Genomic DNA, 230,686 nt, shown 5'->3' with positions numbered 1-230,686 from the left:
GGATCGTGCCCACGCCGCTCTGGCCGGTCAGCGTGCCGATGGTGCCGGGCGCCCCGCCGATGATGGTCAGGTCGTTGGATGAGGCATTGGTGATCGGCCCCATCAGGGTGCCGCTGTTGGCCAACGTCCCCAGCGTCCCTGTGCTGGCGATATACAGGGCGGTGCCGCCATTGGCGGTGATCAGGCCGCTGTTGGCCAAGAGGCCCAGCGTGCCGACCACATAGACGGCGCTGGCGTTGCTGATGGTGCCGCCCACCAGGTTGGCCAGGGTCCCCAGCGAACCGGTGATGTCGACACCGATGAGCGCGGTGTCGATGGTGCCGCTGTTGGTCAGCGTGCCGACACGGCCCGCCAGGTTGATGGCGCTCTGGCTGCCCGCCAGGGTGCCGGTATTGCTGATCGTGCCGACCGTGCCGGTCGATGCCACATAGATGGCGTAGCTGGCCCCGCCGATGCCGCCGCTGTTGGCGAGGGTCGCCAGCGTGCCGCCGACATAGTCGTTGGCGGCGAAGAACAGCAGGTTGCTGCCGCTGATGCTGAGGCCGCTGCTCAGGCCGGTGAGGGCGGTGGTCACCAGGGCGGCACCGCCCTGGATGGCGGAGCCGGCGCTGATCAGGGTGGTGGTGGTGTCGGCCAGGTAGTTAGCGGTGCTGGACAGGCTGGCGACCACGCTGCCGCCGGTGAGGCTGGCCGTGCCGCTGACGATCAGGCTGCTGCTGCCCGGGGTCAGGGCCAGGGTGCCGGCGCTTTGGGCGTAGTGGCCGGTGACGCGGACGATGGTGTTCAGCGACAGGCTGGCGCCAAGGTTGCTGACGGTATGGTTGGGCGCGAAGATACGGTCGTTGAGCAGCAGGTTGCCCGACGCGAACACCAGGTTGCCCAGGGTGCTCATGATGGTGCCCATGCCGGACTGGCCGGTCAGGGTGCCGATGGTGCCGGCGGCGCCACCGCTGATGGTCAGGGTGGCGGCGGTCTCATTGTCGATGGTGCCCCTGACCACGCCGCTGTTGCTGAAGCCGTTGACCAGCGTCCCGGTCAGGTACAGCGCGTTGTTGCCGCTGATGGTGCCGCCCGCCAGGTTGATCAGCGTGCCCAGCGTGCCGGCGATGTTCAAGGCGTTGGTGGCGTTGGCGATGACGCCGCTGTTGACCAGCGCATCCAGCGTGCCGGACACCTGGATGGCGCTCTGCGCGGCGGTGATGGTGCCGCTGTTGTTCAGCGTGCCGACCGTGCCGCTGCCGTCGATGTAGATGCCCTGCGGGCCGCCATGGATGCTGCCGCTGTTGGTCAACAGCCCCATGGTGCCGTAGTCGGCAAAGCCGGCGGAGCCGGAGCTGATCAGGCCGGCGTTGGACAGGGTGCCCAGGTAGCTGTCGTTCTGGGCCCCGGCGGCGGTGCCGCCCAGGATGGTGCCACCGGCGCTATTGATCAGCAGCCCGATGGTCGACTGGTTGCCCAGCGCCTTTACCGCGCTGGAGATCAGCCCGCTGTTGGACAGGGTGCCGACGCTGCCGTTGTTGCTCAGCCCGGCGTTGGTCCCCGTCAGCGTGCCGCTGTTGGACAGAGTGCCGACGGTGCCGCCGCCGGCCACGTACAGGGCGTAGCTGACGCCGCCGATGCTGGCGGTGTTGCCGATGCTGGTCTGGCTGTCGCCGATGTAGTCGTTGGTGGCGACGAACCCCAGGTTGGTGCCGACGGTGCCGGCCGTCACGGCCAAGCCGTTGATGCCGCCGCTGATGCTGACGGTGATGCCGGTGTAGCTGGAGCCCGTGCCGCCGGCCACCAGGGTATTGACCAACCCGGAGCCGGCCAGGTAGGTGGCCCCCGTCGCGATGCCGCTGGCGTTGGCCAGCACCGGGGCGCCGGTGATGCTGACCGCGCCGGTAACCACCAGTCCAGCGCCGCTGCCCAGGCTGAGGGTACCGTTGTTGGACTGGCTGTAAGCGCCGGTGATGCTGACGATGGTGTCCAGCGCCAGAAAGGCGCCGGTGTTCAGCACCGTGTGGCCGCTGACGTTGACATTGTCATTCAGCAGCAGGCCGCCCGAGGCGAACACCACGTTGCTGCCGGTGTTGCGGATCGTGCCCACGCCGCTCTGGCCGGTCAGCGTGCCGATGGTGCCGGGCGCCCCGCCGATGATGGTCAGGTCGTTGGATGAGGCATTGGTGATCGGCCCCATCAGGGTACCGCTGTTGGCCAACGTCCCCAGCGTCCCTGTGCTGGCGATATACAGGGCGGTGCCGCCGTTGGCGGTGATCAGGCCGCTGTTGGCCAAGAGGCCCAGCGTGCCGACCACATAGACGGCGCTGGCGTTGCTGATGGTGCCGCCCACCAGGTTGGCCAGGGTACCCAGCGAGCCGGTGATGTCGACACCGATGAGCGCGGTGTCGATGGTGCCGCTGTTGGTCAGCGTGCCGACACGGCCCGCCAAGTTGATGGCGCTCTGGCTGCCCGCCAGGGTGCCGGTATTGCTGATCGTGCCGACCGTGCCGGTCGATGCCACATAGATGGCGTAGCTGGCCCCGCCGATGCCGCCGCTGTTGGCGACGGTCGCCAGCGTGCCGCCGACATAGTCGTTGGCGGCGAAGAACAGCAGGTTGCTGCCACTGATGCTGAGGCCGCTGCTCAGGCCGGTGATGGCGGTGGTCACCAGGGCGGCGCCGCCCTGGATGGCGGAGCCGGCGCTGACCAGGGTGGTGGTGGCGTCGGCCAGGTAGTTGCCGGTGCTGGACAGGCTGGCGACGACGCTGCCGCCAGTGAGGCTGGCCGTGCCGCTGACGATCAGGCTGCTGCTGCCCGGGGTCAGGTTCAGCGTGCCGGCGCTCTGGGCGTAATGGCCGGTGATGCGGACGATGGTGTTCAGCGACAGGTTGGCGCCGAGATTGCTGACGGTATGGTTGGGCGCGAAGATACGGTCGTTGAGCAGCAGGTTGCCACCGGCGAACACCAAGTTGCCCAGGGTGCTGATGATGGTGCCCATGCCGGACTGGCCGGTCAGGGTGCCGATGGTGCCGGCGGCGCCACCGCTGATGGTCAGGGTGGCGGCGGTCTCATTGTCGATGGTGCCCCGGACCACGCCGCTGTTGCTGAAGCCGTTGAGCAGCGTCCCGGTCAGGTACAGCGCGTTGTTGCCGCTGATGGTGCCGCCGGCCAGGTTGATCAGCGTGCCCAGCGTGCCGGCGATGTTCAAGGCGTTGGTGGCGTTGGCGATGACGCCGCTGTTGACCAGCGTATCCAGCGTGCCGGACACCTGGATGGCGCTCTGCGCGGCGGTGATGGTGCCGCTGTTGTTCAGCGTGCCGACCGTGCCGCTGCCGTCGATGTAGATGCCCTGCGGGCCGCCGTGGATGCTGCCGCTGTTGGTCAGCAGCCCCATGGTGCCGTAGTCGGCAAAGCCGGCGGAGCCGGAACTGATCAGGCCGGCGTTGGACAGGGTGCCCAGGTAGGCGTCGTTCTGCGCCCCGGCGGCGGTGCCGCCCAGGATGGTGCCGCTGGCGCTGTTGACCAGCAGCCCAATGGTCGACTGGTTGCCCAGCGCCTTGACCGCGCTGGAGATCAGCCCGCTGTTGGACAGGGTCCCGACGCTGCCGTTGTTGCTCAGCCCGGTGTTGGACCCGGTCAGCGTGCCGCTGTTGGACAGGGTGCCGACGGTGCCGCCACCAGCCACGTACAGGGCGTAGCTGACGCCGCCGATGCTGCCGCTGTTGCCGATGCTGGTCTGGCTGTCGCCGATATAGTCGTTGCCGGCCACCGCCACCAGGTTGGTGCCGATGGTGCCGGCGGTCAGGGCCAGGCCGGTGATGCCGCCGCTGATGCTGGTCGTGATGCCGGTGTAGCTGGAGCCCGTGCCGCCGGCGACCAAGGTTTTGCCGGCCGAGGATCCGACCAGATAGGTGGCCCCCGTCGCGATGCCGCTGGCGTCGGCCAGCACCGTGCCGCCGGTCAGGTTGGCCGTGCCGGTGACCACCAATTCGCCGGCGCTGCCCAGGTTCAGGGTGCCGCCGGTCTGGCGGAAGGTGGCGTTGTCGATGGTGACGATGGTCGACAGCGTGATGTTGGCGCCGACATTGCTGACGGTGACGCCGCTGGCCTTGCCTATAATGGTATCGTTCAGCAGCAGGTCGCCGCTGGCGAACACCAGGGTGCCCAGGGCGCCGATGGTGGCCTGGTCGGTGATGGTGTAGCCGGTGAAGGTACCGACCGTCCCACCGCTGCCGCCGATGATGGTGCCGATGTTGGCGCCCAAATCCTTGGCGAGATTACCCTGGATCACCCCACTGTTGATGATGGTGGCGACAGCGCTGTCCAGGACATTGCCGGGGGAGGCCAAGGTGCCGCTGTTGGACAGGACGCCGATCTGGACGCTGCTGAAGGCGTTGCTGCCCCCTTCGATCCGACCCGTGTTCACCAGGGTCTGGATCACCCCGCCGGTGATCGCCCACCAACTGGCGCTGATCAGGCCGCTGTTGGTCAGGGTGGCGATGGAGCCGGCGTTTTTTATGCCGTTGCCACTCCCGGCCGTTATGATGGTGCCACTGTTGGTCAGTACCTGGATGACGCCCTGATTATTTAGGGCAGCATCGGTGGTCGCGCCGCTGATCCGCCCGCTGTTGGAAATGGTGGCGATGGTGCCGTAATTCTGCAGCCCATGGCCGCTACCGTCGCCCAGGGTGCCGGTATTGGTCAGGGTGCCGATGCTGCCGGTGGCGGCGACGTAGAGCCCGGTGCCAACGCTGGTGAGGGTGGCCGCGTTGGTCAGCGTCGCCAGCGTGCCGCCGACATAGTCGTTGCTGGCGACGAACAGCAGGTTGCTGCCGCTGATGCTGAGGGCGCTGCCCAGGCCGGTGATGGTGTTGGTCACCAGGGTGGCGCCGCCCTGGATGGCGGAACCGGCGCCGATCAGGGTGGAAGCACCGGCCAGGTAGTTGCCGGTGGCGGACACGCTGGCGACGACGCTGCCGCCGGTGAGGCTGGCCGTGCCGCTGACGATCAGGCCGCCGGTGCCGGCAGCGCCCAGGTTCAGGGTGCCGGCGCTCTGGCTGTAGGCGCCGGTGATGCTGACGATGGTGTTCAGCGCCAAGCTGGCGCCGTTGTTCACCACCGCCTGGCCGGTGACGTCGATGTTGTCGTTCAGCAGCAGGTTGCCACTGGCGAACACCAGATTGGACAGCGTGCTGACGATTCTGCCCATGTTGGTGACGGTGTAGCCGGTCAGCGTGCCGATGGTGGCGCCGGTGCCGCCGCTAATGGTCAGCGCATTGGCGCTGTGGTTGAGGATGTTGCCGGCGACCAGCCCGCTGTTGCTGAACCCGTTGACGATCGCGCCGGTCAGGGTCAGCGCGTTGGGACCACTGATGGTGCCGCCGGCCAGGTTGATAAGGGTCCCCAGGGTGCCGTAATTCGCGATGGCGTTGACATCGTCGCTGATGATGCCGCTGTTGCTTAAGGTTCCCAGCGACCCGGCGGTGTCGATGTAGACGCCCGCGCCCGTGCCGCTGCCGACGGTGCCGCCGTGGCTGATGATGGTCCCGGCATTGCTGATCTGACCTGCGGAACCCTGCGCGACGACGCCGTAGGACTTCCCGCTGATCAGTCCATTATTGGTGAGCAGGGTGAACTGGGTGTTCGCGCCGAACCACACCGCCATGCTGTTACTGCTGACGATGGTGCCGGTGACGTTGTTGACCAGGGTGCCAACGGAACTGAACAGGCCCATGCCGGCCGACGTCGTACCACGGATCACGCCGCTGTTGACGATGCGGTCAATGCGGCTGCCGTCCGCCATGTAGACGCCCATGGCGCCGCCAGAGAGCGTCCCGGCGTTGCTGAGCGTGCCCACGGACCCGCCTACGGTCCCGGTGTCGTCCATGGCGAAACCGCGGACGCTGCCGCTGATCGTTCCGCTATTGGTCAGGGTGCCGACCGTGCCGGTTGGGGCGATGTACACGCCGGTCGCGACACCGCTGATGGTGCCGGTGTTGCCGATGCTGGTCTGGGTGTCGCCGATATAGTCGTTGGCGGCGACAACCAGCAGGTTGGTGCCGATGGTGCCCGCCTTCAGGGCCAAGCCGGTGATGCCACCGCTGATGCTGCTGGTCAGGCTGGTGTAGCTGGATCCCGTGCCGCCGGCGACCAAGGTTTTGCCGGTGGAGGTCCCCACCAGATAGGTGGCCCCTGTCGCGATGCCGCTGGCGCTGGCCGACACCGTGCCGCCGGTCAGGCTGGCCGTGCCGGTGACCATCAATTCGCCGGCGCTGCCCAGGTTCAGGGTGCCGCCGGTCTGGCGGAAGGTGGCGTTGTCGATGGTGACGATGGTCGACAGTGTGATGTTGGCGCCGACATTGCTGACGGTGACGCCGCTGGCCTTGCCTATAATGGTATCGTTCAGCAGCAGGTCGCCGCTGGCGAACACCAGGGTGCCCGTGGCGCCGATGGTCGCCTGGTCGGTGATGGTGTAGCCGGTGAAGGTACCGACCGTCCCACCGCTGCCGCCGATGATGGTGCCGATGTTGGCGCCCAGATCCTTGGCGAGATTACCCTGGATCACCCCGCTGTTGATGATGGTGGCGACAGCGCTGTCCAGGACATTGCCGGGGGAGGCCAAGGTGCCGCTGTTGGACAGGACGCCGATCTGGACGCTGCTGAAGGCGTTGCTGCCCCCTTCGATCCGGCCCGTGTTCACCAGGGTCTGGACCACCCCGCCGGTGATGGCCCACCAACTGGCGCTGATCAGGCCGCTGTTGGTCAGTGTGGCGATCGTGCCGCCGTTTTGGATGCCATTGCCGCTGCCAGTGGCGATGATGGTGCCACTGTTGGTCAGCACCTGGATCACGCCCTGATTGCTCATGGCGGCCGTGGAACCGGTGCCGTCGATCCGCCCGCTGTTGGAAATGGTGGCGATGGTGCCGTAATTCTGCAGGCCATGGCCGCTACCGTCGCCCAGGGTGCCGGTATTGATCAGGGTGCCGATGCTGCCGGTGGCGGCGACGTAGAGCCCGGTGCCAACACTGGTGAGGGTGGCCGCGTTGGTCAGCGTCGCCAGCGTGCCGCCGACATAGTCGTTGCTGACGGCCAGCAGCAGGCGGCTGCCGACGGTGCTGCCGGAACTGGTCAGGCCGGTGATGGTGTTGATGGTGACCGTGGCACCGGCCAGCGACAGGCTGGACCCGCTGACCAGGGTGTAGCTGCCGGCCAGATAATTGCCGGTCGCGGAGAAGGTGGACAGCACCGTGCCGCCGGACAGGTTGGCGGCGCCGCTGACGAGCAGCCCACCCCGGGTGGGGTCGATGACCAGGGCGCCGGCCGTCTGGCTGTAGGCGCCGGTGATGCTGACGATGGTGGAGAGATTGATCGACGCGCCGTTGTTCGCCACCGTCTGGCCGGTGGCGTTGATGTTGTCGTTCAGCAGCAGGTTGCCGCCAGCGAACACCAGGTTGGACAGCGTGTTGACGATGCTGCCCATGTTGGTGACGGTGTAGCCGGTCAGCGTGCCGACGGTGGCCCCGGTGCCGCCGCTGATGCTGAGGACGTTGGTGCTGAGATTGACGATATCGCCGGCGATCACACCACCGTTGACCAGCGTGCCGATGCTGCCCGAGCTGGCATTGTAGATCGCCCGGTTTGCGCCGCTGATGGTGCCGGCGTTGCGGATCGCGCCGATGGTGCCAGCGTTGCTGATGGCGGTGTTTCCGCCATTGATGGTGCCGGCATTGCTGACCTGGCCCACGGATGTCAGTACGGCGATGCCGCCAACAGCGCCGCTGATCAGCCCGTTGTTGGTCAGTTGGCTGAGCCCCTGGCCACCGACGCCCAGCGCGGTGCTGTTGGTGCTGACGATGGTGCCGGTGACGCTGTTGATGATGGTGCCGACGGAACCGAACAGGCCCATGCCGGCCGACGTCGTGCCACGGATCACGCCGCTGTTGACGATGCGGTCAATGCGGCTGCCGTCCGTCATGTAAACGCCCATGGAGCCGCCGGAAAGCGTCCCGGCGTTGCTGAGCGTTCCCACGGACCCGCCGACCTGGGACCCGATGACGGTGTCGTCCATGGCGAAACCGCGCACGCTACCGCTGATCGTTCCGCTGTTGGTCAGGGTGCCGACCGTGCCGGTTGGGGCGATGTACACGCCGGTCGCGACACCGCTGATCGTGCCGGTATTGACGACGGACGCCAGCGTCCCGCCGATGTAGTCGTTGGATGCCTTCAGCACCAGGTTGTTGCCGACCATGGTGCCGCTGGCGGCCAGCGAGGGCGCCAGGGTGGTGGCGATGCTGACGCCGGTGTAATTGGACGCGCCGCTGGCCTGCACCAGGGTGGAGATCGCCGTGCCGGCGAGATAGTTGCCGGTGCTGGACAGGCTGGCCAGGATGGTGCCGCCGGTGATGCTGGCGACGCCGGTGATGGACAGCTTGCCCGCCGTGCCCAGCACGAGCTGGCCGGCCGCCTGGCTGTAGGTGCCGGTGACGCCGACCACCGTCGTCAGGGTCAGGTTGGCGCCGGCGTTGCTGATGGTGTGGCCGGTGGCGATGATCCGGTCGTTCAGCAGCAGGTTGCCCGAGGAGAACACCAGGTTGCCGGCGGTGACGGTGATGGTGCCCTGGTTGGTGAACGTGTTGCCGGTCAGCGTGCCCACCGTGGTGAGCGTTCCGCCGGAAATCGTCAGCGTGTTGCCGCCGCTGTACAGGATGTTGCCGGCGATGGTGCCGCCGTTCTGGATGGAATCGATGGTGCCGGCAAGGGTGTCGAACAGGGCGTAGCTGCTGCCCTGGATCAGGCGGGAATTGACGAGGGTGCCGATCGAGCCGCTGTTGAGGATGCCGTAAACGCCGCTGATCGTGCCGCTGTTGACCAGCCGGCCGATGGTGCTGCTGTCGCCGTTGGTGACGGCGCCAATCCCCGTACCGGCGATGAGGCCACTATTGGTCATCGTGCCGACGGTGCCGTAGTTGGCGAACCCGGAGTACGACGACAGGGTACCGGAGTTGGTCAGGGTGCTGATGAGGCCGTAATTTTTCAGGGCCGTGAGGCCGCCGGTCAGGGTGCCGCTGTTGGTGAGGGTGGTGATGGTCGAGTTGTTGGTGAGCACCGCGGTGCCACCGGTCAAACTCACCCGCACGCCGGAGACGATGGAAAAGACGGTGGCGACGGTGTTGTTGGATTGGGCAACGGTGGACGATGCCGAAATGGTGGTATTGGCGTGCGCCGTCTGGGCGGTCGCCAGAGCGATACCCACGGCCAAAAGGGAAGACCCCGCTAGCAGCGTCTTACCGTAATTCGCACGCTTCATCATCGCCCCGCTTGTCACGCCACATCACCAGGCACCAAGCGGCTTTACTCCGTCAGTCCACGCTCTTGTGACGCCCTGCGGATCGGCCACCCAGCCCACCCCACGCCCCAAACCGCCCCCAACGAACCAATCCAACCGGCCTGTCCCCTTGGGGCTTTCCGCCCAAAGACAGACGCCTGCCCAAAAGTGGAATACCCTCCTTCATCTTTTGATGGAGCCTAAGCAAGTATGTCAATCGCCTGATGACGGGATTGCGATTACGCATCCGAAAGGAATTAAAATTGCTTTCAATGGGTTCTTTAATTCATAGCCGCAGTCCGTAAACTTTCCGCGAATCCGGATTCTTTGGCATTATTAATGCCCCCTGCCAAAAATTCCGGCGCTCATTTCCCCTTCTCGGATAGGGATGGTCGGGGAACCTCGGCGTTTACGGGTATTGACTGCGGATGCCGCAGTCCGGTCCGCCTGCGATATCATTTGCAGGTCCGGCGACACCGTCCCCGGCGGTCGCGCGCACCCGCCACGGACCGGCCGCCGGTCACGGCCGACCGGTTCTTGCGCAACGGCATTGGCGGCGGCTGGCAAGCTATTCGGTCCGCCGCGCGATCACACGGCAGGGAACGGATGGGTGCCAAAAAGAGGATGCGCTTCGGCCAGGAAGGGTTCAAGCGGGCGGCGTGTCGGCCGCCTCGCTGGCCGCCGGCTTCACCTTGGCCTTCTTCGGCATGGGCGCCGGCGGCGTGTCGCTGCCCTCCCCCAGGGGCCGGATCACCAGGACGGAATCCGTCCAGCGGCCGAACTTGTAGCCGATGGACGGCAGGTAGCCGGCCCGGGTGAAGCCGAAGCTTTCATGCAGGCGCAGGGAGCGGTCGTTGGCGGCGTCGATATAACCGATCATCTGTCGGTATCCGGCCGCGGTGCAGGCCTCGATCAGGAACCGCATCAGCCGCCGGCCGATACCGCCGGACAAATGGTCGTGGTGCACATAGATCGAATGCTTCACCACATAGCGATAGGCCGGGCGCTTGCGGAACGGAACGGCATAGGCGTAGCCGACCACCACGCCATCCAGTTCGGCCGCGACGTGGGGCAACCGCTTGTTCAGCATGTTCTTGCGCCGGCGCTTGATGTCATCCTCATCCGGGGATTCGGGCTCATAATCGCCCAGTCCCCGGTTGATGTAATGGCTGTAGATCGCCAGCATCGCCTCCACATCCGCCTCCGTCGAGGGGCGGATGACGAGGGTGGGGGCGGTTGCCGGGCCAGGGTCGGAGACGGGATCAGGCGCAAGGGTCATGGGTGCCGATGGTCCTATTCGCGGACGACATACGTGTAGAAGCGGATGCGGCCGTCAGGATCCAGCTTGCGATAGACGCCCTGGATCTCGTTGTCGAAGCCGGGGAACAGGTTGGCGCCCTGCTCGAAGACCTTCAGATAGTCGATCATGGGCGCGGCCCGCTCCGTCAGCCGTTCACCTGGAAGGATCGTGGCGATGCCGGGCGGATAGACCAGCATCAGGGTGGTGGCGATGCGGCCCGGCAGCTGGTCCAAGGTCACGAAATCCACCTTGTTGCGCACCAGCTGCTTGGCGGCCACATGCGGCAGCATGGCCATTTCCGGCAGATGCTCGGGGCGGAACTGCCGGCGCTGCAAGGCGCTGATGTTGTGGGAGCGATAGAAGCTGTGGATGTCACGGCACAGGTCGCCCAGGCGCACGCCGTTGTAGCGCGGCGCCCGGCGGCGGACGAAATCGGGCATGATGTCGTCCAGCAGGGCGTTGTCGTCATGCAGCCGCTTGAAGAAGATCAGCGCGCTCATGAGGCCGCCGGCCTTGCTGCTTTCCACCCCCGGTGTCAGCAGGAACAGCAGCGAGTTCAGGTCGTTCTTCTCCGGCACGATCTGGTTTTCGCGCAGATATTCCGCCACCACCGGCGCCGGCACGCCCTGATCCAGATAGGCGCCCGTGCGACGGTCGAACCCCGGGGTCAGGATGGTCAGCTTGTTGGGGTCGGTCATGGCATAACCCGGCCCCAGATGCTTGAACCCGTGCCACGCCCGCCCCGGCTCCAGCATCCAATGGCTGGGGTCGCGGGCCAGATCGTCGGTCGGCACGTCCTCCCAGCGCACATCGCCGCCGTCAAGGCGGGTCAGGTCGGGCACGAAGGGGTCGAAGAACCATTGCCGGGAGGTGTCGGTCTCCTTCTCGATGAACTCGCGGGCGATGGCGCGCAACTTCTTGCGGATCTCGATGCCCAGCCGGATGGTGTCGTCCCACAGCACCTCCCCGGACTTGCCCTTCATCATCTGTGCCCCGACGTCCAGCGAGGCGAAGATGGGGTAGAACGGGCTGGTCGAGGCATGCTGGAGGAAGGATTCGTTGAAGCGGCGATGCTCCACCCGCCGCTCGTGATCGCCGATATGCTTGTCCTTGACGTGGATCTGCGAGGCCTGGCTGAAACTCGCCAACTGCTTGTGGGTGGATTGGGTGGTGATGATGCCGGGGCTGTCCGGCCCCAGGTTCTTCACCCCCATGCCATAGCGCCCCTGGTACAGCGGGTGGAACTTCATGAAGCCGGCCCAGGCCTCATCGAACAGGATGTAATCGCAAAGCGGCCCCAGCTTCTCCACCAGCAGGTCGGCGTTGTTGATGGTGCCGTCGTAGGAGCACTGCTGGATCACCGCCACGCGGAAGGGCCGCGGCTTCTTCCAGGCGTCGGGATCCTTGACCATGGGGTGGGTGCGGATCTTCTCGCGGATCGCCGCCTCATCCAGCGCCTCATAATCGATGGGGCCGATCAGGCCATGGGCGTTGCGGTCGGTCTCCAGGAAGATGGGCGTGCCCTGGCCCAGCAGCAGGGCGCCGTGATGGGCGGCCTTGTGGTTGTTGCGGTCGAACAGCACCAGGTCGTCCTCCGCCACCAGGGCGCCCAGCACCACCTTGTTGGAGGCGGACGTGCCGTTGAGGACGAAATAGGTGCGCTCCGCCCCGAAGATCTTGGCCGCCTCCTTCTGCGCCTTGAGCGCCGGTCCCTCATGCACCAGCAGGTCGCCCAGGTCGACGACCGAATTGTCCAGGTCGTCGCGGAAGATGGCCTCGCCCAGATGCTCGACGAAGATACGGCCGATGGGGCTGCGGCTATAGAAGATGCCGCCGTTATGGCCCGGGCAGGTCCACAGCTGGTTGCCCTCCTCGGCATAATCGACCAGCGCGCCGAAGAACGGGGTCTTCAGGGTCTCGGCATATTGGCGCAGGCGGCTGATCAGGTTCTTGGCGATGAACTGCGGCGTCTCCTCGGCCAGGAAGACATAGCCGTCGATCTCCCGCATCACGTCCACCGGGATATCCTCCAGCCGCTTGCGCCGGACCAGAAGGACGATGGGCATTTCCAGGCCACGGGCGCGGACCAGCGAGATCAGGGCAGCCGCCTTGCCCTCCGGCCCGCGCTTGCCCCAGTCCAGCACCATGCAGCCGATGGCGGCGTCGGTGCGGATGGCCAGCTCGGCGTCCTCGATCCGCCGGGCCTTGGTGACTTCGAAGCCCAGGCGCTCCACCTCGACGATGATGTCCTGCAGCCGTGTGCCCTCCAACTCGTCGGCCTCGAAGGCGGGGGCGCAGACAAGGAAATTGAAGCGGCGGAAGAAATCCATCTGGGCGGGCTCCGTGGGAACTGGTCAGGGAAAATAGCAGGCGGGGCTGCAGAAAGAACCATGTCCTGCCGGCCGATCACAAAAGAAGTTTCAAAGAAATTTCACATCGGGGCGCCCAACGCCAAGCCCCGACGCCAAGCGGCGCTTGACAGCCCCCCGATGCTCGCCAATCATCAGATGTCAGACCAATTCTGGGCGGCGTCGGGACAGCGTCAGCCCAGCGGCATCCCAGCCCAGTGGCATCGTTGAGGTGACGTGCACCCGCCCACTCCCCCCTCCCTCCCGGGTGCTGCCCTGCGGCCCTTGCCCAGCCTCGACCGCATCGGCGCGGTCAGCCGGGCGCTGGCGGCATTCATAGCCGAGGCGGCCTTGCGGCCGGGGGATCAGCTGCCAACGGAACGGGAACTGATGGAGCGGTTGGCCGTCGGCCGGTCCACGGTGCGGGAGGTCATCCGCCAGTTCCAGGCGAGGGGCCTGGTGGAGACGCGCAAGGGCAGCGGCACCTATCTGCTGCGGGCGCTGTCGCCGGACGCGGTCCATGTCTCACTGACCATAGATGCGGGTGCCCTGCGCGACCGGCTGCTGCAGACCCTGGAGATCCGCCGGGGGCTGGAGGTGGCGGCCAGCGAGGCGGCCGCCCGGCGGGCGACGCCGGCCGACCTCGCCACCCTGGAGGACAAGCTGGTGGCGATGGAACGCGTGCACCTGGACAAGGGCACGGCGGGGCCGGAGGACCTGGAATTCCACCTGGCGATCTATGACGCGACCCACAACCCCCTGTTCCGCCAGTTGCTGGAGCAGATCCGCGAGACGTTCGAGCATTTCTTCGACAAGCCGTTCGACCGCCCCGACTTCGCCCGCCGGTCCTTCGCCCTGCACCGCGAGCTGTTCGACGCCATCCGCGCCGGCGATACGGAGGCAGCACGGATGAAGACCCTGGGCATCCTCGCCATCGTCGAAGAAGACATCAAGGCCATGTCCCCCCAATGACTGAAACCCCCATGACCGATTTCCCGGAAGATCCCGTCGCCCGCGCCCAACGGCTGGTGGCCCATGACGACGGCGCGCACGCCTATCAGGCGGTGGTGCCGGCCATCGTCCAGACCTCGCTGTTCACCTTCCCCAGCTTCCAGGAGATGGCGGACACCTATGCCGGCAGGCAGACGCGCAACGTCTATTCCCGCACCACCAACCCCACGGTGACGGAGTTCGAGCGCAAGATGGCGGCGCTGGAACAGACGGATGACGCCATCGGCTTCCCCAGCGGCATGGCCGCCATTTCAGGATCCGTGCTGGCCCTCATCCAGCCGGGCGACCGTATCGTCTGTGTCCGCCATGTCTATCCCGACGCCTACCGCCTGTTCGAGACGCTGCTGAAGAAGTGGGGAATCACCACCACTTATGTCGACGGCGCCGATTTGGCGGCGGTGGACGCGGCCTTGCCCGGCGCCCGGATCCTGTATCTGGAAAGCCCCACCAGCTGGATGATGGAGGCGCACGACGTCGGTGCCCTGGCGGCCTTGGCCAGGAAGCACGGCGCCGTCAGCCTGATCGACAATTCCTGGGCCACGCCCGTCTTCCAGCGGCCGGCGACCCTGGGCGTGGATCTGGTGCTGCACTCCGCCTCCAAATACATCGGCGGGCACAGCGACACGGTGGCGGGCGTGGTGGCGGGGCGGGCGGACCTGGTGGCCACCATCCGTCGCACCATCTGCCCCTATATCGGCGCCAAGTTGGGCCCGTTCGAGGCCTGGCTGCTGCTGCGCGGCCTGCGCACCCTGCCCGTCCGCATGCAGGCGCATGAGGCCTCCGCCCTCACCCTGGCGCGGCGGCTGGCGGAGCATGCGCATGTCACCAGGGTGCATCATCCGGCCCTGATGGGGACCCTGCCCCCCGGCCTTACCGGGACATCGGGCCTGTTCTCCTTCACCGTCGACGATGGCATCGACATCCCTGCCTTCTGCGATGCCTTGGACCTGTTCCACCTGGGGGTCAGCTGGGGCGGGCACGAAAGCCTGGTGGTGCCGGCGCTGGTCACGCACGTGCAGGCGGCCGGCCCCAACTCCGCCCTCGACTTCGGCGTGCCGGCCAGCATGATCCGCCTGCATGTCGGGCTGGAGGGGACGGAGGCGCTGTGGGCCGACCTCGCCCGCGCCTTCCAGGTGGCGCGGAAAGACCGCTGATGCTGAAGCCCCTGGCCCTGATCCTGACATTGACGCTGCTGGCGCTGCCGGCCTGGGCCGGCACTCAGCTGCGGCTGGTGGAAGTGCTGAGCAGCCCGGAACGGACGGAGACGCTGAAGGAGTTGGTGGCGGGATTCGAGGCCGCACACCCCGGCACCCAGGTGGAGGTGACGTCGCTGGCCTGGGGGTCGGCGTTCGAGAAACTGGCCACCATGGTGGCGGCCGGCGACATCCCCGACGTTGTGGAGATGCCGGACCGCTGGCTGTCGCTCTATGCCGGCAATGGCCAGCTGGAAAGCCTGGAGCCCTATCTCGCCCGCTGGCCGGAGACCAGGGGCTTGAACGAACGCGCCCTGGCCGTGGCGCGCTCGGTGGACGACACCGCCTACATGCTGCCCTATGGCTTTTACTTAAGGGCTCTCTATTACAACAAGGCGGTGTTCCGCCAGGCCGGCCTCAGCGAACCGCCCCGCACCCTGGACGAGTTGCGCGCCGCCGCGTCCAAGATCGCCCAGCTGCCGGGCAAGTCCGGCTACTGCCTGCGCGGCGGCCCGGGTGGCCTGAACGGCTGGGTCATGTTCGGGGCCAGCATCGCCGGCGGCAACGCCTTCTTCCATGAGGACGGCACCAGCGCGCTGAACGATCCCGGCTGGGTGGCCGGCACCAGCTGGCTGATCGACCTGTACCAGCAGGGCCTGGCGCCCAAGGACAGCGTCAACTGGGGCTTCAACGAGGTGGTGGCGGGATTCTACACCGGCGCCTGCGCCATGGTGGACCAGGACCCCGACGCCCTGATCGCGCTGAAGGCCCGCATGAAGCCGGAGGATTTCGGCGTGGCGCCCTGGCCCAAGGGGCCCAACGGCAAGGCCTATCCCACCCTGGGATTCGCCGGCTGGTCCATCTTCAAACGGTCGGCGCACAAGGATCTGGCCTGGGATCTGGTGGTGGCGCTGAACGGCCCGGCCGGCAACATCGCCTGGAACAAGCGGACCGGCGCCCTGCCCGTCTATACCGCCGCCGCCCATGATCCGCTCTATGCCGGCCCCGTCTATCAGGGCTGGTTCGCGGAACTGGCCGACCCCGACGTGGTGCCGACCTTGATGCCCACATACCTGCCGGGCTTCGCCTATTTCGCCGACAGCCTGGTGGTGCGCAGCAGCCAGCAGGCGCTGCTGGGCCTGATCACCCCGGCCACCATGAACAAGCAGTGGGCCGCCTATCTGACCAAGGCCCGGCGCAAACAGGCCGAGGGCGTGCAGGCGGGAGGCGCCAAATGAGCCGCCGCGCCCTGGCCCTGAGGCTGGAACCCTATTTCTACACCGCACCGGCGCTGCTGCTGATCGGCGCGGTCATGCTGGTGCCGCTGGTCACCGGTCTGTCCTACGCCTTCCACGATTTGATCCTGCTGGATCCCCTGAGCGGCGATTTCATCGGCCTGGACCATTTCCGGGAGATGCTGGACGACGACGGCTTCTGGACGGCCCTGCGCAATACCGTGGTGTGGACGGGCGTGTCGGTGGCCCTGCAATTCGCCTTCGGCCTGATCCTGGCCCTGCTGCTGGAGCGGCCCTTCCCCGGCCGGGGCGCGGTGCAGGCCCTGGTGTTCCTGCCCTGGGCGGTGCCGGGCTTCCTGTCCGGCCTCACCTGGGCCTGGCTGTTCAACCCGGTCATCGGGCCCCTGCCCCAGTGGCTGCATGGGCTGGGCCTGCTGGCCACGCCGGAGAATATACTGTCCGACCCGCATCTGGCCTTGTGGGGGCCGATCGCCGCCAATGTCTGGTGGGGCATCCCGTTCTTCGCCATCACCCTCCTGGCGGCCCTGCAATCCATCCCGCAGGATATCCATGAGGCGGCGCGAATGGATGGTGCCGGCGCCTGGACGCGATTCCGCCGCATCACCCTGCCGCTGCTGGCGCCCACCATCGCCATCACCCTCATGCTGCGCACCGTGTGGGTGGCCAATTTCGCCGAACTGATCGTGGTGATGACCAAGGGCGGGCCGGCCGACGCCACCCAGATCCTGTCCAGCTACATCTTCAGCCTGGCCTTCCAGCGGCTGGATTTCGGCTACGCCTCCGCCGTGGCGGCGGTGCTGCTGCTGCTGTTGCTGGCCTACGCCGCGGCGGTGATGGTGCTGCGCCAGACTTTCGCGGATCGGGGGTGAAGCCATGAACCGAGCCCTGGCCCGCACCACAGGCCACGTCGCCCGCGCCCTGGCGCTGGCCCTCTACGTCGCCCGCGCCCTGGCGCTGGCCCTCTACGTCGCCTTCGCCCTCTTTCCCCTGTACTGGCTGGTCAAGGTCTCGGTCACGCCGGATGACCTGATGTATGGCGAGGGCGTGCGGCTGTGGCCCTCGCGGGTGACGCTGGACCATTACGCCGCGGTGCTGCGCCACAGCCAATTCCCCCTGTTCTTCCGCAACAGCCTGATCGTGTCGGTCGCCACGGCCCTGTTCGCCACCGCGGTGGCGTCGGCCGCCGGCTACGCCTTCTCCCGCTTCCGCTTTCGCGCCAAGGCCGGCGTGATGGCGGTGATGCTGGTCAGCCAGATGTTCCCCCTGGTCATCATCGTGGCGCCCATCTTCCGCCTGCTGTCGCCGCTGGGCCTGACCAACAGCCTGTCGGGCCTGGTGCTGGTCTACACCGCCTTCAACGCGCCCTTCGCCACCTTCCTCATGCAGTCCTTCTTCGAGGCCGTGCCCAAGGATCTGGAGGAGGCGGCGATGATGGACGGCGCCACCCGCTTCGGCGCGGTGCTGCGGGTGGTGGTGCCCCTGACCCTGCCCGGGCTGGCGGCCACCGGTGGCTTCGTCTTCATCGCGGCGTGGAGCGAGCTGCTGTTCAGCCTGATGCTGAACTCATCGGCCGCCGTCAGCACCTTCCCCGCCGGGCTGTTGGGCTTCGTCTCCAAGTTCTCGGTCGATTTCGGGCAGATGATGGCGGCGGGCGTGCTGGCGCTGCTGCCGGTCGGCGCCTTCTTCTTTTTCATCCAACGCTATCTGGTGCAGGGCCTGACGGCCGGCGCCGTGAAGGGCTGACAGGACCCCGACACCCATGGCCACCATCACCCTCAGCAATGTCGGCAAGGACTATGGCAGTGGCCCCGTGCTGCGGGGCATAAACCTGGAGATCCGGGATGGGGAGTTCGTGGCCCTGATGGGACCGTCGGGCTGCGGCAAGTCCACCCTGCTGCGCCTCATCGCCGGGCTGGAGGAAGCGACGGAAGGCGAGATCCGCATCGATGGCCGCCTGGTGAACGATTTGGCCCCCAAGGACCGGGATCTGGCCATGGTATTCCAGTCCTACGCCCTCTACCCGCACATGACGGTGCGGGAGAACATGAGCTTCCCCCTGAAGCAGCGCCGCTTGCCCGCCGCCGAGATCAAAGCCGCCGTGGACGCCGCCGCCGCCAAGCTGGGCTTGACCACCCTGCTGGACCGCAGGCCCAAGGCCCTGTCCGGCGGACAGCGCCAGCGGGTGGCCATGGGCCGCGCCATCGTGCGCGCGCCCAAGGCCTTCCTGTTCGACGAGCCCCTGTCCAACCTGGACGCCCGCCTGCGCGAGCAGATGCGTGTGGAGATTCGCACCTTGCACCAGGACTTGGGCGCCACCAGCGTCTACGTCACCCACGACCAGGTGGAGGCCATGACCATGGCCGACCGCATCGTGGCCCTGAACGACGGCATTATCCAGCAGGTGGGCACGCCGCAGGACCTGCGCGAGCGGCCGGCCAACCCCTTTGTGGCGGACTTCCTGGGCTGTCGTTCATCGGAGTCCTTTGAAAAAACGCCCAATTAGATTGCATCGCGCCAGGGTTAAATGGCATCAGATTTGCCAATGGGGCCCGGTGCCCTTTGACGATGCGGTGGGCGATCAGCCCGGTTCGAACAGATGGCTTTGCGGTGACCAAACGAATTCTGGTTTGCGGGGCTGGCGGCTTTATCGGTAGCCACCTGGTCAAAAGGCTGAAGGCGGAGGGCGCCTGGGTCCGGGGGGCTGATCTGAAGCTCCCGCGCTATGAGGCAAGCGACGCGGACGACTTCATCGTTGGCGATCTGCGGGAACAGGACGTGGTCCGGCGCGTCATCGACCAGCGTTTCGACGAGGTCTATCAACTGGCTGCGGACATGGGCGGCGCCGGGTTCGTGTTCACCGGCGCCCACGACGCCGACATCATGCACAACTCGGCCATGATCAATCTGAACGTGCTTGATACCGCGCGACATCAAGGTTGTGGCCGGATTTTCTACTCATCGTCCGCCTGCATCTACCCCCAGGAAAATCAGCAGGACCCGGACAACCCGAATTGCGTCGAAGCCAGCGCGTACCCCGCCCATCCCGATAGCGAATATGGATGGGAGAAGCTGTTTTCAGAGCGCCTGTACCTGACCTACGGTCGCAACCATGGCATGCAGGTGCGCGTCGCGCGCTATCACAACATTTTCGGTGAGCTGGGCTCCTGGAGCGATGGCCGGGAAAAAGCCCCGGCGGCCATGTGCCGCAAGATCGCGCAATGCCCCGACGGCGGGACGATCGATGTCTGGGGAGATGGCCAGCAAACCCGCTCCTTCCTGCATGTGAGCGAATGCCTGGAGGGGACGTTGCGCCTGATGCGGTCGGATTTCACGGGCCCGGTCAACATCGGCTCGGAGGAAATGGTGACCATCGACGGCCTGATCGACCGGGTGGCCGCCATCGCCGGCAAACGCATCAACAAGAACCACATCCCCGGCCCCACAGGCGTGCGCGGCCGGAATTCGGACAACCGCCTCATCAAGGAAAAGCTGGGATGGGCCCCCACCGCCGCTCTTAACGACGGTTTGGAACGGACATACGCCTGGATCAGGTCACAGGTGGAAAAGGGACGCGCCGACGCTTCCTAAGCTCCTTATCCCGGTGTCATCCAAGCTGGCAGCAGCCCAATGCCAACGAGGTCCGCGATCGCCGCCCACAGGCGGAGATCGTCTACGACCTCTTCCATGTCGTCGCCAAGTACGGCCATGGCGTCATCGACCGTGTCCGTGTCGATGACGCCAACCGGGTGCGCGACGACAAGAAGGCCCGCCGCGTGGTCAAGACCGCCCGCTGGCTGCTGTTGCGCAACCGCGATAACCTGAAGCGGCCCGAGGACCAAGTCCGCCTGGACGGGCTCCTGGCCGCCAATCGGACGCTGATGACCGGTCTATGTCCTCAAGGATGAACTCAATCAGCTGTGGCCACCGCCGTCGCCGGACGGCGCAAGGGCGGCTTGGCAGGAATGGTGGAGCAAGGCAATCGCCAGCAACATCAAACCCTTGGTCCGCTTCGGCCTATCGGTGCCGAGGCTATTGATGCTCCAGGAGCATATCTGCGATCGAGGGGGAAGTCGGTACTGGGCGCTCTCGAAAGTTCCAAAATGCCCTTTCGTCCGGGGCGCGGTGCGTTGGGGTGTATGCCTTCTGGGAATTTATTTTCGTGCCCTATATAAAATTATATAAAATTTTGCAAACTCCCCAAACAGAAGCCGGTATTTACGAGTTGCAACTCATAGCGGAATCCGCCCGCTTAAGATCGGCTGCGGGCAAAATCTCAATAGACCCGCCTTTTGGTGGGCTGCTATACTGTTGGACTGTTAGTGCCTACTCATTAACCACCCGCTAGGAGCAGCACCTCGACATGGTTTACGATATCGTGTATGGAACCGCTAAAGTTTGTTAGGTGCCATTCAGTAAGGGGTAGGGCCTGTGGATGCTCTCTCGATCTTCGAGAATTGATGCGTTTTCCGTTGGACCGCCATGGGCGTTAACCATCTGAGTGGCGTGGCGATATGTGCCCGTTCTTCCGCGCACTTTCCTGAACTTGGAATTTTGCTGATGCCAGCAGCAAAGGGATGATAACTCATGATCGTCAATTGTGTCGGCCTTCCCGGAAGCGCCTCGACGTGGGTCTATAACGTTGTTCGTGCTTTTCTGGCCGCTTCAGGCCAACCCGTGGCTGCTCTTTATGCGTCGAACTTCACCGAAGTGGAACGGAGCATAAAAGGCCCGCGCAGCCATTATGTGACCAAGTGCCATACCATTGATGACCAGTCGCTATATCTGAATTCCAGTGCTGGTGTGCCCTTTGTTCTGTCGTCACGCGATCCGAGAGACTCGGTGGCGTCCATCATGACCCGCTTCGATGAGCGCACCGAGGCATCCTGCAGCAAGGACATCATGCGCTCGGTGGCGTCGCTTTTTTCGGCGCGGCAGGTGACCCGCAACATCCTCTTGTCCTATGAAGATCTATTTTCGGACAAGATTGATACCTTGTACGACATAGCCGCGTTTCTCGATATCCGGATGACCTCGGAGTCCATGCAGCAAATTTTTGAGAAATTCAGTAAGGAAAGCGTCCGGTCGTTCATTGGTAGTCTGGAAGATTTGCCGTCGTCGCGGCTCAAGCGGGACGATACCGGGAAGCTGATTGGCGATACCGAGACGCAGTTCTGGTCAACCCACATGGGCGATGCGCAGCCGGGTAAATGGCGCGCGCTTCGTGAGCCGTTCCAAACGCAGGTTGCGCGCAGTTTTGAGGGAATTGCGAACGTTCGCTCGCTGTTGCCAGGCTCGATGCTCCGCTATCCGGAGATGTTGTTCACCCCTATCAGGATCCTCGAAGCTGAACCATATGAACCATTAAAGGACGGCCCGGGAATAGCCCTGTTAAACTATTGCTATCTTCCTCTCGGAAAGTGGCAGATCAAGCTCCACGGTAGCCTTCCGCAACCGCCCAAAGATCAGAATCTGGAGATTATTGCCACTCAGAGCGGGAATATAATTTTCAGCGAGCCTTTCAACCAGAATGAGGAAGGCTATGCTTCCGTCGATATAACAATAAACCAGGTTGCTCATGAGGATCCCATAGCCGTCTTTGTTTCCAATTATGACATCGGCGTACTGGATCCCTGCCGTGAAAAGCCTTTTGAGATGGAGGCGCGGTTCCTCGGCTAAACCGCTTCCTTTTCTGAAGCGCAGCAAGGTAGAGACCATGCCGTCTTCGCCTCCGGCAACCTCAATTGCCGCCATTCCAGAGCAGCTTCACGCCCAAAGTCGGAATCGCCTTTCGGCGTGAAGCTGCTCGCGGGCATACTCCGCCCTATCCGGCTGTGGTTTCGATTAAACGCAGCCGGATAGGGCCAGGGCAGATTCTTGACGCATCTTGATCCGGGTACATTCAGTTGGAATGCGAAATGGCCCTGCCCTGCTTCAATCGGGTGGATCAGGGCCATTCTTCACGGGCGGCGCGATGGCACCTTCTTACCCTCAAACATAAGGATCGGGGGTGCCCAAATATCTTTGCACGTACTGGCGAATGCCTTCCTCAAGCGTGGTGAAGGGGGCTGAATAGCCGGCCGCGCGCAGCCGCCCCATCGACGCCTGCGTATAGTATTGATACTTGCCTTTGAGATGGGCGGGCATGGGTATGTAGTCGATACGGGGGGGCAGCCCGGCCGCGGTGAAGAGCGAAGTCACCAGATCGTTCCAGCTGCGGGCTTGGCCGGTGCCGAGATTGAACACGCCGCTGACATCCGGAGTGTTGTACAGCCAAAGCATGACGTTGACCACGTCGCCCACCCAGATGAAGTCGCGCACCTGGCCACCATCGCGATAATCCGGATGGTCGGACGCGAACAGACGGGCGGTTTCGCCGGCCATGATCTGGGGATAGAGCTTGGCCGGAACCGAACGCATGTCCCCCTTATGATACTCGTTGGGGCCATAAACGTTGAAGAACTTCAGTCCGGCGAATTGTGGTGGCGTCGCCTCCCCCCGGTCCAGCGCCGCCCGCGCCCGGCGATCGAACAGATGCTTGGACCAGCCATAAGGATTCAGCGGCCGCAGGGCCGCCAGGCCCTCGGCTGTGAAGTCATCCTCGAAACCCCGCGTGCCGTCCCCGTAGGTCGCCGCCGAAGACGCGTAAATCAGCCGGACGCCGCGACCGGCGCACCATGACCACAGGTCCAGAGTCAGGCGGAAGTTGTTCTCGAGAATGCGGTCCGCGTCCGTTTCCGTCGTCGCGGAAATCGCGCCCATATGGAAGATGGCGCTGATGTCGCCCTCATGACTGTCCAGGAATTCCGGAAGCTGCTCTGGGGTGATCACGTCGTGCAGGCCGCGCTTGGCCACGTTGAGCCACTTTCCCCCTTGGCGGAGCCGATCGACCACGACAATCGGGCCGATGCCCCTGGCTTCCAGGCCGGCGACCAAATTGGAACCGATGAATCCGGCTCCACCCGTAACAACGATCATGGCTTTCAACTTCCCGTGAATTAAGGAATTAAGTGGGGGCACCAATGGCGCGGGCCATTATCATTCCCCTATTAATATAGACTTGGTCCAGGGGCGCCAAGCCTCGGCACAGGGCTATCGCATTTTGACCGATGATGGATCTTGCGAACCCGTTCGGACCATCCGGAGCGTTTACGCTTTCTCCAGATGGAGATTTCCGGCTTCGCGGCCTTGAGGACGTTGAGGGGGGCTTTCTGATGATGGCGAGTTTGCGGAGCCGTGGTCTTTGCGGGCGCGCCCGGCGTCTTCCTGGAAGATTGTGTCGATAACCCAGCGAAGACCGTTTTCGATGATGGCGCAGTAGCCGGGAACCGCCTTGGCGGCGAAGGCTGCGGAGCGGTGGGCTGATGAGAGATAGTGGAGGATGGAGACGGAGGACTTTCCATTCCGTTCTAAGGTAGACACGACGCGACCCGGGGTGGAAAGGCCCGGCGTAGCAGGTCGATCCGGGTCTTTCTCGTCGGGGAACAGCCGGCCGACGTCGTGGACCCCGTCGCGCAAAAATGGTGGTCCATGACGGGATCCCCCCCAAGGCCACCGTTACAGAATCCATCACGGGCGCCAAGGCCAATCCAATTATCCAAATGGGATTCCCCCGAACCTCCGCAAGGGGGCGTGGCCCACCGTTTGGGGGGCGGCGCGCGCAATGTGCAAAACCGTTGATGAGGCTGCCAGATCGCGATATTCCTTGCCCCCCTTTAGTTCCTGAATCGGCTCATCATGCAACGTCACGTCGGACTGACATCCTCGGTGGAATGCCTTGGCGGTGCTCGCGTCATGGTCGTGGGCGATGTCATGCTTGACCGGTTCGTCCGCGGCAAGGTGGCGCGCATCTCCCCGGAGGCGCCGGTCCCCGTGCTGCGCAACGCGCATCAAGAGGTCATGCTCGGCGGCGCCGGGAACGTCGTCCGCAACATCACCGCCTTGGGTGGTCATGTCGTCCTGGCTGGGGTATTGGGTGACGACGATGCCGGCCGCCACGTCGGGCAACTGGTGGCTCAGGATGGGCAGATAACCTCCATCCTTCAGGTGGATCCGGGGCGCGTCACCTCGGAGAAAATCCGCTTCGTGGCGGATGGCCACCATCTGTTGCGCTCGGACTGGGACAGCGAGGCACCGGTGGCCTGGGAGGTCCATGAGCGGCTGCTGGCCGCCGCCGCCGACCACATCGATACGGTTTCCGCCGTCATCCTGTCCGACTATGCCAAGGGTGTCCTGACGCCGCCGGTGCTGCGCCGCCTGATCGACATGGCGCGCAATGCCGGCAAGCCGGTGATCGTCGACCCCAAGAGCGCCGACTACGCCCTCTATCGCGGGGCGACCCTGGTCACCCCGAACCGCGCGGAGCTGGCGATTGCCGTCGGGTACCGGCCCGCGACGACGGAGGATATCGTCGCGGCCGCCGAAGGGCTGATGCGCGACCACGATATCCAGTCCTTGCTGGTCACCCGCAGCGAGGAGGGCATGACCCTGATTTGCGGCGGCGGCCTGTCCGTCAACGTCCGGGCCGAGGCCAAAGAGGTCTTCGACGTGTCGGGTGCTGGCGACACGGTCGTCGCGGTCATGGCGGCCTGCCTGGCCACAGGCACCGATCTGTCGGACGCCGTGCAACTGGCCAACGTTGCGGCCAGCCTGGTGGTGGCGAAGCTGGGCACGGCCGTCGTCACGCCCACGGAAATCCTGCACGCCCTGGCCGAGCAGGACGACCGGGCCAATTCCGACAAGGTACTGACGCTTTCGGAATTGCAGGAGCGCATCGCCTTGTGGAGGCGGTTGGGCCTCAAGGTCGGCTTCACCAACGGCTGCTTCGATCTGGTCCATCCTGGCCATGTGCAGCTGCTGGCGGCCGCCCGTCGCGAATGCGACCGGCTGATTGTGGGCCTGAATTCAGACGCGTCCGTACGGCGGTTGAAGGGCCCGGAGCGTCCCATTCAGGAAGAGCGGTCCCGGGCCATCGTTCTGGCGGCGCTGGCTTCCGTCGATGCCGTGGCGCTGTTCGAGGAGGACACCCCGCTGGACCTGATTCAGCAGATCCAGCCCCAGGTCTTGATCAAAGGGGCGGACTACACGATCGACCAAGTCGTGGGTGGTGATTTCGTCCAACGGAACGGCGGCCGCGTCGCTTTGGTGCAACTGGTGCCCGACCAGTCCACCACGCGTATCGCCAAGCGTATCCAGGAGCGCGGCTAGACCGAGAGGGCGCCACCCGCGATGAATGTTCCCGGCGCCCTTTGACCAAGCCCGACAACCGAACCGCTCAGGATGGCCGGGAGCTTCTGCTCGCGGTTTACCAAGAAGGGCGAAACGCGCAGCTGCCCTGCCCCTCCAATGGCCGGCTGCGTTCAATCGGAACCACAGCCGGCTATAGCTGAATCTGTCCGTGAGCGGCTTCACGCCCAAAGGCGCTTCCGCCTTCGGGCGATCCGCTCTAGAGGGGCTTTGGGTAACAGGACGTGTCGCAGCTCCGCTCCAGCCGTATCTATACCAACGACGGGAGTATCGGCCCGCGTAAACGCGGACTCCATCCAGGTCTCCGTAAATCGAACGAATCGCAAGCGATTGACATAAATTAGCTTATTTATGAAGGTAGGATTGAAGATCGGGCACAGATCAATTGCCATGTAGGCTGGCCAAATTGTCCGTCTCCGCCCGGCCAAGCCCCAGGCGCTTGACAAAAGCTAGAAATTTCCATATTTTGAAGTAATTTTGTGTGTTGGTGAGCAAGCATTATGAGATCTTCTGTTTTTTCTCGCGACCTGACTCGCTTAGACTCCGAATTCCATCGCCTAATGGAATTTGTCGACCTGCATGAGGAGCCACAGGCCACGATACATACGTATGACAACGTAATATTTGATCCTATATCTCGTTGTCTTTTCTCGATGGATGGCTCCAGGATTGAAGCCAGTGTTTTTCTTCGTGATCAGTATTTCAGGGCCGGCAGAGTATGGCCGTCAAACTGTTCGAGTACTTTTAAATTTTCAGGGGCCCTGCCCAGGCGATCTGGTGTGTTTTTGTATCTGTCGGTCCTTTTTCCGCATTGGGGGCATTTTTGCACAGAGTCAATAGCTAGACTCTGGGCATATCATGTCATCAAATCCGAAAATCCGACGCTTGTATTTGCAGAATCTCATATCGGGAATTTGGGGGAGGACTCTTATGTAAAAGAGATCCTTGAGCTCAATGGAATTGATATGAGCAACGTAATCGCCCCTCGAGAACCAGTAATTCTCGAGAAAGTCTATGTGCCAGAACCGACAATGCGGCACATTGCGGAATATTACCCAAATCATATGGATGTATTTCATTACGCCACAAAGTCTTCGGGAGTTAAAATTCCCTCTCGGTTGGACGACACGCCCATTTATCTTTCAAGAAGAAAGTTAGCTAGCCATTATAACATGGCGAATTTTAATAGAACTTACGCCAATGAATCCAATTTAGAAGAGGTTCTGAAGGATAACGGCTTCGTCATCGTGTATCCTGATGAGCTTTCGGTTCTCGATAAAATCGAATTATTCAACAAGCATAAATATATCACGGGCCCCCTTGCATCTAGTTTTTATGGACTTTCATTTTCGCTTCACACCGACCGACAGGAAACTCATATATTTTATAATGGCCCGTGGGTTCCATGGGATTTGAGAGGTTTCTTCGCTGCAGATGAGGTTATGGCCATAAAGGCAAATTATATCGGATCTGGACATTACTACTGTGGAAATATTATTGAGCAGCCAGATGATGGTATTGGCCCCGATTTTGCGCTCGATATAAAATCGACTACGCAATGGTTAGATCAGTGCGGATTATTGAAAAAGTCCTCCACTGGCTATCTAGCTCCCAAATTCAATGAAGCGGAGTCTACCTCTCAGGGAAACTTGATTGTTTCATTGGTGGGTGGGGGGAGCCTTCGAAATGAAGGGCGCCTTTCAGGCGGGAGGAGAAAAGGGAAATGGCGCATTTCTGGCTTCTCCCTTGAGGGCGTAGAGGAAGGGTTCGTTGAGTACAAGGTGGAGTTTGCAGATCGTAGCATGACTGGCTGGTTAAAAGCTGGCGCCGCTATCGACAGTAAAGACGTTGCAATTTCCGGTGTTGCGTTTAGGTCAAATAAGGAAGGGGTTTTTCTAGCGTATGTTTGTTTTTTCTCCAATTACAAAGACCCAGTTTGGAATTCCGAGGGCGCAATGTGCCGCTCGCCCATCCCAGGAGAGTTGGAAGCCATGCAGCTTTATGTAATAGACCGCAATGATGACTCTCTGGAGAAATCCACGATGGCAGATATGGAACACAATCTAAAGTTACAAGTTCTGGAATCTAAGATTAATGAAATTCAGCAACGTACGATTCATATAGAGAATAAAATTGACCGCGTTCTCGCTGTCTTGCGTGAGCGGTTCGAACTCGACGCCGTCGGCGTTGGTGGCAATGTTAAACCCTAGGAGATTGGCTGACTGTTGGTTTGTGTTGAATGAGTGATTATTTTATAATGACGGAGTTCCAGCGGGTGTGTGTTAGGTGCTGGATGAGCACTCCGCGCAACCTGTGTCCGCATTTTACTTGTTTCACTGGCTGGCGAGGTTTCAGGGGGCATGTTCCCTGAAGCCTCGCGGCGGCTGGTCGCCCAACCAATCAATCCGCCGGCCAAACCGTCTGGGGGTTTTCCGCCGCAGCTTCTGCGGAAAATCACTTCACCGTTTACAAACTGAGTCGTCAACCGTTTCGTTGATTCCAATGGGCGGGTGGGAGCGCCCCGAAAGAGGGGTGGCGTGTCTTCGCCGCGATCGACATAAGCGCCACTGGATCGCGACGAGTGATCCTTTTCATGATCCAGAACCAATCGAACCGCGCGAGCCTGGACCCATGGCGAGAATTTGTCCGTCGTCGTGCGCATCATGGCTTCCCTCTTTCTCGCGTGGAGGCCTTCGACAATCCCGATGTGGTTCACCTTTGTCGCTAGCTGTTCGCAGCGACTGGCATTATTATGGACGGCCTGTCGCATTTTAGATAGTTTGCGGGCATTCGAGGCTTAAACTTATAAGGGAAATATTGTGGGCAATATAGCGGACGATATCAATGAATTGTTGGGCGCTTCGTCGGTGGATGATCAGGCGTTTCCCTATAAAAGCATACACGGCTGTATCGATCGCTGTTCCAGCGACGGCACAATATTAGGCTGGGTTTACATGCCTGGAGACCCTACGGTCCGCCTCAGAGTTGGGGCATACGAGGGTACTAAATTGCTCGCATCCAGCACCGCCGATGAGTCGCGGCGGGATGTCGAGGACGCGGGTTTCGGTGATGGCAATTATGGTTTCACCCTGAATCTTTCCCGAGATGTAAACGACGGTCTCAATCATGAGCTGGAGATCACCGTCGAGCTTCCTGGCGGTATGCTTGAGGTGTTGACTAAGGTTCAGTGCGTTTTCGCCGACATCGTCGCGCCCCCGTCACAGCCGGTGGAGTCGCCCCTTCCCAGAAGCAATTCCGAGGCGGTCACCAAGCTTCAGAACGCCTCACAGGTGGATCGCGCCCGCAGCCGGTATCTGGAGCAGGCGCTCCTCTCAGCCTTGGCGCGCGTGGATGAACTTGAACAGCGGGAAAGACAGATTTCGGCGCACCGTGACCGGCTGTCTGATGAACTGACGATGTTCAAGCGGGACACCGAGCGTCAGGTCCAGATTCAGAGTCAGGCTCCGTTCGTCTACCAAAACAAGGACCACCTGGAAATCTGGACGGATACGCTGAGCGCGACGGCGCGGCGTGACCGTTGGCTGACGGTCCTGTCCAGCCTGGGTATTGAGGGCGGCTTGTTCGGCCTGTTCCCCCATGACGGCGTGGGTGACGGGCTGACGATCATGATCGTTGGGTCGGGTGGGATCGGTGACGCGCTATATCTCAGCGCCGTCGTCCGGGCGTTGGGAGTGATGTTCCCTCAGGCGAACCTGTTCCTGGGGCATGCCAACTCCAAGATAAAGGAAATCTTCAAGAACAATCCGTTCGTCACCGACGCGATCAGCCTTGATTACAAGGCCATGACGACGTTGCTGGCGACCGTCCACTCCCTTGATATTTTCGACTTGGTGGTGGATGTGCGGTATGTCGTTAACTACACCATGCCGCCCAAGTCACGGGCGCCGCTCGATTTCGTTCGCCAGGCCAGTTATCGCGCTGCGGAATGGCAGCGTTATATACGGTATCGTTGGCCCCACCTGAACAACGCATTCAGTAATGAAGTGACAGCCCGCGGGATGAGCAAATATGACATCATGGGCTATACCGGAAATATCGAGGTCGATCGTTATTCCGAACTCGACTTTTTTGTCAATCAATGCGATGAGCCGCTAATTCAGGATCTTCTTGGTAAAAGATATATCACGATCCACCACGGCGCTGACAAGAAGATGTCTGACGGGAACGGTATTCAGACCAAAAACCTCCCGAACTCAACCTGGGGCTTGATTTGCGGTCTGCTGCGACAGGCGAACTACACCGTCGTGCAGCTTGGAGAGGAGCACGAGCATCTCGTTAGCGGTGTTGACGTTGACCTTCGTGGCAAGCTCGACCTGAATGGCGCGGCCTATGTGCTGAAGCACGCGGATGTCCATATCGACACAGAGGGTGGCCTGGTCCATATGGCGCGCGCCATGCACACAGTGAGCGTTGTGGCCTTCGGCCCCACACCCGCGCCGTTTTTCGGTTACCCCCAGAATGAGAACATCGAAGCCACTATCTGCAATAACTGCTGGTGGTTGGCGAACGATTGGTCTTCCCGATGCGTGCGTGGTAACGAGACCAACGAATGCATGACTTCCCATTCGGCCGAACGGATTGTTGATACGGCGCTGCGCCTCATCCAACCCCTACGATCGCTGTCGCTTGTGCAGTCGGATGCCAAGCTGGATTCTCTGCGGGACACTTGGCGGCGGTCTTCCGGAAACGGGGGGGTGGTGATCGCGTCATTGCAATCAGTAGACGACATCCGTAAACATTTGCCGCTGCCGCCACGCACATCGCTTTATGTTCCTGTTGAGATTTTCAACGACGTTCGCGGTAATCTGGCCGATGAATGTGATATCCGCCCCCATGGTGGGCTGTATATACCACGCAATTCGGACAGCCTCGATTGGGTCGCCATCCATGCGGACAGCCTTGCCGATGATCTGTGGCCGACCATAGAGGAGGCGCTACGATGCGTGAAGGATCCTGGCCAAGTTCATATTGTCCTGCCTCCGGACACGAATTGGCGTGAGCAGGCGGTGGGCGCGCTCGAGGCGGCCCAAGATCGCGCCATTGGCTTGCGTTATTATTTTACCGTCTCTGAGGACACGATGGGAAAAAAGAACAGTAAAAAAGGGGATAACTCTGTCATTCTGACTTTCCGCCCGCAGCAATGACATTGCAATAATGGTTAAATATTTCAAAACTAGCAGAATGTCCCTCCACTATAATTTGTGAGAGTTATACTGTCATGGCGGACGGCAAGAACAGATCTTCGGAAAATTGCCCGGTCAACATCGCTCGCCTCCTTGAGGACCTCTCGGCCACAATGCCATTGTTGCACTCGCACAATCGCGCGGGGCGACCATTCAATGCGTCACTGGCGATCGCCAGCAAGTTGGGGGCCTTTTACGGGGATCTCCTTCAGGAGCTGGGACAGACCGACAATATCACACTGCCGGGATTCAGGGACGTGGCAAGCTCTTATGTCGTCATGGTCCCCGGGGCGGAACTCAAATTAAGTTATTTATTGGCCGGCATCATGGTGTCCAACTTCGTTGCACGCCATGACCGCCAGATTAGGTGCGCTGCGGACTGGGAAGACGGCCTTTTTTGGCTGGTCATGGATGGCATCAGGGACTTTCAGCTCTGGCCCTTCCTCAGTGTCACCTTCATACAAGACATCGCCGAGCCCAAAAGGACGTTTGGCTCATCCAGGTTCAGCGTGCTGGAGATGGCGGCGGTCCGGTACTATCCAGAACTCGCCGAACCTTTGGCCAAGGGTAAGGTTGACCTTTTCCGCCGGCGTTTCGCCAAGTGGCTGCAGACCGAGGGCATCAAGAAGCACCATCTCTTCTGGGCCCTTCCAGCTGAAGAGGCCGCGCAACTCCACCCGGTACATCGTCAGGCGCCGCTCACTTTCAGTACTTCCGGGGTAAGCAAAGCTTTTGAAAACCGATGGGAAGGGTTCCGTCCATCTAACACCGCTTCCGACCCCAGGTTCCAACGGGGGCGACAGTTCGTTTTCGACGACTATGGTCCAAGCTACCCGGCGACGAAGGTGTTGTTCGGATCCGAAGGCTTGCGGATCGATGGTGTGGATATGGCGGCGGGAGGACAGGATAAAGGCCGTCTGGCTGATATCGGACTGCCCATATCCTCGTGCGACACATTCTTCGTCTTCCTTCGAATTCGTTTCGAAGGAGCACCGGCCGACTTCTCGGTGTCTCTGACGAACCGCGACCAGGTGATCTTTGAGGAGCGATTGGAGGGGGGACAGGAAAAGACCGTTCTGTTCCCGGTGAGAGTTCACCGACCCGGCTTGAGGTTGCGTATACGTGTGTCTCCCGCCAATGACTCAAATCGCGCCCAATTTCTCTGCACCATCCGGGAACTGCAATTCTGGCAATACCCATGTTGAGACGCTGTTATTTCCAAATGAGGCGATCAGGTTTTGGGCGGGGTACCGGCCTGGGGCTTAACCGTTGACGCAACCGACCAGCCTCGTGCCGGCCTATCTAAGTCGCCTCGCGGTCGGCGATGACAGACGGAACGCGGATGATTGCCGAGATTTGGCCAGCACGTCTTCCACAACGAAGATCAGAGCCGTTTCGTGGCACTTTCAGGTGATTGGAAACCCTTGCACATGGATCCAATCGCCGCCCGGCGCACCCAGGCGGGGCCCCAAACGGCTCACGGCGGACACGGCGCCCGTGTAGGCGTGGAAAACGCTAGAGCGGAGCGCCCAAAGGTGGAATCGCCTTTGGGCGTTAAGCTGCTCGCGGATAGACTGAGCTATAGCCGGCTGTGGTTCCAATTAAACGCAGCAGGCTACAGCCCGGGTTCGGGCATTCGCGACTTCAATATCTTAACCGTCAAGTTCGAGCGCTTCATCGGGCTGGGCAAGTCCAATGTCACAATGGCTCGCGTGAGGTGCCACAATCCCCCACACGTGCTCGATCAAGCCTTTCCCGCCGGGGAAGTGATGGCCGGAAGGAGCAGCGAAGGTTGGGGTGTTAGTAAGCCTGAAGCCGCGTCGGAGCTTTGCTATTTGCTGGTGCGGATCCTTTCCGGCATTTATGATGTATTTGATGATCCTCTTGCGAAAAGCACTTTTTCGTCTCCACCTTTCTGACGTGGCGATAACAAGGCTGCTTCAGTGCAGGAACGATGGAAACAAGCTGTCGGGATTAAAGCTCATCATTTTTGGCAGTGCCGGTGGAGTTATAGTTAAAAGTGGCTGACATTAATGGCAATCCGCTGGAGCGGTCCGGGAAATTTTCACTGGAGCACCGTCCGGATCAGCAGGGCCGCGCTGCCTATTATGGCGAGGTGGCGACCTTCAACGGCTGGGTCGTCCTGCCGGACGATACGCATTCATTCGATGTCTTCTATGATGGCAATCTCCTGACGTCCATCCGGCCGAGCGAAGAGCGCAAGGACGTACAAGCCGCTTTCCCGAATTGGCCCAACGCCCTCATCTCGGGCTTTAAGGTCCAGGTCAATCTGGCTGGCATACCACCCGAAGCCCGGGAAGGAGCGGTGCTTTCGTTCCGTATGCAGCGCTCCGGGCGCGTGGTGCAGGAAACCGCGGTCACCTTGGCCAAGGGTTTGCCCAACGGGGAACTGCACCTGGATAACGCCCGCTTTGATGGGGGGCGATTGCTGACCGATACCGTCAACCTCCATTTCTTGGGCTGGGCCGTAGCCCAGGAAGCCATCCGTGCCATTTCAGCCCGGTTAGGTGACGGCACCGTGCTGCCGGTGCAATTCGGTATTCCCCGTGCCGACGTGCTGACCTTGAGGCGCGCCAACCCCAACGGTCTGAATACCGGATTTTCCCTATTCATTCCCCAACTGCCCGAAGGCGACATGGATCTGAAGTTCCTGGTGGAATTGCAGACCGGGCATACTCTCGAATATAATTATAAAATAAGAGCCCAACCTGCTCCGGGGAACAGCGATGCCTCACGGTCTCATAGTTACCCCCAGCGCCGGTTCTGGGACTTGGCCGCGGCCAATCTTTGCGGTGACCACGACCAGAAGACGGCCGAGGTTCTCTGGGTCGTAGTCATCTGTGAGGAGACGGGGGAGCCTAGCTCCGACACGGCAGGCGGCATTGCGCCCCTGGCAGCCACCCTGACCTCGCTACGCCAGGCATCCCGGGAAGGTTGGCGCATACACATCCTGGTGCCGGCCGGGAACACCACGAGCGGGCCGGCGCCCGCCCATCACGAACTGGTTGATCACGAAACGGCTTACGAGGGCACCTCTCATTTGCGGTCCCTGCTCGCGAAGCTCACGGCAGATCGACACGGCGCGCGTTTCGTCACCTTCCTCAAGCCTGGAGACACGCTGGACAGCATCGCACCCGCGGTTCTCGCGACCCACGCCACCGCTGAGACAACGCTGCTTTATTGGGACGAGCGAGCGGTGATCTTGGGGGAATCCAGCGTGCTGCGCAAAACGCCTGGCGCACCTTTCATCACCCTTTTCCATTTGAACTTCGCGGGCCGGGGCTGGGCCGCGCGATTGACCGATGCCACCTTAGCCGCCCTCAGCGCCGTCGACGTGGACCTGTTTGTCGCCAGCCACGTGCTGAGCGCGTTCTACCACCAGCCTCAATCTTGCCGCCATGTGGCCGAGACACTCTCCGCGGCGCGCTATGCATGCCCACTGAACCAACTGTCGCCCCTCGAGGCGGAGGCTAGGGCCTCTATCCTGGCTCATATCTCCCCCCGTTTTGGAGCGTTCCTGCCGCCCACCGACCCGCGCGACGCCACGCAGTGGCGCCTGGAAGCCGACCTGTCCACATCACCGCCCTTGGTATCCATCATCATACCGACCAAGGGCACCCGGGACCGGGTGTTCAAATGCCTCGAGGATCTGCGGCACCGTACAAGCTATAAAACCATTCAAATCATAGTGCTGGACCATATTGATCTTGCTCCCGAGACCTTGGCCGCCAAAGGCCGGCTGCGGCGGTTGGCAGACATCGTCATCCCCGTCATCGGGCCGTTCAACTGGTCGCGTTTCAACAACATGGCGGCAGCCTTGGCGAGCGGTCGTGTCTTTCTGTTTCTGAACGATGATGTCGAAGTCGTCGATGAAAATTGGATCGAGCAGCTGCTCGGCTATCTCAATTTGCCCACGGTGGGTGCTGTGGGGCCCCGCCTTCTGCTGCCGGGCGGAGAGATGGTGCAATCGGCCGGCGTATCCCTGATAGGTCGCGCAGGTTGGGCCTGCAACGATTTCGCGTTCAGCGACGCGGATCGCCCCTTGGCGGGAGGGCTCAACCAGGTGCCCCATAACTGCACCTCGCTATTGGGCGCCGCCATCGCCGTTCCCCGCGAGCTATTCCTCGCCTTGGAGGGATTTGAGGAAGGCCTGGCCCTGACCTTCAATGACCTTGATTTCCATACGCGCCTACGCGAGATCGGCTACCAGGTCGCGGTGGTGCCGCAAGCCAATCTCATCCACCATGAGAAGACCTCGCGGGCGGAACTCGCGGAAAAGGAGATGGAGCCCTTGTACTGGGCCCGTTGGCAGACACGCCATGCCGCCGGTGACACATACAGGCACCCCGATCTGGACCAAGAGAGCGGGGTTTATCGGATGAATCCAGAGCCGGTCGAGCCAATCTGGCGTGCGGGCATTGTCGGGCAACGGAGCGAAGTGCGGCGCGTGTTGCTATTGCGCCTGGATCACGTGGGTGACTTCGTTCTAACTTTACCGGCTTTCCGTCACCTGCGCGCCGTCTTCCCGAAAGCCATCATCGAGGTGGTGGTAGGAAGCTGGAACCAAGAACTTGCGTCTCAGACCGGTCTTTTCGACATCGTGCACGTTTTTAACCTTTACGCGGCCCGGTCCGGGGACGGGCGGGCCGTTAGCTCCGAAGATGCGCCGGGACAGTTGCAGGCCGTGCTGCAGCACCGGTCGTACGATCTTGCCGTGGACTTCCGGGCCGATGGCGACACACGCTTTCTTCTAAAGCACGTTACAACGTCCATCCGTGCCGGCTTTTCCCAAGGGGTGAACTTTCCGTGGCTGGATGTGTCGCTGGAGTGGGAGGGAAATATTCCGCAATGGCGCAAAAGCGCCAATGGCGCCACTCAAATGCAACGGTTGGTCGCGGCGCTGGAGCTGGCTTTTCCTACGGAGGATACCGCGCCGCTCTCTTTCTGGCAGGCGACTTCCCCCGCGTCAGCCACCCGCCGCGTCGTCCCCTTGATCGTTTTGCATCCCTTCGCCGGCAACGACATCAAAATGTGGCCGCCTCTTCACTGGGCCGGTTTGGTCCAGTTGATGATGGATGCGGGAATGACCGTGGAAATGATTGGTACGCCGGCGGAACGGCTGGCCTATCCCTCGCTGGTACAGGATCTAGTGGCAGCCGGAGTGAAAGACCGCATCGGGGAATTTACGCTACCTGACTTGGTATCTTACATTGGTGGCGCCGACTGCTTCGTGGGCTCGGATAGTGGCCCCAAGCATATCGCGGCTTCCACCGGCATTCCCACAGTGGCTGTGCAATCGGGATTCGTCGATCCTGTTACCTGGTCGCCGTTCAATGCCATGGGTGTCAGCATCGTCAAGCGTGTCGCGTGTGCTCCCTGCTATCTCGACGACGTCCACTTATGCGGTCGCAACCACGACTGCATGCGCGGAATATATCCGGCCCAGGTCTACCGCTACATTGCGGCGCTGACCAACCCCCGCCGCCTTACAGGCGCGGGCTCCGTCATCATGACCCCATCGCTCGACCACGATCGAACACATCATATAGGGAACCCGTCGTGAAAACCGCCGGCACCAATCAGGCGAAGGAAGGGCCTTCGAAAAGCGCCGCCGCAGATGCAGCCGGCGCACCATTCCCGAAAGCCACGCACGCAAAAGCCGTGGCTCATGTCCTGCCTACAGGCTCACAGCCATCACCCCCAGGCCGTCCGCCCTTGGACAAGCCCATGGATGCGGTAACGGGCAGCACAGGAAATGCCCCCCCCATCCCTTCTTCGGAAGCAGGATTCCAGGACCAGCAAATCCGCAACCTACTGGATAATTTCCGCAGGGTTGACGAAGTCGCCAACAACTTGACATTGGAGGTAGCCGAACTCAATCAACGGCTCGAGGCCGCTAAGCGGAAGCACGAGGCCGAAGCCCGACGAGCGGAAGAACTGCAAACCGCGCTAGCCGCACTTGGGGCCGGCACCCTGATGGCGACATTGAATGACGCCCGCACCGAAGCCGACAGCTGGCGACAGCAGTATGCTATAATAGCGGCCGAGAACGGCGAATTGAAGCAGCACGTCGCCAGCCTGAAACGACGGGTCGCCCAAATGCAACCGCGTCAGTCCGGCGATGTCGACAAGGGCACGGAAGCGACGGCGGCACTAATGGTCCTTCTGGGCCTGCCGGTTGATTTCCGTCCAGTGAATACGGCCGCACGCTTGGAACAAATGGCCCAGACATTCTATCGGGCCTCCGCGGCGGTAATGTCCTGCCCTAAGACATTGGAAGTCGAGCTGAAAGCCGAACAGGCCGTTTCCTTTTATGGCACGTCGGGATTGACGGGCCTGGTTGAAAAGGTTTCCCAGACCGGGGATGTCCATCAGTGCGTTGGCTGGGCAGCTGTTCGTGCTGTGCCGAACGTTGCCTTGTTGGTAATGGTGTTCGATGATTCTGGTTGCATCGGATTTAGCCAGCCCTCCCTACCCCGCCAAGATGTCGCGGAAGTATTGATTGGCTGCGATCCGGACTGTGGCTTCCAAATCAACCTGATTCGGGGCCCCGGCAGCGCTCTCCGGGCATATCTGGCCCTTCTGCCGGCCGGTAAGACGCCCATCGCGCTGCGTCTGCCCTTCGCCTCGTGACGATGCGTCCCGCAGCCGGCTCAATGGAGGGCTGCAGCGGCCAAGCCCCAGATCGCCGCGTTGGCACTGACTTCGATTTGCCGTGGGCAGGTAGGATGCGGGCTGATGCACCACGGGTCCTGGCCATCCGCGGGGCCGGTCCACGATCCGGAATAGGTACCATCCGAAAGACGGTCCTTAGCGTGAATCGACTCTGCCAGCATCCTAATGGCATTGGCATCAAACGACATGTGATCCCTTAGCAGCGGCACCACTTCCTTGGCATAAAGAAACGCGAACATACCATCCACCCGGGTATCCCGGTTTGATACAACCACGGCGTTTTCCGCCCTATGATACGTTTGGATTCCGCGGGCGGTCTTCTGAAGCCTGGCAAGATAAATCGGATCATGAGTTTCAGTATACAGTCGGGCATCCAAGACCGCCTGAGCCATATCACCAGCGAGGAGAACAACGCTCGAAAGTGGCTTTATTTGATAGGGGCGCTCCACTCCATTGATTTCTCCGTTATTTTTCATATCAGCCCAATACAAACCATCGTCTGGAAATCTCTTCCCCTGGACAATCTGGCCATTGCGCAAAAGATTTTCGGAGACCCAATCGTCTAATTTAATAGATCTGGTTCGATACAGTGAGTCATGAGAAATTTGATAATACCAGTAGGCGCCAAGCGTGTAGGCATTCTGATAACTGGACTTCACGTCACATTTATCCGAATACCAAATGCCCGAACCGACCGCAGCACCCGTACCGATACAGCCCGCATCTCCGTGATCAGACCACCGATTCCAGGCACAATCCAGTAATCCCTTCGCCGTTTTTAACGCTTTCGGATCTTTTGTAACTTCATAGACCTCAAGAAAGAACAGGATATCCCACGCCGAATCATCACTGGCAGTGTTGACCGTTCCAACGCCGCATTTACCCAAATCTTCCAACGTGATTTCAGATTGAACCTTGGTCCACCATGCCTTCATCCTGTCGGCGGCGTCGACGGAACCCGTTTCTTTCCAATAGCTGTATATCACATTCGCTGCCATTGAGTACTGCCATAAGCTCCCCGGCATGAACTTCAGTCCTTCTTCATCAGAATTTGCCTTTACTCTTTCTTGTTGCAAATTAACAAAACGTCCGCCAGTCGCAGACCCTCGCCAGAAGGCCTTGACAAGATCATTATATGAATCGTTGGCATAAGATTTATTTTGTGCGTGTCCTTGCATTGGATATATTAAAAGGGAAATTAACATAATATATCCGATCACATCACGCGCCATCAATAAAGATGATATAGTGCGGATTTTAGAAAAAATACTACCAGTCTTCTCGGATATCATTTCGAAATAAGACATAACTCACGATCTCCAGCAGCAATCAGCCAAACGAATTTGTTTTCTCAAAAAGGGGAAATATTCCCCAGGGTTGATGGCCGATAAAGGCATACTTTAAAGCCCCCGCCCATCGGACGCACATCTTTTCACAACACCCGTGGCGCGCCAATCCACCCTTATTTCATAGAAACGCTATGCTGTTGGGTCGTCGGAGGCATCACCTCCAGACTGAGCGTATTCCAATTGTCCAGCGGTCCACGAAATCCCCGCTACGCCACCAGCGCAAAAATCCCCCGCCATCCGTCCGACAAAACCATTGATCGCCACTTCCACACAGCGCACTGTCGCCGGGCGACGGTGCCCTGGTCGCTCATCGGCGGCCGGGGATAATAGGGAATCCGGTTCAAGGCCGGAGCTGCCCCCGCAACTGTGCGCGGTGAGTTTGGATCCGCCGACAGTCCCCGCATCAGGACTGTTGGTGAACGCCACTGGCGTTGGACCCCGGGGTCCGGCCGGGAAGGCTGGTCAGAACCAAAAGCCGCAAGCCAGGAGACCTGCCGTCGCGAGGTCCACGTCTGGTCCGCCGGGGATGGCGGAGAGAGGGAAATTTCGCCATGGCCTGCCCGCCCCCGCGCGCATGCGCTCCAAACGTCTTCGGCCCAGACCGGCCCCGCCCCGCACCTGCGGCGGCGGCGGCCAACGCGCCTGCCGGGCGCGACGCCCTGTCCTGCCCCCTACAGTCCTGAAAGCGATCCCATGCCCACCCCCACCGCCAAAATCCCGGCCACGGTCATCACCGGCTTCCTGGGCGCCGGCAAGACCACCCTGATCCGCGGCCTGCTGCGCAACCCCGGCGGTCGCCGCCTGGCCCTGATCATCAACGAGTTCGGTGATGTCGGCGTGGACGGCGCCGTGCTCAAGGGCTGTGGCGATGAGACCTGCCCGGAGGACCGGGTGATCGAGCTGGCCAACGGCTGCCTGTGCTGCACCGTCGCCGATGATTTCGTGCCAGCCCTGGAATCGTTGCTGAACCGCGCCGACCCGCCGGACCACATCGTCATCGAGACCAGCGGGCTGGCCCTGCCCAAGCCCCTGGTGCGCGCCTTCACCTGGCCGGCCGTGCGGTCGCGGGTAACGGTGGACGGCGTGGTGGCCGTGGTGGCCGCCGACGCGGTGGCCGACGGCCGCTTCGCCCCGGACGCCGAGGCCCTGGCCCGCCAGAAGGCCGCCATGGACGCCGGCGACGGCACGGTGGAGCATGAGACCCCGGTGCAGGAGGTGTTCGAGGATCAGGTGCTGTGCGCCGACCTGATCCTGGTCAGCAAGACCGACCTGGTGGATGAGGCCGGCATGGCGGCCGTGGCCGCGACCGTGCGCGCCTTGCGCCCCACGGCCCCGCCCCTGGTGCGCGTGGCCCACGGCGATGTCGACCCGAACGTGCTGCTGGGCCTGTCGGCCGCGGCCGAGGCCGACCTGGACGCCCGCGTCAGTCACCATGATGGCGAGGAGGATCACGACCATGACGACTTCACCAGCTTCGTCGCCGACGTCGCCGCCCAGCCCGACCCCGAGGCCCTGGCCCGCCGCCTGGGCGACCTGGCGCAGCGCTTCGGCATCCTGCGCCTGAAGGGTTTCATCGACGTGCCGGGCAAGCCCATGCGCCTGCTGGTCCAGGGCGTGGGCGGCCGCATACAGACCAGCTATGACCGGCTGTGGGCCCCGGGCGAGGCGCGTCGCGGCCGCCTGGTGGTCATCGGCGAAACCGGCCTGGACCGGGCGGCCATCGAGGCGGCGTTGGCGGGCTGACGCCCCATGCACCTGCTGCCCACCCAGGCCGAGGATCTGTTGGCGTCACCCCAGGCGGAGGATCTGGGGCAGACGCCGGCGGAGGTCGTGCTGCTGTCCTTTTCCGACAGCGACCTGTCGGCGGTGGCCGCCGCGTATCACGCGGTGGGTGAGGTCGCCTGGCGGCCCACCCTGCGCCTGGCCAACCTGTCGCGCCTGGGCCATCCCCTGTCCGTCGACCTTTATGTCGAGGCGGTGGTGGCGAAAGCCAGGCTGGTGGTGATGCGCCTGAACGGCGGCACCGCCTACTGGCGCTATGGCCTGGAACAGGTGGCGGAGACCTGCCGGGCCCGGGGTATCGCCCTGGCGGTCCTGCCGGGCGAGGCCAAGGCCGATCCCGGGCTGGATGCCGCCTGCACGCTGGAAATGCCCGTCGCCCACCGCCTGTGGCGCTGTTTCGTGGAGGGCGGGCCGGAGAACATGGCCCGCCTGCTGGCCCAAGCCGCCCGGTTGCTGGGCCGCCAGCCACCGGCCGATTTGGCGGCGGGGGAGCCGGCGCCCCTGCCCCGCCATGGCCGACATGACGGCTGGCGTCCCGCCCTGCCGGCGGCGGGGCCGCCAGCCGCCCTGGTCTTCTACCGCTCCCACCTGCAGGCGGGGAACCTGGCGGCGTTGCACGCGCTGGCCGACGCCCTGGCCCGACGCGGCCTGGTGCCCCACCTCTTTTACGCGGCCAGCCTGAAGGAGGCGGCGGCGGCATCCTGGTTGGCGGAGGAATTGGCCGCCCTGCGGCCGGCCGTCGTGCTGAACGCCACCGCCTTTTCCGCCCGCCAGGGGGCCACCGACGCCTCCCCCCTGGATGCTGCCGACGTGCCCGTGCTGCAAGCCGTGCTGTCCACCAGCACGGAGGCCCTGTGGGAGAAGGCCCGCGCCGGCCTGGGCCCCGCCGATCTCGCCATGAACATCGTGCTGCCGGAAATGGACGGCCGCCTGGCCGGCCCGGCCATCGCCTTCAAGGCGGCGGCCGACTGGGACCCGGCCCTGGAATATGCCCCCATGATCAGCCGCCCCCGCGCCGACCGGGTGGATGCCCTGGCCGACAAGGCCGCCGCCTGGGCACGCCTGGCAGCCACGCCCAGGGGGGAACGGCGCGTGGCCCTGGTGCTGTCCGACTACCCCGCCCGTGGCGGCACAGGCCTGGCCCTGGGCCTGGACACGCCGGCCAGCACGCTGGCCATGCTGCGCGCCCTGGCCGGCACCGGGTATCACGCGCCCGGCCTGCCCGCCGATGGCGCCGCGCTGATGGCCACACTGCGCCATCCCGCCCACGACGCGCCGAGCCTGAGCCTGGCCGACTACACTCTGCTGATGGGGCCGGCGGCGCTGGCCGCCATCAGTGATCGCTGGGGCCCGCCCGCCGCCGACCCGCTGGCCCATGGCGATGTCCTGCGGTTCCGCGTGCTGGCCTGCGGCAACCTGCTGGTGGCGGTGCAGCCCAGCCGGGGGCATGGCGCCCTCGACAGCGCCGCGCACCACGACCCCGACACCCCGCCCAGCCATGGCTACGCCGCCTTCCACCTGTGGCTGCGCCATGTCGTGGATGTCCATGCCCTGGTGCAGGTGGGCGCCCACGGCACCTTGGAATGGTTGCCGGGCAAGGCCGTGGCCCTGTCCGCCGACTGCTGGCCGGAGCGGCTGGCCGGCCCCCTGCCGGTGCTGTACCCCTATATCGCCACCAATCCGGGCGAAGGCGTGCAGGCCCGCCGCCGCCTGGGGGCCGTGCTGGTCGGCCACCTGCCGCCGCCGCCGGCGCCGGCCGGTCTGCATGGCGACCTGGCGGCCCTGGAGCAGGCGCTGGACGAATACGCCCAGGCGCAGAGCCTGGACCCGCGCCGCCTGCCCACCCTGCGCGACCGCATCCGCGACTTGGCCTGGCAGGCCGGCGTGACCCGCGACCTGAACCTACCGGAGGACCTGGAGGGCGAGGAGTCGCTGGCCCGGCTGGACGCCCATCTCTGCGATATCAAGGAAATGCAGATCCGCGACGGCCTGCATGTCTTCGGGGCGGCGCCAGACCCCGCCGCCCAGGCCGCCTTCCTGGCCGCCATCGGCCGTTTCCCCCGCCGGGCCCAACCATCGCAGCCCGAGGCCCTGGCCCGCGATTTGGGCCTGACCGGCACACTGGAAGAGCTGTTCGGCGGTGACGCCGCCGCCCCCTGGTCCCACCCCCTGCCGCCCCTGCTGGCGGCGCAGGTGGGGGTGCCCCCCACCTGCGGCCGGGTGCGGGCGGCGCTGGACGGGCTGGCGCGCGATCTGGTGGCGGGCCATATTGTTCCGGATCCGGAATGGACTAAAACGACGTTGGGCCTTGCCGCCCTGCATGCCGAGGTGGCGCCGCCCCTCGCCGCCAGCGGCCCGGCGGAAATGGCAGCCCTGCTGGCCGGGCTGGACGGCCGCTTCGTCGCCCCCGGCCCCGGCGGATCGCCAGCGCGCGGCCGGGCCGACGTGCTGCCCACCGGCCGCAACCTCTATGCCATCGACCCCCGCGCCGTCCCCACGCCCAGCGCCTGGGCCCTGGGCTGGAAGGGGGCGGACGCCGTGCTGACCCGCCATCTGCAGGACCAGGGCGACTGGCCACGCCAGTTGGTCGTCGATTGCTGGGGCAGCCCGACCTTGCGCACCGGTGGCGAGGAATTGGCCCAGGCCCTGGCCCTGATGGGCGTGCGCCCGCTTTGGGAGGCGGGCAGCGGCCGGGTCACGGGCATGGAGGTGCTGCCGGCCACAGTGCTGGGCCGGCCGCGCGTCGACGTGACCTTGCGCATCTCCGGCCTGTTCCGCGACATGTTCCCCACCCAGTTGGCCTTGTTCGACCAGGCGGCGCGCAAAGTGGCCGGGCTGGACGAGGCGGACGACGTCAACCCACTGGCCGCAGCCGCGCGGGCCGACCGCACCGCCCTGGTGGCCAGCGGCCTGGCGGCGGAAACCGCCACGCGCCAGGCCACCGCCCGCATCTTCGGCGCCGCCCCCGGCGGCTATGGCACCGGCCTGACACAACGGTTGACCACCGGCGACTGGCAGGTCCGCGACCAGCTGGGGGCGGCCTATCTCGACAGCGGCTGCCACGCCTATGGCCCGGACCTGGACGGCGTCGCCCTGCCCGCCCTGTTCCGCCGCCGCGTGGGCCTGGCCGACGCCCTGGTCCACATTCAGGACCAGCGCGAGACCGACGTGCTGGATAATGACGGCATGACCCAGTTCGAGGGTGGGTTCGCCGCCGCCGCCGGCCTGCTGGGCGGCACGCCCATCCTCTATCATGTCGACAGTGCCGAGCCGGAGCGCATCGTCCCCCGCACCCTGGCGGAGGAGGCGGCCCGCGTCGTGCGGGGCCGCGCCGTCAACCCGCGCTGGATCGCGGGGCAACGCCGCCACGGCCACAGCGGGGCCGCCAACCTGGCGAGGACGGTGGACGGCGCGGTGGATCTGGCCGCCCTGGCTGGCGCGGTGCGGTCGCACCAGGTGGACAGCCTGTACGACGCCTATGTCGCCGATGCGGAAACCTGGGCCTGGCTGGCCGACAGCAACCCGGACGCCGCCCGCCAGATCCTGGACCGGCTGGCGGAGGCCTTGCGGCGCGGCCTATGGCACCCCCGACGCAACTCCACGCCCGACGACCTGACCCGCCTGCGGGAGGAACTGGCATGATGACCACGGTGCCCAATCCGCCGCGCGTCAGGGGCGCCTGCCCCGGAGCCCTGGTGCCCATGGCCGTGGCCGACGGCCTGCTGGTGCGCCTGCGCCTGCCCGGCCATACCCTGCCGGCCGCCCAGGCCCTGGCCGTCGCCGAGCTGGCGCGGCGGCATGGCAACGGCCTGGTGGATTTGAGCCAGCGGGCCAACCTGCAAATCCGGGGCGTGACCGAAGCGGCGCTGCCCGCCCTGACCGACGCCCTGCGCGACCTGGGCCTGGTCAACGGCGACCCGGAGGCGGAGCGGGTGCGCAACGTGCTGTGCAGCCCCACCTGCGGCCTGGACCCGGCATGCGCCCCCGTACGCCCCTTGGCCCTCGCGCTGGATGCCGCCCTGGCTTCCAGTCCCGACCTGTGGACCTTGCCGGCCAAGTTCGGCTTCGTCCTGAACGGCGGCGGCCAGGCGCCCTTGGCCGATGCCGTGGGCGACATCCGCTTCGACGCCCTGCCCGAAACCGGTCTGTTCCGTGTGGCGGTGGGCGGCGATCAGGGGGACGCGGAGGGACTGGGCAGCTGCGCGCCGGGTGCCGTGGTCGATACCGCCCTGGCGCTGGCCCGCGCCTTCCGGGTTCTCTCCGCCGGGCGTCACAAGCGCATGGCGGCCCTGGTGGCGGCGGGCGGAACGGCGGCGCTTTCCGCAAGGGTGCCCCTACCCCCCCTACCCACCGACATCTCCTTCCCCGGCCCGGCACCCCATCGCCTGTTGGGCCGGCGGGACGGCTGGCTGGGCGTGGCCTTTCCTTTCGGCGGGCTGCACGCCGACACCCTCACCGCCTTGGGCGCGCTGGCCCCCGCCCTGCGCCTGACCCCCTGGCGCGCCCTGCTGTTGGAAGGGCATGCGGTGGATGCGGCGGCGGTGCGTTCCCTGGGTGGCGTTCTGGCGCCCGAAGACCCCCGCCTGGCCCTCTCCGCCTGCAGTGGACGCGGCGCTTGTGATTCGGGGCTGTGCGACGCGCGCGGCGACGCCCTGGCGCTGGCCGCCGTCGCCCCCCGCCTGCTGGCGCAGGGGCACCTCCATGTCTCGGCCTGCGCCAAGGGCTGCGCCCATCCCGCCCCCACGCCCGTCACCCTGACGGCGCAGGGCGATGGTTATGACCTGGGCCTGCTGGCACCAGCTGGTGGCGACGCGCAGTGGCGCGAGGTGACGCCCGTCCATGCAACATCCCTGGTGGCGGCGCTGGAAGCTGTCTATACCGGGCAGCGGCGGCCGGGAGAGGATCTGGCGGCTTTCATCACCCGGCTGGGCGGTCCGGCGTCCCTGGTCCCCCTGGTCGAAGCATCGCGTCGTAGCACAGAGGAAAGTTCCCGTGCCCAGTCCTGAGTCCCGTCCCGAGGAAACACCCCACCGCTACGACTATATCCGCGACGGGGCGGCCATCTATGCCCGGTCCTTCGCCATCATCCGGGCGGAGGCGCGGCTGGATCACCTGCCGGAGGATCTGCGCGCCGTGGCCGTGCGCATCATCCATGCGGCGGGATTGGTGGAAACATCCGACCATCTGCTGTTCTCCGCCGATGTGGGGGCATCGGCCCGCGCCGCCCTGCGCGCCGGCGCGCCCATCCTGTGCGACGCCCAGATGGTGGCGCATGGCGTCACCCGCGCCCGCCTGCCGGCCAACAACGCCGTGATCTGCACCCTGACCGACCCGGGCGTCCCCGCCCTGGCGCAGGAGCTGGGCACCACCCGCTCCGCCGCCGCGCTGGAACTGTGGCGGCCGCACTTGGGCGGCGCCGTGGTGGCCATCGGCAACGCGCCCACGGCCCTGTTCCAGTTGCTGGAGATGATCGCGGCCGGCGCCCCTCGGCCCGCCGCCATCCTGGGCTTCCCCGTGGGTTTCGTCGGTGCGGCCGAAAGCAAGGACGCCCTGGCCGCCAATCCCTGGGGCCTCCCCTATCTGGCCGTGGCCGGGCGGCGGGGCGGCAGCGCCATGGCGGCGGCGGCGGTCAACGCCCTGGCCTCGGACCGGGAGTGAGCGCCATGACGAACGTGACCCCTGGTACCCTCCCCCCCGGCACCCTGCCCCCTGGCACGCTGTACGGCATCGGCACCGGTCCCGGCGACCCGGAACTGATGACCCTGAAGGCCGTGCGGCTGCTGCGCGCCTGCCCGGTGGTGGCCTATTTCGCCAAGCGCGGCGGCCCGGGCCAGGCCCGGCGCATCGCGGCGGCCCACCTGGACGGCACCCATGAGGAGGTGCCGATGGTCTATCCCGTCACCACCGAGCTGCCGCCGGACAGCGCCGCCTACGCCGCCGCCATCGAGGGCTTTTTCGATGATTCGGCCGCACGGCTGGCGGCCCTGCTGACGGCCGGCAAGTCCGTGGCGGTGCTGAACGAGGGGGATCCGTTCTTCTACGGCTCTTACATGCACCTGCATCTGCGCCTGGCCCCCCGCTTCCGGGTGGAGGTGGTGCCGGGTGTGCCCTCACTGCTGGGATGTGCCGCCCAACTGCCCCTGCCGCTGACCATCCGCGATGACGTGCTGTCGGTCATCCCCGGCACGCTGGACGAGGCGTCGCTGGCCGCCGCCCTGTCGCGGGCCGACGCGGCGGCGGTGATGAAGCTGGGCGGCAATCTGCCCAAGGTGCGTCGCGTGATCGAATCCCTGGGCCTGACCGGCCGCGCCTGGTACGTGGAGCGCGGCACGACGGAGGCGCAGCGGGTGCATCCCCTGGCCGAGGCGCCGGACGTCGCCCCCTACTTCGCCATGATCCTCATCCCCGGCCAGGGCAAGCGCGGCGACGTGCTGACCGCCGCCCAGGGTGTCGGCGCGCCGGGGGCCGCCGAATGACCGGCAGCCTGACCGTGGTGGGCCTGGGGCCCGGCCCCGACCGCTGGCTGACGCCGGAGGTGGCGGAGGTGTTGGCCCAAGCCACCGACCTGGTGGGCTACGGCCCCTATCTCGACCGCATTCCCCAAGGCACCCATCGCCGCCACGGCTCCGACAACCGGGTGGAGCTGTCGCGCGCCCGTCTGGCGCTGGATCTGGCGGCGGCGGGGTGCCGGGTGGCGCTGGTGTCGGGCGGCGACCCCGGTGTCTTCGCCATGGCGTCCGCCCTGTTCGAGGCGCTGGAAAGCGGCGACAACCCCGCCTGGACGGACGTGCCGGTGCGGGTCTGCCCCGGCGTCTCCGCCATGCTGGCCGCCGCCGCCCGCGTCGGCGCGCCGCTGGGCCATGATTTCTGCGTCCTGTCGCTGTCGGACAATCTGAAGCCCTGGGAACTGGTGTTGAAGCGCCTGCGCCTGGCGGCGGAGGCCGACTTCGTCATCGCCCTGTACAACCCCATCTCCAAGGCCCGGCCCTGGCAGCTGGGGGCGGCGCTGGACAGCCTGCGCACCCTGAAGGCGCCAACGACGCCGGTGGTGCTGGCCCGCGCCGTGGGCCGCGTGGATGAGGACGTGACGATCACCACCCTGGCGGATTGCGACCCGGCCGCGGCCGACATGCGCACCCTGGTGCTGATCGGGTCCAGCCAGACCCGGCTTTTGCCCAAGGGCACCCAGGGCGACGTCTGGGTCTACACGCCGCGCGGCTACGCCCCTTTGGCAGCGGAGGCGGACGCGCCGTGAGTGGCCAGCCAGGCGATAGCCTCAGGAGCGGTGTAAAGGCGGGGCGCCGATCCGGCGGGCGGACGGTCGACCATAACCACCGGCAGCTTGAGCGCCCTCGCGGCCGCCAGCTTGGCCGCCGTGGCGTCGCCGCCGCTGTTCTTGGTGACCAGGGTGCAGATGCCATGGGCGCGCATCAGCTCCATCTCCCCCGCCAGGGTGTAGGGGCCCCGGTCCAGCACCAGGACCGCCCCGGCGGGCAAGGCGTCCGGCGGGTCCACCGCCCGCACCAGGAAGCGACGGTCAAGGTCCAGGAAAGGCTCAAGTTCCTGCCGCCCCACCGTCAGGAAAACGGTGTCGGGCAGGCCGGCGAGCGCGGTCGCGGCGGTGTCCATGTCCGCCACCAGGCGCCAGTTATCGCCCGCGCCCGCCGTCCACGGCCGGCGGGTCAGCACGGCCAGGGGTATGCCGGTGGCAGCACAGGCGGCCTCCGCATGGGCGCTGATCTGGCTGGCGAAGGGATGGGTGGCGTCGATGACGGCCTGGATGCCCTCCGCGTGCAGATGGTCCACCAGGCCAGGAACGCCGCCGAAGCCGCCCACACGGGTGGGCAGGGGCTGGGCCGCCGGGTCGCGCGTGCGGCCGGCCAGCGACAGGGTGGCCTGGAAACGGCCGTCCGCCGCCAGCAGGCCGGCCAGTTCCCGCGCCTCCGTCGTGCCGCCCAGGACCAGTACGCGCATCGCCCCATCTCCGCCATCGAGTGCCGGCCATGACTAGCACCGCGACACCCTGGCTGACCATCGTCGGCATTGGCGAGGATGGCTGGGACGGCCTCGCGGCGCCCGCCCGGGCGGCGGTGACCGGGGCCTCCCTGCTGGTCGGCGGCGCCCGCCACCTGGCCCTGGCGCCGGTGACCGAGGGTCAGGAGCGCCTGGCGTGGCCCAGCCCGCTCGGCGACGCCTTCCCCGCCCTGCTGGCCCGGCGCGGCCAGGCGGTGACGGTGCTGGCCAGCGGTGATCCGCAGTGGTTCGGCATCGGCGCCACGCTCGGCCGCCTGGTGCCGGCGGCGGAAACGCGGGCGTTTCCGGCCCCTGGGGCCTTCAGCCTGGCGGCATCCCGCCTGGGCTGGGCCCTGCAGGAGGTCGCCTGCCTGTCGCTGCACGGCCGCCCCCTGGAAGCGATCATCCCCCATCTGTGGCCGGGCGCCCGCGTGCTGCTGCTGAGTTGGGACGGCACCACGCCGGCCAAGCTGGCGACCCTGCTCAAGGAACGGGGCTTCGGGCACAGCACCCTCACGGTGCTGGAGGCCATGGGCGGCCCCCGGGAACGCGTCCGCACGGCCACGGCCGATACCTGGCCCGGGGACGACGTTCAGGATTTGAACACCATCGCGCTGGCCTGCGCGGCGGAGCCTGGCGCGCGCGCGCTGCCGCGCAGCCCAGGTTTGCCCGACGACTGGTTCCAGCACGACGGCAAGATCACCAAGCGCGAGGTGCGGGCCGTGGCGCTGTCGCACCTGGCCCCCGGCCGGGGGGAAATGCTGTGGGACGTGGGCGCCGGGTCGGGCTCCATCGCCATCGAATGGCTGCTGGCCGATCCCGCCAACCGGGCGGTGGCGGTGGAGGACAGGGCGGACCGCATGGCCGCCGTCCGCGCCAATGCCGCCAGCTTCGGCGTCCCCGGCCTGGCCTTCCGCGAGGGCAAGGCGCCCGGGGCCCTGGCCGACCTGCCCACGCCGGACGCCGTTTTCATCGGCGGCGGCCTTACCGTAGAGGGCGTGCTGGACACCTGCTGGCGGGCCTTGCGTCCCGGCGGGCGGCTGGTGGCCACCGCGGTGACCCTGGAAACCGAGGCGGAGATCATCCGCCGACACGCCACGCTGGGCGGATCGCTGACCCGTCTGTCGGTGGAGCGCGCCGCCCCGCTGGGCGGCTTTCGCGGCTGGCGCCCCTTGATGCCCGTCACCCTGTGGCGGGTGGAGAAGCCGTCATGACCAAGCCCGTGTGGGCCATCGGCATCGGCTGCCGCCAGGCGGTGTCGGCCGACGAAATCCGGGATCTGTTGGCCCGCGCTTTCGCCCGGCTGGGCTGGGACGCCCTGCCCCCCGGCCTGACGCTGTGCACCGTGGACAGCAAGGTGAGGGAGCCGGGCCTGGTGCGGGCCGCCATGGCCCTGGGCCTGCCCCTGGTTGGGCTGGACGCGGCGACCTTGAGCACCATCGACACCCCCACCCCCAGCGCCGGCCCCGACCGTGGCCTGCCGCCGGTGGCGGAGGCTGCGGCGCTGGCCGGTTGCGGCGCCCCGCAAAACCGAAGCGCCCATCTTGTCCTGCCCCGTATCCAGGGACCGGCCAGCACCTGCGCCGTGGCCTGTTCCCAAGGCGTTACCCCATGACCGTGCATTTCATCGGCGCCGGCCCCGGCGCGCCCGACCTGCTGACCCTGCGCGGCCGCGACCTGATCGCCCGCTGCCCCGTCTGCCTTTATGCCGGGTCCTTGGTGCCGGCCGCCGTGCTGGCCCATGCGCCGGCGGACGCCCGCATCGTCGACACGGCCCCCCTGTCGTTGGAAGAGATCGTCGCCGAGTTCCGGGCGGCCCACGCGGCGGGCCAGGACGTCGCCCGCCTGCATTCCGGCGACCTGTCGGTCTACAGCGCCTTGGGCGAGCAGGTGCGCGCCCTGAAGGACCTGGCCATCCCCTACACCATCACCCCCGGCGTGCCGGCCTTCGCCGCCGCCGCCGCCGCCCTGGGGCGGGAGCTGACCTTGCCGGAGGTCAGCCAGACCCTGGTCATCACCCGTACCAGCGGCCGCGCCTCCGCCATGCCGGCCGGCGAGACGCTGGAGGTGTTGGGGGCGTCGGGCGCCACCCTGGCCATCCACCTGTCCATCCATGTCATTGACGAGGTGGTGGCGCGCCTGACCCCACTGTACGGCGCCGATTGCCCGGCGGCGGTGGTCTATCGCGCCTCCTGGCCCGATGAACGCGTGCTGCGCGGCACATTGGCCGACATCGCGCAGCAGGTGGCAGTCAACCCCATCGAGCGCACGGCCCTGATCCTGGTGGGCAAGACGCTGGGCACGGAGGACTTCCGCGCCAGCGCGCTTTACGATGCCGGGTATCAGCGCCGCTACCGCGGGAGGAAGATGTGAGCCTAGGCCTGGCCGACAGCGCCAGCGTGTCCGATCAGGCCGCCCTGCCGGTCGATGACCAGCACATCCACGGTGATGGGCGCGTCCTCCAGCACACCCAGCGCCACCCGGCGGGCCAGGGCCGCGACCCTGTCCGCCACGGGCAGGCCGGCGGCATCGGCCATCTGCAGCACCTGAAGCGCCGTGTTGGCGCCGCGCGCGGCCGACACCAGGTCGGGCGCCGCCCCCAGATCGGCCAGCACCCCGGCCAGCCAGTCCAGGTCCACCGCGTGGCGCTTGGAATGCAGGTCCATCAGGCCTTGCGCCAGCTTGCCCAGCTTGGCGAAACCACCGGCGATGGTCAGGTGCGGCACGGGATGGCGGCGCAGATATTTCAGCGTGCCGCCGGCGAAGTCGCCCATGTCCAGCAGGGCCTGTTCCGGCAGGCCATAATGACGGGCCACTGTCGCCTCAGACGTCCGGCCGGTACAGGCGGCGACATGGGTCAGACCGGCGGCCCGGGCCACGTCCACCCCGCGATGGATGCTGGCGATCCAGGCGGCGCAGGAATAGGGCACGACGATGCCGGTGGTGCCCAGCACCGACAGGCCACCGATGATGCCCAGGCGGCCGTTCAGGGTGCGCCGGGCCAGGACCTCGCCCTTGTCGATGCCGATTTCCACCACCAGGTCAGCCGCCCGGCCAGCGGCCTGCGCCACGGTGGTCACCGCAGCAATGATCATGGCCCGGGGCACGGGATTGATGGCGGGCTCGCCCACCGCCAGGGGCAGTCCCGGCAGGGTCACGGTGCCGACGCCGGGGCCGGCGCGGAAGGTGACGCCGCCGCCGGCAGGGCCGGGCGCGACCCGCGCCCGCACCAGGGCGCCATGGGTCACATCGGGATCATCGCCCGCGTCCTTGATCACACCGGCCATCGCCCATCCGTCCCCCCGGTCGGTCACCGCCAGGGCGAAGGCCGGGCGCTGGCCGCCGGGCAGGGTGATGGTCACCGGGTCCGGGAAGTCCCCGCCAAAGAGGGCCGTCGCGGCCGCCGCAGCCGCCGCCGTGGCGCAGGCGCCGGTGGTCCAGCCCGGACGCAAGGCGCGCCCGTCCGTTCCTTCCGCCTCATTCACGCCGTCGCCATCCATGACTGACCCGACCCTATCCGCTCTCGACCTTCCCGCCTTCAATCCCGGCTGCGTCTGGCTGGTGGGGGCGGGACCTGGCGACCCCGGCCTGCTGACGCTGCTGGCCTTGCATGCTCTACGCCAGGCCGATCATATCGTCTACGACGCGCTGGTGGACGACCGTATCCTGGGCCTGGCCAACCCGGCCGCCGTAAAGGAATTCGCCGGCAAGCGCGGCGGCCGCCCCTCACCGGCGCAGGAGGATATCAGCCTGCGCCTGGTGGAACTGGGACGCCAGGGATTGAGGGTGCTGCGCCTGAAAGCGGGCGACCCCTTCGTCTTCGGACGGGGGGGTGAGGAAGCCTTGGCCCTGGTGGCGGCCGGCCTGCCCTTCCGCGTGGTGCCAGGCATCACCGCCGGCCTGGCGGGTCCCGCCTATGCCGGCATTCCCGCCACCCACCGCACCGCCAACCAGGCGGTCATCCTGGTGACCGGGCAGTCGGCGGGAGATGGACCGGACTGGGCGGCCCTGGCCGCGACCAGGGCGCCGCTGATCCTCTACATGGCCTGGCGGGGCCTGGGTGGCATCGCCCAAGCCTTGCAGGACGGCGGCCTGCCCCCGGATACCGCCGTGGCCGTCATCTGCGACGCCACCACCCCGCGTCAGCGGGTGCTGACCAGCACGCTGGGCGCCTGCGCGCGCGATTTGGGCGCCAGCGATCTGGCGCCACCGGCCATCATCGTCATCGGCGCCATCGCCGAACTGCGCGGCACGCTGAACTGGCTGGGGGTGGCCGATGCCTAACGCCGTGGCGCCGGGCCTGATCATCGCCTCCCCGGCATCGGGATCCGGCAAGACCACCTTGACCCTGGGCCTGCTGGCGGCCTTCCGCGCCCGGGGGCTGGACGTGCGCGCCGCCAAGTCCGGCCCCGACTATATCGACCCCGCCTTCCACGCCGCCGCCTGCGGCCACCCCAGCCTGAACCTGGATAGCTGGGCCATGGCGCCCGCCCTGTTCGACGCCCTGGCCAACCACGCCGCCGCCGGTGGCCAGTTGCTGATCTGCGAGGCCCTGATGGGCCTGTTCGACGGCGTGGCCCGGGCGGGCGCCTGGGGTAATGGCGCCACATCCGACATCGCCGCCCGTACCGGCTGGCCCGTGGTGCTGGTGGTGGACGGACGCGGGGCGTCGCAGTCGGTGGCGGCCCTGGTGAAGGGCTTCGCCACCTATCGCGACGACGTGCGCCTGGCCGGCGTGGTGCTGAACAACATCGCCAGCCCCCGTCACCGCGGCCTGATCGAGGGCGCGATCGATGCCCTGGGCATCCCCGTGCTGGGCGCCCTGCCCCGCACCCCCGGCCTGGCCCTGCCAGAGCGTCACCTGGGCCTGGTGCAGGCGTCGGAGACGGATGCCCTGGCTGAGCGGCTGGCGGCCCTGGGCACCTGGGTGGCCGACCATGTCGACCTGGACCGGCTGGCGGCCCTGGCCGCCCCCTACGTGCCGGGCTTGAGCGGCGCCGCCCCGGCCTTGCCGCCGCCGGGACAGCGCATCGCGCTGGCCAGCGACGCCGCCTTCAGCTTCGTCTATCCGCACGTTGTGGCCGGCTGGCGCGCGGCGGGGGCCGAGATCCTGCCCTTCTCCCCCCTGGCGGACCAGGCGCCGGACGCGGGGGCCGATGCCGTGGTACTCCCCGGCGGCTATCCAGAACTGCATGCCGGCCGCCTGGCGGCGGCCCGCACCTTCAAGGCCGGCATGGCGGCCCGGGCGATCCAGGGTGCCGCCGTCTTTGGCGAATGCGGCGGCTATATGACCTTGGGGGAGATGCTGGTGGACGCCGAGGGCCAGGCGCATGAGATGCTGGGCCTGCTGTCGGTCCGGACCAGCTTCGCCAAGCGCAAGCTGCACCTGGGCTACCGCCGGATCACCACCCTGGCCGACATGGCCCTGGGCCCGGCGGGCAGCCGCTTCCGGGGCCATGAGTTTCACTACGCCAGCGTCACCACCGCCGGATCCGACGTGCCGTTGCTGACAGCCGAGGCCGCTGACGGCACCGACCTGGGGCCCTTGGGCAGCCGGCGGGGCACGGTGGCCGGGTCCTTCCTGCATCTCATCGCGCGGGAAACATAAATGGGCCAAGCCCCCACCCAGTCCACACCCAGCGGCCTATCGCCATATCTCGATGGATGCCGGTGCTCAGAACGCTTTCAACATCCTCGGGCTCAGATGGCACCACCTGAGCCGATCACACGGCAAACCAGAAGCTTAGTGTGTTTCCGAGGATTCTATTCAAGCCCGAAACACACTAATATCTCTATCCCTCAATCGCCCAGGAATCCTGTTCCCTGCCGCGCCCCGCAGGTCTATATTGCCGACAATTGAGATATACATGGATTAAAGGCTTTTAATTATGAATGTTGTGGTGACTGGCTCGCAGAATGCTATTCAATCTGGGGATGAGAGCAAGCCCACGGTACTGATCCAGCCCGTCCTTCTGTCCGGCGGGGTGGGGTCCCGGCTGTGGCCGGTATCGCGCGAGCGCTATCCGAAGCAACTGCAAATCATCCATGGCGACCGGTCGTTGATTCAGGACACCGCGTTGCGGGTGGCGGAGGCGGCGCGTTACGCCCAGCCCCTGATCATCTGCAATGAAGATCATCGCTTCATCATCGCGGAGCAGTTCCGCGACATCAACATCCCGCCTGCGGGCATCATCCTGGAACCGGTCGGCCGCAACACGACACCGGCCGCCGCGATCGCGGCCCTGGTGGCCAGCGACGCGGATCCGGACGCCATCCTGCTGTTGCTACCCGCCGACCATGCGATCCTGGACCAGCCCGCCTTCCAGGCCGCGGTGGCCAACGCCCACCATCTGGCGGCCCAGGGTTACCTGGTGACCTTCGGCATCAAGCCGCAATATCCCGAGACCGGCTATGGCTACATCCGGCGGGGGGCCCCCATCCCTGGCACCGATAACGCCTTCCACGTGGCGGCCTTCACCGAAAAGCCGGATCTGCCCCGGGCCGAGGCATTCATCGCCGGGGGCGATCATTACTGGAACAGCGGCATGTTCATGATGCCGGCCCGCGTGTTGATCGAGGAACTGCGGCGCTACAGCCCGGAGACCCTGACCGCTGTCCGGGAAGCCCTGGACCTGGCCAAACGGGATTCGGATTTCCTGCGTCTGGACGCCACGGCCTTCGCCAAGGCGCCCAATCTTTCCATCGACTACGCCGTCATGGAAAAGACGGACAAGGCCGCCATGGTGTCCGCGGACATCGGCTGGACAGACGTCGGCACCTGGTCGGCGCTGTGGGACATCAGCGCCAAGGATGACAACGGCAACGCCTCCGTCGGCACCGTGCTGCATGTGGATGCCAAGAACACCTATGTGCGGTGCGAGGATGGCCGGGTGGCGGCCATCGTCGGTGTCGACGATGTGATCCTGGTGACCACCGACGACGCCGTCCTGCTGGTGCATCGCGACCGGGCCCAGGACGTGAAGCACGTGGTGGACGCGCTGAAACGCGACAAGCGGACCGAATATCTGGAGCATCGCAAGGTCCACCGTCCCTGGGGATCCGCCCAAGGCCTGCTATCCGGCCACCGGTACGAGGTTAAGCGCCTGTCGGTGAAGCCGGGCGGCAAGCTATCGCTGCAAAAGCACTTTCACCGGGCGGAGCATTGGGTGGTGGTCAGCGGCACCGCCTTGGTGACCCGCGGCGAGGAGCAGCTGCTGGTGCGGGAGAACGAGTCGATCTACCTGCCGTTGGGCTGCATCCACCGGCTGGAAAATCCCGGCAAGGTGTCGCTGGAACTGATTGAGGTCCAGTCCGGCGCCTATCTGGGGGAGGATGACATCGTCCGCCTGGACGACAGCTACGGCCGTTCCTGAACCCGGGGCCGGCCAACCGGCCCGTCACGCCAGCCGCAGCACCATGGCACCCACGGCGATCAGGCAGGCGGCGGCCAGCCGCCGAGGCCCCACCCGTTCCTTCAGCACCACCCCGGCAATGACGGTGCCGAAAAGGATGGAGCTCTCGCGGAGCGCGGCGATGACGGCAACGGGCGCCACGGTCATGGCCCATAACGCCAAGCCGTAGGAGACCAGGGTGCCGGCGCCCCCCACAAGCCCCCGCGGCCACTGGCGGGCGACATGGCCGAGAAAGGACCGGCGCCGGGCCAGCAGGGCCCAGGCGACCAGGGGCACGCCGTTCAGCAGCATGCCCCACAGCGTATAGGCGGCGGGCGCGTCCGACAGCCTCACGCCGTGGCCGTCCACCAGGGTGTAGCCAGCGATGACGAGGGCGTTCAGCAGAGCCAGGCGCGGGCCGGCGCCGCCCGCCGCTGGATCATGCCCGCCCCCTCGCCCCATCCAGGCCATGCTCAGGATGCCGGCACAGATGGTGACCACCCCCACCCAGGCGACAGCGGACAGCCCCTCCCGCAGCAATACGGCCCCGGTAGCAGCCACCACCAACGGCGCCGTGCCGCGCATCAAGGGATAGGTCTGGCTCATGTCCGCCACATGGTAAGCGCGGGCCAGGAGGGACATGTAGACCACCTGCAGCACGCTGGAGGCCACGATGTAGGGCCAGCTGGCCGGCGCGGGCTGCGGCAGGAAGGGAAGAACCACCGCCGCGATGCCGGCCGCCCCCCCCGCCACCAGGACCGCCGCCATCAGCTTGTCCCCCGCCCCCTTCACCAGGGCGTTCCAGGTGGCGTGCAACAGGGCGGCGAACAGGACGATGGCGAAGACGGTGGGGGACATGGCGGCCAACGGTCCTGACAGGGGGCGGCTCCATTATAGGAACGGCGCCCCTGTCATCATCCGAGAAAAGCGGATCAGAACAGTGCAGGCCTGTCGCCCCGGCGCAGCGCCTGGGCGTCCCTCTCCTGCGCCGCCTGGCACAGCCCACCGAACCCCAGGCCCAATGCCGCCCACAGGGCCGCCTGGATGCCCCAGGACGCCAGGCGGAACTGCCACAGCAGTTGGGCTGGGAAAGTTACTGGCACCTCGTCCACGGTGGGCAGAACGAAGCCGGCCGCAACCATGACCGCCAGGAACAGCGCACCGCCGGCCAGGCCGGCATTCCAGCCGCCCCAGCGGCCCGCCAGGCGCCGGGCGCAGACCACGGCGCCCCCCATGGCGGCGACGGACAGGATCAGCAGGATGAAGAACAGGGCGGTGCGCTGTCGGATGGTATCAGGGTCGCCCACCGCCGGCGGATTGGCCGGGTACTTGAAGCCGGGCACCAGCACAATGGCGAGGAAGCCCAGCACCGCCAGGGTGGCGGCGAGGCCACGCGGCCCCAACGCCCCCATGCGCCCCTGGGCATAGGCGTAGGTCAGCGCGAATAGCCCGCCCACGGCGGCGCCATAGACCACCAGGCCGGTCAGCAGGCCCCAGCCGCCCTGGGTGGCGCGGCTGAACAGTTCCTCCTCCTCATCCCCCGCTTCGGCGGCGTGGTGATGATGGTGGCCGACGTCGGGGCCGGCATGTTCAGGGGCGGCGTGTTCATGCGGGACTGTCTCGTCCTGTCGCCCCCCCTCAGGGTGGTCATGGCCATGGGCCGATTCAAAGGCGATGGCGCGGTCGACCGACGGCTCACCGATCAAGGTGGCCACGCCGAAGGCGAACACGCCCGCCAGGATGCCGATGAGCATCCCGCGGGCCAGCAGAATTCCGATCATGAGGAGGGTGCCGCCCGCCTTAGTGGCAGGGGAAACCCAGCAGGTGGCGGGCGTCGTGCACGAACTCATGCACCTCGCGACCCTGGATCAGCGAGGTCGCCCCCTGTTCGGCGCCAACGAAATAAACCATGAGCACCAGCAGCAGCCCGCCGAACACGGCCCAAGGCAGGAGCTGGGCGCCAGAGATCACGGGCAAGGCGACGGAGGTACCGGAGTGGGTGGCGGCTATGGCCATGAAAACGCTCCCTGGGAATACGCGTCCCGTTGCGGTCTGGTGGGCGACGAGGGGTCTGGCTTCCAAACGCTAGGTCCTGGAAAGGGCGAGGCGTTCGGTTACAGTGGCGCGACCGTGCCGGATTTGCACCGGCTTCCCCCATGCGCGGGTTGTCCGGAGATGGTAGGGAGGCGGGATGGCGCATTCAAGGGATATCTCGTGACCGCCCCAATCGTGACCGCGCGCCTGACCCTGATCGCCCACGCCCCCACCCGCGCCCAGCGGGACGCCACCTTCCCGCGGGTCGATGAGGCGGCGGAGGAAGCGGGCCTGGCCCAAGCTGCGCGCATGAGCGCGGGGCGCACACCGCGCAAGGTCGACCGCCTGTGGACGGCCCCGGAGCGACGCACGCGGCAGACCGCCGACAGGCTGGCCGCACCCCTGGGCCTGGAGATCGCGGCGGAACCGGCGCCATGCGACCTGGACGTGGGCGCCTGGCAGGGCCGCAGCCTGGCCGATCTCTCCGCCACGGAGGCGGACGGCGTGGCCGCCTGGTTGAGTGATCCGGAGGCCCGGCCCCATGGCGGGGAGTCGCTGGCGCAACTGCGCGCCCGGGTGGCCGCCTGGCTGGAAACCGTCCCCCGGGATGGCCATACGCTGGCCATCACCCACCCCGCGGTCATCCGCATGGCGGTTGCCCAGGTGCTGGAGGCGCCCCCGCCCGCCTTTTGGCGGCTGGACATCACGCCGCTGTCGCTGACCGACCTGCGCTGGAACCGGCGCTGGACCGTACGCACCACCGGGGTCGACCTCCGCGACCTCCAACCCTGATCAGGCACCCGCCAGCCGGGCGAAGTAGGGCAGGACATGGGCGTTGTCCAGGTCCAGCAGGGTGTCGCCCACATACAGCTCCGTCACGCTCCAGCCCGGGACGTCGGCGGCGCGGATTTCCCCCGCCACCCAGCAGCGCTGGGTGTGGGCGATGGCGTCGCGCGCCTCCGCCACCGCCTCGGCCGGGCGGTCGAAGAAGATGTGCAGCATGTTGGTCTGCGGCACGGCGGGATTCAGGCGGATGCCGGGGAGCCCGGCCAGGCCCGCCGCCAGGTCCAGCGCCCGGCGATAGCAGGCGTCCATCTGGCTGAGGCGTGTCTCGAACCGCATGGCGGCGGTGGCGGCCATGGGGCTCTGCCGCACCAGGGTGCCGCCCAGGCGCCGCTGCCATAGCCGGGCGTTGGCGATGAAATCAGCGTCGCCGGCCAACATGGCGCCGGCGATGCCGCCAATGCCCTTGTAGAGCGAGACGTAGACGGAGGCGAATCCCGCGGCGATCTCGGCATAGCCGCGGCCATAATAGGCCCGGCTTTCCCAAAGGCGGGCGCCGTCCATATGCAGCGGCAGCTGGCGTGACCGCGCCAGATCCTTCAGCGCCTGCAACTCATCCCAGTCCGGCAACTGGCCACCGATCTCCCGCAGCGGCAGTTCCACCAGCAGGCAGGCCAGCGGCTGGGCCACGGCCGCGAGATCACGTGCCAGCAGCGGCCGCCGGCGGTCCCCCACCGGCACGCCATGGAAATTGAACAGCGCCTGGTAGGCCTCTTCCTCATGCAGGGCCACGTGCGCGGTGTGGGGCATGCCAAACCGGGGCGCGCCGCTGACCTCCGCCCACAGGCGCAGGGCGATCAGTTGGGCCATCACGCCGCTGGGCATGAAGGCCGCCGCCTGCTTGCCCAGCAATCCGGCCACCGTGCCCTCGAATGCCGCCAGCAGGTCGCCCTGTCCGTACTGGTCATGATCGATGCCGTTGGCGTCGCACCAATCCGCCACCGCCCGGAACTCCTCCGCCGGGGTCAAGGTGCGGAAGCCGGGGAACGCCACCGAACACCCCAGGCGCAGACGGTGCCGGACGGCGGCAAGATTCCCGGTCGGGTCAGGCATGGGCAATGGATCCGGTCGTGGCCCCGGGGGGCATAGGCGGAAGGTGCGGCGGCCACCCTGCCGCCCTCACCCCGGCGGCGCAACCGTCAAATCAGCCGTCCGCGTTTTGCCACAGCCGGCCCCAGGCATGCGGGTAAGCCGGGGCGTGACAGCGGCCCCGGGAACAGGCAGCCTGTGCCCGGCTGGCCCCGACAGGCCGGCAAAAGCAGGAAGGCCCCCCATGACCGACCATATCCTGGTCCACCGCATCGCCATATACGCCCACCACGGCCTGACGGCCGAGGAAGCGACTCTGGGTCAGCGCTTCTTCATCTCGCTGGACTGCACGCTGGACCTGTCGGTGGCCGGCCGGGCGGACGACTGGGACGTGAGCGTCTGCTACGCCAAGCTGACGGCGGCCACGACGCGGGTGGCCACGGCCCGCCGATTCAGGACCATCGAGGCGGTGGCGGAGGCGGTGGCCGGCACCCTGCTGGACGAATTTCCCCGCATCGACACCATCACGGTGCAGGTGGACAAGCCCTCGGCCCCCGTCCCCGCCATCATCGACGGCGTATCCGTCCGCATCCATCGCGTCCGCGCCGGGCACCGGGTTTAAGCGCCACAGAGGTGCCCCTTACTTCAGCGGCAGGAAGATGTCGGTGATAGCCTCATGCTCCGGCACGTCGGGAAAGAAGGCCACGCGCTGGCAATACAGGGGGAAATCCCGCAGGTCCTGCCCGCTGGAAGGCAGCCAATCGGCATAGAGGTGACGGATGGCGGCGCCGAAGCCCTCATCCGTGCCCACATGGCGCAGCACGGCGCAGCGGCCACCCGGGATGATCCCGGCCCTGACACCAAGGTCGTTGGCGGGCACGCGGGCCGCGGCGGCGCAGATATCCAGGCGGAAGTCGGCGGGATCCGTCTGGTCCGGGTCATCATGGAAAATATTGTAGGTCGCGCTCAGCCGTGGCGCCAGGCCGGCGGCACGGCGCCACTGGATGAAACTCCGGACGCTGTCGCCAAGTGTCGCCGGGTCGCCCCGGTGTTCCAGGACGGCGACGGGAATGTCGGGCGCATCGATGACGCGTACGGGGGCGAAGGCATCGGTCATGAAATTCCTCCTGATGTCGCTGACGGGGCGGTAGCCGGCCTGCCACGCCGCCCAGTCGGGCTGGCGGCGGAAGGCGCTGGGCGATTGCCCGGTCTGTTGCCTGAAAGCGCGGGTGAAGGCCTCCGGCCCCTGATAGCCGCTGTCCAACGCCACCTCGAGGACGGGGGCGTCACGAAAGGCCAGGCGCCAAGTGGCCCGCTTCAGCCGAACCAGTTGGACATAACGGCCGGGGGGAACGCCCAGCAGGGCGGTGAACTGGCGGTGGAAATGGTGCGGGGAGAAAGCGGCGACACCAGCCAGCACATCCAGGCCCAGCCCCTCCCCCAGATGTTCGTCGATATGGCGCAGCACCCGCTGGAAGCGCTGAAGGTAGGAAGGGAATGGGGTCTTCACCGGCGGCTCCTTGGTCCGCGCCGATGATATCAAGCCAGCCGGGCGCCTGGCCTGCCGGAAATTGCTCTCCTGCGCCCCAAACGGCATGGCCGCCCATGGCCCCGCCCGCCACAACCGTGGAATCGCCGCCAGACGATCAGGCCACCGCCTCGACCATCAGGCTGGGACCGACGCGGCGGTCAGGCCGGCCATGCGCCGCCGCCCCGTGCCCCCCCATTTGCCCACCGCCCTGGCCCCAGCGGTGCACCTGCTGTTCCAGCAGGGACAGCGCCAGCGTGGCGGCGTGGGGAAGCTGGCGGCCCAACCGGGTCACCAGGTCCACGGTGGTGGTGTCGGCCTCGACATCGCACAGCGGCGTCGCGACCAGGCTACCATCCTCAAGATCGGCCAGCACCCCGGCGCGTGGCAGGATGGTGGCGGCGCGGCCGCAGAGCGCCAGCTCGCGCATGGTGTGGATGGAATTGGTGGTCACGGTGGCGCGCAGCCACGCCTGGTGGCGCATTTCCGCCGCCGACAGCAGCTGGCGGATACGGGTGTCGCGGGGCGGCAGACACAGGTCGTGGCCCGTGAGGTCCTGCAGGGTCACAGCACCACGCTTGGCCAGGGTATGGTCAGGGCGGCTGATCACCATCAACGGCTGGCGGGCCGAGGTGCGCACCCGCACCTTGGGGTCGCAGGGCACCTGGGCGCCGATGGCGATGTGCACCTCATCATCCACCACCATGCGCACCAGTTCGGTGGTGGAGACGGTGTGCAACGCCAGTTCCACACCGGGGTAGCGGGCCTGGAAGGCATCCAGCACACCCTGCACCGCCCCCACGGTGCAACCCTCGCCCACCGCCAGTTCCACCGTGCCCATGCGCATGCCGCGCAGCGCCTCCAGCCGGGCGGCGAAGGCCTCCCTGTCCGCCATCTGCGCCTGGTAATAGTCGAACACCATCTGCCCGGCGGTGGTCAACTTGACCGAGCGTCGGCCGGTTTCCAGCAGGGGCATGCCCATCGTGGCCTCCAGCTGGGCGATTTGCCGACTGACCGAGGACACGGCCACATTCATCTTCTGGCTGGCGGCCCGCATCGACCCGTGGATGGCGGTGGCGTAGAAGTACTTCATCGCGACGTCTGACATCTCGCATCCCTCATCTGTTCCGAGCCGGCGGCCGAGAACCGCGAGCCTCAGGTCTTACGATCGAGGGAGGACGCCAACGGGCCCGGAATGGACCCCGAACAGGCGGCGATCCGGCCCCCACCCGCTGAGCAGTGTACGTGCGTCAGTGACAACACTATTGTCCGGAGCGATGCTGTTTTGGCGTTAAACCTTGTTAAATGGTGCAGGCGTGAATTTTGGTCAGCCGCCGATAAACGGCCTCCCGCCAAGCGCTTAGGGGGAATGGGGCGAGTACCGTCCCTTTTTTTCTGGATGGATCGGTCTGGAATGAGTATGTGACGGGCATGGCCCGCCCCAAGGAATTCGACGGCGAGACGGCGCTGGCCGCCGCCATGGCGCTGTTCGCCCAGCACGGCTTCGAAGGCACGTCCACCGAAGCGCTGCTGCGCGCCATGGGGATCAGCCGGCAAAGCCTGTACGACACCTTCGGCGACAAGCGGCAGCTATATCTCGCGGCCCTGCGGCGGTATGGCGAGGACGGCGTGGCGCGTTTCATCAGGACCCTGAACGCCGGCCCCACGCCGCTGACCGGGCTTGAATACGCGATCATGGCGTTCATCGCCGAAACCGTCGGTCCCTCCCCGGCAGGGCAGCCCAGTTGCCTGGGCGTCAGCGCCATCTGTGAGTTCGGGCGTTCGGATGGGGACGTGGCGGCCCTGGGCGATGCCGCCGCCCGCAGGCGGGGTGATGCCCTGATGCGCCAGCTGTCGCGGGCCAAGGCCGCCCGTGAGATCGCGGCCGATATCGATGTGCCCACCGCCGCCGTCTTCCTGGCCACCACCCTGTCCGGCCTGACGGTGGCGGCCAGGGCCGGCACCGACGCGGATACCCTGCGGGGCGTGGCCCGCCTGGCGCTGAATGCCTTGAAGCACCCCCCTCCCCTGTGATGCGCCGTCCGGCCTTTCAGGCGTTTTTCATCCGGATTTTAGACTGTTACATCTGTAACGAATTACAGCCTATGCTCCTTCCGCCCCAGCACACGGCTCAAGCACCCGGTGCGCAGGGCCGGTGAAGTTGGGGCGGCGAAAAGCCGCTTCCCCCGGGGAACGGGAGAATGCAAGGATATCGGCCCCTTCCATGCACGCGGGACAATTCATGCGCGCCCTGCTCGTCGCCCTGGTCACGGGCAGCCTTCTTCTGTCCCCGGTTGCCCTGGCTGCCGATACCGGCACCCTCGCCCCCGACCTGGCGGCCAAGGTGGACGCGGCGGTGACCCAGGTGTTGGCGGACACGGGCACGCCTGGCGCCTCCATCGCCGTGGTGCGTGACGGCAAGCTGGCCTACGTCCACGCCTACGGCCAGGCGCGGCGCGATCCGGCGGTCGCCGCCACGCCGGCGCAACGCTTCGCCATCGGCTCCGTTTCCAAGCAGTTCACGGCCGCCGCCATCCTGCTGCTGGCCGAGGACGGCGCGCTGTCGCTGGACGATCCGGTGGGCAAATTCATCCCCAATCTGACCGATGGCGACCGCATCACCATCCGCCAGGTGTTGAGCCACACGGCCGGCTATCGCGATTTCTGGCCGCAGGACTATGTGCCGGCCTTCATGGAAAAGCCCACGACGGCCGACGGCATCTTCGACCGCTGGGCCCGTGTGCCGCTGGACTTCCAGCCCGGCGCGGCCTGGCAATATTCCAACACCGGCTTCACCATCGCCGCCCGCATCGTGGAGAAGGCGTCCGGCCAGCCCTTCTTCACCTTTCTCAACGCCCGGGTGCTGAAGCCCCTGGGCCTGGACGCCGCCGACATCGACCACGGCCCGCTGGGCGCCAAGGACGCCGCGGGCTACACCCGCTATGCCCTGGGTCAGCCGCGACCGGCGCCGAAGGAGGCGCCCGGCTGGCTGATGGGGGCGGCGCAACTGGCGCTCACGCCCCAGGACCTGGCGCGCTGGGACCTCGCCCTGATGGAGCAGCGGCTGCTGAAGCCGGACAGCTGGCGGGCGATGGAGACCAGTGTGCGCCTGAGCAATGGCCAGGACGCCCGCTACGGCCTGGGCCTGACGGTCACGGCCGATGGCGGCGCCCGCCTGCTGCGCCACGGCGGTGAGGTCTCGGGCTTCCTGGCGGAGAACCGGGTATGGCCGGACCTGGGTGCCGCCATCGTCGTGCTGGTCAACAGCGACTATGGCGACCCGGGCGGCATCGCCCAGAAGATCGGCGCCGTCCTGCCGCTGTCGACCCAGCCCAGCGCGGAAGAGACGGCCGCCGCCCGCGCCTTCCTGGAGGGGCTGGCCCAGGGGCACGCCGACACCCGCCAGCTGACGGCTGATGGCGCCGCCTATTTCAGCCCGGCCGCCCTGGCCGACCATGCCGCCACGCTGGCCCCCCTGGGGCCCCTGACCGGCTTCAAGGGCGTCGCCCGCCATCTGCGGGGAGGCTTGACCGAAGAGATCTACCAGGCGGCGTTCGCCAGCCGGACCGTGCGCGTCGTCGCCCGGGCGGACGCGGGGCGATATGAGCAGTTCATGATCTATGTGGACTGAAACGGAAGCCGGGAGCCAGTATAAGCCCGGCCGGCCTCAGCCCCCCAAGTGGTTCAGCTTGGCGTACTGCAGCAGCATGATGGTCTTGGCGTCCACGATCCGGCCGTCGGCCACCATGGCCAACGCCTCGTCCAGGGTGGGCTCCAGCACCTCGATATCCTCGCCCTCCTCCACCAGACCACCACCGGCACCGATACGGTCGGCGGCGCTGTAGGGGGCGACGAAGAAGGTCAGGCGTTCGGTCACCGATCCGGGGCTCATATAGGATTCGAACACCTTGCGGGCGGCGCCGATGCGGCAGCCCGCCTCCTCCTCCGCCTCGCGGCGGATGGTTTCCTCCGGTGAGGTATGGTCCAGCAGGCCCGCCACCGCCTCGATCATCGGCGCGGTGTGGCCGGCCGCGTAGGCGGCATAGCGGAACTGGCTGACCAGCAGCACGGTGCCGCGCGCGGGATCGTAGGGCAGGATGACGGCGCCGTGCCCGCGATCATAGACCTCCCGCGTCAGGGTCTGCCAGTCGCCGTCCCGGCGATGATAGTCGAAGGTGACCGTGCTCAGGGTGGACCAGCCTTTGGAGAGGATACGCTCCTCCCGCACGCGGATGCGGTCTTTCATAGGCACGAGGCAAACCCTTTCGTCACCGGAACCATGGGGCGGGCATTCTGTCCCAAAGCGGGTTCCCGGCGCATCCCCCACAGGATGGGCGGCACCTGCGCCTTCGGTGCAGGGCTACCCCCCGCACACGCCGGCCAGCGCACGGTCCAGGGCGATCGCGTCCAAGGTGCCGGCCGGCAATTGGCGGCGATAGAGGTAATCACCGACGGCCGCCGCCACCTCGCCCCGGCAGGTCTTGCGCGTCCGCAAGGGGGCGACACCGGGCAGCGCCGCCATCATGGCCTTCTGGGCCACGTCAAGCTGGGGCCGCACGTCACGCACCAGATCCACCGGCGCATGGTCCGGCGCCCCGCCCCGGGACCAATCGGCCAGCAACGCGTACTGCACCAGTTTGTTGGCCTCGATCTGCGCCCGGAAAAGGCCGGCGACCCACATGCGCTCCAGGCCCAGTCCCTCCCCCTGGGACACGGCGTTCATGATCACCACGGCCTCGCGCCCGCCATCCTCGACCGCCGCGCCACTATCCCATTTCGACAAGGCCACCTGATGGCCCAGCGCCAGACGGTCGGCCGACGCCTCCACCAGGGTGCGCAGACTGTCCGCCGTGTCCGCCGGCGCAGCGGCGAAGGCGGGGGCAAGGGCGCCGAACGCCATGCCGAAAACGGCAACACTGGCCAAAAGGTGGTGGCGAAGCATCAGCGACTATCCATTCCGGTATAGAAATGATCTGCCTGGGCCAAGGCCTTACGCCGGTATACGCCCGCCCCTGCCGCCAACGGCGGAAAGCGGCGATGGCGAAGCGCGACGGGCATGGCCCCCTTTGTACGGCATGGGTTGGCTGTCCGTCAGCACACTGGCGCGGGCAGCGCATCGGAGACAAGCGGAATCCCGGTGGGGCCCCCCACCCCTGGTCCATTTTGTCGCAGGGGAATCCGGAAAGACCGCCTGTTAGCGCCCCCACCGCCGTTCAAAGCAGATGAGCGATCACGTGTCGTGGCCGCGAAGAGGTGCCGCCCTGCCCATGGTTTCATCCGTTTCCACAATGACGGTGACGCAAATCGCGTCCCTGTCCACCTCCGCCATCCAGGCGTTGACGGCGACGGACATCGCGGCCCTGAGCCTGACCCAGATCAGCGCGCTGACGACCACCGAGATCGAGGCGCTGACCGGCACCCAGCTGGCGGACCTGTCCACCAAGCAGATGGGCGGCCTGACCACCACCCAGATCGCCGTCCTCACCACCGGGCAGATCACGTTCAACGCCGCGCAGTTCCATGTGCTGCTGGCAGCGCAGATCGCCGCTTTCGGCACCGAAGAGATCGCGGCGCTGACCACCACGCAGTTGCAGGGCATCACCACCACCGGCATCGCCGCCTTGACGCTGACCCAGGTGGGGGCCCTGACCACCACCGAGATCCAGGGCCTGACCACCACCCAGATCAAGGCCCTGGAGGTGACGGATCTCGCGTCGCTGAACGCCACCCAGTTCGCGGCGTTGACAACCCAGCAAGTGGCCGCCCTGACCACGACGCAGATCAAAAGCCTGACCAGCACCCAACTGCAGTCGCTGTCCGACACCCAATTGGCCGCCCTGAGCTCGGGACAGCTGGCGGCATTGACCACCACCCAGGTCGGCACCCTGACGGCGACCGAGATCGCGGCCCTGTCGGCCACCCAGGTCAAGGGCCTCACCAAGGTGGAGATGGCGGCCCTCAGCCTGGCCCAGCTGGACGCCCTGACGGTTACCCAAATGGCCGCGCTGACCACCTCGGCCCTGGCGGGGTTGTCGTCCACGGAACTGGCCAGCCTGGAGGCGACGCAGCTGGCGGCATTGACCGCCACCCAGGTGGCGGCCCTGACCGGCACCGCCCTGACCGGGCTGACGGCGACCGAGATCACGGGCCTGACCACCACCCAGGTGAAGGCGCTGACCAGCACCCAGATCAACTATCTGGCGGATACCCAACTCGCGGCGCTGACCACTGAACAGATCGCGGCGCTGAGCGCCGCGCAGATGAAGGGCTTGAGCGCCACGGACATCGGCGCCCTCAGCCTGGATCAGCTGGCGGTACTCAGCACCACCCAGATCGCCGGCCTGACCGCCACCCAGGCCAAGGGCCTGACGACGACGGAGATCGCGGCACTCTCGGTCACCCAAGCGGCCAGCCTGAGCGCGGCGGCCCTCGCCGCCCTGTCCACCACCCAGCTGGCGGCGCTGAGCGCGGACCAGATGGCGGGGCTCAGCACCACCCAGGTCAAGGGCCTGACCGCCACCGAGATCGCGGCCCTGTCGACCACGCAGCTGGCCGCCTTGTCGGCCACCCAGATGGCCGCCTTGACCACCACCCAGGCCAAAGCCCTGACGGCGACGGAGGTGGCGACCCTCAGCACCACCCAGGTGGCGGCCTTGTCGGCGGCGCAACTGGCGGCCTTCAGCCTGGCCAGCGCCGCGGCGCTGACGACCGATCAGCTGGCCGTCCTGACCACCACCCAGGTCCGGGGCCTGACCGCCACCGAGATCGCCAAGCTCAGCACCACCCAGATCGCGGCGCTCAGCGCCACCCAGGTGGCCGCGCTGACCGTCACCCAGGTTAAGGGCCTGACGACGACGGAACTGGCCGCCTTCAACGACACGCAGGTCGACGCCCTGTCGGCCACGCAGCTGGCGGCCCTGACCACCTCGCAGATCAAGGGCCTGACCGCCACCGAGCTGTCGGATCTGTCGGCCACCCAGTTGGCGGGGTGGTCGGCGACCCAATTGGGTGCCCTGACCACCACCCAGATCGGCGCCCTGTCGGCCACGCAACTCGCCGGCCTGACGGCGACGCAGGTCAAGGGCATTTCCGCCGCCGATATCGCCGCCCTGACCACCACCCAGCTGGCGGCACTCTCCACCACCCAGGTGGCGGCACTGACCACCACGCAAATCAAGGGCCTGACGGCGACGGAGGTGGGCGAACTGTCAACCGACCAGCTGGCGGCACTGACCGCGACCCAGATGAGCGCCTTGTCCGTGTCGGGCATCGGCGGGCTGACCACAGCGGAGATCGCCGCGCTGAGCACCACCCAGGTGCGGGGCATCAGCACCACCGACCTGGCGGCCCTGTCCCTGGACCAGCTGGCCGCCCTGTCATCGGACCAGATGGCGGCGCTGACGGTGACCCAGGTGCGCGGCCTGACAACCACGGAAGTGGCGGCCCTGTCGTCCAACCAGCTGGCGGCGCTGACCACCACCCAGATCGCCGGCCTGACCACCACCGGCGCCAGCACGCTGACCGCCACGGCGGTGGACCAGCTGACCACCAGCCAGGTGGCCGCCCTGACCGCCACCGCCATCGCCGCCCTGACCACCACCCAGATCGCCGTGCTGGACACCGACCAGATCGCCGCGATCTCCACCAAGGCCATCAGCGGCCTGACCAAGACGGAACTGGCCGCCCTGTCGACCGACCAGCTGGCCGCCCTGTCGGCGACGCAGTTGGCGGCATTGACCACCACCCAGATCAAGAACCTGACGACGACAGCCCTTGCGGCGCTGAGCAGCGACCAGGTGGCCGGCCTGACCACCACCCAGATCGCGGCCTTCACCACCACCGGCATCGGCGCCCTGACGACCACGGAGATCGCGGGCCTCAGCACCGCCCAGATCCAGGCTCTGACCACCACGGCCGTCACCGTCCTGGCGGACACGCAGCTGGCCGCCCTGACCGTCACCCAGATCGGGGCGATGACCACCACCCAGGTGAAGGCGCTGACCGCCACGGAGGTGAGCGACCTGTCCGATGTCCAGCTGGACGCCCTGACCTCCACCCAGATCGGCGTGCTGACCACAACGGCGCTGTCCGGCCTGACCGAGACGGACATCGCCACGCTCAGCACCACCCAGCTGGCGGGCCTGACGGCGACGGAAATCGCGGCCCTGGCCGATACCCAGCTGGCCTCCCTGGCCGCCGACCAGTTGGCGGCGCTGACCACCACCCAGGTCAAGGGCCTGACGGCGACGGAGGTGGGGAATCTCAGCGTCGACCAACTGGCCGGGCTCAGCGCCACCCAGATCGCGGCCCTGACCACCAGCGCCATCGGCGGCCTGAACGAAACGGACATCGACAGCCTGTCCGACGACCAGCTGGCGGCCCTGACCGCCACCCAGATGGGGGCGCTGACCACCACCGCCATCGGACAGCTGACCCCGACCATGATCGCGGACTTCAGCACCACCCAGGTGGCGGGCTTGAGCGTTTCCGGCCTGGCCGCCCTGACCCTTACCCAGCTGGCCGCCTTGAGCGCCACCCAGGTGGCGGCGCTGACCACCACCCAGATGAAGGCCCTGACCGATACCGAGGTGGCGGCCCTGTCGGATGATCAGCTGGCGGCGCTGAGCACCAGCCAGATCGCGGCGCTCAGCACCACGGGGATCAGCGGCCTGACGGAAACGCAGCTGGACGGCTTGACGGCCACGCAACTGGCGGCCCTGACCAGCACGGAAATCGGGGCGCTGAGCACCACGCTGTTCGCCGCCCTGTCGGCGGACCAGATCGCGGCGCTGACCACCACCCAGGTGAAGGGGCTGACGGCGGATGAGATCTCCGCCCTCTCGACCGACCAGCTGGCCGCCCTCAGCGCCACGCAGGTGGCGGCGCTGTCCAGTTCCGGCGTGGGCGGCTTCACCGCGACCGAGGTCGTGCGCCTGACCACCACCCAGTTCGCGGCCTTGACCAGCACGGAGCTGGCGGCGCTGAGCAGCACCGCCATCGCCGCCCTGACCACGGACCAGATCGCGGCGCTGACCACCATCCAGATCAGCGGCCTGATCGCGACCAAGGCGGCGGCCCTGACCACCACCCAGGTGGCGGCCCTCAGCACCACGCAGCTGGCCGCCTTCACCACCACGGCCATCAGCGGCCTGACGGCGACGGAAGTCGCCGCCCTGTCCACCACCCAATTGCAGCGGCTGACCACCACGCAGATGGCGGCCCTGTCCACCACCGCCATCACCGGGCTGACCGCGACGCAGGTGGACACCCTGACCACCACGCAACTGCGCGCCCTCACCTCCACCCAGATCAGCGCGCTGACCAGCACCGCCGTGGGAGAGCTTTCCACCAGCGACATCGCCGCCTTGACCACGACCCAGGTGAAGGGATTGACCGCCACGGAAGTGGCGGAACTGACGACCGTCCAGCTGGCCGCCCTGACCTCCGCCCAGATGGCGGTGCTGACCACCTCGGCCCTGGCCGGACTGACGGCGACGGAGGTCGCGGCATTGAGCACGGTGCAACTGGGCGCCTTGTCTTCCACCCAGATCGCCGCATTCAGCAGCACCGGCATCGGCGGACTGACCGTGACGGAAATGGCGGCGCTGACCACCACCCAGATGAAGGGCCTGACGGCGACCGAGGTCGGCGCCCTGTCCGCGACCCAGATCTCCGCCCTGACGACGACGCAGATGGCGGTGATGTCGGCCACCCAGTTCAAGGGGTTGACGAGCGCGGAGGTCGCGGCCTTGACCACCAACCAGCTGGCCAGCCTGACGACCACCCAGATGGCGTCGTTCAGCACCACCGGCATCGGTGGACTGACCGCCAGCCAGATGGCGCTGCTGAGCACCACCCAGGTGGGGGCGTTGAGCGCGACGGAGATCGGCGCCTTGTCCAGCGACGCCGTCGCCGCGCTGGGCGCGGACGCCCTGGACGCGCTGACCACCACCCAGATCGCGGGTTTGACCGAAACCGGGATCGAGGCCCTGACCGCCACCCAATGGAGCGAACTGACGACCACCCAGATCGCGGCCCTGTCCACCACCGCCATCGCCGACATGACGGAAACGGCTGTGGCCGCCATGACGACCACCCAGCTGGCGGCGCTGACCGCCACCCAGCTCGGGGCGTTGTCCACCACCGGGGTGGGCGCCCTGACGGCGACGGAGGTGGCCTTGCTGACCACCACGCAGCTGGCGGCGCTGACGGCCACGCAGATCGCCGTGCTGTCGACCAGCGCCATCGGCGGGCTCACGGCGACGGAGCTGAAGGCCCTGTCCACCACCCAGATCGACGCGCTGACCCGCATCCAGCTGCGGACCCTGAGCACGACACAGTTGGCGGCGTTGACGGGCACGCAGTTGGCGTCGCTGACCACCAGCCAGATCACCAATCTGACGGTGACGGAGGTGCAGTCGCTGAGCGACACCCAGTTCGCGGCCCTGACCTCCACCCTTTTGGGGGCGATGACCACGACCCAGATCAGCTACCTGACGACGACGGAGGTGGCGGCGCTGTCCGCCACCCAGCTGGCTGGGCTGACCACCAGCCAGATCGGCGCCCTGGCCGATACCGAGATCGCCCAGCTGACGGCCGACCAGATCGACAGCCTGACCGCCACCCAGATCGACGCCTTCACCACCACCCAGATGGCCGGCATGTCCGATACGCAGCTGGCCGCCCTGCAAGCCGCCGTGACCTGATCCCCCATGCCCGACGACCTGACCTCCCCCGCCGCGCCGGCGACGCCGGCACCGTCGCTGGACCTGTCCCGCCTGATCCAGACGGCGGACGCCCTGCGCCGCGCCGGCCTGCTGCCCCAGGCGCGCCTGTTGTACGACCGGTGGATCGCCGAGAATCCCGACCACCCCCTGCTGTACGCCACGCTGTTCAACCACGGCGTCATGCTGACCGAGGCGGGCGACCTCGCGGCGGCACGTGATTGCCTACAGCGGGCCGTGGATCTCAATCCCGACTTCCTGCCCGCCGCCATCAATCTGGGCCGGGTGCTGGAACGCGTGGCGGGGCCGGGCCCGGCGCTGGTCCAATGGCAGGCGGCGGTGGCCCGCCTGGCGCCCGTGACCGGCAACGCCATCCACCACAAGACCGTGGCCCTGAACCAGTCGGCGCGCGTGCTGGAGGCCACCGGCCAGGATGCGGCGGCCGAAGCGCAGCTGCGCCAAAGCCTGGACATCGATCCCCGCCAGGCGGAAGCGATCCAGCACCTGCTGGCCCTACGCCAGCGCCAGTGCGCCTGGCCGGTGGTGCAGCCGTGGGAGCGGATGGACGCCGCCACCCTGCTGGGCGGCATGTCGCCCCTGTCCATCGCGGCCCACACCGACGACCCGCTGCTGCACCTGGCCATGGCCTGGCACTACAACAAGACGGAGGTCGGGATACCGGCGACACCGCCCATCACCGACCATTGGGCCGCCCGCGCCGCCGGGCAGGGCGGGCCGCTGCGCATCGGCTATCTGTCGTCCGACCTGCGCGAACACGCGATCGGCCATCTGATGGCGGAGGTTTTCGCCCTGCATGACCCGGCCGAGGTCGAGGTGCACGCCTATTATTGCGGCCCCGCCACCGACGACGCCATGCACGCCCGCTATCGCGCCAGCGCCCACCGCTGGACCGACCTGGCCAGCCTGGACGACACCGCCGCCGCCCGCCGCATGGCCGACGACGGCATCCAAATCCTGGTGGACGTGAACGGCTACACCCGGGAAGGCAGGCCCAAGCTGCTGGCGCATCGGCCGGCGCCGGTCATCGTCAACTGGCTGGGCTTCCCCGGCACGACGGGCAGCCCCTACCATCACTACATCATCGCCGACGACTGGATCATCCCGCCGGAGTCGGAGCGGTATTACAGCGAGCGGGTGCTGCGCCTGCCCTGCTACCAGCCCAACGACCGGCAGCGGAAGGTCGCGGCCGACCGCCCCACGCGCGAACAGGCCGGCCTGCCGGCGGAAGGTGCCGTGTTCTGCTGCTTCAATGGCGCCCACAAGATCACGCCCCACACCTTCGATCGCTGGCTGACCATCCTGGCCCGCGTGCCGGACAGCGTGCTGTGGCTGCTGTCCAGCACCGACGGCGCCCATGCCCGCCTGCGCGCCGTGGCGGCGGCGAAGGGCATCGCGCCGGAACGGCTGGTGTTCGCGCCCAAGCTGGCCAATCCCCAGCACCTGGCGCGCTATCCTCTGGCCGACCTGTTCCTGGACACTTGCCCCTATGGCGCCCACACCACGGCCAGCGACGCCCTGTGGATGGGGGTGCCGGTGCTGACCCTGGACGGTCGGGGTTTCGCCGCCCGCGTCTGCGGCAGCCTGGTCCGGGCCGCAGGCCTGCCCAACCTGGTCTGCGCCACCCCGCAGGACTATGTCGACCGCGCCGTGGCCCTGGGCCGCGACGCGGGCCTGCGGCGGCACTACCGCGACCGCCTGGCCGCCAGCCGCGACAGCTGCACCCTGTTCGACATGCCCGGCCTGGTCCGCGCGCTGGAAGGGCTGTACCGCGATATGTGGGCCGCCTGCCGGGACGGCCGCCTGCCCCGCCCGGACCTGCGCAATCTGGAGGTCTATTGGGAGGTGGGCACGGCCCAGGACCATGAGGGGGTGGAGGTGCAGGCCCTGCCGGACTATGCCGGGTGGTGGCGGGGCGCCCTGGCCCGCCACCACGCCCACCGGCCCATCCCGCCGGACGGACGGATGTGGATGGAAGGGAGGGAAAGCGCGGCGGTTACTTGAGCATGGCTGAAAAATTTTCCACGCTGGGAATGGTCCGCTGTCGATTCCGACGCCCCTCGCCCGTCTCTTGGGGCACCGGGTGCCGGGACGGCGCCCCAAACCGCGATGGAAAGGCTTTCCCATGCATTACGCCCTGCTGATTTACGAGGATGAGGCCGTCTACGGTGATGAACCGGACAGCCCGGCCCTGCAGGCCATCATCGGCCAGCACATGGCCTTCGCCGGAAGCCTGGGCGCCGCCCGCGTGGGTGGCGCCGGCCTGGCGGGGACCACCAGCGCCACCACGGTGCGGACCACCGGCGGGGTGAAGACGGTGCACGACGGCCCCTACGCCGAAACCAAGGAGCAGCTGGGCGGCTTCTACCTGATCGAGGCGCCGGACCTGGACTCGGCATTGGCCATCGCGCGCCGCGTGCCCCTGGCCGCCAACGGCGCGGTGGAGGTGCGGCCCCTGCTGGAGGTGCCGACCTGAGCGCCCCACCCGATACGGGTACGGCACTGGCGCGGGCGCTGCTGGACCAGCAGGCCCGCGACCGGGGGCGGCTGATCGCGGCCCTGGTGGCGAAGTTCCGCGACCTGGACATCGCGGAGGAGGCCGCGGCCGAAGCCTACGCCCGGGCGGCGCGAAGTTGGCGGGACGGCACCTTGCCGGCCCGGCCCGACGCCTGGCTGTACCGGGTGGCGGAACGCGTCGCCCTCGACATGCTGGGGCGTCGGCGGACGGCCGCCCGCCTGGCGCCGGAACCGCCGCCGCCCGTGCCCAGCGCGGAGGATTTGGCCCTGGACGACGATCGGCTGATCCCCGATGAACGACTGCGCCTGATCTTCGTCTGCTGCCATCCCGCGGTGGCGGTGGAGGCGCGGGCGGCCTTGACGCTGCGCCTGGTCTGCGGCCTGACCACGGCGGAGATCGCCAGCGCCTTCCTGTTGCCGGAGCCGACGCTGGCCCAGCGTCTGGTGCGCGCCAAGCGCAAGATCGCCCAGGCCGGCGTCCCTTTCGAGATTCCCGGCCCCGCCGCCTGGCCTGAACGGCTGGATGCCGTGCTGTCGACGCTGGAGGTCGCCTACGCCAAGGCGCACGAGGACGCGGCCGGCGCCAGCCCGCACGCCGGCTACGCCACCGAGATCCTGGGTCTGACCCGGGTGCTGGCGGAGCTGCTGCCGGCGGAAGCCGAAGTGCTGTCACTGGCGGCGCTGGTGCGCTATGCCGAAGCCCGGCGGCCAGCGCGCCTGGACGCGGACGGCGCCTCTGTCCCCCTGGCGGAGCAGGACCCCGCTCTGTGGCGCCGGGACCTGATCACCGCCGCCGAGGGCCTGCTGATCCGCGCGGCGGCCCTGGCGCCCAGCGGCCCGCGCGCCCTGCAGGCCGCCATCCAGGCGGCGTGGTGCGCGCGGGCAAGCCTGGCCCAGCCGGCACCCTGGCGCCGGGTGCTGCGCCTGTACGACGCGCTGCTGTCCCTGCGCGACGACCCGGTGGTACGGCTGAACCGCGCCGTGGCCCTGGCGGAAGTGGCGGGGCCCGAAGCCGCCTGGGCGGAGCTGGCCTTGCTCGACGCGGCGGCACTGGCCCGCTTCATCCCCTATCATGCCGTGCGCGCCGAGCTGCTGCGGCGCCTGGATCGGCGGACAGAGGCGGGCGACGCCTACCAGGCCGCTCTGGACCTCGCCCCCCCGCTGGCGGAGCGCCGTTGGCTGGCCAGGCAAATGGCGGCGCTCTGACGAAGGGAACCAATCCCGCGCCCAACCGTTTCCGAAAAGGCGCCGTTCCGACTCAGGGGCTTCACGGGTCAGGGCGGCACGAACTTACCGGGAAGGAGCAAGGCGATGGACGGCGTGGTGATTGCCCGGCACAGCTGGGTGGTGACGTGTGACGGGGCCAAAATGCTGGTCCTGCGCAACGATGGCGACGCGCACGACCTCTACCTCACGGTGCAATACAGCGAAAGCCGCCCCACCACCCCCTCGCGGGAACTGGGGACGGGCCAGCCCGGCCGGGTGCAATTCGGCACCCTGCGCAGCGCCACGGACGAAACGGACGGGCAGGCGCAGGCGGAAGCGGATTTCCTGGCCCATGTCGCCCGGCGACTGGACACCATGGTGCAAAATGGCACCGTCGGCCGCATGGTGCTGGCCGCCCCGCCCAAGGCCCTGGGCATCCTGCGCCACCACCTGACACCCGCCACGCGCGATATCATCGTGGCGGAGGTCGCGAAGGACCTGACCCACCTGCCGGTGCGCGACATCCAGATGGTGCTGGCCGCTTGATCCAAGCCCTTCAACGCGATGGATGACAGAGGGGCCTCCGCCCTTGGGTTGTCAGGCGGGTTCGCGCTTGGCAGGATGCCCGCCTGACACGCGGGAGGGTTCGGCATGAAGCGCATCGGGGCGGTTGAACTGGGCGGCACCAAGGCCGTCGTGGGGGCGGCGGTGATGGACGGCGCGACGCGGCCACGGCCCATCGACACCCTCCGCATCCCCACGACCACGCCGGCGGAGACGCTGGCCCGCTGCGCCGAGGCCTTGCAGGGCCTGGCCACGCGCATGGGCGGGCTGGACGCCGTGGGTGTCGCCAGCTTCGGCCCGCTGCAGCTGGACCCGCAGCACCCCGGTTATGGCGGCATCACCCGTACCCCCAAGCCCGGCTGGGCCGGCGCGCCCGTGCGCGACCACCTGGCCGACGCGCTGGGTGTCCCCGTCGCCATCGATACCGACGTCAACGGCGCCGCCCTGGGCGAAGGGCGATGGGGCGCCGCCCAGGGGCTGGACAGCCATGTCTACGTCACCGTGGGCACCGGCATCGGTGTCGGCGTGGTCGTCGGCGGCCGGCCGCAGCATGGCCTGGTCCATCCCGAAGGCGGCCACCTGCTGGTGCGCCGCGACCCGGTGCTGGACCCCTACGGCGGCCATTGCCCCTATCACGCCGATTGCCTGGAGGGCCTGGCCTGCGGCCCCGCCATCGAGGCGCGCATCGGCCGGCCGGCCACCGACCTGCCCGACGACCACCCCGTCTGGGACCTGGTGGGCGGCTATCTGGGCCAGATGGTCGCCAACCTGCTGTTCGTCCTGTCGCCCCAGCGCATCGTCATCGGCGGCGGCGTGGGCGGCCGGCCCGGCCTGCTGACTCGCGTGCGCCACCACGCCCACCGCCACATCGGCGGCTACATCGACCATCCCGCTTTGGCCGACGGTTTAAGCGGCTTCATCGTGCCCCCGGGACTGGACACGGGGTCCGGATTGGCGGGCGCCCTGGCGCTGGGCTGGGACGCCGCGTGAGTCGCGGGCGGCCCGTCAGGGGCCGGCCCCTTTCAGGACTGCGGCGCGTGCCCCGGCTACTGTTGTATGGTCGTGCGGTTGAATTGTCAGGATCAGGACATGGCTGAGAAGCCGGCCGCGACGGCCGCCCCGCACTCCCCACCCGCCGCCTCCACCGCCCAGGAAGGGCAGGCGAAAGTGAAGGCGGGCGTGGTCAAGATGGATGACATCGCCCGCATGGCGGGGGTTTCCAAATCGACCGTGTCACGCGCCCTGTCGGGTAGCCCGCTGGTGAATGAAGAGACGCGGGTTCGCATCCAGGCCCTGGTGGAGTCCCATTCCTACCGGGTCGACACCCGGGCGCAAGGCCTGCGCAAGGGACAGACGCGCACCATCGCGGTGGTCATCCCCTTGCTGCACGAACACGACCAGCCCATTTCCGACCCCTTCTTCCTGGAACTGCTGGGCCATATCGCCGACGCCGTCGCCGATCATGGATACGACCTGCTGCTGTCCAAGATCGGGCCGGGCCGCGCGTCGGGCATGACGGATCTGGTGGACACCGGCCGGGTGGACGGGCTGATCGCCATCGGCCAGAGCACCGCCCACCTCGGGCTGGAACAGCTGGCGGCCCGCAATCTGCCGCTGGTGGTCTGGGGCGCCCAGCTGGCGGATCAGCACTATGTGACGGTGGGATCGGACAATCGCGCCGGCGCTGAACGCGCCGTGAGCCATCTGATCGCCCAGGGACGGCGGCGCATCGTCTTCCTCGGGCAGCGGTCGGTGCCGGAAATGCGCCTGCGCCACGACGGGTACGTCGCGGCGCTGGAGGCCGCCGGCATCACGCCCGATCCGGCGCTGGACGTTCCCACGCGCTTCGCCAGCGCGGCGGCACTGACGGCGATGCGCAGCCTTCTCTGCGGGGGTGCCTCCTTCGACGCGGTCTTCGCCTGTTCCGACGTCATCGCCATCAGCGCCATCCGCGCCCTGCAGGACCAGGGACTCACGGTGCCCGAGGATGTGGCCGTGGTTGGCTACGACGACATCCAGATGGCGGCCTTCTACAATCCCGCCCTGACCACCGTGCGTCAGGACACCGCCACGGGCGGCCGCCTGCTGGTGGACCTCCTGTTCGCCCAGATCGCCGGCCGCTCCGCCCGCTCGGTCATGCTGCCGACCGAGCTGGTGGTGCGGGCCAGCAGCGGCACCGTCAGCGGAACCACACCACCAGCACCGCGGTGAGGCCCAGGAGGGCAAGGGACAGGACGCGGTAGTTCATCCAAAACGGCTGGCCCGCCAAGGTCGCCGTCTCCGCCCGGAAAACCGTGGGTGTCCAGACCAGGGCGGCCCCGTCGCTGGGTTTGCCGTCGCCGGTGACCAGGCTGACCACCACCAGGATGACCGCGGAGGCCAGGACCAGCAGCGGCGCCATCAGCAGGAAGTGGGGCCCGCCGTGCCCCAGGACCACGCAATAGACGAACAAGCCCAGCCCCAGGACCAGCCCGCCGGAAAAGGCGGCGAAAGCCCCGGTGGCATTGGCCCGCGCCCAGAACAGCCCCACCAGGAACAGGGCGACGACCGGCGGCACGGCATAGGCCAGGATCGCCTGCAGATATTGCCACAGCGAGCCGAACCGGGCGATCTGCGGCGCCCACAGCACGGCCAGCCCCATGAAGGCCAGGGTCGCCAGACGCCCGGTGGTAACCAGCCGCCTTTCCCCCAAATGGGGCCAGCGCAAGCGCACGAAATCCATCGTGACCAGGGTGGAGGCCGAATTGAAGGTGGAGGCGGTGGCCGACATGATGGCCGACAGGAAGCCCGCCACCACCAGGCCGACGACGCCGGCCGGCAGCAGCTTGAACACCAGCGACGGATAGACCAGGTCGCCCCGGGGCAGCCCGGGGAACAGCAGCAGGGCGGCGGTGCCCGGCAGCACCATCAGGAACAACACCGGCAGCTTCAGCAGGCCGGCGAACAGGCACCCCCAGCGGCCGTGATCGATGCTCTTGGCGGACAAAACGCGCTGCACCATGAACTGGTTGGTGCACCAGAAGTAAAAGCCGATAAGGGGCACACCCGTCACCAGGCCGGTCCACGGCAGGACCGGATCGTCCGCCGGCCGGATCAGGCTCAGCATTTCCGGTTTGGTGGCGGCCATGACGGCATCCCAGCCACCGGCCTGCGCGAACGCCATGACGGCGATGACGGCGGCGGCGGTCAGCAGCAGCACGGCCTGGATGGTCTCGGTCACCATGACGGCGGCCAAGCCCCCCGCCGTGGTGTAGATGCCGGCCCCCAGCGCCAGCAGCAGGACGATGACGCCCATGGGCACGCCCGGGAAAGCCAGCTGGAACATCAGCGCCCCGCCGTACAGCGTGCCGGCGGTGTCGACCGCGATGTTCAGGAACAGGGTGAGGGCCGAGAACAGCAGGCGCGACCGCCGATCATAGCGCCGTTCCAGGAATTCGGGCGTGGTGTACACCCCCGTCTTCAACAGGAAGGGCAGCAGGAAAATGCAGAAGAAGACCAGGACCACCCCCGCCATCCACTCATAGTCGAAGACGGCGATACCGTGATCATAGGCGGCGCCCGCCAGGCCGATCAGCGTGGTGCTGGAAATGTTGGAGGCCAGCAGGGCCAGGCCGATGACGGGCCAGGTCTTGGACTTGTGGGCCAGGAAATAGTCCGAGGCCGTGCGTTGGCGGCGGCTGACCGCCAACCCGATGGCGATGATCGCCACGACATACACCAGGATGATCGCCACATCCCAGGACCCCAGCGGACTGCCGCCGTTCATCCCATCCTCCCTTGATCTTTTTTCCGCCGTTTGGTCCGGGCTCCGGTCCCGGCGAGACGCACCTTGACCGCGCCGACGGCGAATTGCAATCGGTTGTATAAAAATTTGCATCGTCCAGGCGCTGCATCTGGCCGGCACCCCCATCGGGGCTGTGGAAATCGTCAATATTCGCAAGATATTGGCGCCGATCCTGGCCAGTTCGGGCAGGCGACCACCCAAGGAAGACCGATTGAAAGGGGGATTGCAATCGATTGTAGGATGTGTTTGGGTGATGGCGTTCAGGCGGCCGGGGAGGTCGCCGCGCGACAACGATCAATAAAAAAGAACACGACCTAGGGAGAACCATCATGAAGCGCCATCTGGCCTGCGCCCTGTTGCTGGGCGTCGCCGCCACCGTCACGCCCGCCCTCGCCGCTGAAGAGCAGGCCGCCAAGGAACAGCCGCAAACCGGGCTGGACCTGGATGAGATCGTCATCACCGCCACCGCCCTGCCCCAGACCAAGTTCAGCACCAGTGTTTCCGTCAGCACGCTGAACCCCGATCAGATCGCCCAGTCGGCCCCCAGCAGTGCCGCCGACATCCTGCGCAACATCCCCGGCTTCCGGGCGGAGGCGTCGGGCGGCGAGGGCAACGCCAACATCGCCGTGCGCGGCCTGCCGGTCGCGTCCGGCGGCGCCAAGTTCCTGCAATTGCAGGAGGACGGCCTGCCGATCATGCAGTTCGGCGACATCGCCTTCGGCACCGCCGACACCTATCTGCGCGCCGACTACAACGTCGCGCGGGTGGAAGCCATCCGCGGCGGTTCCGCCTCCACCTTCGCCAGCAACGCGCCGGGCGGCATCATCAACTTCGTCAGCGACACGGGCGAGAAAGAGGGCGGCGCCATCGGCCTGACACGCGGCCTGGACTATAACGAGACACGGGCCGACTTCGCCTATGGCGGCGCCATCGCGCCCGGCTGGCGCTTCCATGTCGGCGGCTATTACCACACCGGTGAAGGCCCCCGCTCCGTCGGCTACGACGACGCCATGAACGGCGGCCAGGTGAAGGCCAACGTGACGCGGGAACTGGACAAGGGCTTCATCCGCCTGGACTTCAAGTACCTGAACGACCGCTCGCCCGTTTACCTGCCGGTTCCGCTGGCCATTTCCGGTAGCGGCAGCAACCCGCACATCTCCTCCCTGGCCGGGTTCGACGCGCTCAGTGGCGCCTTCCAGTCGCCCTACTTCCGCAAGGATTTGACGCTGGACGCCAACGGCAACCGCCTGACCACCAACATCGGTGACGGCTATCATCCCGTCAGCACCGCGTTCGGTGGCGAAGCCTCGTTCGAGGTGGCGCCCGGCTGGACGCTGGATGACAAGTTCCGCGTGGCCGACAACACCGGCGACTTCGTCGGCCCCTACCCGCAGGAGGTGGACAAGGCTTCCGTCCTGGCGACGGAAATCGGCGGTGCCGGCGCCACCCTGCAATACGCCAGCGGCCCCAACGCCGGCCAGACGGTCAGCGCCGCGAGCGTGGGCGGCAACGGACTGGCGTCCCGCATCGCCCTGTTCAACGTCAAGCTCAATGACCTGGGCACCTACACCAACGACCTGAAGGTCACCAAGACGCTGGACACCCTGCCGCTCGGCAAGGGGGCCGTCTCCTTCGGTTATTACAAGGCCCGCCAGAACATCGACATGGACTGGCACTGGAACACCTATCTGGAAACGGTCAACGGCAAGGACGCCGTGCTGCTGAACGTGCTGAACGCCAGCGGCAAGACCGTCACCTCCAACGGCCTGGTCGCCTACGGCGCGCCCTACTGGGGCAATTGCTGCTCACGCAGCTATGACATGCACTATGATATCGACGCGCCCTACGCCGCCCTGAACTGGGCGTGGGACAAGCTGACGGTGGACGCCAGCCTGCGCTACGATTACGGCCATGCCTCGGGCAGCTACGCCGGCCCCACCGGCACCACGGCCGTGGACGTGAACCAGGACGGCGTGTTGCAGGTGCCGGAGCTGACGGTGCCGGTGGTCAACCAATCGGTGGTCAACCCGGTCAACTACGACTGGCACTACATCTCCTATTCCATCGGCGCCAACTACGCCATCGACCCCGACTTGGCCCTGTTCGTGCGCTACAGCGAGGGGGGGCGCGCCAACGCCGACCGCCTGGCCTTCGGCTCGATCAACGCCGACGGCTCCACCGCCTACCAGAACGCGGTGAACAAGGTGAAGCAGGCCGAAGGCGGCGTGAAATGGCGGTCGGACATCGGCGTGACGGTGTTCCTGACCGGCTTCTACGCCAATACGGAGGAGGCCAACCAGGACGTGACCTCCCTGACCCAGCGCTTCATCTCCCGCGTCTATGACGCGGAGGGCGCTGAACTGGAGGCCAGCTACCGCTACGGCGCCTTCCAGCTGGACGCGGGCGTCACCTACACCCATTCCCGCATCACCAAGGATGAGATCACGCCCAGCGACGTGGGCAACGTGCCCCAGCGCCAGGCGGACTTCGTCTACCAGATCACGCCGTCCTACGTCGGCAATGACTACAGCGTGGGCGTGAACATCATCGGCACGACCGACAGCTACGCCGACACCACCAACAAGCTGGTGATGCCGGGCTATGCCCAGGTCAACCTGTTCGCCACATACAACCTGACCAACGACATCGTCTGGTCCTTCTCCGCCAACAACCTGTTCAACACCCTGGGCCTGACGGAGGTGGACGGCACCACCGACGCGGTGCCCAGCAACGGCATCCTGCTGGCGCGGTCCATCAACGGCCGCACCTTCAAGACCGGCGTCAAATACAGCTTCTGATCTTGGCACCGGCTGGCGGGGCCCGCCTTCCCTCCCCGGGCGGCACCCCCCCGGGTGGGCGCCCACTCTTGGGCTCCCTCCCGTGGAAACACACCCGCCAGCCGGTTCTTTTTACCGATCATCCTGGGATTTCATGGCATGACCACTTCCCCCCCCAGCCGGGCCCCAAGCCGGGCCGAATCCCTGCGCGAGCGCCTGGACCGCCATTGGCCAACGGCCGAGGCGCTGCTGCGCCGCCTTTATGCCGGGGTTCCGGATGTGGAGGATTGGCTGGTCCGGGTGCGCGATGTCGTCTCCACGGCGGCGCTGAACCGGCCGGCCCCCGTGGCGGAGCGGGATGCCCGCCGGCTGGCGGAGCCCGATTGGTTCCAGCGCCCCGACCAGCTGGGCTATTGCTTCTATGTCGACCGTTTCGCCGGCACCCTGACCGGGGTTCAGGCGCGGCTGGGCTATCTGGCGGATCTGGGCGTCACCTATCTGCACGCCCTGCCCTTGCTGGCCATGCAATCGGGCGATAATGACGGCGGTTTCGCCGTGGCCGATTACCGTACGGTCGAACCCAGGTTGGGCCGGACGGAGGATCTGGCGGCGCTGGCCCAGGCGGCGCACGGCGCCGGCATGGTGCTGTGCCTGGACGTGGTGTGCAACCACACCGCCCGCGACCATGCCTGGGCCCGGGCGGCGCGGGCGGGCGACCCCCGCTACCGCGCCTATTACCATGTGCTGGAGAGCGCCGAAGCCGTGGCCGCTTATGAGGCCACGCTGGGCCAGGTGTTCCCCAAGACGGCGCCAGGCAACTTCACGCCGGAGCCCGCCCTGGTGGCGCGCGATGGCGGCCAAGCCTGGGTGTGGACCACCTTCTACCCCTATCAGTGGGACCTGAACTACGCCAACCCCGCCGTTTTCCAGGAAATGCTGGAGGTGCTGCTGCACCTGGCCAACCAGGGCGTGGACGTCTTCCGCCTGGACAGCACCCCCTTCCTGTGGAAGGCGCCGGGCACGGCCTGCCGGGGACTGCCGCAAACCCATTGGGTGGTGCGAGCCTGGCGGGCGCTGCTGGCCATCGCGGCCCCCGCCGTGCTGCTGAAGGGCGAGGCCATCGTCGATCCCGACGACGTCGTGTCCTTTTTCGGCCGGGACGACGCCACCGGGCTGCCGGCCGCCAATGAATGCCACCTGGCGTACAACAACGGCATGATGACCGCCCTGTGGCTGGCGCAGGCGACCGGCGACGCGGCCCCCGCCCACGCCCTGCTGGACCGGCTGGCGGTGCGCCCCCGGCAGGCCGCCTGGATCACCTATGTGCGCTGCCATGACGACATCATCTGGGATGCCTTGGCCGCCCTGATCCCACAGGAGACGCTGCACCGGGTTTCCGACTTCTACGCCGGCGCCACGCCCGGCAGCTACGCCCTGGGCGCCGCCTTCCAAGCGGACGGCGGTGGCGCCCCCAGCACCAATGGCATGGCCGCGTCGCTGGCGGGTCTGCGGCCCGACGGGCGCCCCGGCGAGCCGGACACGGACGCGGCGCTGGCCCGCCTGCTGCAGCTGTACCAGGTGACGTTGGCGCTGGATGGCCTGCCGGTCCTGTACATGGGCGATGAAATCGCGCTGACCAACGCCCCGCTCGACGGCTTGCCGGCGGGCGAGGGCCGCTGGCTGCATCGGCCGGACATGGACTGGAACCGGGCGGCCGGTCGCGATGACGGCACGACCGCCGCCGGCGCGTTCCACACCGCCCTGCGCCAGCTGATCCGGGCGCGCGCCACCCTGCCCGCCTTGCACGGTGCCGAACCGGCCCGCCCCTTGGCCGGTCTGCCTGCCGGGGTCCTGGGATTTGAGCGGATCGGTCCGCAACCGTTTCTGTGCCTCGCCAACCTGACCGGCCAGGCGGTCACGGTCTCGCTGCCTGCCTGGTCCGGCGGGCGGGACGCGGTGGAGGGAAGAGGCGTCGACCCGACGGCTTTGCCCTTTGGGCCATGGCAAACACGGTGGATTGAGGTCACACCATGAAACGTATCGGCGCAATAGAACTGGGTGGCACCAAAGCCGTCGTGGGGGCGGCGGTGATGGACGGCGCGATGCGGCCACGGCCCATCGACACCCTCCGCATCCCCACGACCACGCCGGCGGAGACGCTGGCCCGCTGCGCCGAGGCCTTGCGGGGCCTGGCCACACGCATGGGCGGGCTGGACGCCGTGGGCGTCGCCAGCTTCGGCCCGCTGCAACTGGACCCGCGACGCCCCGGTTACGGCGGCATCACCCGCACCCCCAAACCCGGCTGGGCCGGCGCGCCCGTGCGCGATCACCTGGCAGACGCGCTGGGTGTCCCCGTCGCCATCGACACCGACGTCAACGGCGCCGCCCTGGGCGAAGGGCGATGGGGCGCCGCCCAGGGGCTGAACAGCCATGTCTACGTCACCGTGGGCACCGGCATCGGTGTCGGCGTGGTCGTCGGCGGCCGGCCGCAGCATGGCCTGGTCCACCCCGAAGGCGGCCACCTGCTGGTGCGCCGCGACACGGCGCTGGACCCCTACGGCGGCCATTGCCCCTATCATGGCGATTGCCTGGAGGGCCTGGCCTGCGGCCCCGCCATCGAGGCGCGCGTGGGCCGGCCGGCCACCGACCTGCCCGACGACCACCCCGTCTGGGACTTGGTGGGCGATTATCTGGGCCAGATGGTCGCCAACCTGCTGTTCGTCCTGTCGCCCCAGCGCATCGTCATCGGCGGCGGCGTGGGCGGCCGGCCCGGCCTGCTGACGCGCGTGCGCCACCACGCCCACCGCCACATCGGCGGCTACATCGACCATCCCGCTTTGGCCGACGGTTTGAGCGGCTTCGTCGTGCCCCCGGGGCTGGACACGGGGTCCGGACTGGCCGGCGCCCTGGCGCTGGGCTGGGACGCCGCGTGAGTCGCGGGTAACCTGTCCCGCAACAGCCCCGGCGCACGCATGATTCACTACAGCGGTAAGCCCCCTTCCCAGAAGGATGGATGCAACCCGCCAGGTTCGTTTTAACCAAAAAGAGGAGATTGCGGCGGGTTGCCGCAGACTAAGGTAATAGTGTTAGCGTCATTGTGTTGCTTAATTGCGACATTCGCTGTTGTTTGTGACGTTCCAGCAAACATGACCAGTTGACCCTGACCTTTTGGTCAAACTCCCATAGGTGCCCAACGGGCATTCAGAACAAGGGGGCAGACCATGGATCAATCCGTCGAAATTGCGCGTGTTTCTCAGGGAAACCGCCGTTTGCGCGTCTCATTGCTGATCGGCGCGGCCGTCGCGGTGGTGGGGGCGGCGCCGGGCGCCCAGGCCCAGGAGACGACCCAGCCACCCACCAGCCAAGCGGCGGCCACGCAGACCGCACAGGTTTCCGATGACGCCAGCGCGACCACGGGGACGCAGCAGACGACATCGTTGAACGAAATCGTCATCACCGGGTCGCGCATCCGCCGCGCCAACTTTGACACCATCCAACCGGCCGAGGTGCTGGGCTCCGATCAGATCACCAAGCGCGGCTTCACCAACCTGGGTACCGCCCTACAGGAACTGCCGGCCTTCAGCACGCCGGGCAATAGCCCGGTTGGCACCCAGGGGTCTTTCGGGGCCGGCCAGACCTTTGTCAACATGTACAATTTGGGGTCCCAGCGCACGCTGACCCTGGTGAACGGCCGGCGCTTCGTCTCCTCCGCCAGCTCGTCCATCTTTGGCGCCGTCGCCGGCAGCCCGGTGGATCTGTCGGCCATCCCCACCGCCCTGGTGGACCGTACCGAGGTGGTGGCCGTGGGTGGTGCCCCCACCTATGGCTCCGACGCCATCGCCGGCACCGTCAACGTCATCCTGAAGAAGGATTTCCAGGGCGTCGACGTCAATGTGCAGAGCGGCCTTTCCGACTATGGCGACGCCGCGGACTACAATGCGTCGGCGGTGATCGGCCAGAACTTCAACAATGGCCGCGGCAACGTCACCGTCGCCGTCCAGTACGACAAGCAGAACGGCCTGACGACCGAGGACCGCAAGGGCACCATCGGCGGCGCGGATAATTTCTTCGGTAGCGCCACCAAGGGCCACACCTATACCCAGCAGCTATATACCGGCGGCCAGCACTACAACGTCTTCACCAACACCGGCATGCCGATGGTGGACGACGGGATCCCCATCTCCCGGGGTGTCGCCTCTTCCGCCATCACCAACAGCGCCGGGCAGGCCCTGTTCTTCGGCACCAATGGCCAGCTGACACCCTTCGTCAACGGGCAGCTGACCGGCAATTCGATCTATCAGGCGGGTGGCAGCGGTTTCCCCATCGCCGACTTCGGCAATTTGCAGGTGGAAAGCAACCGGGTGCAGGTCGCGGCGCTGGGCCACTACGACCTTACCGACCATGTGAAATTGAACACCGAGCTGTGGTACGGCCATCTGCGGGCGGCCAACCTGCGTGACCAGCCCTATTACAACACCGCCCTATTCGGCAATGCCGGCGACCCCAACGGCAACCTGACCCTCAGCACCGACAACCCCTATCTGAGCACCGCCGACCGCCAGACCATCATCAACAACCTGACGGCGGCCGGCGCCGACCCCAGCACCTTCTACATGGCCCGCGCCAACACCGACCTGGCGACCGGCGCCTTCCGCACCACCACCAACCTCTACCGCGTGGTGACGGGGCTGGAGGGTGATTTCTCCGCCATCAACCGCACCTTCAACTGGGAAGTGACGGGCACCTACGGCAAGTCGGAGACCTCGAACGAGGACCGCCAGCTGGTGACCCAGAACTTCTTCAACGCCCTCAACGCGGTGCGGGACAGCAGCGGCAACATCGTCTGCGCCCCCGGCTACACCAACGCCGCCATCGCCACGCTCAGCAGCACCTGCGCCCCCCTCAACGTCTTCGGGATCAACCAGGCGAGCAAGGCGGCGACTGACTACATCACCGCCATCGCCCGTCCCAAGCAGGACAACGCCCAGTACGACGTCCTGGCCGACATCACCGGCAGCATCGTCACCCTGCCGGCGGGCGATGCCAAGTTCTCGCTGGGCTACGAATACCGGCGGGAGACGACGGCCTTCGACCCCGGCGCCTTCTATTACGGCCAGCCCAATGGCGACGGCACCCGCACCCAGTTCGGCAACAGCATCCCCATCGACCCGGTGGCCGGCGAATACCATACCAACGAAGGCTTCGGTGAGGTGAACATCCCGGTGGTGGCGCCGGACATGAAGGTGCCACTGGTCTATAATCTGGAACTGCAGGGGGCCGCGCGCTTCGTCGACAACAACCTGACGGGCACCTTCTGGTCCTACACCGGGGGCGGCACCTATCAGCCCATCCGCGACATCACCCTGCGCGGCAACTACACCCGGTCCTTCCGCGCGCCGGCCATCACCGAGGCGTACAGCCCCAAGGGGCAGATTTTCGATACCGCCAGCGACCCCTGCGATTCCCGCTACATCACCGGCGGCCCCAATCCGTCCCAGCGCGCCGCGAACTGCGCCGCCGCCGGCATCACCCAGCCCTTCACCTCCAACATCGTCGACTTCACCGTTCCCGGCACCAGTTCCGGCAACCCGCACCTGCAGAACGAAATCGCCGACAGCTGGACCGCCGGCACGGTGCTGCGGCCCAGCTTCGCGCCTGGGCTGACGGTTTCCGCCGACTACATCAGCATCGACATCACCAATGAGATCGCGCAGTTGGGCGCCACCGACCTGCTGGACGCCTGCTATGACGGCGCCCCCGGCAATTCGTTCTGCGGCACCTTCACCCGCGACAGCAGCGGCCAGGTGACCTCAGTATCCGAGGGCTATTACAACGCCGCGATCGAAAGCTTCAAGGCGTTGCAGGCGGAACTGGACTACGCCTTCAATCTCAACCAAGTGGGCCTGCCGGACAATGCCGGCGCCATCGACCTCAGCGTCAACTACCTGCACACCTTCAGCCATTATTACAAGGTCGGCACCGGCGACAAGCAGTACACCGCCGGCAGCGTGCAGGAGCCGAAAAACAACTTCACCGCCAACATCAACTATCAGAATGGTGGCTTCGACTTCCTGTGGCAGACCCAGTACTATAGTGAAACCCGCATCAGCATCAATACGCCGCTGGCCAATTATCAGTATCCGACAATGGACGCCTATGTGATGTACAACGCGTCCGCCGGCTATGAGTTCGAAGGCGGCTACCGCGTTCGCTTCATCGTGGACAATGTGCTGAACAGCCACGTGCCCTTCCCCTCAGCCGGCTATGCCGGCACCGCCCTTGACCGGTACTACGGCGCCGTCCTCGGCCGGTACTTCCGCCTCAGCGCCGGCTACAAGTTCTGATCCGATGAAAACCCCGCCCCCGATCACCCGGGGGCGGGCCGATTTGCCATCACGGGCGGGAAGGGACCTGGGCCTGATCCATCTCAGGGTGGACAAACGGGCTGCGGAATAGGATGCTGTTGCCACACATCTTCTTGGTTGCCAAAGCATCCGCACTGACCGCATAAAAGTAGCACCATGTCCCCCCACTTCCCTTCCCCCCTGTCGGCCGCGATGGCCGCCGCGCTGAGGTTCCTGGACCTCGGCCGGGCGCGGCGCGCGCCGCGCGGATGGGCGTGGGTGCTGGTGGCGGCGGTGCTGCTGCGCGGGCTGATCCCCGTTGGCTATATGGCGAACACCAGCGGCGGGGCGGCCCCCTTCATGCTCTGCCCCGGCGTGCATGACCTGTTGGACCGGGTGATGGCCGCGGCACCGATGGCGGAAAGCGGCATGGCAGCAACGCCCGGGGCCCATACCCACCATCACCACCCGGCGGTGGGCGCGGATGGCTTGACGTCCCCCGATCCTGCCAGCCCCCATGACCACCGCCCGGGCGGTGACCAGGACCACATGGGTCCTTGCGCCTTCGCGGCATTGGCGGCGCTGGCCATCCCAGTGCTGCTGCTGATCCTGGCCTTGCCCCCGCGCCGGGTGCGCCAGACCTGGCGTCCCGGCCCCCGGCTCCCGCACCCCGTCTCGCGCCTGCCCGGCACACCCGGCGCCCGCGCGCCCCCGCTGGCGGCCTGAACGCCCCGGGGTATCGCCCTTCCCATTCGCGTGACACCGCCCCTCGCGGCGGCCCCTTGGGGCATCCCTGAATCCTGCCCGCCGCCCGGCACTATTCCCCGTGCCGGCGCCGGTACCCCTGTCTCGAACGGCCGCCGCTCGCCCCGCTTGCCAGCCGGGCCGCCGCCGTCCCCCGAAGGGATCGTCTTTCATGCTTCGCCCATCCCGGCGCCTGTCGCGCCGTCTATACATCCCATTCCTGGACATCCCCCTCCTGGACATCCCAATCCCGGCCCTCCCCCTTCTGGCCACCGCCGCCATCGCCCTGGGCGTCGGCCTGGCGTCAAGTCCGGCGCTGGCCGCCCCCGATGGCGCCGCCGACCTGGATGCCGCCGACCTGGACGGCGTCGACGGCAGCACCGTCCTGGTCACCGCCAACCGCCCCGCCCTGGAAAAGTACGCGGCCCCCCAGACCACGGCCGGCGTCACCGGCGCTAAGGTCATGGAGACGCAGAACATCCTGGACAGCGAAGACGCGCTGAAATACCTGCCCAGCCTGTTCCTGCGCAAACGCAACAACGGCGACACCCAGGCCGTGCTGGCGACCCGCACCTGGGGCGTGAATTCCAGCGCGCGGACCCTGGTCTACGCCGACGACGTGCTGATCTCGGCCCTGATCGCCAACAACAACACCGCCGGCGCCCCACGCTGGGGCCTGGTGGCGCCGGAGGAGATCCAGCGGGTCGACGTGCTGTACGGCCCCTACTCCGCCGCCTATGCCGGCAATTCCATGGGTGGGGTGGTGCAGATCACCACCCGCACGCCCGACCATCTGGAAGCCTCCGCCCGGCAGTCGGAATCGGTGCAGAGCTTCGGCCTGTACGGCACGCACAAGGACTTGGTGACGTCGCAGACCAGCGCCCATGTGGGCGACCGCGCCGGGCCCTTCACCTGGTCGCTCAGCGCCAATTACCAGGACAGCGACAGCCAGCCCTTGAGCTTCGTCACCAACGGCAAGGTGCCCACGGGCACCACCGGCACCTTCCTGGCGCAGAACAAGACGGGCGCCGTGGCCGACGTGGTGGGGGCCAGCGGCCTGCTGCACACGCAGATGACCAACGCCAAGCTGAAGCTGGGCTATGACCTGTCACCGATCTGGCGCCTGAGCTACACGGCGGGGTACTGGCAGAACGACGCCACCTCCGATGTGCAGACCTATCTACGCGACAGCACAGGGGCCGCCACATTCGCCGGCCTGTCGGGCTTCGCCAGCGGCAAATACAGTCTGTGGCAAAGCCACCTGGCGCAAAGCGTGACCCTGCGTAGCGACAGCAAGGGCCCCTGGGACGCCGAGGTGACGGCCAGCCATTATGAGATGCTGGACGACATCCAGCGCACGCCCACCGGCGTCAGCGCCAGCGGCACAGGCTTCTCCACCGCCGGCCGCATCGCCCGCATGGACGGCACGAACTGGAGCAACGTCGACGCCAAGGCCCTGTGGCGCACGGCCCCCACCAACACCGTCAGCGCCGGCCTGCACGCCGACCAGTACGAGCTGGTCAACCCCACCTACAGCACCGCCACCTGGCAAGGCAGCGGCGACACCGGGCAGGGCCTGTACAGCAGCGGCCGGGGCAAAACCCAGACCCTGGCGCTGTGGGCGCAGGACGCATGGACCTTCCTGCCCGATTGGACAGCCACCCTGGGCGGCCGGCTGGAGCGTTGGCAGGCCTTCGACGGCTACAACTACAGCGGCGGCAAGGGCGTGGACCAGCCGGACGTGGAGACCGGCGCCTTCTCGCCCAAGGCGACGCTGACCTGGGCGGCGGCGGCCGATTGGCAGGTCACCGCGTCCTTCGGTGAGGCCTACCGCTTCCCCACCGTCAGCGAGCTGTACCAGCTGGTCTCCACCGGCACGACCTACACCGCCCCCAACGCCAACCTGAAGCCCGAACGGGTGCTGAGCGGCGAACTGGCGGTGGAGCACACCTTCGACAAGGGCCATGTGCGCCTGTCGCTGTTCCAGGAGAACACCCACGACGCCCTGATCGCCCAGACCGCCTTCCTGACCGGCGCGACGCCGGTCAGCTACACCGTCAACGTCGATGAGGTGCGCAACCGCGGCGTCGAACTGGCGGCCAGCCGGGAGGACGTGCTGGTGACCGGCCTGGAGCTGTCGGGCAGCGTCACCTATGTCGACAGCACCATCCTGTCCGACCCCAATTTCGCCAGCACCACCGGCACCACGGCCACGGGCAAGCATGTGCCCTACGTTCCCGACTGGCGCGTCACCCTGGCGGCCACCTACCGGCCGGATGAGCAATGGGCCTTCACCATCGCCGGCCGTTATAGTGGAAAGCAATATTCGACCCTGGACAACACTGACAGCGTCGCGAAGGTATTCGGCGCGTTCGATAGCTTCCTGGTCGCCGATATCCACGTCAACTACAAGGTGCTGGACAATTTGACGCTGGACCTGGGCATCGACAATATCAATGATGAGAAGTACTTCCTGTACCACCCCTTTCCGGGACGGACCTTCTTCGGTGGCCTGAAGGTGTCCCTGTGACTCGCATCGTTGTGACACGTCTCTCCCTGATGCCCGTTGACATCACCCGTCTCACCCCATTGCCAAGGAAACGCATCATGACCTCCCGTACCCTGGCCGCGTCCGCCGCCGCGTTCGTCCTCGCCCTGGGCCTGGCCGGCACCGCCGCCGCCCATGCCCACCTGAAGCGCTCCACCCCCACCGCCAGCGGCACGGTGGGCGCCACCACGCAGGTGGAGGGTTGGTTCACCGAGGCGCTGGAGCCCAAGTTCAGCACCATCACCGTCACCGGCCCCGGCCCGGACGGAAAACCAGAGGGCGGAAAAAAGGTGGACAAGGGCGACACCCACACCGATCCGACCGACGCCAAGCATCTGATCGTCAGCATCGATGGCGCCGCCCCAGGCACCTACACCGTGGACTGGGCGGTGACCTCGGTCGACACCCACAAGTCCCAGGGCAGCTTCACCTTCGAAGTACGCAAGTAAGCCGAAGTACGCAAATAAGCGCCAAAGCGCGTATCCTCACGGCGCCGGCGGCACCGCCGGCGCCGTTTCACATCCGCAGCCTGTTGACGCCCCCCATGAACACCCTGGAAACCGGCCTGGCCATCGCGCGCGGCCTGCACCTCGCCTCGGCCCTCGCCGCCTGGGGACTGCCGGCCTTCGCCATCCTGGTGCTCAAGGAACCCGACGGGCCCAGCCGTGCCGCGTTGATCGGCACCCTGCGCCGCTGGACGCGGGGTGCCGCACTGGCGGCCCTGGCCGCAGGGCTCCTTTGGTTCGCCACGCAAGCGGCGGTGTTCGTGGGCGACGGCTCGGCCGCCGCCATCCTGGGGGCGGCCGGTCCCACCGTGGCCACCCGCTACGGCCATGTCCTGGTGCCCCGGCTGGCGCTGCTGGCCGGCGCCGTGGCGTTCAGCGGCCGCCTGCCCATCCGGGCTTTGGCCGCCGTGCTGGGCCTATCGCTGGCCCTGCATGCCGGCGTCGGCCATGTCGCCGTCAGCTTTGACGCCGCCAGCCTGCCCGGCCTGGTGGCGGAGGTGCTGCACCTGCTGGCCGCCGGAGCCTGGCTGGGCGGGATGGTGGGACTGTTGCTGGCCACGCGGCACCCCACCCTGGCGGCCACCCTCGCCGTCCGCTTTTCCCCCCTGGGCGTCACCTGCGTCACCCTGCTGGCCGCCACCGCCCTGCTGAACGGCGTGGGGCTGATCGGCAGCCTGGCCGGCCTGCTCGGCACCACCTATGGCCACCTCGCCATCGCCAAGGCCGTACTGTTCGCCCTGATGCTGGCCTGCGCCGCGCTGAACCGCTGGCGCGTCGCCCCCGGCCTGGCACGGGGCGCGGTGTCGCTGGGCGCCTTGCGGTTCAGCGTGCTGGTGGAACTGACCCTGGGCGCAATGGTGGTGGCGCTGGCCGCCTGGCTGGCCTCCATCGTGCCGGGGGCGCACGACCAACCGCTCTGGCCCTTCGCCCGCAAGCTGAGCGGCGAAATCCTGTCCGATCCCGACTATGGCGGTATGGCGTGGCGGGCGCTGGGCTTCACGACCCTGGGGATCATGTCCCTCATCGGCGTCGCCTTCCCACCGGGCAAAGGGGCTTGGCGGCGCCTGTCGTGGAAGCGTCGCGCCTTGGAGGCTGTGTTCGCCGCCGGCTTCCTGTGGTGGGGCGTTCCCGACCTGGATCTGCTGACGGTGCAGGCCTTCCCTACCAGCTTCTGGTCCTCGCCCACCGGCTTCACCGCCGCCTCGGTGGCGCAGGGCGCCGCCCTGTTCCCCGGCCACTGCGCCCGCTGTCACGGCTCCGGCGGCGCGGGTGACGGTCCGGACGCGGCCAAGCTCAGCATCCCACCCGCTGACCTGACGGCGCACCATTTGTTGGACCACAGCGAGGGCGACATCTTCTGGTGGCTGACCCACGGCATGCCTGACCCCGACGGCAAACCCGTCATGCCCGCCTTCGCCAGCCAACTGACGGAAGACGACCGCTGGGCCCTGATCGACTATATCCACACCCTCAACAGCGGCACCACGGTGGCCGAGGCGAAGGGGGTATGGACCTGGGGCATGCCGGCGCCGGAACTGGATCTCAACTGCCCGGTCGGACCGCTGGCCAGGGCCGGCAGCCTGGCCGACCTGGCGGGCCATCCCCTGCTGCTGGCCATCGGCTATGGGGAGATGCCGACGGGCGCGCTCGCGGCCATTCAGGCGACGCCGGTGGTTCCGGTCATGGTCAGTACCAACCCCGACCAAGCCCCGCCCGCCACCGCCTGCGGCAGCAGCACCCCGGAGGCCGCCGTGGCTTACCACACCATTGGCGGCGCGGCGGACGGCCCCCTGCTGGTACTGGTCGACAGCCGCGGCGCCTTGCGCCGGGTGTGGCAGGGCCCCTTCCCCGCCACGCCCGAGGCGGTGGCCGACCTGGCGGCCCAAGCGGCGGATGCCGAACGCCACCCCTTCGCCAGCGGCGGCGGCGGGCATCACCACCATTGACCGTATGGGGACTCAGACGCCGGTATCGGGCTTGAGGCCCAGGGGCCCGCCGATCGCGGCCAGTGCCGCCACGGCGCAGATCTCGTCATTGTCCGAGGTGTCGCCGGTGACGCCGATGGCGCCGACGATGTGGCCCTGGCTATCGCGGATCAGCACACCACCCGGCACCGGCACCAGCTTGCCATCCGCCAGTTCGATGGCGGCGGTGAAGAAGGCCGGCATCTTGGCGGCGCGCTGCGCCAGTTCCCGCCCGCCGAAGCCCATGCCCAGCACGCCCCAGGCCTTGCCCGTGGCGATCTGCGGCCGCAGCAGGCTGGAGCCGTCGTCGCGGGCCAGCGCCACCACATGGCCGCCGGCGTCCAGAACGGCGGCGGTCAGCGGCGCGAAGCCGCGCGCCCGGCCCTCGGCCAGGATGGCCTCCACCAGCTTCAGCGCCACGGCACAGGTCAAAACGGTCATCGCGATCTTCCTCGGAACGATTTACGGGGCGCCAGTCTGCCACAGGCCAAGTTCGATCGCGCGGTCGCGGGTGTAGACATCGGTCCATTTCAGGCTGCTGAGATGGGTGACCTTGTAGGGGTCGTAGCGCCGCGCCTCCACCGCCACCGGCACGCCGCCAATATGGACGGCGGTGACACTGCCCGGTCGTTGCAGCACACCGACATCGGCCAGCGGATCGCCCGCCACGAAGATGAAATCCGCCCGGCGGCCGGGATCGATGGCGCCCAGGGTTCCGCCCCGGGGCATGGCGCGGGCGGAAACGGAGGTCGCGGCGCGCAGGGCCTGGGCGGGGGTGAAGCCCAGCCAGTCCACCAGGATCTCGATCTCCCGCGCGTGCCATTCGCCATAAGGCGTGACGGCGAAGCCGCTGTCGCTGCCGGTCATGAAGGGCACGCCGGCCTGGCGCATGCGGGTCAACGTGCGCTTGGCCACCTCGATCACCCGGCGCTGCATGGCCTGATAGCCGGAGCCGGCGGTGGGCTCATGCCCCTGGCCGAATTCCACATTGTTGCGCAGGAAGGTCAGGGTGGGGCTGACATGGCTGCCGGACTTCAGCATCGCGTCGATGCATTCATCATCGGCGAAGAAGGCGTGGTTGATGACATCCACGCCGGCGCGGGCGGCGTACAGCACCGCTTCCTTGCCATAGGCGTGCGTCACCACCTTCTTGCCCAGGCGGTGCGCCTCCGCCACCATGGCGCCGATCTCCTCCTGCGTGAAGGCGGCGATGTGGGTGCCGTCCTCGCGGAAGTGGGCGCCGTCCATGGCGATCTTGATGACGTCCACCCCGGCCTTGGCCTGGCGCCGCACCTCCTCGATCTGGGCGGTGGGCGTGGTGCAGAGGCGGCCGGTCACATAGTCGGGCGTCCCGACATGCTCGGGAAACCAGTCGTTCAGGCTATGGCGGTTGGCGATGACATTGCTGCTGGCGGCGATGCGCGGCCCGGTGAACAGGCCGGCGTTGATGGCGTCGCGGACGGAAATGCTACAGTTGCCGGCGTCGCCCGGTACGACGATGGAGGTGTAGCCCGCCGCCAGCACCCGCTGGGCGAAGAACAGGCCGCGCAACGCCCGAAACTCCGGCGTGCCCCAGAAATCGATGTCCTCTTCGCCGCGGGCGTTGCCGAAGACGATGTGGGTATGGGCATCCACCAGCCCCGGCAGGACGAGGTTGTCGCCAGCGTCAAGCATGCGATCGCCCTCGACCGGGGTCGGGGCCGCCGCCGTGGGGCCGACATGGGTGAACAGGCCATCCTCCACCACCAGGGTCTGGTCGGCGCGAGCCGCATCCTCCAGCCCAGTGAACAGGCGGCGGCAGCGGACGAAGGTGCGGTGCATGGCGGACTCCATCCCGGGGGCCTCAGGGAAAGCCCGCCGGGTCTTTCCCTGGCGTATTGTTGCGCGCGAGCCTAGGGAGGCCACCACCGCTTGGGAAATGGAAATTTCCGCTGCGGACCTATTGGCGGCACCTATAGGTATCCCCCGAGCCCGGAAGGAGGCATCGGTTTCGTCCATACATGCAATGGATAGGAACGGTTTTTATCCCGGCCGCCGGCCCCCTAGATTTCAGGCTGGATCGCCCCGCGGGAGAGGGCGGCGCCATTTTCTCGGGAGACGAACGCCTCATGAATATCATCGGACCGGACGCCCTGGTGTTCGGTGTCGACGATGTCGACGCCTGCAGCCAATACCTGACGGACTATGGCCTGAAGCCCACCGGCGACGGTCGGTTCGAGGCGCTGGACGGCACGTGCGTCATCATCCGCGCCGCTGACGACCCCACCCTGCCGCCCGCCATCGGCCCCGCCCCCTCGATCCGGGAGATCGTCTATGGCGTGGGGGACGCCGAAACGCTGGAGGCCATCGCGGCGGAGCTGTCCAAGGACCGCGAGGTGCGCCGTGGGGAAGGCGGCAGCGTGCACGCCGATGACGATTCCGGCTTCCATCTGAGCTTCGCCCTGACCATCCGCCGGCCGTACACCGCCCCGGCCGATCTGACCAACGCCCCTGGCCATCCGCCCCAGCGCGGCCCCAACCTGCTGGGTGTCGAGGTGGGCATGAGCGTGGCACCGCGCACCCTCTCGCATGTCGTGCTGTTCGTGCCGAACATGGAGGAGGCGGAAGCGTTCTACGTGAACCGGCTGGCTTTCCGCGTCACCGACAAGTTCACCGGCACCGGCCCCTTCCTGCGCCCGGCCGGCACGGACGACCACCACACCCTGTTCCTGATCCAGACGCCCCCCTTCATGAAGGGGGTGGAGCACTTCACCTTCCATCTGGGCAGCGGGACGGAAGTGCTCTACGCCGGCAGCCAGTTCCAGGCCAAGGGCTACACCAGCTTCTGGGGTCCCGGCCGCCATCTCTTCGGGTCCAACTGGTTCTGGTACTTCAACAGCCCCCTCGGGTGCCACGTCGAATACGACGCCGACATGGACCTGCACGACGACGAATGGATAGCCCGGCATCAGCCGGTCGGCGCCGACACGTCGCAGCTGTTCCTGTTCAAGGCGACGGACAAGTGGTTCCCCAGCGGCCCGCCGCCCAAGGGCGGTGCCCATTAAGTGGCGCCGCTTTCCCCAACCCCCGGGGCCCAGCCCCCGGGGGAGATATCCGCCCCGGGGGATGCCCGTATCCGCCTGTGCCGGGCGGACACCTTGTCGCCTGGCCAGGCGCGGGGCTTCGATCCGGCCGGCAGCGGCCGCGACACCATCTTCGCCCTGCGCCGGGGCGACACGGTGCTGATTTACCACAACCACTGCCCACACCAGGGCGTGCCGCTGGAATACCGGAAGGACCGCTTCCTGTCCGGCGATGGTCAGCGCATCCTCTGCTATGCCCACGGCGCCCATTTCGACGCCGACACCGGCGTGTGCATCGAAGGACCCTGCCGCGGCCAGTCCCTGCTGGCCTTGCCGTGCGGGGTCGAGGACGGCTGGCTCTGGCTGAATCTACCCCTGTCCAGCCCGGTCCTGCGCTGAACGACACCAGGGCCCGGGACGTCAGCGCCCGCCCTGGACCGTCACGACCGGACGCCCCAGATAAGCCGGCGCGTCCGGCCCGGTGTTCAGCAGCAGATCGATCACGGACACGGCGGGCTCAAACGCGCCCCACAGTTGGGGATAGTCCGGATAGCCTTCATAGGACATCCATTCCACCTCGATACCCCGCCGGGTGAAGGCGGAAACGTCGAGATAGCCCTGGGCGGCTGAACCGCTGAGGTACCGTGTCGCGCCCACGGCGGTGGCAAGATCAACCAGCCGGCCCGTGGCATCGGTCCGTATCAGGGCCTCCCGCTCCAGCACATCGGTGCACCGTCGGATGGGCGTGGCGATGCGCAGGCGGGCGCAGAGCGCGCGCAGCAAGGCCTCATTGATACGGGAGAGGAGGGGTTCCTCGGCCAGCCCCGCCAGCAAGCCCTCCAGCCAGGGGTACCCCTCCGCGAAATGTGGCGCCCGCCCGTACGCCAGTTCGATGGCACGGCGGTGGGCCGCCGACCACCGACGATCAGCCACCCGCGTTTCGTCGATCGCCTGGTGGTAGTTCCCCTTCACCTCAACCGGCACGGTCAACCAAACCGGCCCGGCGGCCGTCTTGATCTTGTTGCGGTTGCGCCAATCGCGACGCGTGTACTGGACGCTGTCCAGCAGGATCACCTCGTCGGCCCGGCGGATAAGGTCGAAATAGCCGCGCCAGGGCAAGTAATTGGATTGGGTGATGACGACCGTGCGGGAGGGGCGCCGCCCGTCGTCCGCAGGGCTAGCCATCCAGCACCTCGCCCAAGGCGGACACCACCCGGGCTTGCGCCCCGGCATCCAGGCGCGGGTGCAAGGGCAGCCGGAGCAGGCGTGCGGACAGATCGTCGGTCCAGCGCATCGACCCGCACGCCCGACCGAAACGCCGGCCGGCCGGCGAGGAATGCAGCGGCACATAATGGGAAACGGCGTCGATGCCGCGGGCGGCCAGATCGCGCAGGATGGTGGGCCGGCGCCCCGCCTCCGGGACCAGGACGTGATAGATATGGGCGTTGTGGGTACAATCGTCGGGAATGACGGGCCGCCGCAGCCGGCCCGCCGCCTCCAAATCCGCCAGGGCCATGTGATAGCGCCCCCACGCCTCCAGCCGATGGGCGGTGATGGCCTCGGCGGCCCGCAACTGGGCAAGGAGGAAAGCCGCTGTGATCTCACTGGGCAGGTAGGAGGAGCCAATATCCATCCAGGTGTATTTGGCGACCTCGCCACGCTGGAAACGAACCCGGTCGGTACCCTTCTCCCAAATGATCTCCGCCCGCTCCACCGCCGCAGGGTCGTTGACGATCAGCGCCCCGCCCTCGCCGGCGATGATGTTCTTGGTTTCATGGAAGCTGAAGGCGGCGAAGCTGCCGAACGATCCCAGCGGACGGCCGCGCCAGTGGGATCCCAAGGCCTGGGCCGCATCCTCGATCAGGGTCAGACCATGACGTTCGGCGATGAGGGCGATGGTGTCCATCTGCGCCGCCACACCCGCGTAATGCACGACACAGATCGCCCGGGTGCGGGGGGTGACCGCCGCTTCCAACAGGGATTCGTCGATGTTCAGGGTGTCGGGGCGAATATCCACGAAAACCGGCACCCCCCCGCGCAACGCCACGGCGTTCGCCGTGCTGGTGAAGGTGAAGGATGGCATGATGACCTCGTCACCCGGCCCCACCCCCGCCAGGATGACCGCCATCTCCAGTGCGGCCGTGCCGGAATGAGTGAGCAGGGCGCGTCCGCCCCCCACCCGCCCTTCCAGCACAGCCTGCGCCTGCCGGGTGAAATGGCCGTTGCCGGAAAGATGGGCCATGTCAAGCGCCTGACGGATCAGCGCGAACTCCTCCCCCGCCAAGGTCGGACAATTGAACCCCACCCTTTCGGGGACTGTGGACTGTTCGGTCATAAAAACCCTCGCGGTACCCCCCAATCCATCGGATGTCATTTCCGTTTAAAGATACGGGAGGCGCTTCTTGACCGCCGTTCGGTCAAGAATATCAGTTTTGGTAAGAAAGATTGATCGCGCCAGAAAGATTGAATCTTTACAAATAACTGCATTATGTATAGGCGGATATAACAGGATGGGTCAAGCAATGGCGCGATCTATATCGACCAGCGACTTCACCTTATCGATCGTGACGACGTTGTACCGGTCATCAGCCACCATCGCCGCGTTCCATGCCCGGTGCAGCGCGGTGGCGGCCACCCTCACCTCCAGGGTCGAGTTCATCCTGGTCGATGACGGTTCCCCCGACGACAGCCTAGCGGTGGCGCGCAGCCTGATGGCCCAGGATTCCAGGGTCGTCGTGCTGGAACTGGCGCGCAATTTCGGCCATCACAAGGCCATGATGACGGGGCTGGCCCATGCCCGGGGCGATCTGGTTTTCCTCATCGACTGCGATCTGGAGGAACCGCCCGAGGTCTTGACCCGTTTCCATGCGGAAATGACGGCAGGCGCCTGGGACGTGGTGTACGGGGTGCAAAACCGTCGCCGGGGCGGCCTGTTCGAGCGACTGTCCGGGGCGGTCTTTTTCACGCTGGTCGAAGCCTTGAGCGACCTGCCCCTGCCCCGCAATCTGATCACCGCCCGCCTCATGTCGCGCCCCTATGTCCAAGCGCTGGTTGCGCATCGCGACCGGGAAATGCAGATTTCCCACCTGTGGGCCATCACCGGATTCCGTCAAACGGCACTGCCGGTCGAGAAACTGTCGCTGTCGCCCACCTCTTATTCCCTGGGACGAAAGATCGATATGGCGGTGAAACACATCACCACCACGTCCACCAAGATTCTTTACTTTATCCTTTATTCTGGATTCGCCATCAGCGCCGCCTCCGTTGCTTATATATGCTATTCTCTATTCAAGTATTTTGTATATGGCGCAGTCGTCAGCGGCTACTATTCATTGATCGTATCCCTGTGGTTCTTTGGCGGCGTCACGATCTTCATCCTCGGAATCCTGGGGATTTACATCGCCAACATCCTGTCGGAGGTGAAGCGCCGACCCTACACGCATTTGCGCGCCATCCACCGCGCGGACGACGGGGAACCATTCGCCGACGACCCCACCCATTCACCCATGGACCCGTTCCGCCCATGACCCAGCCCTCGCCCCAAATCCTGACCGCCGTCAGTTCATACTACAGCGCGAAGTTGGCGGAACATGGCGCCCATCCCCAGGGCGTCGACTGGAAGGACGGTGAAAGCCAACGCCTGCGCCACCAGCAATTCCTGCGGCTGTTGTCGGTCGATCCCCAGGCCAGCGTCGCGGACCTGGGCTGCGGCTATGGCGATTTCCTTTCTTTCCTTAGAGCGACCGGCCATCAGGGGACCTATGCCGGCTATGATGTCGCGCCCGCCATGGTCGATGCCGCCCGCCAATTGCATGGACCGGCCGCCGGCCATGACTTCCATACCGGCGCCATGCCCTCGGCACCGGCCGACTACGCCGTCGCCAGCGGCATATTCAACGTCATGCGGGGCGCGACGCCCGCCGAATGGACGGACCATGTGTGGCGAACCGTGGAGGTTCTGGCGCGAACCGGCCAACGGGGCTTCGGTTTCAACCTGCTAAGCCTGTCGTCGGACCCGGACAAGCGGCGGGAAGACCTGTTCTATGCCGACCCGGCCGCAACGCTGCGGACATGCCTGGACCGTTTCGGCCGCCATGTCGCACTGCTGCAGGACTATGGCCTCTGGGAGTTCACGGTGCTGGTCCGTCATCCCTGAAGTGCGCCACGGACGGTCACTCCTCCCAAACCGCCAGGCCGAAGCCGGTACCGCCGTAGTTCGCACCGTTGTAAAGCAGCCAGCGCCGCCCACCCTGTTCGAACACACACGGATAGGTGGTGGCGCCCCCTTCCCACCCCTCCTGATCCGGGGCGAGGCCGCCGCTGGCCCTGACCCACCGGTGGCCATCGGCGCTGACCGCCCTGCCGATGCGATAGGGGGTGTCGGCGCCCCGGGCTGCATAGTGCATCTCATAGCCGCCACCCGCCATCAGCCGCACCGTCGGCCGCACGGTGGCGACCTCATCCCCCTCTGGCGGAAGCGCCAGGCCGGTGGCGGGGTGCCACGACAGCCCGTCCACCGACGAGGCGTGGCGGACGGCGTGGCTCATATCGACGATGGCGGCCCCCCACGTCAGATGGGTGCCGTACCACATGCGCCAGTCACCGGGCCCAAGACGCAAGACCCACGGATAGGATAGGCTGTAAGGGTCGATCACGTTGCGGTCCAGCACCGGGCCGGCGAAGGCGCGCTCGAACCGGCCTGACCGCGCGTCGCCAAAGGCGACGCCGATGGCGTTGCGCCAGGGCACGGAGCCCCCGACATTCCAGCCCATGTAATATAGTCGATCGGTATCGCCACCGGGCACGACGCAGCCGACACCGACGCCCGCGTCGTCAAAGGTGCCGACGCCGCCGGGCAGCAGGACGGGCGCCGCCGGCTGATCTTCCACCCGGGGGACCTCACCCAAACGGATGAGCACCGTGCCGACGGCGGAACGGTTGGCCGCGTCCCGGCCGCTGAAAAACACGCGAACGATATCCCCTTCCAAGGGGACGGCGACAGGCAGGGCGGCGTGGGTGAGCAAGGATGGGTTGGCGCCGGCCGGGCCGGCGAACACCTGGCCCAGTTTGCGCCAGCGCCCGGTTGGAATGCGGTCCATCAGATGCGCCGCAGACGATGGCTGGGAACGGGCGAGACCTCGGTGCCGCGGGGTGCCACCACGCTCTCCGCCGGCAGGTCCGCCAGGACCAGGGCGCCAGCGCCCAAGACGCATCGCGGCCCGAGGGTGACATGGTCGCGCACGGTGGTGTTGACCCCCAGGAAGCCGGCTTGGCCGACACGAACCCCACCCGACACCACGCAATGGGACGCGATGAACACGTCATCCTCGATCACCGAATGGTGCCCAATGTGGTTGCCACTCCACAATGTCACATTGTTTCCCAGGCGGGCGAAGGGCTGGATGACGTTGTTTTCCAGGATGAAACAATTATGGCCATGGGAAAGGTCCGGGAAAACGGTCGCCCGGCTGCTGACGTAACTGACCAGTTCATAGCCCTTGGCCCGGGCCTCGGCGACCTTGCCGGCGCGCACCGCATTCAACCGCGCGTAACTGACGGCCACGAAGAAATCAAACCGGTCGGGCGGGTAATGATCCGCGACGGTTTCAAACGGCACGACGGGCCGGCCCAGGAAGGCGTCACCAGAGAGAAAGGCGGCATCGACGGTGAAAGCCGCCACCCGCCGGGGCGAGTCATGGGTGAAGTAAAAGTCGGCCAAGGCGGCGATATCGCCGGCACCGAAGATGACAATATCCCTCATGGTGGCCCCCCAACCGCGCAATCGCCGCGACCCTGCTATGGCACATGCCACATCCTTTGTCATATGGTCCGGTGCGTTAACGAATCAAACAGCCCTTCGTAACACCACCCGCCTCGCCCATCGGCCCCCGGGACGACCATGACCACCCATGCCAACCCGCACCGCCTGACCGGATCGCCCGCAGCCAGGCTGCTTTTCATCGTCACCGTCAGCGGCCTGATCGATACCCTGTTGCTGTTGGCGGGCACACCGATCACCCCGATCTGGCCTATCGCGACCCTGGCTGGGGCCGCCATCGTCACGACCAGCGGCGAACTGCTTTTGAGCCAGTTCAAGGTCGACGGACTGGCGGCCCGGCTGCCGGTGGCCCTGGTCGTCGGCATCAGCGTCAGCAGTGTCGCCATGTTGATTCCCACCCTGGTTTTCGATTGGACCGCCCAATCGGCCTTCGTGGCATGGTCGGCCGTGATCATCGCCTGGGCCCTTGTGCGGCGCGAAAGCCGGACGGCTTTTCCCCCCATCCCCTGGTCCGACGTCTTCACGACGCTGGTCTGGGCCATCGTGGTCGCCTTCTTTTGCCGACATGTCGCCGCGGCCCTGCCCACGCTGACGGCGACCCTGGTGCTCCCTAGCTGGGTAGATTATTTCGCTCATGGAACGGTTGTCGCCTCCTTCGGCGCCCCCTTGGCGGCTGGCGGTGGTGACCTGATCCTGCCGGGCGCCCCGCGTTATTTTTATCATTACGCACCCTTCATGCTGCCCGCCGCCCTGGGTCAGGTGACCGACTTGCCCGCCTTGGGCCTGGCGACCGCGGTCCTTTTGCCGTTGGGGCTTTTCGTCGGTCTCTGCGGGCTGTTCGGGCTGGCGGTGGAAATGGGGGGAATGGGTGTCGCCTTCATCGCTTTGGGGCTCATGCTCCTCGTGCCCGATGCGTCGCACTACGGCCTGGGCAACGGCTTTCTTGGCTTCCATTGGTTGTTGTTCACGGCGCCCGGGTCCGCCTATGCCATCGGAACCGCCGCCGTCGCCTACCTCTGCCTTCTGAAATGGTGCAGGGGCGGGGGGGCCGGGCCGCTGGCGCTGGCCGTCCTGCTGACGTTCATGCTGATCGCCATCCGCGCCCACATGTTCCTCTTGTGGGCGCCGGCCATGGCCGGCACGGTCGCCTGGCGCCTCTTACCCGCGCCTTGGCGTTGGAGGCTGGCCGGATTGGGGCTGGCCCTAGCCTCCCTTCTCACCGTGGCGCTGGTGTTTGGCTGGCTGGGGCAGGGCCTTTTGACCTGGACGGCGGCCACCCAATATGCGGACAGCCTGTACAACAACGGCCCCGAGGCTATCGCCGCCTGGGTGCATGCGCTTGGTGACGGCTGGCGAACACTCGCCGGCGGATTGATGGCGCTGCCGGCGGCCCTGGGGGCGTGGCTGGTGGCCGCGTTGTTGGCCCTGGCCCTGGTGACCCGGGGTAAACGCTTCCAGGCGGAGGACATGCCCCCTTTGCTGTTGTGCGCCACCTACGTCCTTCTGGTCTTCTGGGCCCCCATGCCCATGAACAATGACGTGTCGGAATACAAACACCGGCATTTCGTGCTGCTCTATGCCATCGTTGCCCTTTGGACCACGGTCAGGCTGGCCGGGGCCGGCGGCTGGGGCACCAGGATCAACCGGTTGGGGCCTGGCCGGGGCGCCGCGTCGGTCGCGGCCGCCGTCGCCCTGGTTCTGGCGCTTTACCACGGAACGGACCCCGCGCGCCCCTCGGCCGCGTTGGGTTGGTCCTCTGCCTTCTTCCACACCCGGGTACAGCCCGGCATACCGGAGGCGGCGCGCTATCTGCGGGACCATGCGACGCCAGGGGATCGCATGCTGATCGGTGGGCATGGCGCCAACGGGGCCCTTGATGGACCCGCGATGCAACTGGTCGCCCTGACGGGCATTCCCTGTCATGTGGCGCGCATCGACCAGATGCTGACGACGCGAACGCCGGAGGTGGTGGCGGTGGTGCGGCAACGCATGGCGGATCAGGCCGCCGTGGACCATGCCGGTGACCGCCAATCCGCCGCGGCCCTGCTGCGGCAGCGCGGCATCCGGTGGTACGTCGTGGCGGCGCCGGACATGCCCGCGTGGGATGGTTCCGGCGCCGCCGCCACCTTCCACCAGGGCGAGGTCTTCGTTTACGAGGCGACCGCCCTGGCCGGGGCATAGACCCATCAGCCGAAGGCGAAATGTCGCATCCCCAACCCTAAGTCGTGTCCCGTAGGCTTTGTCAAAAGCGTCTTGAAGGCGTTACGGGCATCAGGGGAAAAATCACCACGAAGCGACCCAGAAGCGTATCGAAACGATAAACTGGGAGACTTCATAATGGGTTTTCGGGGCTATGCGCGGAATTCCGCGCGTGATGGGCGTCGTCTGCGCACCGTTACCGTCCTTTCACTTCTGGCCTCCACCTCCCTCAGCGCCGTGGCCCTGGCCGCGACCGCGCCGGCGGATTCCGATGGCTTGAATGAAATCGTCGTCACCGGCAGCCGCCGCGTCGACCGCTCGGTCGCCGACAGCCCCTCGCCGGTGGACGTGTTCACGCCGGAGGATTTGGAACGCCAGGCCGGCAGCGACACGCAGGATCTGATCCGCACCCTGGTCCCGTCGTTCAACGTCGGCCATTTCTCCAGCGACGACGGCTCGGGCATCGTCCGCCCGCCGACGCTGCGCGGCTTGCCGCCGGATGAGACCCTGGTGTTGATCAACGGCAAGCGCTTCCACCGCTCCGCCCTGGTGCAGATCGCGGGCGACGCCCAGACCTCGGGCTCGCAGGGCGCCGACCTGAACCAGATCCCTGCCATCGCCATCAAGCAGCTGGAGGTGCTGCGCGACGGCGCCTCGGCCCAGTACGGCTCCGACGCCATCGCCGGCGTCATGAACTTCACCCTGAAGGATGCCGACCACGGCGGCAGCGTCATCGCCCAGTGGGGCCAGGACTACGCCGGTGACGGCGCCACCGGCCACATCCAGGTGAATTCAGGCCTGCCCCTGGGCGACAAGGGCTTCGTCAACATCAGCGCCGAATATCAGAAGAACGATCCCACCGACCGGGGGGTGGAGCGCACCGATGTCACCGCCCTGAAGGCATCGGGCTACGACCCGGGCCCCAAGGGCTATCCCACGCCCAACCAGCGCTGGGGCGACAACGCGGTGGAGGCGGAGCGGCTGTTCATCAACAGCGGCATCGACCTGACCGACAATTCCAAGGTCTACCTGTTCGGCAATTTCGGCCACAGCAATACCAAGGAAAGCTTCTATTACCGCGACCCGCTGAGCAGTTGGCTGGGCACCAGCTTCACGCTGGCCGACGGGTCCACCTTCGCCTGGAACAAGGTTTATCCCGGCGGCTACCATCCCTGGTTCTATGGCGACATACTGGATAGCAGCATCACCGGCGGCTACAAGACGACGCTGAAATCCGGCCTGATCATCGACGCCAGCGCCAGCTACGGCCGGGATGAGGTGCGCTACAACCTGACCAACACGGTCAATCCCTCCCTGGGGCCCAGCAGCCCGACGCAGTTCTATGTCGGCACGCAGACGCAGGAGGAGACGGACCTCAACCTGGACCTCACCTATCCGGTTCACATCGACTGGCTGGCCAGCCCGCTGACCCTCGCGGGCGGTGCCGAATACCGGCGCGAGACCTACACCATCACCGCGGGCGACGCCGCCTCCTACACCTCCGGCGCCTATGCGGCCTATGTGCCGGTGGGATCCAACGGCATGCCGGGCTTCACGTCCACGGATGCCGGCCAGTTCCCGCGCAGCAACTACGCCTTCTACGCCGACGCCGAAGCCGACGTGATCAAGGATTTGAGCCTGGGCTTCGCCCTGCGCTATGAGGATTTCAGCGATTTCGGCAGCACCACCAACTGGAAGGTCACCGGCCGCTATCAGCTGACCGACTGGGTGGCCATCCGCTCCTCCGTCAATACCGGCTTCCGCGCCCCCACGCCAGGCCAGGAGAACGTCTCGAAGGTGACCACCATCTTCCAGAACGGCAACCCGGTGGAACAGGGCACCTATCCGGTGGGCAGCGCCATCGCCCGCTACTACGGCTCGCAGGCGCTGAAGCCCGAGACCTCGTTCAACATCGCCGGCGGCCTGGTGTTCGACCTGCCCTACAAGGTCAACCTGACGGTCGACTACTACAACATCAAGGTCGAGGACCGCATCGGCATCACCAGTTCCTACACGGTGACGGCGGCCGACATCGTGGCCCAGCCGGCCCTGGCGGCGGTGGGCGTGGGCGGTCAGGTAAACTACTTCGCCAACGGCTTCGACACCCGCACCCAAGGCGTCGACATCGTGGCCAGCAAGACCTTCGACCTGGCCGACGCGGGTGAGTTGCACGCCACGGCGGCCATGAACATCAACCACACCGTCGTCACCAAGTACGACTCCAGCGTCATCGGCCTGGGCCAGATCCAGGACCTGCAGAACGAAAACCCGCACTATCGCGCCACCCTGACCGGCGTCTGGGACGTGGGCAAGTTCAGCATCCTGGGCCGCGCCAGCTACTACGGCGCGTGGGAGGACAATGTCAGCATTTGCGGCACCACCTGCCTGGGCCAGAACTTCGACCCCGCCTGGATCTTCGACGCCGAGGTTTCCTACAAGGTCTTCGACGACCTGACGGCCAGCATCGGCGGCCAGAACGTGGGCGACAAGTACCCCGCCAAAATCCGGTCGGAGTTCGGCACCTATGGCGTGGGCCAGCAATATTCCTTCAGCAGCCCCTACGGCTACGACGGTGGCTACTACTATGTGCGTGTGAAGTACGACTTCTGACCGCCCGGCGCCAGTCGCGCCCGCGCGTACGATTCCCTTCCTCGGGTTGGCCCCCTGGAAGGTTCCTTGGGGCCGCCGGACTTCCCGCCGGCGGCCCTTTTTTATCCGGCGACCGCCGCCACCACCTCATCCTCGATGGCCTGTTCACGTCGCGGAAGGAAAGGGCCTCATGGCAGCACCCATCGCCCAAACCGTTAGCGTTCCATCGTATCTCTCGATTTCCCAAATGCCCGCCCCCGGGCCAGGGTAGCCTCGTTGCGTACACGCTGGCGCCCTTAAGCGCGGCCGGCGGGCGGTGGGAGGAATGAGAGCGGGGGCCGAACGGGCCCGGCCGGCGGCCAGCGCCACGGCACCTTACCCTTCGGCATGACCCGCCGTCCCTGTCCCGGCGCCCATCGAGACCAGAGGCCGCGAGACCCCATGTTCGAATACTTCCCCAAGAATTACGTCTGGAACCTGTCGGTGGACATCGCCATCGAGTCCGGCGCCCAGATCGGTGAGATCGATGAGATGTGCCGGCCGTTGCGCGACGCGGCGGCGCGGGGCGAGGATGCGGGCACGGGCGAGTTCCTGAAGCACTGGGTGGCCATGGCCGACAAGCTGGTCGATCTCGCCGCCGAGGACGAGGCCCGGGGCCGCAATTTCTCCGCCGGGACCAAGCTGCAGCGCGCAGCGCTCTATTACACCACGGCGGAGCGCATGCAGGGCCACGGCCATCCCGGCCGCGCCGCGACCTACGCCAAGGCGCAGGACAGCTTCCGCCGCGCCATGGCCCTGGGCAATGAGAACGCGGAGCGTATCGAGATCCCCTACCAGGGCGGCATCATCCCCGCCCTCTATACCCGCGCGCCGGGCCCCGGCCCCAAGCCGGTGGTCGTCTACGTCAACGGCCTGGATAGCTGCAAGGAGCTGCTGTACTGGTCCCGCCTGCCCGAGGCGCTGCTGCGCCGGGGCGTCTCCACCCTGTGCATCGACCAGCCGGGATCGGGCGAGGCCCTGCGCCTGCACAAGCTGCCCGCCACCCACAAGGCGGAGGAATGGGCATCCAAGGTGGTGGACTGGCTGGAGACGCAAGACGACGTGGATGCCAAGCGCATCGGCATCACCGGCATCTCCCTCGGTGGCTATTTCACCCCCCGCGCCGTGGCGTTCGAGCCACGCTTCGCCCTGGGCGTCGTCTGGGGCGCCAACCACAACTGGGCCGAGGTGCAGCAGAAGCGCCTGGCGCGCGAGGGCGAGAACCCCGTGCCGCACTATTGGGAGCATGTCAGCTGGGTGTTCGGCGCCAAGGACATGGACGACTTCTTCGCCAAGGCGGCGGGCATGACCCTGAACGGCGTCGTCGAGAAGATCAAGGTGCCCTTCCTGGTCACCCATGGCCAGAACGACCGGCAGATCAGCCTGGACTACGCCCACCAGACCTATGACCAGCTGGTCAACAGCCCCAAGCGCGAGCTGAAGATCTTCACCCCGCGCGAGGGCGGCATCGAGCATGTGGGCGTGGACAACATGTCCTTCGGCCGTGACTACATCGCCGACTGGATCGCCGAGACGTTCGGCGAGACCGTGGGCTGAGGCGCGATCCATGAAACTCGCCACCCTGCCCAACGGCACCCGAGACGGCCGCTTGGCCGTCGTCTCCCGCGATCTGCGCCGTGCCGCGTACGCCGATGGCATCGCCGCCACCCTGCAGGAGGCCATCGAGCGCTGGGACGCGGTCGCCCCGGCGCTGCAGGCGCTGTATGACGCCGTGAATATCGGCCGCGACACCGTCCCCTTCGACGCCGCCCAGGCGCTGGCCCCCCTGCCCCGCGCCTGGCAGTGGCTGGACGGGTCCGCTTACCTCAGCCATGGCGAGCTGATGGCCAAGGTGTTCAAGATCGACAACGTCCAGGGCGCGGAGCCCTTGATGTACCAGGGCATCTCCGACCGCTTCCTGGCACCGACCGAAGACGTGGCCCTGCCCTCGGAAGAGGACGGCATCGATTTCGAGGGGGAGTTCGGCGTCATCACCGGCGCGGTGCCGTTGGGTGTCACGCCGGAGGAGGCCCTGGCCCATGTGCGCCTGGTGGTGCAGATCAACGACTGGTCCTTGCGCGTGCTGGCGCCGCGCGAGATGAAGACCGGCTTCGGCTGGGTGCAGGCCAAGCCACCGTGCAGCGTCGCACCGGTGGCGGTGACGCCGGACGAGCTGGGCCTGTCCTGGCGGGACGGCCGCGTGCATCGCCCGCTGAACGTGTGGTTCAACGGTGCGCGCTTCGGTGCCGCCGAGGGCGGCGCCATGGCCTTCGGTTTCCACGAGCTGATCGCCCACGCCGCCCGCACCCGGAACCTGTGCGCGGGATCCATCATCGGCTCCGGCACCGTGTCCAACGACAGCTACCGCACCGTGGGGTCCAGCTGCATCGCCGAGCGGCGGGGCATCGAGATCCTGGATGAAGGCGCGCCCAGGACCCCCTTCATGCGCTATGGCGACCGGGTGCGCATGGAGGTGACGCTGGCCGACGGCGGCAGCGTCTTCGGCGCCATCGACCAGCGGGTGGTTCCCGTCCCGCGTTGATTGGGGCGCGCTGATCGGGGGCGCTGATCAGCGCGCGCCCTCGCCCTGGCGCGGGTTCTGGTCCTGCGCCCAGGGCCAACGATAGGCGTCCTGCCCCTTGACCGGGGCGGGCGTCTTCTCGCGCACCAGGGGATGGTATCCCCCGCCCTCCTGCGTTCCCAGCGCCGCCAGGCGGGCGGCCGTCTCCGCGCTGGGACTGAAGGCCTGGTCGGCCAGGGCGTCCACCACCGGGTAAACCGCCAGGCGTTTCAGCAGCACGCCGTCACCCCGCCCCGGCGTGCGATGGTCAGCCGTCAGGGCGCAGCCGCCGGCCGGTCCTTGCGGCCAGATGAGGGTCCCGGACTTGGCCTGGAAAAAATAGCGCGCCCCTTCAGCCGGGGCGTGGGCATACAAATCCACCGCCATGCGCGGATCGTTCACCGTGTCGCCGTCATAGACCTGCCAGCCCCGGATCACATGGGCGGGCCAACGCGCCATGTCGGCGTCACTGGTGGCGTGGCTGTACCAGGGCGCCAGCATGAGGACGAAGGCGCCCTGGCGTCCCCAGCCCTGGTCCACGAAGGCATGGCTGGCCAGGAAGGGCACGGCCCCGCCACCGTAGGAATGGCCGACGATGCCGACGCGGCTGAGATCCATGGCCTGGCCCTCCGCCGCCACCGCCGCCTGGAAGCCCGCCCACAGCGTGCCGTACCGCTGGTCATGCGTGGCCCCCAACGCCGGATACGGGGCGTAAACGACCACGGCGCCCCGGCTGACCATGTGCCGGATCAGATCCTGGTAGGCGGGCCAGTAATTGGGGCCGAAGCCGTGGGCCAGCAGGATCACCGGACTGGGACCGGGCGCCCGGTCCGGCAGGAAGACCAGGACGTCCTGCCCCGCCATGGCGGGATCGGGCACCGCGTGCCGGACCATGCCATAGGGCCCGTCCACCCCGGTCGGCATGCCCGGCGGCAGAACCGAGCCGTCGCAGCCCGGGGATTCCACGGCGGACACCGATTTGTCCTGGTCCTGGCCCAGGGCCTTCGCCCCCCGCCGGACCGCCGCCATGCACCCACCACAGGTCGCCAGGACCAAGCCGGCGACCAGAATCCAACGCACCGCGACACCCAGCCCCGCCATCATCCCCTCCGTCCTTCCCGCAGGGCGCCGCGAGCGCCCCCATGGTGATACGGAGGGGACCACCGGAACTTTCCGGGGCCATGAGGGCCAGACGCCCGACAGGGCTCAGGGCTCGCGGTCGATGGTGTAGAGGTCGGCCATCGGCCCCTGGTGGACCAGGACCAGACCGGGCGCGGGGGCCGGTGCCGGACCATCGGGGTGCAGGAAAAGGACGTGATCGAAGCGCTGGCGCCAACCATCCCACCACTTCCCCTGGGACGCGGGCAGTTCGCTGGTCCCAACCGGCCAGGACACCAGGTCGCTGAAGGCGTATTCGGGACGGAATTGCAGGCTCATGGAAATGAAGGTCAGTGGATCAAGCGTCGAGTGGGTGACCACCGTCAGCCCGGTCCAGTGCCAGACCGCCGTCGCCCGATGGCAGGAGGCGCCGACCCCGCGTCCCTGATGATCCGCCTGGAGGATGGGCAGCACACGGCTGCCCCGCCAGTCGTCGGGAATGGCCGCCAAAAGATCATCGACGGCGCGCCCGCAGCCACGCCATTCCGTCGTCACCACCGCGAACAGGCCCAACACCGCCAGGGCGGCCGCGCCCAGCACGGGCAGTCGCTCACGTGGGGCCAGCCGGACCCGGCATCCCGCCAGCAAGACCAAAGCGATCATGACGGGCAGGCGGATGTGCATCTGCGCCACCGCCTGAATGACCGGCGGCACCAGCAAGGACAGGGGCCCCAGGACCAGGACCGGCAAGCGGATGGCGGGCGCCACGCTGACCCGCCGGGCGAGGATCAGGCCCACGACCACCACCAGCAACACCCCCGCCGCCCAAGGGGAAGCGACCAGCAAAGCCAGCGGCGCCTTCACCACATCGATCATGGAGTGCGGGCTGGGCCACTCGGTATAGGGATTGGGCAGGATTTCGCGCCCGCCGGCGAGCAATGCCAAGGCGAGGGGACCGAGCGCCAGGACCGCCAGTTCCCCCCAGTCACGGCCCCCCCGCGATGGATAGGCCGGATCGCGCCCCCAGCGCAGCCGCAAGCCAACCTCCAGCCAGAACACCATGGCGAACAGCACGGCGAACGCCACCGCGTGCGCCAGCATGACCGCCAGCCCCCCCAGCGCCAGCACGGGCAGGCGCCAAAGCAATGGCCACGTCCGAGCCCCCAGCCAAAACACCAGCATCCACAGGGCCAACGCCATGCCAAAGGCCAGGTTGATGATGCCGTCCAGGAAAACCGTGTTGTACAGCATCGGGTACAGCAACAGCCCGGCATACCAGGGGGAACCGGCCCAGGGGGAACCGGCCTGGCCCATGTTCAGGCGACGGGACAGTTGCCAGGTGCCGCCGGCCATCAACAACAGTGTCGCGACCAGGAACAGGCGCCCCGCCACCCAGGGCGACAGCGGCCCGATCAGCGGCGCCACCAGCAGGTCGACGGCCAGGTTCACATTGGGCCGCAGGCCCCAGTCCACAGTGTAATACCGCTGCAGGTCGGCATCGTGGGCATAGCGCGCCTCGGCCGCCAGGCGGGCGAGATGTTGCGGATAGTCGTTCAATGCGGGCGCCACGGAAACGAACAGCGGCGACAGCGCGGCGGCCATCAGCAGCACATGCACGGCGGGCCACGCGAAACGGCGCCAGGGAAAGGAACCAGCCCACCCGCCGCGCCGGCCCACGGGTGCGTCGTCCACCAGGCCACCTTCAACTTTCATCCATTCCCTCCCCCGCCTCAGACGCATGGCGCCCTCAGAACCGCACAATAAGGGTCGCCCACACGGCCGACAAGCGACGAGCGGGAGCTACCTCCACCAAAAGTGGTGATCTTCACAAGTTTACCAGCCATCGCGCCATCTTCACGTCCTGTCGGCAGGTCGCAGCAGCACCGCCCCGGTGGCATCCGTCCCCAGGCGGTCCTGCGGGTTGCGCAAGGGGCAGTCGGCCATGGACAGGCAGCCGCAACCAATACAGGTTTCCAATTGGTCGCGCAGTTGCGTCAGGCTGTCGATGCGCTGTTGCAGCGTGTCCTTCCAGTGGGTGGACAGGCGGCGCCAGTCCGCCTGGGTGGGTGTGCGCCCCTCCGGCACCGTGCCCAGGGCGGCATGGATGTCGGCCAAGGAGATGCCGGCGCGCTGCGCCACGCGGATGATGGCGATGCGCCGCAGGATCTCGCGGGGATAGCGCCGTTGGTTGCCGGCGGTGCGATATCCCGTGATCAGGCCCTTGGCCTCGTAAAAATGCAGGGTGGAGACGGCGACACCGGCGCGCCTCGCCACCTCCCCCACGGAAAGTTCGCGCTTCAGCTTGGCCGCACCAGGCATGGGGGCACCCCAACCTCAACAATAGATGAGGTTTTATAGGCCTGGGCGCCAAGAGGTGGCAAGTCCCAACGCCGCCCGCAGCCGCGCATCGGCACATACGGCCGCATCCCACAGACATCAGACGTGGAAGGCGAAATGCCCTATTCTGATTGCTTGGCAACTTCCGGTACCCTCGACGGCCGGGCGAAGGTCACGCTTAGCGGCAACCCCACGTGAATGAGAATCAACCACCAAAGGCTGTCCGTCAGCGCATAGGCCGTCGTGAAGATGACCGCCGACAATAAGCTGCCCAGGAAGGGCTTCCATCCCTTGAAGCCATGCGCCATGCCATACGCCGCCGCCGCCACCGCGACGGCACCGACCGTGCCAACCAGCGGTATCAGCATCCACAAAAGATAGCCGCGATACAGAATCTCCCAGGCTGTCCCAATCACAAGGCTGAGTGCGATAAAGACCCGCTTTTCGTCTGGCGTGCTGGGTAATAGGGCCTCCGCTGAAGCGTTTCCCCGGGGTGGCTTTATCCTGACAAGCGCCAGCAGGCTCGCAAACAGGGCCACGGCGATTCCAATCCCGATAATACCCGCCTTAGGCACAGGAATCGCCAACCCGAGATCAGCCATGGGTCGCCCCAGCAGGACCCATTCCGCCATCAGCGCCATACATAAGCTGCCCGCAAGGGCCATGGAACGCCAATAACGGCCGATCTTTGGCTCATCGATATTGCGCCGCGTCAGGCTTCGACAAATCTGATAGGCCGGAAGAACCAAAACCAACAGCGCCGTTAAGGCGTAATCAAACATAATTCTCTCCCGAACCGCCGCCGACGCTCAGCAATAATGCAATGTAATTATGATTTTAGTAGGGTGCCTCAGCGAGAATAATCTTACCTTTGGCCGGAGCTTCTGGGAACGTGTGAAGAGATAATACTGGCGAAGTCGAAAATTCAAACCCCCTCGGAACGATCTTCGTTTCCTCTTTCAGCGCATATGGTGGCGGTCCGCCGTGCACAATCCCAAGCAATACACCGCGCCATCAAGACAGTTCCATGATATCGAGCATCGTTGGAAGCCCCGGCTGATAGTCAGTAAAAGAAAGCCGATTTCCACAAAACACGACCTCGGGCTATGCATATATTGAGCATCACAAATGCGGCTGAGGCAGAATACGGCCCCCTTCGTAATAAAACTCACACATTTTGGCGCAAACTGAAATAAAATCTTAATTTGCCGCACTGCAGCAACGTGGCTATCACCCGAGAAAATTCGCAGCCTCGGGGAAACAAATGAAAATCCGTCATCTTCTGGCATCGGTCGCGGCGTTTGCGCTGTTGGCCGGGGGGGCGCTTTCCGCATCAGCGCAGCAGGCGCCCGCAGCGGCCGATACCGATCAGGTGGAAGAGGTGATCGTCACCTCCTCCCGCCGGTCGGCGTCGGAGATCGAGCTGCCGACCCGCGAGATCCAGGCCATCATGCCCGGCGTGAACGCGGTGAAAGCCATCAACATGCTGCCGGGCGTCATCTTCCAGAACGCCGATCCGTGGGGCAACAACGAGCAGAACTCCTCCCTCTACATCCACGGCTTCAACGCGCAGCAGCTGGGCTACACCCTGGACGGCGTGCCGCTGGGTGACCAGTCCTATGGCAACTACAACGGCCTGTCGCCGCAACGCGCCATCATCAGCGAGAACATCGGCCGCATCAGCCTGGCCTCCGGCGCCGGTGACTTGGGCACCGCGTCGACCAGCAACCTGGGCGGCACGCTGGCCGTGTTCTCCGACGACCCCAAGGCGGACGCCGGCGCCCAGGTGGAGCAGGTGTTCGGCAGTTACGACACCTTCCGCACTTACGCCCGCATCGACACCGGCCTGTTGGACGGCGGCAACAGCGGCTATGTCTCCTTCGTGCGCCAGGACTCCAAGGCCTGGGATTTCAACGGCCAGCAGGGCGGCTACCAGGTCAACGCCAAGTTCGTGCACGCCGGCGACAAGGGCACCTTCAAGGCCTTCTTCGACTGGTCGGACAAGACCGAACCCAACGAGGACGCGACCTCGGTCAGCGCCACGCAGGCCTACCAGCCCTATACCCGGCCCTTCCTCTACCCCGACCTGGCCAAGGCCCTGACCTACGTGGACAGCAAGGGCAACACGCCGACGGCCCTGGGCGCCAACTATTCCAACTATTTCAGCGCGGCGCAGCGTACCGATTATCTCGGCTACATGAGCTACGACTACCAGCTCAGCGACAATCTGACCTGGAAGAACCAGGTCTACTACCACCACGACGACGGTCGCGGCATCGTCGCCCTGCCGATCAGCGGCGCCAGCTCGGTGTTCAAGGTCTACTACCCGACCTCGGACCTGAAGACCGTCCTGGGCAACAGCGGCTATGGCGTGCGCACCACGGAATACATGATCGACCGCGAGGGTGCCCGGTCCAGCCTGAACTACGACCTGGGTGACCACCAGATCGAGGGCGGCGTGTGGTATGAACACAACGCCACCACCACCTCGCGCCGCTGGTACCAGCTGTCGGTCACCAACCCGCTGACCCCGTACGACGTCCCCACCGATCCGCTGTTCACCCAGGTGCAGAGCCACATCAGCAATGACGTGGTCCAGACCTACCTGCAGGACCAGTGGCAGGTGCTACCGACCGTGAAGGTGCAGGCGGGCTTCAAGTCCAGCCTGCAGTTCGCCAACGGCACCATGCCGGTGCAGCCCCTGTCCGGGTCCTACAGCGGCACGACCGTCAACCTGCCGGAAGGCGAGATCGACACCAAGGAAGGCTTCCTGCCGCAGGTCGGCGCCCTGTGGGACGTGACGCCGGACGACCAGCTGTTCGTCAACGTGCAGAAGAACGTGCGCCAGTACATCACCTACGGCCTGGGCGGCGCCTCGCCGTGGAGCCTGGGCAGCCAGGCCGCCTTCGACCTGTTCAAGCGCACCGGCAACCCGGAAACCTCGTGGACCTATGAGGCGGGCTGGCGCGGCGACCATGCGGTGGATCTGGGCCTCATCACCGGCATCGGCGGGCAGATCAACTACTACCACGTCGACTTCAGCAACCGTCAGCTGCTGATCAGCCCTAACGCCACCCTGACCAGCTTCGTCGGCGGCGTCGGCATCCTGCAGAACGTGGGCAGCGTCACCACCAACGGCGTGGACCTGGCGGCCACCATCCACCTGGGCGACCACTTCTCGATCTACGACGCCCTGTCCTACAACCACTCCGAATACGACCAGAACTACGTCAGCGGCACCAGCACGGTGCTGACCGCCGGCAAGCTGATCCCCGGCGATCCGGAATGGATGAACCGCGTCATCGTCAGCAGCAACTATGGCGCCTTTGGCGCCAAGGTCAGCGGCGAGTACTACGGCAAGCGCTATGCCACGTACACCAACGACCTGTGGGTCCCCTCCTACTGGCAGTTCAACCTGGAGGCCAGCTACGACCTGGGCGCCATCGCCCCGGGCGTGAAGTCCTCCTCCATCGGGTTGAACGTCACCAACCTGATGGACAAGAAGGCCGCCAGCACCATCACCGTGGGCTCGGCCAGCGGCACCTACGCCATCTACCCGCTGGCCCCGCGCCAGTTCTTCGTCACCCTGAAGGCCGGCTTCTAGAGCAGATCGCCCGAAGGCGGAATCGCCTTTGGGCGTGAAGCTGCGTTAACGCAGCCGGCTATAACCCGGCTCATCCCACGGAAGGTTCCAGGGCTGCGCGCCGCGGCCCTGGAACCGGACGGCCGTGCCGCCTACATTGCTCCGGACCACGCTCGCTCCGGGGACACCCATGGACAAGTTGCAGGCGATGCAGGTGTTCACCCGCATCGTGGAAGTGAACAGTTTCTCCAAGGCGGCGGACACGCTGGGCCTGCCCCGCGCGTCCGTCACCACCATCATCCAGAACCTGGAAGGGTTCCTGGGTGTGCGCCTGTTGCAACGGACGACGCGGCGCCTGAGCCTGACGCCCGATGGCGCCGCCTATTACGAGCGCGCCATCCGCATCCTGTCCGACATCGACGAGGCGGAATCCTCCTTCGCCAACATGAAGAAGAACCCGCGCGGCAAGTTGCGGGTGGACATGCCGGGCGCCATCGGCCGGCTGCTGGTCATCCCGCGCGTCCATGAGTTCCGCCGCCAGTATCCGGATATCGAGTTGATGATCGGCATGGGCGACCGGCCGGTGGACCTGGTACAGGACGGCGTGGACTGCGTCGTCCGCGTCGGCCACCTGCAGGACAGCAGCTTGATCGCCCGACGCGTGGGCGTGTTCCAGGGGGTGACCTGCGCCAGCCCAGCCTATATCTCGGCCTACGGCCTGCCGGAAACGTTGGAGGATCTGGAACGGCACCAGGCGGTGAACTATTTCCACAGCCGCACCGGCAAGACCATCGACCTGTCCTTCATCGTGGAGGGCGAGGTGCAGGAGGTGAAGACTTCCGGCCCCGTGGCCGTCAACGATTCCGACGCCTACCTGACCTGCGGTCTGGAAGGCCTGGGCATAATCCAGCCGCCCTACTTCATGGCCAAGCCCCACCTGCTGTCCGGACAGTTGGTGGAACTGCTGCCGCGGTGGAAGCCCGAGCCCATGCCCATCTCCGCCGTCTATCCCCACAACCGCCACCTGTCACCCAAGGTGCGGGTGTTCGTGGATTGGGTGGCGGATCTGTTCGACAGCTGCCCCCTGTTCAACGGCCAATCCACCATCACCTGCCCCGATAAACCCGCCACGCCCGCGCCAGCCGACGTGGATGAGGAGGAGAAGTGCCTGATCTGCGCGTGAGGCCGCGCCCGCCACGGGACGTCGACCAAACCTTAAGGCGCGCTGTGACCTACAGGTCGTTGCCGTTGTACGGATTCTTCACATTGGCACCCTGCGGCGGCTGAGCCTCCGTCACATAGACGAAGAAGGTGGTCCCGCGGATGTTGGTGATCCTGTCGACGCGGAACGGCGTATCGTTGCGGAACAGCACCTCGTGCTGTCCTTCCTCCTGCTGGGCGGCCTTGGAAATGTACCGGCCGGTGCGCCCCTGGATGATGAAATAGGCCTTGGGCTGCTGGACCGTGCCCGGCGCGCCCCAATCCCCGGCGGAGCCATTCATGCGCAGCGCGCTGGTCGACACGAAGGATGGGTCGCGGATATAGTCACCGACATGGATGGCGCCGCCGTACACGGTACTGTTGGCCACACCGCTCTGGCGATAGCTGGGCCCCTCATGGGCCGGCAATTGCGCCAGGGCCAAATTGATGCGCTGCGACGCGGCGGCCATGGCGTCCCGCCCCCGCTCCTCGTTCGTCTGCAGGGGATTCAACGGCGTCAACGTTTCAGGGGCGGTGGCCCCGACCCCCTCGTAGTCCTGGTTCGGCAAGAGACCGCGCAGGTGTTGGCCGATCATCCGCCAGTTGACGACCGTCCCCGGCACGCCGGAAACCCAGGTCCGTACACCGGCGCGGACATCGTCATTGACCTGGTCGGCACCCGTATATCGCCAAGCGAGAGCCATCTTTTCGCCCAACCCCGACGTGGCGCTTTCCGCCACATCGCCAACCCCCAGCGTCAGCAGGCGGTTCAATTCAGCGATCAGGGTCTTGTTGTTGGCCGTATTTTCAGCCTGATCGGCCAGCCGGATACGCTGTTCCAGCAGCTGAAGCGAGGTCCGCCTGCCCCCCGCCTGCAACTGTTCGACAACCTGCGTGGCCGGGCCCAACTGGGTCGTGTCGAAATCGGCAGCCAGCCCCGGTATATCCGCTTGCGGGATGACCACCCGCTGAACGGGGGCGGAAGAGTTCAAGACGGCGGACAGACCGGCAAGTCGCGCTGGTCCCGATCCAGCCGCGAGGCCCGCCGCCATCTGCAACAGGCGCTCGGGCTGGGCCTTGGCGGACATGCCGCCCTGTCCCGACCGCTCCCTCCCGATCCCCGAGACGGGGGCGCGTCGCGCCGCCATCGCTCGCTGTTCCATGGCCACCACCCCCACCGTCGCACCAAAAAAATATACAGCAACCAAAAGGAATGGTACATCAAGTCAATGCAACCATAGCCCGGCGGACCCTATACCCATCCGGTGGATGGACGCACCCGCAGCGCGCGGGGCGCTCTGACGCCCTCGATTATGCGGTCTTTCCTAAACAGACTATTCGGATTATCGCGTATTCCGCCTAGGGCGGCGTTCGCTATGATGTGACTGTTGCTGCACCGCAGGTCAGGGGACCGGCGGTGAGGCCTGGGCCCCCAGCCCGCTTTCGTGAAACCGCCCCATTCGGGGCACCAACCCTTAGCCCTTGGCCTGACCGTCCTTTCCCCGGTGTGGAAATGGGCGCGGCCTCGTCATTCCGGCGCGTCGTCCGACGCGCCACCCCACGCCTGTTGCCCGGCAACCGCCGTTGGCCCCGCGGCTGATACCGCCGCCCGTTCTTCCGCCGCTTTGACGACCGGAAACGGGACGCGACCGCCGCCCGCGCCACGGTATGCCGGGTGCCACCCAAGCCGATCAGGAGCCGAAGACCATGGCCGCACCGACCCCCTTGGCCGTCCCCTATGACGCCCATCACCGCCGGTTGTCCCCGGATACGCGTATCATCCTGATGGTGTTGGCCGCCTTGAGTGGCGCGCTCTCCCTGTTCGCCGGCGTCGTGCTGCGGGACCTGTTCCCCTTTATCGGCGTCATGCTGCAGGGTTTCTGACCCCCGCCTTCTGTCGACAATTCGAGCCCGCGCACGCTGCGACGCACAACGTCGCGGCCGGCGGCAGCGTCACCAACGACGCCATTATTCATCAAATCCGAATTGTGTTGCGGCTGAATGCTTATTTATTCGCCACAACACCTTCCATACAGTCCACCCTGTCATAACCAGGAGGGGTGCTGCGGCACCCATGTGAAATGTCCAGGCCATTGAGCCAAAACATCAGTGAAATTGCCGGCGGCGTGGCCGGTGGCGCGGACGGCATCACCATCTGCGAAACGCGCATCCCGGGCTATGCCCAGGATGTGACGCTGCGCCTGTACCGGCCCGCGGCGGCGGCCAAAACCCTGCGGCCGTCGTTGCCGGTGGTCCTGGTATTCCACGGCGGCGGCTTCACCAAGGGCGGGTTGGATGATGCCGATCCGGCCGCCCGGTTCATCGCCCATCACACGCCCGCCTTCGTCGTCTCCGTGGGCTATTCCCTGGCCCCCGCCCACCCCTTCCCCGCCGCCCCGGGCGACGCCTACCGCGCCGCCCTGTGGGTCGCCCAGCATGCCCGCGACTTTGGTGGTGCGGCCAACCGCCTGGGTGTGGCCGGCTATGACGCCGGCGGCCACATCGTCGCCTCGCTCACCTTCATCGCCCGCGACCAGGGCGACGTGCCGCTGAAGGCCCAGGTGCTGGTCGGTCCCATGCTGGACCCCAGCCTGACCCGGGTGGGCGATGAGCGGCTGCTGAGTTCGGACATCACCGTGTCCGACTGCGCCAAATGCTACCGCGCCTACCTGCCGGAAGCCGCACAGCGCCTGCACCCCTATGCGGCGCCGCTGGAATCCCGGCGTCTGGCCGGCCTGCCGCCGGCGCTGGTCATCACCGCCCAGAACGACGTGCTGCATGTCGAGGCTGAGAAGTATGCGGGCCAGTTGATCGGGTCCGGCGTGCCCACCGAAGTGACCCGCTTCCCCCGCGTTTCCCATGCCGACCTGGCCACCAATCCCGCGGTCCTGGCGGCCATCGCCAACTTCCTCGGGCGTCGCCTGTAACGCCCCGCCAACGCCAGTCAAGGAGTACCCCCATGTCCAACACATCCACCAAGCCAACGAAGGCCAAACTGGCGCTGGCGCTGGCTTCCGGCGTCGCCCTGGCCGCCCTCGGCGGCTTCTACCTGCGCGGTCCCGGCGGGGCCCAGGCCTCGGCTCCGCCCCCCGCCGCCCCGGTGGCGGAGGTGGACGTCGCCCCCGTCATTACCCGCACCGTCGTCGACTGGCAGAGCTATTCCGGCCGACTGGAGGCGGTGGAGCATGTGGACATCCGTCCTCAGATCTCCGGCCCCATCGTCGCCGTGAATTTCAAGAACGGCGCCCTGGTGAAGAAGGGCGACCCGTTGTTCACTATCGACCCCCGCCCCTTCCAGGCGGAAGTGGACCGGGCGGAGGCCAACCTGGCCTCCGCCCAGTCGCGCCAGCGCTATGCCAGCACGGATCTGGAGCGCGCCCGCAAGCTGATCACCAGCAGCGCCATCCCCCAGCGCGATCTGGATGACCGGGAGAACAGCTTCCGCACGGCCACGGCCGATGTGAAGGCCGCCGAAGCGGCCCTGCAGGTGGCGAGGCTGAACCTGGGCTACACCCGTGTGGTGGCGCCAGTGGACGGCCGTGTCAGCCGGGCGGAGATCACGGTGGGCAACATCGTGGCCGCCGGCGCCAGTGGCGTGCCCCTGACGACGCTGGTGTCCGTCTCGCCTATCTACGCCTCCTTCGACGTGGATGAGCAGACCTACCTGCGCTACATCGCCAGCGTGAAGGACGGCCATGCCCCGGTGCAACTGGGCCTCGCCACCGAGGACGGCTATTCCCGCGCCGGCGTGGTGGAGCATGTGGACAATCACCTGGACACCGTTTCCGGCACCATCCGCGTGCGCGCCAAGTTCGACAATCCGGATGGCCTGCTGGTTCCCGGCCTCTATGCCCGCCTCAAGGTGGGCGGCAGCACCCCGCACGACGCCCTGCTGGTGGATGACCGCGCCATCGGCACCGACCAGGACAAGAAGTACGTCCTGGTGGTGGGTGACGACAACAAGGTGGCCTATCGCGAGGTCGCCGTCGGCCCGCTGCAGGACGGGTTGCGCGTCATCACCAAGGGCGTGAAGGCCGGCGAGCGCATCGTCGTCAACGGCGTGCAGTTCGCCCGCCCCGGCGATGCCGTGAAGCCCAAGAACGTCGCCATGGCGGGTGAGACCGCCGCCCCCGACACACGGCACGCCGCGTCGGGTTCGGCCCTGTAAGGGCCGTATCCGACCAGCCCCGTTCCATCGAGAACAGCCATGAACATCTCACGTTTTTTCATCGACCGGCCGATCTTCGCCGGCGTGCTGTCGGTGGCCATCTTCATGGCCGGCCTGATATCACTGTTCCAACTGCCCATCTCGGAATATCCCGAGGTGGTCCCCGCCACCGTGGTGGTCCACGCCCAGTACCCGGGCGCCAACCCCAAGGTCATCGCCGAGACCGTCGCCGCGCCGTTGGAAGAGCAGATCAACGGCGTGGAAAACATGCTGTACATGCAGTCGCAGGCCAACAGCGACGGCAACCTGGCGGTGACGGTCACCTTCAAGCTGGGCACCAATCCCGACCTGGCCCAACAGATGGTGCAGAACCGCGTCTCGCAGGCGCTGACACGCCTGCCGGAGGACGTGCAGCGCCTGGGGGTCACGACGATCAAGAGTTCACCCACCCTGACCATGGTGGTGCACCTGATCTCGCCCAGCAACCAGTACGACATGACCTATCTGCGCAACTACGCCGTCCTGAACGTCAAGGACCGGCTGGCGCGCATCCAGGGCGTGGGCGAGGTGCTGGTCTGGGGCTCGGGCGACTATTCCATGCGCGTCTGGCTGGATCCGCAGAAGGTGGCCCAGCACAACCTGACCGCCGAGGACGTGGTGGCCGCCATCCGCGACCAGAACGTCCAGGTGGCGGCGGGTGTCATCGGCTCCTCCCCCTCGGTGAAGGGCGTGCCCCTGCAGCTGTCGGTCAACGCCCGCGGCCGTCTGAGGACGGAAGCCGAGTTCGGCGACATCATCCTGCAGACCACGGCCGACGGCGGCGTCACCTATCTGCGTGACGTGGCCCGTATCGAGCTGGGGGCGTCCGAATACGGCCTGCGCGCGCTGCTGGACAACAGCCCGGCCGTGGCCCTGGCCATCAACCAGTCGCCCGGCGCCAACTCGCTGGCCATTTCCGACCAGGTCCGCGAGGCGATGAAGGAACTGTCCGCCGACATGCCGCCGGGCGTGGAATACCGCATCGTCTATGACCCGACGCAGTTCGTCCGCGCCAGCATCGACGCCGTCATCCACACCCTGCTGGAAGCCATCACCCTGGTGGTGATCGTGGTCATCGTCTTCCTGCAGACCTGGCGCGCCTCCATCATCCCGCTGCTGGCCGTGCCCATCTCCATCGTCGGCACCTTCGCCCTGCTGCTGGCCTTCGGCTATTCCATCAACGCGCTGTCGCTGTTCGGCATGGTGCTGGCCATCGGCATCGTGGTCGACGACGCCATCGTCGTGGTGGAGAATGTGGAGCGCAACATCGAGGCCGGGCTGTCGCCCAAGGAAGCGACCTACCAGGCCATGCGGGAGGTGAGCGGACCCATCATCGCCATCGCCCTGACCCTGGTGGCCGTGTTCGTGCCGCTGGCCGCCATGACCGGCCTGACCGGCCAGTTCTACCGGCAGTTCGCGATGACCATCGCGATCTCCACCGTCATCTCCGCCTTCAACTCCCTGACCCTGTCCCCCGCCCTGGCCGCCTTGCTGCTGAAAGGGCACCATGACGGCCAGGATTGGCTGACCCGGGGCATGAACGCGGTGTTCGGCCCCTTCTTCCGGCTGTTCAACAAGGTCTTCCACCGCGGCTCGGTCGCTTACGGCACCGGTGTGGGCGGGGTCATCCGGCGCAAGGGCGTGATGCTGGGCATCTATGCCCTGCTGCTGGGCGTCACCTTCTATCTGGGCAATGCCGTCCCCGGCGGCTTCGTGCCCGCCCAGGACAAGGAATACCTGGTCACCTTCGCCCAGTTGCCCAACGGCGCCTCGCTGGACCGGACGGAGGAGGTCATCCGCAAGATGTCCGAGATCGCCCTGAAGCAGCCCGGCGTGACCCACGCCGTGTCCTTCCCCGGCCTGTCGGTGAACGGCTTCACCAACAGCTCCAGCGCCGGCATCGTCTTCGTCCCGCTGGACCATTACGACAACCGGCCGGGCCACGTGTCCGCCGCCCAGATCGCCGCCAACCTGCGCAAGGAATATGCGGGCATCAAGGAAGCCTACATCGCCGTCTTCCCCCCGCCGCCGGTGATGGGGCTGGGCACGCTGGGCGGCTTCAAGCTGCAACTGGAGGATACCGGCGCCCTGGGGTACGAGGCCATGGCCAAGGCGTCCAACGACTTCATCGCCAAGGCCATGAAGACGCCGGAGTTGGGGCCGACATTCTCCAGCTACCAGATCAACGTGCCGCAGTTGAACGTCGACCTGGACCGGGTGAAGGCCAAGCAGCTGGGCGTGTCGGTCACCGACGTCTTCGACACCATGCAGATCTATCTGGGGTCGCTGTACGTCAACGACTTCAACACCTTCGGCCGCGTCTACCAGGTGCGGGTGCAGGCTGACGCCCCGTTCCGCGCCCATGCGGATGACATCGGCCTGCTGAAGACCCGCAACGCCCAGGGCACCATGGTGCCGCTGTCGTCGCTGGTCAGCGTCTCGCAGACCTACGGGCCGGAGATGGTGGTGCGTTACAACGGCTACACCGCCGCCGACATCAACAGCGGCCCGGCGCCCGGGTTCTCCTCGAACCAGGCCCAGGCGGCGGCGGAGCGGATCGCGCATGAGGTCCTGCCCCGGGGCATCAAGCTGGAATGGACCGACCTGACCTACCAGCAGATCCTGGCCGGCAACTCCGCCCTGTGGGTGTTCCCCATCAGCGTGCTGCTGGTCTTCCTGGTGTTGGCCGCCCAGTACGAGAGCCTGACCCTGCCGCTGGCCATCCTGCTGATCGTGCCCATGAGCCTGATGTCGGCGCTCGCCGGCCTGTGGCTGACGGGCGGTGACAACAACATCTTCACCCAGATCGGCTTCATGGTGCTGGTGGGGCTGTCGGCCAAGAACGCCATCCTGATCGTGGAGTTCGCCCGGGAACTGGAAATCCACGGGAAGACCCCCGTCCAGGCGGCGATCGAGGCCAGCCGCCTGCGGCTGCGCCCCATCCTGATGACCTCCATCGCCTTCATCATGGGTGTCGTGCCCCTGGTGTTGTCGACGGGACCAGGTTCCGAAATGCGCCACGCCATGGGTGTCGCCGTGTTCTTCGGCATGCTGGGCGTGACCTTCTTCGGCCTGGGCCTGACGCCGGTGTTCTACGTCCTGCTGCGGACGCTGGTGGGCGGCAAGCTGATCAGCCACGAGAAGGACGTGCCCGAACCCGGGCATGAAACGGAACGGGCGCACGCCGCCTGATCCCCATCGCACCCGCCACCTTCCTCTCCCCCCTGGAGGTGGCGGACGCGACGCGGCCCAGGTTCCTTGACGGGACCTGGGCCGTTTTTATTTGGGCGCCCGCCGATTTCGGCTCGCCCATTTCAGGAGAATCCCTGACGCGATCAAAAACGTAAAAACAAACAGCGCGCCGGCGACGACGCCGGACAATATTCTAAAAACCGGCTCCGTCGTCCTCATCATCACGAATAGCGTGTTGGCGCCTGTCATCAGGCAGATCACCATGCCGTGGACAAGGTTCACCGGCTTCTTCGGGGTCATTCCGAATCTCCTCGCCGCGATGGGCCCTCTCAGGAATTCAATTCCATATCCCGATACGCCACCGCGCGCGGATACAGGCCTACCAAGGCCCCCGGGCCATTTCATCGCTGGACGTGTCACCTTCCGCAGGAGGGCGACCTCAGGAGGTCACCTTGCCCCTTCGCATCCCGACGAGCGTCAGAATGATCGAGACAAGAAAAAGCACCAGGGCACACAGCAGCGCGCCCGATATGACCAGATGGATCGGATCATTTCTTTTGACGGAATAGATCAGGGCGATGGCCGCCGAGTGCCCACCGACCACAGCACCAGACAAGGCGCCCCCCAATTTCCCACGCATCATGACGAACCCATTCACGGAAGTGTTTGTCCTGCGGGGCGATGGAGATGGCGGCCCGCTACTGTCTCCGTCAAGATGGCACCCGCTGAGAAGGGTGTCGAGTGAGGGTGGTGGTCCGGGGCGATCCCCTGGAGGTAGCGGACGCGACGCGGCGATGGGATTCTCCGCCTGAATATGCCCAATGATTTTGCTGAGGTCGGCGAAAGCGGCTGGATGCCAACTGACCACTTCCGCCATGCCCGTCAGCGCGGGCTGTGAAGCGGGGCATCAAAATTGCCGTTGGCGACTTCCAGCAACCAAGCACGGACCTCGGAATGCGGAATGCGCCGCATGTCCGTCCGGGTTTCCGCAACGGCCGCCGTCAAGGCCGCCAATTCGGCAGCGTCCTCGTCGGTCAGCTGAGGGGGCGGCCCTGGTTTGCTCATGCGCTTAAAAATGGCATTGGCCTCACTGAATGTCGAGGCTGGCCTCCGCTTACCCGTGTTTGTCCGCCACCTTCCCCCGGTCACCGAAATATTACCGCCTTGCCCCTGGCCGGCGACCGGTCCGCCTTCTATCGTCTGAGCCGACATTTCCCCTGTGAGACCGAGCGGAAGGCACCCCATGATGCACGCGGCTGTCCTGTCCTCAACCACCCCCAATTCCACCCCCACCGGCGCGCTGGCCGACGCCGCGGCGGTGCGCGGGCAGCTGAAAGCCTGGCTGGTGGAACACGCCTACCCGCTGTGGTGGGAGGCGGGGGCGGACCGGCTGCACGGCGGCTTCCATGAAAAGCTGGGCCTGGATGGCAAGCCCACCAACGATCCCCGCCGGGCGCGCGTGCAGGCCCGCCAGGTCTATGCCTATTCCGTCGCCGCCAAGTCCGGCTGGAACGGCCCGGTGCGCGAGGCGGCGGAGCATGGCCTGACCTTCTTCCTCAACCACTACCGCCGCCCCGACGGCCTGTTTCGCACCAAGGTGGCGCCGGACGGCCGCTGTCTGGACGACACCGTGGTGCTGTACGATCAGGCCTTCGCCCTGTTCGCCCTGGCCGCCGCGCAGGGTGCCACACCGGAAAACCGGGTGCCGGAGGAGATGGCCGTGAACCTGCGCCAGCGCCTGCTGGACACCCTGCATCATGCCCAAGGCGGGTTCGAGGAGAGCCATCCCCGCACCCTGCCCCTGCTCTCCAACCCGCACATGCACATGCTGGAAGCGTCCCTCGCCTGGATGGACCAGGGCGGCGACGGCGGCTGGCGCGACCTGGCGGAGGAGATCGTGAGCCTGGCGCTGACCCGCTTCATCGACGATGACATGGGCGGGCTGAAGGAATTCTTCGACGGCGACTGGCGGCCCCAGGCCGGCACCCCCGGCCGCATCGTCGAGCCCGGCCACCAATTCGAATGGTCGTGGCTGATGCTGCGCTGGGCGGCCTTGACCGGCAGCAAGGCGGCGTCGGATGCCGCCTGGCGCATGATCGCCATCGGCGAGGGGCCTGGCGTCGATCCCGCGCGCGGCGTCGCCATGAACGCCCTGCTGGACGACCTGACGCCCCACGATCCGGTGGCCCGCCTGTGGCCGCAGACGGAGCGCGTCAAGGCCGCCGTGCTGGCGGCCTTGGCCACCCGCGACGATGCCGACCGCTGCGACGGCTATTGGACCATGGCGGCGGCCGGTGGGCGCGGCCTGATGAAATATCTTGATACGCCGGTTCAAGGCCTGTGGCGCGACCGCCTGAACCCCGACGGCAGCTTCGTGGAGGAGGCGGCACCGGCCAGCAGCTTCTACCACATCGTTTGCGCCATCCAGGAACTGGACCGGGCCCTGGCCCAGGTCGGGCATCCCGGCTGAGCGACACCCGTTCTGACGTCAGAACGCTCCCCCGCGCACGCGGGGTAAAGCTACGGCAGCCAACCGGGGATGGCTTTCAGCTCCGCCCGGCGGGACAGTTCCGGCCAGGCGGCGGCCCAGCAGCAGCCATGGTCCTGGCCCGGCACGGTGACGATGCTGGCGGACCCGCCCGGGGGCTGGCGGCCGACGAAGGAACGGGCGATGGCGCCGTCCACCACCTTGTCGTTGGCGCCGACAAAATGCACCTGGGGCACCGCCCCCAACCGGGCGGCGTCGGTGACGGGGTCCAACGACTGCGACAGCGGCGTCAGATCCAGCGTCTTGACCCACAGGCCAAGATCCAGGTTGCCGGACACGGTGACCAAACCGGCCACGTCCTGGCGTCGTTCCGCCAGCAGGGCGGCCAGGCCGCCGCCGCCGGAGTAGCCCACCAGCACCAGGCGCTGGGCGTGCGCCTCGGCCTTCAGCCGGTCCAGCGCCGCGCCGGCGCTGTCCACCACCTCCGGCGCCAGGCGGGCCTTGGTCCAGTAAGCCACCTGGCAGTTGCGGCCCGGCATGACGTACTGGCAGGGCCGGGCGAGATAGGCCACGGGGCCGGCCCCCGGATGGGCCAGGGCCAGGCGCAAGGCCAAGGGATCGGTGGGGGTGGGGTCCTGTGCCGGCTCGGTCGACGTCAGGTAGGCCAGGCCGTCGCCCTCGATGTAAACGGTCAACAGCGGCCCACCCGGGCCCGGCTTCACCGCCGTGGCGAGGTCGAGGCCGCCGGCCGGCATCACGGACCAGCGCCAGCCCCCGCCCTGGGCCACGGCAGGGCCCCGATCCTGCCGGCCATGGATGCCGGAGCAGGCGGCCAGGGCGCCCGCCACCAGCAGGCAGAGGAGGGCCCGCGCCCTCACCCCTGCCCTTTCGCCTTCTTGAACTCCGCCAGCGCACCGGCGACGCGATCGATCACCGGTCCCCACTGGCCCCATTCCGTCTGCCGGAACAGGCGGACCGTGGGGTACCACGGCGTGTCGTCACGCTTCTGCAGCCAGCGCCAGTCCGGCAGCAGGGGCAGCATCACCCAGGCCGGCCGGCCCAAGGCGCCCGCCAGGTGAACGGGCGAACTGTCGATGGAAATCAGCAGGTCGACCTCCATCAGGATGGCGGCCGTATCCTCGAAATCCTTGATCTCGGGGCTGAGGCTGACGACGTGCTTGCCCATGGCCGCCGGCGGGTTCAGCGCCTGCTCCTCCTTCGGGCCCTTCTGCACGGAGAACAGGGTGACGCCTTCCTGCGCCAACGGCGCCAGCATCTCCAAGCTCATGGAGCGGTTGGCGTCATTGAAATGCGTGGGCCGGCCGGCCCAGAGGAAAGCCACCTTCAGGCCCTGGTAAGGCGCCAGCCGCTTGCGCCACTGCTCCCGCCGCTCGGGCAGGGCGCTGAGGTAGGGCATGGGCTCGCCCGGCAGGTCGCTGAGCTTCAGCCCCATGATCATGGGCAGGCTCATCATTTCGGCGTGCACGTCGAAATAGGGCGGCAGCTCGCCCCGCACCGTCATGGCGTCGAAACCCTTCATGCGGCGGGCCAGGCTGGCCGTCTCATGGTTGATTTCCAGGATGACGTTGGCCTGGCTCTTCTCCTTGGCCCAGGCGACCATGCGCATGAACTGGAAAGTGTCGCCGTAGCCCTGCTCGTCATGGATCAGCAGGGTCTTGCCCGGGATGGGCCGACCGTCCCAGCGCGGGCGCTGCACCTTGCGCTCGATACGCGTGGTGTGGGCCAGGCTGTAGCGGTAGGCGTATTCGCGCCAACCGCGTTCGAATTCCCCCAGCAGCAGCAGGGTTTCCGCCAGGTCGAAGCGGGTGGACAGGTGCCCCGGCAGGGCGTCCACCAGCATCTCCTGGATGGGCCGGGCCTCCAACACCCGGCCCTGCACACGCAGGGCCTGGGCCAGCAGGGCCCACAAGGTGACCGGGCCGGTGCCGCTGGCCAGCAGGGGCCGGACCATGGCCTCGACTTCCGCACCCCGCCCCGCGATCAGCATGGGGCGGACCTGTAGCTCAAGATCCTTCATGTCCATGACGACAGCCCCCGTCAGCTGGCGGCCGGCTTGCGGCGGCTGCGCGCCGGTTTGGCCCCCTCCTCCGCCACGGGGGCGGCGGGGGCGACCTCAGCCGCCGGCGCTTCGGCCTTCTTCGCCGCCGCGGCCTTCTTAGGCGCCGCCTTCTTGGCAGGCGCCGCCACGACTTCCGCCACGGCTTCGGGCGGTGCTTCCGGCGCGTTCGGGTCGATCCCCAGCGCGGTCAGCAGGGGCGTCAGCTGTGCGGCGAACGGCTTCCAACGACCAATGCTGCTGCGGAACAGGGGCTGGCGCACCTGGTTCAGGCTGGCGGTGCGGATGGTGCGCTGGGTGGTGTGGAAGTCCAGGCAAACGGGATCCCAGGCCAGGCCGCAGAACTCCACCATCCGGCGGGACTGGCCTTCCAGGTCGTCCACCACCGCCTCGTACTGCACCTCCAGGAAGCGGTCGGCGGGCAGCACGGCGCGCCAATGGTCCATCAGCCGCTCATAGGCGCGGTGGAACTGGCCCAGCTCCGCCAGGTCATAGGTGAACAGCTGTTCCCGCGTGAACAGCTTGGTGTAGCACGACAGGCAGGTATCCACCGGGTCACGCCGCACATGGATGATGCGGGCGTCCGGCAGCGCCAGGTTGATGAGGCCGGAGAACAGGAAGTTGGACGGCATCTTGTCCACCACCCGGCGGTGGCTGCCGGCCAGCGGACGGATGACGTCCAGATAGCGCTGGCCCAGCCCACCCAGGATCTCCGGCGTCAGGTGACCGGCGATCTGGGGATAGGGGCCCAGCTGGTTCACGAGGTTGTTCAGCGCCGACAGTTCGCCGGCGGCGGTCACCGCCGGGTGGCTCGCCAGGATCTGTTCGATCAGCGTGGTGCCGGACCGGGGCATGCCCAGCACGAACACGGCCAAGTCGCTGCCCGCCACCGCGGACTTGGGCCCCTGGAAAGCGGCGGCCGGAAAGGATGTCGCGATATCGGCCATCCAGCGGCTGGTGGCGGCCGCGTCATAGGCGAAGGTGGCCCGCTTCTGGCGGTTGCCCTCGTTCAGGTGGGCGAAGGCGCGTTCGCCGTCGCCCAAATCCATCCACGCCTTGCCCAACGCGAAGTTCAACGCCGTGCGGTCGGTCTGCGACTGCACGGAGTCGGGACCGTACAGCAGGGACTCCATCTTCGCGATGGCCGGGTCCCCGGCCTGGAAGCGGTGCAAATCCGACAGGTTGAACCAGGCGGAAGCGGAGCGCGGGAACTGCGCCACAACCTGGTCGAAGGCCGCCTTGGCCTGGACCTTGTCGCCGCGTTCCATGAACAGCACGCCACGGTTGATCAGCGCCTTTTCCGGGGCGAAGCCCAGGGTCTTGGCGGCCTTGTCGAACGCGACCAACGCCTCTTCGGGATGCCCCAGCGCCTGCAGCACCTCCCCCAGCACGTTCTGCGCCTCGCCATTGTCAGCCTGGGCGGCGACGGCCCGGCGGGCGTCGGCCAAAGCCTCCTCCAGCCGCTCCAGATGGCGCAGCGCGGTGGCGCGGACGGTGAGGGCGCCGGCGTGCAACGGGGCGTAGCTCAGCAGCGCGTCGATCCAGCGCAACGCCTCCTCATTGCGGTTGCGGCCCAGTTCAACCGCCGCCGCGTTGATGTAGGCGTCCGAGAGGCGGGGGTTCAGGTCGATGGCCTTGCGGGCGGCGGCCAGCGCTTCGTCGGGACGGCCCAGATCGTTCAGCAGATTGGCCAGGTTGCTCTGCGCCTCGGCATAGGCGGGCGTCAGGCTGAGCGCGTATTCGTAGCGCTGGCGGGCCTGGTCCAGGCGCCCCATGCGCTTCAGCGTGTTGCCAAGGTTGTTGTGCGCCTCGGCGTAGGTGGGCTGCAGGGCCACCACCCGCTCCAGGCAGGACAGGCTGTCCTCCAGCTTGCCGGCTTCCTGCAGGATGATGCCCAAATTGTTCCAGCCGGCGACCAGGGCGTTGTCCATGGTGACGGCGCGGCGGGCGGCCACCTCGGCCTCCGCCAGCAGGCCGCGCTGGCGGCACATCTCACCCAGGTTGCTGAGATAGACCGCGGGCACCCGCGGTGCCTGGCAGGCGCGGCGCAGGTGATCGATCGCCAGATCCAGGTTGCCGTAGGCATGAGCCATCAGGCCCATCAGGTGCAGGGCGTCCGACTGCCCGGGCCATAGCGCCAGCACATGCTGGCACAGGCGTTCCGCTTGGTCGGCCTGACCGGCGTTCCAATGGGCGTGGGCCTGTCCCAGCGCCTGCTCAACGGTCATGGTGGTCTGCGGTTGGGTGTTCATGGCTTCGCGCGCTTTGTCAGGAGGGGGCGGGGCTTACGGATTGCGCTTGGGCGCGGGCACGGCCTTCAACGCCGCCGCCAGACCGCTCAGCTGGACCGGGATGTCGACAGCCGACCTGTCGCCGTTGATATAGCGGACGGCTAGGACCTTGCCGCTGGTGAAATGGTCCAGCACCTTGCCGTCTTCAAGGTCGGCCAAGGCCACGCATCCACCCGCCTGACAGGCGTCGAAGGGCAGGCTCATCGGCTTGTCCTGGTCCAGCACCAGGGTGATGCCCGGCTGCAGCAGCACACCCAAGGGCGTCGCGACGATCAATCGGGCCTTACCGTCCGGCCCCAGATAACCCACGCGGACATTCAACACCGTGACGTTCTGCGGCTGGGCGACGGCGAACTGCTCCACGTAGCATATCTCCGCCCCAGTCTCCGTCTTGGCACAATTCTTGGACCACAGCGGACCCGGCCCCTGCTTGACCTCGGGACCCTTGGCCGCCGCCGGGGCGGTGGCAGGCGCGGGCGCCTTCACCGGTTCCCCGGCCACGGTGGCATTAGCCGCCCCGGCCAGCGCCAACAAGGCGCCAGCCATCATCGCGGCCAACGCCACCTCCCCCCCTTTACTCATATCGGCACTCCAAATAGGCCCGTTCAAGTATGCGGTACACCCGCTTATAGAATGAAACGGCGGGCCGCCGCCACGCCCTAACTATCGCCACCATACTATACCGATGCACCATAAGGGACTAATCAGCTGGGGTATAACACCGTCAAGCTGTTAAGCGCGCTTTCCCTGGACATTTGGCCAGCCACCGGCGAAAGACGCACGGGCACGCTGGCCAAAACCAGGCGTCCTTCTGATCAATTCTGATTAGAAAGCGCCGACCATCTCAAGCTGGGCGGAACTTTTTCATAGGGTCGCCGAATCTGTGCCGGGAGACCCGCCACGTGATTCGATAGCCATCCGGTGAATTCCCCTGATGGCCCACCCGCCCCGATGGCGGAGGGGCTCACCGCGGCATCGCGGCCAGTTCCCGCAGGGCCGACACCGTCCGCGCCGCCAGCGCGGCATCGGTCCGTGCCCCGTCCGGCACCGGATGGTCGAAAAGCAGGCGGGCGGGGCCCGGGGACAGCACCAACACCCGGTGGGCCAGCGCCACCGCCTCCGCCAGGTCGTGGGTCACCAGCAGGGTGGGCACCGGCCGGCGCAACCAATATTCCCGTAGGATGACCCGGGCCAGGCGCTGATTACCCTCATCCAGGGAGGCGAGGGGCTCGTCCAGCAACAACGCCTGGGCATCCACCGCCAGGGCGCGGGCCAGGGCCAGGCGCCGCGCCATGCCCAGCGACAGCTGCGACGCCCAGACATCCGCCTTGTCCGCCAATCCCATCCGGTCCAGCAAGCGGTCGCCCTCCTCCAGCCCAGCGCCGGCGATCGTCAGGTTCTGCCGCACTGTGCGCCAGGGCAGCAGGCGGGGCTGCTGGAACACCATGCCCAGGCGGGGGGCGGCACCCGACCACCGCACGGTTCCCGTCAGATCCCGGTCCAGCCCCGCCACCAGACGCAGCAGGGTGCTCTTGCCGCAACCGGACGGGCCCACCAGGGCGACCACCTCATGCGCCTCCACGGTGAAGGCGACCGCCCCCAACACCAGGCGGCCGGCCAGACGCTTTTCCCGGATGTCGACCGTCAGCCGGCTCACTGGCGCCTCCTGGCGTGGTCAGGCCCCACGCGCCACCGCACGAACCGCCGCTCCAGCGGCTGCAGGATCGCCCATTCCAGCACCTGGACGATCAGGATGAACGCCAGGGCGTAGGCCAGGATATGGGTCACGTCGAACAGCTGGAAATAGACCTGGATCTGAAAGCCCACGCCGTCGCTGCGGCCCAGCAGTTCCACCACCAGCACGATCTTCCAGATAAGCGACAGGCCCGACCGGGTGGCGGCGAAAAGATAGGGGTGCAGCTGCGGCAGGATCACGTGGCGCAAGGTGGCCCAGCGGCCGAGACGGTAGGCCCGTCCCATCTCCAGCAGCTCATCGTCCAGGGCCCGGACCCCTTCGCGCACGGTGACGGCGGTGGTGGGCAACTTGTTCAGCGCCACCGCCGTGATGGCGGCCGCCTCCGTCAAGCCGAACCAGACATAAAGCAGCACGATCAGCACCAGGGCCGGCAAATTCAGCAGCAGCAGCAGCGCGCTGTCCAGCCACAGGTCCACCGTGCGCCACCAGCCCATGGCGAGCCCCAGGGCCGTGCCCAGCGCCATGGCCAAGGTGAAGGACGCCGCCACGCGCGCCAACGTGATGCCGACATGGTGGGGCAGCGCGCCCGACGCCACCTCCCGCGCCATGGCGGCCAGCACGACGGACGCCGGGGGCGCCAGGGGATTGGCGGCCAGGCGGCCCGCCCCCTCCCACAACAGCAGCAGGACCAGGATGGACAGCGCGCGCACAATCCAGGGCCGCTGGTCCCCCAAAGCCCGGCTCACCAAGGCTGCGCCACCGGCCAGAAGGTACCGGCCGGCACCGTGTCGCCGCCGCCGCCCAGCAGCGCCGGCCCGCCCACCGCGGCCAACACCTGGTACAGCCGCCCGGCCGCCTGGCGTTCCGCCTCTCCCCAATGCTGGGGGATGCCCCGGCGGTACCAGTCGCGCAACTGTTGGAATTCGCCATCGCCGGCGGCGTCGGTCAGGGGGCGCAGTTGCCCCCATTCCGCGTCCGACGTCGCCAGCAGGTCCCGCGCCTGCCGGGTGGCGGCGACGAAGCCGTCAAGCGTGACCCGGTTGGCCTGGGCCCAACGTTCGGAAAACGCGTAGCCCACCATGGGCGGCGTGCCCTGGATGCCCAGGCCCCGCACCGCCTGCTCCGTCGTCAGCAGACAGACCTGGCCGGCGGCCTGGCCCTTGGCGGCGAAGGGCCAATAGGTCAGCAACGCGTCCAGCCGCCCGGCCGCCAGCGCGTTGGCCAGGAGAGGCGGGGCGCCAAAGGTCTTGTCCACCACCGCGTCCAGGTCCAGGCCATGCCGCTGGCGGGCATAGGCCCGCAGGATCAGCCAGTTCTTGTCCAGCGGGCCGCCGGCGATGCCCAGCCGTCGGCCCGGCAGGTCCTCGACCGTCCGCACCGGACCGCCCGCCGTCGCCACCATCAGGGCGCCGGCGGCGTTGGAAAAAGGCAGGAAGGTCCAGTCGGCCCCCGCCGCCCGCTGGCGCGCCACCCACAGCCAGTCCAGCGCCACGGTGTCGACCTGGCCCGCCTGAAGGGCCACCTGGGTCGCCTGCGGTGTCGCGAATTCCTGGGGGACGACGGCCAGCCCTTGGGCCGTGTCCAGCCCGTGACGGCGCACCACGTCCAGCTCCCACGAGACGGTGCCATAGCGCAGGACGCCGACGCGGACGGTGGCCGCCGCACGGCCACGGACGGGCACGGAGGCCAACCCCGCGGCCAGCCCGCCCGCCAGCAGTCGCCCCAGCACCCGGCGGCGTGTCATCGTCATGGGGCTTTTCCTCCCGCGCGCCCCAGCACCATCCTGGGCCAGGATGTTTCCCGGTCGCGCGGCATTATCGGGCCGCCGCCTTCGGACCTGTCAACCCGCACGCCTCTACGACTATAGAACGAGACAGGCCCCTGATTTCCGGTCCTGATTTCCTATGGCGGCGCCCGTGGGCACGGGCCATTATCGGTCGGGCGGTTCCTGGGTCTGGTCACAAGGAGACGGCGGACATGTCCAACCGCCGCCATGGTCTCATCGGCGTGCTTCTCTCCGGCCTGCTGGCGGCCGGGCCTTTGGCCCGTGCGGCCCCACCCGCCGCCCCATCGCCCAGCGCCAAGCCTGACACCAAGCCCGATCCCGTGGCCAACATCGCCTATCTGGCGCTGGTGCAGAAGCGGGTGCTGCCACAGAGCTTCCTGGACCAGCCGCCGGACGACGAGGGTGTGCAGGGCGCCCGGCTGGCCCTGGCCGACAACGCCACCACCGGCCGTTTCATCCACCAGGCCTATCATCTGGAGGAAGCGCTGGCGCCCGACGCCGACGCCGTGGTCGCCGCGTTCAAGAAGCTGGCGGGCCAGGGCTACCGCGCCTTCGTCACCGACGTGCCGGCCAACCTGCTGTTGCGCCTGGCCGACCTGCCGGAGGCGAAGGACGCGACCCTGCTGGACGCCACCAGCACCGACGACGCCCTGCGCGGGGAGCGGTGCCGGCGCAATGTCCTGCACCTGCTGCCCAGCCGCGCCATGCTAGCCGACACGCTGATGCAATACCTGGCGGTGAAGAACTGGCGCGACATCCTGCTGGTGGCGGGCCCCAACCCCGAGGACAAGCTGTACGCCGACGCGCTGCGCAAGTCCGCGCGCAAGTTCCGCCTGAAAATCGTGGCCGACAAGCCCTGGACCTACGATCCCGGCGCCCGGCGCACGGATACCGGCCACTACGCCATCGGGGCGGAGGTGGCGCGGTTCACCCAAGGGCTCAAGTACGACGTGCTGGTGGTGGCGGACGAGGGCGACAATTTCGGCGACGAGCTGGGCTACCGCGCCACCGACCCCCGCCCGGTGGTGGGCACCCAGGGCCTGGTCCCCACCGCCTGGGCGCGCCCGTTCGAGCAATGGGGCGCCACCCAGTTGCAGGCCCGCTTCCTGAAGCAGACCGGCCGCTGGATGACGGAGCGCGACTACGGCGCCTGGATGGCGGTGCGGGCCCTGGGCGAGGCCGCCACCCGGGGCGGCAGCGTGGACAGTGCCGCCATGACCGCCTTCCTGCGCAAGCCGGAGTTCGAGCTGGCGGCCTTCAAGGGCGCGCGCCTCAGCTTCCGCGCCTGGGACGGGCAGCTGCGCCAGCCGGTGCTGCTGGCCGATGCGCGGTCGCTGGTGTCCGTCTCACCCCAGCCGGGCTTCCTGCACGAGACATCGGAACTGGACACGCTGGGTCCCGACCAACCGGAGACGACATGTCATCCTTGAAGATGCCCTCAAACGCCGGGCGCCGCCATCCGGCGGCTTGGCTTCCTCGCGTTTCAGTCCGCTCCGCTCCCCAAAACGCTGCGGGGCCGGCCGTCGCCGGCCTGTTTCTGGTACTGGTAGTTCTGATGTTCGGTTCACCGGCGATGGCGGAGCGGCTGCTGGTGTCGAATGAGAAAGACAACACCATCACCGTGGTCGACGCCGGCACGCTGGCCGTCATCAAGACGGTGAAGGTGGGCGCCCGGCCGCGCGGCATCACCCTGGCCAAGGATGGCAAGTCCCTCTACATCTGCACCAGCGACGCCGACCATATCGAGGTGCTGGACTTGGGATCGCTGACCGTGACCCGCACCCTGCCCAGCGGCCCGGATCCGGAGCTGTTCACCCTGAGCCCCGATGGCAAGACCCTGTACGTCTCCAACGAGAACGATAACATGGTGTCGGTGCTGGACATCGCCGCCGGCCGCGTGGTCACGGAGATACCGGTGGGGGTGGAGCCGGAGGGCATGGGCATCAGCCCGGACGGCAAGGTTCTGGTGAACACGTCGGAGACCACCAGCATGGCCCATTTCATCGACACCCAGAGCCATGAGGTGCTGGCCAACGTGCTGGTGGGCAGCCGGCCCCGGGTGGCGCAATGGACGAAGGATGGGTCCCTGGTGTGGGTGTCGGCCGAGGTGGGGGGCACCGTCTCCGTCATCGACGCCGCCCAGCACAAGGTCACCCAGACCATCCATTTCGACATTCCGGGCGTGCCGAAGGAATCCATCCAGCCGGTGGGCATCGCCCTGTCGGCGGACGGCGCCACCGCCTTTGTCGCCCTGGGCCCGGCCAACCGCGTGGCGGTCATCGACACCCACAGCTATCAGGTCAAGAAATACCTGTTGGTGGGCCAGCGGGTGTGGAACCTGGCGTTCTCCGGCGACGGCAAGCGGCTCTACACCACCAACGGTGTCAGCAACGACCTGTCGGTCATCGACGTCGACGCCCTGAAGGTGGTGAAATCGGTGCCGGTGGGCCGCCTGCCCTGGGGTGTGGTGGTGGCGCCGTGACGGCGGCATCCGCAGTCGCCTTGGATGTTGAGGGCCTCAGCCACGCCTTCGGCCCCCGTGCCGTGCTGCGCGATGTGGGCTTCACCTTGACGCCCGGTGATTTCACCGTGCTGCTGGGCCTGAACGGCGCCGGCAAGACCACCCTGTTCGCCCTGGTCACCCGCCTGTACCACAGCCGGGACGGGCGCATCGCCGTCTTCGGCCACGACCTGCGCCAGCAGCCATCGGCGGCCCTGGCCGCCATGGGGGTGGTGTTCCAGCAGCCGACGCTGGACCTGGACCTGACGGTGCAGCAGAACCTGGCCTATCACGCCAGCCTGCACGGCATGGCGGGCTCCCGCGCCCGCCTGCGCATCGGGGAGGAGCTGGAGCGCGTGGGCCTGGCCGACCGGCGGCACAGCCGGGTGCGCCAGCTGTCCGGCGGCCAGCGGCGGCGGGTGGAACTGGCCCGCGCCCTGGTGCACGACCCGGCGCTGTTGCTGCTGGACGAGCCCACGGTGGGCCTGGACATTGAAAGCCGCCGCTTCCTCATCGACCATGTCCGCCATCTGTGCCGGGAGCGCGGCCTGGCCGTGCTGTGGGCCACCCACCTGATCGATGAGGCGGACGACACCGCCAAGGTCATCGTGCTGCACCACGGCCAGGTGCTGGACCAGGGGCCCGTCCCCCAAGTGGCGGAGCGCGCCGGCGCTGGGACCCTGCGCGCCGCCTTCGACCGGCTGACGGGGGGTGGGCGATGACCCCGGTGCAGTATGCACGCTGCCTGGGCGGCATCGTGACGCGCGAGGCCCTGCGCTGGACGCAGCAGCGCGGCCGCTTCTTCTCCGCCCTGGTGCGGCCGCTGGTGTGGCTGGCCATCTTCGCAGCGGGATTCCACTTCGTGCTGGGCGTGTCCATCATCCCGCCCTACGACACCTACATCCCCTATGAGGTCTATATCGCCCCGGGATTGCTGGCCATGATCCAGCTGTTCAACGGCATGCAAAGCTCCCTCTCCATGGTCTATGACCGGGAGATGGGCAGCATGAAGACCCTGTTGATCAGCCCCTTCCCCCGCTGGTTCCTGCTGACCGCCAAGTTGCTGGCCAGCGTGGTGGTGTCGGTGGTGCAGGCTTACATTTTCCTAGGCATCGCCTGGTTCTGGGAGATCGATCCGCCGCCGCTGGGTTATCTGACGGTGCTGCCGGCCCTCATCCTGTCGGGGCTGATGCTGGGGGCCCTGGGCCTGGTGCTGTCATCCTTCATCCGCCAGTTGGAGAACTTCGCCGGCGTCATGAATTTCGTCATCTTCCCCATGTTCTTCGCCTCCTCCGCCCTCTATCCGCTGTGGCGGGTGAAGGAGAGCAGCCTGACGCTCTATTGGATTTGCCAGGTGAACCCCTTCACCCACGCGACCGAGCTGATCCGCTTCGCCCTTTACGGCCAGGCGGAACCCCTGTCGGCCGGGGTGGTGGCGGGCGCCACCCTGCTGTTCATGATCCTGGCGGTGTGGGGCTATGACCCCGGCCGCGGCCTGCTGGCCCGCCGGGGTGGCGGCGAGTGAGAAAGGGTTTGCCCATGCGCATCCTGATACCGATGACCGCCGTCCTGCTGCTGGCGACGGCCGCGCACGCCGCCCCACTGGCGGGGCCGGACCAGGCCAACCCCGACTGGCCCTGCAAGCAGCGCCTGGTGCCGCGACTGACCGGCGCCACCTATTGGAGCGGCCCGCCCCTGCCCGAGCATGCGGACTGGCGCGCCGACAAGCGGGTGGCCGCCGTGGTGCAGGCCGTCGCCCCGCGCGAGGTGCCGGCGGATGAGGGGGAGAAACAGCTGACCCGCTTCGCCGACACGGTGCCCAAGGGCCAGCGCGCGGCCCTCTACCCCAAGGCTTTCGCCGGCATCGTGGAGGAGGTCAACCGCCAGCGCGGCGTGGTCATCACCCACATCCAGGATCTCGCCCGCCGCCAGCGCGACATCGGCGACCTGGTGTCCAAGGCCACCAACGAACTGCAGGCCATCCCCCCCGACACCGCCGCCCCGGACAAGCAGCAGCAGCGGGCGGAGATCGTGGAGCGCCGCGGCTATCTCATCCGTAACTTCGAGGAGGTGGAGCGCACGCTACGCTACGCCTGCGAGGTGCCAGTGGATCTGGAGGCCCGCCTGGGCGGCTATGCCCGCGTGCTGGGGGACCGGCTGGGTTCGTGACGCTTCATTCCACCCGCCGTCCGGCCTCAAGCCGGATGATCTGGTCGGCTCCGCCCAAGGCCTCCTCCCTATGGGTGACGATGACGATGGTCAGGCCGCCGCGCAAGTTGGCCAAGGTCTCCAGCACCAGCGCCTGGTTGGCGCCATCGAGCGCGCTGGTCGGCTCATCCAGCACCAGCAGGGCCGGGCGGCCCAGCAAGGCGCGGGCGAGCGCCAAGCGCTGGCGTTCGCCGCCCGACAGGCGGCCCCCCCGGTCACCCACCACATGATCCAACCCCTGGGGCAGGGCCCGCACCACATTGGCCACCGCCGCCTGCTCCAACACGTGCCATAGCGCCGCCTCGTCGGCGTCCGGCCTGGCCATGAGCAAATTGGCGCGGATGGTGTCATGGAACAGGAAGGCGTCCTGGGGCACATAGCCCACGGACGCCCGCCACGCCACCCTGTCCGCCGCGGTCAAGGGCGCGCCATCGACGCGCACCACGCCGGCGGTGGGGACCAGCAGCCCCAGCAGGATGTCGGCCAAGGTGGACTTGCCGGCACCGGAAGGCCCCACCACCGCCGTGGTGGTGCCGGCCGGCAGACGGGCATCGACCCCGTCCAACGCCGGCCGCGCCGCGCCCGGATGATGGAACGACAGCCCCTCCAGCACCAGGTCGCGGCCCAGGCGGGGCGCCGGGGTGGCGGACACGGCCAACGCTTCCGCTGGTTCGGCGTGGGCGGCGCACCATCGCCGCAACCGGTCGACGCTATCGAAGGCGGGCAGCATGTTGACCAGGGTGCGCCACGACTGGTCGCTGCGCAGGCCCGTCTGCAGCAGGCGGGCGAAGGCCAGCAGGAAGACCACGGCCGCGGACGGCGCCAGACCGAAGCCGCGCACCGCCACCCCCAGACCAAGGGCGATGCCGGCGGCGGCCAAGCCGCGATGCACCACCATGCGGGTGGCGACATCGCGCTGGAAGGCCAGGGCCAGCCGCGCCTGTTCGGCCAACAATTCCTCGAACCGATCGGCCCGCGCGGCCTCCGCCCGCAGGCCCTTGACCAGACGCAGGCCGGCCAGGGTATCGGCCAGGGCGCCCTGCGTCTCCCTCCCCGTCCGCACCTGGGCCTGCCCCAGGCTGGCGGAGCGCCGCGACAGGGTCCGCGACAGCAGGCCAGCCGCCAGTCCCAACGCCAGGGCCGCCGCCACCAGCCAGGGCGACAGGCTGGCGGCCACCACCAGCGCCGCCGCCATGGTGACGGCCGTGGTCACCAGGGTCGCCACCATATCGATGGCCAAGCCGGTGCGGCCGGTGTCGGCGGTCAGCGCCTGGGTCAGGTCGCTGGCCCGTAAACACTGGAAGGCGGCCCAGTCCAGGCCCAGGACGGCGCGGTGCAGACCGACGCGCTGATCATCGATGAAAGCTTGCCGGAGCCGGGCGCCCACGACCATGCGCTGGCGCACCACCACCGCACCGCCAACCACCAGCAGGACATAGAGCACCAGCACGGCGGCCAGCCCCAGGCCATCCGTCCCATCCGCCTGCCCCGCCAACCCGAAGGCGCGCAGCAGGGGCAGCAGCAGCACGAGGCCCGCCCCTTCCGCCACGGCGCCCGCCGCCGCCAGGACGGCGAAGGCCAGTAGGCGCCAGCGGCCGAAGGCGTAGAGGCGCCACAGCAGGGCCGCGAGCATTTCGCGGGGGGCAGGGACGGACGGCGCGGGGGACCATGGCGCGCCATCCCGTCCGTCGGTCATCGTCACACCCGGCGCCGTCATCCCGTCCCCCAATTCCTCCGGCAATCCCATGGACAGCCCGATCCACCCGCGATATCAGGTGCCTATCCTGAGCTCAAGGCCATCGTCGCAATGGTGGCGCGCACGACGGGCGTGTCGTGGCTCGCTGAAAGAGGCTTCATGCTGCTGAACACCGCCCTGAAGGTGGAGACGGTCGCCGCGTTGTTCCTGGCGTGGATGATGGTGTTCGTCTTCCCGCTCGGCTGGATACAGCGCCTATTCGCTCCGACCCGACCGCCGGTTGAGCCGGACGCGATGGACCGGGGGGGCGCCACCTGCCACGTCAGCCCCCGCGCCAGCGCGGTCGCCCGGCGCGTGGCGCGCCTGTCCAGCACCATGCCCTTTCCCACGACCTGCCTGGTACAGGCCATCGCCGGGGCCCTGTTACTGCGCCGACGCGGCATGCGCGATGGCACCATCCGCCTCGGCGTGCGCAAGAGCGGCTCCACGCTGGAGGCTCACGCCTGGTTGCTTTACCAGGGTTCGGTGGTGCTGGGCGGTGATGCGATGGAAGGATTCACGCCGTTGGCCGACATTCCAGCCGCTTCCTCCCACCGGTGATTGGCACCGGTAACACGATCACCAAACCGATGAGCGGCCCGCGTCACGGGGGCAGTGAGCTTGCTTTTGTGGGCGGGTGACGGTTTTATGGCCGCAGTCCAACACCCAGCACCCACCACCCGAGAATTCGCATGCCCCCCATCACCCCGCAATCCTGCATCCAGCGGAAGCCCGATGTCCTGACCACCGACGTCAACGGCGAGGTGGTCATGATGAATGCCGCGCTGGGGGAGTATTACGGGCTGAACCCGGTGGCGTCAGACATATGGCTTCGCCTGGCCCAACCCCGGGTGGTGGCGGACCTGGTGCGGGACCTGGCGGACAGTTACGAAGGGGACCCGGCCGTCATCGAGGCCGACCTGTTGGCCCTGTTTGAAGGGCTGATGGCGAAAGACATGATTGTCGTGGACACTCCCGCCACGGGCACGCCCTGACCCTGCGCCAATGAATACCCTGTGTCGTCGCCACACCGGATACCACCACCATGACCGATTCCGGATCATCCGGCGGTTTTGACCCAGCCCTGGCCCGCTGGGTCCAAGCCCACCATCTCCTGCCCGACGCCGTTGCCGATTTGCGCCAGCGCTTCCTGGCCAGTCCCGAACGCTATCTGGTCATTGATGACTTCCTGGTGCCGGAACACCCGCGCCAGATGCGCCGGGTCCTGCTTGAGGACGGCATCATAGAAACCGTCTACAAGATTTATGAGACCCGCGAGTGGGTGACCAAGGAGCAGTTCGACAATACGGAGGACGCCCAGCGCTTCATCCATGAGGGGATCTACGTCAGACCCCATGCCGACAAGCGGATGTCGCCGGCGGTCCTGACGGACTTGCTGTTCCGTAAGGCGATCCAAGGGCCCGCCTTCCATCACTGGCTGCGGGCGGTCACGGGACGACCGGTCGAGAGCACCGGCCGGATCAATCTGAAAAGGCTGCATAAGGAACATATGCTGCGCTGGCACTCCGACGGCGTGAAGGGCCGTGTGTTATGCGCGGTGCTCTACCTGCACGACGATTGGCAGGCGGAGTATGGCGGCCGGCTGTTGATGCAGCGACGGGACGGCGGCATCGACCCTATCGCCCCCCTGTTCAACCGCCTGGTGCTGTTCGACCCCCAGAGCAAGATCGACCACGCCGTAGAGCCCATGACGGCGGCGGCGGGCGATTGGGCCCGCCTCAACTATACGGCATGGTTCTATCAGCAGGACGTTCAGACAGGCTAAGCAGATGGCCTCGGCATCACATGTTGCTGCCTTCCGCCCAACGGATGAAGGAGCCGACGGCCACCCCGCGCCCCAGGACGTTCATCACCTGTATGTAACGGGGCTCGGCCACGTCAGCGTTCGCCGGCCAATCATCCAGGATGGCCCGCAGCCGGGGCACATCAATCACGTCGCGGCCCAAGGCGCTGGCATCGATGCCATCCAGTTCCGCCGCCAGCCAGGCCCGGTGGCGGCTGACCCAATCGAACCACTCCGCCACCTGGCGCCCGGTGCGGCGCTCCTGAAGGACTTCGGGCGGCAAGCGGTCGGCCAGCACGCGGCGGGCGAGGAAACGATCCTGGCCAAAACGGGTGAACTGGTCAGGGGGGATGGCGAGGCAGAACTCCGCCAGCCGCACGTCGCCCAAAGGGTCCCGGCGCTCCACACCATCACGAAAATGCTGACAGGCCGACAGCGTGCGCGCCGTCCAGGTGCGCTCCATTAGGCGCAGACGCGCGCGCCGGCCCCAGGCGGCGCGGCGGTCGCCGGAAAAGTGGGAACACCAGACCCCATCCATGTCGATACGCTCGGCCGCCTCCCGCCGCAACGCCGTGCGCCGCTGCCAGACCGCTCCCGTCCCCCGCAGGCTGGCATGCCAGTCGCGCAGCCAGTCCGGGGCGAAGGCGCGCAAGTACGGCATGGCGTTCATACCGTTGCTGGCGGCCAGCGCCGCCGTGTACAGGGCCTGGGGCACATCCATGAGCCGCGGCCTCAAGGCCGTCGGCAGGATGGACGCCGACAACGTGGCATTGCCGGCGCGCCCGACAAAAACCGTGGTCGCCCCCAGGCGGCGCGCCTGCCGCCAACCGGCCGACATCCAGGCGGCGGCCATGAGGTGGACGGGCGGTCGGCCGCCCCAGTGGAACCCGCTACGGAGCAAGTCCTCCAGGGAGTCCAGCGTGGCGGGCACACCATGCGCCATGATGGAGGGATGAAGCCGGGCTGTCGCCTGGGCGTGGTCCCATTCATCCTGGAATTGGCGCGGCTTGCCCGCAGGCAGGGGACTAGCGGGGTCGGGACGGACCGTGACGGTATGCAAGGCGGTGGGCGCCATCAGTCGGGCCAGGGTGGTCGCGACGGCGCCGGAATCCAGCCCGCCGGACAACATGGACACCGCTATGCCCTCACGCGGCAGCGCCTCTTTCACCACTTTGTCCAATAATTCCCGCGCCGCCTCGACGTAATCGCCGTCCCGGCGCAGGCGCAGGCGCCGCGTCGGATCCAGCCGCCAATAGCGCGACACGCGAGGCTCCGCCCCCACCGTCCAGTCCAGCATATGCCCCGGCAGCAGCTGCTTTACACCGCGGAAGCAGGTTTCTTGCAGATCCAGGGACGGAGTGAATGTCGCGCGCGCCACCATGGCGGGGTCAAGAACGCGAGGCACCAAGGGGTGCATGAACAGGGGACCGGGAATATTGGCGAAAACAATTCCGCCACCCGTGTCGAGGCCACCCACATCGTGATAAAAAAGGGCGCGACCGCCGGTGCGGTCAGCCGCCAACAGCAACCGACGCTCCACCGCATCCCACCAGGCCAACACGAAATCACCATGCAGCCGGGTCAGCGCCTCACGGCCCCAGCGCAGCAGCGCGGTTGCCACCATCACACTGTCGGCCGGCAGCTCTCCCACCAAGTCAAGAGACCGCGCCAAATCCTCGCGATTGGCCAGCCAACCTTCCAAGGCCAGGACATGGCGACCGCCCGCGCAAACATGCGGCGCACCACCACCCGTTTCCAGGCCCTGAGCCACAAAATAGACATCGTCGTGGTACGTGCCAACGCGACGGACACCGGGATAGCGACCCAAAGCCGAGGAATAGCGATCGGCGCTGGTCGGCGCGGCACAGCCAGACGCCCCGAAAACAACGGACATGCTGGCGTTCCTAGACCGAACAGATGTCCACGATCAGCTATGCGAGTCCGACGTACTGTCGCTGACGACCGTGGAGGTGTTCAAGGTCCGTTCCAGCTGAAGGGTCTCAAAAGCGGGGCGTGACCATACGCGTTTGCACGTGGGCGACTCCGCCGAAGACACTGTCGGTTCCGGGCTGATTTGGTCCATGAGTTACATCCACAGTCACAAATTGTCACAAACAATTGAGTGGTATTACCAGAAGGGCCAGCGATCAAGCCCTCAAGCCCCATTAATTTATACACGTTGCAGACGCTATGCAACGCGGCAAGGGCGGACTTAAGGCGGCCGAAGACAATGCTATTCTTTGGTGCACATCCGCCAAAAGTCCACCCAAAAATCAATGGAAGCCTTCAAATTTGCACTTTACCCGGGCGACGCCTGGGTTCTTTATCTGCGTCGGAGCGTAGTCCCCATCCGCAACAGGGAGGAGAAAGCATGGGCGATCATTATATAGGCGAAATACGGCTGTTCCCTTACGGTAACGGCAAGCCCCCCTCCGGATGGCAGGAATGCAACGGACAACTCCTTCAGATCACCGGTAACCAGGCGTTGTACGCCCTGCTGGGCACGGCCTACGGCGGTGATGGCAAGACCACCTTCGGCCTGCCCGACCTGCGTGGACGGGCCATAACGGGGTACGGCGCCATGACCGACGTCATGCGGATCCAGCCGCAAGGCAAGAACATCCCAATCGGCGAAAAAGGCGGAACCGAAACCGTGGCGCTGACCACGACCCAAGTTCCAGTGCACACGCATTCCGTCGTCGCCGACACCGAGAACGCATCGGCGCTGATCGCGGAGGCGGGCGCCGTTCCCGGCAAATCGACGAAGCCGCCCACCGTTACCATCCCAGACCCCGCCCCCGACCTGTACGGCCCGCTGGTGAATGGCAAAACACAAGCCTTGATCGCGGCCTCCATCGGAAGCGCCGGGGGCGGCGCTGGCCATGAGAACAGACAGCCATTCCTGCCGCTGATGTACTGCATCGCGGTGGACCAGGCCCTCTTCCCGCCCCGCAACTGACGCCCTTCGCGGGGCCCGTCACGGGAAAACACCAAAACCAGGAGGCTGTTCATGGAACCCTATGTCGGCGAAATCCGTGTGTTCGCTGGAACGTTCGCGCCCGTCAACTGGCTGCTCTGCCAGGGGCAGACCGTTTCAATCAACCAATACCAGATGCTGTACTCCCTGTTGGGCACGCTCTATGGCGGCGACGGCCGCACCACCTTCGGCATTCCCAACCTGTCCGCCCGCGTTCCCGTCGGCCGCTCCAACAGCGTGCCGCCCGGCTTGACCCAGACCTACGTCATGGGCGCCGCCGGGGGTCAGGTCCAGGTCACCTTGACGCAAGCCAACCTGCCAAGTCATACGCACACGCTGTACGCCAGCACCAACCCGGCGACCACGACGGTCCCCAACCCCACCGTGGGTTTCGCGACCGCTTCCACTGGCTTCAACTACTATTCCACCGACACCTCCACCACGGCGACGCCTGCCAAGGAAATGATCTCGACCTCGGGCTATCCCTCTCCGCAGGCGCACATGAATGTCATGCCCAGCATGGGGCTGATCTACATTATCGCGACCAACGGCATATACCCCGATTTCAACTGACCCGCCCGGCACTGAGGAGCGACCATCATGGCTGATGCCTTTTTCGGCGAAATCCGCGCCTTCGCCTTTACTTACGCGCCACGCGATTGGGCCTTCTGCTGGGGTCAGCAGTATCTGGTTGGGCAATTCCAGGCCTTATACACCATCATCGGCACCATGTACGGCGGTTCGCCCAACGTCAATTTCAACGTTCCGGATCTGCGTGGACGTGTCACAGCGGGCACCGGCACCGTCCCCGTCAGTCCCCCACCCAACGGCGCCTTGAGCTATAATATATCCGAAGTGCAAGGTGTAAGCTCGGTCGCGCTGACCCAGTACAACATGCCGGCCCACAACCATCAGGCTGTGGGCGGACCGTCGAAGTTGGGCGTCAGCGGCGGGCCGGTCCCCAACTCCTACGTCGGCGTGCCTCGCAAGGGGAACGTCGGTTATGACGGCTGGTCCCTGTACTCAAGTGTCACCAACCCAACCACCCTATCCCCGTCGTCACTGACGTACGCCTACGGCAACGCGGGTGGCGGGGCGGACCCCCATACCAACGTGTCCCCCTATCTCGCCCTGAACTTCTGCATCTGCCTGAACGGCGACATCTATCCCACAAAGAACTGATGACCTCATGAGCGCGACCACCGTCAGCGATGTCCGCGCGACGGTCCTGCCCCCCGTGCCGCCGGATCTGGCGGCACGGGGACTGGGCCTGCGCCCGGAAACCGCGCAGGATCAGGACTTCCTGCGCACCCTTTACGTCTCCGTCCGGTGGGAGGAGCTGGCCGCCGCCGAGTGGTCGGACGATGCCAAAGTGGGATTTCTGAGCCAGCAGTTCATTTTCCAGACGCGCCATTACAAGACACACTACGCCGGGGCCGCGTGGGGCATCATCACCGATGGGGGCGATCCGGTCGGCAGGCTTTACCTGCACCAGGGGCCATCGGATTTGCGCATCATCGACATATCCCTGCTGCCCAGCCATCGGGGCCAGGGCATCGGGGCCGGGTTCATCCGCGCCGTGTTCGCCCAGGGGGCGGTGGCAGGCACTGGTGTCTCCATCCATGTGGAGATGTTCAACCATGCCGCCCGGCGCTTGTATGAGCGGCTGGGTTTCGTTCAGACTGGGGACGACAAGGGCGTGCACCGCCGGATGGACTGGTTCCCGCCATCCACCTGAGCACTCTTCCTGATCACCCTTGAGGAGCGCTGACGGCGGGCCGTTCCCCCTGTCAGGGGCCGCGGCCCGGCGGCGTCCAGTTCAGTTGAAGATGACCTGATACAGGAACTCCCCGGTCTCGGGATCGTCGCCCACCGGCACCACGAACACCTCCAGCCGGCCCAGCGTCCCATTCTCCAGCACATAGGTGCCCTGGGGGCACATCACCCGCGGCGTTCCCTTGAGATAGAGGGAGAAAGGCTGGGGCAGGCCGGGGGGGGGCGTACGGCACCGGCCAAGCTGCACCTCGACCAAGGTCAGGGGCAGGGTTGGCCCGGCGCCCGCCTGGATGGTGAAGGCGCTGCCCTCGACGGCCTTGGCGGCTTCATAGGTCAACATCGAATCCTCCCTTTGCGATGGACGGATCGGGCCCGTCCCGTCCTCAGATATAGCCCAGACGCGCCATCATCGGCCCATGGTCCTGAACGATGCGGTCGGCCTGGGCGGCGCTCAAGGTGTCGCGCCAGCCACCGGCCCGGCCACGACGAAAGAAGGCCCGGCCCCGCCGCTGGCCCAAGTCGAACCCATGGGTTTCCTCCTCCCGCCGGAGGCGGTCGAATTGCGTGGCGGCAACGGCGCCGGCAACGGCGGCGTCAGAGGCGGCGATGCCGCAATGGGCGGCCACGTTCGCCAGAACGCCTGCCGGGTCCGCCGAAAGACGCTCATACGCCACCAGCAGGGGGGTGGGATCAGCCTCCAGCCAGCTGGCGACATGGCAACTCCAGCTGTCCAGACGTTGCTCGAACTGGTCTTTCCACCGGCCGGATTTCGCGACGACCGCGCCGGATTGACCCAGAAAAGCGATGGAGGCGTCCAGGCTCAAACCGCTGTGATGCGCCCAGGACACGGCCACGTCCCGAGGGTCGCGCACCAGGTAGACGCTGCCCAGCGTGACCTTTGGTGGGAACAGGGGACGGCCCGTGGGCGTGTGCCCCCACCGGTCATGCACCTTGCGGAACTGTGGCTTCGCCGCCGCCGCCGCCGTCACCAAGGCCAGATCGTGGCGCAGTTCGGCCTGCTCGACCGGCGTCAGGTCGCTGGATTCCACATCCAGATATAGGTCCATATCCGTGACGGAGCCAACGGCACCGGCGAAACCTATCGCCTTGCTGAAATCCGGCGGCGCGCCATCGATGAGGCTGGCCAACATCAGCCGCATCCAGGTGTTGCCCGATTTTGGGTAGGAGGCGATCCAGTAGAATCCGCCCATGACCCTATCCCGCCAACGCCGGAAGAAGGGCCTCGACCTCATCCCATTCGGCCGGCGTTTCAGGCCGCCGCAACGCGCGCAGCCCCCCGACGCTTCCCAAAAGGCGCAGGAACTGCGCCATCTGCTGCGCCTGTGTTCCCAGCCGAAGCATCAGCCTAGGGCGGTACAGGACCATGTTGAGCCGCCCCAAACCCTGCGTCACCGGCAAAAGCCGGATTCCGGGCGGCACCTTCCGATTCTTTTCCAACTGGACCACGCCAGCGAGGGGCAAGGATGTGGCGCAGAAGCCCTCCTCCACCGGCAGATGATACTTGTCAAGGGACGCCCGCACCGCTCCCAGCCCGTCGACCGAACGCCCCAGACGCTCCAAACTATCGCGCCACAACTTCACCCTGGGGAAGGCGGGCAGCACCCTGGGGCCATCGGGGGCATTCATGTCCACCACGGTGACGTCATCGGCCAACAAGGGATATCCCCGCGTCCAAAGCGTGGCCGCCAAGGTGGATTTTCCCACGCCACTGTCCCCGGCGAAGGCCACGGCTTTGTCGCCCACCTGCACGCAGCACGCGTGCAACGGCAGTAAACCGCGCCGATGACACACCACGGCGAAAACGGTCCCAAACAGGAAGGTCCGGATTTCATCGCCCGTGGCATTGGGCGCCGGAGCGATGATGACCTCCCGCCCATCGCTGGAAATGAGATAGGCGCCCACGGCAGCCAAGGCGAAACGGCAGCGCCCATCCGGCGCTACTTGCACGAGGGGATGAATGACCACCCCGTCCTCAAGATGGTCGGGCACGTCGCCCAGGCGAATGCTCAGATCGGCTGGGCGGCCCCCCCCCGTCCACGGCCGCAATTCCGGTAGGGGTAATTCGCTCAGCACCCGCAAACCGCACAGCGTACGATCAGCCGGACCGTCAGCGGCGGCGCAGCAATCGACGGTTGGTGTCATGAAAGGCCGACCTGGAAACCATGGAGTGGAACACAGCCCACTTGTCGCGTCTCGGGCAATCCATTTCAAGGCAAATCATGGTGATCGGCAAATGGGCCGTCGCACCGTTAAACGATGCATAGATCAAACACGCCTGATAGACTGCGGCATCACCGTCGTTCGCGGCTACCCGCCAAGTGACAAATTCTGATAATAAAAGGTCCTCGTCCCGTTATGAAAAGACTACGTAAGCGATGCCTTGTTACCGGCGGCGCAGGCTTTCTGGGGTCACACTTGTGCAAGCGCCTGCTGGACGATGGATACGACGTCTTATGCGTGGACAATTTCTATACGGGCAACAAGGAAAACGTGCTACCCCTGCTGGGCAACCCGAATTTCGAGTTGATGCGGCACGACGTCACCTTCCCCCTCTATGTCGAGGTGGATGAGATCTACAATCTGGCCTGCCCCGCCTCGCCCATCCACTATCAGCACGACCCGGTGCAGACGACCAAGACCTCCGTCCACGGCGCCATCAACATGCTGGGGTTGGCCAAGCGGCTGCGGGCCCGCATCTTCCAGGCCTCCACCTCCGAGGTGTATGGCGACCCGACGGTGCACCCCCAGACGGAGGACTATCACGGCAACGTGAACCCCATCGGTCCCCGCGCCTGCTATGACGAGGGCAAGCGCTGCGCCGAAACGCTGTTCTTCGACTATCACCGCCAGCACGGGCTGGAAATCCGGGTGGGCCGCATTTTCAACACCTACGGCCCGCACATGTACCCCGATGATGGCCGGGTGGTGTCCAACTTCATCGTCCAGGCCCTGCGGGGCGAGCCCATCACCCTCTATGGCGATGGGCGGCAGACGCGGAGCTTCTGCTATGTGGACGACCTGATCGACGGCATCGTGCGGATGATGCGGGCGGGGGCGGAGGCTACCGGCCCCATGAACCTGGGCAATCCCGCGGAAATCACCGTGGGGGAACTGGCGCACCGGGTGGTGGCGCTGACCGGCTCCACCTCCCCCATCGTGCACCGCCCCCTGCCGGCCGACGATCCCTTGCAGCGCCAGCCCAACATCGAGAAGGCGCGCAAACTGCTGGCCTGGGAACCCACCGTGGCCCTGGACGACGGCCTGCGCGCCACCATTGATTATTTCCGCGCGGTGCTGGCAACCAAGTGAGCGGGCCGCCGCCGCCGCGTCACGCGGCACGGCGGCGCAGTTCCTCCATCAGGACCAGGGCGGCGAAACGGGGAATGGTGGCGGCATAACGCCCCCCCAGCCGGCGGGGTTCAGTCATCAGGCGGAACAGCCATTCAAAACCAGCCCGGCGTATGGCCGGCGGCGCCTGGGGCGTCGTCCCCGCGAGAAAGGCGAAGGCGGCCCCCACACCCGCCAGCAACGGCGCCCGCAGATGGGGGCGGTTCTCGTGCATCCACAGATCCTGGCGCGGGGCGCCCAAGGCCACCCACACCACATCAGCGCCGCTGTCGTTGATGATGCGCCGGTGCTCCGCCACCTCGGCCTCGGTCCATTCCCCGAACCTGGGGGATAAGGTTCCCGCGATCTGGGCCCCCGGCGCCCGGCGCCGCAGCGCCGCCACCAGGTCCTCAAGGATTTGGGGGGTGGAGCCGAACAGGAAATGACGGCAGGGCCGGTCGGTCCAGGCGCCCGTGCGCTCGAACAACAGTTCCATGAAATCGGGCCCATACGTCCGCGCGACCTGATGGCCGCGGCGGCGGCCCAGCCAGACCATGGGCATACCATCGGGGCAGACCAGGGTGGCGCCGCTCATCGCCGCATGCACTCCCGGCTCATCATGGGCGGCCAGGACAGACCGGGCGTCGACATGGCAGAAATAGCCGCGCCGTCCCGTGCGGATCATGGCTTCGGCCACGTCCGCGGCCTGCCGCAGGTTGGTCATGTGCACCGGCAAGCCCAGGATGGGCGTCGCCTTCGGCAGCAGGGCGGCGAACTGGTCCGTGGTCATCGCGGTTCCGTCAGGGCATGGTCGAAAACGGCGGCGGAGGGTCGGTTGGCCAGCGCCTGGCGCACGATCGCGGCGGCATCCAACCGGCGGACCTGGTCCAGCATCTCCTGCCGCTGGGTTTGCAGGAAGGTTTCCGCCAACCAAGCGAACCGCGCCCGCTCATCCAGGTCCATATAGCGCCAGAGTGCCAAGCCGGAACGGAACTTGACCCCCATCAGGGAGGGCTCGAACGGGCCCGTGCGCATGGCCATTCCCCAGGCGTGGGCCGCCGCGATCCAGTCGTTATGCATGCTCAGCGTATAGGCAAGGCGTTGCCAGCCATATTGGTCGGCGGGCGCCCGGGCCAGCCCCTCGGCCTGAATCGATTGCGCCTGGGCCAACGCGTCCGCCGCATCCGTCCGCCCCGGGCTCTTGACCACGGCGATCCAGGCGCGGGCGGCCAGGGCGTAGGCCTGCGGCGAGCCGCTACCGCGCGCCACGGACGACACGTTCCGGGCGAAGGCCGCGGCCTCGTCACCGGGCACCGGGTCACCCGCTTCCAGCGCCTCCAAGCCCGGGCGCGCCGTCAGCAGGTATCCCTCGAGCGACACGCGCGGAACGGCCAACGCCAGCAGCGCGAGGCCGAAAGCCCCGGACACCACCACGGCCCCCCACCACCCCTTGGGCGTGGGCTGGGCGCGGGCCGCCGCCGCCTCACTCGGAATAATAGTTGCGGTAGCGCGCATAGTAATAGCCGACGTCGTGATAGCCGTAGCGGGAGTGCTTGCTGATATCGACCCGGGTCAGCAGCAGGCCCGCCATCTTGGCCTTGGCGTCGCGCAGGACGCGCAAGGCGGACAACACGGTTTCCCGGGGGGTCTGGTCCCAGCGGACGCAGAACACGGTCTTGTCCGCCATCCGCGACAGGACCTGCACGTCGGCCATGGCCAGCGCCGGCGGGCTGTCCACCACCACCAGGTCATAGCGCGACCGCAGGCCGTTCAGGATCTCCGCGACGCGATCGGAAGAGGCCAGGAGGTTCACATCCTTGTGGCCGCCCGGCCGGCTGATCATGATATCGGCCGGCGACAAGGGATCGTTGATGATGGCCTCGTCAACCGTCACCCGCCCGGCGATGACGTCGGGGAAGGTGTACTGCGACTGGACGCCGGCCTTGGCCGCCAGCGAGGCGCGACGCAGGTCGGCGTCGATGACGATGACCCGCAGCCCCAGGGTGGAGACCACCCGCGCCAGCGACAGCGAGGTCAGGCTCTTGCCCTCCTCGGGCACCGAGGAGGTCACGACCACGACACTGCCCTGGTCGCCGAGCCCCTGCTGCAACCCCACCCAGGCCATGCGGAACGCCTCGGCGTAGGAGGAGCTGGGGTGGTCCATGATATAGCTTTGCACGGCGGTTTCGCCGGTGCCGCTCTTGATTTGCGGGATCAGGGCGAAGGTGGGCAGTCCCACCAGTTCCTCCAGCTGATCGCGGGTGCGGACGGTTCGATCCAGTTGTTCCAGCAACAGGACAAGGGCCACACCGCCCAGCAGGCCCAGTACCGTGGCGGCCGTTAGGACCATGGGCCGGCGCGGATACGAGGGGGACCGCGGCACTTCCGCTTGGGCGATGACACGGGTGTCCGCCTGTTGGAACTGCTCCTGCTCCCCCGATTCCTTGAACTTGGACAGGAAGGATTCATAGAGGACGCGGTTGGCCTGGGCGTCACGTTCCAGTTCGTGCAGCCGGATTTCCGCCTTGCTCTGGGTGAGCACCGACCCCTCCGCCGAGCGGATCTGGGCGGACAGGCTGGCCTCACGCTGCTTCTGGACCGCGAAGTCGTTGCGCAGGGTCTTCACCAGGCTCTGGATCTCGGCGGTCAGCTGGCGGTCGATCTGGGCCAATTCCGACTTGGCCTTCACCATGTCGGGATGCCGCTCGCCATAGCGCGCTTTCAGCTCCGTCACCGTGCGCGCCAGGGTCGCCTGCTCTTCCTTGAGGTGCTGCACCAGCGGCGAATCAAGCATGTCATCCAGCGCGCCCTCGGTATGGCCGGACATCAGGGCGCCCTCCACCCGCGACAGTCGCGCCTCCGTCTCCGCCCGCTTGGACTGGGCCATCACCAGCTGAGAGCTCAACTCCGAAAGCTGCTGCTGGTTCATGGACTGGCCGCGCTGGCTGGTGTCGACCAGGCCGTTCGCGCTACGGTAGGCGGCGACCGCCCGCTCTGATTCCACGACCGCGGTCCGCAGGCTGTCGAGGCGCCCGTTCAGCCAGGTGGAAATGTGGCGCACCGTGTCGAACTTGGATTCCAGCTGCTCTTCCACGCACGCGTCGGCATAGGCGTTGGCCAACCGGGCCGCCATCACCGGATCGGGGGACTGCATGGAAACGCGGATGACCAGCGACAGCTGCACCGGCTCCACCGACAGGCTGCCCAACACCTTGTCCACCACCGCGTCGCGCTGCCGTTGCAGGCGCGTCGCCTCGTCGATCTGGGGGCCGGGCGTCGCGAACAGCTGACTGACCTCGCCGATCAGGGCCGACAGGGTGCCAAGAACCCGCGATCCTTCATTCGGCATGAGCGCCGGGTTGAATTGCTTGTCGTTGTAAAGGTCCAACTTGTCGGCGACGCGTTTGGCGATGTTGCGCGAACGGATGACCTCCACCTCGCTCATCACCGCCATGTTGAACGGCTCCATGCCGCTGATGAGTTCGCGACCGTCCAGCACCCGGCTGCGCCGGCTTTCGATCATCACCCGAGTGGTGGCGGTGTAGATCGGCGTGACCTGCGACAGGATGAAGTAGGCCGCCACCAAGGATAGGCCGGTGATGGACAGGATAACCCAGCGCCGGCGCCATAGCGTGCGCAACAGCTGGCCGATGTCGACCTCGGACGCCGGGCCACCCGACCGGGCCACCGCCGCGCCAAGATCTTCAAGGCGGGTCACCGAATTCATACCCAAACTCCATCCCCAACGCCGCACGCGGCGAAATCAACACATAGGCGGCTCATCGTGCCCCCGTCCCCCGCAACACCGCCAGCACAGTGCGGCCCAAAATGTGGATGTCAAGCCACAGCGACCAGTTGCGGACATAATACACGTCGAACCGCTGCTGATCCGTCACGCTCAGTTCACTGCGTCCCGACACCTGCCACAGCCCGGTGACCCCGGGCCGCACCTGGGAGCGCAGCTTGGCGACCATGGGCGCCAGCACCTCCAGGTGATAATCCGGCAGGGGGCGGGGACCGACCAGGCTCATGTCCCCACGCAACACGTTCCAAAGCTGCGGCAGTTCATCGACGCTGAACCGGCGCATGAAATGGCCGACCCAGGGAATGACCCGCGGGTCCTGGCGCAGCTTCATCGAGGTCGACCATTCGGCCCGGGCGGCGGGATCGGTGGCGAGCAGGGCCTGCAGGCGGGCTTCGGCGTCCGGCACCATGGTCCGTAGTTTGGCCATGCGGAACGTCCGCCCCCCCCGGCCGCCACGTTCCTGGAAATAGAACGCCGGCCCTGGCGAGATCACCTGCACCGCGACGACGAACGCGACCACCACCGCCCCCACGGGCAGGGCCAGCAGCGCCACGGCGGCCAAGTCCAAGGCGCGCTTTATCGCCTGGCTGGAACGGTTGAGCAGGTTGCGCCGCATTTCCAGGCCGATGAGCCCACCCAGATCACGGACGCTGACCCAGAGCGTTTGCGCGTCCTCAAGATTGGGCACGATCACCACGGTGCGGAAGGGCAAGGTTTCCAGGTCCTGGTAGGGGATGGCCTGGGAGCCGATGGTGATGATGGCGGTATTGGCCACGCCGCCGACGGCGAACCTGCCGTCCGGCCCGTCGGCCTCCGCCACGGGAATCCACCCCAGCTCGGGCTGGCGGACCAGCGCCGACACCAAGATGCGCCGCTGGGCCTCGGGCCCGAAGACCACCACCGGACTTCCCCAGAGCTTGCGCCGTAGCAGCAGCTGGATGAACAGGGCGTCCCAAATCGGCATGACCACCGTGACCAGCACCGCGGCGATGACCAGGATGCCGCGCGACCATTGCCCGCCTTGGGCCAGATAGTCGAACAAGATCATGGCGCTGAAGCACAGGATGGTCAGCGACGTCCGGGCTTGGAGACGTTGCACGCCCGTGACGCCATAACCAGGATAGAGACCGGCGGCCACGTAGGCCATGGGCAGCGCGATGGCCCCGACCTGCACACCCACGAAGGCGGACGGATGCACCTCGATGGGCAGAAGGGGCGCGAACAGGATGCGCAAAGCGATCGACGCCAGCACCAGCGCCTGGATGATCGCCAAGTCCCCCAGCGCGAGCAGAAGCGGCACAATTGGCAAATACGCCGCCCGCCTGCGCGTGGTCATCGCCCCCGTGATCGCCAATTCACCTGAGTCTTCCACGATGCCCTTGCCACATGAATGCGCAATCCACAATCCCTGCCGAAAAATTGGATAACAAGCAGTAAACGCCCGCGACGTCCTCTCGGACCCCAACGGGTTACCCCTTTCACTGTTATCCTAAGGACCCCAAAGTGGCAGGATTCGTAAAATTATTACCCAGAGAAGCTAAAAATCATACACGCGCAATCGTTCGTATCACATTTAATCACACTTCGCGAAAACGGTGGGCGGTTAGTCTTTACTGGGGAGGCCCGGTTTGATCCAGCTTATCACATCGACTGGCGTGACTGCCTAAGGTAAACTTCGACGCGGGTGTGCGGATTGGTGCACCCTTGGCTCCAGGGGTGCGGAAAGTTTGAGGATGCGGGAGGCTCTAGCCGTCGCCGGCGATGGCGCCAACGGGACCGCGACAGCGCGGCTGGTGTTCGCCCTGGCCTCTCCCCTTGCCCAGGTCCCTCCGCCGGCCAATGGCGACGCGGCCATTGATTGGGGGCGGCTGGTGGCCATGGTCCGGTCCCATGGAATCCCGGGACTGGCGGGACGTCCGGCCGCCCGTCGCCTCCTGACCGGCCTGGCGGCTCCCGATGCCGTCCTGCGGGACCTGAGCGGCGGTGCGCGGGCAAGCGCCTTGGGCGGACTGAAGCTCACCCAACATACGGTGCGGGCATACCAGACGTTGGAAGCGGCGGGCGTCGCGGCCCGGGTGGTGAAGGGCGCGATGGAGAGCCTGATCTCCTACGGTGATGCCGCCCTGCGCACCTACAGCGATATCGATATTCTGGTGGCGCCGGACCAGGCGCCCGCCGCCGCCGCCGCGCTGGCGGACGCCGGCTACACGCCGGAAGCGCCCAAGGCGCTGCGGTTCGCCGGTCGGCCCGACGTCGCGCTGTCGCAACTGCGCTTCAGCGCCGCGCCGGAAGCGGACGGCAAGAGGGGGGTGCTGGTGGAACTGCACTGGCGGCCGACCGACCGGGCGGTGTTGTTCCCTCTGCCGATGGACCATGTGATGGCGCGTCCGGCGCAAATCTCCCTCGGCGGCGCGGCCGTCGCCACCTTGTCGCCGGCGCTGCGCATCCTGCACCTTTCAAGTCATGCCGCTTCCCACGGCTGGACAAAACTCAAATGGGTCGCGGACATCGCGCACGCCTTGCATGCCGATCCCGCGGCGGCCGAGGAGGCGCTGGACCTCGCCCGGCGATGGCGCGTGGTTGGCGTCTATGGCGCATCGTGCCATCTGGCCACGGCTCTGCTGGGGGTGCCCGCGCCCCGCGGGTTGCCTGCGCCGGGGCGGCGGGAAGCGGCGGTGCTGGCCCATACCCTGCCCCGCCTGGTGCGTCCGCTGGTGGGCGCGGAGCGGCGGGGATGGCGGCCGCCCTTGCGGCAGCTGCGCGAAGAGATGGGGCTGCTGGACCATCTGCCCGCCAAACTTCAGCTGCTGCGCTATTACCTCCGCCCCCGGACGGAGGACATCGAGGCTGGCGCAGGTGACGCGTCCCTTTTGCGGATCACCCTGGCGCGGTTGGGGCGGCTTGCGCTGCGGGGCCCACGACGGCCGGAGGCTGGCAACCTCCCTCCCCCCGCCATCACCCCGCCGGGATGATTCATACAACCCCGCACGCCCGTGATCCGGTCGACAACCGGCTACGTTTAATCGAGGCCACCGCCAGCAAGATTGAGTCTGTCCGCAAACAGCTTCCCGCCCAAAGGCGATTCCGCCCTCGCGCGATCTGCTCTAGGGTACATCTCGCGTCACCATTCCAACCGCGTCCCACGGATTCTGTCCCATGCCGCAAGGCCCCGCCCGTTCCCTCACGCTCTCATCCCGGGAGACGGAGTGGCTTTCCCTGATCCTCATCGGTGGTCTTCTGGCCGGCTATGCGCTGTTCAGCAAAGGCTTCGCCTATCTGGGGCGCCCGCCGCTTTTCATTGGCGAAATCGTGCTGGGCCTTTGTCTCGTCCTGTTCATGCTCCGCCCGGATTTCAAGCTGCTGCGCATGCCGGGCACCCCTTGGCTGATTGTCGCGTTCTGTCTGTTCTGCCTGACGCGAACCATTCCCTACTTTGAAGATTATGGCCTGATGAGCTTGCGGGATTCGGTTCTGTACGGCTATGCCATCTTCGCCTTCCTCGTTGGCACGCTGATGGCCCGGCAAAGCCGCCTGCAGGCGCTGCTCCCGGCTTACGACATCACCTCCCTGTTGATCATCCTGGCGTCTCCGCTGGTGATTTTCCTGTCCCGGCACCAGGCCGTGTCTCAAATCACCGACACGCCGCCACTGATCTTCCAGAAGGCCGGGGATATCTCAGTGCATTTGGCAGGGGCCGCCTGTTTCCGTCTGGTGGGGTTGAACGGCTGGCAACCCAAGGGACCGGCAACGCTGAAGCGCATGCTGAACATCTGTTTCTGGGCCGCCTGGGTCGTCTCCGCCGCGTGGGCCGCGGCGACCAGCCGCGCAGCCATGCTGACGATCATCGTCAGCATGGCGCTGGTTTTCTGCGCAGGCTTCGGGCGCCGGATAATCCTGATGGGTGCCAGCCTGATCGTAGCGCTGAGCGCCCTGTTCACCGCCTTCAACCTGGGTATCCACCAGAGCGGCCGGGACGTTTCCGGTTCCCAGATCTGGGCCAACGCTCTCAGCGTCATCGGCTATGACAGCGGCTCGGACGGGGACGCCGACGTCAGCAATCTGAAAGGAACCATGAAGTGGCGCACCGACTGGTGGCAGAAAATCATCGAGACAACGCTGGATGAGGATTACGCGCTTACAGGCCGGGGTTTCGGCGTCAATCTGGCGGCCGAGGATGGCTTCCAGGTTGACATCAATGATCGTCTGCGGAGTCCCCATAACATCCATATGAATGTGCTGGCGAGAACCGGTTTCGCCGGGCTTTTCCTTTGGATCTTGCTGTTGGGGTGGTTCTTCCGGTCGCTCTGGCTATCCGCCCGCCGCATGCGCGCGCGCGGCCTTGCAGGTTGGCACGCAGTCGGCATCTGGATATTGACCTATTGGCTGGCCACCATGGTCAACGGCAGCTTCGACGTCTACATAGAAGGCCCGCAGGGCGGCATCTGGGCTTGGTCACTGATGGGGGTCGGGATGGCGGTGATTTGGCTGGAACGTCATGCTCGGCCGTCCGAGCCGGGTCAATCCGCCGCCGGCCTGGCTCCCGACGTCGCCTAGTGGGAAACGCGGGATGCGCCCCCCGATGAATCCGGCGACAGTCCGATCCATAGCGGTATTCAAGCTCAACCACCTGGGGGACGCCGTCACCTTCCTTCCAACCGTGGCTGGCCTGAGGGCGGCGCTACCCGACGCAGCCATCCTGGTGGTCAGCAGCGCCGCGACAGCCGTTCTCTATAGCCGTTCCATTCCCGGCATATCGGTGTTGCCCGTCAACATGGGTACGGCGAGGAATGGATTGAGTGCCGGCAACCTCGCCCGCCTGGCATGGCACCTCAGGACCAAAGGCGTCGACGAAGCCTTGCTGTCCTTCGACGAGCCGGCGCTCGCCTATTGCGCCGCCTGGCTGGGCGGGGCCCGCCACCGCATTGGCTTCGACCTGTGTGGTCACCGCCTGCAACCCTCGTTGACAGAGCTGATCCAAGGCGGCGTGGGCCGCAACGTGGTGGACATCAATTTCGACTTGGTCCGCCGCATCAGCGGCCAGGGCGACTTGGCGCCTCGGCGTGTGCCGGTGGGCTATGACTCGGCGGACCAGGACGCGGTCGCCCAGCGGCTGGCGACGGCGGGGATTGGGCGCGGCACCCGATTTGTCCTGCTTCATGCCCACAGCAAACACGCCTACCAGCGGTGGCCCCTGGCCAATTACCGGGCCTTGAGCGCGCGATTGGCCACGGCCGGCCTTCCAACCGTGGCCCTCACCCAGGGCTTCGGCCAGCCCGTGGGAGAGGCCGTCTGCCTCGATGGGCTGACGCTGCCCCAGTTGGCGGCCCTAAGCGCGCAAGCGCGGCTTTTCATCGGCAACAATTCCGGTCCCATGCATGTCGCCGCCAGCGTTGGCACGCCGACGCTGGCCATCCAGGGACCCACCTCGCCCGAGTGGAACATTCCCTGGAAGGACGTGCCGCATGAGCATTTGACCGCCCAGAACGTCGCTTGCGTGCCTTGCGACCGCCTTGGCAGGGCCTCGGACGGTCAATGCGCGAACCACCAGGCACCGTTGGCCTGCATGAATGCGGTTGATGTTGATCGGGTGTTTGAGCGCGCCCATGCGCTCATGGCGGGCGCCTGAGGGCGGCCACATGCCCCCGGATGGCGCCGCCACCAAACCACACGGCCATCGCGGCAACCACCGCGACCGCGCCGACCAACCGCACCATCAAGCCTGGCACCGTCAGATGAACCGCCAGGAATAGGATCAAGACTAGCGTCAGTCCCGGCACCAACCGCAGCAGCGCGGCCTGCAGGTCCGCGCCGTGGAACAGCAGAAGGTTGTGCGCCGCCAGACGGGCCGTCCATGTCCAAGCAGCGCCGATAAGTCCGAAGTGCCCGATGATGAACCATTGCAGCGGCAGATACACGACTGCCTGTAGCAGGCAGGCCCTGGCGACCAGATCGGGCCGCCCCCGCCCCTGTAGGAACGCGAAGGGGATGAAGCTGTTGAAACTGAACCACAGGCCGATCAGCAGAGCCTCGCCCAAGGGAGCCGACTGCTCACCGAACGACTTCCCAATCCACAGGTCCAGAAAGGGGCGCAGCAGCAGAAGGCCCAGCATGACGATCAGGGTCGCGATGGCGGCCAAGCGGTAGACGTTGGCGCTCAGCAGAGCCCGGGCCTCCTGTTCCTCAAGCGCGGCGAACTTCGGGAAGAGCACGTTGAACAGGGCGCCGGGGATGATGATGGCGCGTTCCATCAGGGTGCTGGGAATAATGTAGACCGTCACTGCGGCGGCGGTCAGCCGCATGCCGATGAACAAGCGGTCAACAGACCAGAGCAGGGTGCCGAGCATGGACCCGGCGGTGATCCAACTGCCAAACTTCAGCAGGCCGCGGGCCTCGCCCGGGTCGAAGCGCAAGCCCGACCGCAGGGCGGGCACCGCCCGCCGGCAGAACCAGGCCAACGCGATCAGAGAGAGGAAACGCCCAAGCAAGGCCGCGGCCACCAGCCCCGAGAGCCCGCGCGAGCAGCCGACCGCCACAAGCAGCGGAAAGAGCTGATAAAGGACCGAGCCTATCGATTGCCCCAGGTTCAAATCCAGGAAGCGCTGACACCCCTGCAGCGCCCCGGACAGCACGGACAGCAGCGTCAGCATGGGCATGGCCAAGCCAAGCAGGAGGGGAATCCAGGTCAGTTCACCCAAGATATCGGCCGGTACGTTCAGCGTATGATTGAGGATGATCCAGGAAGCGGGCGCCAGCGCCAGTCCACCAACGCCCCCGGCCACCAGGCTGAGAACGATCCCGGTCCCCACGAGCCGCCCGGGTCCGTCGCCGTGACCACCGCCCTGAGCCGCCAGGCGGCTGGTGACCGCCCGCCCGAATCCCAAATCGAAGAAGCCGAAATTTCCCAGCAGCAACCATGTCAGGGAAAGAACAGCGTAGCGCTCCGGCCCGATGATTTTCAAATAGATCGGTACGGTGATCAGCTGCAAAAGAATGGGAAGGGCAAGACCGATAAAGTTAATGACGGATGATTCAAAGACACCGCCGCCAAAATAGCGGCGCCGCACGCCTGTAATAAAATTCCGGTTTGCGGTCGACATACGGTCACGTCATGGGGATATAGGGATTCACGTTAATTTTATGCATGATTTAATTATGCCTGACCGATCTCGTGGGCACGGCGGCCCGTCAAAAGTCCCTCATACAGGCTGATCTGGTATTGAACCACCCGCTCGGGACGGTGGACGGCATCATAGGCGGCCCGGGCCCGGCCCCCCATCGCCGCCCGCTCATCCCGGGACAGCGCCCTCCAGCGGGTCAACGCCGCCCGCCAAGCTTCGGCGTCGCCCGGCGGCACCAGAAAGCCGTCCCATCCCGGCGTGATCCAGTCACGGCAGGCCCCCAGATCCGAGGCCATGACCGGCACCCCATGCGCCTGCGCTTCCACCGCCACGAGGGCGAAAGTCTCCTGAAACAGTGACGGAACCAGCAGCAATTCCGCCGAGGCCAACGCGTTGGAGACTTCATCCGATGTCCTGGCGCCGGCGAAGCGTATGCGCGGGTTGTCGGATTCCTCCAGCACCTGCCGCAGGGGACCATCCCCGATGATCGTCAGATCCATGTCCACGCCGCGCCAGAGGTCCACCAGGAATCGCAGCCCCTTTTCCTTGTCCAGGCGCGCGACCGCCACGGCCCCGGACCGCGGACCTCCCCAGGACGCGGCCCCAGCCCCCGGATCAGGAACGAAGTTGGGCTTCACCATGGTGCGGCTTGCCGGAAGCCCCACCCGCAGCAGCACATCGCGAGCGGCTGGGCTGGGCGCGAGGAACAAGTCGACATCACGATTCCAGGTCCCGCGCGCCTCATGAAAGGCCAACATCGCCATCACTACCGCTGTGGCGGACTTGCTGTCACGATAGCAGCCGTGGACGAGCGCCGGCCATTTCGCCTGTCGCCCCACACAATCCTCGCACGCCGCCCCATTCCGGGTCAGCAGGCCGCCAGGACATGCCAGTCGATAGTTGTGCAGTGTCTGCACCACCGGCGTGCCGGTCGCGTGGGCGGCGGCCAGCACCGAGGGGGACAGATAGGCGAAGGTATTGTGGACGTGCACCACGTCCGGGCGATGAACGGCGATGGCACGCTGCACGTCGCGATAAGCGTCAGTGGACCAGATGGCCCGGGCGGCGGTCCTCAGCGAACCTGCCCCTTCGATGGCCGCATTGTCGGCGATATGGCGCAGAACGGTGGCGCCATGCCGCTCCAGCGCGTCCATCTCCCGGTCCACGGCGACATCCTCACCGCCCCGGCGTTGATAGCGGCAATGAACGACAAGGATGCGCATGAACGTCCTAGGGCGTTTAGAAGCGCCGCTCCAGCACCTTGATGATGTCGCCAGGCGCGATCGGGGTCCGTTCGGTGGCCTGGTATTCCATCTGCTTGCCGTTGACGATGCGGACCAGCACCACGTCCCCCGTCACCGCGCGATAATCATAGCCGCCGGCGCGGGCGATGGCGCTCAGCACCGTCATGCCGCTTGAATATTGGAATTCCCCGCCCTGGCGCACTTCGCCCAGCACATAGAAGGGCCGGAAGGTCAGCACTTCGACGGCGACGTTGGGTTCCTGCAGGAAATTCTCGCGCTTCAGGTTGTCTTCGATCCGGCGCGCCAGAATCTTGCCGGTAACGCCACTGGCAGGAACATTGCCAATCAACGGGAAAGAGATGTTGCCCACCGGATCGACACCGAACTCACCGGTCAGGTTGGGTTCGTTGAACACGGTGACGCGGACGCGATTCCCGGGCTCCAGCAGATAGCCGTCCGCAGGGTTGTCAATCACCATCGGCGCCTTCTCCGATGGGAAGGAACCAATGGAACCGCTGCAGGCGGCGAGCGCGAGGGCCGAAATCAGAAGAACGGTCGGGCAAAGGGTCGAAAGGCGGAAGCGCATGGGATCGATGGTCTTTTTCATGGGGCAACCGGGGCCATGCTCATATCACGGCCGATGGCAATTCGTCTGCCGTCTTCGCACCACCCACCGCCCGCCGGGCGGTCAGGACGCGCACATCGCCCCCTTGGAGGGCGATGGCCGACAGCAGGCCGGAAGTATAGGCGCCCGTATCGATGGCGATCCGGTTCGGGCGCCGATCGACCGCCGGCACGATGGTGTGGCCGTGGACGACCGTTTTCTCATGCCGGCGGGGACTTTCAAGGAAGGGGGCACGAATCCACAGCATGTCTTCCAGGGCCTGGTCGGCCAGGGCGCGCCCCGGCCGCACACCGGCGTGGACGAAGGCGTAATCGCCGTACACCACCATGCGTTCCAGGCTGCCCAGGAAGGCCAGATGCTCCGGCGGCAGGCGGGCGGCGAGGTCGTCGCGCAGCGCCCGCGCCCGTTCCGCCGCGGACCCGCTGAAAAGCGGCCGCACGCCGTAGCTGAGCAGGGTCGCCAAGCCACCGAAATCCAGCCAAGCCGCGCCACCGACCGGGTCCTGCAGGAAATCCAGCAACGCGGCCTCATGATTGCCCAGAAGCCAGTGGCTTCTGAATTCCGGCAGCGGATTGGACAGCAGCAGATCGATCACCCCCCGGCTATCAGGCCCGCGGTCGATATAGTCGCCGATATAGACCAGGATGGGGGTCACACCGGCGGCACGTCCGTGCAGTGCCCAGTCGGTCACGATTTCCGACAGAAGGCTGCGGAGCAGGCCCACCTCACCATGGATGTCGCCGATGGCGTACAGGATCTGGCCTTCCGGCGCCCGCGACGTCCCGCCGGTCGGTGCAGGGGCCCGCGAATCGACTGCGGCGCGGCGCGCCACCCAAGCCGCTTGGAAACGACGCCACATAGGTTAGCCTCATGACGGCCGGGGCGGCGCCTGGCCCCCCGGCGACCAGCCTCTCAGTTGGGGCTGACCGTGAACGACGGTTGAGCGGCGACCGATTCGACCGACGCCGTCTGCGTGGTGGTGGTCGTCTGCTGGGTCGTCTCCACGGCGACGGACGAGTTGTTGAGGATGGCCGTCACCTGCGCGGTGTTGGACGCGTTGGCGCTGGACAACGCGGTGTTCTGGCTGGCGGTCGTCAACACCTGGGCGACGGTGGAGGTGACGGTGGGCGCGGCCGCCGTGACGGCGGGTGTCGTCGCGGCCGAATAGGCGTTGGCCATGGCCTGCACGGCCGCCGCCGGCGAGACCTGATAAACCGCGGGGATGGACGCCACCTGGGCAACGCTGGTCGCCACCGACGCCACCAGCGCCGGGGCCACCTGGATCACCGCCGGGTTGATGATGATACGCGACGCCGTGGTGATGACCTGGGACGTCTGGGTGGGGGAGTTGGTGGAGACGCCGCTGGCCTGCACCGCCTGAACCGCCGCAGCCGCGGCGCTGATGGCGGCTTGCGGGTTGGTGGCCAGCAGCTTTTCAGCCGCGCTCACCACCTGCAGGGCCAGGGCGGCGGCCTGGGTCGGATTGCCGGCGGACAACGTGTTCAAGGCCGCCGTGATCGCGTTGCTGTTCCCCGAAAGGACGGCAGCCCGCAAGGCGGGGGGCAGGTTATTCACCGTGATTCCAGACGTGGCGGTCTGCGCGACCGCCACGGCCGGCACGACACCGATAACCGCAACGCATGTGGCGGCAGCCAAGAACAATCCCCGGAACGTCGCCATGGCAGCCTCTCCCTCGCAGCGATCAAACAAAGTTGAATATCCCACGCCGCCTTCCCTGCGGCATCCCGGGAAGGTGTATTCCATTTCAGTTCATTTGAACAGTGGACATGCGGACAACGTCCGCCCAAATGGTCACGCGGGAACACTTTCAATGGCGCCCGCGGCGGGCGCACCGGTGGACGTCCGGCCCACCCGGGTTTGCGCCACACCACTGCCCAGCAAGGTCAGCCAGAACATGGTGACGGCCGGCATCTGAGCGCTGAAATCCACCAGGGAATGGGTCGCCATCAGCACCGTGCCGGCCAGCGCCAGCGCCACCAGGCCGCCGTTGGCGCCCGGGCGCAACACGGCCCTGACCAGATGGGCCGCCGCCCAGACCACGGCCGCCAGCAGGGCCGCGACGGCGGGAATGCCAAGCTCGAACATCAGTTCAAGATAGGTGTCGTGCGCCTCCCGCCACGGCAGCACCAGGACCGGCGTCCGCAAGGCCTCGAAAGCCGCCGAGAAGGTGCCCAGCCCCATTCCCTGCCACGGCCGTTCCATCACCGCCGACCAGGTCAGCCGATACACCAACGCGCGGTCGAATCCGTTGGCGGCGAAGGTGTCCGACATCATCAGCAGCCATGCGGCCGACACGCCGATCAACCCGCCCCAGCCCAGCAGGACGACCGCCGCCCGGCGCGGGGCCAGCCGGCCCGTGAGCATCCAGAGGAACAGGCCCTGCGACGCCAGCGCCAATAGCGAGGCGATGATGCCCGCCCGCGAGCCGGTGCAAAACAGCGCCATCAACACCATGATGGCACCCACGGCCTTCAACGCCGTGCGCCGGCGCAGATGGAGAAGCAGCGGCGCCAAACCTGGCCGCCTATCCTCCAGCCGGTGGGCGACCGCCGCCACGCAGCACAGCACGCCCAGGCCGGCGAAAGTGGCGTAGCTGTTGCGGTTCACGAAGGTGCTGGTGAGTTCGCCAATATAAGCCCATTTGGGCATGCTGAGGATGGTTTCGGTGCCGGACGCATATTCCAGCAGGCCGTAGCCGGCATAAACGATGGCGATGACGGACAACGCCTCCACCACCCTGAAGGGCCGGCGGGACAGCCGCCCATGCTGGACGGCGAGCCAGAAAACGCCGCCATACGTCAGCAGCCGCATGACGCCGACCTTGGTGGCATAGGGATCCACGGACAAGCTAGGGGATACGGGGGTGGACAAGCCGGCCTGGTCCAGAACCTGCCCGGCCGCGGCCCAGACCGCAGGCGCCGCCGGCCCGACACCCGGAATAGTCTGCGCCAGTGCCCAGGCCACAGCCGCCCCGAAGGCGGCCAAAGGAATGGCCAGCGCGCGGACCGTCAGCGCCAGATGCCGGCGTTCGCGCCGAATCACCAGCGGCCAGGTCGCGCAGAGCAGACCGACCGCCAGCGCCAGAATGGTCCACGCCAGGGGACGATTCGATCCCAAGGGCGCAGGCGCGAGCCCAACAACGGCCATAAGACACCAGAAATGAAAACGCCGTGCCATAACCCCCAAATATCCTCAAGCATAGATCGCCCGCATCGGACCACCGACCGAATGTGGGGCGATGCTACCATTTTTCGGCCGGATGACAGCCCCGAACCTGGGCCGGAGCGCCACAAGCTCCGGCGGCATTTAGGTCACAGCCGCCACCGTTGCGCCACATTTTGCGAACTGCGCCTGGACAACAGCATCAATCCTGATAGGTTCAGTTCATTCTGGGACTGGATAATATAGGTTGCTGCAATGCCTGAGCTGGATACCGGCAATCGGCTTACATTGTTTGTCACTTCTCGTCACATGAGGGCGTCTTGTCTGGCCGCCAGCTGCTTGACAACTTTGTTGTTGCCCCTGACGGCAAGCGCCCAGTCGGCCACGAACGACCTGCGCCGGGGTGCTGAAAGCTCGAACGTCGTCACCGAGCAGGGGGCGCTGACGGACGACGCCGGGGTGAACGATCCGCAGCGCGTGAACGCCGCCTATCAGCCGAAGGGCATCGCCGTCGGCAATTACATCCTTTTTCCGCTGGTGGACGTCTCCGAGACCTACAACAGCAACGTCTACGCCACCCAGCAGAACACCAAGAGCGATTTCATCACCCGCATCTCGCCCGAAATCTGGGCGCGCTCCCAGTTCGCGGATGATCAGTTGAACTTCCTGGGCCGGCTGGAACAGTCGTACTACAAGACCTTCACGCACGACAGCCATCTGGACGGCACGCTGCATTCCGATGGCCTGTACCACTTCAGCCGCGACACCCAGGTGAGCGGCAGCGTGGACGTTAACCAGGCCTATGAGGACCGCGGCAGCCCGGATGACCAGAGCGGCCTGGAGCCGACCCGGACCCGCAACGTGGGCGCCCAGGCGGCGCTGCAGCAGCAGATGGGCCGTTTCACCCTGACGGGCAGCCTGGCGGGCGGGCGCCACGACTTCCGCGACGTGCCGCGCGGCGATGGCACCTATATCCAGGAAGGCGACCGCGACCGCTATGACTTCGCCGCCACCGGGCGCGCAGCCTATGAGCTCTACCCCGGCTATGCCGCCGTGGGGCAGGCCTCGTTCAACAAGGTGATGTACGACGACAAGGTCGACAGCGACGGGTTCCAACGCTCCAGCCAGGGATACCGGGTTGAAACCGGTGTGGGCGTGGACCTGACCCAACTGATTCGCGGCGACTTCCTGATCGGCTATCTGCACCAGAACGTGGACGATCCCCGCTACCGCGACCCCAGCGGTCTGGCTGTCAAGGTCGCGTTCAACTGGACGCCCGACCGCATGACCGTGGTGGTCCCCTCCCTCGAGCGGGGCCTGCAGGAGACGACGCTCAGCCGCTCGTCCCAGATCGTCCATTCGGGCGGTGGCATCCTCATCCGCCGTGAGCTGCAGCGCAACGTCGTGCTGACGTTCAGCTCCTACGTCTATAATGACAACTTCGAGGGCTCGGGGCGCCAGGACTGGTCGTACGACAATCGTCTGCGCGCCATCTGGTCGCTGGCTCCCGAATACTACATCGGCGCGGAAATCGGCTATCGCCGCCGCTACTCCTCAACGGAGAACAACGCCTTCAGCCAGCAGGTCGGCCTGCTGCGCTTCGGCCTGCGGGTCTAAGCACGCGCCGAAATCCGGCGATGGAAAACGGGGGCCCGTCGCGGCCCCCGTTTTCCATTCCTACTACCAATCGGTCATGGTGGCCGCCCGATGCCTGCGTTACCTTGGGAACGCAGAACAAGAAAGGGAGGATTCCATGGCGCGCATCCCCATGCGGGGCTTGCTGCCGGTATTGGCCTGGGCCGGTCTGGCGCTTTCGGCCCACGCGGCGCCGAAGGCGGGTGTGGATCACCACCCCCGCTACGACTACCCCACCGCCGTGCGGGCGGATTACGTCATCGGCTGCCTGGCATCGAACGGCTTCAAGCATGAACTGTTGGGCAAATGCGCCTGCGGCATCGACACCATCGCCGACATGATGCCCTATGACGACTATGAAAAGGCCGACACCATCCTGCGCATGCAGCAGGGCGGCCTGGGCGACCGTGGCGCCATGTTCCGCGACACCCCCATCGCCAAGGACGAGGTGGAAAAACTGCGCCGCGCCCAGGCGGAGGTGAACCTGCGCTGCACCTGACCCGCGCGACGGGGCCGCGTCGCACCACCCGTCCAGCTTGCATGACGCCCCTCGCTTGCGCGACACTGGTGGCGTTTCGCATTAGGGCGTGAGAAGTCGATGTATCATCCCGAGGCGCTGGCGCCCATTGTCGCCTTCCTGCGTGAGATCGGCCTCGACGTGGTGTTCGGCCCCGGGGCGGAGGGCGGCTTCCTGCCGGGCATTAACATCCATGCCGGCACCATCCATGTCGACCCCGAGACGCTGGTGGGATCGGGCGACCTGCTGCATGAGGCGGGGCATGTCGCCATCGTGCCCCGGCGCCTTTGGCCCCACTTGGGAACCGACCTACACGCCGACACCCACGCCGCCATCACGGCGGATGCCGGGTCCGACGCCCCCGAGGACCCTGTCCTAGCCATGCCTCTGAAGCAGGGGGAGTTCATGGCCCAAGCCTGGTCCTTCGCCGCTGCCTTGCATTTGGGGGTGCCGCTGGGGTGCGTCTTCTTCCCCGGCTCCTACCACGTCGCCGCGTATGAGGGTATCCACCCCATGCAGCGCTGGCTTGAGGCCGGAACCCACCATGGCCCCGCGGCCCTGGCCAGGGTGGGGATGACCGGCTTCGCCGGCCTTTTCTCGTTCATGGGCGACAACGGCCTGCCCCCCTTCCCACGGATGACCCGCTGGATCCAGGACTGAAGCCCCCAGGCGGTCAGCCTTCTATCGACCGTCTGGGCCATCCCCCTGGAAGGTATGGCTGAAGGTGGCGTCGGTACTATCCCGCACGGTGACAGCCAAAGGACCTTGGGGATGGTATGTGAAGGTTAGCGCCGGATCCTCGCTCAATGAAATGTCGGCCTCAAGCTGGAGGACCAAGGCGCCGCCGCTGCTGATCGTGACATCGCGGATGAAACGGGCGGGCGTGTAGGTGCGCGTTACCTGGTCCATCTGCATGCCATTATAGTTCGGATGGCTGATCAACAGCTGGGCGGTGATGGCACCGGAAGGCGCCCCGGCCGGCCCTTCCGCCACCGTCTTCAGCCGCATCTGGCCCAACCGCTCCAAGGCCAGCTGGGCGTCCTTGGTGGCGGGGGCGGAGCAGCCGCCGGCGGCCTTGATATAGCGCTCCACCACGAACCAACGACCGTCGGCCGTCTCCGCCACGGCATGCATATGGGTATAGGCGTCCACCCGGATGCGGGTCTTCAGCTGCACCGGCACGGCGGCCGGCCCGAAGCGGAACGTGCCGACCAGGGGCGATGGGTTGTTGTCCACCACCAGATAGACGGCCTTCAGCGGCAGCGTGGCGTCCAGCGTCAGGGTCACCGGCACCAAGGCGGCATCCATGGCCCTGTCCGGCGCCTCCAGCGCGATCTGGCCCTTGGCCGGTGTCAGACTGTGGCCGGCGAACAGCATCTGGCGCAAATCCTGCCAGCGGGCGGCATCCGCCGCCGGGTCTTCGGCCCACGCCGATCGCGGCAAGTCCAATGAGGCGACGACCAGGGCGGCCAGCACGGCCAGGGCACGCAGGCGGCACCTCATGGCGTATCCTCCCATTCCAGCTGTTTGAAGGCGGTGATGGCGTTGCGGCCGTTGTAGGCGTCGAACAGCCGCCAACGGCCCTTTTCCGACTGTCCAATGATGGCGGCCGCACCGTCGATGTCTCCGCCCCGGGCCAGCAGGGCGTGCGCGTCCCGCGCCAGGGTGGTGAGATAGCGTTCCTCATCCGCCACCCCGGCCGGCCAGGGCACCTGGACCGGCCCATGGCCGGGCACCGCCCGCACCGCCGGCAGGGCCTTCAGCTGGGCCAGCGTCTTCAGCCAGCCCGAGAGGCTGCCGTCCAAAACGGGGACATGATCCTGGAACAGCAGGTCACCGGCCCACAGGGTGCGCGTCTGGTCGTCATAGATGGCCAGGTCGCTGTCGGTATGGGCGGCGCCACAGGCCAGAAGGTGCAGGACGCGACCACCCAGGTCGACATCCGTCGCGTCGCCGACCGCCTGGGTGGGGGGTAGCGCATCCCCGGCCCGGGCGGCATCGCCCCCTAGGATGCGGGCCAGCCCCTGCCGGTAAAAGGCGCCCCGTTCGCCCCAGGCGGCGGCGAAGCGGGCATGGGCCACGACAACCGGGTGGTCCTGGGCGAAGGCGACGGCCCCCAGGACATGGTCGGGATGGACATGGGTGTAGATGAGATAGCGGATGGGCAGCGGGCTGTAGGACCGGATGACCGCGCGCAGCTGGGCCCCATCGGCCGCACTGCCGCCGGGATCGATGACCGCCACGGCGTCCCGGCCGACAATGAAGCCGATGTTGGCAATGGCGTCCCGGTTTGCCGCCGTCGCATCCTGGACCAGGCCCGGGCGCACATACACACCCGGCGCCACCATCCGCACATAGTCGCCGCCGTCAGCACCCGTGCCCGGCGCGGCGCGTGAACGGGCCGCCGGCCCCAGGCACGCCAGCATCAACGCCAGGCACAGGCCCCGGATCAGGGTTCGGCGGGCCATGCCTCCCCCACCGGCGCCTTGGCCGCCGATTGCTTGATCCCGGGCGGCGGCCCGTATTGGCGATAGATGAAGTCTGGCGGGGCCTCGCCGCGCGCCTCGATCGCCGCCAGCATGATCCCGTGGTCGGGTGACAGGGCACAGGCCGGATCGGTGCGGCCGGCATCGCCGGTCAGGGCGAAGGCCTGGCAGCGGCAACCGCCCCAATCGATCTCCTTGCGCTCACAGCCCTGGCAGGGTTCCGGCATCCAGGCGGTGCCGCGATAGCGGTTGAAGGCCTCGCTGTCATACCAGGCGGCCGCCAGCGAGCCCGTGGCGACCGACGGCCAGTCGAAGCCGGGCAGCGTCTCCGCCGCGTGACAGGGCAGGGCCAAGCCGCCGGGCGAGATGTTCATGAAGCGCCGGGCCCAACCGCCCATGCAGGCCTTGGGCCGGGCGGCGTAGTAGTCGGGCGGCACGTAGTCGATGACCATGCGGCCCTTCAGCCGCAGCCGGGCGGCGTCGACCTCGGCCGTCGCCCGCTCCAGCTGCTGCCGGCTGGGCAGCAGGGCGTCGCGGTTCATCAGGCTCCAGCCATAGTACTGGACATGGGCGACCTCGATGCGGGCGGCGCTCAGCTCCAACCCCAGCGCGATCATCCGCGGCAGGCGGTCCAGGTTCTGGCGGTGGACGACGAAGTTGAGGGTCAGCGGCAAGCCGGCATCCGTCACCAGCCGGGCCAGCGCCAGCTTGCGCGCCTGGGCCCCCGGCATGCCGCCGATCCGCTCCGCGCTTTCCACCTCCACATCCTGGAAGCTCAGCTGCACATGGTCCAGGCCCGCATCGGCCAGCAGGGCCAACGACGGCCCATCCAGCAGTACGCCGGAGGTGATGAGATTGGTGTAGAGGCCGAGGGACGCCGCGTGGCGCACCAGCTCCGGCAGGTCCTTGCGGGCGGTGGGCTCCCCGCCGGAGAAATGGACCTGCAGGACACCCAGCGCCGCCGCCTCGCCCAGCAGGCGCTTCCAGGTGGCGGTGTCCATCTCCTCCCCCGCCCGCTGCAATTCCACCGGGTTGGAGCAATAGGGGCAGCGCAAGGGGCAGCGGTGGGTCAGTTCCGCCAGCAGCCCCATGGGGGCTTCCACCGCATGGGCGTGGGAGGAGGGGCCGGTCATAGCAGGACTACGCCTTTTTCCGCCAAGTCCCGCAGCATGCCGCGCACATCGCCCGCCATCTCGCCCCGGGGGACGTCGAAGCGCGTGGCCAGATCATCGACGATGGCACCCAGTGTGCGTTGGCCGTCCACCAGCTTCAGGATCTCGGTCGCCGCCTCATCGGGCAGGAAAAGCCGCTCCGGTGCCAGGACCATCCAGCTTTTCCGGGTTTCATCGAAGCGGAACTTCACCCCGCGGGCAAAGCGCGGCACCGCCGCCTCCCCCGCCTGGTCCACTGTGCGGGGGTCCGCCGTCATCGGGACCGTCCTTCCGGGACAAAAGCGCCGGGCGGAATGTAGCCGGGCTCGACATAGGCGAAGTGCAGGGCGTCCAGCTGCGCCCACAGGATGTTGCACTTCTCCGTCAGCGCCGCGATGGCGGCCCGCTGCTGCTCCGCCGTGCGGGCGTGTTCCTTGACATAAGCCAGGGCGAAGTCCACGTCCCGCGGCGCCTGGGTCAGGCGTGGGGTGAAATAGGCCAGTGTCTCCTGGGTGATGAAATCGTAGTTGGCCAACATGCCGGACACACGTTCGGCGATGATGGTGGGCGAGAACATCTCAGTCAGGGAGGACGCCACCCCCTCCAGCACGCTGCGGTCGCGCACCAGGGAAACGTAGGCGTCGACGGCAAAGCGGGTGGCCGGCAGGATGCCGGTGGTGGATTGGACATAATCGCGGTCCAGGCCTACGCCGGTGGCCAGCCGCAGCCAGCGCTCGATACCGCCATTCGTGGGGCCTTCAGCACCGGGGAAGCCGTCGTGGTCCTCCAGCCGGCTGCGCCATAGGCGACGCAGGTCGGGCGTGGGCAGGCGGGACAGCAGCACCGCGTCCTTGGCCGGGATACGGCTCTGATAATAATACCGGTTCAGCGCCCAGGCCTGGACCTGGCCACGATCCAGCGCGCCGCTGTGCAGCAGCTTATGGAAGGGATGCAGGTTGTGGTAGCGCTCCGCCCCCACGGCCCGCAAGGCGGCCTCCAGTTCTTCCGGCGATAGGACGCGATCCTGCGGCAGTGCGGTCATAAGACGATTTCCATTCCGTCGAAGGCCACCTCCCATCCCGCCTGGTCCACCACCCGGCGCTGCGGGCTGTCGTCCATGAGGATGGGGTTGGAATTGTTGATATGGATGAAGACCCGGCGGCGCACGTCCAGGTCGGCGAAGGCGGCCAGCGTGGCGTCCACGCTCATGTGCCCCATTCGTAACCCAGTCTTTGTCCCAAGGCCCGCCTGGATCATTTCGCTATCGGTATAAAGTGTGCCGTCGAAGAACACCAGGTCCGCGCCGCGCAGGCGCTGAGCCAGGCCGGGGGTCATGGCGGCACAGCCGGGGATGAAGAAGAAGCGACGCTCGCCATCATCCACGGCCACGCCCACCGTATCCTCCCCCTCGACGATCGGTGGCGGCCCATCCTTCCCTTCCAGGTACAGGGGCACCTTGCCGGGAACGGGAAACAGTTCGATCCAGAGGCCGCTGTCGCCACCGGCGAAGCCGCCACCGGTCAGCGGCACACGCTGCCCCAACGGCAAGGTGTTGCGGAGCACCACGTCGCGGGCCAGAACCTCGAAAATCGGGTTGGCGTCCAGGATGCCCAGGGTACGCGCCGTGCCGTGCAGGGTGAAGGGCTGGCGTTCGCGCAGGTTCAGCAGGCCCGCGATGACGTCAACGTCGCCGCCGCTCAGCACGACGCCGGCGATGGGGGTGGAGCGCGGACCATGGTCGGGGTGCAGGGCCGGGGTGGCAGCGATCTGCTGGCGCAGGTCGGGCGACGCGTTCAGCAGAAACCAGCGTCGACCGTCGTGGCTGACCGCCAGCGAAGCCTGGGTGCGGGACCGCGCCGCCGGATCACCGGCCCGCGCCCGCCGGCAAGCCTCAGCGTACGAGTTCCACTGGGGGAACCCGCCACCGGCCGCCGCGCCGAGAACAAGGATATGCATGGGTCCTTAGGCGAAGCCAAAGCACGAAAGGGCCGCCGCGGGCTGGCGGGAATGACCGGACGACCCGCGACGGCCCCAAGTCGTTGATGGATTTATTTGACGTCAGCGCAGGCGTAGCAATTGATTTCCATGCCCAGCGCGATTTCAACGATCTTCGGAGTCTTCCAGGTCATCGCATTTCCTCCGGATTTGAGGAACGGACCTATGTCCGTTCCTATATTTAAAATAATTCTAATTTGCCTTTACGTCAAGCAATCCCACTTTTCGGCGGCGTTTTCTTGAACGCCGGGCACCGAACGGACCCGCGCGGGATCCCCTTCAGCCCCGCAAGGGGCCTCCGGGGACACATGGCGAAGCCCTCAGAAGAAGGCAATGGCGCCAGCCGCGATGGTATCCTCTTGCGCCTTGTTGCCGCCGTGGGCGGTCGCCGTCGTGTGCGCGTACTCACAGATCAGGTTAACCCAACTGGTGAGCTTGTACTTGCAGCCGGCGGCCCAGGACTCGTTGGTCTTCACCAACAGGGGGTTCACCTCACCCGACGCCAGGCCCAGGCGGCTCAAACCGTAGCTGCCCGACAGGGTGAAGCGCTTGAAGAAGGTGTAGCTGCCCTGGAAATAGTAGCCGTCGGAACTACGGGCCTTGCCCGCGGTGCTGACGCTGTCGAAGAACAGGCCGGTGGTGCCCAGCCCGTCGCCGGTGTAGCCATAGGCCACCAACTGGGCATCGGCGATATCGACCTTGGCGCCGAAGTCCCAGCCGGTCCCCCGCACGCTGTGCCCCTGGGCCAGGGCCTCGCTCGCCGAGACGCTTTTCAGGCTCTGGGTGACGACGTTGGTCCACAGCTGGGCCTTGACCAGGCTGCTGGCGTCAGCCGGCAGTTCGTAGTTCAGGCCCGCCTGGATTTGCGGCTCGTCATGGGCGGACAGGGTACCGGACAGGCCCGAGAAGTTGAAGGCGTCCAACGGCTGGAAGATGCCGACGGAGCCCGTCAGGCCGCCGAACTTGGGCGTGGTGTAGGTGATCTGGGGCATGAAGTCGGTATAGACATAGCCCAGACCGATGCGCCCCAACGACGTGTTGGAGGGGGCGACGTTGCCACCGGTGGATCCCACGCCGAATAGCGTGAAGTCGTCCAGGATGGCCTGTTGGCCGAACAGGCCGATGTCACGACCGACCTTGACCGTACCCATGGCGGGTGTCCCCACCGTCAGGTATTGCTGGCGGAAATCGAGGCCGGACGTGGCCAGCGCCCGGGAAGCACCGGCGGAATTGGCGCCGCCCGACCCCGAGACGCTGTTCAGGCCGGGATACATGCCAAAGTGGGCGACGATATCGAAGCCCTCCTGCTGGGTCTTGAACTCAATGGCGAAGTTGCCCGGCAGCAGGCCGTTGCGAATGGAGGAGTTGTCGCTGCTGCCCACCGCCGCCAGACCGCCGGCGACCACATGGTTGGGCGCCACGCTGTCAGGACTGTCGTGGACGTAGAAGCCATTGATCTCCCCCGACAGGGTGACGTCGACGGGGCCGACCTTCATGCCGATGCCCTTTTCCGTCATGCGCACGGCGAAGGGGTCGGGCGCCGGGGTCGCTGCCACGGCGGCGGCGCTGGCGGCGGCCGTGGCCGCTGGCGAAGGTGGCGGCGGCGTTTCCACCGCCTTGCGCTGCTTTAATTGGTCGTATTCCTGCTGGGACAAGATGCCCTTGGCCAGTAGTTTGGCCAACAAGTCATCCGTTGTATCCGCTTTCGCGATCGACCCTGGCAAGCAGGCCAGCCCGCTGATCGCTGTCACGCCCAGAAACAATGCCATCCGCATGGATTTCATTCTTGTTTCCTCCCGGCTTATATCTGCAGGGCGTAAGCGCTGAATTTACATAAATAAAGCGCCTGTCGGCGGAAGTTCCCGCGCGCCGATCATTTCCCTGCTGGTTGGCGGGGTCTTTCTGGGCCCCGCCTTAATGTCACACTTGAAGTCGTTTGCCTTGGTCGCGCAATAGAACTAAAGAACCGTTGCGGGCTTCCTGCCCCTTGCGCAGGCTATGCAAGCCTATGCAATCATGGGCGCGGTTCGCGCGCGGTTCGATGACACGGCCGCCGGACGGCACCCGGATGGACCCATGAAGACCAAGCCTGGCGACAGCGGCCCCTCCCGAAACCGCGGGCCCAACCGTGTTCCCACCCGCCCCCCCGATGGCATTGGCGTCATGTCCGATCCGGCCTTCTTCCCGGAAACCGTCCCACCAACCAACGGATCCGCGATGACCGCGACCGTTACCACATCCCTTCCGCCACACCCCTTCCCCCCTGTGTCTCCGGCCGCCCCGCGCCCGCAGCCGACCACGCGGGGTGGGGGGGGCGCCGGCGTGCCACTGCGCCGGGGCGGATCGGACAAGACCGACGCCCGGGCGGCGGTGGCGGAGTTGCGCCAGCAGATCGGTGGCGGTGACGCCGCCTTCGTCCTGGTGTTCCTTTCCCCCGCCTATGACCGGGCGGAAATGCTGGCGGCCCTGGCCGAGGCCTTCGGATCCACGCCGGTGTTCGGCTGCACCACCGCCGGCGAGATCACGCCCTTCGGCTACATCAGCGGCGGCCTGAGCGGCATCAGCTTCCCGGCGGAAGACTTCACGGTGCATTCGGCCCTATTCGAAGGTCTGAGCCAATTCCAGATCGCCGACACCATCGAGCGCACCCACCAGTTGGTGGCCCACCGCCATGCCCAGGCCCAGGGCCGCGCGGGATTCGGCCTGCTGCTGGTGGACGGTCTGTCGACGCGGGAGGAGCGGTTGGTCAGCGCCATCGGCAACGCGCTGGCGGGCCTGCCGCTGATCGGCGGTTCGGCCGGCGATGGGCTGGACTTCAAGGCCACCTTCGTCCTTCATGAAGGCCGCTTCGTCCGGGATGCCGCCATCCTGCTGCTGGTGACCACCCGCCGGCGCTTCTCCGTCTTCAAGACGGAGCATTTCGTGCCCACGGCGCACAAGATGGTGGTGACCGGCGCCGACCTGGAGTCGCGCCGGGTGTTCGAGATCAACGCGGAACCCGCGGCCCTGGAATACGCCCGCCTGGTGGGCCTGTCGAACGAGCCGCTGAGCCCCAAGATCTTCGCCGCCCATCCGGTGGTGGTGCGGGTGGGCGGACAATACCATGTGCGCGCCATCCAGAAGGTCAACCCGGACAACAGCCTGACCTTTCATTGCGCCATTGACGAGGGGCTGGTGCTGACGGTGGCGCGCGGCATCGATATCGTGGAAAATCTGCATGAACTGTTCCGCCGCCTGGAGCGGGAGGTCGGCGGACGTCCGGAAGCCATCGTGGGATTCGACTGCGTGCTGCGGGATCTGGAAACCGAACAACGCAACCTTAAGGCCGCCGTGTCGGACCTGTTCATGGCGCATCGCGTCACCGGCTTTTGCACCTATGGCGAACAGTACATGTCCATGCACGTCAACCAGACATTCACAGGCGTCGCCATCGGTGCGGCATGATCGCGCCCAAGGCGATTGCCCCGTCCCTTCCCCCAGAGAGCCCCCTGGCGGGTGAACCCGCGAACGGGGAAGACCCCGCCCAGCGCATCGCGGAGCTGGAGCAGCGGGTCGCCAAGCTGACCCGTATCAACCAGTCGCTGATGGACAGGGTGGAGCGGCACATCGACGGCCAGGGCTCCGCCTTTTCCCTGTTCCAGACGGCCATCTCGCTGGAGGCGCAGGTGCGCTCGCGCACCCAGTCGCTGGAAGAGGCGCTGGTCGACCTTGAGCGGTCCTACCACGAGGCCGCCAAGGCGCGGGAGCAGGCGGAAACCGCCCGCCTGCGGCTGTTCACGGCCATCGAGGCGGTCAGCGGCGGCTTCGCCCTGTTCGACGCCGCCGACCGGCTGGTGCTGTTCAACCAGGATTACCTGAGCTTCTGGCCCGGCATGGCGGGCGACGTCCACCCCGGCATGTCCTTCAGCGACATGGTCCACCTGGCCGTCCAACGCAAGAGCGTCATTGACGCCTACCGCGATCCGGACGGCTGGGTGCGCCGCCGCCTGCGCCAGCACGCCGAGTGCCAGGGCCCCACCGCCCACGCGCTGAGCGACGGTCGCTGGATGCAGATCAACGAGAAGCGCACCAACGACGGCGGCGTGGTGGCGATCTACACCGACATCACCGCCTTGAAGCGGCGGGAAACGCAGCAGTGGAAGGCGGCCCTGGCCAAGAAGACCACGCTGCTGCAGGCGACGCTGGACAACATCTTCCAGGGGGTCGCGGTGTATGACGCGCAGTTGGCGCTGGTGGCCTGGAACAACGAGTTCGTGCGCCTGCTGGATCTGTCGACACGCTGCGTGCGCCGGGGCGCGGTGTTCGCGGACTTCCAGCGCTTCAACGACGGGCTGCAGCCCCATGGCATCAGCGAGCCCCGCTTCCTCGACCCGCAGATCAATCCCCTGCCGCTGAGGCTGGAGCAGACCTGGTTCAACGGCCGGGTGCTGGACATCGAACGCAACCCCATGCCGGACGGTGGCTTCGTCCTGACCTTCACCGACATCACGGAGCGCAAGCGCAATGAGGAGGCGCTGCGCGACAGCGAACGGCGCATCCGCCTGGTGACGGACGCCATGCCCGCCCTGATCGCCTATGCCGACGCGGAAGAGCGCTACCAGTTCGTCAACGCCCCCTACCGTCAATGGCTGGGACGGGCGGAAACGGCCATCCTGGGGCGACGCATGCGTGCCGTGCTGGCGCCCGCGTTCTATGACCGCTGCCGGGCCTATATCCGCCAGGCCCTGGCCGGCCAGACCGTGGCCTTCGAGGTGGAGCTGCCCCCCACCGGCGCCAGCGACCCGGACGAGCAGCCCCGCTACGCCCAAGTGACGTTCGTGCCGCATATCGGGCTGCCCCAGGGCGACCAGAACCGGGTCATCCTCGGGTTGTTCACCCTGATGCAGGACGTGACGGAACGGCGCCGGGCCGACGCCGCCATCAAGGAGGCGAACGAGACCCTGGAACGCAGGGTGACCGAGCGTACCGCCGCCTTGACCGCCCTGAACGGCCAATTGCAGCAGGAGATCGCCGAGCGGCGGGAGGTGGAGCGCGCCCTGCAATCCGCCAAGGTAGAGGCCGAGCAGGCCAACCTGTCCAAGACCAAGTTCCTGGCGGCCGCCAGCCATGACCTGCTGCAGCCCCTGAATTCGGCCCGCCTGTTCGTCTCGGCGCTGGCGGAGCTGGAACACACGCGCAAGAACCGCTCGCTGATCGACAACATCGACGTGTCGCTGGGCGCGGTGGAGGGGCTGTTGGACGCCCTGCTGGATATTTCGAAGCTGGATGCCGGCGCCGTCTCGCCCGAGATCGTGGACTTCCCCATCGGCAGCCTGCTGGGTCCTTTGTCCACCGAGCATCAGGTGCTGGCCCATGAACAGGGGCTGGCCATGCGCTACGCCCCGTCACGCGCGGTGGTGCGCAGCGATATCCGCCTGCTGCGCAGCATCGTGCAGAATTTCCTGTCCAACGCCATCCGCTACACCCAACACGGCGGCGTGCTGCTGGGCTGCCGCCGGCGGGGTGATTTCCTGCGCATCGAGGTGTGGGACAGCGGCCCCGGCATCCCAACCGACCAGCTGGAGGAAATCTTCAAGGAATTCCATCAGCTGCACCGCGGCCCCATGTTGGGCAACCCCCTGGGCGGTGGACGCGAGGGCCGCACACGGGCCGCCGGCCGCGGCATGGGCCTGGGCCTGGCCATCGTGCGCCGCGTGGCCAAGGTGCTGGACGTCACGGTGGAAACCCGCTCGGTGGTGGGGCGGGGCTCCGTCTTCTCGGTGGCGGTGCCCCTGGGCGCCATGACGGCCTCGGCCGCCCCCCGGCGGCTGGTGGGTGACGGCGGCAGCCGCCCCCTGGACGACGCCCTGGTGCTGGTGCTGGATGACGAGCCCAGCGCCCTGATGGGCATGCAGGCCCTGCTGTCCGCCTGGGGCTGTGAAGCGGTGGTGGCCTCCACGGGCGAAGAGGCGCTGGAGGTGCTGGCCCGTCTGCCCCGCCCACCGGACGCCCTGATCGCCGATTTCCACCTCAGTGAGGGCCACACGGGCCCCGAGGAGGTCAGCCGCCTGCGCCAAGCGATCGCCACCAGCGGCGGCGACGCCCCGCCGGGCATCATCGTCACCGCCGACCACACACCCGAGGTCGAGGCGCTGGTGAAGCAGCATCATTACTGGATGCTGAAGAAACCTCTGAACCCGGCCCAGCTGCGGGCCCTGCTGTCCAGCATGCTGGGGTGAGTCGGGCCTGCGGCCGCTGTCGCCTGTCCATGATCGGGCGCGTTGACACCCCGCCACAACCGGCGATATCCCCGTGGACTGAAACAAGCCTCCCATCAAGGTCTCCGCATGCGCACTCTCCTGGCCGGCCTGACCGCTGCGGACATCCGCACCGATCCCTTCCCCCACATCGTGGCCGACCTGCCCGTGGAGCCGGAGCTGTATGAGGCCTTGAGCGCCAGCTTCCCCAGTTTCCAGCGCCTGGCGTGGGACTGCCCGCCGGAACGCGTGCCCAACAACCGTCGCTTCGCCCTGCCGGCCCAGCTGCTGATGGAGGCCCCGGATCTGCCGGAGTGCTGGAAGGAGTTCCTGGCCCTGCACAGCGGACCGACGTTCCTGGCCGAAGTGGCGGCCCTGTTCGCGGGCCATTGGGACCCGGCGATGCTGGCGGTCCTGGACGGCAGCCTGACCAACCACAGCACCGGCCGGCTGAGCCTCAGCAACCCCGGGCCCTACCGCATCCACCAGGACGCGCGGCTGGAGATCAACAGCGCCGTGCGCGATCGACCCTCCTCCTCCCGTGGGGCCCACCTGGACACGCCGAACCGCCTGTTCTCCTGCCTGTTCTACCTGCGGGCACCGGACGACGACGCCGTGGGCGGCGATCTGGAACTGTTCCGCTGGCGAAGCGGGCCGGCGGGCCCCGTCTCGTCATATGAAGTGCCGCCGGACACGGTGGACCGTGTGGCCACCATCCCCTACGCCGCCAACCGGATGGTGATCTTCCCGCAGAACGTGAACGCCCTGCACGGGGTGAGCCCGCGCCATCCGACGCCGCACACCCGCCGCTATGTCTTCATCACCGCCGAGCTGACGGAGGATTGGATGACGTTTCCCGAGTCCGACCCGACCAGCGCCCCGGCGGGCCCCGGCGCGGCGCCCAAGGAGGCGGCACCATGCGCCTGCTGATCCACGGTATGCAGTCGGCCGGCGCCACGGCCTTCGCCCGGGCGCTGGCGGAGCGGCCGGGATGCTTGGCGCTGGTCGACATCCCCAATAACTTTGCCGCCCCCCGCGTCACCACCAGCGCCGATTTCGTGGCCAAGGTGGTGGTGACCACAGCCTATCCCCTGGCCGTGCATGTCGAGCGGTTCCGCCCTGACAAGGTGCTGCTGCTGCTGCGCGACCCCCGCGATAACTACGAAAGCCTGAAGACCAAGGATTATCGCCATCATTCGGGCCTGATGGATGAGAAGTTCCTGATCCTGGACCAGCTGTTCGCCGAACGGCACCAGCGGTTCGACGCCGTGGTGCATTACGAGGACTTCCTGGCCCGCGACCCGTCGGTGTTCACCGCGATGGCGGGCCTGGGGTGGCCGCTGACCGACGAGCATTACATCTATCGGCGGGGCTATAACGAGCTGCTGGGCACCTTATGGGCGGCGGAACCGGCCCTGCAGGAAACCATGGGGGTGGTGTTCGGCAACGCCCGCGGCGGCGGTGTCACTGACGTGCACCGCGACAAACCGCGGAGCGCCGAGACCGACACCCGGCTGGAAGCGCTGTGCCCCCGCCTGCTGGCCCACTATCGTGCCCGCGACGGGGCTTCCCCGGACGTGCGCGGGGTGTCGCACCCACCCGGCTGATCATGGCCTCGCGGGGTCCGATCAGCCTTCGGCCACGTCGGCGAAGCTGTCCAGATGCAGGCGGCCCGCCATGACCACGGCCTGGGTGCGGCTGTAGACGCGCAGCTTGTGCAGGATGCTGGAGACGTGGGCCTTCACCGTGGTTTCGGCGATGTCCAGGTCATAGGCGATTTCCTTGTTCAGCTTGCCGGTGCCCAGCAGCTGCAGTACGCGGCGCTGCTGCGGCGTCAGGGTCAGGATCCGTTGCAGGAAATCGTCGTCCGTCGCCTGGCCCTTGGCATCGGGCGGCGGGGCCGCCGAGACCAGGTCGTCGGGGCGATAGGTGCCGCCGCCGGCCACCAGGGCCAAGGCCGCCACGATCTCCGCCCGGGGGGTGGATTTGGGGATGAAGCCCATGGCGCCCAAGGCCAGTGCCTCCCGCACCAGGCGCGGATCCTCCAAGGCGGAGATCACCACCACCGGGGTGGCGGGGAACTGGCTGCGGATGCGCACCAGACCTTCAAAACCGTCCACGCCGGGCATGCGCAGGTCCAGCAGCAGGAGATCGGCGGCGCCGATGGACTCCAGCAACTGCGTCACGGCCCCGAGATGGGCGCATTCCAGGATTTCAGGCTGATCAAAAGCGGATTCCACGGCGAGCGCCAGGGCGCCCCGCACCATGGGGTGGTCGTCGGCAATGATTATTTGCGGCATGCGTCGCCTCGTTTGCGGGCGATTATCAGTCGGCGTTTCCTCGACCTTGACGATAGTCGATCCTGGCGCCGACGGCTAGTGCCTGAGAGGCTTAGGCCGACAATGGCCGGATGCGCCCCTTCCGTTCCCGGCCGGAGTATGACAATGAATTGTTTTGGAAGAAATTTATGAGACCGCAGGGTGATCGGCGGCGGGCCGTCGCGCCCGACACGCCGGGCCGGCTGCATCCTTGTACCAAAGTACAATTGGCACCCGGGACAGGCTTCTTGAAGATGGGCACCAAGCCGAAGGGCGGACCATATCTTTGAAAAGACAAAGAACTGCCACAGTCGGAATTCCCGCGTGACGCCTGGCCCGCGACGCGTGCGGTCACCAGCACCCCGTCCGCCACTATCCGAATGAACGTCCGGTCTCAACGGTGTCTGTGGATACCCTAGCGATGCCAGGCGGGTTGGCCATTCAGCGGCTCGGCCCATGTGCTGGGGGACCTGGACCTCACCGTGATGTCCAACCGGGAAAGCGTACGGCGGCCTGAGGCGGAAGAGAGATTGGTACCCGATACATCCTTAAACCTTTGAGGAGAGTCCCCATGCGTTGGAAGAAGCCCACCATCACCGAGATCGCCCTGGGCATGGAAATCAACTGCTACGCCTGCGCGGACGTCTGACGCCCGCACAAATCCACGGGGCTGGGCCGGCGGGTCCTCCCCGATTGTCGCGCATCCGTTTCCCTAGTGCGTCCGTTTGCCTTTCTTAAGCGTCGCCCATCCGCCGGCCAGGCGGACACCAAATCGGCCGGACCTACCGGCCAATCCCCAGGGAGGGAATGATGAATCAGCGGAAGAAGGTCCTGTTATCCTGGACCGCCCTGGTGGCGGCCAGCCTATTGGTCAGCCATCCGTCGCTGGCCAACGACGAACTGTCCAAGATGAGCAAGGACTCCAAGCAGTGGGTCATGCAATCAGGCGATTACGCCAACCAGCGCTACAGCAGCCTGAAACAGATCACCACCACCAACGTGAAGGAGCTGCGTCCGGTCTGGACCTTCTCCACCGGCGTTTTGCGCGGGCATGAGGGCGGGCCGCTGGTCGTGGGCGACGTCATGTACGTCCACACCCCCTTCCCCAACATCGTCTACGCCCTGGACCTGACCAACCAGGGCCGCATCCTGTGGAAGTATGAGCCCAAGCAGGATCCGAACGTCATCCCCGTCATGTGCTGCGACACAGTCAACCGCGGCGTGGCCTACGGCGACGGCAAGATCATCCTGAACCAGGCCGATGCCAATGTCGTGGCGCTGGACGCCAAGACCGGCAAGGAGCTGTGGAAGGTCGCCAACGGCGACGCCAAGAAGGGCGAGACCATGACGGGCGCGCCCGTCATCGTGAAGGACAAGGTGCTGGTCGGCATCAGCGGCGGCGAGTTCGGCGTACAGGGCCGCATGACCGCCTATAACCTGAAGGACGGTTCCGTCGCCTGGAAGGCCTACTCGGTCGGCCCCGACGACCAGATGCTGATCGATCCCCAGAAGACCATGAACCTGGGCAAGCCCGTCGGCGCCAACTCCTCGCTGTCGACCTGGCAGGGCGACCAGTGGAAGACCGGTGGCGGCGCCACCTGGGGCTGGACCAGCTATGACCCGCAGCTGAACCTGATCTACTACGGCTCGGGCAACCCGTCGACCTGGAACCCCAAGCAGCGCCCCGGCGACAACAAATGGTCCATGACCATCTTCGCCCGCGACGCCGACACGGGCATGGCCAAGTGGGTCTATCAGATGACGCCCCATGACGAATGGGATTATGACGGCGTCAACGAGATGATCCTGGCCGACATCAAGGTGAAGGGCACGCCCGTCAAGGCGCTGGTCCACTTCGACCGCAACGGCTTCGCCTACACCATGAACCGCGAGACCGGCGAACTGCTGGTGGCGGAGAAGTATGATCCGGCCGTCAATTGGGCCACGCACGTGGACATGAAGACCGGCCGGCCCGAGGTGGTGGCCCAGTACAGCACCGACAAGAACGGCGAAGACAAGAACACCAAGGGCGTCTGCCCGGCGGCCCTGGGCAGCAAGGACCAGCAGCCGGCCTCGTACTCGCCGGACACCGGCCTGTTCTACGTGCCGACCAACCATGTCTGCATGGATTACGAGCCGTTCAAGGTGTCCTACACCGCCGGCCAGCCCTATGTCGGCGCCACCCTGTCGATGTTCCCGCCCAAGGGTGAGACCCACCTGGGCAACTTCATCGCCTGGGACGCCAGCGCCGGCAAGATCGTCTGGTCCAACAAGGAGACCTTCTCCGTCTGGTCGGGCGCCCTGACCACGGCGGGCGGCGTCGCCTTCTACGGCACGCTGGAAGGCTACCTGAAGGCGGTCGACATGAAGACGGGCAAGGAACTGTACAAGTTCAAGACGCCCTCGGGAATCATCGGCAACGTCACAACCTATGAGCATGGCGGCAAGCAATATATCGCCGTGCTGTCCGGTGTCGGCGGCTGGGCCGGCATCGGCATGGCGGCCGGCTTGGGCGGCGACACAGATGGCCTGGGCGCCGTCGGCGCCTACAAGCAGCTGTCCAACTACACCCAGCTGGGCGGTGTCCTCACCGTCTTCGCCCTGCCGTAACCCTCTCTTTCCTAAAGCTCCGCCTGGGAGACCCCCAGGCGGAGCTTCTTTGCCCCTACGCCCATGCACTGGACATTCACTTTGCGAAAAGAGGTCCGACTGATGCCGAAACGCGTGGCACTGGCCGTTGCCGTCACCGTCCTGTCCCTGCCCCTCTGCGTCACCGCCGGCCTTGCCGCGGCCGCGAACGGCAGCGCCCCCGCCGCCAAGACGGCCGAGGTCAAGCCCTACAAGGTCGAGGATGGCAAGGTCGATCCCGGCACCTATAACGGTTACCGCCGTTATGGCGAGTCCTGCCTGCGCTGCCATGGGCCGGATGGCGCCGGCAGCTCCTACGCCCCGGCCCTGACGGACAGCCTGAAACAGATGGATTATGACACCTTCGCCGAAACCGTGATCAACGGCCGCAAGAACGTGAACACCGCCAACAGCAACGTCATGCCCTCCTTCGGCACGACGGAGGACGTGGCGAATTACCTGGAGGACATCTACGGCTATCTGAAGGCCCGGTCCGATGGGGCCATCGGTCGTGGCCGGCCACAGCGCATCGGCGATTGACGGCGGCCGCCCCCATGAAAAGAATGGCCCTGAAAACGGCCTTCAGGCTGGCGCTGGCGGCCCTGGCGCCGCTGGCCCTGATCACCACCCAGGCCGCCGCGCAGACGGCGGAGCTGGTGTCCCGCACCGAATTGCGCATCTGCGCCGACCCCAACGACCTGCCCTATTCCAACCAGAAGGGGGAGGGCTTCGAGAACAAGATCGCCACCCTGATCGGCCAGGACCTGAAGCTGCCCGTCAGCTTCGTCTGGTTTCCCCAGGTCATGGGCTTCGTGCGCAACACCCTGCGCGCCCGGCAATGCGACCTGGTGATGGGCACGGTCGCGGGCGACCCGCTGATGGACAACACCAGCGCCTACTATCACAGCGGCTATATGATCGTGACGCGCGCCGATTCGGGTATCGGCGCCACCTCACTGGCCGACCCCGCCCTGGCCGACAAGCGCTTCGGCATCGTGGCCGCCACCCCCCCAACCGACCTGCTGCTGCGCCATAACCTGATGGCACACGCCACCTCCTACGCGTTGGCGGTGGACACGCGGTATGAATCGCCGGCGCGGGCCATGCTGCAGGACCTGGCGGACCGCAAGATCGACGTGGCATTGCTGTGGGGCCCCATCGCGGGGTTTTACATCAAGCATGAAAAGCTGCCGCTGAAGGCCGCCTTCCTGGATCCGGAGGGCGATAGCGACCGGCTGGACTTCCGCATCGCCATGGGTGTGCGCGCCAATGAACCGGAATGGCGGCGCACCGTGGACCAGGCCCTGCGACGTCACCGCGCCGAGGTCGACGCGCTGCTGGCGGATTACGGCATCCCCCTGCTGGATGAGCAGAACAAGCCCATCCCCGGCACCCTGCCCGGCGCCGGCGCCAAACCGTGAGGCTGGGCGCGGCGGCGCGTGCCGCCAGCCTGGCGGCGGGCCTGGTGGCGACGCGGGCCCTGGCGCAGCCCCCCACCCCGGTGCCCGAGCCGCCGACCTATCGCCTTGACGATTACCGCGCGCCCGTGCCGGCGACGGTGGCGGGGGGCCGGGTCCTGACCACCGACGCCCTGCGCGGGCTGCTGGCGCGCGAAGGCGACCGCGTGGTCCTGGTGGATGTGGTGCCCGCCCCCCGCCGCCCGGCGGGGATGGCGCCGGGATCGCCCTGGATGCCCCTGCCCCACGCCAACCTGCCCGGCAGCGTCTGGCTGCCCGACGTGGGCCGGGGAGCGTTAAGTCCAATCCTGGAAAACTGGTTCCAGCAACAACTTGCGACTTTAAGCGGGGGCGACAAGAGCCGCCCGCTGGTGTTCTATTGTCTGCCCGAGTGCTGGATGAGCTGGAATGCGACCAAGCGTGCCGTCAGTTATGGTTACAGCAACGTCTCCTGGTATCCGGACGGTGTTGATGGCTGGCGCGCCGCCGGATTGCCCCTGGCCACGGCCACGGCGCTGACCCCCCCGGAGGCCCCGGGGGTTCCCTGAGTTCACGACGACCAGAGAACAGGCAAAGGAGAGTTGAAGTGCGACGTATCGGATTTTGGGCGGCGGTGGCCGCCACGATCATCGCGGGCGGAACGGCTGGAACGGCCCTGGCGGAGGGTGATCCCGCCGCCGGCCAGGTGGTGTTCAAGAAGTGCGCCGTCTGCCATTCCATCGATGCTGGCGTGAACAAGGTGGGCCCCAGCCTGCACGGTATCGTCGGCCGCAAGTCGGCCACCGCCCCCGGCTTCGACTATTCCGCCGCCATGAAGGGTGCGAACAAGGAATGGACGGCCAAGGAGCTGGACACCTACCTGACCGACCCGCGCGCCCTGGTGCCCGGCACCAAGATGGTGTTCGTCGGTCTCAAGGCCCAGGCCGACCGCGACAACGTCATCGCGTATCTGGCGACGCTGAAATAATACCCCCGGAAGGCCGGCGCTTGAGGGGCCGTTGAGCGGTCTCGCTCACAGGCCATTGACATAAGCGCCCCCGATCAAACACCCCCGCCCGGATCGCCGGACGGGGGTGTTTCTGTTTGGGGCCGCCGGCCCTCCATCTGATGGGCAGGCAATACGCGCGCCCTCCGACTCCCATGGGGATCCATGCGGCTTTCACAGGCCTGGAACCCAGAACCTAACCCGATGCATAGTCTGCGATATTAACGGGCTTTTAATTCAAATTCCTGGCTTATGCTGCCCTCGCGGGCCGAAAACCCCGTGATATCAACTCACTAAATAGCACAATTGCTAACATCGCATCCGACCGCAATCGCTGGTGGATCACAAATCCCCGGATTGCGACGGCCGATGGAAGTCGAGACCGCAGCATGCCCTTGGATCACACCGCCGGCACCGGCCAGCATGGGAATCACGTCACCAGCAAGGGCCGGCAGCGCCGTGACACGGCCACGGAGACAGGGCTGGCCCCCACCCTGGGCCTCAGTCGTCCCATCTTTGAGATCCTATGGTCGCTGCTGGAGGGGGGGGCCGTGTTCTCGGTCGGCAGCATCCTGCTGTCGCTGGCCGCGCTGCTGCGGGGCGAGGCGAGGGCCGCCGACGAGATGCGCGCCAGCCTGTGCCTGGCCGCCGGCCCGGCCTATGTCGTGCTGGCCTGGCTGCTGGGCCGCTTCGCACGCGCCCCCCACCTGACCGACACCGCCACCGCCGTACCACGCGTGACGGCGGCCCTGTTCGCCTGCCTGCTGGCCCAGGTCATCGTCCGAAGCGGCCAACCGGGTGACACCGTTTGGGCCGACGTCGCCTGGCTGCTGTCCTGGTTCGCCCTGTCGACCGGCACCCTGATCCTGACCCGACGGTTGGAAGGGGCGGTGGCCACCGTGGCCGTGGCCCGTCGCTGGCGGGTGCGCCCGGCCATCATCGTCGGGGCCGGCCCCGCCGCCCAGAAGCTGGTGGAGGACATGGCCAGCCGTGCGGGCCGCGAGATCGACATCCTGGGCTTCTTCGACGACCGGCAGACCCGCGTCGGCACGCTGACGCGCCACCTTCCCTATCTGGGACGGCTGGACGCCCTGATCGATTTCGTCGCCGACCATGAGGAGATCGACGTGTTCATGGCCCTGCCGTGGACCGCCGGCCCCCGCATCTCCGCCCTGTTGCAACGCCTGCGCTTCCTGCCCATCACGGTATGGCTGGTGCCGGATCCGGAATTGTCCGTCCTGGCGTTGCCCCAGCTGGGTGGCCAGGCGGGGGCCGCCACCGGCGTCATCATGCCGACGCTGATGACCCCGCCCTTCTCCCATTGGGACCGCCTCGCCAAATCCACCTTCGACCATGTCGCGGGCCTGGCCATCCTGCTGCTGATCCTGCCGGTGCTGCTGGCCACCGCCCTGGCCATCAAGCTGGACAGCCCCGGCCCCATCCTCTTCCGCCAGCAGCGCAGCGGCCAGTTCGGCCGCAAGTTCGCCATCTACAAGTTCCGCTCGCTGTATGTGGACGACGCCGACGCCGAGGCCAACACCCTGGTCAGCAGGGGCGACAGCCGCGTCACCCGCGTGGGCCACTACATCCGCAAATATTCCATCGATGAGCTGCCGCAGATCCTGAATGTCCTGCAGGGCCGCATGTCGCTGGTGGGCCCGCGCCCGCACGCGCCGAAGGCCAAGGCCGACGGCCGCCTCTATGCCGAGGTCATGCCGGATTACGCCCTGCGCTATCGGGTGAAGCCGGGCATGACCGGCTGGGCCCAGATCAACGGCTGGCGGGGGGAGACCGATACCGAGGAGAAGCTGCGCAAGCGGGTCGAATTCGATTTCGACTACATCCGGAACTGGTCGTTCATGCTGGATATGGCGATCCTGCTCCGCACCATTCCCGCCATGCTGTTCCCCAAGAACAATGTCTGAGGCCGCCCGATACGGCGGGGGCCGTCATACCTACAGGCCCCGCGGCCCGCGCGGCTCCGGGTTCTGAGGCACGACCGCCCCCATGCCCCCTTCCCTCTTCATCAACGGTCGCTTCCTGGGCCAGCGGCAAACGGGCGTGCAGCGCTTCGCCCGTGAGGCGGTGCGCGCCATGGATGACCTGCTGGGCCAGCCCGCCCATCAGGCCCTGGCCGGTCGCGTCACCCTGCTGGTGCCACCGGGCACGGATCCGGCGGCGCTGGCCCCCGTGCGCCTGCGCGCCATCCAGGTGCGGATGGCCGGCCGGTTTGGCGGCGGCTATGCCTGGGAGCAACTGGATCTGCCGCGGCTGTCAGCCGGCGGCGTGCTGCTGAACCTGTGCAACCTGGGGCCGGTGGCCAAGCGGCGACAGGTGGTGGTGGTGCATGACGCCACCCCGCGCGTCAGCCCGGAAAGCTTCTCCCTGCCCTTCCGTCTGGCCTACCGCGTTCTGGTGCCCATGCTGGGCCGCGCCGCCGCCGCCATCGTCACCATCAGCACCTTCTCGCGCGCCGAAATCAGCCGCTGGTACGGCATTCCCGCCGACCGCATCACCGTGTGCGGCGAGGGCGGCGACCACATCCTGGCCCAGGCGGCCGACATGGGCGTGCTGGAGCGTCACGGCCTGCATCCCGGCACGCCGGGCGCCGCCCCCTATTTCCTGGCGGTGGGGGTCGGCAGCGCCAACAAGAACGTGGCCCTGGTGGTCGACGCCTTCGGGCGCGCCGGCCTGGACGGCATCCGCCTGGTCATGACCGGCAAGCGCGACCCCCGCGTGCACCCCGCCGGCGACGGACCAGCGGCGCGGCGCGTCACTGGTCCCCTGTGCCCCGTGGGCCATGTCAGCGATGGGGAGCTGCGCGCGCTGTACGAGAACGCGCTGGCCCTGGTCTACCCCTCCCGCTACGAAGGTTTCGGCCTGCCGCCGGTGGAGGCCATGGCCTGCGGCTGCCCCGTCATCATCAGCGACCAGCCGGCCCTGGTGGAGGTGGCGGCGCCGGAAACCACGGGAGCGGCCCTTGTCTGTGGCGTGGACGACGCCGACGGGCTGGCCCGGCTGCTGCGCCGCCTGGCGGAGGATGAGCTGTTGCGCCACCGCCTGGCCGCCAACGGCCGCGCCCGCGCCGCCCGGTTCCGTTGGTCCGCCACCGCCGAAGCCCTGCTGGACGCCTGCCTAGGGGTGGCCCGGGGGGCGGAAACGTGAGCGCGCCGCAAGCCCGCCCGGGCCGGATCCTGGCAGGCCCCTTCTCGCGCTATCTCCTGCTCCGAGGTGGCACGGCGGCGGCCACCCTGCTAGCCGGCGTCTGCCAGACCTACACCTTCGCCCGGGTGCTGGATCCCCACCTGTTCTCGCTGTTCATCGTTGTCGGCAATCTGGGCCTCTCGCTTTGGCTGTTCGATCTGGGCATCGCCAAGGTGCTGTACGTGTCGCTGCGCCAGCGTTTCCTGGCGGGGAAGCTGGCGGGTGATCCGGTCGCCGCCCAGGCGACGGGCGTGGTGGCGCTGTACAGCGGGCTGGTGGCCACCGGTTCCTTGGCCTGCCTGATCCTCATGCCGCTGGCCGCGTCCGCCACCCCCAGGGCGGGGGCGGAGTTCGCGCTGTTCTTCTGTTATTCCGCCCTGAACCTGGTGTGGTTCACCCTGCGCAACGTCAGTTCGGCCATCGACCAGTTCCTGTATTTCGAAACGCTGGAGGCCGCCCGCCGCTTCGGCCATCTGGGCCTGATGTTCTGCCTGCTGGTGGCCATGCCCTTCCCCGTGTTCCTGGTCCTCAGCAACCTAGTGTGGGCCGTGTTGCTGGTCCTCGCCTGTCACCGCCTGGCCCGGCGGGGCGCGCTGGACGCCGACCTGTCCCGGGCGCCCCGGGCCCTGACCGCCTTTTTCCGCGGCCATCGCCGCACGCTGTTGGCCAGCGGCGGGTACGCGGCGGGGGAGATGTACGTCTACAACTTCCCCAGCGTCCTGGTGCCGGCCGTCCACGGCCTGGGCGCCCCCACCATCATCTTCGACACCGCCTTCAAGATCTTCCGCGGCGCCACGGTGCTGTTCTCCGCCGTGTGCGACGTGCTGGTGCCGCGCCAGACCCGGGCGCACGCGGCGGGCGAGGTGGCGGCCCTGCGCCGGGCGACCGGCCTGGCGCTGGCGCTGGCCGCCGTGCCGGCGCTGGGCCTGTGCGGCCTGCTGCCGCTGGCGGGCGACCAGGTCTACCGCCTGCTGCTGGGCCCGGCCGCGACCATGCCGCCGGCCATCACCCCCATCCTGGTGGTGCTGATCCTGGCCAACCTGGTGCAGACGGTGTCCAACTTCCTGCTGGTGCACACCGGTTGCTTCGCCCTGATCGCGCGCGCCGCCGGCGTGGTGGCGGCGCTGATGACGGTGGTGGTGGTGGCCGACGCCCTGCTGGCGCCGGGCATCCTCGGCTTCGCCACCCTGTACATGCTGGCCTATGGCGTCAGCGCCCTGATCTATGCCGGGCTGGCGCTGGCCCGCCCCTTGCGCGCCATGGCGCCAAGGGTGGCGGAGGGCCCCCGGCCATGATCCATATCGACATCTGGCGGATCCTGGGCCGTATCCCCACGGTGAACTGGCTGATCCTGGCCGTCTGCGCCGTGGCCTTCCTGGGCTTCTACGTCCTGGACTACCGCAAGTGGGGCTGCCTGTCCTTCGCCAGTTATTTCTTTGGCTTCAACTACTTCCTGAAGGTGGTGGTGATGTACCCCTTCGCCTGGTCGGCCAACAACGTCCTGGCGACCGACCGGCATTTCGAGTCCATTCTCGTCCATTTGGACAAGGCGCTGTACATCACCATCGGCGGCTTCATCTGCATGCTGTCCGGCATCATGGCCGCGCGCGTGCTAACCCGCCGCCCGCCCGCCGCGTGCGCCCTCGTCTATGATGTCCTGTCGCGTGGCTGGCAGAGCGGCGGCGGCGTGGTGGTGGGCGCCCTGATCGTGACCGTGCTGACCGTGGCCCTGGCGCTGATGGGCTTCCAGGCCTTCATCGCCCGCAGCCTGGTGTTCGAACACAACGAACTGCGCCCCTTCTATAATTTGTGGAGCCAGATCGTCCCCTTCTTCGCCATCAACGCCATCGTCTACGGCGTCACGCGGCGGCAATGGACGGCGCTGGCGCTGGGCGTGGCGCTGGCCAGCCTGGGCATCATCGGCGGCAACCGCACGGTCGCCATCCTGACCCTGATGCAGGCCGGCGTGATGCTGGCCATGCCCAAACGCTTCCGCAACCTGCCGGTCATGCTGCTGGCGGCCCTGGGCCTGGCGTCCGTGGCCGTCACCATCGCCTCCCTGCGCGAAGCGTCGCTGCATGACCAGCGGGGCTTCCTGTTCCGCCTGCTGTACGGCAACGACCTGTCGGACCTGCGCGACTTCGCCTGGATCCTGACCGGCATGGACGACAGCCCCCTCTTTTGGGGCAAGACCTACATGGCGGGCTATCTCAGCTTCATCCCGGCCTATCTCTTCCCCTTTCGCGTGGAGTTCGGTTTCGGCCGCGTCAGCCCGGCGCTGGCCGGCCTGGACCCCATGTTCCACAGCGGCCTGCGCCCCCCCATCTTCGGCGAGATGTACGTGAACTTCGGCCTGCCCGGCGTGGCCCTGGGCGGCTTTCTCTACGGCCTGCTGGTGGGCAGGGTCATGGTGTGGATCACCCGCATGCTGGACCTGCCGGAGGGGGCGGACAAGCCGGTGTCCCAGGTGGTGGTCTGGACCGGCTTCATCCTGCTGCAGATCATCGACAGCGTCGTCTTCACCCCCGCCTTTTTCGGCGTCTACGTCCTGGCCGCCTTGCTGATCCTGGGGCAGGTGCTGGCCCGCATCGGCGCCCGGCGGTACGCATGAGGACGATGAGGATGGACAGCGTCTTCAGCCCCGCTCCCAGCCAGGCGCCGGCGGACGGCCACGCGGCGCTGGACCGCCCCCCCGTGGCGCCGCCACGGGCGCGACCGCTGCGCATCCTGCACATCGTGGAATCGGCGGCCACCGGCGTGGGCCGGCATCTGCTGGACCTGCTGGAGGGCACGCTGGCCCGGGGACACGGCGCCGACGTCCTGTTCTCCCCCACCCGTGAGGACGACATCTTCCGTCAGGGCCGCGCCCGTCTGGGCACCGTGCGTTTCCGCGCCATCGCCATGCGGCGCGCGCCCAATCCGATGGACCTGAAGGCGCTGTGGGCCGTCCGCCGCCACATGGCCAGCTTCGGTCCCTATGACATCATCCACGGCCACTCCTCCAAGGGCGGCATGCTGGCCCGCCTGGCCGGCATCGGCACGACCGCCAAGGTGGTCTACACCCCGCACGCCATCTCCACGCTCGACCCGACCCTGGGCCGCCTCAAGCGCGCCGTGTACACGGCGGGCGAGGTGGCGCTGGCCCATCTGACCGACGGCGTCATCGCCGTGTCGACAGGGGAACGCGCGCATATCGTGAGCCTGGGAATCCCCGCCGTCCGGGTCACCACCATCCCCAACGCCATCGAGCCGCCGGTGCCGGCCCCCCGCGCCGATACGCGGCGGGAGCTGGGCCTGGCGCCCGGACACCTGGCCATCGGCTTCGTCGGCCGGCTGACGGCGCACAAGGGCATCGACATCCTGATCAGCGCCTTCGCCCGCGCCCATGCCGCCGCCCCGCACGCCCGACTGATCATCATCGGCGACGGGCCCTGGGGCGATGAGGCCCGCGGCCAAGCCGAGACGCTGGGCTGCGCCACCGCCATCACCTGGCTGGGCGCCCGCGACGCCGTACGCTTTTACAGCGCCTTCGACCTGCTGGCCCAGCCCAGCCGGTATGAGGGCCTGAGCTACACCCTGCTGGAGGCGGCGGCGGTGGGCCTGCCCATCCTGGCCACCGACGTGGGCGGCACCCGCGACGTCATCGACGACGACGTCACCGGCGTGGTCGCCCCGGCCCCGGGCCGCAGGGCCGAAACCGATGGCGGGGCTTTCGGGACCCTGCTGACCAGGCTGGTGACCGATCCCGGCCGCCTCGCCCGCCATGCCGCCGCCGCCTCGGCCCGCGTGGCGCCGGGCGGCCAGGCCCGCATGGTGACGCGTACACTGTCCCTCTACCAATCCTTGATATCCAAAGCCGGTTAAGATGATGGCATTCCTCACCTCCAAGGCCTGGCCCATGAGCTGGTGGTCGCGCAAGCAAGAGCCGGTGGACATGACGGTGGACAGGGCGGCGATCGCCGGACAGCCGCTGTTCAGCCTGTTCAACAAGCTGGCGATGATGCCCCATGGCCCGGAAGGCTACGCCATCCAGATCATCGGCGCCCGGCCGGGGGCTGGCGCCTCCACCATCGCCAGGGCCCTGGCGGAGTTCGCGGCCGTGAACGTGGACGGCCCCGTGCTTCTGGTCGACGCCGACCCCTTCGACCGGGAACAGGTCCGGCTATCGGAAATTCCCCTGCCCAACAGCCTGCACGATGCGCAGCAGGGACTGGTGTCCCTGGATGACGCCTTGCGGCCACTGGGCACCGCCGACCTGATGCTGGCCGCCCTGACCCAGCCCATCGCCCGGCGGGCGGACGGCAACGTCACCTGGTCATTGTCCATCAGCGCCATGGGGGAGATCGTCGGCCAGCTGCGCCAGCGCTTCCGTTGGATCATTTTCGACAGCGCGCCGCCCCAGAACCTGGCCTTCGCGCATGTGCTGTCGCGCTTCGTGAATGGCACGGTCATCGTGGTGGAGGCGGAAAGGACGCGCCTGCCGGTGGTCCAACAGCTCATCCACCAGATTCGCGCCAACGGGGGTAAGCCAGTGGGTCTGGTCATCAACAAGCGCCGCCTGCTAATCTCCGAATTCATTTACAGGTTCCTGTGATGGGTGGATATGCAGCTTCTCAGCACCCTGGCCACGATCGGCTTCGTCCTGCCCCTGTTCGTCGCCTTGATGGGCATGCTGCTGGCGCGGCGCGACTATCTGGTGGCGGCAGCCTGGGGCGGCGGCGTGATGGTCTCGCTGCTGATCGCGCTGCTGATCCGCGGGATGCTGCGCGAGACTCCGGAACTGTCCCATTTTCCCAGCGGGCACGTCACCCTGGCCGTGGCCTTTTATGGCGGGTTGCTGGTGATCTACCTGCGCGGCGGCCTGAACCACGGGCGGTTGGCCCTGCCGGTCGTGGCCCTGGTCCTGGCGGGCGTCGCCCTGCTGGAGGGGTGGTCGCGCGTGCTGTTGACGGAACACACCTGGGTGGATGTCGTGGGGGGCTTCATCGTCGGCACCCTGGGCCTGCTGGCCACCGGCTGCCCCTGGGCGGTACGCCGCATCCAGTCCGGCTCCCGCCTCTGGCTGGCCGCCACCCTGGCCGTCGCCATCCCCCTGGCCTTCTTCAGCGTCACCTGGCTGGACGGCATGATCCGGCATTTCGTGTCCATTTAACTCACCATGACCGCGGTGGGGCAAAGGGCGCCCGTCGTGCGCGCGCCTTGCGGCCCGTTGTCGTTTCGGGAAAGAAATGATGCGGCGTCTGCTGGCCGTGGGATTCTGCCTGGCCGTCCTGGCGCCCATGGCCCGTCCGGCCCTGGGGGAGGAGGCGCTGTCCAATCGGCTGGAGCGGCGCAAGGCGATAGAGACAGGGCGGGACAAGCGGTCGCGCCTGGATGCCGACCCGCCGGAGGTGACGGCGAAGGCGGCACCCACGCAAATCCGCGCCTATGACGCCGGCACCCTGATCGTGGGGCCGGTGATGTACCGGCTATGGGGCATCGCCACGCCATCCATGGACGCGTTCGGCGGCTACAGCGCCATGCAGGGCCTGGTGAAACTGGTCCGCGACGCCCAGGTGGCTTGCACCCCCACGGGGCAAACGATCAACAACGTGCAAGTCGCCCGCTGCAAGGTGGAGGGTCGCGACCTGTCGGCGGAAATGGTGGCCGGCGGCTATGCCCGCGACTGTCCCCGCCAGTCGGCCGGCACCTATGCCGAGCTTGAGCGCGGCAGCATCGTCAACGTGGCCGGCGGCTTCGACCTGCCGCCGGAATGCCTGGCGGATTGGTAGGGGGCGATGCGCGTCGCTATCCACCTGTCCACCGCATTTCACCACCGGCATGAGACACATGCCGGTGTAGGACGCGACCGCGCCCGGCGCCTGAGGGGGCCTTTGATCGGTCACGATCAAAGGCCATGCGTGTCATTGGAAGTTCTGCTGCCGACCCACGGTGTAGTTGAAGCTGCGCTGGAAGGGGACGACCCGGGTGATGAACTGGTCCACCCACTGGTCAACCTCGGCGATGGAGGTTTTGGGCACGAAAACGATGTCGAAGGGGTGCAGCCGCACGTCATCGGCCGTGCCGCCGACGAAACCGCCGATATCGATGATCTTCATCATCGGATGGCCGTTGGGCGCCCGACGGATCAGGACCACCTTGTGACTTTGCGCCGTTTCCATGAAGCCGTTGGCCATGGCGATGGCCTCCAGCACACCGATACGGCCCGGCATGCTGAACAGACCGGCGTTGTTGACCTCACCGCCGACGAACACCCGTTGCGACGCATAGGCGCGGATGGCCACCTGCGCCCGCGGGTCACGCAGGTCACGTCCAAAACGCTGGTTCAACTCGGTGGTGATGTCGGCCACGGTGCGGCCCTCGGCATGGACGCTGCCAACCAGGGGCAGGGTGAACTGGCCGTCCGGCCCCACTGTCACCCGGTCATTGAATTCGCCGTTGAAGGGCAGCTTGACCTCGACCTCATCCCCCTGGCCGATACGATAGTCGCCCTCATCCTCCGCCCACGGCGTGAACGCCGCGGCCTGGCTGCCTGTCCGCGGCGTGCCAACTTGGGAGACCGACGTCTTGTCGTCCGGCGGCTGGATGGAATTGGGTACGCAGGCCGTGAGCGGCGTCAACGCGCCAGCGGCAAGCAACACCAGGCCAAAAGAGGCGTTTCGTTTCATGACAGGCAACTACGATTAAAGGGGGGATCGCGCAAAGGAAAGCGCGAATACCATAGTGCCTTTCATCGAATTTGTAACCCGCTGTTAATGCTTTACAGTGATGAGGACGTCGCCTCCCTGGGCGGGGGTGCCCATCCACCCCCTTGTTCTTGGCGTTCGCCCTTCTTTCAATAGTTGCACCTCTGTCATTTCCTGTCTTGTCCGCCCCCCGCCCCATAAGAGCCTCCGCCATGCCACCCACCACCCAGATGCCGATCGCCTTCACCGTCCGCGACCTGGTGCTGATCCTGTTCCGCTACCGCCAGCGGGCGCTGGCCGCGTTTGGGCTCTGCTTGGGGGCTGCCATCCTGGCCAGTGTCTTCATGCCGGCGGTGCATGAATCCGACGCCTCGGTCCTGATCAACAAGTTCAGCCGGGAATTCACCTACCGGCCGGATGCCGGCGGCGCGGCGGCGGCCCTGATGCCCATGACCAGCGACCCGGAAGAGCTGCTGAACACCCAGGTGCAGTTGATCCGCAGCCGGGACGTCATCATCACCACCATCAAGAAGGTGGGGCTGGAGCGACTGTATCCGACGCTGGCCAACAAGGACCCCGACAAGGTGAACTGGGACAAGGTGGTGGAGCGCTTCTCCGACGCGCTGAGCACTGTTCCCCAGCGCACGTCCAACATCCTGCACCTGTCATTCCACCATCACCAGGCGACGACGGCCACAGCGACCCTGGACACGCTGATCCAGGTGTTCCGCGACAAGTCCATCAATGTCTATCTGAACTCGCAGACCCAGTTTTATGAAACCCAGGTGGCCGATGGACACGCCCGGGTGGACGCCGCCTATAAGAAGCTGGCCGATTTCCGCCGCGCCCACGGGGTGCAAGCCTATGATGGTCAGATGGCCCTGCTGCTGCAGCAACGCCTGAACCTGGACAGCGAGGCCAAGCGCGTGGACGCCGACCTGGCCGGCACCCGCCAGCGGGTGACAGAACTGAAGCGCCAGATCAAGGCGACGCCGCCGGACGTCACCGCCTACACCGACAAGGAACAGAGCCGGGTGGTGGACGAGGCCCGGACCAAGCTGCTGAACCTGCATCTGCGGGAGAAGGAGCTGAGCGCCCAGTTCACCGACGAAAGCCGGCAGATGCAGCAGGTGCGTCAGGAAATCGCGGTGGCGGAACAGTTCCTGGCCCAGGAGGAAGGCAAATTCGCCGGCACGGTGCGCCGGGCGCGCAACGACGTGCTGACGGGGGCGGAGCAGGACCTGAACCGCACCCTGGCCGACGCCGCCACGCTGGAGGGGCGCCAGCGCGACATTGGGACCCAGATCGCCAGCGTTGACGCCAAGATCAACGGCATGACCGGCAGCGAGGCCCAGCGCTGGACCCTGGAACGGGACCTGACGGCCGCCCAGGAAAGCCTGAAGGCGCAAATGGCCCGCCTGGAAGAGGCACGGGAGTCCGACAACCTGAACCGCGGCCGGGTTGGCAACATCGCCATCGTCCAGGCGCCGTCGATGTCGCGGGAGCCGGTGCAGCCCAAGCCGCTGCTGAACCTGGCGCTGGGCATCCTGGCCGGCCTGTTCCTGGCCGTGGTGGCCGCTTTGCTGTCGGAATTCGCGTCGGACACCATCTACGATCCGGCCCGCGCCGAACGCCTGCTGGGCGTCCCGGCGCTGGCCGTGTTCAATTTGCAGGAAAAGCCGGCGGAGATGTAAGCCACGGCATCATCAAGAAGGGAGGGGCTCATTGGGGCGACCTTGTGGGCCCCTCGGACATGACGGTCACGACGGACATTCGAAGGAAATTCCCGCACACCCTGTTAAGTATTTGAAAACAAACATATATTTTCTTGGCGCAAAAAATGCTGAACACCCTCCGGGCTCCGCGTGGATGCTGGCAACGCATCTGCAAAGGGGCCCTCCATTCAAGTATTTTCCAGGAGGGCATTATGACCGAATTTAATATCGTGCAGCGCAGCGGCCTGATCGTCGTCGGACCGGCCAACCCGGCCATCGGCCCGGCCGGGAACATCCGCCTGGCCATCTGGCTGACGTTAACAGAAGATCAGCCGGACTTCTCCGCAACCCTCAGGATCGCGGGCGGGGATCCCTATTTCGACAGTAGGCCAATCCGCCTCGACGGACAGGTGTCCGATGACGGCAAGACTTTTTTCTTCATCCAGAAGGATACGGGCAACCAGCGGCCGCCGCAGCCGAACCGCAACCCGACCTCGGCGACGATCTGGGTGACCTTGGATCAACCCTGGACCCAGGCCAACAGCAACCAAGGCAATTTCAGCTATATGTTGACAGGAACGTTCAATACCAGCGTAGAGGTTGTCAACGCCAACGGCACTCTCGTATCCGCACGTTGGCAGGACGTGCCTTCCATCTGAACCACACGCAGGTGACCGCCGTTTCCGCGCACCCTGGCGTGGAAATGGCAGCCCTGACCCACCGTCCGGGCGCTTTTTTTCGTCGCCGGGACGCGCACCAACGAGCCACCGCTGGCGGATCATCGTGGCCGCACAGCGATGGAGCCCCACCAAACCCGTCGGTGACTGAACCGTCTCGCCCTTCAAATCAGCGACCCATTCGACAAGACCCCGAAGGCCCCACGGCGGCACTGTTGCCTCGCGCCGGCAATCCTGCACGGCAGCCATTTTTCAAACCCCGCCAGCCTTCGCGAGGAAATCACCATGTCCATCACGGCCACGCCCACCCCCGGCGCCAAGCTGCTGAACGCCGATGACCACACCCTGATCATGATCGACTTCCAGTCGCAGATGTCCTTCGCGACCAAGTCCATCGACGCCATCACGTTGCGCAACAACGCGGCATTGGTGGCCAACGCCGCCGCTGGCTTCAAGGTGTCCACCATCCTGACCACGGTGGCGGAGAAGAGCTTCTCCGGCCCCATGTTCAGTGAAATCACCGAGGCCTTCCCCGGCCAGGACCTGCTGGACCGCACGTCCATGAACACCTGGGAAGACGCCGCGGTGATCAAGCAGATCAACGCCATCGGCAAGAAGCGCATCGTCCTGTCCGGCCTGTGGACCGGCGTGTGCATCGTCGGCCCGGCCCTGTCGGCCATCGACCAGGGCTTTGAGGTCTACGTCATCGCCGACGCCTGTGGCGACGTCTCGACCGAGGCGCACGACCGCGCCATGGACCGCATGGTCCAGGCGGGCGCCCAGCCCATCACCTCCCTGCAGTACCTGCTGGAACTGCAGCGCGACTGGGCCCGCACGGGTACCTACGACATGACCACCGGCATCGCCAAGAAGTGGGGCGGCGCCTACGGCCTGGGCATCATCTACGCCAAGACCATGTTCGGCGCCCACGAGGGCTGAGCCCTTCACCGCAACGCGCGGCCGGGAATACGCCCGGCCGCGCCCTTCTTGGCGTCGGGGAGGCCCCCAATGAAAATCTATCTCATGTCGCTAGGTGCCGGCCTGCTGGTCGGGGTCATCTACGCCCTGATCAACGTCCGGTCCCCCGCACCGCCCGTGGTGGCCTTGGTGGGCCTGCTGGGCATCCTGGTGGGAGAGCAGATCCCACCCCTGGTGAAGAGCCTGTTGGCCAAGGAGCCGGCGGCCCTGTCCTGGCTGCAGGAACAGGTGGGGCCGCACATGTTCGGGCACCTGCCGCAGGGCACCGCCAAAGCCGCCGCGGACACCACCGCCGACACCGCCAAAGGGACCTAAGAAATGACCACCCCCGCCGATGTCCAGACGGCCGACCTGATCCTGCATCACGGCCTGTTCACCACGCTCGACCGCGCCAACCCCACCGCCACCGCCGTGGCGGTGAAGGATGGCCGTTTCCTGAAGGTGGGTGGCGAGCATGAGGTGATGGCCCATGCCGGCCCCGCCACCCGGCTGATCGACCTGAAGGGCCGCCGCGTCCTGCCCGGCCTGATCGACAACCACCTGCACATCATCCGTGGCGGCCTGAACTTCAATATGGAGCTGCGCTGGGACGGGGTGCGGTCGCTGGCCGACGCCATGGCCATGCTGAAGCGCCAGGTGGCCATCACCCCGGCGCCGCAATGGGTGCGCGTGGTGGGCGGCTTCACCGAGCACCAGTTCGCCGAAAAGCGCCTGCCCACCATCGATGAGTTAAACGCCGTCGCCCCGGACACGCCGGTGTTCATCCTGCACCTCTATGACCGCGCCCTGCTGAACGGTGCCGCCTTGCGCGCCGTGGGTTACACCAAGGACACGCCGGAACCGCCGGGCGGCCAGATCCTGCGCGACGCCAACGGCAACCCCACCGGCCTGCTGCTGGCCAAGCCCAACGCCGCCATCCTCTACGCCACCCTGGCCAAGGGGCCCAAGCTGCCCCTGGAATACCAGCTGAACTCCACCCGCCATTTCATGCGGGAACTGAACCGGCTGGGCGTCACCGGCGCCATCGACGCCGGCGGCGGCTTCCAGAACTACCCCGATGACTACGAGGTCATCCAGAAGCTGGCGGCGGAGAACCAGCTGACCATCCGCCTGGCCTACAACCTGTTCACCCAGAAGCCCAAGGGTGAGAAGGACGACTTCCTGAACTGGACACGGACCTCGACCTACAAGCAGGGCGACGACTATTTCCGTCACAACGGCGCTGGTGAGATGCTGGTGTTCTCCGCCGCCGACTTCGAGGATTTCCGCCAGCCCCGTCCCGACATGGCGCCGGAGATGGAAGGCGAGCTGGAGGAGGTGGTGCGCATCCTGGCGCAGAACCGCTGGCCCTGGCGCATGCACGCCACATACGACGAAACCATCAGCCGCGCGCTGGACGTGTTCGAGCGGGTGAACCAGGACGTGCCGCTGGAGGGCCTGAACTGGTTCTTCGACCATGCCGAGACCATCTCGGACGAATCCATCGACCGCATCGCCGCCTTGGGCGGCGGCATCGCCGTGCAGCACCGCATGGCCTATCAGGGCGAATATTTCGTCGAGCGCTATGGCCTGGGTGCGGCCGAGGCCACGCCGCCCGTAGCCAAGATCCTGGAAAAAGGCGTGAAGGTGTCCGCCGGCACCGACGCCACCCGTGTGGCCTCCTACAACCCCTGGGTTTCGCTGGCCTGGCTGATCACCGGCCGGACGGTGGGGGGCTTGCGCCTTTATCCCCAGCGCAACTGCCTGGACCGGGAAACCGCCCTGCGTATGTGGACGGAGAACACCACCTGGTTCAGCAATGAGGAAGGCAAGAAGGGCCGCATCCAGGAAGGCCAGCTGGCCGACCTGATCGTGCCCGACCGCGACTTCTTCGCCTGTGCTGAAAGCGAGATCGCGGACACCACGGCACTGCTGACCGTGGTGGGCGGCAAGGTGGTCTATGGCGCCGGCGACTTCGCCCCACACGACGAGGCCCCGGTACCGCCGGCCATGCCCGACTGGTCGCCGGTGCGCACCTTCGGCGGCTATGGCGCCTGGAACCTGCTGAATCCCGAGGACACCAAGCTGCAACGCCAGGCGGCCCAGTCCTGCGGCTGTGACAGCGCCTGCGGCGTCCATGGCCACGCGCATGCCACCGCCTGGTCGTCCAAGCTGCCCATCCGCGACCTGAAGTCCTTCTGGGGCGCCTTGGGCTGCGCCTGCTGGGCGGTCTGATCATGTTGGACGCCGTGGCCGCCCGCATTCCCACGCCAGCCGCCGCGCGCTGGGTCGCCCTGCTGGGCCTCTGCGCCGCCTACATCCAGGGCGGCATCAACAAGGCCCTGGATTTCGGCGGGGCGGTGGCGGAGCTGGCGCATTTCGGCATGCCGCCCGCACCCCCGCTGGCGGCGGCGGTCATCATCCTGGAACTGGGCGCCTCTCTGCTGATCCTCAGCGGCCGCCTGCGCTGGCTGGGGGCCTTTGCCCTGGCGGGCTTCACCCTGTTCGCCACCTTCGTCGCCAACCGCTACTGGGAAATGGCCGGGCCGGAGCGCTTCATGACGGCCAACGCCTTCTACGAACATCTGGGCCTGGTCGGCGGCTTCGTCCTGGTGGCCTGGCACGACCTCAAGTCCCGCACATCTTCCCCTTCCGCATCCTGATGGGAGCCTTTCCGATGCGTATCCGTTCTTACGCCGCCGCCCTGCTGACGGGCGCCTGCCTGGCCCTGCCGCTGGCGGTGCCCCTGGACGCCCAGGCGGCACCCAAGGCCGCAACCCCCGCGGTGGCCGTGGCCCCGCAATACGACACCACCCACGTCTATGTGGCCGTGGAGGATGTGGACAAGTTCGTCGCCAGCTTCCTCGCCACCTTCGGTGGGCAGAGCACCAAGCAGGTGGTGGCGACCGTCACCCCCACGCCCAGCAGCACCACCTCGCAGCTGCTGCAGACGCCGGTGGGCACCGTGTCGCTGTTCGGCTTCAAGACGCCCATCCCCCACCCCTTCGGGGCGGAGCGCACGGGCTATCTGGTCACCGACATGGACGCGGCGACCAAGGCCGCCATCGCCGCCGGGGCCGATGTGCTGGTGGAACCCTTCCCCGACCCCATCGGCCGCGACGCCGTCATCCAGTGGCCGGGCGGGGTGAACATGCAGCTGTACTGGCACACCACCACGCCCAACTATGCCGCCTTCCAGACGGTGCCGGAGAACCGCGTCTATGTCTCCGCCCACAAGGTGGCGGAGTTCGTGAAGGACTTCGTGGCCTTCAGCCACGGCAAGGTGGTGTCGGACGACGCCAAGGCGCCGGGCGTGGAAATCGGCCGGCCCAGCGACACCTATCGCCGCGTCCGCATCGAAAGCGCCTTCGGCAAGATGACGGTGCTGGTCACCGACGGCCACCTGCCCTGGCCCTACGGCCGGGAGATGACGGGCTATGAGGTTGGCGACCTGGATGCGACCCTGGCCAAGGCCAAGGCCGCCGGCGTCGCCGTGGTGGTGGAACCCTATGCCGCCGACCACCGCAAGGCGGCCGTGGTGCAGTTCCCCGGCGGCTATGTCGCCGAAATCCACGCGCCCGCGTCCTGACACCCATGGCACGCCGCCGACATGACACGGCCCTGGGCAGGGCCTTCGCCTGCGCCCTGACAGTCGTCCTGCCGGCGGCGGCCCTGGCGCAAGAGGCCGGACGGGAGGAGACGCCGGAGGTGACCGCCGCTACGGTCACCCCTGGGGCCGCCTCTGGGGTCACCCCGGCGGCCACCCGTCCCGCCATCAAGTCCAACCGCTGGCAGGAGGACTGGTCGGCCCTGGCCAATCCCGCCCTGCGCACCGAGCCGCTGGACGGTCTGAAGTACATTCCGCTGGATGCCACCAATCCGCTGACCTACCTGTCCCTGGGCCTGACCCTGCGGGAACGGTTCGAGGATAACGAGGCCCCCACCTTCGGCATCGGCGGCCGCAAGGGCGACAGCTATGTCATCCAGCGCCTGCAGGTGCACATGGACGCCCGCATCGACGGCCATTGGCAGCTGTTCGGCCAGTTCGAGGATGCGCGCGCCTTCGACAAGGCCAACCTCACCCCGGCGGACCAGAACCAGGCCGACCTGCGCCAGGCCTTCGTCGCCTACAGCGGTAACATCGACGACGACATCACCCTGAAGGTGCGCGCCGGCCGGCAGGAGATGGGCTTCGACCGCCAGCGCTTCGTCTCCACCCGCGATGGCCCCAACGTCCGCCAGGCCTTCGACGCCCTGTGGGTCAACGTGGAAACCGGCCCCTGGCGCGTCATCAGTTTCTGGAGCCACCCGGTGCAGTACCGCACGGGGGAGCCGTTCGACGACTATTCCAACCCGCACCTGCAATATGGCGGCATCCGCGTGGAACATTCCGGCGTGGGGCCGGGGGAGCTGTCGGCCTATTACTCGCGCTATCAGAACGACACCGCCCGGTACCTGGACGCCAGCGGACTGGAGCGGCGCGACATTTTCGACGTTCGCTACGCCGGGGCGGCGGCGGGCTTCGACTGGGACGTGGAGGGCATGGCCCAATGGGGCTCGGTCGGGCCCAAATCCGTCGGATCCTGGGCCGTGGGCGCCCTGACCGGCTATACGCTAAGCGACGTCGCCTGGACGCCGCGCCTGGGCTTGCAGGCCGACGCCGCGTCGGGCGACGACCGGCCCGGCGACGGGCGGCTGGGCACCTTCAACCCGCTGTTCCCCAACGGCTATTATTTCGCGCTGGCGGGATACACCGGCTATGCCAACCTGATCCACCTGAAGCCGTCGCTGACGGTGAAGCCGATATCGAAAGTGAGCCTGATGGGGGCGACGGGCCTGTTGTGGCGGCAGACGACGGCGGACGCCATCTATGTCCAGCCCAGCAACGCCGTGGCCGGCACCGCCGGCCGGGGCAGCCCCTGGACCGGGCTCTATGGCCAGCTGCGGGCCGACTATGCCGTGACCGCCAACCTGACCACGGCGGTGGAGGCGGTGCACTACGTCATCGGCGACACCCTGCGGCGGGCCGGCGGGCATGACAGCGACTATCTGGGCATCGAAGTCAAACTGGGATGGTAGGGCCATGAAACAGGGATTACCCGCGCTGTTGAGCTTCAACGGCGGCTATGTCGACACGGCGGGCTTTCTGGCCTTGCAGGGCCTGTTCACCGCCCATGTCACCGGCAACTTCGTCACCTTCGGCGCGTCCCTGGTGCTGGGCACCTCCGGCGCGTCGGCCAAGCTGCTGGCCCTTCCGGTGTTCTGCGTCGTCGTCGTCCTGTCGCGCTTCCTCTGCGCGGCGCTGGAACGGCGGGGCGCGCCCATCCTGCGGGTGCTGCTGGCGCTGAAGACGTTGCTGCTGGCCGCCGGCGGGGCCCTGGCCATCCGCCTCGGCCCCTTCCACGACGGCGACGCCTGGCCGGCCATCCTCACCGGCATGGTGCTGGTGACCGCCATGGCCCTGCAGAACGGCATGCACCGCGCCCATATGAGCACCACGCCGCCCACCACCCTGATGACCGGTACCACCACCCAGATCATGATCGACCTGGCCGACCTGATGCGCGGCGTGCCGGCGGAGGCGAAGGCCGCCGCCAAGGGCCGCCTGGGCAAGATGTCCGCCAGCGTCGCCGCCTTCGCCCTGGGGTGCGCCGCCGCCGCCGGCCTGTTCCTGGTGGTGCGCGAATGGGCCTTCGTCGTGCCGCCGGCCGTCGCGTTCATCGGCTTCCTGATCGTGGGGAATGAGCCGGCGAAAGTGTGAGGCACCCCTCGCCCCCCGCGCGTGCCGCCGCTATAGTTACCGGTAACAGGCCGCGCGGCCATAAAGGGGGGAACCATGAACGGGACCAAGCGGGCGCTCGTCCGGCACGCCATCGCGATCACCTGTCTGGCCGTGCTGGCCGGAACGCCGGCGGGGGCCGCCACCCTCGACCGGGCGCCCTGGGGCCAGGGGCCGGGCGGCGAACAGGTGGAGACTCTGACCCTGTCCACCGACATCGCCCGCCTGCGGCTGTCCACCTATGGTGCCCGCATGGTGTCCTTGCAGGTGCCGGACCGCGACGGCCATTGGTCCGACGTCCTCATCTCCCCAGACAATCCGGCGCATCTGACGGACTTCTGGGTGATGGCCGGGGCGTCCATCGGGCGCTTCGCCAACCGCATCGCCAACGGCGCCTTCGCCCTGGACGGCAAAACCTATCAGGTGGACCGCAACCTGGGGCCCCACACCCTGCACGGCGGGTCCAACGGCTTCGACAGCCGGCTGTGGGAGGCCAGAGCCGTGCGCGACGGGGTGGAGTTCCACTACGTCTCGGCGGATGGGGAAATGGGCTTCCCCGGCACCGTGGACGTGCGCGTGACCTATCGCCTGGAACAGCGCGGCGGGCAGGCCATCGTCGCCATCGACTACGCCGCCACGACGGACAAGCCGACCGTCATCAACCTGACCAACCACGCCTTCTTCAATCTGGCGGGCGCCGGCCAGCCGCTGGACGGCCAGGCCGTCACCATCGCCGCCGACCGCTACACCCCCACCAGCCCCGACGCCATTCCGGACGGCAGCGTCCGCCCGGTGGCCGACACCCGCTTCGACCTGCGCCAGCACACCCGCTTCAACACCATCCTGGCAGCCGGTGGCATGGATCAGAACTTCGTCCTGTCCGCCCATAAGCCTTCCCAGCCGGTGGCGGTGGTGACCGACACGGCGTCGGGCCGGATGCTGGAGGTCTATACCACCGAGCCTGGCCTGCAATTCTATCTGCCGGCGAAGCCGCCGGCCCTGGCGGGCAAGCCCATCGCCGGCTTCTCCCTGGAAAGCCAGCACTATCCCGACAGCCCCAACCACCCGGCTTTCCCCAGCACCGTGCTGCGCCCGGGCCAGGAATTCCACTCCACCACCCGCTACGTCTTCACCGTGGCGCGGTGAGGGCCGCGACACGGACGGCAGGCCTCGATAGCATTAATTGCGCAATTTATGGCATCGCCCTACAATGCCCGGCAGAGGAGGGCACCGCCATGAACGTTTCCATTGGTGAACGCTGGGAAGGTTTCGTCGACGACGTCGTCAAGAGCGGCCGTTATGGATCGGCCAGCGAAGTGGTGCGCGAGGGCCTGCGCCTGGTGGAGGAACGTGAGGCTAAGCTGCAGGCGTTGCGCGCCACGCTCAACGCCTCGATCGAGGCTGGCGGATCAAACACCGAGGACGACCTGACCCGGGTGTTGGACGCCGCCGCCGCCGAATTGGCCAAGGCCGGCTACTGAGTGCGGCGGCTCGTCCTTCTCGATTCCGCGCTGGCGGACTTCACCGGCATCCTCACCTTCATCACCCGGGAAAGCGGCAGCCTCGCCATCGGGCGCGGCTTTGTCGGCGTGCTGCAGGGGCAGTGCCGGAAGCTGGCGGCCCTGCCCGGCACCCTGGGGCGCGCGCGTCCCGAACTGCACCCGGATATCCGCAGCTTCGCCTTCAAAGGCTACGTGATCTTCTTTCGCTATCGCCCCGACACCCTTGAGGTGGTGAACGTGCTGGAAGGGCATCGTGACGTGACCGCCCATTTCAGGGACGACACACCGTAAGCCGGGACGCCCCCGTCCGGAATCCGGCGGCCCCGAAGTTCCGGATCTTCACATCTGCCGTCGCCGCCAGGCGGCCGGGGGCAGGCCGGTGGCGGCGGCGAAGACACGGGTCAGATGGCTCTGGTCGGCGAAGCCGCAGGCCAGGGCCACCTCGGCGATGGGCAGGGGGCCGCGCAGCAGGTCGCGGGCGCGGTCCACGCGGCGGTCCATCAGCCAGCGATAGGGCGTCTGGCCGGTGGTTTCGCGGAAGGCCTTGATGAAGTGGCTGCGCGACAGGCCGCATTGGGCGGCGACCTCGGCCATGGCGACATCGCCCGTCAGGTTGGCCACCAGGAAGTCCTTGGCCCGCGCCTCCTGCCATTGCGACAGGCCGCCCATCCGCCGTCCCCCGGGTGGCGCCAGCGACACCATGCCGCCATAGGTCTGGGCCATGTGCAGCATCAGCGACAGCGCCACCTGGTCGACGAACAGGCGGTTGCCCTGCCCTTGGCCATCCAGGGCGGGCGCCTCCAACGCCGGCAACAGGGCGGAGGCCAGATGATAGGCCACCGGGTCCACCGTGCCCCGGGCGCAGGCGAACCCGCTGATAGCCGGCAGCTCCAACTCCTCCGTCACGGCGTCCAGCGCGGCGCGGGGGATGTGGAAGCGGACATTGTCGAAGGCCGACAGATGGCGGCAGGCCCAGCCCTCGCCCAGATGGGTAACCGCCAGCGCCATGCGGGCATGGCCGCCGCCGAAAACCAGGCGCCCACCGCGCCACAGCTCATGCCGGGCGAAGTCACGCAACTGGACGATGGCGGAGAACGAGTCCTGGCAAGCGATGTCCTGCCGCTCCCGGCTGGTAGGCAGGTCCTGCCGCAACCGCACAACCACCATGTCGCTGGCCTGCAAGACGGCGGCCTGTGGCGTCGGTAACCGGACATCCGGCATGGTGGCATCCCTGGTTGGTGTCGGATCACGCTTCCCCCCGGGCGGGGGCACCCCCTAAACTACCCCCCTCGGGGGCTGATTGTCGAAAGGCAAGGGCCGCCGCCGGAGCATCCCTCCCCGGCGAGAAGGCAGGATGATCCTGCAAATCCGCGCGGATCCAGACTAGAACGGGCGTCGATCGGCCCCTACGGTGGGCTTTGTTCCTATATAAAACCTTTTTCCCGCCCAACGAATCCGAGGGACCATGAGCAGCGGAACCATGAGCAGCGTCGGGCAGTTCGAATTCATCCTGCTGCTCCTGGTGGCCATCCTGGGCCTGAGGCTGGTGGCCGGACGGCTGGGCCTGCCGCCGGCGGCGGCACTGATCATCGGCGGCATGGGCCTGGCCTTCGTGCCCGGCGTGCCGGCCTTCGACCTTGACCCCGACCTGGTGCTGGTGCTGTTCCTGCCGCCCCTGCTGATGGACGGCGCCTACTACACCGTCTGGCGGGAGTTCCGGCGCAACCTAGGCGCCATCCTGCAACTGGCCATTGGCGCGGTGCTGTTCACCACCCTGGCCGTGGGCGTGGTGGCCCATCTGGTGGTGCCGGACCTGCCCTGGGCGGTGTGCTTCGCCCTGGGCGCCGTGGTCTCGCCCCCCGACGCCGTGGCGGCCAAGGCGGTGCTGGAGCGTGTGACCCTGCCCCGCCGCCTGACCGTGCTGCTGGAGGGGGAAAGCCTGCTGAACGACGCGGCGGGGCTGGTGCTGTTCCGCTTCGCCATCGCGGCGGCGCTGACCGGCACCTTCAGCCTGGGCCAGGCCACCCTGGCCTTCGCCGGCCTGTCGGTGGGCGGCGCCATCGTCGGCGGCGCCCTGGCCTATCCCTGGGTCAAGGGCCTGCGCCTGCTGAAGAATGAGCATCTGAGCATCACCGCCATCTTCCTGCTGCCCTGGGCCGCCTATATCTGCGGCGAGGCGGCGGGCGTGTCCGGCGTCATCGCCACCGTCACCGCCGGCCTGGTGCTGGGCTGGCACCAGCATGAGGTGTTCACCGCCGGCGTGCGCCTGATGGCGACGGCCGCCTGGCAGGTGATGGTGTTCGTGCTGGAGGCGCTGGTCTTCATCCTGATCGGCCTGTCGCTGCGCGGCGTGATGGCCCGCCTGGGGGGCGTGGAACATGCCCTGGAAACCTTGGCGGTGCCGGTGCTGGCCGTGGTGGCCGCCGTGGTGGTCGCCCGCTTCGTCTGGGTGTTCGCCGCCGAGGGTGTGACGCAGCTGCTGTGCCTGGTGACCCGCCGCCGCGCGCCCTGGTCGCCGGGCAGCGCCCTGCTGCTCGGTTGGGCCGGCATGCGCGGCGTGGTGACCTTGGCCGTGGCCCTGTCCATCCCCATCGAGGTGCCGGGCCGCGACCTGATCCTGGCCGCCGCCTTCGCCGTCATCCTGGGCACCGTGCTGATCCAGGGCGGCAGCCTGGGCCCCCTGATCCGCTGGCTGGACCTGGACCGGTCGGTGGCGCACCACGGCCAGGTGCTGACCGCCCCGCAAGCCATGGCCGCCGTCAGCGCCGCCCAGCTGGAGGCGGTGCGCGCCCGCGCCTACAACCCCGACGGCAGCACCCGCCACCCCCGCCTGCTGGAGCAGTACACCCACCGCGCCCGGGTGGCCGAACGCTATTCCAAGGAACGCGAGACCCTGACCGCCGACCGTACCGCGCATTACGACGTGGTGCTGGCCACCATCGCCGCCGGCCGCGCCGAGATCCTGCGCCTGCACCGCACCGGCCGCATCCACGACGACGTGCTGCACGTGCTGGAATATGAGCTGGATTTGCAGGAGATGGCGGCCACCACCTCGCGCGGGCGGTTGGGTTAGGGTTTGCCCTTGGCGGCATCATCCGCCACCAGCACCCCAATCGCCTTGCGGCAGAAGTCCACCCACAGGGTTTCCGCCATGATGCCGGCCTGCAGCACCAGATGGTGCAATTCCCGCTGGCGGGTGGGGACGCCCTCGGCGAAGTCGCGCCCCTCGATCTCGCGATAGAGGGCCAGCTTGTCCTGGTGCAGGGCCAGGCGGCTTTCGATGTCGCGCACCAGGTCGGTGGGGCCGATCACCGCCTCCGCCCGCAGGCGCACCATCAGCTCATCGCGCAGCGGCTTGGGCTCGTGCACCTCGCCGGTCCAGCGGCGCAGTTCCTCCCGCCCCGCCGGCCGCACCTCATAAGCGCGCTTGCGGCCCCGGCCGGCCTCCGGCGCCAGGGCCGTGATCCAGCCCAATTCCTCCAGCCGCTTCAGCTCCCGGTAAATCTGCTGGTGCGTCGCCTGCCAGAAAAAGCCGATGGAGCGGTCGAAGCGGCCAGCCAGTTCGGAGCCGGAGCAGGGCCGTTCCAGCAGGGCGGTCAGCAGGGCGTGGGGCAGCGACATGGAACCTCATCCGGCGGATCGTCCCCCGACCCTACCCGCCCCGTCCGGGTTTATGCAACCAGTTGCAGAAAGGCCGCCGCTGGCCCATCATGCAACAAGTTGCATAATAAGAACCGGGCGCCCCACCATGACCACCCCCTATCCCCATCTGCTGCGGCCACTGGACCTGGGTTTCACCCAATTGCGCAACCGCGTGCTGATGGGCTCCATGCACACCGGGCTGGAGGACAGCCGCCGGAACCTGCATCGGCTGGCCACCTATCTGGGCGAACGGGCGCGGGGCGGGGTGGGCCTGATCGTCACCGGCGGCTTCGCCCCCAACATCGCCGGCTGGACCAAGCCGCTGGGCGGCACGCTGGCGCTGACCTCCACCGCGCGCCGCCACCGCCCCATCCCGGAGGCCGTGCATGCGGAGGGGGGCAAGATCGCGCTGCAGATCCTGCACACCGGCCGCTACGGCTATCACCCCTTCGCCGTCGCCCCCTCGCGCGTCAAGTCACCCATCAGCCCCTTCACCCCGCATGCGTTGAGCGCCCGGGGGATAGAACGGCAAATCCGCGCCTTCGTCCGCTGCGCCCTGCTGGCGCGGGAGGCCGGGTACGACGGCGTGGAGATCATGGGGTCCGAAGGCTATTTCATTAATCAGTTCCTGGTGACCCACACCAACAAGCGCACCGACGCCTGGGGCGGGTCTTACGAGAACCGCATGCGCCTGCCGGTGGAGATCGTCCGCCGCACGCGTGAGGCGCTGGGGCCCGACTTCATCATCATCTACCGCCTGTCCATGCTGGACCTGATCCCCGACGGCAGCATTTGGGAGGAGGTGGTGCGGCTGGCCAAGGCGGTGGAGGCGGCGGGCGCCACGATCATCAACACCGGCATCGGCTGGCATGAGGCGCGCATCCCCACCATCGCCACCTCCGTCCCCCGGGGGGCCTTCGCCTGGGTGACGAAGAAGATGATGGGCACTGTCGGCATCCCCCTGGTCACCACCAACCGCATCAACACACCGGAGGTGGCGGAGCGAATATTGGCGGACGGCTGCGCCGACATGGTGTCCATGGCCCGGCCGCTGCTGGCCGACGCCGATTTCGTTGCCAAGGCGGCCGCCGGCCGGGCGGATGAGATCAACACCTGCATCGGCTGCAACCAGGCCTGCCTGGACCACACCTTCAAGGCCCAGATCTCCACCTGCCTGGTGAACCCCCGCGCCTGCCATGAGACGGAGCTGAATTACCGCCCGGCGGTGGCGACAAGACGCATAGCGGTGGTGGGCGCCGGGCCGGCCGGCCTGGCCGCCGCCACCGTGGCGGCCCAGCGCGGCCACGCCGTGGAGCTGTTCGAGGCGGCGGGGGAGATCGGCGGCCAGTTCAACATGGCCAAGCGCATCCCGGGCAAGGAGGAATTCCACGAGACCCTGCGCTATTTCCGCCGGCGGATCGACCTGACGGGCGTCACCCTGCACCTGAACCGGACCGCCACCGCCCCGGACCTGATCGCCGCCGGATTTGATGAGGTCATCCTGGCCACGGGCGTCACCCCCCGGGATCCCCACATCCCGGGCCAGGAGGCGGGCATCGCCAGCGGCCGGGTGCTGACCTACCTGGACGTATTGCGCCACGGCAAGCCGGTGGGCCGCCGCGTGGCGGTCATCGGCGCCGGCGGCATCGGCTTCGACATCAGCGAATATCTGGTGCAGGACGCCCCCTCCCCCACCCTGGACCTGGCCGCCTGGCAGGCGGAATGGGGCGTGACCGACCCGGCCACGGTGCGCGGCGGCGTCACCCGGCCGGAGATCACGGCGCCGGCGCGCGAGGTCACCCTGTTGCAACGCAAGCCCGGCGGCCTGGGCAAGGGCCTGGGCAAGACCACCGGCTGGATCCACCGCCGCCTGTTGAAGATGAAGAACGTGCGCATGCTGGCCGGGGTGAATTACGAGCGCATCGACGCGGGCGGCCTGTTCATCACCTTCGGCGAGAAGCGCGAGAACCCGACGCTGATCGAGGCCGACACCATCGTGCTGTGCACCGGCCAGGAACCGCTGCGCGACCTGCTTGAACCGCTGAAGGCCGCCGGCATCGCCGTGCACCTGATTGGCGGCGCCGACGTGGCGGCGGAGCTGGACGCCAAGCGCGCCATCAACCAGGGCAGCCGCCTGGCGGCGGCGATCTGACGGGGGGAAGAAACCATGGCCAACAATGATGCGGCGGCACCCCAAAGGGTCGCCCTGGACATTCAGGGCGCCATCGCCCATGTCCGCCTGACCCGGCCGGAAAAGCTGAATGCCCTGGACCTGACAACCTTGCGCCAGTTGGTGGACACCGCCGCCGCCATCCGGCACCAGCCCCAGATCCGCGCCGTCATCCTAAGTGGTGACGGGGCCGCCTTCAGCGCCGGGCTGGATTTCGGCGCCGTGACCAAGCGGCCGTGGGCGGTGGTGCGGGCCTTCCTGACCTTCGGCCGGGCCACCAACCTGTTCCAGCGCGCCTGCTGGTGCTGGCGCGACCTGCCGGTGCCGGTCGTCGCCGCGCTGCACGGCCGCTGTTACGGCGGCGCCCTGCAACTGGCCCTGGCCGCCGACTTCCGTATCACCACGCCCGACTGCGAGCTGTCGGTGATGGAAAGCAAATGGGGCCTGATCCCGGACATGAGCGGCAGCGTGTCCTTGCGCGAACTGGTGCCCATCGACGTGGCCAAGCGCCTGGCCATGACCGCGCAGATCATCAACGGGACGGAGGCCAAGACCCTGAACCTGGTCACCGAGGTGGCGGACGACCCGATGGTCGCGGCGCGAGCGCTGGCGGCTGATCTGGCAACCCGGTCACCGGACGTGACGGCGGGGGTGAAGGCCCTGTTCCAGCGGGCCTGGACCGCCAGCGCCCGGGGCGCCTTCGCGGCGGAGCGTGGCATCCAGCTTCGCCTGCTGCTTGGGCCCAACTGGCGCATCGCCTTGCGCGCCGGGCTGGAAAAGCGGCCACCGCACTATCGCGACCGTCGTTTCCGGCGGTAAAGCGGCCCTCACCAGCCGTTGAAGCGGTCCCAACGCTGGATCGCGCCACCATCCTTGGGCAGGACAGTGTAGGCGTCGAACTGGGCACCGGTGGCGCACGCGTGGTTGGGCAGGATGCGCAGCTGGGTCCCGATGGGAAAGCGCCGGGCCAGATCCACCCCGGCCCCGCCCGTCCAATGCAGCACGCCATGTTCCTGGTTGGCGTCGCGGAAGGCCAGGTCCGGGATGGGCGAGCCATCGATGGCGGCGACCAGGCCATAGCCGTGGTCCTTGGCCTGACGCTGGGTGCCCCGATCACGGCTCATGGCCATCCAGCCGCCGTCGGTGATGATCCAGCCCGTATCGGCGCGGTGGCCGATCACGGTGCACAGCACGGACAAGGCGATATCGTCCAGGGCGCAGACCCCGACCCCGGCCATGACCAGATCGAAGAAGACATAAACGCCGGCCCGCACCTCCGTCACCCCCTCCAGGTGGCGGGCGCTGAGCGCCGTGGGCGTGGACCCGACGCTGACCACCGGGCAGGCATGGCCGCCCGCCCGCAACCGCTCCGCCGCGTGCACACAGCCCGCGCGCTCCTGCTCCGCCATCGCCGCCAGGGCGTCGGGCGTGTTCAGGCCATAGGAACTGCCGGCATGGGTCATGACGCCGCCAAGGCGGGCGCCGCCTTGGCCATCCACGACCAGCACCGCCGCCACCTCCAGCAGCAGCGGGTCGTCCGGCCGGATGCCGGAGCGATGGCCGTCGGTGTCGACCTCGATCAGCACCTGGTGCGTGTGCCGGTTATCCCGCCCATGGCGCGACAACCGTTCGGCCGTCGCCACCGATTCCACCACCAGGGTCAGGCGCATGCCGGCCTTGGCCAGGCGCAGGGCGTGGTCGAACTTGGGCGGCGCGATGGCCACCGCGTAGAGGATGTCGCCGTAGCCGGCGGCGAAGAAGCGCTCCGCCTCCTTCAAGGTGGAGACGGTCAGCCCCCGGGCGCCGGCCGCCACCTGGCGCCGCACCACCTCCAGGCACTTGGCGGTCTTCACATGGGGGCGGAAGCGGACACCCAGCGCCCCCATGCGCGCCTGCATGCGGGCGATGTTGGCATCCATCCGCCCTTCATCCAGCAGCAACAGCGGGGTCTCCAGATCGGGAGGCAACGGGGAATGGGTCACCTGGGCGCTCCAGCCAGCATCAGCAAGGGGACCGAAGATAGCGCGCGGCTGGCATGACCCGCATCCAAAAGAAAGCCCGGTTCGATCAGGGGAGCGAACCGGGCGCGCAAGGCGGGTAGGAAGGAGGATGAAACCCGCGCCTGCCAGAACAGACGCGGGGGCTCCCAGAAACCCACCGACGGCGACCGGGTTCCTGGGTTTTTGATAGCGCCTTTTAGGCACCCGCCTTGGACGGCAGGACGACGCTGGCCATGCCTTCCTCGAAGACGTGGCCGTCGATGGTTTCGATCCACCACACCAGATCGGCCATGTGCTTGGTATCGCGCACATACTTGGCGGTGACGTAGGACTTCACGATGGCCACGTCCTGGGTCAGCCCATGGGTGTTGACGTACTTGCCCTTCAGGAAAGGCACCCGGTCCAGCCAATGCTCGGCGTCGGGATTATGCGGCACGGGGTAGCCATGGTCGGCCATGGTGCGCGCATCCATGATGGACCAGCGGAGGGTTTCCAGCCAACCGCGGTCGCCCATCCAGTTGGTGATCTGGCGGATGGCGAAATCACGCCCCATGAAGTTCACCAGGGGGGAGCGCTTGGCCCCGTCCTTGTGGATGTCGGTGGTGTCGATCGCCCCGGCTGGCGCTGGCCCTTCCCCCGCCGCCATTTCGGGCAGGGCCGGGATCTCGTCCTTCGGGTTGGGCAGGCGATAGATGCCGTCCTTGGCGCCGCGCACCAGGGTCTTGGCCACTGCCGGGTCCAGCATCTCCGCCTTCAGGGTGCGGGAGCCACCAGCCCCCATGCCCCAGGGTTTGATCGGCATGACGGAGGCCTCGATGGGCCCGTCCAGGGTCCAGGCCGGCTGGTCGCCCACCTTGACGTCTTCCCAATACAGCGGTTCCGCCCCCCGGCGCTTCTCCTTGGACCAGATGTCCTTGATCTTCACCCAGTCCTGGTCACTGTAGACATGGGCCGGGCGCGACAGCCAATCGGGCGCCACCCAGATGTCGCCGAAGCCGGGGTTGGCCGGCGCCTTGGACGGGTCCTTGTAGACGCGGATGTTTTCCGTCACCCGGAAGATGACGTCGTTCACCTTCTCGCCGCGCTGGTTATAGACGCTGCCCTTGGTCTGGATGGCGATGCTGCGGTAGGTCGACCCGGTCGGCGGGGTCAGATCCGTCACTGTGCGTTCGTTCGCCACCAGGTACAGGTCGTCACCCGGGTAGATCGGCTTGTAGGTGGTGACGCTGTGGCTGAGTTCGCTGACCAGCAGCTTGTCCCGCCCCTGCACCGGCCACGGCACCATGTAGATGTCATCGTTGGTGGCGAAGGTGGGATAGGCCAGGATGTCCTGGAAGCCGATCTTGCGCGCGTACTGCGCATCACTGCGGATGGGATCCTTGGGGTCGTACTTGTCGTTGTCGTAGCGCACCCAGGCCTCGGTCGCGTGCACCACCGGGCCCACGCCGGGCGTGTCTTTGGGCAGGGTGCCGTGGACCAGGGCCTGCACGTCGATGGGACCGCGATCCTTGAGCGCCTGGTTGTCCGCCAGGTACTTGGCCACCACCTCCTTTTCCTTGGCGCTGTAGATGCCGGGGTAGAGTACCTGGAAATCCGCGTCATCCCGGTGCATCAAGCTCGCGGCCGGCGCTGTCTTTTGCGCCGCGAACGCCATTGGTTCGGACGTCAGAACCAGGGGCAAGCCGATGGCGGCGGCCAGCAGGCCGGCCTTCAGGGTCCTGGAGATAAGGCTGTGTCTCATCATCGCGTGCGTTTTCCGTTTCCCTAGCGTGCGCCCGCCTTCGGTCCCCATGGTACCGGCGGGCATTGTCGTTGAGGTGGGGGCATGGCACCCCCTTTGCCGCCCGCGTCATGGGCAGCCTGATGATCGGGCGGGGACCAGGCCGCCACCGTCAAAATCACCGTGCGAGAAGGAGGATCGCGGGCTTTGGAAGAACCCGTGACCTCAGCGCCCGTCGTTCCGACTTCTTCTGTCCGAAGTCGCGGGTGCATGGGACCATAGGGGCCGGCGCCCTGTCAAAATCATGTACCGGATAGGTCCAATTGCGCCGCCGAATGGTTTTTTCTTTGCAAGAGTGCGCCATCATGGACGGCCACGTTCCGCACGTGAGGGCTTGGGTCAACGCGACATTGAGAGTACCTTATAAGGTAAGGTGCTGAGAAGGAGCCTGCCTGTGGACATCACAAAAGACATTCAGCCGATGACAACATTCCGTAATCACTCGGCTGAGTTCATGCAGCACATTAAAGAAACCAAGCGGCCCATGATCCTGACGGTGAATGGGCGCGCGGCGGCCGTAATACAGGATGCCGAAGCCTATCAGCACCTGCTGGATCTTGCCGCGCAGGCCAGTGCCGAAGAGGGAATCAGGCAAGGCCTCGCTGAATTGTCGAATGGTCAAGCGCGCCCGGCCCGTGACATATTCAGCGAGCTGCGCGAAGAATATGGAATACCGGGTTGATATCGCCCCCCGCGCACAGCGGGATCTTCGGCGCCTCTATAAAACCATAAACGCCGCCAATTCAACGCTGGCGCAGCTATGGTTCAGTGGTCTTGAAAGCGCGATCCTGAGCCTTGAAGAATTGCCGACGCGCTGCCCAGCCATTCCGGAGAATCCCGACTTGCGCCATCTTCTCTATGGCCGCAGGCCTGACGTTTACCGGATCATCTACGCAGCCGATCATCATTCCCGTGTGGTCACGGTGCTGCACATCCGCCATGGCGCACAGGAACCGTTGGTCTGATCGCGCCCTTCAGCGATACGACGCGAAGCTGGGCTCGATGGGCAACAGCAGCAGCTGGTGGCGGTGCTCATAGGTCAAGGGGTGGAAGATTTCCCCCAACAGTTCGGCCCAGCGCAGGGGATAGGGCGAAGGCGTGCCGTCGGGCAGCAGGATGCCGGTCTGGTCCAGGGGATGGATGGCCGGGTGATGCTGCAATTCCGGCAGCTTGGCATCCAACAGCGCCTCGGTCCGCGCCAGCCAGGCCGCGGTCAGGGGGGTGCCCCGCTTGAAGATGAAGGCGCACAGGCCGATCAGCTCGTGATGGGAGCGGCGCAACAGGTCACCGAAATCACCGGTGATGTGCGGGATGCCGTGGGCCAGTTCCTGATAGCCCAGGGCCAGCTTGTCGGAACCGGCGATTTGGTCGAAGAAGGGCCCCCACTTTTTCGACGTGCTTTTGATGTCGGTATAGCCGCCGCCGTAATGGTGCATCAGATAGCAGCGCAGATAGTCCGCCTTGTGGGTGGAACTGAGATACGGCCAGGCGGGATGCAGGGGAAAGCCCGGCTTCACCCAGTCGGCCACGGTGTCCCGGGTGATGAAGGCGACGGCGCAGCCGGTATTGCGGAATATGGTCCACAGCGCCCGCATACGGGCATCCGACATGATCTCCGGCCCGGTCCACAGGCAGAAGACGATGCGGCCGGCCACGGCGTCGAACTCGGGTGTCTGCGGCGTCATCGGCTCACACCATGCCCTGGGTGGCCGGAACGCCCAGACGGCTCATCAGCGCCACCCGCTTCGCCGCGGTGTCCGGCGTGGGCGCCGGTTGGCGGCGGTAAACATATAGATAATCAAGCACGACGTTATAGTCGTTGGCCTGGCGGCTGTCGCCCCGGCGGTCCGTCGTCGCGTCCTTCACCTCGAAGATACGGGAGCCCAGGACCGGCACATGCACAGGCCGTTGCCGGCCAATGACGGCCAACATGAAATCCCAATCCTCATAGGCGCGCATGAACTCATCGAACACCAGGCCAGTCAGCAGCGTGCGCGGGAAGGCGCAGCACGACATGTGCACCTGGTTCTTGACGAAGATGTCGTCCGTCAGCACGCCCGCCAGATCCAGCATGCCTTCTTCCAAGATCTGCGGCCCTTCCGGGCCCCGACGCTCCGTCACCACGGAGGCATTGGCATAGACCGGCAGGCCCTGCTGCACCGCCGGCTGGGCCAGCAGGCCCGGGATGAAACCGGCATGCCAGGCGTCGTCATCATCCAGGAACAGGACATAGCGCCCGCGGGCCAGGCCCAGGCCCAGATTGCGGCTGGCCGACGGGCCGGGCGGGCCGTTGCGGCGAATGTAGATGTCATCGGCGGACAGCAACTCGGCACAGGCGCGGTCCGTATCGCCATCCGTGGCGTCGGAGACGACGATGACCTCCACCGCCGCCTGCTGCTGTTTGACGGACACCAGGGCGCGACGCAGCAAATGGGCGCGCTTGTGCGTGGGAATGATGACGGTGACGGCGGGCTGACGGGACATGGCGGCCTGCGATCCTTCGTCAGCGCTTGGCCGAACGCCGGCCGGGGGCCGGCTTCCCGCCCCCCTGCCCCTGCACCATCCGCGCCAGCTCGGCCGAGGCGGCCGCCACCACCGGCGCCCAATCGCCCGCCGTCGGCTGGCGGAACTGCGTCAGGGTCGGGTACCAGGGGCTGGTCGTCCTTCCCGCCTCCAGCCAGCGCCAGCAGCTGTCGAAACGGTTGAGCAGCCATACCGGCCGGCCCAGCGCGCCGGCGAGATGCGCCACGGCGGAATCGACGCTGATCACCAGATCCAAGCCCTGCACCAGGGCCGCCGTGGTGCCCATGTCCGCGAACTCGGCCGTCCAGTCCACCAGGCCCAGGGCCGCCCCATCCCCCCCCTTCTGCAGGGAAAAGAAGGTCGCCCCGGCCTGAGCCAACAGCGGCGCCAGCTGGTCCGGCGCCACGGAGCGGCTACCATTTCGGGGATGGGTGGGATTGCCGGCCCAGCACAGGCCCACCCGCAGGCCGCCATGGGACGCCAGGCGCCGGGCATACTCCGCCGCCTCGTCCGCCGGGGCGGCAAGGTAGGGCACCTCGGCCGGGATGGTCTCCAGCGTGGTGCGGAAGGCGCCCATCAGGTTGTGCAGGGGCAAGCGCACATCGAAGCCGCTGGCCAGCTCACCGACGGCGACCGCCTCGTCCACCTCCGGCATGCCGGCGATGAGACGCCGCAGTTCCGGCTGGCATTCGACGATGACACGGGCGCCCAGCGCCTTCAGCGGCCGGGCGTAGCGCACGAACTGCACCGTGTCACCCAGGCCGCTGTCGGCCGACAGGACGATGGTCCGCCCGGTTTGCGGCACACCCTGGCCCGCCTCGTCCACGAACAAGCCGATCTGGCTGTCCGGGATGCGGCCGTGCCAAATCCAGGCGATACCCTCGGCCCCGCGCTTGAAATCGCCCTTCCTCAGATGCTGGCGACCGGAATAGATGTGCGCCTCGACGTGGGACGGGTTGATCGCAAGCGCCTTTTCCAGGTGGCGCAAGGCGTCGTCGGTGCGGCCCAGATGCTCATAGTATTTGCCGATGCGACAGTAGACATCGTCCAGGTTGTTGAGCATCGCGCCATTTTCCAGCAGCAGCGCCACGGCGTCCTCATACGCCTCTAGCGCGTCATAGGCCTGCAGCAGGGCGCTGATCACCCGGGGGTCGGTGGGCGCGGCCGCCAGGGCACGGCGCAACACCTGCCCCCCTTCCTCCGCCCGTTGGTTGGCGACCAGCTGGTTGCCCAGGTTTATCAGCGCGTCGACATAATTGGGGTTGACCTCCAACGCCCGGCGCAGCAAAGGCTCGGCCTCATCGAACGGGGCGATCAGGGCCAAATTGTTCATGACCGCCAGGTTTTCCGGCTCGGCCACCAGGATGGTCTTGTAGGCGGCATAGGCCTCCGCCATCCGGCCCTGCTGGTGCAGCCCGATGGCCTCGGCGAACTTGGCGTCGATGTCATGGCGGCGGGCCACCTGGGCGAAGCGGGCGGCGCCATTGTCCGTGGCGGCGGCCAGGCCCCAGCCCTTGTCGCGCTTGCGCAACACGAACTCGATGGCGGATTCCGACGTGCCCTTCAGGGTCTGGTCGCGCAGCGGCTGATCATACTGAAAACCGGAATCCAGTTTTTCCAGCTTCAGGATCTCGACCTCATCCTTGAACAAATCCACCAGTTGCACGACGCTGATCGACTTGGGCGACCAGCTCTGCGGCTTCAGGATGGTGAACGTCCATTTGTGGTCCTGGTTGAACAGGGACGGCCACACGCCCTGTTCATAGAGATCCTCATCCGGGATGGTGATGATCAGGTGCCCACCCGGCTTGCAGATACGGATCCAATTGGCCAGCGCCCGCACGGGATCGACCAGATGCTCCAGGCAATGGCTTGAATGGACGAAGTCGTAACTGTTGTCCGCCACCCCCTCCATCAGCATGGCGTCGCCATCCGGCAGGTCCCAAGGCCTGGTGGATGTCATCAGGGGGAAGTAGTCCTTGAGCTTGCCCAGGGGGTCCGGGCCACAACCGATGTCTATCCCCTCCCCCACGATCCAGCGGCGCGCGAAGCGCCCGTCCGAGGCGCGGCGCAGCATCTGCTTGGTCGTTTCATCCGCCATCACACTACTCCGCCTGCGGGGCGTCCCTGGGACGCGTGGAGGTTAAAAGACAGGTTGGGGGGCCTTACCGGCCCCGTGCGTCGATAGGGCCCGGCCCACCCGATGCGGATCACCGGGGCTTGAGGACCAGATAGCCTTCGTCGCCGTAGTCACGGGCGATGGTGTGCGTATGCCGGAACAGACGGAAGGCGAAATCGACGTTGCGATCATAGAACGCCAGGGTTTGGGCATGGTCGGGCATGGGACCGCCAGCGAAGGGCCCATCCTCGTAAATCCGCAAATCGTCCACCAGGATGACGTCGCGGCTGCGGGAACGCAGGTCGCGGATCAGCCGCATTTCACGCGCCAGCGGGATGCGCATGTTGAGGTCGGCCGGGTCAGCATTGCCCCCCGGTTGAGGCTCACCCCCGGAAAAATGCGCATCCAGCCAGTAGAGCACCGGCACCTCCGCCGGGATCAGCGGCAGGACTGTCTTCAGCACGTCCTCGCTGGTCGCGGTCAGGATCTGGGCCTGGGGCACATCCGCCAGGCGCTGACGCGCACGGTCGGCGATCTCCGGTGAGACTTCGGATGAGAACAGCCGTTCGAACCCCAGTGACGCGGCGTGCAGCAGGTTGTCACCAGCCCCGGTGCCGGTCTCGATGTAGACCCGGCAGTGGTGGCTGTCCAACAAACTTCTCAGGTCGAAATGATGCAGTTTTCCCATGCGCCCCACCGATATTGGCGGCAAGGACCGGCACCGCCGGACACCCACCTGTTCATGCGCCCCACGACACGCGAGGCCATGCCAGCCCTCAACCCGCCTGGGCGGGCCTGACCCGGATGGACAGCAGCCGTTCCTCCAGGTCGTGGACGAAGCGGTCCGTGTCGCCCAGGGTCCGACGCCACGCTTCGCCCGCCGCCAACGTGTCACGGAAGGCCTTGTACGCTTCCGCGTCACGGCCCAGCTTCACCGCCAGGGCGACATAGTCGTCGATGCTTTCGGTGATGCCCCCAGCCAGACCCACGGTGCGCAGCAGGCTGCCCGCCATGCGCGACGCGAAGGTCTTGCCGGACAGGGTGACCAGCGGCAGCCCCATGCGCAGGGCGTCGCTGGCCGTGGTGCCGGAATTGTAGGGGTAGGTGTCCAGGAACAGGTCGGCCAACGGCAGGCGGGCCAGGTATTGCGCCGGACTGGCGGGACCGGCGAAAATCAGCCGGTCAGGCGTGATGCCCCGCGCCGCCGCCCTGGCCAGCATGTTCTGCCGGGCCCAGGGCGTGCGCGCCAGCAGCCACAGCACCGAATTCTCCGTCTCCCCCAGGATGCGCATCCATGCCTCGAAGATCTCTTCGGTGATCTTGTAGGTGTTGGAGAAGCAGGTGTAGACGAACTTGTCCCCGGGCAGGCCGACGCTTTCCCGCGATGGCGACGGGTCAACCGGCGCCTTGCTGTCGTTCGACTGATAGCAGACCGGCATGTACAGCGGTTTGGGATGGAAATCGCCGGCCAGTTCGGGGGGCACGACGAAATCATCGACGATGGCGTAGTCCAGTTCCGGAATGGGCAGGGAGCCGACAAAGCCCAGATAGGTGATCTGAACCGGCGCCGGCTTGCGTCGAATGATGCCCGGGCGCGACCCATCGGTCAGGCCGTTCAGGTCTACCAGGATATCCAGTTCGTGCTGCCGCATCAGCTCGGCCGCCTGGTCGTCGTTCAATTCGGCGATGCGGAACCGTTGGTCGAAGGCCCCCAGGATGCGATGACGCAGATAGCTGTTGTCGTCCAGGCCCATGTCGTAGCCGTAGACCTCGAACCGCGCGCGGTCATGCTTCTCGATCAGTTCCACCATCAGCATGCTGACGGGGTGCAGGTTGTAGTCCGACGAAAGATAGCCTATGCGCACCTTCTGACGGTCATAGCCCTCCGCCGGCGCCAGGTGCTGGGGCGCGCCGAAACGGCCGGACCAGCGCTCGACCCAGCGGTTCACCACGCCATTCTCATCGAACAGGGACATGAGCGAAAGGCCGCCGGCGCTGGCCACCACCTCGTCCTTGGTCAGGCCGGGGATGGGCTCGAACACGGGCCAGGCGCACATCTTCAGGCGCAGGTGCAGCCAGTGGCTCAGGGCGTCGGACTGGTTGGGCACGGTCAACAGGCTGCGGAACAGTTCCCGCTCCGCCTCGTCGAAGCGGCCCAGCCGCTCCAACAGGCGGCCACGCTGGTTCAGCAGGGTGGTGCGCATGTCATCGGGCTGCACGACCCGGCGCCACGTCTCGAGGGCGTCGTCATTGCGACCCTGATGTTCCGCCATCAGGCCCAGGTTGATGGCGGCGATCAGGAAATCCGACTTCAGCGTCAACGCCGTGTTGTAGGCGGCCTCCGCCTCCGCCACATCGCCGAGATTGGCCAGTTCGACGCCGAGATTGAAGTAGGCCGCATGGCGCAGGGGGACATCGCTCGGCGTCTCATCAAGCCATAGGCGATAGAGGGACGCGGGTGTCATCCAGGGCGCCGGCGCGCGGGCGGCATCGACCAATCCAAGCAGGCCGCCGAAATCCATCTGGCCAATCAGGTATCGGAAAGCCTTTTCCTCCACCCCCGCAGGAATTTTCCAGTCTCTGGCCGCAAGATATTTGACGATGTCGGCGGTCGGGAGCGGTGCCTGATTTGTAGCGGAAGCGGCAGAGGGCACGGTTGATGATCCAGAAGTAAAATATCGTCAGGTATTCTTAATTCCTGAAGATAAAGCCAATATCGCAAGGAATCATAACACGATGTTTATGGAGGAGCGATCCGCAACTTTTTCCTGTTCAGCGGGCGACGACGCCTCGGCCGCCACCGCCGGCGCGGTGCTGGTCACCGGCGTCGCAGGGGTGTCGCCGGACTGGGTATTCGCGGTCTGGGAAACGGCCGTTTGGGTCTGCAGGGCTTTGGCATACGCGGTGCGCCCTTGCAGCTCCCTTGACGGCGACAGCCGAAAGGCCCCTTTCTCAGACTTGTCGTTCTTCGTCGTCACGTTGTCTCCAACCCTGACCGCCGGCCGCTGATACCCCGGCACCGCGGGGGATGCCTGTGCCGCCATACTATACGCGGCGAGACCGGAAAGCATGGTCTGCTGCGTGATCCGGACGGTATCCGTCACCGGACTGCTGGCTTGGCCGCCCCTCGCCGGGTCGACCGCCGCGCCAACACCCGTCTTGCTCAGAGCTCTTTGGAAATCGGAGTCCGTCCGGGTCGCGGGCGTGGCCTTGGAGTAGGTGGGCGTACTTGCCCCCCCTCCTATCGGCCGCGTCGAAACCGGATCGTTACCCATACTCCCAACCCCGCGCTGGCTGGAACGCCGTCCGAACGAGGATGACGCGCACCACCAACCTGTGAATAAGGACCAGAAAAGTACCGGCAATCAAGGAACACTGCGTCCAGCGTCCCTCAATCCCCGATACTTGGTCCATGACGGTACCGGGAAGCCTCTGGCTCCCGGTACCGTATCGTCAGTCCCTATTACCCCGACAGGCCGACCAGCCAGGCGTTGACCTGATCGGTCGAGAACGCGTGGACCTGGGCGGAGGTGAACACGCTGGCCTGTGCCGTCGTCAGGTTCGACAGCTGATCGGTCGTGAACCCGGAGATCTGGGACGTATTCAGCGCCGCCACCTGGCTGGTGGTGAACTCCCGAACATCGTCCGTCGTCAGCGAGCTGATCTGATCCGTCGTCAGTGACTGCACCTGGCTGCTGCTCAGAACCGCGACCTGCCTGCTACTCAGGGCCGACAGGTTGCTCGTCGTCAGGCCAGCCAACTGGCTGGTCGTCAGTGCGGCCACCTGCACGGTGCTGAGCGACTGGACGTCCGTCGTGGTCAACGCCCCCAGCTGGCTGGTGCTGAGCGCCTTCACCTGACTGGTCGACAGGCCAGATACTTGCGTGGTGCCCAGCGAGGAGATCTGGTCCGTCGTCAGCGCCTGCACTTGCGACGTCGTCAGCTTGGAAACCTGCGCGCTGCTGAGAGCGGTCAGATTATCCGTACTGAGGGTGGAGACCTGACTGGTCGTCAGTGCCGACACCTGCGCCGTCGTCAGCGCCCGTACATCCGCCGTGCTCAGAGAGTTGATCTGGTCGGATGTCAGTGCCTGGACCAAGGCACTGGTCAGGCTGGACACTTGGCTGGTGCTGAGAGCGGAGACGGTGCTGGTGCTGAGCGTGGACACCTGCGCCGTCGTCAGCTGACTGATCTGCGCCGCCGTGAACTCACGGATGTCGGAGGAGGTCAGGGCGTTCAACTGGCTGGATGTCAACGCTTGAACCAAGGCGCTGGTCAGGCTGGACACCTGGGCGCTGTTCAGGGCCGACAGGTTGTCGGTGCTGATCCCGGACACCTGGCTCGTCGTCAGCGCCGACACCTGCGCCGTGCCCAACGTCTGAACCGTGGCCGTGGCCAAGGCGTTCAGTTGGTCTGTGGTCAGCGCCTTCACCTGGCTGGTCGTCAGGGTGGTCACCTGCGCCGTCGTCAACGCCGACACCTGATCGGTCGTCAACGCCGACACCTGCGCCGTCGTCAGACCCGCCTCCTGCGCCGTGCTCAGCGCGTTCAGGTTGGTGGTGCTGAGCGCCGACACCTGTGCCGTCGTCAGCTGCGCCACCTGCGTCGCGCTCAGTTCCCGCACATCCGACGTCGTCAGCGCGTTCAGCTGCGTCGTCGTCAGCGCCTGGACCTGCGCGCTCGACAGCTTGGTCACCTGCGCGCTCGACAGCGCGTTCAGGTTGTCCGTGCTCAGACCCGCCACCTGGCTGGTCGTCAGCGCCGACACCTGCGCCGTCGTCAGCGCCCGCACGTC

General features: G+C 66.9%; 186 protein-coding genes, 3 pseudogenes and 1 riboswitch (1 of these 190 cut by a window edge). Of the genes and pseudogenes, 116 read left to right on the top strand and 73 right to left on the bottom strand.

Annotated elements, in window-relative coordinates:
• From FHS74_RS21835 to FHS74_RS21825, 3 genes are all read right to left on the bottom strand, one after another.
• The coding region annotated (locus FHS74_RS21835; protein WP_184805121.1) for an S-layer family protein crosses the window boundary (this coding region is incomplete at its 3' end): on the bottom strand, positions 1-9,292 show 9,292 of its 18,455 nt. 9,163 nt of the annotated region lie to the left of the window's left edge.
• 661 nt (positions 9,293-9,953) lie between these two features.
• Complete coding sequence (locus FHS74_RS21830; protein WP_184805118.1) at positions 9,954-10,586, bottom strand: GNAT family N-acetyltransferase; 633 nt, start codon at positions 10,584-10,586, stop codon at positions 9,954-9,956.
• Between the two features lie 14 nt (positions 10,587-10,600).
• A complete protein-coding gene (locus tag FHS74_RS21825) occupies positions 10,601-12,937 on the bottom strand; it encodes an Orn/Lys/Arg family decarboxylase (RefSeq protein WP_184805115.1) in 2,337 nt (778 codons plus the stop codon).
• Between the two features lie 255 nt (positions 12,938-13,192).
• On the opposite strand from FHS74_RS21825, the gene FHS74_RS21820 reads away from it, so the two are divergent.
• From FHS74_RS21820 to FHS74_RS21780, 9 genes and pseudogenes are all read left to right on the top strand, one after another.
• Positions 13,193-13,927: an FCD domain-containing protein gene (locus FHS74_RS21820; protein WP_184805113.1), complete on the top strand. Its 735-nt coding sequence runs from the start codon at positions 13,193-13,195 to the stop codon at positions 13,925-13,927.
• 11 nt (positions 13,928-13,938) lie between these two features.
• Positions 13,939-15,120 carry an aminotransferase class I/II-fold pyridoxal phosphate-dependent enzyme gene (locus FHS74_RS21815; RefSeq protein ID WP_184805110.1) on the top strand — a complete coding sequence of 394 codons (1,182 nt, stop codon included), beginning with the start codon at positions 13,939-13,941 and terminating at the stop codon, positions 15,118-15,120.
• The gene (locus tag FHS74_RS21810) at positions 15,120-16,397 is read left to right on the top strand and encodes an ABC transporter substrate-binding protein (protein WP_184805107.1); all 1,278 of its coding nucleotides are present in this window, start codon (positions 15,120-15,122) and stop codon (positions 16,395-16,397) included. The genes FHS74_RS21815 and FHS74_RS21810 overlap by 1 nt, the downstream gene beginning before the upstream one ends.
• Positions 16,394-17,284 carry a carbohydrate ABC transporter permease gene (locus FHS74_RS21805; protein ID WP_246463278.1) on the top strand — a complete coding sequence of 297 codons (891 nt, stop codon included), beginning with the start codon at positions 16,394-16,396 and terminating at the stop codon, positions 17,282-17,284. The genes FHS74_RS21810 and FHS74_RS21805 overlap by 4 nt, the downstream gene beginning before the upstream one ends.
• A 4-nt stretch (positions 17,285-17,288) precedes the next feature.
• A complete protein-coding gene (locus FHS74_RS21800; protein WP_184805103.1) occupies positions 17,289-18,158 on the top strand; it encodes a carbohydrate ABC transporter permease in 870 nt (289 codons plus the stop codon).
• Positions 18,159-18,174: 16 nt separating this feature from the next.
• Positions 18,175-18,879: pseudogene (locus FHS74_RS21795) on the top strand (ABC transporter ATP-binding protein); the annotation flags it as partial.
• Between the two features lie 101 nt (positions 18,880-18,980).
• On the top strand, positions 18,981-20,003 hold the full coding sequence (locus tag FHS74_RS21790; protein WP_184805101.1) for an NAD-dependent epimerase/dehydratase family protein: 1,023 nt from the start codon (positions 18,981-18,983) through the stop codon (positions 20,001-20,003).
• Between the two features lie 47 nt (positions 20,004-20,050).
• A pseudogene (locus FHS74_RS21785) lies at positions 20,051-20,426 on the top strand (DesA/ISL3 alpha bundle tail domain-containing protein); the annotation flags it as partial.
• 573 nt (positions 20,427-20,999) lie between these two features.
• Positions 21,000-22,091: a sulfotransferase domain-containing protein gene (locus FHS74_RS21780; protein WP_184805098.1), complete on the top strand. Its 1,092-nt coding sequence runs from the start codon at positions 21,000-21,002 to the stop codon at positions 22,089-22,091.
• Between the two features lie 312 nt (positions 22,092-22,403).
• On the opposite strand, the gene rfaD is transcribed toward FHS74_RS21780, so the two are convergent.
• Together rfaD and FHS74_RS21770 are read right to left on the bottom strand one after the other, a co-directional pair.
• Positions 22,404-23,390: an ADP-glyceromanno-heptose 6-epimerase gene (rfaD, locus tag FHS74_RS21775; protein WP_184805095.1), complete on the bottom strand. Its 987-nt coding sequence runs from the start codon at positions 23,388-23,390 to the stop codon at positions 22,404-22,406.
• A gap of 171 nt (positions 23,391-23,561) precedes the next feature.
• The gene (locus tag FHS74_RS21770) at positions 23,562-23,930 is read right to left on the bottom strand and encodes a hypothetical protein (protein WP_184805092.1); all 369 of its coding nucleotides are present in this window, start codon (positions 23,928-23,930) and stop codon (positions 23,562-23,564) included.
• A 219-nt stretch (positions 23,931-24,149) separates the two neighbouring features.
• Between FHS74_RS21770 and rfaE1 the strand changes: the two genes are divergently transcribed.
• From rfaE1 to FHS74_RS21735, 7 genes are all read left to right on the top strand, one after another.
• Positions 24,150-25,619, top strand: a complete 1,470-nt coding sequence (gene rfaE1 / locus FHS74_RS21765; RefSeq protein ID WP_184805089.1) for a D-glycero-beta-D-manno-heptose-7-phosphate kinase — start codon at positions 24,150-24,152, stop codon at positions 25,617-25,619.
• Positions 25,620-26,158: 539 nt separating this feature from the next.
• Positions 26,159-27,868, top strand: coding sequence for a glycosyltransferase family 61 protein (locus tag FHS74_RS21760; protein WP_343066997.1), 1,710 nt, complete (start codon positions 26,159-26,161; stop codon positions 27,866-27,868).
• 798 nt (positions 27,869-28,666) lie between these two features.
• Positions 28,667-30,823, top strand: a complete 2,157-nt coding sequence (locus tag FHS74_RS21755; RefSeq protein ID WP_184805083.1) for a glycosyltransferase family 9 protein — start codon at positions 28,667-28,669, stop codon at positions 30,821-30,823.
• Between the two features lie 74 nt (positions 30,824-30,897).
• Positions 30,898-32,067: a hypothetical protein gene (locus tag FHS74_RS21750; RefSeq protein WP_184805080.1), complete on the top strand. Its 1,170-nt coding sequence runs from the start codon at positions 30,898-30,900 to the stop codon at positions 32,065-32,067.
• Between the two features lie 225 nt (positions 32,068-32,292).
• Positions 32,293-32,781, top strand: a complete 489-nt coding sequence (locus FHS74_RS21745) for a hypothetical protein (protein WP_246463277.1) — start codon at positions 32,293-32,295, stop codon at positions 32,779-32,781.
• Positions 32,782-32,882: 101 nt separating this feature from the next.
• Entirely contained in the window at positions 32,883-36,446 is a 3,564-nt protein-coding gene (locus FHS74_RS21740) for a glycosyltransferase family 9 protein (RefSeq protein ID WP_184805074.1), read from the top strand.
• Positions 36,447-36,610: 164 nt separating this feature from the next.
• Positions 36,611-37,516, top strand: a complete 906-nt coding sequence (locus FHS74_RS21735) for a hypothetical protein (protein ID WP_184805071.1) — start codon at positions 36,611-36,613, stop codon at positions 37,514-37,516.
• Between the two features lie 20 nt (positions 37,517-37,536).
• On the opposite strand, the gene FHS74_RS21730 is transcribed toward FHS74_RS21735, so the two are convergent.
• A complete protein-coding gene (locus FHS74_RS21730) occupies positions 37,537-38,865 on the bottom strand; it encodes a hypothetical protein (protein ID WP_184805068.1) in 1,329 nt (442 codons plus the stop codon).
• 317 nt (positions 38,866-39,182) lie between these two features.
• Positions 39,183-39,420: riboswitch (cobalamin riboswitch) on the top strand.
• Between the two features lie 180 nt (positions 39,421-39,600).
• Between FHS74_RS21730 and cobW the strand changes: the two genes are divergently transcribed.
• From cobW to cobJ, 6 genes are read left to right on the top strand one after another with little or no spacing between them, the layout of a single operon-like run.
• A complete protein-coding gene (gene cobW / locus FHS74_RS21725) occupies positions 39,601-40,650 on the top strand; it encodes a cobalamin biosynthesis protein CobW (protein WP_184805065.1) in 1,050 nt (349 codons plus the stop codon).
• A 6-nt stretch (positions 40,651-40,656) separates the two neighbouring features.
• The gene (cobN, locus tag FHS74_RS21720; RefSeq protein WP_184805062.1) at positions 40,657-44,331 is read left to right on the top strand and encodes a cobaltochelatase subunit CobN; all 3,675 of its coding nucleotides are present in this window, start codon (positions 40,657-40,659) and stop codon (positions 44,329-44,331) included.
• Complete coding sequence (cobG, locus tag FHS74_RS21715) at positions 44,328-45,695, top strand: precorrin-3B synthase (RefSeq protein ID WP_184805059.1); 1,368 nt, start codon at positions 44,328-44,330, stop codon at positions 45,693-45,695. The genes cobN and cobG overlap by 4 nt, the downstream gene beginning before the upstream one ends.
• Positions 45,682-46,347 (top strand): precorrin-8X methylmutase, encoded by a 666-nt coding sequence (locus tag FHS74_RS21710; protein ID WP_184805191.1) that lies wholly within the window; start codon positions 45,682-45,684, stop codon positions 46,345-46,347. Before cobG ends, FHS74_RS21710 begins: the two co-directional genes overlap by 14 nt.
• Positions 46,348-46,352: 5 nt before the next feature.
• Positions 46,353-47,165, top strand: coding sequence for a precorrin-2 C(20)-methyltransferase (locus tag FHS74_RS21705; RefSeq protein WP_184805056.1), 813 nt, complete (start codon positions 46,353-46,355; stop codon positions 47,163-47,165).
• A complete protein-coding gene (cobJ, locus tag FHS74_RS21700; protein WP_184805053.1) occupies positions 47,162-47,944 on the top strand; it encodes a precorrin-3B C(17)-methyltransferase in 783 nt (260 codons plus the stop codon). Before FHS74_RS21705 ends, cobJ begins: the two co-directional genes overlap by 4 nt.
• Here cobJ and FHS74_RS21695 read toward each other — a convergent pair.
• On the bottom strand, positions 47,908-48,663 hold the full coding sequence (locus FHS74_RS21695) for a cobalt-precorrin-6A reductase (protein WP_184805050.1): 756 nt from the start codon (positions 48,661-48,663) through the stop codon (positions 47,908-47,910). The two genes, cobJ and FHS74_RS21695, sit on opposite strands and share 37 nt — an antisense overlap.
• A 29-nt stretch (positions 48,664-48,692) precedes the next feature.
• Here FHS74_RS21695 and cbiE point away from each other — a divergent pair, with 29 nt between their 5' ends.
• The 3 genes from cbiE to cobM are packed head-to-tail and all read left to right on the top strand — an operon-like array spanning position 48,693 to position 51,075.
• A complete protein-coding gene (cbiE, locus tag FHS74_RS21690; RefSeq protein ID WP_184805047.1) occupies positions 48,693-49,916 on the top strand; it encodes a precorrin-6y C5,15-methyltransferase (decarboxylating) subunit CbiE in 1,224 nt (407 codons plus the stop codon).
• A complete protein-coding gene (locus FHS74_RS21685) occupies positions 49,913-50,317 on the top strand; it encodes a cobalamin biosynthesis protein (protein ID WP_184805044.1) in 405 nt (134 codons plus the stop codon). The genes cbiE and FHS74_RS21685 overlap by 4 nt, the downstream gene beginning before the upstream one ends.
• Positions 50,314-51,075, top strand: a complete 762-nt coding sequence (cobM, locus tag FHS74_RS21680) for a precorrin-4 C(11)-methyltransferase (RefSeq protein ID WP_184805041.1) — start codon at positions 50,314-50,316, stop codon at positions 51,073-51,075. Before FHS74_RS21685 ends, cobM begins: the two co-directional genes overlap by 4 nt.
• 2 nt (positions 51,076-51,077) lie before the next feature.
• Here the strand turns inward: cobM and FHS74_RS21675 are convergent, their stop codons facing one another.
• Positions 51,078-52,202, bottom strand: coding sequence for a cobalt-precorrin-5B (C(1))-methyltransferase (locus FHS74_RS21675; protein ID WP_184805038.1), 1,125 nt, complete (start codon positions 52,200-52,202; stop codon positions 51,078-51,080).
• On the opposite strand from FHS74_RS21675, the gene cobA reads away from it, so the two are divergent.
• From cobA to FHS74_RS21660, 3 genes are all read left to right on the top strand, one after another.
• Complete coding sequence (gene cobA, locus FHS74_RS21670) at positions 52,201-52,986, top strand: uroporphyrinogen-III C-methyltransferase (protein ID WP_184805035.1); 786 nt, start codon at positions 52,201-52,203, stop codon at positions 52,984-52,986. The two genes, FHS74_RS21675 and cobA, sit on opposite strands and share 2 nt — an antisense overlap.
• Positions 52,979-54,310, top strand: coding sequence for a cobyrinic acid a,c-diamide synthase CobB (locus FHS74_RS21665; protein ID WP_184805031.1), 1,332 nt, complete (start codon positions 52,979-52,981; stop codon positions 54,308-54,310). Before cobA ends, FHS74_RS21665 begins: the two co-directional genes overlap by 8 nt.
• Positions 54,311-54,602: 292 nt before the next feature.
• On the top strand, positions 54,603-56,075 hold the full coding sequence (locus tag FHS74_RS21660; protein WP_343066995.1) for a mannose-1-phosphate guanylyltransferase/mannose-6-phosphate isomerase: 1,473 nt from the start codon (positions 54,603-54,605) through the stop codon (positions 56,073-56,075).
• Between the two features lie 24 nt (positions 56,076-56,099).
• Here FHS74_RS21660 and FHS74_RS21655 read toward each other — a convergent pair whose 3' ends face one another.
• The 3 genes from FHS74_RS21655 to FHS74_RS21645 all read right to left on the bottom strand — a co-directional run bounded on the left by FHS74_RS21655 (position 56,100) and on the right by FHS74_RS21645 (position 58,109).
• Positions 56,100-56,951, bottom strand: a complete 852-nt coding sequence (locus tag FHS74_RS21655) for an EamA family transporter (protein ID WP_184805026.1) — start codon at positions 56,949-56,951, stop codon at positions 56,100-56,102.
• Between the two features lie 74 nt (positions 56,952-57,025).
• Positions 57,026-57,874, bottom strand: a complete 849-nt coding sequence (locus FHS74_RS21650) for a CbtA family protein (protein WP_184805023.1) — start codon at positions 57,872-57,874, stop codon at positions 57,026-57,028.
• A 19-nt stretch (positions 57,875-57,893) separates the two neighbouring features.
• A complete protein-coding gene (locus FHS74_RS21645; protein ID WP_184805020.1) occupies positions 57,894-58,109 on the bottom strand; it encodes a CbtB domain-containing protein in 216 nt (71 codons plus the stop codon).
• A 198-nt stretch (positions 58,110-58,307) separates the two neighbouring features.
• On the opposite strand from FHS74_RS21645, the gene FHS74_RS21640 reads away from it, so the two are divergent.
• Positions 58,308-58,919 (top strand): histidine phosphatase family protein, encoded by a 612-nt coding sequence (locus tag FHS74_RS21640; protein WP_211106469.1) that lies wholly within the window; start codon positions 58,308-58,310, stop codon positions 58,917-58,919.
• On the opposite strand, the gene FHS74_RS21635 is transcribed toward FHS74_RS21640, so the two are convergent.
• Positions 58,920-60,023, bottom strand: a complete 1,104-nt coding sequence (locus FHS74_RS21635; protein WP_184805017.1) for a threonine aldolase family protein — start codon at positions 60,021-60,023, stop codon at positions 58,920-58,922. It lies immediately after the preceding gene.
• Between the two features lie 220 nt (positions 60,024-60,243).
• On the opposite strand from FHS74_RS21635, the gene folB reads away from it, so the two are divergent.
• Entirely contained in the window at positions 60,244-60,621 is a 378-nt protein-coding gene (gene folB, locus FHS74_RS21630; RefSeq protein WP_184805014.1) for a dihydroneopterin aldolase, read from the top strand.
• An 18-nt stretch (positions 60,622-60,639) separates the two neighbouring features.
• Here folB and FHS74_RS21625 read toward each other — a convergent pair whose 3' ends face one another.
• Positions 60,640-61,509, bottom strand: coding sequence for an AraC family transcriptional regulator (locus tag FHS74_RS21625; protein ID WP_343066992.1), 870 nt, complete (start codon positions 61,507-61,509; stop codon positions 60,640-60,642).
• Between the two features lie 136 nt (positions 61,510-61,645).
• Positions 61,646-62,635 (bottom strand): LysR family transcriptional regulator, encoded by a 990-nt coding sequence (locus tag FHS74_RS21620; protein WP_184805008.1) that lies wholly within the window; start codon positions 62,633-62,635, stop codon positions 61,646-61,648.
• 323 nt (positions 62,636-62,958) lie between these two features.
• Here FHS74_RS21620 and FHS74_RS21615 point away from each other — a divergent pair, with 323 nt between their 5' ends.
• Together FHS74_RS21615 and FHS74_RS21610 are read left to right on the top strand one after the other, a co-directional pair.
• On the top strand, positions 62,959-63,561 hold the full coding sequence (locus FHS74_RS21615) for a TetR/AcrR family transcriptional regulator (protein WP_184805005.1): 603 nt from the start codon (positions 62,959-62,961) through the stop codon (positions 63,559-63,561).
• Between the two features lie 208 nt (positions 63,562-63,769).
• Positions 63,770-65,158 carry a serine hydrolase domain-containing protein gene (locus FHS74_RS21610; protein ID WP_184805001.1) on the top strand — a complete coding sequence of 463 codons (1,389 nt, stop codon included), beginning with the start codon at positions 63,770-63,772 and terminating at the stop codon, positions 65,156-65,158.
• Between the two features lie 36 nt (positions 65,159-65,194).
• On the opposite strand, the gene FHS74_RS21605 is transcribed toward FHS74_RS21610, so the two are convergent.
• Both FHS74_RS21605 and FHS74_RS21600 read right to left on the bottom strand, forming a co-directional pair.
• Positions 65,195-65,773 carry an NUDIX domain-containing protein gene (locus tag FHS74_RS21605; protein WP_184805182.1) on the bottom strand — a complete coding sequence of 193 codons (579 nt, stop codon included), beginning with the start codon at positions 65,771-65,773 and terminating at the stop codon, positions 65,195-65,197.
• A 114-nt stretch (positions 65,774-65,887) separates the two neighbouring features.
• Positions 65,888-66,469: a chorismate mutase gene (locus FHS74_RS21600; RefSeq protein ID WP_184804998.1), complete on the bottom strand. Its 582-nt coding sequence runs from the start codon at positions 66,467-66,469 to the stop codon at positions 65,888-65,890.
• A gap of 325 nt (positions 66,470-66,794) precedes the next feature.
• Here FHS74_RS21600 and FHS74_RS21595 point away from each other — a divergent pair, with 325 nt between their 5' ends.
• From FHS74_RS21595 to FHS74_RS21565, 7 genes are all read left to right on the top strand, one after another.
• Entirely contained in the window at positions 66,795-72,233 is a 5,439-nt protein-coding gene (locus FHS74_RS21595) for a beta strand repeat-containing protein (protein WP_184804994.1), read from the top strand.
• 6 nt (positions 72,234-72,239) lie between these two features.
• Positions 72,240-74,273, top strand: a complete 2,034-nt coding sequence (locus tag FHS74_RS21590) for an O-linked N-acetylglucosamine transferase, SPINDLY family protein (RefSeq protein ID WP_184804991.1) — start codon at positions 72,240-72,242, stop codon at positions 74,271-74,273.
• Positions 74,274-74,394: 121 nt separating this feature from the next.
• A complete protein-coding gene (locus tag FHS74_RS21585; RefSeq protein WP_184804988.1) occupies positions 74,395-74,745 on the top strand; it encodes a YciI family protein in 351 nt (116 codons plus the stop codon).
• 86 nt (positions 74,746-74,831) lie between these two features.
• Positions 74,832-75,992, top strand: coding sequence for a DUF6596 domain-containing protein (locus FHS74_RS21580; protein WP_211106468.1), 1,161 nt, complete (start codon positions 74,832-74,834; stop codon positions 75,990-75,992).
• 105 nt (positions 75,993-76,097) lie between these two features.
• Positions 76,098-76,538 (top strand): baeRF12 domain-containing protein, encoded by a 441-nt coding sequence (locus tag FHS74_RS21575; protein ID WP_184804985.1) that lies wholly within the window; start codon positions 76,098-76,100, stop codon positions 76,536-76,538.
• A 105-nt stretch (positions 76,539-76,643) separates the two neighbouring features.
• Positions 76,644-77,546, top strand: coding sequence for an ROK family protein (locus tag FHS74_RS21570; RefSeq protein WP_184804982.1), 903 nt, complete (start codon positions 76,644-76,646; stop codon positions 77,544-77,546).
• A gap of 99 nt (positions 77,547-77,645) precedes the next feature.
• Positions 77,646-78,767, top strand: coding sequence for a LacI family DNA-binding transcriptional regulator (locus tag FHS74_RS21565; protein ID WP_184804979.1), 1,122 nt, complete (start codon positions 77,646-77,648; stop codon positions 78,765-78,767).
• Here the strand turns inward: FHS74_RS21565 and FHS74_RS21560 are convergent.
• Positions 78,736-80,322, bottom strand: coding sequence for a sodium:solute symporter (locus FHS74_RS21560; RefSeq protein WP_184804977.1), 1,587 nt, complete (start codon positions 80,320-80,322; stop codon positions 78,736-78,738). The genes FHS74_RS21565 and FHS74_RS21560 overlap by 32 nt on opposite strands.
• 347 nt (positions 80,323-80,669) lie before the next feature.
• Here FHS74_RS21560 and FHS74_RS21555 point away from each other — a divergent pair, with 347 nt between their 5' ends.
• The 8 genes from FHS74_RS21555 (at position 80,670) to FHS74_RS21520 (ending at position 95,205) form a co-directional block, all read left to right on the top strand.
• Complete coding sequence (locus tag FHS74_RS21555) at positions 80,670-83,138, top strand: TonB-dependent receptor (protein ID WP_184804974.1); 2,469 nt, start codon at positions 80,670-80,672, stop codon at positions 83,136-83,138.
• A gap of 138 nt (positions 83,139-83,276) precedes the next feature.
• The gene (locus FHS74_RS21550; RefSeq protein WP_184804971.1) at positions 83,277-85,151 is read left to right on the top strand and encodes an alpha-amylase family glycosyl hydrolase; all 1,875 of its coding nucleotides are present in this window, start codon (positions 83,277-83,279) and stop codon (positions 85,149-85,151) included.
• Positions 85,148-86,050: an ROK family protein gene (locus FHS74_RS21545; RefSeq protein WP_184804968.1), complete on the top strand. Its 903-nt coding sequence runs from the start codon at positions 85,148-85,150 to the stop codon at positions 86,048-86,050. The genes FHS74_RS21550 and FHS74_RS21545 overlap by 4 nt, the downstream gene beginning before the upstream one ends.
• A gap of 336 nt (positions 86,051-86,386) precedes the next feature.
• Entirely contained in the window at positions 86,387-89,461 is a 3,075-nt protein-coding gene (locus FHS74_RS21540; RefSeq protein ID WP_211106467.1) for a TonB-dependent receptor domain-containing protein, read from the top strand.
• Positions 89,462-89,638: 177 nt separating this feature from the next.
• Complete coding sequence (locus FHS74_RS21535; protein WP_184804962.1) at positions 89,639-90,187, top strand: hypothetical protein; 549 nt, start codon at positions 89,639-89,641, stop codon at positions 90,185-90,187.
• A 190-nt stretch (positions 90,188-90,377) separates the two neighbouring features.
• Entirely contained in the window at positions 90,378-92,735 is a 2,358-nt protein-coding gene (locus FHS74_RS21530) for a TonB-dependent receptor (protein ID WP_184804959.1), read from the top strand.
• Between the two features lie 77 nt (positions 92,736-92,812).
• Positions 92,813-93,202 (top strand): copper resistance protein CopC, encoded by a 390-nt coding sequence (locus FHS74_RS21525; RefSeq protein WP_184804956.1) that lies wholly within the window; start codon positions 92,813-92,815, stop codon positions 93,200-93,202.
• A 95-nt stretch (positions 93,203-93,297) separates the two neighbouring features.
• Positions 93,298-95,205, top strand: a complete 1,908-nt coding sequence (locus FHS74_RS21520) for a CopD family protein (RefSeq protein WP_184804951.1) — start codon at positions 93,298-93,300, stop codon at positions 95,203-95,205.
• 12 nt (positions 95,206-95,217) lie between these two features.
• Here the strand turns inward: FHS74_RS21520 and FHS74_RS21515 are convergent, their stop codons facing one another.
• Complete coding sequence (locus FHS74_RS21515; protein ID WP_184804948.1) at positions 95,218-95,664, bottom strand: GlcG/HbpS family heme-binding protein; 447 nt, start codon at positions 95,662-95,664, stop codon at positions 95,218-95,220.
• A gap of 21 nt (positions 95,665-95,685) precedes the next feature.
• A complete protein-coding gene (locus FHS74_RS21510; protein WP_184804945.1) occupies positions 95,686-97,044 on the bottom strand; it encodes a metal-dependent hydrolase family protein in 1,359 nt (452 codons plus the stop codon).
• Positions 97,045-97,331: 287 nt separating this feature from the next.
• Between FHS74_RS21510 and FHS74_RS21505 the strand changes: the two genes are divergently transcribed.
• Positions 97,332-98,267, top strand: coding sequence for a VOC family protein (locus FHS74_RS21505; protein WP_184804941.1), 936 nt, complete (start codon positions 97,332-97,334; stop codon positions 98,265-98,267).
• Positions 98,268-98,684 carry a Rieske (2Fe-2S) protein gene (locus FHS74_RS21500; protein ID WP_343066989.1) on the top strand — a complete coding sequence of 139 codons (417 nt, stop codon included), beginning with the start codon at positions 98,268-98,270 and terminating at the stop codon, positions 98,682-98,684.
• A 21-nt stretch (positions 98,685-98,705) separates the two neighbouring features.
• Here the strand turns inward: FHS74_RS21500 and FHS74_RS21495 are convergent, their stop codons facing one another.
• Both FHS74_RS21495 and rffA read right to left on the bottom strand, forming a co-directional pair.
• Positions 98,706-99,470, bottom strand: coding sequence for a WbqC family protein (locus tag FHS74_RS21495; RefSeq protein ID WP_184804938.1), 765 nt, complete (start codon positions 99,468-99,470; stop codon positions 98,706-98,708).
• Positions 99,463-100,620 carry a dTDP-4-amino-4,6-dideoxygalactose transaminase gene (gene rffA / locus FHS74_RS21490; RefSeq protein WP_184804935.1) on the bottom strand — a complete coding sequence of 386 codons (1,158 nt, stop codon included), beginning with the start codon at positions 100,618-100,620 and terminating at the stop codon, positions 99,463-99,465. Before rffA ends, FHS74_RS21495 begins: the two co-directional genes overlap by 8 nt.
• Before the next feature lie 175 nt (positions 100,621-100,795).
• On the opposite strand from rffA, the gene FHS74_RS21485 reads away from it, so the two are divergent.
• Both FHS74_RS21485 and FHS74_RS21480 read left to right on the top strand, forming a co-directional pair.
• Entirely contained in the window at positions 100,796-101,812 is a 1,017-nt protein-coding gene (locus tag FHS74_RS21485) for a glycosyltransferase family 2 protein (RefSeq protein WP_211106466.1), read from the top strand.
• A complete protein-coding gene (locus tag FHS74_RS21480) occupies positions 101,809-102,441 on the top strand; it encodes a class I SAM-dependent methyltransferase (RefSeq protein WP_184804932.1) in 633 nt (210 codons plus the stop codon). The genes FHS74_RS21485 and FHS74_RS21480 overlap by 4 nt, the downstream gene beginning before the upstream one ends.
• Positions 102,442-102,457: 16 nt before the next feature.
• Here FHS74_RS21480 and FHS74_RS21475 read toward each other — a convergent pair whose 3' ends face one another.
• Positions 102,458-103,384, bottom strand: coding sequence for a glycoside hydrolase family protein (locus FHS74_RS21475; protein WP_184804929.1), 927 nt, complete (start codon positions 103,382-103,384; stop codon positions 102,458-102,460).
• Positions 103,384-104,046 carry an acetyltransferase gene (locus tag FHS74_RS21470; RefSeq protein ID WP_184804926.1) on the bottom strand — a complete coding sequence of 221 codons (663 nt, stop codon included), beginning with the start codon at positions 104,044-104,046 and terminating at the stop codon, positions 103,384-103,386. Before FHS74_RS21470 ends, FHS74_RS21475 begins: the two co-directional genes overlap by 1 nt.
• A gap of 138 nt (positions 104,047-104,184) precedes the next feature.
• Between FHS74_RS21470 and FHS74_RS21465 the strand changes: the two genes are divergently transcribed.
• From FHS74_RS21465 to FHS74_RS21450, 4 genes are all read left to right on the top strand, one after another.
• Positions 104,185-106,245 carry a hypothetical protein gene (locus FHS74_RS21465; protein WP_184804923.1) on the top strand — a complete coding sequence of 687 codons (2,061 nt, stop codon included), beginning with the start codon at positions 104,185-104,187 and terminating at the stop codon, positions 106,243-106,245.
• 156 nt (positions 106,246-106,401) lie between these two features.
• Positions 106,402-108,873, top strand: coding sequence for a TonB-dependent receptor plug domain-containing protein (locus FHS74_RS21460; RefSeq protein WP_246463275.1), 2,472 nt, complete (start codon positions 106,402-106,404; stop codon positions 108,871-108,873).
• Positions 108,874-109,293: 420 nt separating this feature from the next.
• Positions 109,294-110,448, top strand: coding sequence for an alpha/beta hydrolase family protein (locus FHS74_RS21455; RefSeq protein ID WP_184804920.1), 1,155 nt, complete (start codon positions 109,294-109,296; stop codon positions 110,446-110,448).
• 10 nt (positions 110,449-110,458) lie between these two features.
• On the top strand, positions 110,459-111,433 hold the full coding sequence (locus FHS74_RS21450) for a fumarylacetoacetate hydrolase family protein (protein ID WP_184804917.1): 975 nt from the start codon (positions 110,459-110,461) through the stop codon (positions 111,431-111,433).
• Between the two features lie 27 nt (positions 111,434-111,460).
• Here the strand turns inward: FHS74_RS21450 and FHS74_RS21445 are convergent, their stop codons facing one another.
• The 4 genes from FHS74_RS21445 to FHS74_RS21430 all read right to left on the bottom strand — a co-directional run bounded on the left by FHS74_RS21445 (position 111,461) and on the right by FHS74_RS21430 (position 115,668).
• Positions 111,461-112,555 (bottom strand): alpha/beta hydrolase family protein, encoded by a 1,095-nt coding sequence (locus FHS74_RS21445; RefSeq protein ID WP_184804902.1) that lies wholly within the window; start codon positions 112,553-112,555, stop codon positions 111,461-111,463.
• Between the two features lie 102 nt (positions 112,556-112,657).
• Positions 112,658-114,262 carry a hypothetical protein gene (locus tag FHS74_RS21440; protein ID WP_184804899.1) on the bottom strand — a complete coding sequence of 535 codons (1,605 nt, stop codon included), beginning with the start codon at positions 114,260-114,262 and terminating at the stop codon, positions 112,658-112,660.
• 141 nt (positions 114,263-114,403) lie between these two features.
• Positions 114,404-114,868 (bottom strand): redox-sensitive transcriptional activator SoxR, encoded by a 465-nt coding sequence (soxR, locus tag FHS74_RS21435; RefSeq protein WP_184804896.1) that lies wholly within the window; start codon positions 114,866-114,868, stop codon positions 114,404-114,406.
• Between the two features lie 140 nt (positions 114,869-115,008).
• On the bottom strand, positions 115,009-115,668 hold the full coding sequence (locus FHS74_RS21430) for a CPBP family intramembrane glutamic endopeptidase (RefSeq protein ID WP_184804894.1): 660 nt from the start codon (positions 115,666-115,668) through the stop codon (positions 115,009-115,011).
• A gap of 482 nt (positions 115,669-116,150) precedes the next feature.
• Here FHS74_RS21430 and FHS74_RS21425 point away from each other — a divergent pair, with 482 nt between their 5' ends.
• Positions 116,151-118,490, top strand: coding sequence for a TonB-dependent receptor (locus FHS74_RS21425; protein WP_184804891.1), 2,340 nt, complete (start codon positions 116,151-116,153; stop codon positions 118,488-118,490).
• Positions 118,491-118,659: 169 nt separating this feature from the next.
• Positions 118,660-119,652: a LysR family transcriptional regulator gene (locus tag FHS74_RS21420; RefSeq protein ID WP_184804888.1), complete on the top strand. Its 993-nt coding sequence runs from the start codon at positions 118,660-118,662 to the stop codon at positions 119,650-119,652.
• Positions 119,653-119,701: 49 nt separating this feature from the next.
• On the opposite strand, the gene FHS74_RS21415 is transcribed toward FHS74_RS21420, so the two are convergent.
• On the bottom strand, positions 119,702-120,757 hold the full coding sequence (locus FHS74_RS21415; RefSeq protein ID WP_184804886.1) for a hypothetical protein: 1,056 nt from the start codon (positions 120,755-120,757) through the stop codon (positions 119,702-119,704).
• 619 nt (positions 120,758-121,376) lie between these two features.
• Here FHS74_RS21415 and FHS74_RS21410 point away from each other — a divergent pair.
• The 4 genes from FHS74_RS21410 to FHS74_RS21395 all read left to right on the top strand — a co-directional run bounded on the left by FHS74_RS21410 (position 121,377) and on the right by FHS74_RS21395 (position 127,068).
• The gene (locus FHS74_RS21410) at positions 121,377-121,553 is read left to right on the top strand and encodes a hypothetical protein (RefSeq protein WP_184804883.1); all 177 of its coding nucleotides are present in this window, start codon (positions 121,377-121,379) and stop codon (positions 121,551-121,553) included.
• A 209-nt stretch (positions 121,554-121,762) separates the two neighbouring features.
• Positions 121,763-122,596 (top strand): alpha/beta hydrolase, encoded by an 834-nt coding sequence (locus FHS74_RS21405; RefSeq protein WP_211106465.1) that lies wholly within the window; start codon positions 121,763-121,765, stop codon positions 122,594-122,596.
• 32 nt (positions 122,597-122,628) lie between these two features.
• Entirely contained in the window at positions 122,629-123,837 is a 1,209-nt protein-coding gene (locus FHS74_RS21400) for an efflux RND transporter periplasmic adaptor subunit (RefSeq protein ID WP_184804877.1), read from the top strand.
• A 39-nt stretch (positions 123,838-123,876) separates the two neighbouring features.
• Positions 123,877-127,068: an efflux RND transporter permease subunit gene (locus tag FHS74_RS21395; protein ID WP_184804874.1), complete on the top strand. Its 3,192-nt coding sequence runs from the start codon at positions 123,877-123,879 to the stop codon at positions 127,066-127,068.
• Positions 127,069-127,155: 87 nt separating this feature from the next.
• Here the strand turns inward: FHS74_RS21395 and FHS74_RS21390 are convergent, their stop codons facing one another.
• Positions 127,156-127,368, bottom strand: a complete 213-nt coding sequence (locus FHS74_RS21390; RefSeq protein ID WP_184804871.1) for a hypothetical protein — start codon at positions 127,366-127,368, stop codon at positions 127,156-127,158.
• Positions 127,369-127,507: 139 nt separating this feature from the next.
• Positions 127,508-127,726 (bottom strand): hypothetical protein, encoded by a 219-nt coding sequence (locus FHS74_RS21385; RefSeq protein ID WP_184804869.1) that lies wholly within the window; start codon positions 127,724-127,726, stop codon positions 127,508-127,510.
• A 585-nt stretch (positions 127,727-128,311) separates the two neighbouring features.
• On the opposite strand from FHS74_RS21385, the gene FHS74_RS21380 reads away from it, so the two are divergent.
• On the top strand, positions 128,312-129,538 hold the full coding sequence (locus FHS74_RS21380) for an AGE family epimerase/isomerase (protein ID WP_211106464.1): 1,227 nt from the start codon (positions 128,312-128,314) through the stop codon (positions 129,536-129,538).
• A 50-nt stretch (positions 129,539-129,588) separates the two neighbouring features.
• On the opposite strand, the gene FHS74_RS21375 is transcribed toward FHS74_RS21380, so the two are convergent.
• The 7 genes from FHS74_RS21375 to FHS74_RS21345 form a co-directional block, all read right to left on the bottom strand.
• Positions 129,589-130,434 (bottom strand): alpha/beta hydrolase, encoded by an 846-nt coding sequence (locus tag FHS74_RS21375; RefSeq protein ID WP_211106463.1) that lies wholly within the window; start codon positions 130,432-130,434, stop codon positions 129,589-129,591.
• A complete protein-coding gene (locus FHS74_RS21370; protein WP_184804866.1) occupies positions 130,431-131,600 on the bottom strand; it encodes a glycosyltransferase family 9 protein in 1,170 nt (389 codons plus the stop codon). The genes FHS74_RS21375 and FHS74_RS21370 overlap by 4 nt, the downstream gene beginning before the upstream one ends.
• A gap of 14 nt (positions 131,601-131,614) precedes the next feature.
• Entirely contained in the window at positions 131,615-133,885 is a 2,271-nt protein-coding gene (locus FHS74_RS21365) for a tetratricopeptide repeat-containing sulfotransferase family protein (protein ID WP_184804863.1), read from the bottom strand.
• Positions 133,886-133,918: 33 nt separating this feature from the next.
• Positions 133,919-134,506, bottom strand: coding sequence for an invasion associated locus B family protein (locus FHS74_RS21360; protein ID WP_246463274.1), 588 nt, complete (start codon positions 134,504-134,506; stop codon positions 133,919-133,921).
• Between the two features lie 382 nt (positions 134,507-134,888).
• Positions 134,889-135,581: an ATP-binding cassette domain-containing protein gene (locus tag FHS74_RS21355; protein ID WP_343066987.1), complete on the bottom strand. Its 693-nt coding sequence runs from the start codon at positions 135,579-135,581 to the stop codon at positions 134,889-134,891.
• Positions 135,578-136,366, bottom strand: coding sequence for an ABC transporter permease subunit (locus FHS74_RS21350; protein WP_184804861.1), 789 nt, complete (start codon positions 136,364-136,366; stop codon positions 135,578-135,580). The genes FHS74_RS21355 and FHS74_RS21350 overlap by 4 nt, the downstream gene beginning before the upstream one ends.
• Positions 136,363-137,370, bottom strand: coding sequence for an ABC transporter substrate-binding protein (locus FHS74_RS21345; RefSeq protein ID WP_184804856.1), 1,008 nt, complete (start codon positions 137,368-137,370; stop codon positions 136,363-136,365). Before FHS74_RS21345 ends, FHS74_RS21350 begins: the two co-directional genes overlap by 4 nt.
• Before the next feature lie 227 nt (positions 137,371-137,597).
• On the opposite strand from FHS74_RS21345, the gene FHS74_RS21340 reads away from it, so the two are divergent.
• From FHS74_RS21340 to FHS74_RS21320, 5 genes are all read left to right on the top strand, one after another.
• Positions 137,598-138,836, top strand: a complete 1,239-nt coding sequence (locus tag FHS74_RS21340) for an ABC transporter substrate-binding protein (protein WP_184804853.1) — start codon at positions 137,598-137,600, stop codon at positions 138,834-138,836.
• A gap of 125 nt (positions 138,837-138,961) precedes the next feature.
• Positions 138,962-139,888 carry a PQQ-dependent catabolism-associated beta-propeller protein gene (locus FHS74_RS21335; RefSeq protein WP_246463273.1) on the top strand — a complete coding sequence of 309 codons (927 nt, stop codon included), beginning with the start codon at positions 138,962-138,964 and terminating at the stop codon, positions 139,886-139,888.
• Positions 139,885-140,628 carry an ABC transporter ATP-binding protein gene (locus FHS74_RS21330; RefSeq protein WP_343066986.1) on the top strand — a complete coding sequence of 248 codons (744 nt, stop codon included), beginning with the start codon at positions 139,885-139,887 and terminating at the stop codon, positions 140,626-140,628. Before FHS74_RS21335 ends, FHS74_RS21330 begins: the two co-directional genes overlap by 4 nt.
• The gene (locus tag FHS74_RS21325) at positions 140,625-141,431 is read left to right on the top strand and encodes an ABC transporter permease (protein WP_184804850.1); all 807 of its coding nucleotides are present in this window, start codon (positions 140,625-140,627) and stop codon (positions 141,429-141,431) included. Before FHS74_RS21330 ends, FHS74_RS21325 begins: the two co-directional genes overlap by 4 nt.
• Positions 141,432-141,445: 14 nt before the next feature.
• The gene (locus tag FHS74_RS21320; RefSeq protein WP_184804847.1) at positions 141,446-142,075 is read left to right on the top strand and encodes a hypothetical protein; all 630 of its coding nucleotides are present in this window, start codon (positions 141,446-141,448) and stop codon (positions 142,073-142,075) included.
• Between the two features lie 4 nt (positions 142,076-142,079).
• Here FHS74_RS21320 and FHS74_RS21315 read toward each other — a convergent pair whose 3' ends face one another.
• Positions 142,080-143,861, bottom strand: coding sequence for an ABC transporter ATP-binding protein (locus tag FHS74_RS21315; RefSeq protein ID WP_184804844.1), 1,782 nt, complete (start codon positions 143,859-143,861; stop codon positions 142,080-142,082).
• Between the two features lie 108 nt (positions 143,862-143,969).
• On the opposite strand from FHS74_RS21315, the gene FHS74_RS21310 reads away from it, so the two are divergent.
• The 3 genes from FHS74_RS21310 (at position 143,970) to FHS74_RS21300 (ending at position 145,635) form a co-directional block, all read left to right on the top strand.
• The gene (locus FHS74_RS21310; protein ID WP_184804841.1) at positions 143,970-144,410 is read left to right on the top strand and encodes a lasso peptide biosynthesis B2 protein; all 441 of its coding nucleotides are present in this window, start codon (positions 143,970-143,972) and stop codon (positions 144,408-144,410) included.
• Between the two features lie 131 nt (positions 144,411-144,541).
• Positions 144,542-144,844 (top strand): PqqD family protein, encoded by a 303-nt coding sequence (locus FHS74_RS21305; RefSeq protein WP_184804838.1) that lies wholly within the window; start codon positions 144,542-144,544, stop codon positions 144,842-144,844.
• Between the two features lie 50 nt (positions 144,845-144,894).
• Positions 144,895-145,635: a 2OG-Fe(II) oxygenase gene (locus FHS74_RS21300; protein ID WP_184804834.1), complete on the top strand. Its 741-nt coding sequence runs from the start codon at positions 144,895-144,897 to the stop codon at positions 145,633-145,635.
• Positions 145,636-145,651: 16 nt separating this feature from the next.
• Here the strand turns inward: FHS74_RS21300 and FHS74_RS21295 are convergent, their stop codons facing one another.
• Positions 145,652-147,547, bottom strand: coding sequence for an asparagine synthase-related protein (locus FHS74_RS21295; protein WP_184804831.1), 1,896 nt, complete (start codon positions 147,545-147,547; stop codon positions 145,652-145,654).
• Between the two features lie 477 nt (positions 147,548-148,024).
• Here FHS74_RS21295 and FHS74_RS21290 point away from each other — a divergent pair, with 477 nt between their 5' ends.
• The 4 genes from FHS74_RS21290 to FHS74_RS21275 are packed head-to-tail and all read left to right on the top strand — an operon-like array spanning position 148,025 to position 150,368.
• Positions 148,025-148,612 (top strand): phage tail protein, encoded by a 588-nt coding sequence (locus tag FHS74_RS21290; RefSeq protein WP_184804829.1) that lies wholly within the window; start codon positions 148,025-148,027, stop codon positions 148,610-148,612.
• 51 nt (positions 148,613-148,663) lie between these two features.
• On the top strand, positions 148,664-149,203 hold the full coding sequence (locus tag FHS74_RS21285) for a phage tail protein (protein WP_184804826.1): 540 nt from the start codon (positions 148,664-148,666) through the stop codon (positions 149,201-149,203).
• 27 nt (positions 149,204-149,230) lie between these two features.
• Positions 149,231-149,812: a phage tail protein gene (locus FHS74_RS21280; protein WP_184804824.1), complete on the top strand. Its 582-nt coding sequence runs from the start codon at positions 149,231-149,233 to the stop codon at positions 149,810-149,812.
• Positions 149,813-149,819: 7 nt separating this feature from the next.
• Positions 149,820-150,368, top strand: a complete 549-nt coding sequence (locus tag FHS74_RS21275) for a GNAT family N-acetyltransferase (RefSeq protein WP_184804821.1) — start codon at positions 149,820-149,822, stop codon at positions 150,366-150,368.
• 81 nt (positions 150,369-150,449) lie between these two features.
• Here FHS74_RS21275 and FHS74_RS21270 read toward each other — a convergent pair whose 3' ends face one another.
• Genes FHS74_RS21270 through FHS74_RS21260 form a run of 3 tightly spaced genes read right to left on the bottom strand, consistent with a single transcriptional unit; the run spans position 150,450 to position 152,569 of the window.
• Positions 150,450-150,746 (bottom strand): DUF6916 family protein, encoded by a 297-nt coding sequence (locus FHS74_RS21270; protein WP_184804818.1) that lies wholly within the window; start codon positions 150,744-150,746, stop codon positions 150,450-150,452.
• Between the two features lie 43 nt (positions 150,747-150,789).
• Positions 150,790-151,617, bottom strand: coding sequence for a sulfotransferase domain-containing protein (locus tag FHS74_RS21265; RefSeq protein WP_184804815.1), 828 nt, complete (start codon positions 151,615-151,617; stop codon positions 150,790-150,792).
• 4 nt (positions 151,618-151,621) lie between these two features.
• Positions 151,622-152,569: a hypothetical protein gene (locus FHS74_RS21260; RefSeq protein ID WP_184804812.1), complete on the bottom strand. Its 948-nt coding sequence runs from the start codon at positions 152,567-152,569 to the stop codon at positions 151,622-151,624.
• A 213-nt stretch (positions 152,570-152,782) separates the two neighbouring features.
• Between FHS74_RS21260 and FHS74_RS21255 the strand changes: the two genes are divergently transcribed.
• Positions 152,783-153,736 carry a UDP-glucuronic acid decarboxylase family protein gene (locus FHS74_RS21255; RefSeq protein WP_184804809.1) on the top strand — a complete coding sequence of 318 codons (954 nt, stop codon included), beginning with the start codon at positions 152,783-152,785 and terminating at the stop codon, positions 153,734-153,736.
• 19 nt (positions 153,737-153,755) lie between these two features.
• Here the strand turns inward: FHS74_RS21255 and FHS74_RS21250 are convergent, their stop codons facing one another.
• From FHS74_RS21250 to FHS74_RS21235, 4 genes are read right to left on the bottom strand one after another with little or no spacing between them, the layout of a single operon-like run.
• Positions 153,756-154,544 (bottom strand): WecB/TagA/CpsF family glycosyltransferase, encoded by a 789-nt coding sequence (locus tag FHS74_RS21250; RefSeq protein ID WP_184804806.1) that lies wholly within the window; start codon positions 154,542-154,544, stop codon positions 153,756-153,758.
• On the bottom strand, positions 154,541-155,269 hold the full coding sequence (locus FHS74_RS21245) for a hypothetical protein (RefSeq protein ID WP_184804803.1): 729 nt from the start codon (positions 155,267-155,269) through the stop codon (positions 154,541-154,543). Before FHS74_RS21245 ends, FHS74_RS21250 begins: the two co-directional genes overlap by 4 nt.
• Positions 155,238-157,481 carry a GumC family protein gene (locus FHS74_RS21240; protein WP_184804800.1) on the bottom strand — a complete coding sequence of 748 codons (2,244 nt, stop codon included), beginning with the start codon at positions 157,479-157,481 and terminating at the stop codon, positions 155,238-155,240. Before FHS74_RS21240 ends, FHS74_RS21245 begins: the two co-directional genes overlap by 32 nt.
• A gap of 52 nt (positions 157,482-157,533) precedes the next feature.
• Entirely contained in the window at positions 157,534-158,859 is a 1,326-nt protein-coding gene (locus tag FHS74_RS21235) for an exopolysaccharide biosynthesis polyprenyl glycosylphosphotransferase (RefSeq protein WP_184804797.1), read from the bottom strand.
• 433 nt (positions 158,860-159,292) lie between these two features.
• Here FHS74_RS21235 and FHS74_RS21230 point away from each other — a divergent pair, with 433 nt between their 5' ends.
• The 3 genes from FHS74_RS21230 to FHS74_RS21220 all read left to right on the top strand — a co-directional run bounded on the left by FHS74_RS21230 (position 159,293) and on the right by FHS74_RS21220 (position 163,185).
• A complete protein-coding gene (locus tag FHS74_RS21230) occupies positions 159,293-160,531 on the top strand; it encodes a nucleotidyltransferase family protein (protein ID WP_184804784.1) in 1,239 nt (412 codons plus the stop codon).
• Positions 160,532-160,715: 184 nt separating this feature from the next.
• The gene (locus FHS74_RS21225) at positions 160,716-162,113 is read left to right on the top strand and encodes an O-antigen ligase family protein (RefSeq protein WP_184804781.1); all 1,398 of its coding nucleotides are present in this window, start codon (positions 160,716-160,718) and stop codon (positions 162,111-162,113) included.
• A gap of 25 nt (positions 162,114-162,138) precedes the next feature.
• Positions 162,139-163,185 (top strand): glycosyltransferase family 9 protein, encoded by a 1,047-nt coding sequence (locus FHS74_RS21220; protein WP_184804778.1) that lies wholly within the window; start codon positions 162,139-162,141, stop codon positions 163,183-163,185.
• Here the strand turns inward: FHS74_RS21220 and FHS74_RS21215 are convergent.
• The 6 genes from FHS74_RS21215 to FHS74_RS21190 all read right to left on the bottom strand — a co-directional run bounded on the left by FHS74_RS21215 (position 163,169) and on the right by FHS74_RS21190 (position 169,684).
• A complete protein-coding gene (locus FHS74_RS21215) occupies positions 163,169-164,656 on the bottom strand; it encodes a flippase (protein WP_184804775.1) in 1,488 nt (495 codons plus the stop codon). The genes FHS74_RS21220 and FHS74_RS21215 overlap by 17 nt on opposite strands.
• A 53-nt stretch (positions 164,657-164,709) precedes the next feature.
• Positions 164,710-165,900 carry a glycosyltransferase gene (locus tag FHS74_RS21210; RefSeq protein WP_184804772.1) on the bottom strand — a complete coding sequence of 397 codons (1,191 nt, stop codon included), beginning with the start codon at positions 165,898-165,900 and terminating at the stop codon, positions 164,710-164,712.
• A 16-nt stretch (positions 165,901-165,916) separates the two neighbouring features.
• Positions 165,917-166,399 carry a polysaccharide biosynthesis/export family protein gene (locus tag FHS74_RS21205; protein ID WP_246463272.1) on the bottom strand — a complete coding sequence of 161 codons (483 nt, stop codon included), beginning with the start codon at positions 166,397-166,399 and terminating at the stop codon, positions 165,917-165,919.
• Positions 166,400-166,547: 148 nt separating this feature from the next.
• Positions 166,548-167,405 (bottom strand): metallophosphoesterase family protein, encoded by an 858-nt coding sequence (locus FHS74_RS21200; RefSeq protein WP_184804769.1) that lies wholly within the window; start codon positions 167,403-167,405, stop codon positions 166,548-166,550.
• Positions 167,406-167,458: 53 nt separating this feature from the next.
• Positions 167,459-168,226, bottom strand: a complete 768-nt coding sequence (locus FHS74_RS21195; protein ID WP_184804766.1) for a hypothetical protein — start codon at positions 168,224-168,226, stop codon at positions 167,459-167,461.
• 132 nt (positions 168,227-168,358) lie between these two features.
• Positions 168,359-169,684, bottom strand: a complete 1,326-nt coding sequence (locus tag FHS74_RS21190; protein WP_184804763.1) for an O-antigen ligase family protein — start codon at positions 169,682-169,684, stop codon at positions 168,359-168,361.
• A 399-nt stretch (positions 169,685-170,083) separates the two neighbouring features.
• On the opposite strand from FHS74_RS21190, the gene FHS74_RS21185 reads away from it, so the two are divergent.
• The 3 genes from FHS74_RS21185 (at position 170,084) to FHS74_RS21175 (ending at position 172,541) form a co-directional block, all read left to right on the top strand.
• A complete protein-coding gene (locus FHS74_RS21185; RefSeq protein WP_184804761.1) occupies positions 170,084-171,346 on the top strand; it encodes an outer membrane beta-barrel protein in 1,263 nt (420 codons plus the stop codon).
• Positions 171,347-171,482: 136 nt separating this feature from the next.
• Complete coding sequence (locus FHS74_RS21180) at positions 171,483-171,863, top strand: hypothetical protein (RefSeq protein ID WP_211106461.1); 381 nt, start codon at positions 171,483-171,485, stop codon at positions 171,861-171,863.
• A 99-nt stretch (positions 171,864-171,962) separates the two neighbouring features.
• Complete coding sequence (locus FHS74_RS21175; protein ID WP_184804758.1) at positions 171,963-172,541, top strand: hypothetical protein; 579 nt, start codon at positions 171,963-171,965, stop codon at positions 172,539-172,541.
• Between the two features lie 21 nt (positions 172,542-172,562).
• Here FHS74_RS21175 and FHS74_RS21170 read toward each other — a convergent pair whose 3' ends face one another.
• The 8 genes from FHS74_RS21170 to FHS74_RS21135 all read right to left on the bottom strand — a co-directional run bounded on the left by FHS74_RS21170 (position 172,563) and on the right by FHS74_RS21135 (position 179,195).
• Positions 172,563-173,384 (bottom strand): quinoprotein dehydrogenase-associated SoxYZ-like carrier, encoded by an 822-nt coding sequence (locus FHS74_RS21170; RefSeq protein ID WP_184804756.1) that lies wholly within the window; start codon positions 173,382-173,384, stop codon positions 172,563-172,565.
• The gene (locus tag FHS74_RS21165; RefSeq protein WP_184804754.1) at positions 173,381-174,349 is read right to left on the bottom strand and encodes a quinoprotein relay system zinc metallohydrolase 2; all 969 of its coding nucleotides are present in this window, start codon (positions 174,347-174,349) and stop codon (positions 173,381-173,383) included. Before FHS74_RS21165 ends, FHS74_RS21170 begins: the two co-directional genes overlap by 4 nt.
• Positions 174,331-175,500, bottom strand: coding sequence for a pyrroloquinoline quinone biosynthesis protein PqqE (gene pqqE / locus FHS74_RS21160; RefSeq protein WP_184804752.1), 1,170 nt, complete (start codon positions 175,498-175,500; stop codon positions 174,331-174,333). The genes FHS74_RS21165 and pqqE overlap by 19 nt, the downstream gene beginning before the upstream one ends.
• Positions 175,497-175,796: a pyrroloquinoline quinone biosynthesis peptide chaperone PqqD gene (gene pqqD / locus FHS74_RS21155; RefSeq protein WP_184804749.1), complete on the bottom strand. Its 300-nt coding sequence runs from the start codon at positions 175,794-175,796 to the stop codon at positions 175,497-175,499. Before pqqD ends, pqqE begins: the two co-directional genes overlap by 4 nt.
• A complete protein-coding gene (gene pqqC, locus FHS74_RS21150; protein WP_211106460.1) occupies positions 175,793-176,560 on the bottom strand; it encodes a pyrroloquinoline-quinone synthase PqqC in 768 nt (255 codons plus the stop codon). Before pqqC ends, pqqD begins: the two co-directional genes overlap by 4 nt.
• Complete coding sequence (gene pqqB, locus FHS74_RS21145; RefSeq protein WP_184804743.1) at positions 176,557-177,474, bottom strand: pyrroloquinoline quinone biosynthesis protein PqqB; 918 nt, start codon at positions 177,472-177,474, stop codon at positions 176,557-176,559. Before pqqB ends, pqqC begins: the two co-directional genes overlap by 4 nt.
• 92 nt (positions 177,475-177,566) lie before the next feature.
• Positions 177,567-177,647, bottom strand: coding sequence for a pyrroloquinoline quinone precursor peptide PqqA (gene pqqA / locus FHS74_RS31340; protein ID WP_184805136.1), 81 nt, complete (start codon positions 177,645-177,647; stop codon positions 177,567-177,569).
• A 186-nt stretch (positions 177,648-177,833) separates the two neighbouring features.
• Positions 177,834-179,195 (bottom strand): porin family protein, encoded by a 1,362-nt coding sequence (locus FHS74_RS21135; protein ID WP_211106459.1) that lies wholly within the window; start codon positions 179,193-179,195, stop codon positions 177,834-177,836.
• Between the two features lie 640 nt (positions 179,196-179,835).
• Between FHS74_RS21135 and nosP the strand changes: the two genes are divergently transcribed.
• The 4 genes from nosP (at position 179,836) to FHS74_RS21115 (ending at position 185,356) form a co-directional block, all read left to right on the top strand.
• Complete coding sequence (nosP, locus tag FHS74_RS21130) at positions 179,836-180,957, top strand: nitric oxide-sensing protein NosP (RefSeq protein WP_184804741.1); 1,122 nt, start codon at positions 179,836-179,838, stop codon at positions 180,955-180,957.
• Positions 180,954-183,731, top strand: a complete 2,778-nt coding sequence (locus FHS74_RS21125) for a hybrid sensor histidine kinase/response regulator (RefSeq protein ID WP_184804738.1) — start codon at positions 180,954-180,956, stop codon at positions 183,729-183,731. Before nosP ends, FHS74_RS21125 begins: the two co-directional genes overlap by 4 nt.
• Positions 183,732-183,839: 108 nt before the next feature.
• Entirely contained in the window at positions 183,840-184,679 is an 840-nt protein-coding gene (locus FHS74_RS31010; RefSeq protein WP_184804719.1) for a 2OG-Fe(II) oxygenase, read from the top strand.
• Entirely contained in the window at positions 184,667-185,356 is a 690-nt protein-coding gene (locus tag FHS74_RS21115; RefSeq protein ID WP_184804716.1) for a hypothetical protein, read from the top strand. The genes FHS74_RS31010 and FHS74_RS21115 overlap by 13 nt, the downstream gene beginning before the upstream one ends.
• A gap of 21 nt (positions 185,357-185,377) precedes the next feature.
• On the opposite strand, the gene FHS74_RS21110 is transcribed toward FHS74_RS21115, so the two are convergent.
• Positions 185,378-186,049 carry a response regulator transcription factor gene (locus FHS74_RS21110; RefSeq protein ID WP_184804713.1) on the bottom strand — a complete coding sequence of 224 codons (672 nt, stop codon included), beginning with the start codon at positions 186,047-186,049 and terminating at the stop codon, positions 185,378-185,380.
• A gap of 589 nt (positions 186,050-186,638) precedes the next feature.
• Between FHS74_RS21110 and pqqA (FHS74_RS31335) the strand changes: the two genes are divergently transcribed.
• From pqqA (FHS74_RS31335) to FHS74_RS21040, 14 genes are all read left to right on the top strand, one after another.
• Positions 186,639-186,716: a pyrroloquinoline quinone precursor peptide PqqA gene (gene pqqA / locus FHS74_RS31335; RefSeq protein WP_184805131.1), complete on the top strand. Its 78-nt coding sequence runs from the start codon at positions 186,639-186,641 to the stop codon at positions 186,714-186,716.
• Between the two features lie 161 nt (positions 186,717-186,877).
• A complete protein-coding gene (gene xoxF5, locus FHS74_RS21100) occupies positions 186,878-188,677 on the top strand; it encodes a lanthanide-dependent methanol dehydrogenase XoxF5 (RefSeq protein WP_184804710.1) in 1,800 nt (599 codons plus the stop codon).
• Between the two features lie 102 nt (positions 188,678-188,779).
• A complete protein-coding gene (locus FHS74_RS21095) occupies positions 188,780-189,235 on the top strand; it encodes a c-type cytochrome (protein ID WP_184804706.1) in 456 nt (151 codons plus the stop codon).
• A gap of 23 nt (positions 189,236-189,258) precedes the next feature.
• Entirely contained in the window at positions 189,259-190,116 is an 858-nt protein-coding gene (locus FHS74_RS21090) for a substrate-binding domain-containing protein (RefSeq protein ID WP_211106457.1), read from the top strand.
• On the top strand, positions 190,113-190,700 hold the full coding sequence (locus FHS74_RS21085; protein ID WP_343066983.1) for a PQQ-dependent catabolism-associated CXXCW motif protein: 588 nt from the start codon (positions 190,113-190,115) through the stop codon (positions 190,698-190,700). Before FHS74_RS21090 ends, FHS74_RS21085 begins: the two co-directional genes overlap by 4 nt.
• Positions 190,701-190,738: 38 nt before the next feature.
• Positions 190,739-191,119, top strand: coding sequence for a c-type cytochrome (locus FHS74_RS21080; protein ID WP_184804700.1), 381 nt, complete (start codon positions 190,739-190,741; stop codon positions 191,117-191,119).
• A 407-nt stretch (positions 191,120-191,526) separates the two neighbouring features.
• The gene (locus FHS74_RS21075; protein WP_184804697.1) at positions 191,527-193,062 is read left to right on the top strand and encodes an exopolysaccharide biosynthesis polyprenyl glycosylphosphotransferase; all 1,536 of its coding nucleotides are present in this window, start codon (positions 191,527-191,529) and stop codon (positions 193,060-193,062) included.
• Between the two features lie 82 nt (positions 193,063-193,144).
• Positions 193,145-194,302: a glycosyltransferase family 4 protein gene (locus tag FHS74_RS21070; RefSeq protein WP_184804681.1), complete on the top strand. Its 1,158-nt coding sequence runs from the start codon at positions 193,145-193,147 to the stop codon at positions 194,300-194,302.
• Positions 194,299-195,636 carry a hypothetical protein gene (locus FHS74_RS21065; protein WP_184804678.1) on the top strand — a complete coding sequence of 446 codons (1,338 nt, stop codon included), beginning with the start codon at positions 194,299-194,301 and terminating at the stop codon, positions 195,634-195,636. The genes FHS74_RS21070 and FHS74_RS21065 overlap by 4 nt, the downstream gene beginning before the upstream one ends.
• On the top strand, positions 195,633-196,952 hold the full coding sequence (locus tag FHS74_RS21060; protein ID WP_184804676.1) for an O-antigen polymerase: 1,320 nt from the start codon (positions 195,633-195,635) through the stop codon (positions 196,950-196,952). Before FHS74_RS21065 ends, FHS74_RS21060 begins: the two co-directional genes overlap by 4 nt.
• Before the next feature lie 11 nt (positions 196,953-196,963).
• The gene (locus FHS74_RS21055; RefSeq protein ID WP_184804673.1) at positions 196,964-198,205 is read left to right on the top strand and encodes a glycosyltransferase; all 1,242 of its coding nucleotides are present in this window, start codon (positions 196,964-196,966) and stop codon (positions 198,203-198,205) included.
• A gap of 1 nt (position 198,206) precedes the next feature.
• Positions 198,207-198,935 (top strand): P-loop NTPase family protein, encoded by a 729-nt coding sequence (locus tag FHS74_RS21050; RefSeq protein ID WP_184804670.1) that lies wholly within the window; start codon positions 198,207-198,209, stop codon positions 198,933-198,935.
• Positions 198,936-198,944: 9 nt separating this feature from the next.
• The gene (locus FHS74_RS21045; protein WP_184804667.1) at positions 198,945-199,493 is read left to right on the top strand and encodes a phosphatase PAP2 family protein; all 549 of its coding nucleotides are present in this window, start codon (positions 198,945-198,947) and stop codon (positions 199,491-199,493) included.
• A gap of 76 nt (positions 199,494-199,569) precedes the next feature.
• On the top strand, positions 199,570-200,112 hold the full coding sequence (locus tag FHS74_RS21040; protein ID WP_211106456.1) for a thermonuclease family protein: 543 nt from the start codon (positions 199,570-199,572) through the stop codon (positions 200,110-200,112).
• Between the two features lie 132 nt (positions 200,113-200,244).
• Here FHS74_RS21040 and FHS74_RS21035 read toward each other — a convergent pair whose 3' ends face one another.
• Positions 200,245-201,009 (bottom strand): polysaccharide biosynthesis/export family protein, encoded by a 765-nt coding sequence (locus tag FHS74_RS21035; RefSeq protein WP_184804662.1) that lies wholly within the window; start codon positions 201,007-201,009, stop codon positions 200,245-200,247.
• Between the two features lie 230 nt (positions 201,010-201,239).
• On the opposite strand from FHS74_RS21035, the gene FHS74_RS21030 reads away from it, so the two are divergent.
• The 12 genes from FHS74_RS21030 to FHS74_RS20975 all read left to right on the top strand — a co-directional run bounded on the left by FHS74_RS21030 (position 201,240) and on the right by FHS74_RS20975 (position 211,948).
• Positions 201,240-202,721 (top strand): GumC family protein, encoded by a 1,482-nt coding sequence (locus FHS74_RS21030; RefSeq protein ID WP_184804659.1) that lies wholly within the window; start codon positions 201,240-201,242, stop codon positions 202,719-202,721.
• Between the two features lie 233 nt (positions 202,722-202,954).
• Positions 202,955-203,401: a hypothetical protein gene (locus FHS74_RS21025; RefSeq protein ID WP_184804656.1), complete on the top strand. Its 447-nt coding sequence runs from the start codon at positions 202,955-202,957 to the stop codon at positions 203,399-203,401.
• Between the two features lie 303 nt (positions 203,402-203,704).
• Positions 203,705-204,358: a hydrolase gene (locus tag FHS74_RS21020; protein WP_044560737.1), complete on the top strand. Its 654-nt coding sequence runs from the start codon at positions 203,705-203,707 to the stop codon at positions 204,356-204,358.
• A gap of 69 nt (positions 204,359-204,427) precedes the next feature.
• Entirely contained in the window at positions 204,428-204,712 is a 285-nt protein-coding gene (locus tag FHS74_RS21015; RefSeq protein WP_184804654.1) for a XapX domain-containing protein, read from the top strand.
• A gap of 3 nt (positions 204,713-204,715) precedes the next feature.
• Positions 204,716-206,611 (top strand): amidohydrolase, encoded by a 1,896-nt coding sequence (locus tag FHS74_RS21010; protein ID WP_184804650.1) that lies wholly within the window; start codon positions 204,716-204,718, stop codon positions 206,609-206,611.
• Between the two features lie 2 nt (positions 206,612-206,613).
• On the top strand, positions 206,614-207,039 hold the full coding sequence (locus FHS74_RS21005) for a DoxX family protein (protein ID WP_184804647.1): 426 nt from the start codon (positions 206,614-206,616) through the stop codon (positions 207,037-207,039).
• Positions 207,040-207,053: 14 nt separating this feature from the next.
• Positions 207,054-207,965 carry a glyoxalase gene (locus FHS74_RS21000; protein WP_184804644.1) on the top strand — a complete coding sequence of 304 codons (912 nt, stop codon included), beginning with the start codon at positions 207,054-207,056 and terminating at the stop codon, positions 207,963-207,965.
• Positions 207,966-207,970: 5 nt separating this feature from the next.
• Positions 207,971-209,455: an alginate export family protein gene (locus tag FHS74_RS20995; protein WP_246463271.1), complete on the top strand. Its 1,485-nt coding sequence runs from the start codon at positions 207,971-207,973 to the stop codon at positions 209,453-209,455.
• 4 nt (positions 209,456-209,459) lie between these two features.
• A complete protein-coding gene (locus FHS74_RS20990; RefSeq protein WP_184804641.1) occupies positions 209,460-210,137 on the top strand; it encodes a DUF1275 family protein in 678 nt (225 codons plus the stop codon).
• 75 nt (positions 210,138-210,212) lie between these two features.
• Positions 210,213-211,301 carry an aldose epimerase family protein gene (locus tag FHS74_RS20985; RefSeq protein WP_184804639.1) on the top strand — a complete coding sequence of 363 codons (1,089 nt, stop codon included), beginning with the start codon at positions 210,213-210,215 and terminating at the stop codon, positions 211,299-211,301.
• Positions 211,302-211,390: 89 nt separating this feature from the next.
• Positions 211,391-211,636: a type II toxin-antitoxin system ParD family antitoxin gene (locus FHS74_RS20980; RefSeq protein WP_184804635.1), complete on the top strand. Its 246-nt coding sequence runs from the start codon at positions 211,391-211,393 to the stop codon at positions 211,634-211,636.
• Positions 211,637-211,948, top strand: coding sequence for a type II toxin-antitoxin system RelE/ParE family toxin (locus tag FHS74_RS20975; RefSeq protein ID WP_184804631.1), 312 nt, complete (start codon positions 211,637-211,639; stop codon positions 211,946-211,948).
• Between the two features lie 48 nt (positions 211,949-211,996).
• Here FHS74_RS20975 and FHS74_RS20970 read toward each other — a convergent pair whose 3' ends face one another.
• Positions 211,997-212,878 (bottom strand): helix-turn-helix domain-containing protein, encoded by an 882-nt coding sequence (locus tag FHS74_RS20970; RefSeq protein WP_184804628.1) that lies wholly within the window; start codon positions 212,876-212,878, stop codon positions 211,997-211,999.
• Positions 212,879-213,137: 259 nt separating this feature from the next.
• On the opposite strand from FHS74_RS20970, the gene FHS74_RS20965 reads away from it, so the two are divergent.
• On the top strand, positions 213,138-214,730 hold the full coding sequence (locus tag FHS74_RS20965; protein ID WP_184804625.1) for a Na+/H+ antiporter: 1,593 nt from the start codon (positions 213,138-213,140) through the stop codon (positions 214,728-214,730).
• Here the strand turns inward: FHS74_RS20965 and FHS74_RS20960 are convergent.
• On the bottom strand, positions 214,727-215,278 hold the full coding sequence (locus tag FHS74_RS20960) for a PadR family transcriptional regulator (RefSeq protein WP_184804622.1): 552 nt from the start codon (positions 215,276-215,278) through the stop codon (positions 214,727-214,729). The two genes, FHS74_RS20965 and FHS74_RS20960, sit on opposite strands and share 4 nt — an antisense overlap.
• A gap of 127 nt (positions 215,279-215,405) precedes the next feature.
• On the opposite strand from FHS74_RS20960, the gene FHS74_RS20955 reads away from it, so the two are divergent.
• Both FHS74_RS20955 and FHS74_RS20950 read left to right on the top strand, forming a co-directional pair.
• Positions 215,406-217,451, top strand: coding sequence for an oxidoreductase (locus FHS74_RS20955; protein WP_184804619.1), 2,046 nt, complete (start codon positions 215,406-215,408; stop codon positions 217,449-217,451).
• A 15-nt stretch (positions 217,452-217,466) separates the two neighbouring features.
• Complete coding sequence (locus FHS74_RS20950; protein ID WP_184804616.1) at positions 217,467-218,288, top strand: crotonase/enoyl-CoA hydratase family protein; 822 nt, start codon at positions 217,467-217,469, stop codon at positions 218,286-218,288.
• Positions 218,289-218,296: 8 nt separating this feature from the next.
• Here FHS74_RS20950 and FHS74_RS20945 read toward each other — a convergent pair whose 3' ends face one another.
• Together FHS74_RS20945 and FHS74_RS20940 are read right to left on the bottom strand one after the other, a co-directional pair.
• Positions 218,297-219,451 (bottom strand): alanine racemase, encoded by a 1,155-nt coding sequence (locus FHS74_RS20945; protein WP_343066981.1) that lies wholly within the window; start codon positions 219,449-219,451, stop codon positions 218,297-218,299.
• Between the two features lie 214 nt (positions 219,452-219,665).
• Positions 219,666-221,213 carry a hotdog family protein gene (locus FHS74_RS20940; RefSeq protein WP_184804614.1) on the bottom strand — a complete coding sequence of 516 codons (1,548 nt, stop codon included), beginning with the start codon at positions 221,211-221,213 and terminating at the stop codon, positions 219,666-219,668.
• Positions 221,214-221,643: 430 nt separating this feature from the next.
• Between FHS74_RS20940 and FHS74_RS20935 the strand changes: the two genes are divergently transcribed.
• Positions 221,644-221,931 (top strand): type II toxin-antitoxin system prevent-host-death family antitoxin, encoded by a 288-nt coding sequence (locus tag FHS74_RS20935; protein ID WP_184804611.1) that lies wholly within the window; start codon positions 221,644-221,646, stop codon positions 221,929-221,931.
• The gene (locus FHS74_RS20930) at positions 221,915-222,214 is read left to right on the top strand and encodes a type II toxin-antitoxin system RelE/ParE family toxin (RefSeq protein WP_211106455.1); all 300 of its coding nucleotides are present in this window, start codon (positions 221,915-221,917) and stop codon (positions 222,212-222,214) included. Before FHS74_RS20935 ends, FHS74_RS20930 begins: the two co-directional genes overlap by 17 nt.
• A 9-nt stretch (positions 222,215-222,223) precedes the next feature.
• Here FHS74_RS20930 and FHS74_RS20925 read toward each other — a convergent pair whose 3' ends face one another.
• From FHS74_RS20925 to FHS74_RS20895, 7 genes and pseudogenes are all read right to left on the bottom strand, one after another.
• On the bottom strand, positions 222,224-222,934 hold the full coding sequence (locus FHS74_RS20925) for a glycosyltransferase family 32 protein (protein ID WP_184804605.1): 711 nt from the start codon (positions 222,932-222,934) through the stop codon (positions 222,224-222,226).
• Between the two features lie 4 nt (positions 222,935-222,938).
• Positions 222,939-223,733, bottom strand: coding sequence for a glycosyltransferase family 2 protein (locus FHS74_RS20920; RefSeq protein ID WP_184804602.1), 795 nt, complete (start codon positions 223,731-223,733; stop codon positions 222,939-222,941).
• Between the two features lie 19 nt (positions 223,734-223,752).
• Entirely contained in the window at positions 223,753-225,873 is a 2,121-nt protein-coding gene (locus FHS74_RS20915; protein WP_184804599.1) for a tetratricopeptide repeat protein, read from the bottom strand.
• A gap of 109 nt (positions 225,874-225,982) precedes the next feature.
• On the bottom strand, positions 225,983-226,579 hold the full coding sequence (locus FHS74_RS20910) for a hypothetical protein (protein WP_184804597.1): 597 nt from the start codon (positions 226,577-226,579) through the stop codon (positions 225,983-225,985).
• 88 nt (positions 226,580-226,667) lie between these two features.
• Complete coding sequence (locus tag FHS74_RS20905) at positions 226,668-228,413, bottom strand: O-linked N-acetylglucosamine transferase, SPINDLY family protein (protein ID WP_246463270.1); 1,746 nt, start codon at positions 228,411-228,413, stop codon at positions 226,668-226,670.
• 204 nt (positions 228,414-228,617) lie between these two features.
• Positions 228,618-229,166 (bottom strand): hypothetical protein, encoded by a 549-nt coding sequence (locus FHS74_RS20900; protein ID WP_184804591.1) that lies wholly within the window; start codon positions 229,164-229,166, stop codon positions 228,618-228,620.
• 188 nt (positions 229,167-229,354) lie between these two features.
• Positions 229,355-230,686: pseudogene (locus tag FHS74_RS20895) on the bottom strand (beta strand repeat-containing protein); the annotation flags it as partial.

The organism is Nitrospirillum iridis (genome assembly GCF_014205765.1).
GTDB classification, from domain to species: domain Bacteria; phylum Pseudomonadota; class Alphaproteobacteria; order Azospirillales; family Azospirillaceae; genus Nitrospirillum; species Nitrospirillum iridis.
This window is presented reverse-complemented; position numbering and strand designations above follow the sequence as displayed.

Bases quoted from the DNA above. Each gene is read 5' to 3' on its own strand.
- FHS74_RS21830 (WP_184805118.1), bottom strand. From the start codon at position 10,586: ATGACCCTTGCGCCTGATCCCGTCTCCGACCCTGGCCCGGCAACCGCC.
- FHS74_RS21825 (WP_184805115.1), bottom strand. From the start codon at position 12,937: ATGGATTTCTTCCGCCGCTTCAATTTCCTTGTCTGCGCCCCCGCCTTC.
- FHS74_RS21815 (WP_184805110.1), top strand. From the start codon at position 13,939: ATGACCGATTTCCCGGAAGATCCCGTCGCCCGCGCCCAACGGCTGGTG.
- FHS74_RS21810 (WP_184805107.1), top strand. From the start codon at position 15,120: ATGCTGAAGCCCCTGGCCCTGATCCTGACATTGACGCTGCTGGCGCTG.
- FHS74_RS21805 (WP_246463278.1), top strand. From the start codon at position 16,394: ATGAGCCGCCGCGCCCTGGCCCTGAGGCTGGAACCCTATTTCTACACC.
- FHS74_RS21800 (WP_184805103.1), top strand. From the start codon at position 17,289: ATGAACCGAGCCCTGGCCCGCACCACAGGCCACGTCGCCCGCGCCCTG.
- FHS74_RS21790 (WP_184805101.1), top strand. From the start codon at position 18,981: ATGCGGTGGGCGATCAGCCCGGTTCGAACAGATGGCTTTGCGGTGACC.
- FHS74_RS21780 (WP_184805098.1), top strand. From the start codon at position 21,000: ATGATCGTCAATTGTGTCGGCCTTCCCGGAAGCGCCTCGACGTGGGTC.
- rfaD (WP_184805095.1), bottom strand. From the start codon at position 23,390: ATGATCGTTGTTACGGGTGGAGCCGGATTCATCGGTTCCAATTTGGTC.
- rfaE1 (WP_184805089.1), top strand. From the start codon at position 24,150: ATGCAACGTCACGTCGGACTGACATCCTCGGTGGAATGCCTTGGCGGT.
- FHS74_RS21760 (WP_343066997.1), top strand. From the start codon at position 26,159: ATGAGATCTTCTGTTTTTTCTCGCGACCTGACTCGCTTAGACTCCGAA.
- FHS74_RS21750 (WP_184805080.1), top strand. From the start codon at position 30,898: ATGGCGGACGGCAAGAACAGATCTTCGGAAAATTGCCCGGTCAACATC.
- FHS74_RS21745 (WP_246463277.1), top strand. From the start codon at position 32,293: ATGGATCCAATCGCCGCCCGGCGCACCCAGGCGGGGCCCCAAACGGCT.
- FHS74_RS21735 (WP_184805071.1), top strand. From the start codon at position 36,611: ATGGATGCGGTAACGGGCAGCACAGGAAATGCCCCCCCCATCCCTTCT.
- FHS74_RS21730 (WP_184805068.1), bottom strand. From the start codon at position 38,865: ATGTCTTATTTCGAAATGATATCCGAGAAGACTGGTAGTATTTTTTCT.
- cobW (WP_184805065.1), top strand. From the start codon at position 39,601: ATGCCCACCCCCACCGCCAAAATCCCGGCCACGGTCATCACCGGCTTC.
- cobN (WP_184805062.1), top strand. From the start codon at position 40,657: ATGCACCTGCTGCCCACCCAGGCCGAGGATCTGTTGGCGTCACCCCAG.
- cobG (WP_184805059.1), top strand. From the start codon at position 44,328: ATGATGACCACGGTGCCCAATCCGCCGCGCGTCAGGGGCGCCTGCCCC.
- FHS74_RS21705 (WP_184805056.1), top strand. From the start codon at position 46,353: ATGACGAACGTGACCCCTGGTACCCTCCCCCCCGGCACCCTGCCCCCT.
- cobJ (WP_184805053.1), top strand. From the start codon at position 47,162: ATGACCGGCAGCCTGACCGTGGTGGGCCTGGGGCCCGGCCCCGACCGC.
- FHS74_RS21695 (WP_184805050.1), bottom strand. From the start codon at position 48,663: ATGCGCGTACTGGTCCTGGGCGGCACGACGGAGGCGCGGGAACTGGCC.
- cbiE (WP_184805047.1), top strand. From the start codon at position 48,693: ATGACTAGCACCGCGACACCCTGGCTGACCATCGTCGGCATTGGCGAG.
- FHS74_RS21685 (WP_184805044.1), top strand. From the start codon at position 49,913: ATGACCAAGCCCGTGTGGGCCATCGGCATCGGCTGCCGCCAGGCGGTG.
- cobM (WP_184805041.1), top strand. From the start codon at position 50,314: ATGACCGTGCATTTCATCGGCGCCGGCCCCGGCGCGCCCGACCTGCTG.
- cobA (WP_184805035.1), top strand. From the start codon at position 52,201: ATGACTGACCCGACCCTATCCGCTCTCGACCTTCCCGCCTTCAATCCC.
- FHS74_RS21675 (WP_184805038.1), bottom strand. From the start codon at position 52,202: ATGGATGGCGACGGCGTGAATGAGGCGGAAGGAACGGACGGGCGCGCC.
- FHS74_RS21665 (WP_184805031.1), top strand. From the start codon at position 52,979: ATGCCTAACGCCGTGGCGCCGGGCCTGATCATCGCCTCCCCGGCATCG.
- FHS74_RS21655 (WP_184805026.1), bottom strand. From the start codon at position 56,951: ATGTCCCCCACCGTCTTCGCCATCGTCCTGTTCGCCGCCCTGTTGCAC.
- FHS74_RS21650 (WP_184805023.1), bottom strand. From the start codon at position 57,874: ATGATCGGAATTCTGCTGGCCCGCGGGATGCTCATCGGCATCCTGGCG.
- FHS74_RS21645 (WP_184805020.1), bottom strand. From the start codon at position 58,109: ATGGCCATAGCCGCCACCCACTCCGGTACCTCCGTCGCCTTGCCCGTG.
- FHS74_RS21635 (WP_184805017.1), bottom strand. From the start codon at position 60,023: ATGCCTGACCCGACCGGGAATCTTGCCGCCGTCCGGCACCGTCTGCGC.
- folB (WP_184805014.1), top strand. From the start codon at position 60,244: ATGACCGACCATATCCTGGTCCACCGCATCGCCATATACGCCCACCAC.
- FHS74_RS21620 (WP_184805008.1), bottom strand. From the start codon at position 62,635: ATGTCAGACGTCGCGATGAAGTACTTCTACGCCACCGCCATCCACGGG.
- FHS74_RS21615 (WP_184805005.1), top strand. From the start codon at position 62,959: ATGGCCCGCCCCAAGGAATTCGACGGCGAGACGGCGCTGGCCGCCGCC.
- FHS74_RS21610 (WP_184805001.1), top strand. From the start codon at position 63,770: ATGCGCGCCCTGCTCGTCGCCCTGGTCACGGGCAGCCTTCTTCTGTCC.
- FHS74_RS21605 (WP_184805182.1), bottom strand. From the start codon at position 65,773: ATGAAAGACCGCATCCGCGTGCGGGAGGAGCGTATCCTCTCCAAAGGC.
- FHS74_RS21600 (WP_184804998.1), bottom strand. From the start codon at position 66,469: ATGCTTCGCCACCACCTTTTGGCCAGTGTTGCCGTTTTCGGCATGGCG.
- FHS74_RS21595 (WP_184804994.1), top strand. From the start codon at position 66,795: ATGGTTTCATCCGTTTCCACAATGACGGTGACGCAAATCGCGTCCCTG.
- FHS74_RS21590 (WP_184804991.1), top strand. From the start codon at position 72,240: ATGCCCGACGACCTGACCTCCCCCGCCGCGCCGGCGACGCCGGCACCG.
- FHS74_RS21585 (WP_184804988.1), top strand. From the start codon at position 74,395: ATGCATTACGCCCTGCTGATTTACGAGGATGAGGCCGTCTACGGTGAT.
- FHS74_RS21575 (WP_184804985.1), top strand. From the start codon at position 76,098: ATGGACGGCGTGGTGATTGCCCGGCACAGCTGGGTGGTGACGTGTGAC.
- FHS74_RS21570 (WP_184804982.1), top strand. From the start codon at position 76,644: ATGAAGCGCATCGGGGCGGTTGAACTGGGCGGCACCAAGGCCGTCGTG.
- FHS74_RS21565 (WP_184804979.1), top strand. From the start codon at position 77,646: ATGGCTGAGAAGCCGGCCGCGACGGCCGCCCCGCACTCCCCACCCGCC.
- FHS74_RS21560 (WP_184804977.1), bottom strand. From the start codon at position 80,322: ATGAACGGCGGCAGTCCGCTGGGGTCCTGGGATGTGGCGATCATCCTG.
- FHS74_RS21555 (WP_184804974.1), top strand. From the start codon at position 80,670: ATGAAGCGCCATCTGGCCTGCGCCCTGTTGCTGGGCGTCGCCGCCACC.
- FHS74_RS21550 (WP_184804971.1), top strand. From the start codon at position 83,277: ATGACCACTTCCCCCCCCAGCCGGGCCCCAAGCCGGGCCGAATCCCTG.
- FHS74_RS21545 (WP_184804968.1), top strand. From the start codon at position 85,148: ATGAAACGTATCGGCGCAATAGAACTGGGTGGCACCAAAGCCGTCGTG.
- FHS74_RS21535 (WP_184804962.1), top strand. From the start codon at position 89,639: ATGTCCCCCCACTTCCCTTCCCCCCTGTCGGCCGCGATGGCCGCCGCG.
- FHS74_RS21530 (WP_184804959.1), top strand. From the start codon at position 90,378: ATGCTTCGCCCATCCCGGCGCCTGTCGCGCCGTCTATACATCCCATTC.
- FHS74_RS21525 (WP_184804956.1), top strand. From the start codon at position 92,813: ATGACCTCCCGTACCCTGGCCGCGTCCGCCGCCGCGTTCGTCCTCGCC.
- FHS74_RS21520 (WP_184804951.1), top strand. From the start codon at position 93,298: ATGAACACCCTGGAAACCGGCCTGGCCATCGCGCGCGGCCTGCACCTC.
- FHS74_RS21515 (WP_184804948.1), bottom strand. From the start codon at position 95,664: ATGACCGTTTTGACCTGTGCCGTGGCGCTGAAGCTGGTGGAGGCCATC.
- FHS74_RS21510 (WP_184804945.1), bottom strand. From the start codon at position 97,044: ATGCACCGCACCTTCGTCCGCTGCCGCCGCCTGTTCACTGGGCTGGAG.
- FHS74_RS21505 (WP_184804941.1), top strand. From the start codon at position 97,332: ATGAATATCATCGGACCGGACGCCCTGGTGTTCGGTGTCGACGATGTC.
- FHS74_RS21495 (WP_184804938.1), bottom strand. From the start codon at position 99,470: ATGGCTAGCCCTGCGGACGACGGGCGGCGCCCCTCCCGCACGGTCGTC.
- rffA (WP_184804935.1), bottom strand. From the start codon at position 100,620: ATGACCGAACAGTCCACAGTCCCCGAAAGGGTGGGGTTCAATTGTCCG.
- FHS74_RS21485 (WP_211106466.1), top strand. From the start codon at position 100,796: ATGGGTCAAGCAATGGCGCGATCTATATCGACCAGCGACTTCACCTTA.
- FHS74_RS21480 (WP_184804932.1), top strand. From the start codon at position 101,809: ATGACCCAGCCCTCGCCCCAAATCCTGACCGCCGTCAGTTCATACTAC.
- FHS74_RS21475 (WP_184804929.1), bottom strand. From the start codon at position 103,384: ATGGACCGCATTCCAACCGGGCGCTGGCGCAAACTGGGCCAGGTGTTC.
- FHS74_RS21470 (WP_184804926.1), bottom strand. From the start codon at position 104,046: ATGAGGGATATTGTCATCTTCGGTGCCGGCGATATCGCCGCCTTGGCC.
- FHS74_RS21465 (WP_184804923.1), top strand. From the start codon at position 104,185: ATGACCACCCATGCCAACCCGCACCGCCTGACCGGATCGCCCGCAGCC.
- FHS74_RS21460 (WP_246463275.1), top strand. From the start codon at position 106,402: ATGGGTTTTCGGGGCTATGCGCGGAATTCCGCGCGTGATGGGCGTCGT.
- FHS74_RS21455 (WP_184804920.1), top strand. From the start codon at position 109,294: ATGTTCGAATACTTCCCCAAGAATTACGTCTGGAACCTGTCGGTGGAC.
- FHS74_RS21450 (WP_184804917.1), top strand. From the start codon at position 110,459: ATGAAACTCGCCACCCTGCCCAACGGCACCCGAGACGGCCGCTTGGCC.
- FHS74_RS21445 (WP_184804902.1), bottom strand. From the start codon at position 112,555: ATGATGGCGGGGCTGGGTGTCGCGGTGCGTTGGATTCTGGTCGCCGGC.
- FHS74_RS21440 (WP_184804899.1), bottom strand. From the start codon at position 114,262: ATGAAAGTTGAAGGTGGCCTGGTGGACGACGCACCCGTGGGCCGGCGC.
- soxR (WP_184804896.1), bottom strand. From the start codon at position 114,868: ATGCCTGGTGCGGCCAAGCTGAAGCGCGAACTTTCCGTGGGGGAGGTG.
- FHS74_RS21430 (WP_184804894.1), bottom strand. From the start codon at position 115,668: ATGTTTGATTACGCCTTAACGGCGCTGTTGGTTTTGGTTCTTCCGGCC.
- FHS74_RS21425 (WP_184804891.1), top strand. From the start codon at position 116,151: ATGAAAATCCGTCATCTTCTGGCATCGGTCGCGGCGTTTGCGCTGTTG.
- FHS74_RS21420 (WP_184804888.1), top strand. From the start codon at position 118,660: ATGGACAAGTTGCAGGCGATGCAGGTGTTCACCCGCATCGTGGAAGTG.
- FHS74_RS21415 (WP_184804886.1), bottom strand. From the start codon at position 120,757: ATGTCCGCCAAGGCCCAGCCCGAGCGCCTGTTGCAGATGGCGGCGGGC.
- FHS74_RS21410 (WP_184804883.1), top strand. From the start codon at position 121,377: ATGGCCGCACCGACCCCCTTGGCCGTCCCCTATGACGCCCATCACCGC.
- FHS74_RS21400 (WP_184804877.1), top strand. From the start codon at position 122,629: ATGTCCAACACATCCACCAAGCCAACGAAGGCCAAACTGGCGCTGGCG.
- FHS74_RS21395 (WP_184804874.1), top strand. From the start codon at position 123,877: ATGAACATCTCACGTTTTTTCATCGACCGGCCGATCTTCGCCGGCGTG.
- FHS74_RS21390 (WP_184804871.1), bottom strand. From the start codon at position 127,368: ATGACCCCGAAGAAGCCGGTGAACCTTGTCCACGGCATGGTGATCTGC.
- FHS74_RS21380 (WP_211106464.1), top strand. From the start codon at position 128,312: ATGATGCACGCGGCTGTCCTGTCCTCAACCACCCCCAATTCCACCCCC.
- FHS74_RS21370 (WP_184804866.1), bottom strand. From the start codon at position 131,600: ATGGACATGAAGGATCTTGAGCTACAGGTCCGCCCCATGCTGATCGCG.
- FHS74_RS21365 (WP_184804863.1), bottom strand. From the start codon at position 133,885: ATGAACACCCAACCGCAGACCACCATGACCGTTGAGCAGGCGCTGGGA.
- FHS74_RS21360 (WP_246463274.1), bottom strand. From the start codon at position 134,506: ATGAGTAAAGGGGGGGAGGTGGCGTTGGCCGCGATGATGGCTGGCGCC.
- FHS74_RS21345 (WP_184804856.1), bottom strand. From the start codon at position 137,370: ATGACGATGACACGCCGCCGGGTGCTGGGGCGACTGCTGGCGGGCGGG.
- FHS74_RS21340 (WP_184804853.1), top strand. From the start codon at position 137,598: ATGTCCAACCGCCGCCATGGTCTCATCGGCGTGCTTCTCTCCGGCCTG.
- FHS74_RS21335 (WP_246463273.1), top strand. From the start codon at position 138,962: ATGTTCGGTTCACCGGCGATGGCGGAGCGGCTGCTGGTGTCGAATGAG.
- FHS74_RS21325 (WP_184804850.1), top strand. From the start codon at position 140,625: ATGACCCCGGTGCAGTATGCACGCTGCCTGGGCGGCATCGTGACGCGC.
- FHS74_RS21320 (WP_184804847.1), top strand. From the start codon at position 141,446: ATGCGCATCCTGATACCGATGACCGCCGTCCTGCTGCTGGCGACGGCC.
- FHS74_RS21315 (WP_184804844.1), bottom strand. From the start codon at position 143,861: ATGGGATTGCCGGAGGAATTGGGGGACGGGATGACGGCGCCGGGTGTG.
- FHS74_RS21310 (WP_184804841.1), top strand. From the start codon at position 143,970: ATGCTGCTGAACACCGCCCTGAAGGTGGAGACGGTCGCCGCGTTGTTC.
- FHS74_RS21305 (WP_184804838.1), top strand. From the start codon at position 144,542: ATGCCCCCCATCACCCCGCAATCCTGCATCCAGCGGAAGCCCGATGTC.
- FHS74_RS21300 (WP_184804834.1), top strand. From the start codon at position 144,895: ATGACCGATTCCGGATCATCCGGCGGTTTTGACCCAGCCCTGGCCCGC.
- FHS74_RS21295 (WP_184804831.1), bottom strand. From the start codon at position 147,547: ATGTCCGTTGTTTTCGGGGCGTCTGGCTGTGCCGCGCCGACCAGCGCC.
- FHS74_RS21290 (WP_184804829.1), top strand. From the start codon at position 148,025: ATGGGCGATCATTATATAGGCGAAATACGGCTGTTCCCTTACGGTAAC.
- FHS74_RS21285 (WP_184804826.1), top strand. From the start codon at position 148,664: ATGGAACCCTATGTCGGCGAAATCCGTGTGTTCGCTGGAACGTTCGCG.
- FHS74_RS21280 (WP_184804824.1), top strand. From the start codon at position 149,231: ATGGCTGATGCCTTTTTCGGCGAAATCCGCGCCTTCGCCTTTACTTAC.
- FHS74_RS21275 (WP_184804821.1), top strand. From the start codon at position 149,820: ATGAGCGCGACCACCGTCAGCGATGTCCGCGCGACGGTCCTGCCCCCC.
- FHS74_RS21270 (WP_184804818.1), bottom strand. From the start codon at position 150,746: ATGTTGACCTATGAAGCCGCCAAGGCCGTCGAGGGCAGCGCCTTCACC.
- FHS74_RS21265 (WP_184804815.1), bottom strand. From the start codon at position 151,617: ATGGGCGGATTCTACTGGATCGCCTCCTACCCAAAATCGGGCAACACC.
- FHS74_RS21260 (WP_184804812.1), bottom strand. From the start codon at position 152,569: ATGACACCAACCGTCGATTGCTGCGCCGCCGCTGACGGTCCGGCTGAT.
- FHS74_RS21255 (WP_184804809.1), top strand. From the start codon at position 152,783: ATGAAAAGACTACGTAAGCGATGCCTTGTTACCGGCGGCGCAGGCTTT.
- FHS74_RS21250 (WP_184804806.1), bottom strand. From the start codon at position 154,544: ATGACCACGGACCAGTTCGCCGCCCTGCTGCCGAAGGCGACGCCCATC.
- FHS74_RS21245 (WP_184804803.1), bottom strand. From the start codon at position 155,269: ATGCGCGCTACCGCAACTATTATTCCGAGTGAGGCGGCGGCGGCCCGC.
- FHS74_RS21240 (WP_184804800.1), bottom strand. From the start codon at position 157,481: ATGAATTCGGTGACCCGCCTTGAAGATCTTGGCGCGGCGGTGGCCCGG.
- FHS74_RS21230 (WP_184804784.1), top strand. From the start codon at position 159,293: ATGCGGGAGGCTCTAGCCGTCGCCGGCGATGGCGCCAACGGGACCGCG.
- FHS74_RS21225 (WP_184804781.1), top strand. From the start codon at position 160,716: ATGCCGCAAGGCCCCGCCCGTTCCCTCACGCTCTCATCCCGGGAGACG.
- FHS74_RS21220 (WP_184804778.1), top strand. From the start codon at position 162,139: ATGAATCCGGCGACAGTCCGATCCATAGCGGTATTCAAGCTCAACCAC.
- FHS74_RS21215 (WP_184804775.1), bottom strand. From the start codon at position 164,656: ATGTCGACCGCAAACCGGAATTTTATTACAGGCGTGCGGCGCCGCTAT.
- FHS74_RS21210 (WP_184804772.1), bottom strand. From the start codon at position 165,900: ATGCGCATCCTTGTCGTTCATTGCCGCTATCAACGCCGGGGCGGTGAG.
- FHS74_RS21205 (WP_246463272.1), bottom strand. From the start codon at position 166,399: ATGGTGATTGACAACCCTGCGGACGGCTATCTGCTGGAGCCCGGGAAT.
- FHS74_RS21200 (WP_184804769.1), bottom strand. From the start codon at position 167,405: ATGTGGCGTCGTTTCCAAGCGGCTTGGGTGGCGCGCCGCGCCGCAGTC.
- FHS74_RS21195 (WP_184804766.1), bottom strand. From the start codon at position 168,226: ATGGCGACGTTCCGGGGATTGTTCTTGGCTGCCGCCACATGCGTTGCG.
- FHS74_RS21180 (WP_211106461.1), top strand. From the start codon at position 171,483: ATGGCGCGCATCCCCATGCGGGGCTTGCTGCCGGTATTGGCCTGGGCC.
- FHS74_RS21175 (WP_184804758.1), top strand. From the start codon at position 171,963: ATGTATCATCCCGAGGCGCTGGCGCCCATTGTCGCCTTCCTGCGTGAG.
- FHS74_RS21170 (WP_184804756.1), bottom strand. From the start codon at position 173,384: ATGAGGTGCCGCCTGCGTGCCCTGGCCGTGCTGGCCGCCCTGGTCGTC.
- FHS74_RS21165 (WP_184804754.1), bottom strand. From the start codon at position 174,349: ATGGCCCGCCGAACCCTGATCCGGGGCCTGTGCCTGGCGTTGATGCTG.
- pqqE (WP_184804752.1), bottom strand. From the start codon at position 175,500: ATGACCGGCCCCTCCTCCCACGCCCATGCGGTGGAAGCCCCCATGGGG.
- pqqD (WP_184804749.1), bottom strand. From the start codon at position 175,796: ATGACGGCGGACCCCCGCACAGTGGACCAGGCGGGGGAGGCGGCGGTG.
- pqqC (WP_211106460.1), bottom strand. From the start codon at position 176,560: ATGACCGCACTGCCGCAGGATCGCGTCCTATCGCCGGAAGAACTGGAG.
- pqqB (WP_184804743.1), bottom strand. From the start codon at position 177,474: ATGCATATCCTTGTTCTCGGCGCGGCGGCCGGTGGCGGGTTCCCCCAG.
- pqqA (WP_184805136.1), bottom strand. From the start codon at position 177,647: ATGACCTGGAAGACTCCGAAGATCGTTGAAATCGCGCTGGGCATGGAA.
- FHS74_RS21125 (WP_184804738.1), top strand. From the start codon at position 180,954: ATGATCGCGCCCAAGGCGATTGCCCCGTCCCTTCCCCCAGAGAGCCCC.
- FHS74_RS31010 (WP_184804719.1), top strand. From the start codon at position 183,840: ATGCGCACTCTCCTGGCCGGCCTGACCGCTGCGGACATCCGCACCGAT.
- FHS74_RS21115 (WP_184804716.1), top strand. From the start codon at position 184,667: ATGCGCCTGCTGATCCACGGTATGCAGTCGGCCGGCGCCACGGCCTTC.
- FHS74_RS21110 (WP_184804713.1), bottom strand. From the start codon at position 186,049: ATGCCGCAAATAATCATTGCCGACGACCACCCCATGGTGCGGGGCGCC.
- pqqA (WP_184805131.1), top strand. From the start codon at position 186,639: ATGCGTTGGAAGAAGCCCACCATCACCGAGATCGCCCTGGGCATGGAA.
- xoxF5 (WP_184804710.1), top strand. From the start codon at position 186,878: ATGAATCAGCGGAAGAAGGTCCTGTTATCCTGGACCGCCCTGGTGGCG.
- FHS74_RS21095 (WP_184804706.1), top strand. From the start codon at position 188,780: ATGCCGAAACGCGTGGCACTGGCCGTTGCCGTCACCGTCCTGTCCCTG.
- FHS74_RS21090 (WP_211106457.1), top strand. From the start codon at position 189,259: ATGGCCCTGAAAACGGCCTTCAGGCTGGCGCTGGCGGCCCTGGCGCCG.
- FHS74_RS21075 (WP_184804697.1), top strand. From the start codon at position 191,527: ATGCCCTTGGATCACACCGCCGGCACCGGCCAGCATGGGAATCACGTC.
- FHS74_RS21070 (WP_184804681.1), top strand. From the start codon at position 193,145: ATGCCCCCTTCCCTCTTCATCAACGGTCGCTTCCTGGGCCAGCGGCAA.
- FHS74_RS21060 (WP_184804676.1), top strand. From the start codon at position 195,633: ATGATCCATATCGACATCTGGCGGATCCTGGGCCGTATCCCCACGGTG.
- FHS74_RS21055 (WP_184804673.1), top strand. From the start codon at position 196,964: ATGGACAGCGTCTTCAGCCCCGCTCCCAGCCAGGCGCCGGCGGACGGC.
- FHS74_RS21050 (WP_184804670.1), top strand. From the start codon at position 198,207: ATGATGGCATTCCTCACCTCCAAGGCCTGGCCCATGAGCTGGTGGTCG.
- FHS74_RS21045 (WP_184804667.1), top strand. From the start codon at position 198,945: ATGCAGCTTCTCAGCACCCTGGCCACGATCGGCTTCGTCCTGCCCCTG.
- FHS74_RS21040 (WP_211106456.1), top strand. From the start codon at position 199,570: ATGATGCGGCGTCTGCTGGCCGTGGGATTCTGCCTGGCCGTCCTGGCG.
- FHS74_RS21035 (WP_184804662.1), bottom strand. From the start codon at position 201,009: ATGAAACGAAACGCCTCTTTTGGCCTGGTGTTGCTTGCCGCTGGCGCG.
- FHS74_RS21030 (WP_184804659.1), top strand. From the start codon at position 201,240: ATGCCACCCACCACCCAGATGCCGATCGCCTTCACCGTCCGCGACCTG.
- FHS74_RS21025 (WP_184804656.1), top strand. From the start codon at position 202,955: ATGACCGAATTTAATATCGTGCAGCGCAGCGGCCTGATCGTCGTCGGA.
- FHS74_RS21020 (WP_044560737.1), top strand. From the start codon at position 203,705: ATGTCCATCACGGCCACGCCCACCCCCGGCGCCAAGCTGCTGAACGCC.
- FHS74_RS21015 (WP_184804654.1), top strand. From the start codon at position 204,428: ATGAAAATCTATCTCATGTCGCTAGGTGCCGGCCTGCTGGTCGGGGTC.
- FHS74_RS21010 (WP_184804650.1), top strand. From the start codon at position 204,716: ATGACCACCCCCGCCGATGTCCAGACGGCCGACCTGATCCTGCATCAC.
- FHS74_RS21005 (WP_184804647.1), top strand. From the start codon at position 206,614: ATGTTGGACGCCGTGGCCGCCCGCATTCCCACGCCAGCCGCCGCGCGC.
- FHS74_RS21000 (WP_184804644.1), top strand. From the start codon at position 207,054: ATGCGTATCCGTTCTTACGCCGCCGCCCTGCTGACGGGCGCCTGCCTG.
- FHS74_RS20995 (WP_246463271.1), top strand. From the start codon at position 207,971: ATGGCACGCCGCCGACATGACACGGCCCTGGGCAGGGCCTTCGCCTGC.
- FHS74_RS20990 (WP_184804641.1), top strand. From the start codon at position 209,460: ATGAAACAGGGATTACCCGCGCTGTTGAGCTTCAACGGCGGCTATGTC.
- FHS74_RS20985 (WP_184804639.1), top strand. From the start codon at position 210,213: ATGAACGGGACCAAGCGGGCGCTCGTCCGGCACGCCATCGCGATCACC.
- FHS74_RS20980 (WP_184804635.1), top strand. From the start codon at position 211,391: ATGAACGTTTCCATTGGTGAACGCTGGGAAGGTTTCGTCGACGACGTC.
- FHS74_RS20970 (WP_184804628.1), bottom strand. From the start codon at position 212,878: ATGCCGGATGTCCGGTTACCGACGCCACAGGCCGCCGTCTTGCAGGCC.
- FHS74_RS20965 (WP_184804625.1), top strand. From the start codon at position 213,138: ATGAGCAGCGTCGGGCAGTTCGAATTCATCCTGCTGCTCCTGGTGGCC.
- FHS74_RS20960 (WP_184804622.1), bottom strand. From the start codon at position 215,278: ATGTCGCTGCCCCACGCCCTGCTGACCGCCCTGCTGGAACGGCCCTGC.
- FHS74_RS20955 (WP_184804619.1), top strand. From the start codon at position 215,406: ATGACCACCCCCTATCCCCATCTGCTGCGGCCACTGGACCTGGGTTTC.
- FHS74_RS20950 (WP_184804616.1), top strand. From the start codon at position 217,467: ATGGCCAACAATGATGCGGCGGCACCCCAAAGGGTCGCCCTGGACATT.
- FHS74_RS20940 (WP_184804614.1), bottom strand. From the start codon at position 221,213: ATGATGAGACACAGCCTTATCTCCAGGACCCTGAAGGCCGGCCTGCTG.
- FHS74_RS20930 (WP_211106455.1), top strand. From the start codon at position 221,915: ATGGAATACCGGGTTGATATCGCCCCCCGCGCACAGCGGGATCTTCGG.
- FHS74_RS20925 (WP_184804605.1), bottom strand. From the start codon at position 222,934: ATGACGCCGCAGACACCCGAGTTCGACGCCGTGGCCGGCCGCATCGTC.
- FHS74_RS20920 (WP_184804602.1), bottom strand. From the start codon at position 223,733: ATGTCCCGTCAGCCCGCCGTCACCGTCATCATTCCCACGCACAAGCGC.
- FHS74_RS20915 (WP_184804599.1), bottom strand. From the start codon at position 225,873: ATGGCGGATGAAACGACCAAGCAGATGCTGCGCCGCGCCTCGGACGGG.
- FHS74_RS20910 (WP_184804597.1), bottom strand. From the start codon at position 226,579: ATGGGAAAACTGCATCATTTCGACCTGAGAAGTTTGTTGGACAGCCAC.
- FHS74_RS20905 (WP_246463270.1), bottom strand. From the start codon at position 228,413: ATGGATTTCGGCGGCCTGCTTGGATTGGTCGATGCCGCCCGCGCGCCG.
- FHS74_RS20900 (WP_184804591.1), bottom strand. From the start codon at position 229,166: ATGGGTAACGATCCGGTTTCGACGCGGCCGATAGGAGGGGGGGCAAGT.